At 64.7% G+C, this 218,420-nt stretch carries 224 protein-coding genes, 4 pseudogenes and 5 riboswitches; of the genes and pseudogenes, 136 read left to right on the top strand and 92 right to left on the bottom strand.

Annotated elements, in window-relative coordinates; translation table 11 throughout:
- The 31 genes from IB256_RS28560 to bfr form a co-directional block, all read left to right on the top strand.
- On the top strand, positions 1 to 572 hold a 572-nt coding region (locus IB256_RS28560; RefSeq protein ID WP_263864895.1), incomplete at its 5' end, for an EF-Tu/IF-2/RF-3 family GTPase.
- Positions 573 to 727: 155 nt separating this feature from the next.
- A complete protein-coding gene (gene rpsJ / locus IB256_RS28555) occupies positions 728 to 1,039 on the top strand; it encodes a 30S ribosomal protein S10 (RefSeq protein ID WP_003243886.1) in 312 nt (103 codons plus the stop codon).
- An 82-nt stretch (positions 1,040 to 1,121) separates the two neighbouring features.
- Entirely contained in the window at positions 1,122 to 1,757 is a 636-nt protein-coding gene (rplC, locus tag IB256_RS28550) for a 50S ribosomal protein L3 (RefSeq protein WP_024767389.1), read from the top strand.
- 14 nt (positions 1,758 to 1,771) lie between these two features.
- The gene (gene rplD, locus IB256_RS28545) at positions 1,772 to 2,374 is read left to right on the top strand and encodes a 50S ribosomal protein L4 (RefSeq protein WP_017521904.1); all 603 of its coding nucleotides are present in this window, start codon (positions 1,772 to 1,774) and stop codon (positions 2,372 to 2,374) included.
- On the top strand, positions 2,371 to 2,670 hold the full coding sequence (gene rplW / locus IB256_RS28540; protein WP_015475322.1) for a 50S ribosomal protein L23: 300 nt from the start codon (positions 2,371 to 2,373) through the stop codon (positions 2,668 to 2,670). Before rplD ends, rplW begins: the two co-directional genes overlap by 4 nt.
- Before the next feature lie 11 nt (positions 2,671 to 2,681).
- The gene (gene rplB / locus IB256_RS28535; RefSeq protein WP_024767388.1) at positions 2,682 to 3,503 is read left to right on the top strand and encodes a 50S ribosomal protein L2; all 822 of its coding nucleotides are present in this window, start codon (positions 2,682 to 2,684) and stop codon (positions 3,501 to 3,503) included.
- Positions 3,504 to 3,519: 16 nt separating this feature from the next.
- A complete protein-coding gene (gene rpsS, locus IB256_RS28530) occupies positions 3,520 to 3,795 on the top strand; it encodes a 30S ribosomal protein S19 (protein ID WP_017521902.1) in 276 nt (91 codons plus the stop codon).
- Positions 3,796 to 3,807: 12 nt separating this feature from the next.
- Entirely contained in the window at positions 3,808 to 4,140 is a 333-nt protein-coding gene (gene rplV, locus IB256_RS28525) for a 50S ribosomal protein L22 (protein WP_015475325.1), read from the top strand.
- Positions 4,141 to 4,153: 13 nt separating this feature from the next.
- Positions 4,154 to 4,840 carry a 30S ribosomal protein S3 gene (gene rpsC, locus IB256_RS28520; RefSeq protein ID WP_015475326.1) on the top strand — a complete coding sequence of 229 codons (687 nt, stop codon included), beginning with the start codon at positions 4,154 to 4,156 and terminating at the stop codon, positions 4,838 to 4,840.
- An 11-nt stretch (positions 4,841 to 4,851) separates the two neighbouring features.
- Positions 4,852 to 5,265: a 50S ribosomal protein L16 gene (gene rplP / locus IB256_RS28515; RefSeq protein ID WP_009617163.1), complete on the top strand. Its 414-nt coding sequence runs from the start codon at positions 4,852 to 4,854 to the stop codon at positions 5,263 to 5,265.
- The gene (gene rpmC, locus IB256_RS28510; RefSeq protein ID WP_003093720.1) at positions 5,265 to 5,456 is read left to right on the top strand and encodes a 50S ribosomal protein L29; all 192 of its coding nucleotides are present in this window, start codon (positions 5,265 to 5,267) and stop codon (positions 5,454 to 5,456) included. Before rplP ends, rpmC begins: the two co-directional genes overlap by 1 nt.
- A 2-nt stretch (positions 5,457 to 5,458) precedes the next feature.
- Positions 5,459 to 5,725: a 30S ribosomal protein S17 gene (gene rpsQ, locus IB256_RS28505; protein ID WP_009617165.1), complete on the top strand. Its 267-nt coding sequence runs from the start codon at positions 5,459 to 5,461 to the stop codon at positions 5,723 to 5,725.
- 16 nt (positions 5,726 to 5,741) lie between these two features.
- Positions 5,742 to 6,110, top strand: a complete 369-nt coding sequence (rplN, locus tag IB256_RS28500) for a 50S ribosomal protein L14 (protein ID WP_017521901.1) — start codon at positions 5,742 to 5,744, stop codon at positions 6,108 to 6,110.
- A gap of 12 nt (positions 6,111 to 6,122) precedes the next feature.
- On the top strand, positions 6,123 to 6,437 hold the full coding sequence (rplX, locus tag IB256_RS28495; protein WP_045215317.1) for a 50S ribosomal protein L24: 315 nt from the start codon (positions 6,123 to 6,125) through the stop codon (positions 6,435 to 6,437).
- 19 nt (positions 6,438 to 6,456) lie between these two features.
- Positions 6,457 to 6,996 carry a 50S ribosomal protein L5 gene (rplE, locus tag IB256_RS28490; RefSeq protein ID WP_017521899.1) on the top strand — a complete coding sequence of 180 codons (540 nt, stop codon included), beginning with the start codon at positions 6,457 to 6,459 and terminating at the stop codon, positions 6,994 to 6,996.
- Positions 6,997 to 7,009: 13 nt separating this feature from the next.
- On the top strand, positions 7,010 to 7,315 hold the full coding sequence (gene rpsN / locus IB256_RS28485; RefSeq protein WP_045215313.1) for a 30S ribosomal protein S14: 306 nt from the start codon (positions 7,010 to 7,012) through the stop codon (positions 7,313 to 7,315).
- 189 nt (positions 7,316 to 7,504) lie between these two features.
- Positions 7,505 to 7,897: a 30S ribosomal protein S8 gene (rpsH, locus tag IB256_RS28480; RefSeq protein ID WP_015475331.1), complete on the top strand. Its 393-nt coding sequence runs from the start codon at positions 7,505 to 7,507 to the stop codon at positions 7,895 to 7,897.
- Between the two features lie 11 nt (positions 7,898 to 7,908).
- Positions 7,909 to 8,442 (top strand): 50S ribosomal protein L6, encoded by a 534-nt coding sequence (gene rplF / locus IB256_RS28475; protein WP_015475332.1) that lies wholly within the window; start codon positions 7,909 to 7,911, stop codon positions 8,440 to 8,442.
- Between the two features lie 10 nt (positions 8,443 to 8,452).
- A complete protein-coding gene (gene rplR / locus IB256_RS28470) occupies positions 8,453 to 8,803 on the top strand; it encodes a 50S ribosomal protein L18 (protein WP_017521897.1) in 351 nt (116 codons plus the stop codon).
- Positions 8,804 to 8,806: 3 nt separating this feature from the next.
- Positions 8,807 to 9,307 (top strand): 30S ribosomal protein S5, encoded by a 501-nt coding sequence (rpsE, locus tag IB256_RS28465; protein WP_009617173.1) that lies wholly within the window; start codon positions 8,807 to 8,809, stop codon positions 9,305 to 9,307.
- Between the two features lie 2 nt (positions 9,308 to 9,309).
- Complete coding sequence (gene rpmD, locus IB256_RS28460; RefSeq protein WP_009617174.1) at positions 9,310 to 9,486, top strand: 50S ribosomal protein L30; 177 nt, start codon at positions 9,310 to 9,312, stop codon at positions 9,484 to 9,486.
- A gap of 3 nt (positions 9,487 to 9,489) precedes the next feature.
- Positions 9,490 to 9,924, top strand: a complete 435-nt coding sequence (rplO, locus tag IB256_RS28455; RefSeq protein ID WP_045215310.1) for a 50S ribosomal protein L15 — start codon at positions 9,490 to 9,492, stop codon at positions 9,922 to 9,924.
- Entirely contained in the window at positions 9,925 to 11,256 is a 1,332-nt protein-coding gene (gene secY / locus IB256_RS28450) for a preprotein translocase subunit SecY (protein ID WP_024767080.1), read from the top strand.
- A 24-nt stretch (positions 11,257 to 11,280) separates the two neighbouring features.
- Entirely contained in the window at positions 11,281 to 11,397 is a 117-nt protein-coding gene (rpmJ, locus tag IB256_RS28445) for a 50S ribosomal protein L36 (RefSeq protein WP_045215308.1), read from the top strand.
- 130 nt (positions 11,398 to 11,527) lie between these two features.
- Complete coding sequence (rpsM, locus tag IB256_RS28440; RefSeq protein WP_024767079.1) at positions 11,528 to 11,884, top strand: 30S ribosomal protein S13; 357 nt, start codon at positions 11,528 to 11,530, stop codon at positions 11,882 to 11,884.
- 18 nt (positions 11,885 to 11,902) lie between these two features.
- Entirely contained in the window at positions 11,903 to 12,292 is a 390-nt protein-coding gene (gene rpsK / locus IB256_RS28435; RefSeq protein WP_003093689.1) for a 30S ribosomal protein S11, read from the top strand.
- Between the two features lie 16 nt (positions 12,293 to 12,308).
- Positions 12,309 to 12,929: a 30S ribosomal protein S4 gene (gene rpsD, locus IB256_RS28430; protein WP_054906702.1), complete on the top strand. Its 621-nt coding sequence runs from the start codon at positions 12,309 to 12,311 to the stop codon at positions 12,927 to 12,929.
- 22 nt (positions 12,930 to 12,951) lie between these two features.
- Positions 12,952 to 13,953 carry a DNA-directed RNA polymerase subunit alpha gene (locus IB256_RS28425; protein ID WP_009617182.1) on the top strand — a complete coding sequence of 334 codons (1,002 nt, stop codon included), beginning with the start codon at positions 12,952 to 12,954 and terminating at the stop codon, positions 13,951 to 13,953.
- 43 nt (positions 13,954 to 13,996) lie between these two features.
- Positions 13,997 to 14,386 (top strand): 50S ribosomal protein L17, encoded by a 390-nt coding sequence (gene rplQ / locus IB256_RS28420; RefSeq protein WP_015475338.1) that lies wholly within the window; start codon positions 13,997 to 13,999, stop codon positions 14,384 to 14,386.
- A gap of 272 nt (positions 14,387 to 14,658) precedes the next feature.
- Positions 14,659 to 16,107, top strand: a complete 1,449-nt coding sequence (katA, locus tag IB256_RS28415; protein WP_192404814.1) for a catalase KatA — start codon at positions 14,659 to 14,661, stop codon at positions 16,105 to 16,107.
- Between the two features lie 134 nt (positions 16,108 to 16,241).
- Positions 16,242 to 16,706, top strand: coding sequence for a bacterioferritin (gene bfr, locus IB256_RS28410; RefSeq protein ID WP_015475340.1), 465 nt, complete (start codon positions 16,242 to 16,244; stop codon positions 16,704 to 16,706).
- A gap of 120 nt (positions 16,707 to 16,826) precedes the next feature.
- Here the strand turns inward: bfr and uvrA are convergent, their stop codons facing one another.
- The gene (gene uvrA, locus IB256_RS28405) at positions 16,827 to 19,661 is read right to left on the bottom strand and encodes an excinuclease ABC subunit UvrA (protein WP_192404813.1); all 2,835 of its coding nucleotides are present in this window, start codon (positions 19,659 to 19,661) and stop codon (positions 16,827 to 16,829) included.
- Positions 19,662 to 19,874: 213 nt separating this feature from the next.
- Between uvrA and IB256_RS28400 the strand changes: the two genes are divergently transcribed.
- From IB256_RS28400 to IB256_RS28390, 3 genes are all read left to right on the top strand, one after another.
- Positions 19,875 to 21,263 (top strand): MFS transporter, encoded by a 1,389-nt coding sequence (locus IB256_RS28400; RefSeq protein WP_081517085.1) that lies wholly within the window; start codon positions 19,875 to 19,877, stop codon positions 21,261 to 21,263.
- Between the two features lie 18 nt (positions 21,264 to 21,281).
- Positions 21,282 to 21,779, top strand: a complete 498-nt coding sequence (ssb, locus tag IB256_RS28395) for a single-stranded DNA-binding protein (RefSeq protein ID WP_017521888.1) — start codon at positions 21,282 to 21,284, stop codon at positions 21,777 to 21,779.
- A 174-nt stretch (positions 21,780 to 21,953) separates the two neighbouring features.
- Positions 21,954 to 22,142, top strand: a complete 189-nt coding sequence (locus IB256_RS28390) for a hypothetical protein (protein WP_192290591.1) — start codon at positions 21,954 to 21,956, stop codon at positions 22,140 to 22,142.
- 53 nt (positions 22,143 to 22,195) lie between these two features.
- Here IB256_RS28390 and IB256_RS28385 read toward each other — a convergent pair whose 3' ends face one another.
- The 8 genes from IB256_RS28385 to cobG form a co-directional block, all read right to left on the bottom strand.
- A complete protein-coding gene (locus IB256_RS28385) occupies positions 22,196 to 23,524 on the bottom strand; it encodes an MFS transporter (protein ID WP_192290589.1) in 1,329 nt (442 codons plus the stop codon).
- Between the two features lie 175 nt (positions 23,525 to 23,699).
- Positions 23,700 to 26,144 carry a TonB-dependent siderophore receptor gene (locus IB256_RS28380; protein ID WP_192290587.1) on the bottom strand — a complete coding sequence of 815 codons (2,445 nt, stop codon included), beginning with the start codon at positions 26,142 to 26,144 and terminating at the stop codon, positions 23,700 to 23,702.
- A 176-nt stretch (positions 26,145 to 26,320) separates the two neighbouring features.
- Positions 26,321 to 27,295, bottom strand: a complete 975-nt coding sequence (locus IB256_RS28375; protein ID WP_318652551.1) for a FecR family protein — start codon at positions 27,293 to 27,295, stop codon at positions 26,321 to 26,323.
- Positions 27,292 to 27,789: a sigma-70 family RNA polymerase sigma factor gene (locus IB256_RS28370; protein WP_192404812.1), complete on the bottom strand. Its 498-nt coding sequence runs from the start codon at positions 27,787 to 27,789 to the stop codon at positions 27,292 to 27,294. Before IB256_RS28370 ends, IB256_RS28375 begins: the two co-directional genes overlap by 4 nt.
- Positions 27,790 to 27,934: 145 nt before the next feature.
- On the bottom strand, positions 27,935 to 29,584 hold the full coding sequence (gene cobJ / locus IB256_RS28365; protein ID WP_192404811.1) for a precorrin-3B C(17)-methyltransferase: 1,650 nt from the start codon (positions 29,582 to 29,584) through the stop codon (positions 27,935 to 27,937).
- Entirely contained in the window at positions 29,584 to 30,324 is a 741-nt protein-coding gene (locus IB256_RS28360; RefSeq protein ID WP_192404810.1) for a precorrin-2 C(20)-methyltransferase, read from the bottom strand. Before IB256_RS28360 ends, cobJ begins: the two co-directional genes overlap by 1 nt.
- Entirely contained in the window at positions 30,324 to 30,950 is a 627-nt protein-coding gene (locus IB256_RS28355) for a precorrin-8X methylmutase (protein ID WP_192290583.1), read from the bottom strand. The genes IB256_RS28360 and IB256_RS28355 overlap by 1 nt, the downstream gene beginning before the upstream one ends.
- On the bottom strand, positions 30,943 to 32,298 hold the full coding sequence (gene cobG / locus IB256_RS28350; RefSeq protein ID WP_405308363.1) for a precorrin-3B synthase: 1,356 nt from the start codon (positions 32,296 to 32,298) through the stop codon (positions 30,943 to 30,945). Before cobG ends, IB256_RS28355 begins: the two co-directional genes overlap by 8 nt.
- Before the next feature lie 77 nt (positions 32,299 to 32,375).
- Positions 32,376 to 32,616, bottom strand: a riboswitch (cobalamin riboswitch).
- A gap of 68 nt (positions 32,617 to 32,684) precedes the next feature.
- Between cobG and cbiE the strand changes: the two genes are divergently transcribed.
- The 4 genes from cbiE (at position 32,685) to IB256_RS28330 (ending at position 36,480) form a co-directional block, all read left to right on the top strand.
- Positions 32,685 to 33,896 carry a precorrin-6y C5,15-methyltransferase (decarboxylating) subunit CbiE gene (gene cbiE, locus IB256_RS28345; RefSeq protein WP_192290579.1) on the top strand — a complete coding sequence of 404 codons (1,212 nt, stop codon included), beginning with the start codon at positions 32,685 to 32,687 and terminating at the stop codon, positions 33,894 to 33,896.
- 2 nt (positions 33,897 to 33,898) lie between these two features.
- Entirely contained in the window at positions 33,899 to 34,996 is a 1,098-nt protein-coding gene (locus tag IB256_RS28340; protein ID WP_192404808.1) for a cobalt-precorrin-5B (C(1))-methyltransferase, read from the top strand.
- Positions 34,993 to 35,721: a cobalt-precorrin-6A reductase gene (locus tag IB256_RS28335; protein ID WP_192404807.1), complete on the top strand. Its 729-nt coding sequence runs from the start codon at positions 34,993 to 34,995 to the stop codon at positions 35,719 to 35,721. Before IB256_RS28340 ends, IB256_RS28335 begins: the two co-directional genes overlap by 4 nt.
- Before the next feature lie 135 nt (positions 35,722 to 35,856).
- The gene (locus IB256_RS28330) at positions 35,857 to 36,480 is read left to right on the top strand and encodes a glutathione S-transferase family protein (protein WP_192290574.1); all 624 of its coding nucleotides are present in this window, start codon (positions 35,857 to 35,859) and stop codon (positions 36,478 to 36,480) included.
- Between the two features lie 27 nt (positions 36,481 to 36,507).
- On the opposite strand, the gene IB256_RS28325 is transcribed toward IB256_RS28330, so the two are convergent.
- Together IB256_RS28325 and IB256_RS28320 are read right to left on the bottom strand one after the other, a co-directional pair.
- Positions 36,508 to 37,254 (bottom strand): vWA domain-containing protein, encoded by a 747-nt coding sequence (locus IB256_RS28325; protein ID WP_192404806.1) that lies wholly within the window; start codon positions 37,252 to 37,254, stop codon positions 36,508 to 36,510.
- A complete protein-coding gene (locus tag IB256_RS28320; protein WP_192290570.1) occupies positions 37,179 to 38,186 on the bottom strand; it encodes an ATP-binding protein in 1,008 nt (335 codons plus the stop codon). Before IB256_RS28320 ends, IB256_RS28325 begins: the two co-directional genes overlap by 76 nt.
- Positions 38,187 to 38,329: 143 nt before the next feature.
- Here IB256_RS28320 and IB256_RS30830 point away from each other — a divergent pair, with 143 nt between their 5' ends.
- Together IB256_RS30830 and IB256_RS28315 are read left to right on the top strand one after the other, a co-directional pair.
- On the top strand, positions 38,330 to 38,464 hold the full coding sequence (locus tag IB256_RS30830) for a hypothetical protein (protein ID WP_263864894.1): 135 nt from the start codon (positions 38,330 to 38,332) through the stop codon (positions 38,462 to 38,464).
- A gap of 302 nt (positions 38,465 to 38,766) precedes the next feature.
- Positions 38,767 to 39,864: a 3-deoxy-7-phosphoheptulonate synthase gene (locus IB256_RS28315; protein ID WP_225601999.1), complete on the top strand. Its 1,098-nt coding sequence runs from the start codon at positions 38,767 to 38,769 to the stop codon at positions 39,862 to 39,864.
- Between the two features lie 168 nt (positions 39,865 to 40,032).
- On the opposite strand, the gene cobN is transcribed toward IB256_RS28315, so the two are convergent.
- The gene (cobN, locus tag IB256_RS28310) at positions 40,033 to 43,764 is read right to left on the bottom strand and encodes a cobaltochelatase subunit CobN (RefSeq protein WP_192404805.1); all 3,732 of its coding nucleotides are present in this window, start codon (positions 43,762 to 43,764) and stop codon (positions 40,033 to 40,035) included.
- 93 nt (positions 43,765 to 43,857) lie between these two features.
- Entirely contained in the window at positions 43,858 to 44,910 is a 1,053-nt protein-coding gene (cobW, locus tag IB256_RS28305; RefSeq protein WP_192404804.1) for a cobalamin biosynthesis protein CobW, read from the bottom strand.
- Between the two features lie 234 nt (positions 44,911 to 45,144).
- Positions 45,145 to 45,340, bottom strand: a riboswitch (cobalamin riboswitch).
- A gap of 71 nt (positions 45,341 to 45,411) precedes the next feature.
- Positions 45,412 to 45,631, top strand: a riboswitch (cobalamin riboswitch).
- Positions 45,632 to 45,733: 102 nt separating this feature from the next.
- Between cobW and IB256_RS28300 the strand changes: the two genes are divergently transcribed.
- The 4 genes from IB256_RS28300 to cobM all read left to right on the top strand — a co-directional run bounded on the left by IB256_RS28300 (position 45,734) and on the right by cobM (position 48,037).
- Complete coding sequence (locus IB256_RS28300; protein WP_192290564.1) at positions 45,734 to 45,922, top strand: CbtB domain-containing protein; 189 nt, start codon at positions 45,734 to 45,736, stop codon at positions 45,920 to 45,922.
- 158 nt (positions 45,923 to 46,080) lie between these two features.
- Positions 46,081 to 46,791 (top strand): CbtA family protein, encoded by a 711-nt coding sequence (locus IB256_RS28295; protein ID WP_192404803.1) that lies wholly within the window; start codon positions 46,081 to 46,083, stop codon positions 46,789 to 46,791.
- Between the two features lie 77 nt (positions 46,792 to 46,868).
- Complete coding sequence (locus IB256_RS28290; protein WP_192404802.1) at positions 46,869 to 47,285, top strand: cobalamin biosynthesis protein; 417 nt, start codon at positions 46,869 to 46,871, stop codon at positions 47,283 to 47,285.
- A complete protein-coding gene (cobM, locus tag IB256_RS28285) occupies positions 47,282 to 48,037 on the top strand; it encodes a precorrin-4 C(11)-methyltransferase (protein WP_192404801.1) in 756 nt (251 codons plus the stop codon). The genes IB256_RS28290 and cobM overlap by 4 nt, the downstream gene beginning before the upstream one ends.
- A gap of 339 nt (positions 48,038 to 48,376) precedes the next feature.
- Here the strand turns inward: cobM and mapR are convergent, their stop codons facing one another.
- Positions 48,377 to 49,786, bottom strand: coding sequence for a GntR family transcriptional regulator MpaR (mapR, locus tag IB256_RS28280; RefSeq protein WP_192290677.1), 1,410 nt, complete (start codon positions 49,784 to 49,786; stop codon positions 48,377 to 48,379).
- Positions 49,787 to 49,872: 86 nt separating this feature from the next.
- Positions 49,873 to 51,282, bottom strand: a complete 1,410-nt coding sequence (gene ccoG / locus IB256_RS28275) for a cytochrome c oxidase accessory protein CcoG (RefSeq protein ID WP_192404800.1) — start codon at positions 51,280 to 51,282, stop codon at positions 49,873 to 49,875.
- Between the two features lie 345 nt (positions 51,283 to 51,627).
- Between ccoG and IB256_RS28270 the strand changes: the two genes are divergently transcribed.
- The 4 genes from IB256_RS28270 (at position 51,628) to IB256_RS28255 (ending at position 55,742) form a co-directional block, all read left to right on the top strand.
- A complete protein-coding gene (locus IB256_RS28270; RefSeq protein WP_192404799.1) occupies positions 51,628 to 53,292 on the top strand; it encodes a nitrite/sulfite reductase in 1,665 nt (554 codons plus the stop codon).
- Positions 53,289 to 53,777, top strand: a complete 489-nt coding sequence (locus IB256_RS28265; protein ID WP_192290552.1) for a DUF934 domain-containing protein — start codon at positions 53,289 to 53,291, stop codon at positions 53,775 to 53,777. The genes IB256_RS28270 and IB256_RS28265 overlap by 4 nt, the downstream gene beginning before the upstream one ends.
- A 140-nt stretch (positions 53,778 to 53,917) precedes the next feature.
- Positions 53,918 to 54,802, top strand: coding sequence for a sugar nucleotide-binding protein (locus tag IB256_RS28260; protein ID WP_045215221.1), 885 nt, complete (start codon positions 53,918 to 53,920; stop codon positions 54,800 to 54,802).
- Positions 54,795 to 55,742, top strand: a complete 948-nt coding sequence (locus tag IB256_RS28255; protein ID WP_192404798.1) for an NAD-dependent epimerase/dehydratase family protein — start codon at positions 54,795 to 54,797, stop codon at positions 55,740 to 55,742. Before IB256_RS28260 ends, IB256_RS28255 begins: the two co-directional genes overlap by 8 nt.
- On the opposite strand, the gene IB256_RS28250 is transcribed toward IB256_RS28255, so the two are convergent.
- The 6 genes from IB256_RS28250 to IB256_RS28225 form a co-directional block, all read right to left on the bottom strand.
- Complete coding sequence (locus IB256_RS28250; RefSeq protein WP_192290548.1) at positions 55,723 to 56,079, bottom strand: SirB2 family protein; 357 nt, start codon at positions 56,077 to 56,079, stop codon at positions 55,723 to 55,725. The genes IB256_RS28255 and IB256_RS28250 overlap by 20 nt on opposite strands.
- A gap of 57 nt (positions 56,080 to 56,136) precedes the next feature.
- On the bottom strand, positions 56,137 to 56,856 hold the full coding sequence (locus tag IB256_RS28245; RefSeq protein WP_081517113.1) for an OmpW/AlkL family protein: 720 nt from the start codon (positions 56,854 to 56,856) through the stop codon (positions 56,137 to 56,139).
- A 137-nt stretch (positions 56,857 to 56,993) separates the two neighbouring features.
- On the bottom strand, positions 56,994 to 57,518 hold the full coding sequence (locus IB256_RS28240; RefSeq protein ID WP_192290675.1) for a DUF3299 domain-containing protein: 525 nt from the start codon (positions 57,516 to 57,518) through the stop codon (positions 56,994 to 56,996).
- Positions 57,519 to 57,571: 53 nt separating this feature from the next.
- Positions 57,572 to 58,837, bottom strand: a complete 1,266-nt coding sequence (locus IB256_RS28235; protein WP_192290546.1) for an ABC transporter permease — start codon at positions 58,835 to 58,837, stop codon at positions 57,572 to 57,574.
- A gap of 2 nt (positions 58,838 to 58,839) precedes the next feature.
- Complete coding sequence (locus tag IB256_RS28230; RefSeq protein ID WP_192404797.1) at positions 58,840 to 59,547, bottom strand: ABC transporter ATP-binding protein; 708 nt, start codon at positions 59,545 to 59,547, stop codon at positions 58,840 to 58,842.
- A gap of 10 nt (positions 59,548 to 59,557) precedes the next feature.
- On the bottom strand, positions 59,558 to 60,142 hold the full coding sequence (locus tag IB256_RS28225; protein WP_192404796.1) for a DUF2796 domain-containing protein: 585 nt from the start codon (positions 60,140 to 60,142) through the stop codon (positions 59,558 to 59,560).
- Positions 60,143 to 60,271: 129 nt separating this feature from the next.
- Here IB256_RS28225 and IB256_RS28220 point away from each other — a divergent pair, with 129 nt between their 5' ends.
- Positions 60,272 to 60,628, top strand: coding sequence for a hypothetical protein (locus tag IB256_RS28220; protein WP_192404795.1), 357 nt, complete (start codon positions 60,272 to 60,274; stop codon positions 60,626 to 60,628).
- An 81-nt stretch (positions 60,629 to 60,709) separates the two neighbouring features.
- Here IB256_RS28220 and trxA read toward each other — a convergent pair whose 3' ends face one another.
- The 3 genes from trxA to IB256_RS28205 all read right to left on the bottom strand — a co-directional run bounded on the left by trxA (position 60,710) and on the right by IB256_RS28205 (position 62,912).
- Positions 60,710 to 61,579, bottom strand: coding sequence for a thioredoxin (gene trxA / locus IB256_RS28215; RefSeq protein ID WP_192290539.1), 870 nt, complete (start codon positions 61,577 to 61,579; stop codon positions 60,710 to 60,712).
- A 212-nt stretch (positions 61,580 to 61,791) separates the two neighbouring features.
- Positions 61,792 to 62,448 carry a class I SAM-dependent methyltransferase gene (locus tag IB256_RS28210; RefSeq protein ID WP_192404794.1) on the bottom strand — a complete coding sequence of 219 codons (657 nt, stop codon included), beginning with the start codon at positions 62,446 to 62,448 and terminating at the stop codon, positions 61,792 to 61,794.
- On the bottom strand, positions 62,445 to 62,912 hold the full coding sequence (locus tag IB256_RS28205; RefSeq protein WP_192290535.1) for a YbaY family lipoprotein: 468 nt from the start codon (positions 62,910 to 62,912) through the stop codon (positions 62,445 to 62,447). The genes IB256_RS28210 and IB256_RS28205 overlap by 4 nt, the downstream gene beginning before the upstream one ends.
- Before the next feature lie 128 nt (positions 62,913 to 63,040).
- Between IB256_RS28205 and nrdR the strand changes: the two genes are divergently transcribed.
- The 13 genes from nrdR (at position 63,041) to IB256_RS28140 (ending at position 72,783) form a co-directional block, all read left to right on the top strand.
- The gene (nrdR, locus tag IB256_RS28200) at positions 63,041 to 63,505 is read left to right on the top strand and encodes a transcriptional regulator NrdR (protein ID WP_045215192.1); all 465 of its coding nucleotides are present in this window, start codon (positions 63,041 to 63,043) and stop codon (positions 63,503 to 63,505) included.
- Positions 63,502 to 64,602 (top strand): bifunctional diaminohydroxyphosphoribosylaminopyrimidine deaminase/5-amino-6-(5-phosphoribosylamino)uracil reductase RibD, encoded by a 1,101-nt coding sequence (gene ribD, locus IB256_RS28195; protein WP_192404793.1) that lies wholly within the window; start codon positions 63,502 to 63,504, stop codon positions 64,600 to 64,602. Before nrdR ends, ribD begins: the two co-directional genes overlap by 4 nt.
- Before the next feature lie 122 nt (positions 64,603 to 64,724).
- Positions 64,725 to 64,887, top strand: a riboswitch (FMN riboswitch).
- 154 nt (positions 64,888 to 65,041) lie between these two features.
- On the top strand, positions 65,042 to 65,710 hold the full coding sequence (locus tag IB256_RS28190) for a riboflavin synthase (RefSeq protein ID WP_192290531.1): 669 nt from the start codon (positions 65,042 to 65,044) through the stop codon (positions 65,708 to 65,710).
- A gap of 16 nt (positions 65,711 to 65,726) precedes the next feature.
- Positions 65,727 to 66,824, top strand: coding sequence for a bifunctional 3,4-dihydroxy-2-butanone-4-phosphate synthase/GTP cyclohydrolase II (ribBA, locus tag IB256_RS28185; protein WP_081517124.1), 1,098 nt, complete (start codon positions 65,727 to 65,729; stop codon positions 66,822 to 66,824).
- Positions 66,825 to 66,921: 97 nt separating this feature from the next.
- Positions 66,922 to 67,398 (top strand): 6,7-dimethyl-8-ribityllumazine synthase, encoded by a 477-nt coding sequence (gene ribE, locus IB256_RS28180; protein ID WP_081517125.1) that lies wholly within the window; start codon positions 66,922 to 66,924, stop codon positions 67,396 to 67,398.
- Positions 67,395 to 67,877 (top strand): transcription antitermination factor NusB, encoded by a 483-nt coding sequence (gene nusB, locus IB256_RS28175; protein WP_081517126.1) that lies wholly within the window; start codon positions 67,395 to 67,397, stop codon positions 67,875 to 67,877. The genes ribE and nusB overlap by 4 nt, the downstream gene beginning before the upstream one ends.
- Before the next feature lie 3 nt (positions 67,878 to 67,880).
- Complete coding sequence (gene thiL / locus IB256_RS28170; protein WP_192404792.1) at positions 67,881 to 68,840, top strand: thiamine-phosphate kinase; 960 nt, start codon at positions 67,881 to 67,883, stop codon at positions 68,838 to 68,840.
- A 2-nt stretch (positions 68,841 to 68,842) separates the two neighbouring features.
- Positions 68,843 to 69,358: a phosphatidylglycerophosphatase A gene (locus IB256_RS28165; protein ID WP_081517128.1), complete on the top strand. Its 516-nt coding sequence runs from the start codon at positions 68,843 to 68,845 to the stop codon at positions 69,356 to 69,358.
- Between the two features lie 9 nt (positions 69,359 to 69,367).
- Complete coding sequence (locus IB256_RS28160) at positions 69,368 to 70,153, top strand: substrate-binding periplasmic protein (RefSeq protein WP_192290526.1); 786 nt, start codon at positions 69,368 to 69,370, stop codon at positions 70,151 to 70,153.
- Between the two features lie 5 nt (positions 70,154 to 70,158).
- Complete coding sequence (locus IB256_RS28155) at positions 70,159 to 70,803, top strand: TIGR02281 family clan AA aspartic protease (RefSeq protein WP_192290524.1); 645 nt, start codon at positions 70,159 to 70,161, stop codon at positions 70,801 to 70,803.
- Positions 70,804 to 70,940: 137 nt separating this feature from the next.
- Entirely contained in the window at positions 70,941 to 71,570 is a 630-nt protein-coding gene (ribA, locus tag IB256_RS28150) for a GTP cyclohydrolase II (protein WP_081517131.1), read from the top strand.
- Positions 71,567 to 71,983 carry an MFS transporter gene (locus IB256_RS28145; protein ID WP_192290522.1) on the top strand — a complete coding sequence of 139 codons (417 nt, stop codon included), beginning with the start codon at positions 71,567 to 71,569 and terminating at the stop codon, positions 71,981 to 71,983. Before ribA ends, IB256_RS28145 begins: the two co-directional genes overlap by 4 nt.
- Entirely contained in the window at positions 71,983 to 72,783 is an 801-nt protein-coding gene (locus IB256_RS28140) for a cobalamin-binding protein (protein ID WP_192290520.1), read from the top strand. Before IB256_RS28145 ends, IB256_RS28140 begins: the two co-directional genes overlap by 1 nt.
- Before the next feature lie 61 nt (positions 72,784 to 72,844).
- Here IB256_RS28140 and IB256_RS28135 read toward each other — a convergent pair whose 3' ends face one another.
- Both IB256_RS28135 and IB256_RS28130 read right to left on the bottom strand, forming a co-directional pair.
- Positions 72,845 to 73,858, bottom strand: coding sequence for a zinc-binding alcohol dehydrogenase family protein (locus IB256_RS28135; protein WP_192290518.1), 1,014 nt, complete (start codon positions 73,856 to 73,858; stop codon positions 72,845 to 72,847).
- A gap of 25 nt (positions 73,859 to 73,883) precedes the next feature.
- Positions 73,884 to 74,171, bottom strand: coding sequence for a putative quinol monooxygenase (locus tag IB256_RS28130; RefSeq protein ID WP_017521835.1), 288 nt, complete (start codon positions 74,169 to 74,171; stop codon positions 73,884 to 73,886).
- A 103-nt stretch (positions 74,172 to 74,274) separates the two neighbouring features.
- Between IB256_RS28130 and IB256_RS28125 the strand changes: the two genes are divergently transcribed.
- Complete coding sequence (locus tag IB256_RS28125; RefSeq protein ID WP_192290516.1) at positions 74,275 to 75,189, top strand: LysR family transcriptional regulator; 915 nt, start codon at positions 74,275 to 74,277, stop codon at positions 75,187 to 75,189.
- A 7-nt stretch (positions 75,190 to 75,196) separates the two neighbouring features.
- On the opposite strand, the gene IB256_RS28120 is transcribed toward IB256_RS28125, so the two are convergent.
- Both IB256_RS28120 and IB256_RS28115 read right to left on the bottom strand, forming a co-directional pair.
- A complete protein-coding gene (locus tag IB256_RS28120; RefSeq protein WP_192404791.1) occupies positions 75,197 to 76,513 on the bottom strand; it encodes a bifunctional DedA family/phosphatase PAP2 family protein in 1,317 nt (438 codons plus the stop codon).
- On the bottom strand, positions 76,510 to 77,229 hold the full coding sequence (locus IB256_RS28115) for a DNA-3-methyladenine glycosylase (RefSeq protein ID WP_192404790.1): 720 nt from the start codon (positions 77,227 to 77,229) through the stop codon (positions 76,510 to 76,512). The genes IB256_RS28120 and IB256_RS28115 overlap by 4 nt, the downstream gene beginning before the upstream one ends.
- A gap of 63 nt (positions 77,230 to 77,292) precedes the next feature.
- Here IB256_RS28115 and IB256_RS28110 point away from each other — a divergent pair, with 63 nt between their 5' ends.
- Positions 77,293 to 78,147 carry a class I SAM-dependent methyltransferase gene (locus IB256_RS28110; protein ID WP_192290510.1) on the top strand — a complete coding sequence of 285 codons (855 nt, stop codon included), beginning with the start codon at positions 77,293 to 77,295 and terminating at the stop codon, positions 78,145 to 78,147.
- A gap of 145 nt (positions 78,148 to 78,292) precedes the next feature.
- Here IB256_RS28110 and IB256_RS28105 read toward each other — a convergent pair whose 3' ends face one another.
- Positions 78,293 to 79,519, bottom strand: coding sequence for an alpha/beta fold hydrolase (locus IB256_RS28105; RefSeq protein WP_192290508.1), 1,227 nt, complete (start codon positions 79,517 to 79,519; stop codon positions 78,293 to 78,295).
- Positions 79,520 to 79,818: 299 nt separating this feature from the next.
- Here IB256_RS28105 and IB256_RS28100 point away from each other — a divergent pair, with 299 nt between their 5' ends.
- The 16 genes from IB256_RS28100 (at position 79,819) to IB256_RS28025 (ending at position 95,927) form a co-directional block, all read left to right on the top strand.
- A complete protein-coding gene (locus tag IB256_RS28100) occupies positions 79,819 to 81,084 on the top strand; it encodes a glutamate-5-semialdehyde dehydrogenase (RefSeq protein ID WP_192290506.1) in 1,266 nt (421 codons plus the stop codon).
- Complete coding sequence (gene nadD / locus IB256_RS28095) at positions 81,084 to 81,740, top strand: nicotinate-nucleotide adenylyltransferase (protein WP_192290504.1); 657 nt, start codon at positions 81,084 to 81,086, stop codon at positions 81,738 to 81,740. Before IB256_RS28100 ends, nadD begins: the two co-directional genes overlap by 1 nt.
- 19 nt (positions 81,741 to 81,759) lie before the next feature.
- A complete protein-coding gene (gene rsfS / locus IB256_RS28090) occupies positions 81,760 to 82,113 on the top strand; it encodes a ribosome silencing factor (RefSeq protein WP_192404789.1) in 354 nt (117 codons plus the stop codon).
- Positions 82,114 to 82,120: 7 nt separating this feature from the next.
- A complete protein-coding gene (gene rlmH / locus IB256_RS28085) occupies positions 82,121 to 82,588 on the top strand; it encodes a 23S rRNA (pseudouridine(1915)-N(3))-methyltransferase RlmH (RefSeq protein ID WP_015475414.1) in 468 nt (155 codons plus the stop codon).
- 15 nt (positions 82,589 to 82,603) lie between these two features.
- Positions 82,604 to 84,493, top strand: coding sequence for a penicillin-binding protein 2 (mrdA, locus tag IB256_RS28080; RefSeq protein ID WP_192224564.1), 1,890 nt, complete (start codon positions 82,604 to 82,606; stop codon positions 84,491 to 84,493).
- Positions 84,494 to 84,537: 44 nt separating this feature from the next.
- Positions 84,538 to 85,641, top strand: a complete 1,104-nt coding sequence (rodA, locus tag IB256_RS28075) for a rod shape-determining protein RodA (RefSeq protein ID WP_138216950.1) — start codon at positions 84,538 to 84,540, stop codon at positions 85,639 to 85,641.
- Positions 85,642 to 85,649: 8 nt separating this feature from the next.
- The gene (gene mltB, locus IB256_RS28070) at positions 85,650 to 86,672 is read left to right on the top strand and encodes a lytic murein transglycosylase B (protein WP_138216917.1); all 1,023 of its coding nucleotides are present in this window, start codon (positions 85,650 to 85,652) and stop codon (positions 86,670 to 86,672) included.
- A complete protein-coding gene (locus IB256_RS28065; protein ID WP_192404788.1) occupies positions 86,669 to 87,691 on the top strand; it encodes a septal ring lytic transglycosylase RlpA family protein in 1,023 nt (340 codons plus the stop codon). Before mltB ends, IB256_RS28065 begins: the two co-directional genes overlap by 4 nt.
- Before the next feature lie 98 nt (positions 87,692 to 87,789).
- On the top strand, positions 87,790 to 88,947 hold the full coding sequence (locus IB256_RS28060) for a D-alanyl-D-alanine carboxypeptidase family protein (RefSeq protein WP_138216919.1): 1,158 nt from the start codon (positions 87,790 to 87,792) through the stop codon (positions 88,945 to 88,947).
- Positions 88,948 to 89,135: 188 nt separating this feature from the next.
- Complete coding sequence (locus IB256_RS28055; RefSeq protein ID WP_045215124.1) at positions 89,136 to 89,435, top strand: DUF493 domain-containing protein; 300 nt, start codon at positions 89,136 to 89,138, stop codon at positions 89,433 to 89,435.
- The gene (lipB, locus tag IB256_RS28050) at positions 89,435 to 90,088 is read left to right on the top strand and encodes a lipoyl(octanoyl) transferase LipB (RefSeq protein ID WP_192290500.1); all 654 of its coding nucleotides are present in this window, start codon (positions 89,435 to 89,437) and stop codon (positions 90,086 to 90,088) included. Before IB256_RS28055 ends, lipB begins: the two co-directional genes overlap by 1 nt.
- Positions 90,085 to 91,080: a lipoyl synthase gene (gene lipA, locus IB256_RS28045; protein WP_192290498.1), complete on the top strand. Its 996-nt coding sequence runs from the start codon at positions 90,085 to 90,087 to the stop codon at positions 91,078 to 91,080. The genes lipB and lipA overlap by 4 nt, the downstream gene beginning before the upstream one ends.
- 322 nt (positions 91,081 to 91,402) lie before the next feature.
- Positions 91,403 to 91,906 carry a fimbrial protein gene (locus IB256_RS28040; protein ID WP_192404787.1) on the top strand — a complete coding sequence of 168 codons (504 nt, stop codon included), beginning with the start codon at positions 91,403 to 91,405 and terminating at the stop codon, positions 91,904 to 91,906.
- Positions 91,907 to 91,999: 93 nt separating this feature from the next.
- Positions 92,000 to 92,749 carry a molecular chaperone gene (locus IB256_RS28035; protein ID WP_192404786.1) on the top strand — a complete coding sequence of 250 codons (750 nt, stop codon included), beginning with the start codon at positions 92,000 to 92,002 and terminating at the stop codon, positions 92,747 to 92,749.
- A 273-nt stretch (positions 92,750 to 93,022) separates the two neighbouring features.
- Complete coding sequence (locus IB256_RS28030; RefSeq protein ID WP_225601997.1) at positions 93,023 to 95,614, top strand: fimbria/pilus outer membrane usher protein; 2,592 nt, start codon at positions 93,023 to 93,025, stop codon at positions 95,612 to 95,614.
- On the top strand, positions 95,559 to 95,927 hold the full coding sequence (locus IB256_RS28025; RefSeq protein ID WP_192404819.1) for a hypothetical protein: 369 nt from the start codon (positions 95,559 to 95,561) through the stop codon (positions 95,925 to 95,927). Before IB256_RS28030 ends, IB256_RS28025 begins: the two co-directional genes overlap by 56 nt.
- A 760-nt stretch (positions 95,928 to 96,687) precedes the next feature.
- On the opposite strand, the gene IB256_RS28020 is transcribed toward IB256_RS28025, so the two are convergent.
- The 3 genes from IB256_RS28020 to arfA form a co-directional block, all read right to left on the bottom strand.
- Positions 96,688 to 97,950, bottom strand: coding sequence for a lytic murein transglycosylase (locus IB256_RS28020; protein WP_192290491.1), 1,263 nt, complete (start codon positions 97,948 to 97,950; stop codon positions 96,688 to 96,690).
- Positions 97,951 to 98,169: 219 nt separating this feature from the next.
- Positions 98,170 to 98,469, bottom strand: a complete 300-nt coding sequence (locus IB256_RS28015; RefSeq protein ID WP_192290489.1) for a hypothetical protein — start codon at positions 98,467 to 98,469, stop codon at positions 98,170 to 98,172.
- 73 nt (positions 98,470 to 98,542) lie between these two features.
- The gene (gene arfA / locus IB256_RS28010; RefSeq protein WP_192290487.1) at positions 98,543 to 98,695 is read right to left on the bottom strand and encodes an alternative ribosome rescue factor ArfA; all 153 of its coding nucleotides are present in this window, start codon (positions 98,693 to 98,695) and stop codon (positions 98,543 to 98,545) included.
- 178 nt (positions 98,696 to 98,873) lie between these two features.
- Here arfA and IB256_RS28005 point away from each other — a divergent pair, with 178 nt between their 5' ends.
- Entirely contained in the window at positions 98,874 to 99,224 is a 351-nt protein-coding gene (locus IB256_RS28005) for a YciI family protein (protein ID WP_192404784.1), read from the top strand.
- Positions 99,225 to 99,321: 97 nt separating this feature from the next.
- On the opposite strand, the gene holA is transcribed toward IB256_RS28005, so the two are convergent.
- From holA to leuS, 3 genes are all read right to left on the bottom strand, one after another.
- On the bottom strand, positions 99,322 to 100,359 hold the full coding sequence (holA, locus tag IB256_RS28000) for a DNA polymerase III subunit delta (RefSeq protein WP_192290484.1): 1,038 nt from the start codon (positions 100,357 to 100,359) through the stop codon (positions 99,322 to 99,324).
- A 36-nt stretch (positions 100,360 to 100,395) separates the two neighbouring features.
- The gene (lptE, locus tag IB256_RS27995) at positions 100,396 to 101,010 is read right to left on the bottom strand and encodes an LPS assembly lipoprotein LptE (protein ID WP_192404783.1); all 615 of its coding nucleotides are present in this window, start codon (positions 101,008 to 101,010) and stop codon (positions 100,396 to 100,398) included.
- Between the two features lie 80 nt (positions 101,011 to 101,090).
- Entirely contained in the window at positions 101,091 to 103,712 is a 2,622-nt protein-coding gene (gene leuS, locus IB256_RS27990) for a leucine--tRNA ligase (RefSeq protein WP_192404782.1), read from the bottom strand.
- Between the two features lie 236 nt (positions 103,713 to 103,948).
- On the opposite strand from leuS, the gene IB256_RS27985 reads away from it, so the two are divergent.
- Together IB256_RS27985 and IB256_RS27980 are read left to right on the top strand one after the other, a co-directional pair.
- Positions 103,949 to 104,380: a hypothetical protein gene (locus IB256_RS27985; protein WP_151189310.1), complete on the top strand. Its 432-nt coding sequence runs from the start codon at positions 103,949 to 103,951 to the stop codon at positions 104,378 to 104,380.
- Between the two features lie 46 nt (positions 104,381 to 104,426).
- On the top strand, positions 104,427 to 105,188 hold the full coding sequence (locus IB256_RS27980; RefSeq protein WP_192290476.1) for a YdcF family protein: 762 nt from the start codon (positions 104,427 to 104,429) through the stop codon (positions 105,186 to 105,188).
- A 48-nt stretch (positions 105,189 to 105,236) separates the two neighbouring features.
- On the opposite strand, the gene lnt is transcribed toward IB256_RS27980, so the two are convergent.
- From lnt to miaB, 5 genes are all read right to left on the bottom strand, one after another.
- Positions 105,237 to 106,769, bottom strand: coding sequence for an apolipoprotein N-acyltransferase (gene lnt / locus IB256_RS27975; RefSeq protein WP_192404781.1), 1,533 nt, complete (start codon positions 106,767 to 106,769; stop codon positions 105,237 to 105,239).
- A gap of 224 nt (positions 106,770 to 106,993) precedes the next feature.
- Positions 106,994 to 107,833 carry an HlyC/CorC family transporter gene (locus IB256_RS27970; protein ID WP_015475436.1) on the bottom strand — a complete coding sequence of 280 codons (840 nt, stop codon included), beginning with the start codon at positions 107,831 to 107,833 and terminating at the stop codon, positions 106,994 to 106,996.
- Between the two features lie 21 nt (positions 107,834 to 107,854).
- A complete protein-coding gene (gene ybeY / locus IB256_RS27965) occupies positions 107,855 to 108,316 on the bottom strand; it encodes an rRNA maturation RNase YbeY (RefSeq protein ID WP_192290472.1) in 462 nt (153 codons plus the stop codon).
- Complete coding sequence (locus tag IB256_RS27960) at positions 108,309 to 109,310, bottom strand: PhoH family protein (RefSeq protein ID WP_192290470.1); 1,002 nt, start codon at positions 109,308 to 109,310, stop codon at positions 108,309 to 108,311. Before IB256_RS27960 ends, ybeY begins: the two co-directional genes overlap by 8 nt.
- A gap of 125 nt (positions 109,311 to 109,435) precedes the next feature.
- Positions 109,436 to 110,773, bottom strand: a complete 1,338-nt coding sequence (gene miaB / locus IB256_RS27955; protein ID WP_192404780.1) for a tRNA (N6-isopentenyl adenosine(37)-C2)-methylthiotransferase MiaB — start codon at positions 110,771 to 110,773, stop codon at positions 109,436 to 109,438.
- 136 nt (positions 110,774 to 110,909) lie between these two features.
- On the opposite strand from miaB, the gene IB256_RS27950 reads away from it, so the two are divergent.
- The gene (locus tag IB256_RS27950; RefSeq protein ID WP_138216935.1) at positions 110,910 to 111,242 is read left to right on the top strand and encodes a DUF1820 family protein; all 333 of its coding nucleotides are present in this window, start codon (positions 110,910 to 110,912) and stop codon (positions 111,240 to 111,242) included.
- A 167-nt stretch (positions 111,243 to 111,409) separates the two neighbouring features.
- On the opposite strand, the gene IB256_RS27945 is transcribed toward IB256_RS27950, so the two are convergent.
- The 4 genes from IB256_RS27945 to IB256_RS27930 form a co-directional block, all read right to left on the bottom strand.
- Positions 111,410 to 111,952: a tetratricopeptide repeat protein gene (locus IB256_RS27945; RefSeq protein WP_192404779.1), complete on the bottom strand. Its 543-nt coding sequence runs from the start codon at positions 111,950 to 111,952 to the stop codon at positions 111,410 to 111,412.
- 229 nt (positions 111,953 to 112,181) lie between these two features.
- Complete coding sequence (gene hemL / locus IB256_RS27940; protein ID WP_192404778.1) at positions 112,182 to 113,468, bottom strand: glutamate-1-semialdehyde 2,1-aminomutase; 1,287 nt, start codon at positions 113,466 to 113,468, stop codon at positions 112,182 to 112,184.
- Between the two features lie 41 nt (positions 113,469 to 113,509).
- A complete protein-coding gene (gene thiE / locus IB256_RS27935; protein WP_192404777.1) occupies positions 113,510 to 114,139 on the bottom strand; it encodes a thiamine phosphate synthase in 630 nt (209 codons plus the stop codon).
- A gap of 16 nt (positions 114,140 to 114,155) precedes the next feature.
- Positions 114,156 to 114,953, bottom strand: coding sequence for a hydroxymethylpyrimidine/phosphomethylpyrimidine kinase (locus IB256_RS27930; RefSeq protein ID WP_192290462.1), 798 nt, complete (start codon positions 114,951 to 114,953; stop codon positions 114,156 to 114,158).
- Between the two features lie 208 nt (positions 114,954 to 115,161).
- Here IB256_RS27930 and IB256_RS27925 point away from each other — a divergent pair, with 208 nt between their 5' ends.
- Positions 115,162 to 117,552 carry a hybrid sensor histidine kinase/response regulator gene (locus IB256_RS27925; RefSeq protein ID WP_192404776.1) on the top strand — a complete coding sequence of 797 codons (2,391 nt, stop codon included), beginning with the start codon at positions 115,162 to 115,164 and terminating at the stop codon, positions 117,550 to 117,552.
- A 66-nt stretch (positions 117,553 to 117,618) separates the two neighbouring features.
- Here the strand turns inward: IB256_RS27925 and IB256_RS27920 are convergent, their stop codons facing one another.
- Together IB256_RS27920 and IB256_RS27915 are read right to left on the bottom strand one after the other, a co-directional pair.
- Positions 117,619 to 118,638 (bottom strand): branched-chain amino acid aminotransferase, encoded by a 1,020-nt coding sequence (locus tag IB256_RS27920; RefSeq protein ID WP_192404775.1) that lies wholly within the window; start codon positions 118,636 to 118,638, stop codon positions 117,619 to 117,621.
- A gap of 369 nt (positions 118,639 to 119,007) precedes the next feature.
- Positions 119,008 to 119,820 carry an IclR family transcriptional regulator gene (locus IB256_RS27915; RefSeq protein ID WP_192404774.1) on the bottom strand — a complete coding sequence of 271 codons (813 nt, stop codon included), beginning with the start codon at positions 119,818 to 119,820 and terminating at the stop codon, positions 119,008 to 119,010.
- A 141-nt stretch (positions 119,821 to 119,961) separates the two neighbouring features.
- On the opposite strand from IB256_RS27915, the gene IB256_RS27910 reads away from it, so the two are divergent.
- The 19 genes and pseudogenes from IB256_RS27910 (at position 119,962) to IB256_RS27820 (ending at position 139,447) form a co-directional block, all read left to right on the top strand.
- Entirely contained in the window at positions 119,962 to 120,348 is a 387-nt protein-coding gene (locus IB256_RS27910; RefSeq protein ID WP_192211188.1) for a Zn-ribbon domain-containing OB-fold protein, read from the top strand.
- On the top strand, positions 120,345 to 121,496 hold the full coding sequence (locus IB256_RS27905) for a thiolase (RefSeq protein WP_081517175.1): 1,152 nt from the start codon (positions 120,345 to 120,347) through the stop codon (positions 121,494 to 121,496). Before IB256_RS27910 ends, IB256_RS27905 begins: the two co-directional genes overlap by 4 nt.
- Positions 121,497 to 121,638: 142 nt before the next feature.
- Positions 121,639 to 123,774 carry an acetate--CoA ligase family protein gene (locus tag IB256_RS27900; RefSeq protein ID WP_192404773.1) on the top strand — a complete coding sequence of 712 codons (2,136 nt, stop codon included), beginning with the start codon at positions 121,639 to 121,641 and terminating at the stop codon, positions 123,772 to 123,774.
- The gene (locus tag IB256_RS27895; RefSeq protein ID WP_192290453.1) at positions 123,758 to 124,639 is read left to right on the top strand and encodes a MaoC/PaaZ C-terminal domain-containing protein; all 882 of its coding nucleotides are present in this window, start codon (positions 123,758 to 123,760) and stop codon (positions 124,637 to 124,639) included. Before IB256_RS27900 ends, IB256_RS27895 begins: the two co-directional genes overlap by 17 nt.
- A 39-nt stretch (positions 124,640 to 124,678) precedes the next feature.
- Positions 124,679 to 126,046, top strand: a complete 1,368-nt coding sequence (locus IB256_RS27890; protein ID WP_192290451.1) for an MFS transporter — start codon at positions 124,679 to 124,681, stop codon at positions 126,044 to 126,046.
- Between the two features lie 50 nt (positions 126,047 to 126,096).
- Complete coding sequence (locus tag IB256_RS27885; RefSeq protein WP_192404818.1) at positions 126,097 to 126,501, top strand: PaaI family thioesterase; 405 nt, start codon at positions 126,097 to 126,099, stop codon at positions 126,499 to 126,501.
- Between the two features lie 4 nt (positions 126,502 to 126,505).
- Positions 126,506 to 127,564, top strand: a complete 1,059-nt coding sequence (locus tag IB256_RS27880) for an acyl-CoA dehydrogenase family protein (RefSeq protein WP_192290449.1) — start codon at positions 126,506 to 126,508, stop codon at positions 127,562 to 127,564.
- Positions 127,565 to 127,572: 8 nt separating this feature from the next.
- A complete protein-coding gene (locus tag IB256_RS27875; protein WP_192290671.1) occupies positions 127,573 to 128,328 on the top strand; it encodes an enoyl-CoA hydratase/isomerase family protein in 756 nt (251 codons plus the stop codon).
- 16 nt (positions 128,329 to 128,344) lie between these two features.
- A complete protein-coding gene (locus IB256_RS27870; protein WP_192290447.1) occupies positions 128,345 to 129,490 on the top strand; it encodes an acyl-CoA dehydrogenase family protein in 1,146 nt (381 codons plus the stop codon).
- 54 nt (positions 129,491 to 129,544) lie between these two features.
- The gene (locus tag IB256_RS27865; RefSeq protein ID WP_192404772.1) at positions 129,545 to 130,462 is read left to right on the top strand and encodes an SDR family NAD(P)-dependent oxidoreductase; all 918 of its coding nucleotides are present in this window, start codon (positions 129,545 to 129,547) and stop codon (positions 130,460 to 130,462) included.
- Between the two features lie 19 nt (positions 130,463 to 130,481).
- Positions 130,482 to 131,459 (top strand): NADH:ubiquinone reductase, encoded by a 978-nt coding sequence (locus IB256_RS27860; RefSeq protein ID WP_192290446.1) that lies wholly within the window; start codon positions 130,482 to 130,484, stop codon positions 131,457 to 131,459.
- Positions 131,460 to 131,704: 245 nt separating this feature from the next.
- Positions 131,705 to 132,955 carry an OprD family porin gene (locus tag IB256_RS27855; RefSeq protein ID WP_192404771.1) on the top strand — a complete coding sequence of 417 codons (1,251 nt, stop codon included), beginning with the start codon at positions 131,705 to 131,707 and terminating at the stop codon, positions 132,953 to 132,955.
- A 121-nt stretch (positions 132,956 to 133,076) separates the two neighbouring features.
- The gene (locus IB256_RS27850; RefSeq protein ID WP_192404770.1) at positions 133,077 to 133,760 is read left to right on the top strand and encodes a TetR/AcrR family transcriptional regulator; all 684 of its coding nucleotides are present in this window, start codon (positions 133,077 to 133,079) and stop codon (positions 133,758 to 133,760) included.
- Positions 133,757 to 135,406 (top strand): acyl-CoA dehydrogenase family protein, encoded by a 1,650-nt coding sequence (locus IB256_RS27845; RefSeq protein ID WP_192404769.1) that lies wholly within the window; start codon positions 133,757 to 133,759, stop codon positions 135,404 to 135,406. The genes IB256_RS27850 and IB256_RS27845 overlap by 4 nt, the downstream gene beginning before the upstream one ends.
- A gap of 183 nt (positions 135,407 to 135,589) precedes the next feature.
- A pseudogene (locus tag IB256_RS27840) lies at positions 135,590 to 135,826 on the top strand (type II toxin-antitoxin system HicA family toxin); the annotation flags it as partial.
- A gap of 10 nt (positions 135,827 to 135,836) precedes the next feature.
- Complete coding sequence (locus IB256_RS27835) at positions 135,837 to 136,178, top strand: type II toxin-antitoxin system HicB family antitoxin (protein WP_192404768.1); 342 nt, start codon at positions 135,837 to 135,839, stop codon at positions 136,176 to 136,178.
- A gap of 254 nt (positions 136,179 to 136,432) precedes the next feature.
- A complete protein-coding gene (gene amn, locus IB256_RS27830) occupies positions 136,433 to 137,908 on the top strand; it encodes an AMP nucleosidase (protein ID WP_138212040.1) in 1,476 nt (491 codons plus the stop codon).
- Positions 137,909 to 137,990: 82 nt separating this feature from the next.
- Positions 137,991 to 138,767: a deoxyribose-phosphate aldolase gene (gene deoC / locus IB256_RS27825; protein WP_192290434.1), complete on the top strand. Its 777-nt coding sequence runs from the start codon at positions 137,991 to 137,993 to the stop codon at positions 138,765 to 138,767.
- Between the two features lie 116 nt (positions 138,768 to 138,883).
- The gene (locus IB256_RS27820) at positions 138,884 to 139,447 is read left to right on the top strand and encodes a hypothetical protein (RefSeq protein ID WP_192290432.1); all 564 of its coding nucleotides are present in this window, start codon (positions 138,884 to 138,886) and stop codon (positions 139,445 to 139,447) included.
- A gap of 224 nt (positions 139,448 to 139,671) precedes the next feature.
- Here IB256_RS27820 and IB256_RS27815 read toward each other — a convergent pair whose 3' ends face one another.
- On the bottom strand, positions 139,672 to 140,724 hold the full coding sequence (locus IB256_RS27815; RefSeq protein ID WP_192404817.1) for an MBL fold metallo-hydrolase: 1,053 nt from the start codon (positions 140,722 to 140,724) through the stop codon (positions 139,672 to 139,674).
- 141 nt (positions 140,725 to 140,865) lie between these two features.
- Here IB256_RS27815 and IB256_RS27810 point away from each other — a divergent pair, with 141 nt between their 5' ends.
- Positions 140,866 to 141,432: a pseudouridine synthase gene (locus IB256_RS27810; RefSeq protein ID WP_192404816.1), complete on the top strand. Its 567-nt coding sequence runs from the start codon at positions 140,866 to 140,868 to the stop codon at positions 141,430 to 141,432.
- A gap of 21 nt (positions 141,433 to 141,453) precedes the next feature.
- Here IB256_RS27810 and IB256_RS27805 read toward each other — a convergent pair whose 3' ends face one another.
- Together IB256_RS27805 and IB256_RS27800 are read right to left on the bottom strand one after the other, a co-directional pair.
- Entirely contained in the window at positions 141,454 to 141,657 is a 204-nt protein-coding gene (locus tag IB256_RS27805) for a DUF2788 domain-containing protein (protein WP_015475469.1), read from the bottom strand.
- Positions 141,658 to 141,968: 311 nt separating this feature from the next.
- Positions 141,969 to 142,448 carry an Lrp/AsnC family transcriptional regulator gene (locus IB256_RS27800; protein WP_017521771.1) on the bottom strand — a complete coding sequence of 160 codons (480 nt, stop codon included), beginning with the start codon at positions 142,446 to 142,448 and terminating at the stop codon, positions 141,969 to 141,971.
- A gap of 440 nt (positions 142,449 to 142,888) precedes the next feature.
- On the opposite strand from IB256_RS27800, the gene IB256_RS30825 reads away from it, so the two are divergent.
- A complete protein-coding gene (locus IB256_RS30825; protein WP_263864893.1) occupies positions 142,889 to 144,019 on the top strand; it encodes a DUF6515 family protein in 1,131 nt (376 codons plus the stop codon).
- Between the two features lie 6 nt (positions 144,020 to 144,025).
- Here IB256_RS30825 and IB256_RS27790 read toward each other — a convergent pair whose 3' ends face one another.
- From IB256_RS27790 to IB256_RS27780, 3 genes are read right to left on the bottom strand one after another with little or no spacing between them, the layout of a single operon-like run.
- Complete coding sequence (locus IB256_RS27790; RefSeq protein ID WP_192211179.1) at positions 144,026 to 144,922, bottom strand: cation diffusion facilitator family transporter; 897 nt, start codon at positions 144,920 to 144,922, stop codon at positions 144,026 to 144,028.
- Entirely contained in the window at positions 144,922 to 145,434 is a 513-nt protein-coding gene (locus IB256_RS27785) for a DinB family protein (protein ID WP_081517196.1), read from the bottom strand. Before IB256_RS27785 ends, IB256_RS27790 begins: the two co-directional genes overlap by 1 nt.
- Before the next feature lies 1 nt (position 145,435).
- The gene (locus IB256_RS27780) at positions 145,436 to 145,852 is read right to left on the bottom strand and encodes a polyribonucleotide nucleotidyltransferase (protein ID WP_192290430.1); all 417 of its coding nucleotides are present in this window, start codon (positions 145,850 to 145,852) and stop codon (positions 145,436 to 145,438) included.
- A gap of 193 nt (positions 145,853 to 146,045) precedes the next feature.
- Here IB256_RS27780 and IB256_RS27775 point away from each other — a divergent pair.
- Positions 146,046 to 146,426: pseudogene (locus IB256_RS27775) on the top strand (DEAD/DEAH box helicase); the annotation flags it as partial.
- 366 nt (positions 146,427 to 146,792) lie between these two features.
- On the opposite strand, the gene IB256_RS27770 reads toward IB256_RS27775, so the two are convergent.
- From IB256_RS27770 to IB256_RS27755, 4 genes are all read right to left on the bottom strand, one after another.
- Positions 146,793 to 147,323 (bottom strand): hypothetical protein, encoded by a 531-nt coding sequence (locus IB256_RS27770; RefSeq protein WP_192404766.1) that lies wholly within the window; start codon positions 147,321 to 147,323, stop codon positions 146,793 to 146,795.
- Positions 147,324 to 147,377: 54 nt separating this feature from the next.
- Positions 147,378 to 147,731, bottom strand: a complete 354-nt coding sequence (locus IB256_RS27765; protein ID WP_192404765.1) for a hypothetical protein — start codon at positions 147,729 to 147,731, stop codon at positions 147,378 to 147,380.
- A 319-nt stretch (positions 147,732 to 148,050) separates the two neighbouring features.
- Positions 148,051 to 150,141, bottom strand: coding sequence for a sensor histidine kinase (locus IB256_RS30895; RefSeq protein ID WP_192404764.1), 2,091 nt, complete (start codon positions 150,139 to 150,141; stop codon positions 148,051 to 148,053).
- Positions 150,129 to 150,806, bottom strand: coding sequence for a response regulator transcription factor (locus IB256_RS27755; RefSeq protein ID WP_192404763.1), 678 nt, complete (start codon positions 150,804 to 150,806; stop codon positions 150,129 to 150,131). Before IB256_RS27755 ends, IB256_RS30895 begins: the two co-directional genes overlap by 13 nt.
- A 253-nt stretch (positions 150,807 to 151,059) precedes the next feature.
- On the opposite strand from IB256_RS27755, the gene IB256_RS27750 reads away from it, so the two are divergent.
- The 3 genes and pseudogenes from IB256_RS27750 to IB256_RS27740 all read left to right on the top strand — a co-directional run.
- Positions 151,060 to 151,329, top strand: coding sequence for a hypothetical protein (locus IB256_RS27750; protein ID WP_192404762.1), 270 nt, complete (start codon positions 151,060 to 151,062; stop codon positions 151,327 to 151,329).
- 78 nt (positions 151,330 to 151,407) lie between these two features.
- Complete coding sequence (locus IB256_RS27745) at positions 151,408 to 151,692, top strand: hypothetical protein (protein ID WP_192404761.1); 285 nt, start codon at positions 151,408 to 151,410, stop codon at positions 151,690 to 151,692.
- Positions 151,693 to 152,443: 751 nt separating this feature from the next.
- Positions 152,444 to 153,490, top strand: a pseudogene (locus IB256_RS27740) (ATP-dependent helicase C-terminal domain-containing protein); the annotation flags it as partial.
- 2 nt (positions 153,491 to 153,492) lie between these two features.
- On the opposite strand, the gene IB256_RS27735 reads toward IB256_RS27740, so the two are convergent.
- The 4 genes from IB256_RS27735 to IB256_RS27720 are packed head-to-tail and all read right to left on the bottom strand — an operon-like array spanning position 153,493 to position 159,678.
- Complete coding sequence (locus IB256_RS27735) at positions 153,493 to 154,905, bottom strand: tyrosine-type recombinase/integrase (RefSeq protein ID WP_192404760.1); 1,413 nt, start codon at positions 154,903 to 154,905, stop codon at positions 153,493 to 153,495.
- A gap of 1 nt (position 154,906) precedes the next feature.
- Entirely contained in the window at positions 154,907 to 155,503 is a 597-nt protein-coding gene (locus tag IB256_RS27730; protein WP_192404759.1) for a hypothetical protein, read from the bottom strand.
- Between the two features lies 1 nt (position 155,504).
- Positions 155,505 to 157,580 (bottom strand): integrase, encoded by a 2,076-nt coding sequence (locus tag IB256_RS27725; RefSeq protein ID WP_192404758.1) that lies wholly within the window; start codon positions 157,578 to 157,580, stop codon positions 155,505 to 155,507.
- Positions 157,567 to 159,678, bottom strand: coding sequence for a hypothetical protein (locus IB256_RS27720; RefSeq protein WP_192404757.1), 2,112 nt, complete (start codon positions 159,676 to 159,678; stop codon positions 157,567 to 157,569). Before IB256_RS27720 ends, IB256_RS27725 begins: the two co-directional genes overlap by 14 nt.
- 233 nt (positions 159,679 to 159,911) lie before the next feature.
- Between IB256_RS27720 and hrpB the strand changes: the two are divergent.
- A pseudogene (gene hrpB, locus IB256_RS27715) lies at positions 159,912 to 162,062 on the top strand (ATP-dependent helicase HrpB); the annotation flags it as partial.
- Positions 162,063 to 162,187: 125 nt separating this feature from the next.
- Here the strand turns inward: hrpB and IB256_RS27710 are convergent.
- Entirely contained in the window at positions 162,188 to 162,958 is a 771-nt protein-coding gene (locus tag IB256_RS27710; protein WP_192404756.1) for a substrate-binding periplasmic protein, read from the bottom strand.
- Positions 162,959 to 163,062: 104 nt separating this feature from the next.
- Complete coding sequence (locus tag IB256_RS27705) at positions 163,063 to 164,145, bottom strand: endonuclease/exonuclease/phosphatase family protein (protein ID WP_192404755.1); 1,083 nt, start codon at positions 164,143 to 164,145, stop codon at positions 163,063 to 163,065.
- Positions 164,146 to 164,287: 142 nt separating this feature from the next.
- Between IB256_RS27705 and IB256_RS27700 the strand changes: the two genes are divergently transcribed.
- Positions 164,288 to 165,124, top strand: a complete 837-nt coding sequence (locus IB256_RS27700; RefSeq protein WP_192290422.1) for an SDR family oxidoreductase — start codon at positions 164,288 to 164,290, stop codon at positions 165,122 to 165,124.
- Between the two features lie 86 nt (positions 165,125 to 165,210).
- On the opposite strand, the gene IB256_RS27695 is transcribed toward IB256_RS27700, so the two are convergent.
- On the bottom strand, positions 165,211 to 165,642 hold the full coding sequence (locus tag IB256_RS27695) for a VOC family protein (RefSeq protein WP_192290420.1): 432 nt from the start codon (positions 165,640 to 165,642) through the stop codon (positions 165,211 to 165,213).
- 102 nt (positions 165,643 to 165,744) lie between these two features.
- Positions 165,745 to 166,395 carry a YciC family protein gene (locus IB256_RS27690; protein WP_192290418.1) on the bottom strand — a complete coding sequence of 217 codons (651 nt, stop codon included), beginning with the start codon at positions 166,393 to 166,395 and terminating at the stop codon, positions 165,745 to 165,747.
- Positions 166,396 to 166,552: 157 nt separating this feature from the next.
- On the opposite strand from IB256_RS27690, the gene IB256_RS27685 reads away from it, so the two are divergent.
- From IB256_RS27685 to IB256_RS27645, 9 genes are all read left to right on the top strand, one after another.
- Entirely contained in the window at positions 166,553 to 167,302 is a 750-nt protein-coding gene (locus IB256_RS27685) for a DUF2076 domain-containing protein (protein WP_192290416.1), read from the top strand.
- 93 nt (positions 167,303 to 167,395) lie between these two features.
- The gene (locus IB256_RS27680) at positions 167,396 to 167,872 is read left to right on the top strand and encodes an NYN domain-containing protein (protein WP_192290414.1); all 477 of its coding nucleotides are present in this window, start codon (positions 167,396 to 167,398) and stop codon (positions 167,870 to 167,872) included.
- Positions 167,873 to 167,922: 50 nt separating this feature from the next.
- The gene (locus tag IB256_RS27675) at positions 167,923 to 169,305 is read left to right on the top strand and encodes a DEAD/DEAH box helicase (RefSeq protein ID WP_192290412.1); all 1,383 of its coding nucleotides are present in this window, start codon (positions 167,923 to 167,925) and stop codon (positions 169,303 to 169,305) included.
- A gap of 169 nt (positions 169,306 to 169,474) precedes the next feature.
- Positions 169,475 to 170,293 carry a helix-turn-helix transcriptional regulator gene (locus IB256_RS27670; protein ID WP_151189338.1) on the top strand — a complete coding sequence of 273 codons (819 nt, stop codon included), beginning with the start codon at positions 169,475 to 169,477 and terminating at the stop codon, positions 170,291 to 170,293.
- 300 nt (positions 170,294 to 170,593) lie between these two features.
- Positions 170,594 to 171,709 (top strand): ABC transporter ATP-binding protein, encoded by a 1,116-nt coding sequence (locus IB256_RS27665; RefSeq protein WP_192290410.1) that lies wholly within the window; start codon positions 170,594 to 170,596, stop codon positions 171,707 to 171,709.
- 50 nt (positions 171,710 to 171,759) lie between these two features.
- Positions 171,760 to 172,902 (top strand): ABC transporter substrate-binding protein, encoded by a 1,143-nt coding sequence (locus IB256_RS27660; protein ID WP_081517208.1) that lies wholly within the window; start codon positions 171,760 to 171,762, stop codon positions 172,900 to 172,902.
- Between the two features lie 95 nt (positions 172,903 to 172,997).
- A complete protein-coding gene (locus tag IB256_RS27655; protein WP_081517209.1) occupies positions 172,998 to 173,909 on the top strand; it encodes an ABC transporter permease in 912 nt (303 codons plus the stop codon).
- 1 nt (position 173,910) lies between these two features.
- Positions 173,911 to 174,729 carry an ABC transporter permease gene (locus tag IB256_RS27650; RefSeq protein ID WP_081517210.1) on the top strand — a complete coding sequence of 273 codons (819 nt, stop codon included), beginning with the start codon at positions 173,911 to 173,913 and terminating at the stop codon, positions 174,727 to 174,729.
- A 25-nt stretch (positions 174,730 to 174,754) separates the two neighbouring features.
- Positions 174,755 to 176,233: an aldehyde dehydrogenase family protein gene (locus tag IB256_RS27645; protein WP_192290408.1), complete on the top strand. Its 1,479-nt coding sequence runs from the start codon at positions 174,755 to 174,757 to the stop codon at positions 176,231 to 176,233.
- Positions 176,234 to 176,399: 166 nt separating this feature from the next.
- On the opposite strand, the gene IB256_RS27640 is transcribed toward IB256_RS27645, so the two are convergent.
- From IB256_RS27640 to IB256_RS27630, 3 genes are all read right to left on the bottom strand, one after another.
- A complete protein-coding gene (locus IB256_RS27640) occupies positions 176,400 to 176,768 on the bottom strand; it encodes a VOC family protein (protein WP_192290406.1) in 369 nt (122 codons plus the stop codon).
- Positions 176,769 to 176,857: 89 nt separating this feature from the next.
- Positions 176,858 to 177,463 carry a GNAT family N-acetyltransferase gene (locus IB256_RS27635; protein WP_192290404.1) on the bottom strand — a complete coding sequence of 202 codons (606 nt, stop codon included), beginning with the start codon at positions 177,461 to 177,463 and terminating at the stop codon, positions 176,858 to 176,860.
- A gap of 60 nt (positions 177,464 to 177,523) precedes the next feature.
- A complete protein-coding gene (locus IB256_RS27630) occupies positions 177,524 to 178,765 on the bottom strand; it encodes a TIGR03862 family flavoprotein (RefSeq protein ID WP_192404754.1) in 1,242 nt (413 codons plus the stop codon).
- A gap of 310 nt (positions 178,766 to 179,075) precedes the next feature.
- Here IB256_RS27630 and IB256_RS27625 point away from each other — a divergent pair, with 310 nt between their 5' ends.
- Entirely contained in the window at positions 179,076 to 179,576 is a 501-nt protein-coding gene (locus tag IB256_RS27625; RefSeq protein WP_192290400.1) for a hypothetical protein, read from the top strand.
- On the opposite strand, the gene IB256_RS27620 is transcribed toward IB256_RS27625, so the two are convergent.
- Together IB256_RS27620 and IB256_RS27615 are read right to left on the bottom strand one after the other, a co-directional pair.
- On the bottom strand, positions 179,561 to 180,484 hold the full coding sequence (locus IB256_RS27620) for a histone deacetylase (RefSeq protein ID WP_192404753.1): 924 nt from the start codon (positions 180,482 to 180,484) through the stop codon (positions 179,561 to 179,563). The two genes, IB256_RS27625 and IB256_RS27620, sit on opposite strands and share 16 nt — an antisense overlap.
- A 102-nt stretch (positions 180,485 to 180,586) precedes the next feature.
- Complete coding sequence (locus tag IB256_RS27615; protein WP_192224594.1) at positions 180,587 to 181,792, bottom strand: MFS transporter; 1,206 nt, start codon at positions 181,790 to 181,792, stop codon at positions 180,587 to 180,589.
- 211 nt (positions 181,793 to 182,003) lie between these two features.
- On the opposite strand from IB256_RS27615, the gene IB256_RS27610 reads away from it, so the two are divergent.
- From IB256_RS27610 to IB256_RS27595, 4 genes are read left to right on the top strand one after another with little or no spacing between them, the layout of a single operon-like run.
- Positions 182,004 to 182,546 (top strand): GNAT family N-acetyltransferase, encoded by a 543-nt coding sequence (locus IB256_RS27610; protein ID WP_192290359.1) that lies wholly within the window; start codon positions 182,004 to 182,006, stop codon positions 182,544 to 182,546.
- Positions 182,543 to 184,159, top strand: a complete 1,617-nt coding sequence (locus tag IB256_RS27605; protein ID WP_192404752.1) for a nitroreductase family protein — start codon at positions 182,543 to 182,545, stop codon at positions 184,157 to 184,159. The genes IB256_RS27610 and IB256_RS27605 overlap by 4 nt, the downstream gene beginning before the upstream one ends.
- Before the next feature lie 13 nt (positions 184,160 to 184,172).
- Entirely contained in the window at positions 184,173 to 185,042 is an 870-nt protein-coding gene (gene tesB, locus IB256_RS27600; protein ID WP_192290355.1) for an acyl-CoA thioesterase II, read from the top strand.
- Positions 185,039 to 185,638 (top strand): HAD family hydrolase, encoded by a 600-nt coding sequence (locus IB256_RS27595; RefSeq protein WP_192404751.1) that lies wholly within the window; start codon positions 185,039 to 185,041, stop codon positions 185,636 to 185,638. Before tesB ends, IB256_RS27595 begins: the two co-directional genes overlap by 4 nt.
- 293 nt (positions 185,639 to 185,931) lie before the next feature.
- Here the strand turns inward: IB256_RS27595 and IB256_RS27590 are convergent, their stop codons facing one another.
- The 3 genes from IB256_RS27590 to IB256_RS27580 form a co-directional block, all read right to left on the bottom strand.
- Positions 185,932 to 187,788, bottom strand: coding sequence for a TonB-dependent receptor domain-containing protein (locus IB256_RS27590; RefSeq protein WP_192404750.1), 1,857 nt, complete (start codon positions 187,786 to 187,788; stop codon positions 185,932 to 185,934).
- 88 nt (positions 187,789 to 187,876) lie between these two features.
- A riboswitch (cobalamin riboswitch) is annotated at positions 187,877 to 188,073 on the bottom strand.
- Between the two features lie 37 nt (positions 188,074 to 188,110).
- A complete protein-coding gene (dxs, locus tag IB256_RS27585; protein WP_192290349.1) occupies positions 188,111 to 190,021 on the bottom strand; it encodes a 1-deoxy-D-xylulose-5-phosphate synthase in 1,911 nt (636 codons plus the stop codon).
- A gap of 234 nt (positions 190,022 to 190,255) precedes the next feature.
- Positions 190,256 to 191,755 carry an Ig-like domain-containing protein gene (locus IB256_RS27580; protein ID WP_192290347.1) on the bottom strand — a complete coding sequence of 500 codons (1,500 nt, stop codon included), beginning with the start codon at positions 191,753 to 191,755 and terminating at the stop codon, positions 190,256 to 190,258.
- Positions 191,756 to 192,156: 401 nt separating this feature from the next.
- Here IB256_RS27580 and IB256_RS27575 point away from each other — a divergent pair, with 401 nt between their 5' ends.
- Positions 192,157 to 193,161 carry an Ldh family oxidoreductase gene (locus IB256_RS27575; protein ID WP_192404749.1) on the top strand — a complete coding sequence of 335 codons (1,005 nt, stop codon included), beginning with the start codon at positions 192,157 to 192,159 and terminating at the stop codon, positions 193,159 to 193,161.
- 182 nt (positions 193,162 to 193,343) lie between these two features.
- Here the strand turns inward: IB256_RS27575 and IB256_RS27570 are convergent, their stop codons facing one another.
- The 17 genes from IB256_RS27570 to IB256_RS27490 all read right to left on the bottom strand — a co-directional run bounded on the left by IB256_RS27570 (position 193,344) and on the right by IB256_RS27490 (position 209,611).
- Positions 193,344 to 194,921, bottom strand: a complete 1,578-nt coding sequence (locus IB256_RS27570) for an aldehyde dehydrogenase (NADP(+)) (protein WP_192404748.1) — start codon at positions 194,919 to 194,921, stop codon at positions 193,344 to 193,346.
- 261 nt (positions 194,922 to 195,182) lie between these two features.
- On the bottom strand, positions 195,183 to 196,100 hold the full coding sequence (locus IB256_RS27565; RefSeq protein WP_192404747.1) for a dihydrodipicolinate synthase family protein: 918 nt from the start codon (positions 196,098 to 196,100) through the stop codon (positions 195,183 to 195,185).
- A gap of 105 nt (positions 196,101 to 196,205) precedes the next feature.
- Positions 196,206 to 197,237 (bottom strand): trans-3-hydroxy-L-proline dehydratase, encoded by a 1,032-nt coding sequence (locus IB256_RS27560; protein WP_138212078.1) that lies wholly within the window; start codon positions 197,235 to 197,237, stop codon positions 196,206 to 196,208.
- A gap of 37 nt (positions 197,238 to 197,274) precedes the next feature.
- Entirely contained in the window at positions 197,275 to 197,997 is a 723-nt protein-coding gene (locus tag IB256_RS27555; protein WP_045216990.1) for an amino acid ABC transporter ATP-binding protein, read from the bottom strand.
- A complete protein-coding gene (locus IB256_RS27550; RefSeq protein ID WP_081517229.1) occupies positions 197,990 to 198,640 on the bottom strand; it encodes an amino acid ABC transporter permease in 651 nt (216 codons plus the stop codon). Before IB256_RS27550 ends, IB256_RS27555 begins: the two co-directional genes overlap by 8 nt.
- A gap of 11 nt (positions 198,641 to 198,651) precedes the next feature.
- Entirely contained in the window at positions 198,652 to 199,317 is a 666-nt protein-coding gene (locus tag IB256_RS27545; protein WP_045216994.1) for an amino acid ABC transporter permease, read from the bottom strand.
- Positions 199,317 to 201,035 (bottom strand): aconitase X, encoded by a 1,719-nt coding sequence (locus tag IB256_RS27540; protein ID WP_192404746.1) that lies wholly within the window; start codon positions 201,033 to 201,035, stop codon positions 199,317 to 199,319. The genes IB256_RS27545 and IB256_RS27540 overlap by 1 nt, the downstream gene beginning before the upstream one ends.
- A gap of 70 nt (positions 201,036 to 201,105) precedes the next feature.
- Complete coding sequence (locus IB256_RS27535) at positions 201,106 to 201,912, bottom strand: transporter substrate-binding domain-containing protein (RefSeq protein WP_192290339.1); 807 nt, start codon at positions 201,910 to 201,912, stop codon at positions 201,106 to 201,108.
- 428 nt (positions 201,913 to 202,340) lie between these two features.
- Positions 202,341 to 203,120 carry an AraC family transcriptional regulator gene (locus IB256_RS27530; RefSeq protein ID WP_192290337.1) on the bottom strand — a complete coding sequence of 260 codons (780 nt, stop codon included), beginning with the start codon at positions 203,118 to 203,120 and terminating at the stop codon, positions 202,341 to 202,343.
- 156 nt (positions 203,121 to 203,276) lie between these two features.
- Positions 203,277 to 204,524: an FAD/NAD(P)-binding oxidoreductase gene (locus tag IB256_RS27525; protein ID WP_192404745.1), complete on the bottom strand. Its 1,248-nt coding sequence runs from the start codon at positions 204,522 to 204,524 to the stop codon at positions 203,277 to 203,279.
- Positions 204,521 to 204,757 (bottom strand): 2Fe-2S iron-sulfur cluster-binding protein, encoded by a 237-nt coding sequence (locus IB256_RS27520; RefSeq protein WP_081517234.1) that lies wholly within the window; start codon positions 204,755 to 204,757, stop codon positions 204,521 to 204,523. The genes IB256_RS27525 and IB256_RS27520 overlap by 4 nt, the downstream gene beginning before the upstream one ends.
- Positions 204,750 to 205,862, bottom strand: a complete 1,113-nt coding sequence (locus IB256_RS27515; RefSeq protein ID WP_192290334.1) for an NAD(P)/FAD-dependent oxidoreductase — start codon at positions 205,860 to 205,862, stop codon at positions 204,750 to 204,752. The genes IB256_RS27520 and IB256_RS27515 overlap by 8 nt, the downstream gene beginning before the upstream one ends.
- A complete protein-coding gene (locus IB256_RS27510; RefSeq protein ID WP_192290332.1) occupies positions 205,859 to 206,803 on the bottom strand; it encodes a 4-hydroxyproline epimerase in 945 nt (314 codons plus the stop codon). The genes IB256_RS27515 and IB256_RS27510 overlap by 4 nt, the downstream gene beginning before the upstream one ends.
- A 114-nt stretch (positions 206,804 to 206,917) precedes the next feature.
- The gene (locus IB256_RS27505) at positions 206,918 to 207,592 is read right to left on the bottom strand and encodes a GntR family transcriptional regulator (protein ID WP_081517237.1); all 675 of its coding nucleotides are present in this window, start codon (positions 207,590 to 207,592) and stop codon (positions 206,918 to 206,920) included.
- A 132-nt stretch (positions 207,593 to 207,724) separates the two neighbouring features.
- A complete protein-coding gene (gene ispA, locus IB256_RS27500; protein ID WP_192290330.1) occupies positions 207,725 to 208,612 on the bottom strand; it encodes a (2E,6E)-farnesyl diphosphate synthase in 888 nt (295 codons plus the stop codon).
- Positions 208,609 to 208,854 (bottom strand): exodeoxyribonuclease VII small subunit, encoded by a 246-nt coding sequence (locus tag IB256_RS27495; RefSeq protein ID WP_081517239.1) that lies wholly within the window; start codon positions 208,852 to 208,854, stop codon positions 208,609 to 208,611. Before IB256_RS27495 ends, ispA begins: the two co-directional genes overlap by 4 nt.
- A gap of 127 nt (positions 208,855 to 208,981) precedes the next feature.
- On the bottom strand, positions 208,982 to 209,611 hold the full coding sequence (locus tag IB256_RS27490; protein ID WP_192290328.1) for an START domain-containing protein: 630 nt from the start codon (positions 209,609 to 209,611) through the stop codon (positions 208,982 to 208,984).
- A gap of 289 nt (positions 209,612 to 209,900) precedes the next feature.
- Here IB256_RS27490 and IB256_RS31065 point away from each other — a divergent pair, with 289 nt between their 5' ends.
- Positions 209,901 to 210,146, top strand: coding sequence for an Arm DNA-binding domain-containing protein (locus IB256_RS31065; RefSeq protein WP_412547976.1), 246 nt, complete (start codon positions 209,901 to 209,903; stop codon positions 210,144 to 210,146).
- Positions 210,147 to 210,280: 134 nt separating this feature from the next.
- Here the strand turns inward: IB256_RS31065 and IB256_RS27485 are convergent, their stop codons facing one another.
- A complete protein-coding gene (locus IB256_RS27485; RefSeq protein WP_192404744.1) occupies positions 210,281 to 211,297 on the bottom strand; it encodes an SLAC1 anion channel family protein in 1,017 nt (338 codons plus the stop codon).
- 867 nt (positions 211,298 to 212,164) lie between these two features.
- On the opposite strand from IB256_RS27485, the gene IB256_RS27480 reads away from it, so the two are divergent.
- The 8 genes from IB256_RS27480 (at position 212,165) to IB256_RS27445 (ending at position 217,291) form a co-directional block, all read left to right on the top strand.
- A complete protein-coding gene (locus IB256_RS27480; RefSeq protein ID WP_192404743.1) occupies positions 212,165 to 213,025 on the top strand; it encodes a transcriptional regulator in 861 nt (286 codons plus the stop codon).
- Positions 213,022 to 213,510 carry a hypothetical protein gene (locus IB256_RS27475; RefSeq protein WP_192404742.1) on the top strand — a complete coding sequence of 163 codons (489 nt, stop codon included), beginning with the start codon at positions 213,022 to 213,024 and terminating at the stop codon, positions 213,508 to 213,510. Before IB256_RS27480 ends, IB256_RS27475 begins: the two co-directional genes overlap by 4 nt.
- A gap of 390 nt (positions 213,511 to 213,900) precedes the next feature.
- On the top strand, positions 213,901 to 214,119 hold the full coding sequence (locus IB256_RS27470) for a DUF2790 domain-containing protein (RefSeq protein ID WP_192404741.1): 219 nt from the start codon (positions 213,901 to 213,903) through the stop codon (positions 214,117 to 214,119).
- 130 nt (positions 214,120 to 214,249) lie between these two features.
- Positions 214,250 to 214,813 carry a DUF302 domain-containing protein gene (locus IB256_RS27465; protein WP_225601994.1) on the top strand — a complete coding sequence of 188 codons (564 nt, stop codon included), beginning with the start codon at positions 214,250 to 214,252 and terminating at the stop codon, positions 214,811 to 214,813.
- Positions 214,806 to 216,077 (top strand): sulfite dehydrogenase, encoded by a 1,272-nt coding sequence (gene soxC, locus IB256_RS27460; RefSeq protein ID WP_192404740.1) that lies wholly within the window; start codon positions 214,806 to 214,808, stop codon positions 216,075 to 216,077. The genes IB256_RS27465 and soxC overlap by 8 nt, the downstream gene beginning before the upstream one ends.
- Positions 216,064 to 216,612, top strand: a complete 549-nt coding sequence (locus IB256_RS27455) for a c-type cytochrome (RefSeq protein ID WP_192404739.1) — start codon at positions 216,064 to 216,066, stop codon at positions 216,610 to 216,612. Before soxC ends, IB256_RS27455 begins: the two co-directional genes overlap by 14 nt.
- 117 nt (positions 216,613 to 216,729) lie before the next feature.
- Positions 216,730 to 216,993: a hypothetical protein gene (locus tag IB256_RS27450; RefSeq protein ID WP_192404738.1), complete on the top strand. Its 264-nt coding sequence runs from the start codon at positions 216,730 to 216,732 to the stop codon at positions 216,991 to 216,993.
- Positions 216,994 to 217,048: 55 nt separating this feature from the next.
- Positions 217,049 to 217,291, top strand: a complete 243-nt coding sequence (locus IB256_RS27445) for a hypothetical protein (protein WP_192404737.1) — start codon at positions 217,049 to 217,051, stop codon at positions 217,289 to 217,291.
- Between the two features lie 12 nt (positions 217,292 to 217,303).
- Here the strand turns inward: IB256_RS27445 and IB256_RS27440 are convergent, their stop codons facing one another.
- Both IB256_RS27440 and IB256_RS27435 read right to left on the bottom strand, forming a co-directional pair.
- Positions 217,304 to 217,774 (bottom strand): hypothetical protein, encoded by a 471-nt coding sequence (locus IB256_RS27440; RefSeq protein WP_192404736.1) that lies wholly within the window; start codon positions 217,772 to 217,774, stop codon positions 217,304 to 217,306.
- A gap of 338 nt (positions 217,775 to 218,112) precedes the next feature.
- Positions 218,113 to 218,420 (bottom strand): OprD family outer membrane porin (locus tag IB256_RS27435; protein WP_192404735.1); only part of this gene is annotated, 308 nt, incomplete at its 5' end.

Here is a 218,420-nt window from a genome sequence, read left to right as displayed (position 1 = left end):
GCGCCATCGACAAGCCGTTCCTGATGCCGATCGAAGACGTATTCTCGATCTCCGGTCGTGGCACCGTGGTAACTGGCCGTGTTGAGCGTGGCATCGTCAAGATCCAGGAAGAAGTGGAAATCGTCGGCATCAAGGCGACTACCAAAACTACCTGCACCGGCGTTGAAATGTTCCGCAAGCTGCTCGACGAAGGTCGTGCTGGTGAGAACGTTGGCGTTCTGCTGCGTGGCACCAAGCGTGAAGACGTAGAGCGTGGCCAGGTTCTGGCCAAGCCGGGCACCATCAAGCCGCACACCAAGTTCGAATGCGAAGTGTACGTGCTGTCCAAAGAAGAAGGTGGTCGTCACACCCCGTTCTTCAAAGGCTACCGCCCGCAGTTCTACTTCCGTACCACCGACGTAACCGGCAACTGCGAACTGCCGGAAGGCGTTGAGATGGTAATGCCGGGCGACAACGTGAAAATGGTTGTCACCCTGATCGCTCCGATCGCCATGGAAGATGGTCTGCGCTTCGCGATTCGCGAAGGCGGCCGTACCGTTGGCGCCGGCGTGGTTGCCAAGATCATCGAGTAATCGCTGATCCGCTCCAGGAAAAGGGACCCTTCGGGGTCCCTTTTTCGTTGAGTTGGTTAAATATTGACACCCCCCAGACGCATCCGTACAATTGCGCCTCCTTTTAACGGGCGGAGTCCGTCCGTTGGGAATGGCAACTTGGAGTCTGAGGTCAAATGCAAAATCAACAAATCCGTATTCGGTTGAAGGCTTTTGATCACCGCCTGATCGACCAATCTACCCAGGAAATCGTGGAAACCGCGAAACGTACTGGGGCTCAGGTGCGTGGTCCGATTCCTCTGCCGACCCGCAAGGAACGTTACACCGTGCTGATTTCCCCGCACGTCAACAAGGACGCTCGTGACCAGTACGAAATTCGTACCCACAAGCGTGTTCTCGACATCGTTCAGCCGACCGACAAAACTGTCGACGCGCTGATGAAGCTCGACCTTGCTGCTGGCGTCGAAGTACAGATCAGCCTCGGCTAATGCCTTCGGCATTGGTCGTGTAACGCTCTGAAATGGGCGGCCATAGCGGGTGAAAGCCCCGTACACTAAAGAGGTTCTAAAGATGACAATTGGTGTTGTCGGTCGTAAGTGCGGCATGACCCGCATCTTCACCGAAGATGGTGTCTCCATTCCGGTCACGGTCATTGAGGTCGAGCCGAATCGCGTCACCCAGTTCAAAAACGAAGAAAGCGATGGCTATCGCGCTGTGCAGGTAACTGCTGGCGAGCGCCGTGCTTCTCGCGTGACCAAGGCGCAAGCCGGTCACTTTGCCAAGGCGAATGTCGCCGCCGGTCGCGGCGTGTGGGAATTCCGTCTGGGCGAAGAGGAGTTCAAGGCAGGCGATTCCATCTCTGTCGACCTGTTCCAGGCCGGTCAGCTGGTAGACGTTACTGGCGAGTCCAAAGGTAAAGGCTTTGCCGGTACCATCAAGCGCTGGAACTTCCGTGGTCAAGATAACACCCACGGTAACTCCGTTTCCCACCGCGTCCCGGGTTCCATCGGCCAGTGCCAGACTCCTGGTCGAGTGTTCAAGGGCAAAAAAATGTCGGGCCACATGGGTGCTGAGCGTGTAACCGTTCAATCCCTTGAGGTCGTGCGTGTCGATGCAGAGCGCAATCTGCTGCTGGTCAAAGGTGCCGTTCCCGGCGCTACCGGTGGTGATGTGCTGGTGCGTCCGGCAGCCAAGGCTCGCGGTTAAGAGAGGAAGCTGAGATGCAACTGAATGTAAATGGCGCTCAGGCGATCGAGGTTTCCGAGCGTACCTTTGGTAGCGAATTCAACGAGACCCTGGTTCACCAGGCAGTCGTCGCCTACATGGCTGGCGGTCGTCAGGGCACCAAGGCTCAGAAAACTCGTTCCGAAGTCTCCGGTGGTGGCAAGAAGCCGTGGCGTCAGAAGGGCACTGGTCGTGCTCGTGCTGGCACCATCCGTAGCCCCATCTGGCGTGGCGGCGGCGCGACCTTCGCGGCCAAGCCCCAGGATCACTCCCAGAAGCTCAACAAGAAGATGTACCGCGCTGCACTGCGCTCCATCCTCTCTGAGCTGGTTCGTCTGGACCGTCTGGTTGTCGTTGCCGACTTCGCTGTCGACGCACCGAAGACCAAAGGTCTGGTCAGCAAGCTGGAAGGCCTGGGCCTGAAAGATGTACTGATCGTCACCGAAGGCGTCGATGAGAACCTGTACCTGGCAGCTCGCAACCTGGCCCACGTCGATGTGCGTGACGTCCAGGCTTCCGATCCGGTCAGCCTCATCGCCTACGACAAGGTGCTGGTCACCGTGTCCGCCGTGAAGAAGTTCGAGGAGCTGCTGGCATGAACCAGGAACGCGTATTCAAAGTGCTGCTGGGCCCGCATATCTCCGAGAAGGCCACTGGCCTGGCGGACGGCAACAGCCAATTCGTTTTCAAGGTTGCCACTGATGCAACCAAGCTGGAAATCAAGAAGGCCGTAGAAAGCCTGTTCGGCGTGAAAGTACGTCGCGTCACCACCCTGAACGTTCAGGGCAAGACCAAGCGTACCGTTCGCGGCCTGGGCAAGCGTAACGACTGGAAAAAAGCGTACATCGCTCTCCAGCCGGGCCAGGATCTCGATTTCGCAGCTGGCGCTGAGTAAAGGGGTGCATCATGGCAATCGTTAAATGCAAACCGACTTCCGCTGGTCGTCGTTTCGTCGTCAAGGTAGTGAACCAGGACCTGCACAAAGGTGCTCCGTTCGCTCCCCTGCTCGAGAAGAAGTCCAAGTCGGGCGGCCGTAACAACAACGGTCGCATCACCACCCGTCATATCGGTGGTGGTCACAAGCAGCACTATCGTCTGGTCGACTTCCGTCGCAACAAGGATGGCATTCCTGCCATCGTTGAACGCGTCGAATACGATCCGAACCGTACTGCTCACATCGCTCTGCTGAAATACGCGGACGGCGAGCGTCGTTACATCATCGCCCCCAAAGGCGTGGTGGCTGGCGATCAACTGATCTCCGGTATCGGCGCTCCGATCAAGGCCGGCAACAACATGCCGCTGCGCAACATCCCGGTGGGTAGCACCATCCACGGTATCGAACTGAAGCCTGGCAAAGGCGCTCAGATCGCTCGCTCCGCTGGCGCTTCGGCTCAGCTGGTAGCCCGTGAAGGTGCATACGTAACCGTACGTCTGCGTTCCGGTGAGATGCGTAAAGTCCTGGCTGACTGCCGTGCGACCCTGGGTGAAGTCTCGAACTCCGAGCACAGCCTGCGTTCGCTGGGTAAAGCCGGTGCCAAACGCTGGCGTGGCGTTCGCCCGACCGTTCGTGGTGTTGCCATGAACCCGGTCGACCACCCGCATGGTGGTGGTGAAGGTCGTACCTCTGCTGGTCGTCATCCGGTATCGCCGTGGGGTCTTCAGACCAAGGGTAAGAAGACTCGCGCGAACAAGCGTACCGACAACATGATCGTCCGTCGCCGCAAGTAAATAGAGGGATACGACAGTGCCACGTTCTCTGAAAAAAGGTCCTTTTATCGATCTTCACCTGCTGAAGAAGATCGAAGTGGCGGTAGAAAAGAACGACCGCAAGCCGATCAAGACCTGGTCGCGCCGTTCTATGATCATGCCGCACATGGTTGGTCTGACCATCGCTGTCCACAACGGCCGTCAACACGTGCCGGTTCTGGTCAACGAAGACATGGTCGGTCACAAACTCGGCGAGTTCGCTGCTACCCGCACTTATCGTGGGCACGCTGCGGACAAGAAAGCCAAGCGTTAAGGGGTAAGGAAGATGGAAGTAGCCGCTAAGCTCTCGGGCGCTCGTATCTCCGCCCAGAAAGCCCGCTTGGTCGCCGACCAGATCCGCGGGAAGAAGGTGGGCGACGCGCTCAACCTCCTGGCTTTCAGCAACAAGAAAGCCGCCGAGATCATGAAGAAAGTGCTGGAGTCGGCCGTTGCCAACGCCGAGCACAACGAAGGCGCCGATGTAGACGATCTCAAAGTCTCCACCGTCTTCGTCAACGAAGGTCGTTCGCTCAAGCGCATCATGCCGCGTGCCAAAGGCCGTGCTGATCGCATCGTCAAGCGGTCTTGCCATATCACTGTCAAGGTTGCGGACAAGTAACGGAGTCGATCAGATGGGTCAGAAAGTACATCCCAATGGCATCCGCCTGGGTATCGTCAAGGAGCACACCTCCGTTTGGTACGCAGATAAGCGCACTTACGCCGATTATCTGTTCGCCGACCTGAAGGTACGTGAGTATCTCCAAGACAAACTAAAAAGCGCGTCCGTAAGCCGTATCGACATCCATCGTCCGGCTCAGACTGCACGCATCACCATCCACACCGCTCGTCCCGGCATCGTGATCGGCAAGAAAGGTGAAGATGTTGAGAAGCTGCGTCAGGACCTGACCAAGCAAATGGGTGTGCCGGTGCACATCAACATCGAAGAGATCCGCAAGCCGGAACTCGACGGTATGCTGGTTGCGCAGAGCGTAGCTCAGCAGCTGGAGCGTCGCGTTATGTTCCGTCGCGCCATGAAGCGCGCTGTACAGAACGCCATGCGCATTGGTGCCAAAGGCATCAAGATCCAGGTAAGCGGTCGTCTGGGCGGTGCTGAAATCGCTCGTACCGAGTGGTATCGCGAAGGTCGTGTGCCCCTGCACACCCTGCGTGCCGACATCGACTATGCAACCTACGAAGCGCACACCACCTACGGTGTGATCGGTGTGAAGGTTTGGATCTTCAAAGGCGAGGTCATTGGTGGCCGCCAGGAAGAGCTGAAGCCTGTAGCGCCCGCTCCTCGTAAAAAAGCTGCTAAGTAAGGAGTACGCAAATGCTGCAACCTAAGCGTACGAAGTTCCGCAAGCAAATGACCGGTCACAACCGTGGCCTGGCTCATCGCGGTTCCAAAGTCAGCTTCGGCGAGTTCGCCCTCAAGGCAACCAGCCGCGGCCGTCTCACCGCGCGTCAGATCGAGTCCGCACGTCGTGCGCTGACCCGTCACGTTAAACGTGGCGGCAAGATCTGGATTCGCGTATTCCCCGACAAGCCTGTTACCAAGAAACCCCTGGAAGTACGTATGGGTAAAGGTAAAGGCGGCGTCGAGTACTGGGTAGCCCAGATTCAACCGGGCAAGGTCCTGTACGAGATCGAGGGTGTATCCGAAGAGCTGGCGCGTGAGGCATTCGCCCTGGCTGCTGCAAAGCTGCCGCTCGCCACCTCCTTTGTTAAGCGGACGGTGATGTGATGAAAGCGAATGAACTTCGTGAAAAATCCGTTGAGCAGCTGAACGAGCAACTGCTCGGCCTGCTGCGCGACCAGTTCAATCTGCGCATGCAGAAAGCAACTGGCCAGTTGGGGCAGTCTCACCTGCTCTCGCAGGTTAAGCGCGACATCGCTCGCGTGAAAACTGTGCTCAACCAGCAAGCAGGTAAGTAATCATGGCTGAAGCTCAGAAAACCGTCCGTACGCTGACTGGCCGCGTCGTCAGCGACAAGATGGACAAGACCGTCACCGTTCTGATCGAGCGCCGCGTAAAGCACCCGATCTACGGCAAATACGTGAAGCGTTCGACCAAGCTGCACGCCCACGACGAAACCAATCAGTGCCGCATTGGTGACCTGGTCACCATTCGCGAGACCCGTCCTCTGGCCAAAACCAAGGCCTGGACTCTGGTTGACATCGTCGAGCGCGCGGTTGAAGTCTAAGGATCGGAGATAGAAGATGATTCAGACTCAATCCATGCTCGAAGTCGCTGATAACAGCGGCGCGCGTCGCGTAATGTGCATCAAGGTGCTCGGCGGTTCCCACCGCCGCTACGCCGGCATTGGCGACATCATCAAGGTCACCGTCAAGGAAGCAATTCCGCGTGGCAAGGTGAAGAAGGGCCAGGTAATGACTGCCGTGGTCGTTCGCACCAAGCACGGCGTACGTCGTACCGACGGTTCCATCATTCGCTTCGACGGCAACGCCGCCGTCCTGCTGAACAACAAGCAGGAGCCGATCGGCACCCGTATCTTCGGGCCCGTGACTCGTGAACTTCGTACCGAGAAGTTCATGAAGATCGTCTCCCTTGCCCCAGAAGTGCTGTAAGGAGTAGCCGTCATGCAAAAAATTCGTCGTGACGACGAAGTCATCGTCATTGCCGGCAAGGACAAGGGCAAGCGTGGCAAAGTGATCAAGGTTCTGGCTGACGACCGTCTGGTCGTTGGCGGTGTGAACCTGGTCAAGCGCCACACCAAGCCCAACCCCATGCTCAACCAGCAAGGCGGGATCGTCGAGAAGGAGGCGCCTCTGCACGTCTCCAACGTCGCCATCTTCAACGCTGAAACCAACAAGGCTGACCGCGTTGGTTTCAAAGTCGAAGACGGTAAGAAGATTCGTGTCTTCAAGTCGACCCAGAAACCGGTTCAGGCTTGAGGGAGCTAGGTAGATCACCATGGCACGATTGAAAGAAATTTATCGGAAGGAAATCGCTCCCAAGCTGAAGCAAGAGCTTCAGCTGGCGAACGTGATGGAAGTTCCGCGCGTTACCAAAATCACCCTGAACATGGGTCTTGGCGAAGCTGTCGGCGACAAGAAAGTCATCGAGAGCGCCGTAGCTGATCTGGAAAAGATCGCGGGTCAGAAGCCGGTTGTGACTTACGCTCGTAAGTCCATCGCTGGTTTCAAGATTCGTGAAGGCTGGCCGATCGGCGTGAAAGTCACCCTGCGTGGCGATCGCATGTACGAGTTCCTGGACCGTCTGCTGTCGATCTCTCTGCCGCGCGTTCGTGACTTCCGCGGTCTGAACGCCAAGTCCTTCGACGGCCGTGGCAACTACAGCATGGGCGTCAAAGAGCAGATCATCTTCCCGGAAATCGATTACGACAAGATCGATGCCCTCCGCGGTATGGATATCACTCTGACCACCACCGCGCGTTCGGATGATGAGGGTCGTGCACTGCTGCGCGCCTTCAAATTCCCGTTCCGCAACTGATTGGAGTAGGACCATGGCTAAAGAGAGCATGAAGAACCGTGAGCTGAAGCGTCAGCAAACGGTAGCCAAGTACGCCAAAAAGCGTGCCGAGCTGAAAGCGATCATCGCTAATCCGAGCACTTCGGCTGAAGATCGTTGGAATGCCCAGGTCGCCCTGCAGAAGCAACCGCGTGACGCGAGCGCCAGCCGCCTGCGTAACCGTTGCCGCCTGACCGGTCGTCCGCACGGTTACTACCGCAAGTTCGGCCTGAGCCGTAACAAGCTGCGTGAAGCAGCAATGCGCGGTGACGTACCGGGCCTGGTGAAAGCCAGCTGGTAAGTGCTAGACGGGGTTGGCAACAGCCCCGTTGATCGCTTTGCGAAGCAAGCCCCCTTGTGGGGCTTGATTCGTTTTTAAGCGATCTCTAGAATACCCGGCTCCCCCGAGTCCGGGTTTTAGTTCGTCCGGCGTTTTGAGGGCGAGTTGTGAAGTTGAAGGCTTATCTTTTGTATCAGGAGCATTAAGCCCATGAGTATGCAGGACCCGTTAGCAGACATGCTAACTCGCATCCGTAATGCCCAGATGGCTGAGAAGACCGTCGTGAGCATGCCGTCTTCCAAGCTGAAAGCGGCAGTCGCCAAAGTCCTCAAGGACGAAGGCTACATTGCGGATTTCCAAGTCACCGCCGAGGCCAAGCCTCTGCTGTCGATCGAGCTGAAGTACTTCGAAGGCAAGCCTGTCATCGAGGAAGTGAAGCGAATCAGCCGTCCTGGCCTGCGCCAGTACAAATCCGTAGACCAGCTGCCGAAAGTTCGTGGCGGCCTGGGCGTTTCGATCGTCTCCACCAACAAAGGTGTGATGACTGACCGTGCTGCCCGTGCCGCTGGCGTCGGTGGCGAAGTGCTCTGCACTGTGTTCTAAGGGGAATCAGCATGTCTCGCGTTGCTAAGAACCCCGTCATTCTGCCCGCTGGCGTTGAAATCAAGCTGGCTGGTCAGGAACTTTCGATCAAGGGTGCCAAAGGCGCTCTCGAGCTGAAAGTACATCCGTCCGTCGAAGTCATTCAGGACAACGGTGAGCTGCGTTTCGCTGCGCGTAACGGCGACCAGCAGACCCGTGCCATGGCCGGTACTACCCGTGCTCTGGTCAACAACATGGTAATCGGCGTCAGCCAGGGCTTCGAGCGCAAGCTCCAGCTGGTTGGTGTTGGTTACAAGGCGCAGGCCAAAGGCCAAGTGCTGTCCCTGGCTCTCGGCTTCTCCCACCCGGTTGATTACGAACTGCCTGCCGGCATCGTCGCGGAAACCCCCAGCCAGACCGACATCCTGATCAAGGGTATCGACAAGCAGCTGGTTGGCCAGGTTGCCGCGGAAATCCGCGACTTCCGTCCGCCGGAGCCGTACAAAGGCAAGGGCGTGCGTTACGCCGACGAAGTCGTCCTTCGTAAAGAAGCCAAGAAGAAGTAGGGCATAGCAAATGAGCGTCAAGAAAGAAACCCGTCTGCGCCGCGCTCGCAAGGCTCGCCTGAAGATGCGCGAACTGGAAGCCGTACGCCTCTGCGTGTACCGCTCCTCCCAGCACATCTACGCCCAGGTCATTGCAGCCGACGGCGGCAAGGTCCTGGCCAGCGCCTCGACCCTGGACAAAGAACTGCGCGAAGCTGCCACCGGCAACGTCGACGCAGCCAAGAAAGTTGGTCAACTGGTCGCGGAACGCGCCAAGGCTGCCGGCGTCACTCAGGTGGCGTTCGACCGTTCTGGCTTCAAGTACCACGGTCGTATCAAGGCCCTGGCTGATGCCGCTCGTGAAGGCGGTCTGGAGTTCTAAGTTATGGCAAACAACGATCAAAAGCGCGACGAAGGCTACATCGAGAAGCTGGTTCAAGTGAACCGCGTCGCCAAAACCGTAAAAGGTGGCCGTATCTTCGCCTTCACCGCGCTGACCGTGGTTGGCGATGGCAAGGGCCGTGTTGGCTTCGGTCGTGGCAAGGCGCGTGAAGTGCCTGCCGCTATCCAGAAGGCAATGGAAGCTGCTCGCCGCAACATGATCCAGGTTGATCTGAACGGCACCACCCTGCAGTACCCGACCAAGTCCGCCCATGGCGCCTCCAAGGTGTACATGCAGCCGGCTTCCGAAGGTACCGGCATCATCGCCGGCGGCGCCATGCGCGCTGTCCTGGAAGTTGCTGGTGTGCAGAACGTTCTGGCGAAGTGCTACGGCTCCACCAACCCGGTGAACGTGGTCTACGCAACCTTCAAGGGCCTGAAGAACATGCAGTCCCCTGAGTCGGTAGCGGCCAAGCGTGGCAAGAGCGTCGAGGAGATTCTCTAACCATGGCAACTGTCAAAGTTACCCTGATCAAGAGCCTGAACGGCCGTCTGGCCAATCACAAGGCTTGCGTCAAAGGCCTCGGCCTGCGTCGCATTAATCACACCGTTGAAGTTCAGGACACTCCTGAAAACCGCGGCATGATTAACAAGGCTTACTACCTGCTGCGTGTGGAGGGTTAATCCATGCAACTGAACGATCTGCGTTCCGCGCCGGGTGCCCGTCGCGAAAAGCACCGTCCGGGCCGTGGCATCGGTAGCGGTCTGGGCAAGACCGGTGGCCGTGGTCACAAAGGTCAAACCTCCCGCTCCGGTGGCTCCATCGCTCCGGGCTTCGAGGGTGGTCAGCAACCGCTGCACCGTCGTCTGCCGAAGTTCGGCTTCAACTCGCTGAAAGCCATGGATCGCGCAGAAGTGCGCACTTCCGAACTGGCCAAGGTCGAGGGTGATGTCGTAACCGTGCAGTCCCTGAAGGATGCCAACGTGATTAACCAGAACGTACAGCGTGTGAAAGTCATGCTGTCGGGCGACGTTACTCGCGCAGTCACCCTGAAAGGCATCGGCGCCACCAAGGGCGCTCGTGCGGCTATCGAAGCAGCTGGCGGCAAAATCGAGGACTAAATGGCTAAGCAAGGTGCTCTCTCTGCGCTGAGCAACGGTGGTGGTTTGTCCGAGCTCTGGGCACGTCTGCGTTTCCTGTTCCTGGCGATCATCGTCTATCGGATCGGCGCGCATATCCCAGTCCCGGGCATCAACCCCGATCGCTTGGCGGCACTGTTCCGGCAGAATGAGGGGACCATTCTTAGCCTCTTCAACATGTTTTCCGGCGGCGCGCTGGAGCGCATGAGTATCTTTGCACTGGGGATCATGCCGTACATCTCGGCATCGATCATCATGCAGCTCATGACCGCTATCAGCCCGCAGCTGGAGCAGTTGAAGAAAGAGGGTGAGTCTGGGCGTCGCAAGATCAGCCAGTACACCCGCTACGCAACTCTCGTCCTGGCACTCGTCCAGGCCATTGGCATGTCCATTGGTCTGGGTAGCCAGGGCGTGGCCTTCTCCAACGACTTCGGCTTCTACTTCGTGTCGGTCACCACCTTCGTGGCGGGTGCACTGTTCATGATGTGGCTGGGTGAGCAGATCACCGAGCGGGGTGTCGGCAACGGCATCTCCATGTTGATCTTCTCCGGTATCGTCGCAGGTCTGCCCCGAGCAATCGGTCAGTCCTTCGAGTCCGCGCGCCAAGGTGACATCAACATCTTCGCCCTGATCGCCATCGGCCTGCTGGCCGTAGCCATCATCGCGTTCGTGGTGTTCATCGAGCGTGGTCAGCGTCGTATCGCCGTGCATTACGCCAAGCGCCAGCAAGGTCGCAAGGTGTTTGCCGCCCAAACGAGCCATCTGCCGCTGAAAGTGAACATGGCGGGTGTAATCCCTGCGATCTTCGCCAGCAGCATCCTGCTGTTCCCGGCATCCCTGGGTGCCTGGTTCGGTCAGTCGGAAGGCCTGGGTTGGCTGCAGGACGTCGCGCAAGCGATCGCTCCTGGTCAGCCGCTGAACATTCTGCTGTTTAGTGCAGGGATCGTTTTCTTCTGCTTCTTCTACACAGCGCTGATGTTCAACCCGAAGGACGTGGCGGAAAACCTCAAGAAGTCCGGTGCATTTATTCCGGGTATTCGTCCGGGCGAACAGTCGGCTCGCTACATTGATGGCGTTCTGACCCGTTTGACCATGTTCGGTGCCCTGTACATGACGGCTGTGTGTCTGCTGCCCCAGTTCCTGGTCGTAGCTGCCCACGTACCGTTCTACCTTGGCGGGACCTCGTTGCTGATCGTGGTCGTGGTTGTGATGGACTTTATGGCTCAAGTACAATCGCACCTCGTTTCGCACCAGTACGAATCCCTCATGAAGAAAGCCAACCTGAAGGGCTATGGCAGCGGTCTGCTGCGCTGACCCGTAAGGTTCGAGGAGTCACTGATGAAAGTTCGTGCATCGGTTAAGAAGCTGTGCCGTAACTGCAAGATCGTCCGTCGCGAAGGCGTCGTTCGTGTGATCTGCAGCTCGGAGCCGCGTCACAAGCAGCGCCAAGGCTGAGTGTGAACCACGCGTTATAACCCGGCAGCTAGTGTGCTGCCGGGTTGATTATTTGTTTTTACAGCGCTAATATCCGCGCCCTTTCTTGGCTCCCTGGGCGCCGGGTAGCTGTCAATTGGAGTTTTTCTGAATGGCCCGTATTGCAGGCGTAAACATTCCGGATAACAAGCACACTGTTATCTCGCTGACCTACATCTATGGTGTTGGTCGCACTACCGCACAGAGCATCTGTGCAGCCACCGGCATCAGCCCGGCTGTAAAGATCAAAGAGCTGAGCGAAGAGCAGATTGATTCGCTGCGTACCGAGGTGGCCAAGCTGACCACCGAAGGTGACCTGCGTCGCGAAATCAACATGAACATCAAGCGTCTCATGGACCTCGGTTGCTACCGCGGTCTGCGTCATCGTCGTGGTCTGCCGGTTCGCGGTCAGCGCACCAAGACCAACGCGCGCACCCGTAAGGGCCCGCGTAAGCCGATCCGCAAGTAATCGCTTAGGAATCTAGTCATGGCAAAACCTGCTGCTCGTCCTCGCAAGAAAGTCAAAAAGACGGTGGTCGACGGGATCGCGCATATCCACGCGTCCTTCAACAACACCATCGTTACCATCACTGATCGTCAGGGCAACGCCCTGTCCTGGGCTACCTCCGGTGGTTCGGGCTTCCGCGGCTCGCGTAAGAGCACCCCGTTCGCTGCCCAGGTAGCGGCCGAGCGTGCCGGCCAGGCTGCTCTGGAATACGGTCTGAAGAACCTTGACGTAAACGTCAAAGGCCCGGGCCCGGGTCGCGAGTCGGCTGTTCGTGCGCTGAATGCCTGCGGTTACAAGATCGCCAGCATCACCGACGTAACCCCGATCCCGCATAACGGCTGCCGTCCGCCGAAAAAGCGTCGCGTGTAATAGGAGACAGTGAGAAATGGCTCGTTACATTGGTCCCAAGTGCAAACTGTCCCGCCGCGAAGGCACTGACCTCTTCCTGAAGAGCGGCGTTCGTGCCCTCGACTCGAAGTGCAAGGCAGAACAAGTTCCCGGTCAGCATGGCCAGCGTCGTGGTCGCCTGTCCGACTACGGTCTGCAGCTGCGCGAGAAGCAAAAAGTTCGCCGCATCTACGGCGTTCTGGAACGTCAATTCCGTGGCTACTATCAGGAAGCGTCCCGCCGCAAGGGCTCCACGGGTGAAAACCTGCTGCAGCTGCTTGAGTGCCGTCTGGACAACGTCGTCTACCGTATGGGCTTCGGTTCCACTCGTTCCGAATCCCGTCAGCTGGTGTCCCACAAGACCATCAGCGTCAACGGTCAGACCGTAAACGTACCGTCCTACCAGGTCAAAGCTGGTGACGTGGTTGCTGTTCGCGAGAAATCGAAGAACCAGCTGCGTATCGCCCAAGCTCTGGACCTGTGCGCCCAGCGCGGTCGCGTTGAGTGGGTCGACGTGGACACCGACAAGAAAGCTGGCACCTTCAAAAGTGTCCCGGCTCGTGCCGATCTGTCCGCCGACATCAACGAAAACCTGATTGTCGAGCTCTACTCCAAGTAAGGGCTAGAAAATAGGTGCATCCATGCAGAGTTCGGTAAATGAGTTCCTGACCCCCCGCCACATCGATGTGCAGGTGGTCAGCCAAACCCGCGCCAAGATCACTCTCGAGCCTCTCGAGCGTGGTTTCGGCCATACCCTGGGCAACGCGCTGCGTCGCATCCTGTTGTCCTCCATGCCTGGCTGTGCAGTAGTCGAGGCCGAGATCGACGGCGTACTCCACGAGTACTCCGCCATCGAAGGTGTGCAGGAAGATGTCATCGAGATCCTGCTCAACCTGAAAGGCCTGGCCATCAAGCTGCACGGCCGTGACGAAGTGACGCTGACCCTGGCGAAAAAGGGCTCGGGTGTGGTGACCGCTGCCGATATTCAGCTGGATCATGATGTCGAGATCGTCAACGGTGACCATGTTATCGCCCACCTGGCCGATAACGGCGCGCTGAACATGAAGCTGAAAGTCGCTCGTGGCCGTGGCTACGAGCCGGCTGATGCCCGTTCGAGCGATGAAGATGAAAGCCGTAGCATTGGCCGTCTTCAGCTCGACGCCTCGTTCAGCCCCGTACGTCGTGTTGCCTACGTGGTCGAAAACGCCCGTGTCGAACAGCGTACCAACCTGGACAAGCTGGTCCTCGATCTGGAAACCAACGGCACCCTGGACCCTGAAGAGGCTATCCGTCGCGCCGCTACCATCCTGCAACAGCAGCTGGCAGCGTTCGTGGACCTCAAAGGCGACAGCGAGCCTGTTGTTGAAGAGCAGGAAGACGAGATCGATCCGATCCTGCTGCGTCCGGTCGATGACCTTGAGCTGACCGTCCGTTCGGCCAACTGCCTGAAGGCAGAGAACATCTACTACATCGGTGACCTGATCCAGCGCACCGAAGTAGAGCTGCTCAAAACGCCGAACCTGGGCAAGAAGTCCCTGACCGAAATCAAGGACGTTCTGGCCTCTCGCGGTCTGTCCCTCGGTATGCGCCTCGACAACTGGCCGCCGGCAAGTCTCAAGAAAGACGACAAGGCTACTGCCTGATCGTCGTAGCTACCGAACGTAAAGTTTGGAAAGGAATTGAACCATGCGCCATCGTAAAAGTGGTCGTCACCTGAGCCGCACCAGCGCGCACCGCAAGGCTATGTTCCAGAACATGGCTGTGTCGCTCTTCGAACACGAACTGATCAAAACCACCCTGCCCAAGGCCAAGGAACTGCGTCGCGTTGCCGAGCCGCTGATCACCCTGGCTAAAGTGGATAGCGTTGCCAACCGTCGTCTCGCTTTCGACCGTACCCGTTCGAAAGAAGCCGTAGGCAAGCTGTTCAACGAACTGGGCAAGCGCTATGCCAACCGTCCGGGCGGCTACCTGCGCATCCTGAAGTGCGGCTTCCGCGCTGGCGACAATGCCCCCATGGCATACGTCGAACTGATTGACCGCGCTGTTGGCGGCCAAGCAGTAGAAGCTGCAGAGTAAGGTTTACGCCTTATAAGAAACCGGGCCCTGTGCCCGGTTTTTTATCGCCCATAGAAAAGTTTTTATCTATCGATCGGCTCGAATCAATAAATTGGCTGATCCATGCCCTTGTCACCGATCCTTAACGACGCCGACTTCTACTGCTTGCTGAGCTGGATCAACAGCCGCAACGCCGGTGGAGGCGCTTAATTGTCCGACTGGGATGTCGGGCCGCGCTCACAGCCTTCGTGATCCGCCGGTCTTCGAACACCCCGCCGTTGAGGAGAGTAACGATGAGTGACAACACCCGCCTGACGACTGCTGCCGGAGCGCCGGTCGCCGATAACCAGAATGTCCAGACCGCCGGCCCGCGGGGCCCGATGCTGCTGCAGGACGTCTGGTTCCTGGAGAAACTGGCGCACTTCGACCGCGAAGTGATCCCTGAGCGCCGCATGCATGCCAAGGGCTCCGCGGCCTACGGCACCTTCACCGTCACCCACGACATTACCCAGTACAGCCGCGCCAAGCTGTTCTCCGAGGTCGGCAAGCAGACTCCGTTGTTCCTGCGCTTCTCCACGGTGGCCGGCGAGCGTGGCGCTGCTGACGCCGAGCGCGATATCCGCGGCTTCGCCATGAAGTTTTACACCGAGGAAGGCAACTGGGACCTGGTGGGCAACAACACCCCGGTCTTCTACTTCCGCGACCCGCTGAAATTCCCCGACCTGAACCACGTGGTGAAACGCGATCCGCGCACCAACCTGCGCAACGCGACCCTGAAGTGGGACTTCTTCTCGCACCTGCCCGAAGCCCTGCACCAGCTGACCATCGACTTCAGCGATCGCGGGCTGCCGCGCAGCTACCGTCACGTCCACGGCTTCGGCAGCCACACCTTCAGCTTCATCAACGCCAGCAACGAGCGCTTCTGGGTCAAGTTCCACTTCAAGACCCAACAGGGCATCGAGAACCTGAGCAACGAGGAAGCCGCCAAGCTGGTGGGCGCCGACCGCGAAAGCTCGCAGCGTGACCTCTATGACGCCATCGAGCGCGGTGATTTCCCGCGCTGGAAGATGTACGTGCAGGTCATGCCGGAGAAGGACGCCGCGACCTACCGCTACAACCCGTTCGACCTGACCAAGGTCTGGCCGCATGGCGATTACCCGCTGATCGAGGTGGGCTACTTCGAGCTCAACCGCAACCCGGCGAACTACTTCGCCGAGGTCGAACAGTCCGCCTTCAGCCCGGCGAACATCGTCCCCGGCATCGGCTTCTCGCCGGACAGGATGCTCCAGGGCCGCCTGTTCTCCTACGGCGATGCTCACCGCTATCGCCTGGGCGTGAACCACCACCAGATCCCGGTGAACGCTGCGCGCAACAACCCGCGAATCTACCACCGCGACGGCGCCATGCGGGTGGACGGCAACAACGGCGACATGACCGTCACCTACGAGCCGAACAGCTTCAACCAGTGGCAGGAGCAGCCGGACTACTCCGAGCCGCCGTTGACGCTGGAAGGCACTGCGGATCACTGGAACCACCGCGTTGACGATGACTACTACAGCCAGCCGGCTGCGCTGTTCCGCCTGTTCGACGAAGCCCAGCGGCAGCGTCTCTACGAGAATATCGCCGGTGACATGGCGGGTGTGCCAGAGGCCATCCAGCGTCGTCAGCTGGCACTGTTCTTCAACATCGACCCGGCCTACGGTGAAGGCGTTGCCATGGCCCTGGGCCTTAAGCTGGACTAAGCTGAAGCCGTTCCACCTGCCGCCCTCTTCGGAGGGCGGTTGCGTTTGTGGGGCATTGCGGACTTGACCCCGGTCATGGCCAGTCGCGACCATAGCGCCGTTTAATTCGCTGTCACGTCCCAGGGAGAAGGCTGATGCAAGGCCACGCCGAGGTTATCGATTATCTCAACACGCTGCTGACCGGTGAGCTGGCCGCTCGCGACCAGTACTTCATCCACTCGCGCATGTACGAGGACTGGGGCTTTACCAAGCTCTACGAGCGCCTCAACCACGAAATGGAAGAGGAAACCCAGCACGCCGACGCCCTGCTGCGTCGCATCCTGCTGCTCGAAGGCACTCCGCGCATGCGCCCGGACGACATCCACCCGGGCAAGACCGTGCCGGAGATGCTGGAAGCCGACCTTAAGCTGGAGCGTCACGTACGCGCCGCCCTGGCCAAGGGCATCGCCCTGTGCGAGAAGCACAAGGACTTCGTCACCCGCGACATCCTGCGCGTGCAGCTGACCGATACCGAGGAAGACCACGCGTATTGGCTTGAGCAGCAGCTGGGCCTGATCCAGAAGATGGGCCTGGAGAACTACCTGCAGTCGCAGATCTGATCTGTATCTTGCAGGAGCGCGCGAGGCGCGCTGATCGCGGGCATAGTCCGCTCCTACAAGATCCAAAAGAAAAGCCCCTGCGCCATTCGGCGGCAGGGGCTTTTTTCATGCCGGTGCGGATCAGGCCCGATCGCGCTCCAGCAGCGGCTTGAGGAAGTGCCCGGTGTGCGACACCGCCAGTTCCGCGACCTGCTCCGGTGTGCCGGTGGCGATGATCTGGCCGCCCTTGGAGCCGCCCTCGGGGCCGAGGTCGACCAGCCAGTCGGCGGTCTTGATCACATCCAGGTTATGCTCGATCACCACCACCGTGTTGCCGTGGTCGCGCAGGCGGTGCAGCACGTCGAGCAGTTGCTGGATATCCGCGAAGTGCAGGCCGGTGGTCGGCTCGTCGAGGATGTACAGGGTCTTGCCGGTATCACGCTTGGACAGCTCGCGGGACAGCTTCACCCGTTGCGCCTCACCACCGGACAGCGTGGTCGCGCTCTGGCCCAGCTTGATGTACGACAGGCCGACGTCCATCAGTGTCTGCAGCTTGCGGGCGATGGCCGGCACGGCGTCGAAGAACACCCGGGCGTCCTCGATGGTCATGTCCAGCACCTCGGTGATGCTCTTGCCCTTGTAGCGGACTTCCAGGGTCTCGCGGTTGTAGCGCTTGCCCTTGCAGACGTCGCAGGGGACGTAGATGTCCGGCAGGAAGTGCATCTCTACCTTGATCACGCCGTCGCCCTGGCAGGCTTCGCAGCGGCCGCCCTTGACGTTGAACGAGAAACGCCCCGGACCGTAGCCGCGCGAGCGGGCTTCCGGCACGCCGGCGAACAGCTCGCGGATCGGCGTGAACAGCCCGGTGTAGGTCGCCGGGTTGGAGCGCGGGGTGCGGCCGATCGGGCTCTGGTCGATGTCCACCACCTTGTCCAGGTGCTGCAGGCCGTCGAACGAGTCGTAGGGCGCGACCTCCAGCGTGGTGGCGCCGTTGAGCGCGGTGGCGGTGATCGGGAACAGGGTGTTGTTGATCAGCGTCGACTTGCCCGAGCCGGAGACGCCGGTGATGCAGGTGAACAGGCCGACCGGGATTTCCAGGTTGACGTTCTGCAGGTTGTTGCCGCGCGCGCCCTTGAGCTTGAGCAGCTGCTTCTTGTTGCGCGGGGTGCGCTCGGCGGGCACGACGATCTTGGTGCGGCCGGACAGGTAGGCGCCGGTGACCGAGTCCGGATGGTCCATGACCTGTTGCGGTGTGCCCTCGGCGACGATCTGCCCGCCGTGCACGCCGGCGCCGGGGCCGATGTCGACGACATAGTCGGCGAGGCGGATGGCGTCCTCGTCGTGCTCGACCACGATCACCGTGTTGCCCAGGTTGCGCAGATGGGTGAGGGTGCCCAGCAGGCGCTCGTTGTCTCGCTGGTGCAGGCCGATGGAGGGCTCGTCGAGGATGTACATGACGCCCACCAGGCCGGCGCCGATCTGGCTGGCCAGTCGGATGCGCTGGGCCTCGCCGCCGGACAGGGTGTCGGCGCTGCGGTCCAGGGTCAGGTAGTCGAGGCCGACGTTGACCAGGAACTGCAGGCGCTCGCGAATCTCCTTGAGGATCTTCGAGGCGATCTCGCCGCGGCGGCCGGTCAGGGTCAGGCTTTCGGCGTACTCACAGGCGGTGCCCACCGGCATCGAGGTGATCGCCGGCAGGGTCTTGTCGCCCACCCAGACGTGACGCGCCTCGCGGCGCAGGCGGGTGCCGTGGCAGTCCGGGCAGGGCTGGGTGCTGAGGAACTTGGCCAGCTCCTCGCGCACGGTGGCCGACTCGGTCTCGCGGTAGCGGCGCTCCAGGTTCGGCAGGATGCCCTCGAACGGGTGCGCGCGCTTGACGATGTCGCCACGGTCGTTGAGGTAGCGGAACTCGACATTCTCGCGGCCGGAGCCGTTGAGGATGAATTTCTGGTGGTCCGGGTCGAGGTCCTGGAACGGTTCTTCCAGGCTGAAGCCGAAGTGCCCGGCCAGCGAGCCGAGCATCTGGAAGTAGTAGACATTGCGCCGGTCCCAGCCGCGGATCGCGCCCTCGGCGAGGGTCAGCTCGCCGTTGACCACCCGGCGCGCGTCGAAGAACTGCTTCACGCCCAGGCCATCGCAGGTCGGGCAGGCGCCGGCCGGGTTGTTGAAGGAGAACAGCTTGGGTTCCAGCTCGCTGATGGAATGGCCGCAGATCGGGCAGGCGAAGCGGGCGGAGAAGATCATCTCTTCGCCTTCTTCGTCATCCATCGGTGCCACCAGCGCGATGCCGTCTGCCAGGTTGATCGCCGTCTCGAAGGATTCCGCGAGGCGCTGCTGCAGGTCGCCACGCACCTTGAAGCGGTCGACCACGATGTCGATGGAGTGCTTGAGCTTCTTGTCCAGCTTGGGCACTTCATCCAGTTCGTAGAGCTTGCCGTCGACGCGGGCACGGACGAAGCCCTGGGCGCGCATCTCCTCGAACACCGCCAGGTGCTCGCCCTTGCGCTCGCGGATCACCGGAGCCAGCAGCATCAGCTTGCGGCCTTCGGGCAGCGCGAGCACCTGGTCGACCATCTGGCTGACTGTCTGGGCTTCCAGCGGGATATCGTGGTCCGGGCAGCGCGGAATACCCACGCGTGCATAGAGCAGGCGAAGGTAGTCGTAGATCTCGGTGATGGTGCCCACGGTGGAACGCGGGTTGTGGGAGGTGGATTTCTGCTCGATGGAAATTGCCGGCGACAGGCCTTCGATGGTGTCGACATCAGGCTTTTCCATCATCGAGAGGAATTGCCGGGCGTAGGCCGACAGGGATTCCACGTAGCGGCGCTGGCCTTCGGCGTAGAGCGTGTCGAAGGCCAGGGAAGACTTGCCGGAACCGGACAGGCCGGTGATCACGATCAGCTTGTCGCGCGGCAGGGTCAGGTCGATGTTCTTCAGGTTGTGGGTACGTGCCCCACGGATGAGGATCTTGTCCACTGCGGCCTCGCATGGCGGGCGAAAACTATCGATTATACGGGGCGTTTCCGGCACGCGGCAAAGTAGCGCGTGTGTGCCCTTGGACCGTTGGGCTGGTAGAATGCGCGGCTATTTTTCGGCGTTGGCGACAACCGGCCCTGCAAGGCCCGGATGGCGCGCCGCCACGGGGGCAATCCAGCGCATTCCCGTTTTTTGTCTTTTCATGAGGGGCTTATGCACGATTCCCACACTGAGCGCATGAGTGGCACCGAAACCCGCGCGGCCGCCGGCCTGTCCCTGGTCTTCGCGTTCCGCATGCTCGGCATGTTCATGGTCCTGCCGGTGCTCGCCACCTACGGCCAGGACCTGGCCGGCGCCACCCCGGCACTGATCGGCCTGGCCATCGGCGCCTACGGCCTGACCCAGGCGATCCTGCAGATTCCGCTGGGCACCCTGTCCGACCGCATCGGCCGTCGGCCGATCATCGTCGTTGGCCTGCTGGTGTTCGCCGCTGGTGCCGCGCTGGCGGCCAACGCCGACTCCATCTGGGGCATTATCGCCGGCCGCGTCCTGCAGGGCGCCGGGGCGATCTCCGCGGCGGTGATGGCGATGCTCTCCGACCTCACCCGCGAGCAGCACCGCACCAAGGCCATGGCCATGATCGGCATGAGCATCGGCGTATCCTTCGCCGTGGCGATGGTCGCAGGCCCGGTACTGACCCACTGGTTCGGCCTGCACGGCCTGTTCTGGTTCACCGCCGGCATGGCGCTGGTGGGCATGCTGATCATCCTGTTCTTCGTGCCGACCCCCGACCACCGCATGCAGCACCGCGAGTCCAGCGTGGCCAAGCAGTCGCTGCTGCCGACCCTGAAGAACGGCGAACTGCTGCGCCTGGACGCCGGCATTCTGGTCCTGCACGCTATCCTCATGGCCAGCTTCGTCGCGCTGCCACTGGCGCTGGTGGAGCGTGCCGGGCTGCCCAAGGAAGAACACTGGTGGGTCTACCTGACCGCGCTGCTGGTGGGCTTCTTCGGCATGGTCCCGTTCATCATCTACGCCGAGAAGAAGCGTCAGATGAAACGCGTGCTGACCGGTGCCGTGGCGACCCTGATGCTCTGCGAACTGTTCTTCTGGGAGTTCGGCAACAGCCTCAAGGAACTGGTGTTCGGCATCATCGTCTACTTCACCGCGTTCAACCTGCTGGAGGCTTCGCTGCCTTCGCTGGTGAGCAAGGTTTCTCCGGCCGGCGGCAAGGGCACGGCAATGGGCGTGTACTCCACCAGCCAGTTCCTCGGTGCCGCCGTGGGCGGCATCCTGGGTGGCTGGATGTTCCAGCACGGCGGGCTCGACGGGGTGTTCATCGGCTGCGCGGTGCTGGCTGCCATCTGGCTGGCGATTGCTGTTACCATGCGCGAACCGCCTTATGTAACGAGTATTCGCCTGCCTCTTTCCGATGAGGCGCTGCGCGATGCTTCGTTGGCTGAGCGTTTCAAGGCATTGCCCGGTGTGAGCGATGTGATGGTGGTCGCTGAAGAAGCGGCCGCTTATGTCAAAGTGGATTCCCAACAAGTTGATCGCACGTCCCTCGAGCGCCTTGCCGGTGCCGAGCAGGCGACGTGCTGAAGCCTTTAGGAGAGCGTCATGGCCCGTGGGGTTAACAAAGTCATTCTGGTCGGTAACGTTGGTGGCGATCCGGAAACCCGCTACATGCCCAACGGCAACGCAGTGACCAACGTCACCCTGGCCACCAGCGAGAGCTGGAAGGACAAGCAGACCGGTCAGCAGCAGGAGCGTACCGAGTGGCACCGCGTGGTGTTCTTCGGTCGCCTGGCGGAAATCGTCGCCGAGTACGTGCGCAAGGGTTCGCAGATCTACGTCGAAGGCAGCCTGCGTACCCGCAAGTGGCAGGGTCAGGACGGCCAGGACAAGTACACCACCGAAATCGTGGTCGACATCAACGGCAACATGCAGCTGCTGGGCGGCCGTCCGGGCGCCGGTGGTGACGATGCTCCGCGCGCTCCCCGCGAGCCGCAGCAGCGTCCGCAGCAGGCCCAGCGCCCTGCGCCGCAACAGCAGTCCCAGCCCGCGCCGCAACCGGCTCCGGACTACGACAGCTTCGATGACGACATTCCGTTCTAAGCCGAACGGATCGTCACCAAGAGCGCAGCCTTCGAGCTGCGCTTTTGCGTTTCTGGGACGCTCGTTTTGGCGAATCCTTGCAAGGGTCTTTCTCGAAAGCGAGTATTTAATTAGCTAGCTAATTAAATGATTCTGGCATTGCCTTGATGTACGGCAAACCGGAGAAGAAAAGACATGAGCATTACAGTGACCGAGCGTGACGACGACCATAAATCCCGTGAGTTCCGCGCCCACGGCGGGCGTTGCTGGGATGTGCACCAGGAAGGCCAGCTGGTCGGGATCTTCCACACCGAAGGCGAGGCGCAGGCCTACCGCGTCTCCCTGGAGCTGGAGGCGCGCTACCGCCACGCGGCGGAGTTCTAACCCCGGTTGAAGCAAAAGGCCCCGTCGAAGCGGGGCCTTTTGCTGTCTGCCGCTCAGTGCGGCCGTTTGCGCAAGTGATGCGCCGGAATGCCGATCAGCAGGATCAGCGCGCCGATGGCCAGGGTCGCTGCAATCACATCGAAGGCCAGGTACAGATTGCCGGTGGCGGTCTTGATCGCGCCGACCATGATCTGGCTGATCACTCCCGCCAGGCCGCCGATGGCGCTGATCACTGCAATGCCGCCGGCTGCCCGGGCAGGGCTGAGCAGGGCCGGTGGAATGGTCCAGAACAGCGAGAGGGCGGACATCGCCGTTGCTGCGCCGAGGGTCATCAGGGCCACCGAGAGCAGCAGGTGACCCTGGGCGAAACCGAGCAGAAAGAAACTGATGGCGCTGACCAGCATGGTCGCGCCGACGTGCCAGCGGCGTTCCTGGCGCTTGTCCGAGCTGCGACCGAGCAGGTACATGCCGACGATACCCACCGCGTACGGCAGGCTGGCGAGCAGTCCGATGGACTTGAGGTCCTCAATGCCGAAGCCGCGGATCAGTGTCGGCATCCAGTACGATACGGTGTTCGAACCGCTGTAGACGCAGAAGAACACCAGGCCGGCGATATACACCCGCGGGTCGCGCAGCACATCGAGGAAGCGGCCGTGTTCGCCGGATTTCGCCGGCTCGCTGGCCAGTGCCGCCTCCAGGCGATCCTTCTCCTCGTTGCTCAGCCAGTTCGCCTCGCGTGGGCGGTCGGCCAGCCAGTACCAGCCGAACACCCCCAGCAGTATCGCGGGGATGCCTTCGAGGACGAACAGCACCTGCCAGTCACGCAGGCCCATCCAGCCGTGGAAGTAGGTCATGATCCAGCCGGCCAGCGGGCCGCTGGTGATGCCGGCGACCATTGCCGACATGATGAATACGGCGGTGATCCGGCCCCGCAGTTCGCTGGGGAACCAGTACGTGAGGTAGAGAATGACGCCAGGGAAGAACCCGGCTTCAGCGACGCCCAGGAAGAACCGCGCGACGATCAGTTGATTGGCGGTGGTGACGAAGGCGGTGGCCACCGTGACGATGCCCCACAACACCATGATCCGTGTCAGCGTGGCGCGGGCGCCGGCGCGCTGCATGTACAGATTGCTGGGTACCTCGAAGAGGATGTAGCCCAGGTAGAAGATACCGGCGCCGATCCCGTACGCTGCCTCGCTCAGGGCGATGTCTTCGGCCATGCGCAGCTTGGCGAAGGAAATGTTGAGGCGGTCGATGGCGTTGATCGCGTAAGCAAGCACCAGGAATGGCAGCAGACGCCAGATGACCTTGCGATAGAGCGCGCGGCTGGATGACATCTGCTCGGCCAGAGGGGACGAAATCGTCTCGAGACTTTGACTCATGAGTGCTCCTGCTGGCTTGGCCAGGTTGTTCTTGTTGTGCGAGAGCGCGGACAGGAGGGCGAGCATAGAGCGGTGCTGTTCCAGCAGTGCCCACCCGAAGGGGGGATATGGCTGGCTGCATATGTAAGAGGAAGTTGCAGAGGGCATGCGCCCTCTGCAACTGGGTGGCTTGCAATCAGAACTGGTAGTTCACCGTCGCGGTGACGTTGCGCTTCTCGCCGAAGTAGCAGAAGTCCAGGCTGTAGCAGGACGCCACGTAGTCCTTGTCCAGCAGGTTGTTGGCGTTGAGGCTGACGTCCAGGCCCTTCAGGCCGACGCGGGACAGGTCGTAGCCGATGCGTGCATCCACCAGGGTGTAGTCCGGTACGCGCAAGGTGTTTTCCTTGTCTGCCCAGGTCTCGCCGACGTAGCGGGCGCCGCCGCCGAGGGTCAGGCCGTCCAGCGGGCCGGCGTTGAAGCCGTAGTCGGCCCACAGCGAGGCCATGTGCTTGGGCGCCTGGTTCGGGGTATGGCCCTGGTTGCCGTCCAGCGATTTCGTGTAGGTGATGTCGGTGTAGGTGTAGCTGCCGAGTACCTTGAGGTTGTCGGTGACCTGGGTGTGGGCCTCCAGCTCCAGGCCCTGGGAGCGCACTTCACCCACGGAGGTGTAGAAGTTGTCCTGCGGCTCCTTCGACGCGACGTTTTCCTGGGTGATGTGGAAGATCGACGCGGTGTACAGGCTGCGGCTGCCCTCGGGCTGGAATTTCAGGCCGGCTTCCCACTGCTTGCCTTCGGTCGGTTCCAGCGGCGTGCCGGACTGGTCGGAGTAAGCGTTGGGGTTGAACGACTCGGAGTAGCTGATGTACGGCGCGATGCCGTTGTCGAACAGGTACAGCGCGCCGAGGCGTCCGGTGAATTTCTTCCAGTCGTCGTCGGCCTTGCTGCCGCTGCTGCGGTTCTTGTCCTCGACCGTCACCCAGTCCTCGCGCATGCCGAGGGAAAAGCGCCAGTTGTCGACGTCGATCAGGTCCTGCAGGTAGACGCCGGTCTGCTCCAGGCGGCGGGTGTGGTTGTCGTCCGGGTAGTAGCTGATGGCGTCGTTGCCATAGTGCGGGTCGAACGCGTCCAGCGGCTGCGCCGAGCCGGAGCGCCAGTCCACGGTGGTGCGGCGGCGCTGGTAGTCCAGGCCCATCAGCAGGGTGTGCTTGGCCGCGCCAGTGCTGAACTCGGCCTGCGCCATGTTATCCACGATGTACGCCTGCAGGTGCTCGCGGGCGCCGGAGAAGTAGCGGTTCAGGGTGTTCTGGTCAGGCGCTGTCCAGCCGTAGGCGTAGACCTGCGAGAGATCGACGTCGGAATCCAGGTAGCGGAAGTTCTGCCGTGCGGTCCACACGTCGTCGAAACGGTGTTCCAGCTGGTAGCCGAACATGCGCTGCGTACGGTCGAAGTCATCCTTGCTCGGCTCGCCGTCGAAGAACTCGCGGGATATCTTCTGGCCGTTGTGGTGGAACAGTGCGCCGTCCGCCGGCACGCCGCCGTGGTAGCCGCCGTTCGGGTCGTGCTGCAGGTAACCCTGCAGGGTCAGGGTGGTGTCGTCGGTAAAGTCGATGGCCAGGGTCGGGGCGATGGCGTAGCGCTCCTCCTTGACGTGGTCGAACTGGGTGTCCGAACCCTTGCCCAGGCCGACCAGGCGGTAGGCGATGCGCTTCTCCTCATCCAGCGGGCCGCTGAAGTCGAAGCCCATTTCCTTCTGACCCATGTTGCCCACGGTGCCGGTGATCTGGTGGTAGTCCTCGTACAGCGGCTTTTTGCTGGTCAGCGCCACCAGGCCGCCGGGCAGGCTGCGGCCGTAAAGCACCGAGGAGGGGCCCTTGAGCACGTCGATGCGTTCGAGGAAGTACGGGTCGATCTGCATCGAGCTGAAGGTGCCGCTGTCGCCCATGGCCTTCAGGCCGTCGAGGTAGATGTTGTCCACGCTGTTGTCGGCAAAGCCGCGCATGACGATGTAGTCATAGCGGTTCGAGGCGCCGACCTGGCCGGTGAAGATGCCGGGGGTGTAGCGGATCGCCTGCTGTACGGTCTTGGAGGCGGTATCGTCGATCTGCTCGCGGGTGATCACCGAGACGCTCTGGCTGGTTTCCAGCAGGGACTTGGAGGTCTTGGTGGCGATCTGGCTGTGGGTCGCCAGGTAGCCGTCTTCCTCGCCCAGCGCGTTGCCGAGGGCGAACACTTCGCTGGACGGCATGGCCAGCACGTCCCTCGGCGCGGCGGCGCGCAGCACGTAGTTGCCGTCGCCCTGGTCGGCGGCTTCCAACGGAGTGTCGGCCAGCAGGCGCGACAAGCCCTGATCCACCGAGTAGGTCCCGTTCAGCCCGGCCGAGTTCAGGCCGCGGGTCTGCTCCGGCGTGGCCGACAGAGTGATGCCGGCTTCGCGGGCGAAGCTGTTCAGCACCTCGTCCAGCGGTCCGGCCGGAATCGCGTAGGCGCGACTGCTGGTGATGGCGGAAGCGTCTGCGGCGAAGGCGCTCAGCGGCAGGCTAGCTCCCAGGCTGGCGCACAGCAGCGCGCCGCGCACGGCATGGGCCAGCCGGCTGGCGCGGGGCAGGGCGTAGGAGGGCATCGGGAGGTGGACGGCTGGCATGCTGGGGCTTCCGTGGACAAGGGGAATGATCGGGTTATTCCTCCTTGCCGATCCGGTCGGCGAAACCCGACAAAAATAATTCTCGTTTGAGAAATAAAACTGTTTGGCGCTGACATGTAGGAGCGCGCCACGTCCGCGATTGCGCCATGGGGCGCTCCTGCCGATGGAATTGACCGTCAGCCGCGTGCGCTTACCGTCACCCACCAGTCCGTACGCTTTTCCACCCGCACCGGCAGTGTCTGAGGCAACAGGGCCAGCAGCTTGTCGGTGTCGTCCAGGCGGAATACGCCGGACAGTCGCAGGTCGGCCACGCTGGCATCGCAATGCAGATGCCCGTGACGGTAGCGGCCGATCTCGGCGAGGAAGTCCGCCAGGCGCATGTCGCGGGTGACGATCAGGCCGTCGGCCCAGGCGGCGCTGTCCATGTTGCTGCGTTCGGCCAGCAGCGCGCTGTCGCCATTGATCTCGTAGGACTGCCCGGCTTCGGCGATGGTGGTGGTCTGGCCGCGTACGCGCGGGGCGATGGCCACCGAACCTTCCTCGACACTCAGGCGCGTGGAGCGCTCGTCCTGGCGCAGCACGAAGCGGGTGCCCAGGGCCTCGAACAGGCCGTCGCGATTGCGCACCCGCAATGGGCGCGCGGCGTCCTTCGCGGTGCTGACGAGAATCTCGCCGCGCTCCAGCACCAGCAGGCGCTGGCTCGGATCGAAGCGTACGTTCACCGCGCTGTCGGTGTTCAGTTGCAGCAGGCTGCCATCGGCCAGGGTGAAGCGCCGGCGCTCGCCGGTGGTGGTGCTGTAGTCGGCCATCCAGCTTTGCCAGGGAGCGACTTCGCGCGCCAGCCACAGCGCGGAGGCGCCGATGGCGAAGGTCGATAGCAGCTTGAGCGCCTGGCGCCGCTGCAGGCGCTGGCTGGTGTTTTCCAGCGTCTCCAGAGCCACGCGGGCGCCGGGCACGGCCTGGTAGCCGGCGGCCAGTTCGCTGTTCAGCGCCTGCACCCGCAGCCAGGCGGTTTCGTGTTCGGGGTTGGCCTGGCGCCAATGCTCGCAGGCGCTGAGCAACTCAGCATCGGCATTGCCGCTCAGGCGCAGGGTCCACTGGATGGCCTGCTTCACCACCCGCGGATCGGGCGTGGCGCTGGCGCCGCTCACTCGGCGTACCGCAACTGGTAGCAGTGGAACAGCGCTTCGGCGATGTAGCGCTCCACCGAGCGGACCGAGACGCCCAGCACCTCGGCGATCCGCGCATGGGGCATGCCTTCGCACTGGGCCAGCAGGAAAGCGCTGCGCACCTTCGGCTTGAGGCCGTCGAGCAGGCGGGCGATGTTCTCCAGCAGTTGGAGGATGGTGTGCCGGTCTTCCGCCGACGGCACCTGCGCTTCCGGCAGATGGGCGATGGAGTCGAGGTAGGCGCGCTCCAGCTCCTGGCGACGCCAGTGGTCGATCACCAGACCGCGGGCGACGGTGCGCAGGAAGGCGCGCGGGGTATGCAGTTCGACGCGCTCGGGCCTGAGCAATACGCGCAGGAAAGTGTCCTGGGCCAGGTCGGCGGCATCGGCGGCGTTGCCCAGCCGGCCGCGAAGCCAGTTGTGCAGCCAGCCGTGATGGTCGCTGTAGAGCGACTGGACGTCGAAGGTCGAGGACATGGGCGCGCAAAGGTTGCAAATGATAATTTATCGCATTTTCAACAAGGCGATAGCCATTTGCAAGATGTGTCTGAAGCTCCGGTGTTTCCTGTAGGAGCGGGCCATGCCCGCGACCACGCCCGTGGGGCGTTCCTACAGTTTTGCTTCAGCGATACCAGCGCGGCGTATACACCCAGTCGCCACCGCCGGCACGGGGGAAGCGCCGAGTCAGGGAGGAGCCGATGATTACCAGCGTGCGCATATCCACCATCTCCGGCACCAGCTCGCCGAGGGTGACGACGCGCAGGGCTTCCGCCGGGCGGCCGACGTCGCGGCCGAGCACCACCACGGTTTCCGGCGTGCGGTGGCGGCGGACGATTTCCAGCGCGCGCCCCAATTGCCAGGGCCTGGCCCTGGATATCGGGTTGTAGAAGGCCATGGCCAGGTCGGCAGCGCCGGCATGATCGAGACGTTTCTCGATGGCGTCCCAGGGCTTGAGGTTGTCCGACAGGGAAATCAGACAGAAATCATGCCCCAGCGGCGCACCGGCCTTGGCGGCAGCCGCCAGCGCGGCGGACACGCCCGGCAGCACCTCCAGCTCCACACCATGCCAATGCGGGTCGCCGCTCTCGTGCAGGGCTTCCATCACGGCGGCGGCCATGGCGAACACGCCGGGGTCGCCGGAGGAAATCACCACCACGCGCCGGCCGCTGGCGGCCAGTTCGAAGGCATGACGGGCGCGCTGCATTTCCTCGCGGTTGTCGGTGCAGTGGCGCACCTGGTCGTCGCGCAACGGCTCGGCCATCTTCACGTAGGTCTCGTAGCCGAGCAGGTCCTGGGCTTCGTCCAGCGCGCGACGTACGGCAGGAATCATGAAGTCGCTGGCGCCTGGGCCCAGACCGATCACGCTGAGTCGCCCGCGCGGCTGACCAATACCTTGGGCTTCAGCTGGCGTGGCGGCGCGGTGCAGGTGGAAGGAGTCGCCCTGCAGCACCGCTGGCGGCAGTTCGTCGTCGCTGTGGATGAACCGCAGTGGCACGCCCAGCTCACGGGCAGCCTCCGCCAGCGCCGGATCGGCCATGCGGCAGCGCGGCGCCACCAGCGCGGCCAGCGACGCCTCGGCCAGCCCGGCCTGCGCCAGGCCCTGGTGAATGCGCTCGGGCAGTTGCGAGTCCACCAGCGTGACGTGGGCGAGGACGATACGAGGATGGATGCGCAGTTCGTTCTGCGCGATGCCCTCGGCGCGCGCATCGATACGCAGGGTGTGCGCGGCGTCGTCGGCCAGCGGCAGGCCCAGTTCCTCCAGCCAGGGCGCGTCGCCCTCGATGCGCAGGGTGTCGCCGCCCAGCAGGTCGGAGACGAAGCGCTTGCCCTGTTCGATATCCGCCAGTGCATAGCCCGGTGGCGGGTCGAGCAGGCAGGCACCGAAACGCAGCTCGCCGCTGGTGGTGATGGCGGCCGCCACCTCCAGTGCGGCGGCCATCTCGCGGGCCATGCGGTTCACCCCGCCGAGCCCGCCGAGCAGCGGTACCACGGCGCTGCCGTCTTCGGCGACGGCCAGCACTGGCGGCTCAGCGCCTTTCTCGACCAGCAGCGCAGCGAGGGTGCGGATGACGATACCGGCCGCGCACAGGGCGATGATCGGGGTGTCGTCGCGGTAAAGCTGGCGCAGGGTCTCGCCGAAGTTTGTGTAGGACTCATCGGCGCCTTCGACGCGGTCCTTCAGGCCCAGCACACGCGCCTGTGGATAAATACCCTGCAGGCGTCGCGCCGTGGCCAGCGCACCCTGGCCGAGAATGACAATGGCAGCGCGCATCAGCCGTTCCACCGCTGGCCGGGGATGACGATTATCGAGAAGTACGGCGAGGCCATCGGGTCGACGTCGTCCAGCGCCACGATGCGCTGTTCGCGCATGGTCGCGCGCTCGACGTAGTGGGCGCCGCCGTCACGGCCCAGCTCGCGCAGCACGCGACGGACCTTGTCGAAGTTGCGGCCGAGCTTCATCACCACCGCCGCATCGGCGTCGGCCAGGCGACGCTTGAGTTCGTCCTCCGGCAGCACGCCGGACAGCACCGACAGGCTCTGGTTGCGATAAACCAGCGGCACGCCGAGCACCGCCGCGCTGCCGAGCATCGAGCAGACGCCGGGTACGACTTCGGTGTCATACCGTTCCGAAAGACGGTCATGCAGGTACATGTAGGAACCGTAGAAGAACGGGTCGCCCTCGCAGATCACCGCCACGTCGCGGCCGGCATCCAGGTGCATCGCCACCTGCTCGGCGGCGGTGTCATAGAAGTCGCTGATCACGCCTTCGTAGGTCAGCGGTGGCTCCAGCTTCTCGGTGGTCACCGGGTAGACCAGCGGTAGGCGTTGCTGCTCATCGAGCAGGTGCTGCTCGATGATGGCGAAGGCGTTGCCGCCCTGGCCGGCGTGGTGCTTGGCCTTGGCCACGAAGTAGCCGATCACCGGGGACGCGCGCAGCAGGCGCAGGGCCTTGAGGGTCAGCAGTTCCGGGTCGCCCGGGCCGACGCCCAGGCCGATGAGGCGGCCGGTCATCACTCCACCTCCGTGGCCAGGGCGTTCACTGCGGCGGCGGCCATCGCGCTGCCGCCACGGCGGCCTCGGACAATCACGTAGGGCACGCCACGGTTGTCGGCGGCGAGGGCGTCCTTGGATTCCATGGCGCCGACGAAACCCACCGGGAAGCCAAGGATCAGCGCCGGCTTCGGCGCGCCGGCATCGAGCATTTCCAGCAGGTAGAAGAGCGCGGTCGGCGCGTTGCCGATCACCACCACGCTGCCTTCCAGGTGCTCGCGCCAGTGCTCCAGCGCCACCGCGGAGCGGGTATTGCCCCGCTCGCGGGCGAGGTCGGGCACGTCCGCATTGTTGAGGGTGCAGATCACCTCGTTGTGTGCCGGCAGGCGCGCGCGGGTGATGCCCTCGGCGACCATCCGCGCATCGCAGAGGATCGGCGCGCCAGCGGCCAGCGCCGCACGGCCGATGGCCCCGGCGCCGGCGGAGAAGTGCAGGTCCTGCACGACGTCGACCATGCCGCAGGCGTGGATCACCCGCACGGCGAGTTTCTCGAGGTCCGCGGGGATGCCGGACAGATCGGCTTCGGCGCGAATAGTGGCGAAGGACTGGCGGTAGATCGCCTGGCCGTCGCGAATGTAATCAAGCATCGGTGAGGGCTCCGGGTGCGGCCAGCAGGTCGCCGGCGGCATCGAGGGAAAGGTTGCGCGCCAATGGCTGGCCGAAGCCGGCCACGTCGTCGGCGCGACGGAACAGGTCATAGCGGCCGTCGGCGACGGCCAGCAGGGTGTAGGGGGCGACGTGGGCGGCGGCGCAGGAGCGCGGGCAGCCACACAGGTGCACGCCGGCCGGCGGTGCGTGGCGTAGGCGTTCGGCCAGGCGCAGGGCATCGGCCTTGGTGTCGGCCAGCCCGCGGGCGCAACCGCTGGAGCCGCTGCACGCGACCAGGCGCGACAGCGGCTGCGCGGCGTCGATCACCAGGCCGAGATTGGCCAGCGCGCCGAGTACAACGGCGGCATCGGTTTGTGCCACGTCTGGGAGGATCAGGCTTTGCCAGGGAGTCAGACGCAGCTGTCCGACGCTGAAGCGCTCGGCAAGGTCCGCGAGGCCGAACAGGGTGGTGCTGTCGAGTCGTCCGAGGACGAATCCCGCGCCGACCATGGTGCGTTCCGGCTGGCGCTGGGGCTGAATCCCGAGGTGCCCGAAGGTCTGCGGTGCAGGACGCCGCCAGTTATCCACAGCCGGCCCGAGTTGCAGCGCGAACGGCAGGCGTTGCTGCAGGCGCTCCAGCAGCACCTCATCGCAGAGCATCTCGCGCAGGTGGCGCATGCGCGTCTGGCCGTCGCCGGCGAGGTCGAGGAACAGGTGCAGCAGGGCTTCCACCAACTGCGGTACCTGCCCGGCGGACACGGCGGCGAGGGCGGAGCGATCGCTCTCGCGCTGCGGCGGGCAACCGGCCAGGCCGAAGGCGAACAGCGGCGCCGCATCGTCGGACAGGGCCGACAGCCAGAGATCGTTGGGGTGCTCCAGCATCGCCAGCGCTTCGCCGGCGTCCAGTTGGATACCGAACTTGGGTGACAGGTCGTGGAAACGCGGCGTGCGTTCCAGCAGGTCGAGCAGTTGGCGGGCCAGTGGGCTCGCATCGAATGCGCTGCCAGTGCCCAGGCCCATTGCCGGGCTGACCAGCAGGTTGCGCACGTCGTCCGACGCCAGTTCGCGCGGGCCGAGGCCGGCGGCCAGCAACTCACGACTCAGCGCGTTTTCGGCACCCGCATGCACGCCGCGAATCTGCAGGTTGGCGCGGTTGGTCGCTTCCAGCACGCCGTTGGCATGGCGTTCGGCAGCCAGGGCGATGGCGCGCGCGGCGCTGGCGTCGAGTTGCCCGCAGGGCAGCTTGATGCGGCAGATGCCGCCATCGCGGGAGGCCACGATACGCAGCAGGCCGGGGCAGGCATGCGGACGGACGGGCAGAGCTGAGGAGTCTTGCACTGAGGTCACCAGGGCTGGGTCGCGGTGACCTGCGAATCCCCCAAAGGGGACTTCACGACATCGATACACCCCGCTCGATGTCTGCACGCGCGACTGGTTTCGTCGGCAGGTCTCCTGGCTGGCAGGTCCTCATCCAGCGCGGCCTTCCCGGTTGCCCAGTGGCCTGGCCGGCGGCACGGAACCTCGTTCTCGTGTCGCCGCATTGCGCGGACTCGCTGCTTACAGTTGCGGGGGCAGCCACGGCTTAACCGTGTTCCCTCTTCGGCTCTGAGAAACCTCACCGTAAAAGGCGAAGCGTCCTACGAGCACCGACGAAGCGGGTATTATGCCTGCTTTGCCCGAGGTCAGGAAAAGCCTGCCCGTCGGATCGATCGTCGCACCTTCGAGGACATTTCATGACGCCCTGGCTGACCATCGTCGGCATCGGCGAGGACGGCTATGCCGGCCTCGGCAAGGCCGCGCGCCGCGCGCTGCTCGCTGCCAGCGAAGTGATTGGCGCGCCACGCCAGCTGGAGTTGCTGCCGCATTGCCTGGGCGCCCGTCGTCAGGCCTGGCCCAGCCCGTTCAGCCTGGAACCGGTGCTGTGCCGTCGCGGCGAGCCGACCTGCGTACTGGCCAGCGGTGACCCCATGCTGTTCGGCGTCGGCGCGAGCCTTGCCCGTCAGATTCCGTCCGAGGAAATGCTCGTGCTTTCCGCGCCGTCTTCCGCCTCGCTCGCCGCCGCACGGATGGGCTGGGCCTTGCAGGACTGCACGCTGCTGTCGCTGGTGGCGCGCCCATTGACCGCACTCAACGCGCAGATCCACCACGGCTCGAAGCTGTTGATCCTCAGCAACGATGGTGACAGCCCGGCGGCTATTGCTGCGCTGCTGCGCGAACGGGGTTTCGGCGCGAGTCGCCTCAGCGTGCTGGAGCACCTGGGCGGCGAGGTGGAGCGACGCATCGACGGGCTCGCCAGCGACTGGTCGCCGAGCGAGACCGCTGCGCTCAATCTGGTGGCTGTGCAGTGCGTAGCCGGTTTCGACGCGGTGCGTCTGCCGCTGACCATAGGCCTGCCGGACGATGCCTACCGCCATGACGGCCAACTGACCAAACGTGACGTGCGTGCCGTGACCCTGGCACGGCTGGCGCCGAAGCCTGGCGAGCTGCTCTGGGATGTCGGTGCCGGCTGTGGCTCCATCGGAATCGAGTGGATGCGCGCGCATCCGAGCTGCCGCACGCTGGCCATCGAAGCCAACGACGGGCGCCAGGAGCATATCCGTTTCAACCGCGACGCCCTCGGCGTGCCGGCGTTGCAGCTGGTCTGCGGTGCCGCGCCGGAAGCCTTGCTGGGGCTGGAGCGCCCCGACGCGATCTTCATCGGCGGCGGCGTGACCCTGCCCGGCGTGTTCGAGCAGTGCTGGGAACAACTCAGGCCCGGCGGCCGGCTGGTCGCCAACGCCGTCACCCTGCAGAGCGAGTCCATGCTGCTGAGCTGGCGCGCCCGCATCGGCGGCGAGCTGACCCGCCTGTCGGTGTCCCAGGCCCAGCCGCTCGGCGGTTTCGATACCTGGCGCGCGGCGTTGCCGATCACCCTGCTGGAAGTGCGCAAGCCCCTGGCCGACTGACGATGCGCGAAGAGACTTGCGAAGAACTCCGTCCGCTGCGCAGTGGCTACACCACCGGCAGCTGCGCCACCGCCACCAGCCTGGCGGCGGCGCGCCTGCTGCTGACCGGTGAGGCGCTGGACGCGGCGCAGATCGCCCTGCCCAAAGAGCGCAGCGCGACCCTGCGCCTGGAGTTCTGCCGGCTCACCGCCGAGGGCGCCGAAGCCGGCACGCTGAAGGATGCCGGCGACGACCCGGACGTGACCCACGGTGCGCTGGTTTTCGCCCGTGTCGTTCTGACTGCCGAACCGGGCGTGCGCTTCCACGCAGGAGAAGGCGTCGGCACCGTCACCAAGCCGGGGCTGGTGCTGGCGGTGGGCGAGCCGGCGATCAACCCGGTGCCGCGGCAGATGATGCAGGGCAACCTCGCTGCGTTGGCGGCCGAGTGCGCCTACGCCGGCGGCTTCGACGTCACGATCAACATCGAGGGCGGCGCCGAGCTGGCGCTCAAGACCATGAACCCGCGCCTGGGCATCCTCGGTGGCCTGTCGATCCTCGGCACCACCGGCATCGTCCGGCCGTTCTCCTGCTCGGCGTATATCGCCTCGATCCAGCAGGGCATTGACGTCGCCCGCGCCAACGGCTTCCGCCATCTCGCCGCCTGCACCGGCAACGCCAGCGAGGACGCCATGCGCCGTCGCTACGGCTTCGACGACACCGCGCTGATCGAGATGGGCGACTTCGCCGGCGCCGCGCTCAAGCACCTGCGCAAGGTGCCGGTGGAGCGCTTCAGCGTCTGCGGCGGCTTCGGCAAGATCAGCAAGCTCGCCGCCGGCCACATGGACCTGCACAGCCGCCACTCCAGCATCGACCTGCCGCAGCTGGCCGGGTGGGCGGCGGAGATTGGCGCGTCGGCAGGCCTGCAACAACGCATGCGCGAAGCCAATACCAGTCAGCAGGCGCTGGCGCTGTGCCGCGCCGAGGGCATCGCCCTCGGGGATGCCGTCTGCGCCCGCGCGCTGGCCTTTGCCCGGCGCATCGTGCCCCTTGAAGTGACGCTGGAAGTCTTTGCCATCGACCGTCAGGGCAACCTGGTGGGCGAGGCGCTGGAGGTGCGATGAAACGGGTCCTCCTGCTGGGCGGTATTGGCGAGGCGCTGGCCATTGCGCGCCGTCTTGGGCCTCGGCACCTGTACAGCCTCGCCGGCCTCGGCAAGGTGCCGGACGACCTCGACTGTGAAGTGAGGGTGGGTGGTTACGGCGGCGCCGAAGGCCTTGCGGACTTCATCCGCGAACGCGGTTTCGACCTGCTGCTCGATGCTACCCACCCCTACGCCGCGCAGATCAGTGCCAATGCCGCCCGCGCCGCACAACTGGCTGGCGTGCCCTGCTGGGCGCTGCGTCGCCCCGGTTGGCAGGCAGGCGCCGCTGACGACTGGCGCGAGGTGGCCGGCTGGCCGGCGCTGATCTCGGCGCTGGATGATTTTCGCCGCCCGCTTTTCACGATGGGCCGCGAGCCGCTGGAGCATCTGGGCGAGATCCCCGCCCATCAACACTGGACCGTGCGTTGCCTGCAAAGCCTGCCCGGCAACACGCGGGCCGAAGTGCTCGGCGCCCGGGGGCCATTCACCCTCGAGGGCGAGCGTGAGTTGTTCACCCGTCTGGGCACCGATGTGCTGGTCAGCAAGAACAGCGGCAGCCAGGCCACCGAACCGAAGCTGCAGGTCGCCCGCGAGCGCGGTGTGCCGGTGCTGATCCTGGCGCGGCCGGAGCTGCCGGAAGTGGACCGGCAGTTCGGCAGTGTCGAGACGCTCTGGCTGGCGCTGGAGCCTCTCGCAGCCGATTGACGGAACGTCCTGCGCCGCGGGCGTTCACAGCTTCGTAGCGATTCGCGGGCAAGCTCGCGGTTGCGTCAAGACCGCGCTTCTCCGCCGCCCCGCCAGCCTCTATGCTGGGCCCCGGTTTTCACAGGGAGTGACACCATGCTGCGAATCCTCGGCCGCGCCTCATCGATCAACGTGCGCAAGGTGCTCTGGACCTGCGCCGAACTGAACCTGCCCTATGAACGCGAAGACTGGGGCACGGGCTTGCGCTCCACCGCCTCGGCGGAGTTCATCGCGCTCAACCCCAACGCCTTGGTGCCGGTCCTGGTCGACGGTGACTTCGTGCTCTGGGAATCCAACGCCATCTGCAGCTACCTCGCTACCCAGTACCCGCTCGACGAGTTGCTGCCGACCCGGCCGCGCGAGCGAGCCCTGGTGGAACAGTGGATGGGCTGGCAGGCCACCGAGCTGAACAACGCCTGGCGCTATGCGTTCATGGCCAGAGTGCGCAGCAGCCCGGGCCATACCGACGAATCGGCCATCGCCCTGAGCGAGGCGCAGTGGAACCACGGCATGGCCCTGCTGGACCGCCAGCTGGCGCACACCGGCGCGTTCGTCACCGGCGCCTGCTTCAGCCTCGCTGATGTCGTGCTCGGTCTGTCGGTGAACCGCTGGTACCTGACGCCCATGCAGCGCCCCGATCTACCGGCAGTGGCGGCCTACTACGAGCGATTGAGCGAGCGGCCGGGGTTCCTGTTGCATGGGCGCAATGGCGAGCCTTGATCCGGGCCATGCCGTGCAGTGTTGAAATCAGCGAACTGTGCTTGCCAGGTCGCCGATCGGCCGGTAGTCGGCGTCGAGTTCTTCCGCCAGCTTCCTGGCTCGTCCCAGCCTGATCGCTCCACCCTCGATATCAACCAGCACCGTCGGGCAGCTTAGCGGCTGCAGCGCCGGCCAGTCGCGGAGGCGGCCGTCGGTCAGCACCAGCAGGCGCTGACTCTCGCCCGGCTTCTGTCGCTGGCGCTGGTCCAGCCATTCGCGCGCTTGCTGCAGCGCCTCGATCAGCGGGGTGCCGCCGCCGGCGCCGAGTTGCTCCAGCCATTCCTGCAATTGAACAGAGGCTTTCTGGCCCTGCCACAACCAGCGCGCCCGGGTGCCAGTGGCATGCAGCACGGCGAGGCGTGCGCGTTGCCGGTAGGCCTGTTCGAAGGTGTCGGCGAGCAGGCCCTTGGCCTGGGCGAGGGCGCCGTGGCGGCGGGTGCTGGCGGAGGCGTCGACTATCACCAGCCAGAGTTCGCCGGGCTGGCGGCTGCGGGCGCGCAGCACCAGGTCGGCGCGGCGTTGCGGGCGGCCGTTGCGCAGGGTGGCGGGCCAGTCGATACGGCCGTGCGCGCCAACCTGGCGGGCGCCGCTGCGGCCGCCGGCGAGCTGGCCGGGTCGGGGGTTGGCATCCGCGCCTGGGGCCGGGCGCGGGCGGATGCTCAGGGCTTTTTTGGCCAGCCCGCCAGTTGCCGGCGTTCGCCCATGGCGACGCTCTGCGCGGGCAGTTCGCCCCATTGGCCTTCGCCGTGGGAGGCGTTGGATGGAGTCTGTGGTTGGCTGGATGAGGCCTGTGGTGGCGTGCTTGACTGCGCTGGCGGATGGCGGCGGCGATGGGCGAGGGCGAAGTGATCGACCGCATCGATGTCCTGCGCCTCGATGGCGTTGGCGCCACGCCAGGCGGCATGAGCGCGAGCCGCGCGCAGCCACACGAGGTCAGCACGCAAGCCGTCGACGCCAGCGGCGTGGCAGCGCTCGGCGATGGTCTCCAGCGCGGCATCGTCCAGGGGGATCGCGGCCAACTGCTGGCGCGCTTGGCCGCAGCGTTGTTGCAGAGCCTGCTGCGCGGCTTGCCATTGCGCCAGGAACACCTGCGGGTCGGCGTCGAAGGCCAGCCGGCGGCGGACGATCTCGGCACGCTCGCTCGGTGCGGGCGTACCTTCCAGCTGCACCTTGAGGCCGAAGCGGTCCAGCAGTTGTGGGCGCAGCTCGCCTTCTTCGGGGTTCATCGTGCCGATCAGCACGAAGCGCGCCGGGTGGCTGTGGGACAGGCCGTCGCGCTCGATCAGGTTGACCCCGCTGGCAGCCACGTCGAGCAGCAAATCGACGAGATGGTCGGGCAGCAGGTTCACTTCATCCACATAAAGCACGCCGCCGTGAGCCTGGGCCAGCACACCGGGGGAGAACTGCGCGCGGCCTTGGCCCAGCGCCGCGTCCAGGTCGAGGGTGCCGACGATGCGTTCCTCGCTGGCGCCCAGCGGCAGGGTGACGAAGCGCCCGCCGTCCAGCAGGTCGGCGACGCCGCGCGCCAGGGTGGACTTGGCCATGCCGCGCGGCCCTTCGATCAGCACGCCGCCGATGGCTGGGTCGATGGCTGCCAGGCACAGGGCCAGCTTCAGCTCATCGGCGCCGACGACGGCTGCCAGTGGGAAATGGGGAAGGGCGCTCATGGGGATTTCCTGCGGATTTCGTCCGTGCATGGTAGCGAACCGGGTGTAGGAGGTGCGACCAATGTCCATCGGAACGATAGATTCAAGTCATTGATCGGCGCTGCGCGATGCAGTACCTTGGTTTCACTTCCACGGAGAACATCATGCCGTCCAGCCTGTCCATCCAGTCCCTCGCCCGCCTCGGTGCCATCGGCTCCGTGGCTGCTCGCGCGCAGGTCCTGGCTGCTGCTGCTGGCTATTTCTTCTATGGGTATTGGTTTAGCCAAAGGCGCGCCTGATACCCCACAGGCGGCCTAGCAAGCAGGGTCGCCAACCAGACAGATTCACGAAACCCCGGTCGGCAACCCGACCGGGGTTTTTGTTTTTCTAAGCCCACAAGGCCCAACGCATTGAAACGAGCGCAAACGCTCAGACAGAGGATCGAGACATGACCGCCTACACCACCGATTACCGCTATTACCGCAACTCCGACTGGCGATTTAGCAGCGCGCTGCGTGCCACCCAACGAGCCTTGCCACGAACACTTAGATAGAGCGCCGAGCGCGGAAAGACCTCCGCGCCGGCCAAGGATGCCAGTCAGATGAATGCTTCCACCTCCACCCTGATCCGCCCCGAACACGCAGCATGCGCCGAAGTCCTCGACCTGCCGCTGCCCTCCGCCCGCCGCCGCGAACACCCGCTGCCGAGCCCCGCCGAACTGCGCCAGCGCCTGCCGCTGTCCGCCGCCATGGCCCACCGTGTCCGCGAAGGTCGCGAGGCGATCCGTGCCGTCCTCGATGGCCGCGACCCGCGCCTGCTGGTCGTCATCGGCCCCTGCTCGCTGCATGACCCCATCTCCGCCCTCGAATACGCCGACCGCCTCGCCGAACTGGCGCCGCAGGTCAGCGACCAGTTGCTGCTGGTGATGCGCGCCTACGTCGAGAAACCGCGTACCACCATTGGCTGGAAAGGCCTGGTCTACGACCCGCAGCTGGACGGTACTGGCGACATGGCTGGCGGCCTGGAGCTGTCGCGACGGCTGATGCTGGGCATGCTCGAACGCGGCCTGCCGATCGCCACCGAACTGCTGCAACCGCTGGTGGCCGGCTACTTCGACGACCTGCTCGGTTGGGCCGCGATCGGCGCGCGCACCAGCGAATCCCAGGTGCACCGCGAGATGGTCAGCGGCCTCGACCTGCCGGTGGGCTTCAAGAACGGCACCGACGGCAGCATCGGCATCGCCACCGACGCCATGCGTTCGGCGGCGCACCCGCACCAGCACTTCGGCATCGATGCGCTGGGTCGCCCGTCGCTGGTGCAGACCCAGGGAAACCCGGACACCCATCTGGTGCTGCGCGGCGGCCACGCCGGGCCGAACTTCGACGCGGCCAGCGTGCAGCAGATTCGCCAGGGGCTGGAAAAGCTCGGCCTCGACCCGAGCATCATGGTGGACTGCAGCCACGCCAACAGCGGCAAGGACCCGTTGCGCCAGCCGGCAGTACTGGACAGCGTCCTCGACCAGCGCGTGGCCGGCGACGCTTCGCTGCGCGGCGTGATGCTGGAGAGTCATCTGTTCGACGGCTGCCAGCCGCTGTCCGGCGAGCTGCGCTACGGTGTCTCGATCACCGATGGCTGTCTGGGCTGGAGCGGCACCGAGGCGCTGCTGCTGAATGCGGCGGAGCGGCTGCGCCGGGGCTGATGTCGAGCGTCTGCGGCTTTAGGTAGGAGCGAGCTTGCTCGCGAACACTGCTCCATGGCGGAGGCGGGTTCGCGAGCAAGCTCGTTCCTACAGTTTGTGCTGTGCTCGGAGCCTGGGATTGATGGGTATCGCTGTGCTCCGCGCCATCCTGCGACAGGGCGGAATCCCTCACTGCTCTTCGCTGTCCACCAGCAGATTCTCCAGCGCCTCCCGGTACTCCCCTGGCTCTTCCCACAACCCGCGCTGCTGTGCTTCCACCAGGCGTTCGGCGATGTCGCGCAGGGCCTCGGGGTTGTGCTGGCGGATGAACTCGCGGGTGTCGTCGTCCAGCAGGTAGGCGTCCGCCAGCAGGCGGTACTGGTGGTCGTCCACCAGTTCGCTGGTGGCGTCGAAGGCGAACAGGTAGTCCACCGTCGCGGCCAGTTCGAAGGCGCCCTTGTAGCCGTGGCGCTTCATGCCGGCGATCCATTTCGGGTTCACCGCGCGGGCGCGTACCACGCGGCCGAGTTCTTCCTTCAGGGTGCGGATGCGCGGGTTGTCCGGCTGGCTGTGGTCGCCGTGGTAGCTGGAGAGCGACTGCCCCTGGATGACCTCGGCGGCGGCCAGCATGCCGCCCTGGAACTGGTAGTAGTCGTTGGAATCGAGGATGTCGTGCTCGCGGTTGTCCTGGTTGTGCAGCACTGCCTGCAGGCCGGAGAGGCGCTGGGCGAAGCGTTCGCGCGCCGGCGTGCCGTCGTCGCTGGCGCCGTAGGCGTAGCCGCCCCAGTTCAGGTACGCCTCGGCGAGGTCGGCGCGGCTGTCCCACTGGCGCGATTCGATCACACCCTGCACGCCGGCCCCGTAGGCGCCGGGCTGGGCGCCGAAGATGCGCCAGCCGGCCTGGCGGCGGGCTTCATCCCGCGCCAATCCCTCGGACTGCAAACGTGATTGGTCGGCCCGTACGCGGGCGGCGAGCGGGTTCAGATCGTCCGGTTCGTCCAGCGCGGCGACGGCCTGTACGGCGGCGTCGAACAGACGGATCAGGTTGGCGAAGGCATCGCGGAAGAAGCCCGAGACTCGCAGCGTCACGTCGACCCGCGGACGGTCGAGCAGGGTGATCGGCAGGATCTCGAAGTCTTCCACGCGCTGGCTGCCGGCCTGCCACACCGGGCGCACGCCGAGCAGCGCGAGGGCCTGGGCGATGTCGTCGCCGCCGGTGCGCATGGTCGCCGTGCCCCACACCGACAGGCCGAGCTGGCGCAGGTGGTCGCCATGGTCCTGCAGGTGGCGTTCGAGCAGGCGGCTGGCCGACTGGAAGCCGAGGCGGAAGGCGGTGGGCGTGGGCAGGTTGCGCACGTCCACGGTAAAGAAGTTGCGCCCGGTGGGCAGCACGTCGACCCGCCCGCGACTGGGCGCACCGCTGGGGCCGGGCGGGACGAAGCGGCCGTCGAGGCCGGCGAGCAGGTGGCCGATTTCGCTGGCGCCACAGGCGTCCAGGGTCGGTGCGATCTGCTGCTGAAGTTGCGCGAGGACCGCCGCGCTGGCGCTGCCCGGCGCGCTGGCTGAGCCGTCGATCAGGCGCAGGGCGAACAGCTCCAGGCGCTCGCGGGTGTCGCCGTTGCTGCGCCAGGGCTCGTCGCTCACCGCGAGCAGCGCTTCCGGGCGCGGGCCTTCCCACATCCCGGCGAAGGTCTCGTCCAGCGGATCGCGACCCAGCTGCAGGTCTTCACTCAGCGCACGCAGCAGACTGGCGTTGCCGCCGCGTCCATCACCGCGTGGGATGCGCACCAGCGACAGCAGTGTGTCGCGGCGCAACGCGCCTGAAGGCGATTCGCCGAACACATGCAGGCCATCGCGAATCTGCGACTCCTTGAGGTCGCACAGGTAAGCATCCAGCTGCGGCAGCCAGCTTTCCGCATCGTCGCTCAGTTGCAAGCCCAGCTCGCGGTCCAGCGAGGTCTCGCGCACCAGCGTGAGGATGTCGCCACGCAATTCGGTGGCGCGGCGCGGGTCGAGCAGGGAGGCGTCGTAGTACTCGTCGGCCAGGCGTTCGAGGTCACGCAGCGGGCCGTAGTTTTCCGCGCGGGTCAGCGGCGGCATCAGGTGGTCGATGATCACTGCCTGGGCGCGGCGTTTGGCCTGGGCGCCTTCGCCGGGGTCGTTGACGATGAACGGGTAGAGGTTCGGCAGCGCGCCGAGGATCGCGTCCGGCCAGCATTCCTCGGAGAGCCCGACACCCTTGCCCGGCAGCCATTCGAGGTTGCCGTGCTTGCCGACGTGGACCACCGCGTCGGCGCCGAACACCTCGCGCAGCCAGAAGTAGAAGGCGAGGTAGCCATGGGGCGGCACCAGCGACGGATCGTGGTAGATCGCCGCGGCGTCGAGCTGGTAGCCGCGTGCCGGCTGGATGCCGACGAAGCCGAGGCCCAGGCGCAGGCCGGCGACCATCAGGCGGCCGCTGCGGAACATCGGGTCCTGCTGCGGCTCGCCCCAGCGTTCGCGCACGGCTTGCTGGTTGGCTTGGGGCAGGCGCGCGAAGCAGGCCTGGTAGTCGTCCAGCGTCAGGCTCTGCGCGCAGGGGCGCAGGTCGAGGCTGTCGAGGTCGTTGCTGACGCCGCCGAGCAGTTGCTGGATCAGCGCGGTGCCGGAATCGGGCAGGCCGGCGACCGGATAACCCTGAGCCTCCAGCGCGCGCAGGATATTCAGCGCGGCGGCCGGCGTGTCGAGGCCGACACCGTTGCCGATGCGCCCGTCGCGGGTCGGATAATTGGCCAGGATCAGCGCCACGCGCTTGTCGGCGTTGGACTTGCGCGCCAGCAGCATCCAGCGCCGCGCCAGCTCGGCGATGAAGTCCATGCCGGGAAGATGCGGCAGGTAGCAGACCACGTCACTCTGGCTGCGCTCGCTGCGCCAGGCCAGGCCCTTGAAGCTGATCGGCCGGGTGATGATGCGCCCGTCCAGTTCCGGCAGGGCGATGTGCATGGCCAGGTCGCGCGGGCCGAGGCCTAGCGGGCTGGCGCGCCAGAGGTCGAGGTTGTCCAGCGAGCAGATGGCTTGCAGCACCGGCACGTCGCGTCGGAACGGCCGGTCCTGCGGCGCTTCCGGGTTTGACTGAGCGAAGCCGGTGGTGTTGATGATCAGCTCGGCGTCGGCGCTGTCCAGCAGGCTTTCCACCGCGTCCAGGCAGGCGGCCTCCTTGAGGCTGGCGACGGCGATGGGCAACGGGTTGATGCCCTGGGCCTGCAGGCGTTCGCAGAAAGTGTCGATGAAGCCGGTGTTCGCCGCCTGCAGGTGGGTGCGATAGAACAGCAGCGCGGTGACCGGGCACGCGGGGCTCCAGTCGACCTGCCAGCGGGCGAGGTCGCAGCTGCCAATCCGCGGGTGATAGACCGCCACGCGCGGCAAGGTCTGTGGTTCGCTCCAGGCGTAGTCGCGTTGCAGGTGACGGCTGGCCAGGCAGGCGAAGAACTGCCGGGCGTTGTCCATGCCGCCCTGGCGCAGGTACTGCCAGAGGCGTTCGGCATCCTCAGGTGGAACGTTGCACAGGGCGCCGAGTTCGGGGTCGGGCTTGTCGTCGCCGGGGACGGCGATCAACGTGGCGCCGCGCTCGGCCAGCGTCGCCAACTGCTCCATGCCGTAGCGCCAGTAGCCGACGCCGCCATGCACCGAGATCAGGATGACCCTGGCGTGCTGCAGCACCTCGTCGACGTAGAGGTCCACCGAGGCGTGGTTCTGCAGCTGCATGGGGTTGGCCAGGCGCAGGCTCGGGTAGTCTTCCGGCAGTTCGCGCGCGGCCTCGGCGAGCAGCGCCAGGTGCGAGTCGCCGCTGCAGAGGATCACCAGTTCGGCGGGCGTCTGGGCCAGGTGGGCGATGCCATCATCGGGGACGAAGCCGCCGGGTTGGGTGCGCAGCAGGTGCATGGATCGGGCCTTGTCGCTCGGTGGTAACACCCTCTCCCCAGCCCTCTCCCTGAAGGGAGAGGGGGCAGTTCGGCGTTTGCGGGTAGCGTTGTGTTACGCCAGGGCGGTACGCAGCTCGTTGGCGATGGTGGCCTGGTCCAGTTCCTGGCCGATCACCACGAGTCGGGTGCCACGGGGTTCGTCACTGCGCCAGGCGCGGTCGAAGTGCTTGTCGAAGCGCTTGCCGACGCCCTGCACCAGCAGGCGCATGGGCTTGCCGGGGATGGCGACGAAGCCCTTGATGCGCAGCACGGCGTGACGTTCGACCAGCGCACTCAGCGCATCGAGCAGGGCGCGCTCCTCCACTTCCGGCAGGTCGACGTGGAAGGAGTCGAACTCGTCGTGGTCATGATCTTCATGGCCTTCGTGGTCGTGATGAGTCGGGCGGCTGTCGATGTGCAGTTCGGCCTCGGCGTTCAGCCCCAGCAGCACCGAGAGCGGCAGTTGGCCGGAGTTGGCCTCGACGATCTTAACCGCCGGCGGCAGCTCCTCGGCAACTTCGGCACGCACGCGGGCCAGCGCCTCGGCGTCGAGCAGGTCGGCCTTGTTCAGCACCACCAGGTCGGCACTGGCCAGCTGGTCTTCGAAGAGTTCGTGCAGCGGCGATTCGTGGTCCAGGTTCGGGTCCTGCTTGCGCTGCTCGTCCACCTGCTCGGGGTGGGCGGCGAAGGTGCCCGCGGCCACGGCCGGGCTGTCCACCACGGTGATCACCGCGTCGACGGTGCAGGCGTTGCGGATTTCCGGCCACTGGAAGGCCTGCACCAGCGGCTTGGGCAGGGCGAGGCCGGAGGTTTCGATGAGGATCTGGTCGAGGTCGCCACGGCGCGCCACCAGCTCGCGCATCACCGGGAAGAACTCTTCCTGCACGGTGCAGCACAGGCAGCCGTTGGCCAGCTCGAAGACGCGGCCGACCGCTTCTTCTTCGCTGCAGCCGATGGAGCACTGCTTGAGGATTTCGCCGTCGATGCCCAGCTCGCCGAATTCGTTGACGATCACCGCGATGCGGCGGCCGGAGGCAGTATCGAGCATGTGGCGGAGCAGGGTGGTCTTGCCGGCACCGAGGAAGCCGGTGACGATGGTGACGGGGATTTTGGCCAGGGTTTTCATGCGCGCCTCGCAAGCGAAATTGGGAGGGCGGATGAAGGGCGCGCGCGCGGGTTCGCCGCGCAACGAAGGTCGCCACCGGATCACCCCGCCCGGTTGTCTGTTGATAACGAACCAGTTCTGGATCTCGCGAGCTAGAGCCAGGCAAGGCGGAGGGTCGCTGGGGACGCGGAGTTGACTGTAGTCAATGAGCAGTCCACGGCGATCCTCCAACGCAGCATGGCCGACGCGCAGCAGATCGAAAACCCGTCACGAGGCAGGTCTCCTGGCTCACAGCCCTTTGTTATCCCTTCGCCTTCCCGCCCGAATCGGCAGTGGCGCGTGAAGAGACAGGCTGTTCACAGGTGCCGGGGCAGCCGTGGCGCATCCGAAGATTTCCACGTTCCCTCTTAGCTCCGGCCAGTGCCGGAGAACCTCGAAGGGAGGAAGGCTACGCAGCGTGGCCGGGCCGGTCAATCGCCGAGGATCGGTTGCTGCGCAGTTGACGCTGCGGGACTGCCGTGGTCAGCTAGCGCGGTTTCAGGTGTCTCGCGCCGACGCGCGCGAGGTGAAACGGGAAGCCGGTGCGTCCGCAAGGACCAGTCCGGCGCTGCCCCCGCAACGGTAAGCGCATCGAGGGTCGTCAGTAGCCACTGTGCCAAGGCATGGGAAGGCTGACCCATCCGGCGAGAGTCTCTCGCTGGCGTCGCAAGCCCGGAGACCGGCCTGGAATCCTCACATTTTGGCAACCCGCGGTGGGCGGGCGCAGGCCGTGGCGCGACCGATCCGGCGCGTTCGAATGCGTTCAACCTCTGCGTTCTCACTCTAGATTTCAGAGGGAACGTTCATGTCCAGCAGCATCCTGACGCAACAGGTGTCGAGCACTTCCATCCCCCTTTCCAAACGCATCAGCCTGGCCGTCGGCGCCAGCCTGCTCGGTGCGCTGCTGGTGTATTTCGCCGGTTTCTCGCATCTGGAAGCGGTACACAACGCCGCGCACGATACCCGCCATAGTGCGGGATTCCCCTGCCATTGATGCGGTTCTGATTTCAATCGGCTGCGCGTCGGCCAGGCTGCGTTGGAGTATCGCCGTGGACTGCTCATTGACTGCAGTCAACTCCGCGTCCCCGGCGATCCTCCGCCTTGCCTGGCTCTAGCTCGCTCGATTCGAGAGTCCGAAAAGGAAAGGAAAAAATGATCAAACGTATCGTCCAGACCGCCGGTTTCGCCGGTCTGATCGCCGCGCTGGTGCTGACCTTAGTCCAGCTGCTGTGGGTATCCCCGCTGATCCTCAAGGCGGAAACCTATGAGAAATCCGAGCCGGCCGCCGCGCTGGTCGAGGAGCACGCCCACGAGCATGCCGACGGTGCTGCTGCGGGCCACCACCACGACGCGGAAGCCTGGGAGCCGGAAGACGGCTGGCAGCGCATTCTCTCCACCACCGGCGGCAACCTGGTGGTCGCGGTGGGCTTCGCCCTGATGCTGGCCGGCCTGTTCACCCTGCGCGCGCCGGGCAAAACCTCCGAAGGCCTGTTCTGGGGCCTGGCCGGCTTTGCCGTGTTCACCCTCGCACCGTCCCTCGGCCTGCCGCCGGAAGTCCCCGGCACCGCCGCCGCCGACCTGAGCCTGCGGCAGACCTGGTGGATCGGCACGGCCGCCGCCACCGCCGCTGGCCTCGCGCTGCTGGTGTTCGGCCGCCACTGGGCGCTGCGTATCGTCGGCCTGGCCTTGCTGGTGGTGCCACACGTGATCGGCGCGCCGCAACCGGAAGTGCATTCCAGCCTCGCGCCGGAAAGCCTGGCCCATGAGTTCATACTCGCCTCGCTGGTCACCAACGCAGTGTTCTGGCTGGCGCTCGGCCTGGTCGCCGCCTGGCTGTTCCGCCGCTTCGCGCCGTCGGCCTGATCCGCGCGCTATGCTCGACCCCGCAGCCGGCCAGGCCGTCTGCGGGTTTTTTATTGTCACCTTCCAGGAGAGCGACCATGACGCTGGTTGCCGGCCTCGGTTGCCGCCAGGGCTGCCCGCTCGACGAGCTGCGTGCGCTGCTGCGAGAAACGTTGGCCGAAGCAGGGCTCGACGAGTCGAACCTCACCGCGCTGGCCAGCGCCACGCTGAAGGCCGACGAGGAAGGGCTGACCGCCCTGGCTGCCGAGCTCGACCTGCCGCTGGCGCTGTTCACGCCTCAACAGCTCGCGGCCTGCGAGAAACGCCTGAGCGACCCTTCCGAAACTGTGCGCGCGGCCACCGGCAGCGCGAGCGTGGCCGAAGCGGCGGCATTGCTGCGGGCCGAGGCGCAAGGTGGTGCGCCGGCACGCCTGCTGGTGGGTAAGCGCCGCAGCGAGCAGGCCACCTGCGCACTCGCTTTCATCCCCGTCGAATCCGCACAGGAGCCTTCATGACGGTCCACTTCATCGGCGCCGGCCCCGGCGATCCCGAACTCATCACGGTCAAGGGCCAGCGGCTGATCCGCACCTGCCCGGTGATCCTTTACGCCGGTTCTCTGGTGCCGCCGGCCGTGCTGGAAGGGCACAGCGCAGAGCGCGTGGTGAATACCGCCGAACTGAACCTGGAGGAGATCGTCGAGCTGCTGGCGCAGGCCCACGCGGAGGGCAAGGACGTCGCGCGGGTGCACTCCGGCGATCCCTCGCTGTACGGCGCCATCGGCGAGCAGATCCGCCACCTGCGCGAACGGGGCATCGCCTACGAGATCGTTCCCGGCGTCACCGCGACTTCCGCCTGCGCGGCGATTCTCGGCTGCGAGCTGACCCTGCCGGACATTTCCCAGACGCTGATCCTCACCCGCTACGCGAGCAGGACGCGCATGCCCGAGGGCGAGTCGCTGGCGGAACTGGCGCAGCACCGCGCGACCCTGGCCATTCACCTGGGCGTTGGTCAACTGGCGAATATCGTCGCCGAGCTGCTACCGCACTACGGTGCGGACTGCCCCATTGCAGTGATCCATCGCGCCAGCTGGCCGGATCAGGACCTGGTCACCGGCACCCTCGGCGACATCCTGCCCAAGGCGGCGGCCAAGGGTTTCCGGCGCACGGCGCTGATCCTGGTGGGCAAGGTGCTGGGGGCGGAGGGGTTTGCCGATTCCTCGCTGTACAGTGCGGGGCATGCGCATCTGTATCGCGGGGGCTCCTTGTAGGCGCGAGCTTTGCGCGCGAGCAGGGATTCCCGGAGGCGCCAGGGCTGGTCGGTTCGCGAGCAATAACGATGGCGTCCCCCTCGCTCCTGCGGAAGAGCAGATAGGCACGAGGTTCAGGCCAGCCACTGATCCCCGCGCGGCAGCATCCCGCGCCGCAGGTACCAGCGCACCCACAGGTGCACGCCGAGCGCGGCGCTCACTGTGAGCAGGATCATCAGGCCTTCCGCTTCCATGGCAGCTTCCCTCGTCCGGGTTTCCTGCCTGACAGGGTAGGCCTGCGACAAAGCGCCGCACAGATACAGATCGTTTCCGAATGTGCGGATCAGTCCGGCTGCCGCTCTACAGCGAGTGAATGATCCGCCCGAGGGTTTCCATGGCCTGTTCGCTGGCCGTGGTCCACGGGTGGCCATAGTTCAGGCGCAGGCAGTGGCCGAAGCGCCGCGTCGCCGAGAAGATCGGCCCCGGCGCGAGGCTGATGCCCTGGGCATGGGCGAGCTGGAACAGCTTGAGCGCGTCGATGTGCTCGGGCAGCTCCAGCCACAGGAAGTAGCCGCCACTGGGCCGGGTGACGCGGGTGGCGGCGGGGAAGTGCCGGGCCACGGCGGCGAGCATCGCGTGCTGCTGGCTTTCCAGCGCGTGGCGCAGCTTGCGCAGGTGGCGGTCGTAGCCGCCGTGCTGCAGGTAGTCGGCGATGGCCGCCTGGGCCGGCACCGAGGCCGACAGGCTGGTCATCAGCTTGAGCCGCTCGATCGGCTCGGCGTAGCGCCCGCCGGCGACCCAGCCGACCCGGTAGCCCGGCGCGAGGCTCTTGGAGAAGGAGCTGCAGTGCATCACCAGCCCTTCGCTGTCGAAGGCCTTTACTGGCTTGGGCGCCTGGGCGGCGAAGTACAGCTCGGCGTAGACGTCGTCCTCGATCAGCGGCACCTGGTGCTGGGCCAGCAGCGCGGCAAGGGCGCGCTTCTTGTCCTCGGCCATGCTCGCGCCCAGCGGGTTCTGGAAGTTGCTCATGAACCAGCAGGCCTTGATCGGCAGGCGCGCCAGGCTGTCGGCGAGCACGTCCAGATCGATGCCTTCGCGCGGGTGCACGGGGATTTCCACGGCCTTGAGTTTCAGGCGCTCGAGCACCTGCAGGCTGGCATAGAAGGCCGGCGCCTCGATGGCGACCAGGTCGCCCGGCTGGGTGACCACCTGCAGGCACAGGTTCAGCGCTTCCAGCGCGCCGTTGGTGACCACCAGCTCCTCCACCGGCAGCGGCATGCCGCCGACCATGTAGCGCAGGGCTATCTGTCGGCGCAGCGCGTGGCTGCCGGGGGCGAGGTCGGCGACCACCGAGCGAGGGTCCATGTCGCGCACGGCGTGGGCCATGGAGCGCGCCAGGCGCGGCAGGGGGAACAGTTCCGGCGCCGGGAAGGCCGAGCCGAAGGGCACGGTATCCGGGTCCTTGATCGAGCTGAGTACTGAGAACACCAGTTCGCTGACGTCCACCTCGGTGGTCTGCGCGTCGTGGCGGGAGATTTCCGGTTCGGCCAGGGCGCGTTGCACGTGTTCGCGGACGAAGTAGCCCGAGCGTGCGCGGGCGACGATCAGTCCGCGATCCTCCAGCAGGTAATAGGCCTGGAATACCGTGGAGGCGCTGACCCCGTAGGTGCGGCTGGCATGCCGCACCGAGGGGACTTTCTGGCCGGGGGCGAGCACGCCGCTGCGGATCAGGCCGGCGATCTCGTCGGCGAATTTCTCGTAGCGCTTCATCTTGTCCTGCACGGCGGCCTGAGGGGCGGAAGAATCTGCCCACTCTAGGCGTTGCGCCGAGGTCACGCCAAGCTCCCGAGCCATGCTCAGCGCCTCGGCGAGACGAAGGTGCTGGCGGCGTCGATGGACTCGTTGCCATCGCTGACCTTGAAGTGCAGCGGCACCGAGCCACCGGCGCTGCTCTGCGCCAGGCTTGCCACCGAGACGGCGAAGTCGCGGATCTCGCCCGGCTGCAGCATCAGTTCCGGCACGCCCTGCAGGCGGTAGCCGGCGCCATCGGCGAGGCTCAGCTGGTAATGCTGCGGCTGCTGGGTCTTGTTGATCAGCTTGAGGTTGTAGATGTTCTCGATCTCGCCGACGGCGTTCTCGCGGAACAGGCCACGGTCGCGGGCCACGTCGAGGTTGATCAGTGGCCGTGCCTCCAGCGCCCAGACGAACGCGCCGATCATCACCAGCAGCACCGCCGCGTAGCCGATCAGGCGTGGGCGCAGCAGGTGGGTCTTGCCGCCCTCCAGCGCGCTTTCCGAGGTGTAGCGCACCAGGCCGCGGTCGTAGCCCATCTTGTCCATCACCGAGTCGCAGGCGTCGATGCAGGCGGCGCAGCCGATGCAGGCGATCTGCAGGCCGTCGCGGATGTCGATGCCAGTGGGGCAGACCTGCACGCACTGGTGGCAGTCGATGCAGTCGCCCAGGCCGAGGGCCTTGGGATCGGCGTCCTTCTTGCGCGCACCACGGGACTCACCCCGCGCCGCGTCGTAGGAAATGATCAGGGTGTCCTTGTCGAACATCACGCTCTGGAAGCGCGAGTACGGGCACATGTGGATGCACACCTGCTCGCGCAGCCAGCCAGCGTTGGCGTAGGTGGCGGCGGCGAAGAAGGCGACCCAGAAGGTGCTTTCCAGGTCGAGTCTGAGGGTGAACAGGTCTGCCACCAGCGGCCGCACCGGGGTGAAGTAGCCGATGAAGGTGATCGCCGTGACCAGGCTGATCAGCAGCCAGAGGCCGTGCTTGGCGCCCTTGCGCAGGATTTTCTCGGCGCTGGCCGGGCCCTTGTCGAGTTTCATGCGCTGGTTGCGGTCGCCTTCGGTGATCTGTTCGGCCCACATGAAGACCCAGGTCCATACGCTCTGCGGGCAGGTGTACCCGCACCAGACGCGGCCGGCGAACACCGTGATGAAGAACAGGCCGAAGGCGGCGATGATCAGGATCGCCGAGAGCAGGATGAAGTCCTGCGGCCAGAAGGTCGCGCCGAAGATGTAGAACTTGCGCTCGGGCAGGTCCCAGAGCACCGCCTGGCGGCCGTTCCACTGCAGCCACAGGGTGCCGAAGAACAGCAGGAACAGCAGGCCGCCGCCGAGACGTCGCAGGTCGCGGAAACGCCCGGCGAAGCGCTTGGTGTAGACCGTCGGGGTCACCGCCGACAGCGGTTTGGGTGGCGGGGTGAAACGTTGCGGGGCGTCGATCTCGATGACCTTCGCTTGGATTCTTTCGCTCATTGTCGTGGCCCATCAGGCAGAAGAGGCGCCGCGACTGTACGAATCGGTCTGCACCCGAAACAGATTCAGGTTCGTCGGAAAAAACCATATCAGATGGCGGAAATCGCTCCACCCTGCAGCGCTACGGGCCTGGCGTGCTGCGCGATGGGACGGCTGATCGGGCCTGTTGCGGCAACCGGTCGCAGGCCCGCGGGGGCAGGCGCCGGGCGCATCTGATCCGGTTTTTCCCGCGCGATCTGCCGCTGTTTTGCACAGCAGGCGCCGGCCACTATTCGGTCAACCGCAAAGTAGCGCGCTCGACGACAGAAGCAGGCCGCTACGCAACGTCCTGAAGGTGGCCTGGCGATGTACCGATACGATGATTACGACCGCGCCCTGGTGCGCGAACGGGTGGCGCAGTTCCGCGACCAGGTGCAGCGGCGCCTGAGCGATGAGCTGAGCGAGGAGGAATTCCTGCCGCTGCGCCTGCAGAACGGCCTGTACCTGCAGAAGCACGCCTACATGCTGCGGGTGGCGATTCCCTACGGCACCCTGTCCAGCGAGCAGATGCGCACCCTGGCCTGGATCGCCCGCGAGCACGACCGCGGCTACGGCCACTTCACCACGCGGCAGAACATCCAGTTCAACTGGGTCGAGCTGGCGCGGGTGCCGGACATCCTCGAGCGCCTGGCGGATGTCGAGATGCACGCCATCCAGACCTCCGGCAACTGCGTGCGCAATATCACCACCGAGGCCTTCGCCGGTGTCGCCGCCGACGAATTCCTCGACCCGCGCCCGCTGGCGGAAATCCTCCGCCAGTGGTCGACGGTGAACCCCGAATTCCTGTTCCTGCCGCGCAAGTTCAAGATCGCCCTCTGTGCCGCCGAGGAAGACCGCGCGGCGGTGATGATGCACGACATCGGCCTCTACCTGCGCCGCGCCGAAGACGGCGAGCTACGCCTGAAAGTCCTGGTGGGCGGCGGGCTGGGGCGCACGCCGATGCTCGGCCAGGTGATCCGCGACGACCTGCCCTGGTGGCACCTGTTGTCCTATGTCGAGGCCATCCTGCGCGTGTACAACCGTCACGGTCGGCGCGACAACAAGTACAAGGCACGGATCAAGATCCTGGTGAAGGCGGTGGGCATCGAGGCGTTCTCCCGCGAGGTGGAGGAGGAGTGGCAGCATTTGCGCGATGGCGAGGCGCAACTGACGCTCGACGAGTACCAGCGGGTTGCCGCGGCGTTCGATCCGCCTGTTTATGTAGCGGCCGACGAGCTGGCCTATGGCAGCGCACTGGCCGCCGATGCTGCGTTCGCCCGCTGGGTCTCGCGCAACGTGCGCCCGCACCGCGTGCCCGGCTATGCCAGCGTGGTGCTGTCCACCAAGCCGGGCGCCGAGGCGCCGCCGGGGGACGCGACCGCCGAGCAGATGGAGCAGGTGGCCGACTGGGCCGAACGCTTCGGCTTCGGCGAGATCCGTGTCGCCCACGAACAGAACCTGGTGCTGCCGGACGTGCGCAAGTCCGATCTTCATGCGCTCTGGCTGGAAGCCTGCGCGGCGGGCCTGGGCACGCCGAACCAGGGCCTGCTGACCGACATCATCGCCTGTCCCGGCGGCGATTTCTGTGCGCTGGCCAACGCCAAGTCGATTCCCATCGCCCAGGGTATCCAGCAGCGCTTTGAGGACCTCGACTACCTGCACGATCTGGGCGATCTCAGCCTGAACATCTCCGGCTGCATGAACGCCTGCGGTCACCACCATATCGGCAATATCGGCATCCTCGGCGTCGATAAGAACGGCAGCGAGTGGTACCAGATCACCCTCGGCGGCGCGCAGGGTGTGAAGAGCGCGCTGGGCAAGGTGATCGGCCCGTCGTTCAGCGCGGTCGAGGTGCCGGACGTGATCGAGGCGCTGGTGCACACCTATGTCGAGCAGCGAGGTGCCGGGGAGCGCTTCGTCGAAACGGTCGAGCGTATCGGCCTGGAACCTTTCAAGGCACGGGTCTACCGCCAGGCGGAGGTGCCGGCATGAAGAACCTGATTCATCTGCGTGACGGGGTGGCGGAAGTGGCGCCGGGCGACCCCTGGGAATTGCTGCGCGAAGTGCCGGAGGTATTGCCCGGTGGGCGACTGATCCTGCCGTTGAAGCACTGGCTGGCGCTGGAGTCCGGGACGGGCTTCGGCGTCTGGCTGGCGCCGGAGGACGATCCCGAGGGCCTCATCTGGCGCCTGAAGGAACCCGCACTCATTGCCATCGACTTCCCCAGTTTCCGCGATGGTCGCGGTTACAGCCTGGCCTACCTGTTGCGCAGCCGTCTGGGCTGGCGCGGGGAGTTGCGCGCGGTGGGTGATGTGCTGCGCGACCAGCTGGCGCACCTGCGCCAGTGCGGTTTCGATGCCTTCGCCGTGCGCGAGGACAAGTCCGTGGAGGACGCCCTGAAGGGCCTGGCGGGCCTGAGCGTGCTCTATGGCCGCTCGGTGATCGAGCCGCGTCCGCTGTTCCGTCGCCGCTCCTAGACAGGAGTCGCCGCGTGCGGCGAAGGCTGCAGCGGGTCGGCCAAGCTTGACGCTGTGCCGGGGCACAGGAAAAATGCGGGCATCATCCCCGGCGCCTTGCGCGCTGGCGGTAACCCACGGATTCGAGTGACCCCCAGAATATGCGCATGCGCCTGATGCTGTTGGGTGGCGGTAATGCCCTTGGACAGGCGCTGATCCGCCTTGGCGCCGAGGAGGACATCGGCTTCCTCGCCCCCCGGCCGCCCGAGCAGGGCTGGGATGCTTCCAGCCTCACCGTCCTGCTGGACGAGACCCGCCCCGACGCGGTGATCAACCTCGCCTACTACTACGACTGGTTCCAGGCCGAGGCCGTCGACGCCGCTCGCCTGGCCAGCCAGGAGCGCGCGGTGGAGCGTCTGTCCGAACTCTGCCAGCACCACGAGATCCTGCTGATCCAGCCGTCCAGCTACCGCGTGTTCGATGGCGCCCGCGCCACGGCCTACAGCGAGAAGGACGAGCCGCTGCCCCTGGGCCCGCGTGGCCAGGCGCTGTGGCGCATGGAACAGTGGGTGCGGGCGACCTGCCCGCGGCATGTGCTGCTGCGTTTCGGCTGGCTGCTGGACGACAGCGCCGACGGCGTGCTCGGCCGCTTCCTCGGGCGTGCCGAGAAGGAGCAGGTGCTGTTCCTCGCCGACGACCGGCGCGGCAACCCGACCCCGGTGGATGACGCCGCGCGGGTGATCCTCTCGGTGCTCAAGCAACTCGACTGCCAGGCACCGCTGTGGGGCACCTACCACTACGGCGGCCTGGAGGCCACGACCACCCTGTCCCTGGGCCAGGTGGTACTCGGCGAGGCCCGCGCCTTCCATACCCTGGCTGTCCAGGAGCCGAGCCCGCAGGCCCACGCCGCGCGCCCGGATGCCGGCGACGAACCGCAGCACGCGGTGCTCGCCTGCAAGAAAATCCTCCATACCTTCGGTATCAAGCCGCGCGCCTGGCGCGCCGGCCTGCCCGCCTTGCTGGATCGCTATTACCGCCATGTCTGATCGTCTTTCTCCCTCCGCGCAGCCCATCCTCATCACCGGCGGCGCGGGGTTCATCGGTTCCCATCTGGCCGACGCGCTGCTCGCGCAGGGCTTTGCCGTGCGCGTGCTGGACGACCTGTCCACCGGCCGGCGCGAGAACCTCGACAGCCGCGTCGACCTGATAGTCGGCAACGTCGCCGATGAAGCCGCCCTGCGTGGTGCGCTGAGCGGCTGCCAGGGCGTCGTGCACCTGGCGGCCATCGCCTCGGTGCAGGCTTCGGTGGAAGACCCGGTGGGCACCCACCGCGCCAACTTCATCGGCACCCTGAACCTCTGCGAGGCGATGCGCCAGGAAGGCATCCACCGGGTGTTGTTCGCGTCCAGCGCGGCGGTCTATGGGCAGAACGGTGAAGGCTCCGCCATCGACGAAGACGTGGTGAAGGCACCGCTGACGCCCTATGCCGCAGACAAGCTGGCCAGCGAGTATTACCTGGACTTCTACCGTCGCGAACACGGACTGGAGCCGGCGATCTTCCGCTTCTTCAACGTCTATGGCCCGCGCCAGGATCCGTCCTCGCCCTATTCCGGGGTGATCAGCATCTTCGCCCGGCGCGCCGAGCAGGGCCTGCCGATCACCGTGTTCGGCGACGGCGAGCAGACCCGTGACTTCATCTACGTCGGTGACCTGGTGAAGCTGCTGGTGACCGCGCTGCTGGCCGATGACGTGGCCGAGTCGGCGATCAACGTCGGCCTCGACCAGTCCACCAGCCTCAACCAGTTGCTGGCCGAGATCGGCAAGCTCACCGGCGGCCTGCCGGAGATTACCTACCTGCCGGCGCGCCACGGCGATATCCGCCATTCCCGCGCGGACAACCGCCGCCTGCTGCAGCGCTACAGCCTGGACGCGCCCACGCCGCTGGCCGATGGCCTGGCCCAGTTGATCACCACCAGGGTTTGTTGACGGCCAGGTAGAAGATGCCGGCCAGCGAGCCCAGCGCCAGAACGCTGAGCAGCGCCTTGAGCGGCTTCGACGCGCTGCGCAGGGCGAAGGCCGCCAGCACGATGTAGAGCACCAGCAGGCCGAGCTTCACCTGCAGCCAGACCGGCAGCGGCCAGGGCATCGCCAGGTGCACCAGGCCCAGGGCGCTGAGCAGCAGCAGGGTGTCGATCAGATGGGGCAATCCGCGCTGCCAGCCGGTTGGACGCTTGCCCCACCAGCTCAGGCCCAGGCGCAGGAGGAAAAGCAGGGTGCTGATGATCGCAAGGCTGACGTGCAGTGCTTTGAGTTCTAGGTACATACCGGTTCCCTGAAGGTGAAAAAGGCGCCCTTGGGCGCCTTTTTCATGTTTGCTCCGTCAGAAACGGTAGCCGAAACCGACCATGTAAACCCAGGGGTCGACGTCAACATCGACCTTGGTTTTCTGTACGCCCAGCGCGGACGGGCCGTCTACGCTCGCCTTGGTGTCGATGTCCATGTACCAGACCGCGGCGTTGACGAAGGCGTGCTCGTTGAGCATGTAATCCATGCCCAGTTCGGCGGCCAGGCCCCAGGAATCCTGCAGCTTAAGGTTGCTGAAGCCCTGGTCCTTGCGGTTGCTGGCCAGGTCTTCGTCGAAGAAGGTGGTGTAGTTGATGCCCAAGCCGCCGTACGGCTGGAAGGCAGAGTTGGTACCCCCCATGGGGTAGTACTGCAGCAGCACGGTCGGCGGCAGCTGCTTGATGTCGGCCAGCTTGCCGTCCAGGCCGGTCAGGCCGGTGGCCTTGTTCAGGCCCTTGACGTCGACCTGGTGGTTGAACGGGGTGGCGGCGACCAGCTCGATGCCGATCTTGTCGGTGAGCAGGTAGGCGAAGGTCAGGCCCAGCTGGGTGTCGCTGTCGACGGTGGCCTTGGTGCCGCTGACCTTGGTGCCGTCGAGCTTGACGTTGGAGCTGCTGTCATCGGGCGCCACGGTGGCGAAACCACCACGTACCAGGAAGTCGCCGGCCTGGTGGCCGCGAATGTCGGCGGCCTGGGCTGCGACCGGCGCTGCGACGGCAAGTGAGAGAAGCGAAGTGGTGAGCCAGGACTTACGCATGATGAGCTCCAATATCTCTTTGGTATAAGTGTTGGTGCCCAGAATAGTAGACAGCGCTAAAAGCACACTTTTGACCTGGCTCAATAAAGCCCACAAGCTTTGTAGGAATCGAGGGTGCGGCAAAGCGCCGCGCCCTGTCACTGGCCGGTGTATTCGTAGGGTTCGATGCTGCTGGCCTGCATCTGGTAGCCGGCCTCGGCGAGGTCGCTTTCCATCGCCTTCACGCTCATCCTGCCGATGATCCAGAAAGGCTGATAAAGCTCGTCGACTTTTACGCCCTTGCCGCCTCGAACATAGACGATCTGGTTGGACGGCGGCGCCGGTACGTGGATGCAGGCGCCGTAGTAGGGCACCAGCAGGAAGTCGCGAACGGTCTGGCCGTCTTCCTCCACTTCAAGCGGCACGATGTAGCCGGGCATCTTCACTTCCTGGCCGTCCAGCTGCTGTACCACGGGAGCGTTGGGTATCTGCTGCTTCACCGCCGGTCCACTCTCCGAATTGAGTACATCGGAGAGTTTGGACATATCGTGCAGCGGCACGGGCGGCGGGGGCGGCGGTGCGCCCTCGGGGATCAGTTCCGGCCAGCTCAGCTCACGCGGCGCCGCCCAGACGGTGGCGCTGGTGGCGAGCAGCAGCAGGAGGAGGAACAGCAGGCGGCGCATGGGACTTGCTTTCACGGGGCTGGCTCGCAGGGGCTGGCTCGCTGGTGGCTGAATCAGAGACGGATCGACAGGCCATCGGCCAGCGATTGCCGGTAGGCACGCCACGCCGGTACACAACCGATCAGCAGCGCCGCCAGGAGTATGCCGCCCAGCAGTGACCATTCATAGGCGCTGGGCAGTGCCAATGGCAGGAAGATGCCGTAGTTCGCCTGGACGTACGCCTGGCTGCCGGCGATGCCGGCGTATAGCAGCCCGATGCCCAGTGCCACGCCCGCCAGCGCCAGAGCGAAGGCTTCCGCCACCAGCAGGCTGAAGATGTGCCAGGGCCGCGCGCCCACCGAGCGCAGGATGGCCATCTCGCGGCGGCGTTCGTTGAGGCTGGTGAGGATGGCGGTGAGCATGCCGATCAGGCCGGTCAGCACCACGAACAGCGAGACCACGAACAGCGCCTTCTCCGCCGTGCCCATCAGCCCCCACAGCTCCTGCAGCGCCACGCCGGGGAGGATCGCCATCAGCGGTTCGCCGTCGTATTCGTTGATCTGCCGCTGCAGGGTGAAGGTCGCCACCTTGCTCTTCAGGCCCAGCAGGAAGGCGGTGATCGCCTTGGGCTGCAGGTCCATGCCGCGCGCCTGGTCTTCGCTGACGCGGTCGGCGCCGCGTGCCGGGACGCCGTTCTTCCAGTCGACGTGCAGCGCCTCCATGCCTTGCAGGGAGATGTGCAGGGTGCGGTCCACCGGCGTACCAGTGCGCTTGAGGATGCCGACCACGGTGAACGGCTTGTCGTCGTGCTGCACCAGGCTGATGGTGCTGACGCCGTGGGCCAGGACGACCTTGTCGCCGAGCTTGTAATGCAGGGCCTGCGCGACTTCCGCGCCGAGCACTACGTCGAACAGGTCCTGGCCGAACGGTTTGCCCTCTGCCAACTCCAGCGTCTGCCCGCGGCCGAAGCGGTAGTGCTCGAAGTAACCGGTGTCGGTGCCCATGACGCGATAGCCGCGGTGCGAATCGCCCAGGGAGATCGGGATGGCCCACTTCACCAGCGGGCTATGGGTCACCGTCTCGTAGCTTTCCCAGCGGATGTTGTTGGTGGCGTTGCCGATGCGGAACACCGAGTAGAGCAGCAGGTTCACCGAGCCGGAACGGGCGCCGACGATCAGGTCGGTGCCGGAGATGGTGCTGGCGAAGCTGGCCTTGGCCTCGGTGCGCACGCGCTCCACCGCCAGCAGCAGGCAGGCGGAGAGGGCGATGGCGAAGATGGTCAGCAGGGCGGTGAAGCGGCGGTTGGACAGGCTGGCGAGCGCCAGGCGCAACAGGTACATGCTCAGATTCCCGGAGCGCGGGCGGCGCGGTTGAGGTCGCTCAGCGACAGGCTGCGATCGAACAGGGGCGCCAGGCTCTGGTCGTGGCTGACGAACAGCAGGCTGGCGCCGGCCTCGCGGCATTCGGCGAACAGCAATTGGAGGAAGGCTTCGCGGGCGTCGGCGTCCAGCGCCGAGGTCGGCTCGTCGGCGATCACCAGTTCCGGCTGGCCGATCAGCGCGCGGGCGGCGGCGACGCGCTGCTGCTGGCCGATCGACAGGCTGTCGGCGCGGCGTTCGATCAGCGCCGCATCGCCCAGGCCCAGATGTTTGAGCAGCGCTTCGGCGGCCTTGGCCACGCTGCCGTGGCGCAGGGTCGCGCGTTCGGCACGGCTGTGGGAGAAATGACAGGGCAGCTCGACGTTCTCCCGCACCGAGAGGAACGGCAGCAGGTTGAACTGCTGGAAGATGTAGCCGGTGTGATCGACGCGAAAATGATCGCGGCGCGAAGGCTTCATCTGCGCGATGTCTTCGCCGAGCAGCTTCACGCTGCCGCGCTGGGGGCGCTGCACGCCGCCGAGCAAACCGAGCAGGGTGGTCTTGCCGCTGCCGGACGGGCCCTTGAGGAACAGGGTCTCGCCACGGCCCAGCGCGAAGGCGGGGATGTCCAGCAGCTCCGCCTGGCCGGGCCAGGCGAAGCCAAGATTGTCGAGTTCGAGCAGTGCTGTCATTTCAAGGCTTTCAGAAGTTCAGGATTGGATTGGCGGCGGTCAATTCTGCACCTTGCTGGCCGCTCGGACCGATCAGTTGTACCTGAATCTTCTGGGTCGCCGGGAAGCGTTTGAACAGCGGCGCGAAATCGAGGCTGGCCAGGTCCTGCGGCTGAGTGCAGGTCAGCTGGTAGTGGGCGTCGATGTCGGCGTGATGGTGACCTTCGTGTTCGTCGTGGTCGCCGTCGGCATGCTCGTGATCGTGGTCATGATCGTCGTCGGCCTTGGGCGCATCGCCGAACAGCGGGCTGGAAAGCTCCACCGACTGCACGCTGCATTTTGCCGAGGCGGGCAGGGCGAGCAGTTGCAGCGGCTGCTTGAGCTGGGTCTGCACGGCGGCGACCGTGGCCTTGTCGGCGTCGCTGGTGGCGGCATGCTCGAAGCCGACGAAGTTCATCGCCGGGCTGTCCATCTCCAGTTCCAGGGTCTTGCCGTCGAGGGCTACATTGAGCTGGGCGACGCCATGCTCGTGCTTGCCGAGGCTGCCGTGTTCATGTTCGTCGTGGGCTTGGGCGGCGATAGGCAGCAGGGCGACAGCGAGGAGCAGGGGGCGCATGGGAAACTCCGGTGTGATGAATGATTTTGTTACGTTATAACAGGTGAATTATTAACGCCAGCTTAGCGTGCGTTTGGCGCGACGGCTGCGCCGTGGGAGCATGCGCGAAAGGCCGCGAGGAGAAGGGCGATGCTGAGAATCAAGGGCACCATCGGCGACTGGCCGGTGGACCTCACCGTGGAGATGGATGACAGCGACTGGGCGCGGCTGGCGCAGAACCTGCCGGCTGCCGCCGTGGCGTCGGTGGCCGCTGCCGTGCCTGCGCCCGCAGCGGGCGCGCCAGTGGATCAGCTGTGGCTGGCTGCGCAGGACCTGCTGCGCCGCAGTGGCAGCAGCGAGGGGCCGCAACTGCTGGATGAGCTGGCGGCGCTGGCGGGGAGTTCAGGGGCAGCGAAGGGGCTGCTGGTGCGCCTGCGGCACAGTCCGAAGGTGAAGATCGAGGTGCACGAGGGTGTGCAGGTCTTCAACTGGGTCGACGGGGAATAACGAATCTGCCTGTAGGAGCGGGCCATGCCCGCGATCGCGCCCATGGGGCGGTCCTACAGGTGAAAAAGTACCGCGAAGCGATCAGTAGAGAACGTTCGCCAGCTTGCGCCGGTAGGCGATCACCAGCGGATGGTCGTTGCCCAGCAGGTCGAACACCTGGACCAGCGTCTTGCGCGGCAGGTCCTCGCCGTAGCTGCGGTTGCGCACGAACAGCTTGAGCAGGGCGTCCAGCGCCGCCTCGTACTGCTGGCGGGCCAGTTGCTGGACGGCCAGTTGGTACGTGGCTTCGTCGTCGTTGGCGTCGGCGGCCAGGCGGGTCTTCAGTGTGGCGGCGTCGGGCAGGTCGGCAGCCTGGCGGAGGAAGGTCAGCTGGGCCTTGGCGGCAGCCAGCGCCTGCTTGTGCTCGTCGCTCTTCACTGCGTCGAGCACGGTCTCGGCTTCACCCAGCTCGCCGCGTTCGGCGAGGCAACGGGCGTAGAGGATCAGGGCGGCGGCGTTGGTGTTGTCTTCGCCCAACAGCACCTTGAGCTGTGCCTCGGATTCGGCAAAGCGGCCTTCGTTGAAGGCAATCTGCGCCAGTTCCAGTGGATTGTCGGCGGCCGGAGCGGGTGGCTGTACGTGCTGCTCGAGCATCTGGCGGATCGCCGATTCGGGCTGCGCGCCGGCGAAGCCATCCACCGGCTGGCCGTCCTTGAACAGCACCACGGTGGGCAGGCTGCGGATGCCGAAGCGCATCACGATGTCCTGTTCGACGTCGCAGTTGACCTTGGCCAGCAGCAGCTCGCCCTGGTAGGACTCGGTGATCTGCGCCAGCAGCGGCATCAGGGCCTTGCACGGGGCGCACCAGTCGGCCCAGAAGTCCACCAGGACCGGTTTGTGGAAGGAGTTCTCGATGACGACCTGATCGAAGTTGGCGATGCTGGCGTCGAAGATGTAGGGCGTATCGCTCATGGGGAATCTCGAATCGAGTGGGGCGATGAAGGTGGTTGCCACTATAAGTGGGGGCGCTGCCTGACGGAAACAACCCACACGCTGGCGCCGGCATTCCCTGTAGGAGCGCCCCATGGGCGCGATCGCGGGCATGGCCCGCTCCTACAATGGCGCACCAGGCGTGCATTGAGCGTAGGACTGTATCCGAGATGGTTTGCCCCGCCGCGCCCGCGCTATCCGCGGCGCGCGTGATAGAGGCTCACATGGCGGAATTCGGCCGGCTCGGCCAGGTCCGGCCAGGTGCAGCCGTCGAGAGTGCCCAGGCGCTGGTACAGCGGATGGCTGAAGTCGCGGACCCGCGAGTCGGCGACCAGGGCCTCGCGGCCACGGCTGAGGAATTCGTCCAGCAGCGGCAGGTTGGCGCGGTCGTAGAGCACGTCGGCGACGATGATCAGGTCGTAGCGGTCCTCCTCCTGGAAGAAGTCCGCCGAGTACGTCAGCTCCACGCCGTTCAGCTCGGCGTTGGCGCGGCAGGCATCCAGCGCCAGCGGGTCGAGGTCGCAGGCCACCACTTCGGCGGCGCCGGCCTTGGCTGCGGCGATAGCGGCGATGCCCGAGCCCGCGCCGAAATCCAGCACGCGCTTGCCGCGCACCCATTCGGGTTTCTCGGCCAGCCAGTGGGCCAGCACCAGGCCGCTGGCCCAGCAGAAGCACCAGTAGGGCGGTTCTTCGAGGATGCGCCGGGTTTCGTCGGGGCTGAACTCGCGGTCCATGTTCTGTGCGTCGATCAGCCAGAGACGGATGTCGGTGCCGGGCAAGGTCTCGGCCGACAGGCGCGCGTCGCCGAGCAGTTCACCGAGGGCCGTCTGCAGGGAAAGCGGTGGCGTCACGGCGCGCGCTCCAGGCGCAGCTCGCCGAGGGCGCGGGTTTCCGGCTGGGTGATGCGCACCGGCGGCAGGCGCCAGGCCAGTTGGCCGGACTGCGAGACGCGGCCGTGCAGTTCGACGCGGGCGCCGGCCGGGAAGGACTGCGGGTTGAACACCACGCGGAACGGCAGGGCCTGGCCGGTGGCAATCATCTTCTCGCTGGAGAGCAACTGCTGCGGGCGGTCGCGCTGGTCGATCACCAGCAGCGCCAGTTCCACTTCGCTGCCGGCTGGCAGGAAGCCCTGGGAGCTGCTGAGCTGACCGCTGAGGGCGCGCATGTTGGCTGGCACGGGCTCGTCCAGCGGGGAAGTCGATGGCTTCGTGACGGCGACCGGCTGGGTAACCGGCACGGGCTTCTCGCTGGCGCAGGCGGCCAGCAGGACGGTAAGGGACAGGCAGAGCAGGCGGGCGAACATGGCGGGCTCCATCGCAACAGATTCCAGGCGGGCGCCTGTATAGCCTAATGCCTGCGGCGTGTCTCGTGGGAGCGGGGTTTCTTCGGCCAGTCGATGCGCTACCATGAGCCTCTTACCTTTCTGACTGCCCAAGACTCGCCATGCACTGTCCTTTCTGCGGCGCCCACGACACCAAAGTCATCGATTCGCGCCTGGTCGCCGAGGGCGACCAGGTCCGCCGGCGCCGTGAGTGCCTGAACTGCGGCGAGCGTTTCACCACCTTCGAGACCGCCGAACTGGTCATGCCGCGCCTGATCAAGCAGGACGGCAGCCGCCAGCCTTTCGACGAGGACAAGCTGCGCGCCGGCATGCAGCGTGCGCTGGAGAAGCGTCCGGTGAGCATCGAGCGGCTGGAGGAGGCGATGGCGCACATCAAGCACAAGCTGCGCGCCACCGGCGAGCGCGAGATCAAGTCGCGGGTGCTGGGCGAGCTGGTGATGGCCGAGCTGCAGAAGCTCGATGAGGTCGCCTATATCCGCTTCGCCTCGGTGTACCGCCGCTTCCAGGACCTCAACGAATTCCGCGAGGAAATCGAGCGCCTGGCCCGCGAGCCGTCGAAGGAATGAGTGGCATGGACGAGCGTTGGATGGCCCGCGCCATCGAGCTGGCGCGCAAGGGCTGGTACACGACCCATCCCAATCCGCGCGTCGGCTGCGTCATCGTTCGCGATGGCGAGGTGGTCGGTGAAGGCTGGCACGTGCGCGCTGGCGAGCCCCATGCGGAAGTTCACGCCCTGCGCCAGGCCGGCGACAAGGCCCGTGGCGCCACCGCCTACGTCACCCTGGAACCCTGCAGCCACTTCGGCCGCACGCCGCCGTGCGCCGATGCGCTGATCGGCGCCGGCCTCGCCCGCGTCGTCGCGGCCATGCAGGACCCGAACCCGCAGGTCGCCGGCAGCGGCATGCGGCGCATCGCCGAAGCCGGCATCGAAGTGGGCTCCGGCGTGCTGGAAAGCGAAGCCCGCGCGCTGAACCAGGGTTTCCTCAAACGTATGGAAACCGGCTTGCCGTTCGTGCGCGTGAAGCTGGCGATGAGCCTGGACGGCCGCACCGCCATGGCCAGCGGCGAGAGCCAGTGGATCACCGGGCCGGCCGCGCGCCGCGCCGTGCAGCGCCTGCGCGCGCAAGCCAGCGTGGTGCTGTCCGGCGCCGATACGGTGCTGACCGATGACGCCCGCCTCACCGTGCGCCCGGACGACCTGGGCCTGGACGCCGAACAGACCGAGCTGGCCTCCCGGCGCCAGCCGCTGCGCGTGCTGATCGACGGCCGCCTGCGCGTGCCGCTGACCGCCACCTTCTTTCAGGCCGGCCCGGCGCTGGTGGTGAGCACCCGGGACGATCCGAACTACGCCGTGGTCGGCCACGAACTGCTGAACCTCGCCGGCCTCGACGGTCAGGTCGACCTGATGGCGCTGCTGGCCGAACTCGGCCGCCGAGGTGTCAACGAGGTGCTGGTGGAGGCCGGTCCGCGCCTTGCTGGGGCCTTCGCCCGCCTCGGGCTGGTGGACGAATACAGCATCTTCATGGCGCCCAAGCTGCTCGGCTCCGTCGCGCGCCCGCTGCTGGAACTGCCGCTTGAGCGCATGAGCGAATCCCGCGAACTGAAGATCGTCGACATCCGCGCAGTGGGAGACGACTGGCTGGTCACGGCCAGACCGCTGTGATGGCGCGCTGGCGCCACTGACTTCGGCTTGCCGGCGGGCGCGGAGCGATCAATAGGAAGCTTCCGACTTGCGCCGGCCTGTGGTAAAACGCCACACGCGGTCGACGCTGTAACGACCGCGATTGACGTTCTCAGGGCGGGGTGCAAGTCCCCACCGGCGGTAATGGCGCGCAATGCGTCTAGCCCGCGAGCGCCTGTCCAGACCGGTTCGCCGGATGGCCAGGGTCAGCAGACCCGGTGTGATTCCGGGGCCGACGGTCATAGTCCGGATGAAGAGAGAACGGGATGAGCCATCGGGGCGTGCCTGCGCGCGTCCGTGAAGTCCCTTCGATCGATACGCCCTGTTTTTTAACCAAAACAGGAGTTCGCCACATGCATCATCTTTCCCAGTTGGCTACGCGGCCCACCCGGCCAGCGGCCTTCGCCGTGCGGGAGGCCCCATGTTCACCGGCATAATCGAATCCATCGGCACCATTGCTGCCATCACCCCGAAAGGCGGTGACGTACGCCTGTACGTGAAGACCGGCAAGCTCGACCTCGCCGACGTCAAGCTCGGCGACAGCATCGCGGTCAACGGCATCTGCCTGACGGCCGTGGAGCTGCCGGGCGACGGCTTCTGGGCCGACGTCAGCCGCGAGACCCTCGCGCGCACCGCCTTCGCGCAGCTCAAGATCGGCAGCCGGGTGAACCTGGAAAAGGCCCTGACACCGACCACCCGCCTGGGCGGTCACCTGGTCAGCGGCCACGTCGACGGTGTCGGCGAGATCGTCAAGCGCGAGGAAAACGCCCGCGCCATCCAGTTCACCGTGCGCGCACCGCGTGAACTGGCCAAGTACATCGCGCTCAAGGGCTCGATCACCGTGGACGGTACCAGCCTGACGGTGAACGCGGTCAACGGCGCCGAGTTCGAGCTGACTATCGTCCCGCACACCGTGCAGGAGACGATCATGGCCGACTACCGCGGTGGTCGCCTGGTCAACCTCGAAGTCGACCTGCTGGCGCGCTACCTGGAGCGCCTGCTGCTCGGCGACAAGGCGGCGGACCCCGCCGCCGGCGCTGGCGGCATCACCGAAGCATTCCTGGCCGAAAACGGCTTCATGAAACACTGATAAGGCTCTTCCCCGTATGGCACTCAACAGCATTGAAGAACTGCTCGACGACATGCGTCAGGGCAAGATGGTCATCCTCATGGATGACGAGGACCGCGAGAACGAAGGCGACCTGATCATCGCCTCCGAGTGTGTCCGCACCGAAGATATCAACTTCATGGCCCGCTTCGCCCGTGGCCTGATCTGCATGCCGATGACCCGCGAGCGCTGCGAGCGCCTCGGTATCCCGCTGATGGTGCAGCGCAACGGTTCCGGCTTCGGCACCAAGTTCACCGTCTCCATCGAGGCCGCTGAAGGCGTCACCACCGGCATCTCCGCCGCTGACCGCGCCCGCACCGTGCAGGCCGCCGCCGCGAAGAACGCGGTTGCCGCCGACATCGTCAGCCCCGGCCACATCTTCCCGCTGATGTCCCAGCCTGGCGGTGTGCTGGCTCGCGCCGGTCACACCGAAGCGGCCTGCGACCTGGCGCGCATGGCCGGTTTCGAGCCGTCCGGCGTGATCTGCGAGATCATGAACGACGACGGCACCATGGCCCGTCGCCCGGAGCTGGAAGAGTTCGCCCAGCAGCACGGTATCAAGATCGGCACCATTGCCGACCTGATCCACTACCGCCTGATCCACGAGCGCACCGTCGAGCGCCTCGCTGAGCAGCCGCTGGATACCGAACTGGGCCAGTTCAAGCTGATCACCTACCGCGATTCCGTGGAAGGCGACGTGCACCTGGCGCTGACTCTGGGCAACGTCTGTCCGGAAGAGCCGACCCTGGTGCGCGTGCACAACCCCGATCCACTGCGCGACCTGCTGATGGTCAACCAGGCGGGCCGCTGGAGCCTGCGCGCGGCCATGGCCAAGGTGGCCGAGGCCGGCACCGGCGTGGTCCTGCTGCTGGGCCACCAGGTCGGCGGCGACGATCTGCTGGCGCATGTCCGCGAGATCACCAATACCCCGGCGCCCGTGCAGAAACCGACCACCACCTACAGCACCGTGGGTGCCGGTTCGCAGATCCTGCGCGACCTGGGCGTTCGCAAGATGCGCCTGATGTCGGCACCGATGCGCTTCAACGCGATATCCGGTTTCGACCTGGAAGTTGTAGAATACCTGCCCGCTGAATGAACCTCGCCGCCGTGCCCTGGCACGGCGGTGCCGTTCTTCTACCCTATTTGCGGAGCGCCACAGTGACGCTCCGGCTCTTTAACAGTGAGACTTGCCCATGACCCTGAAGACCATCGAAGGTACCTTCATCGCCCCCAAAGGCCGCTTCGCCCTGGTGGTTGGCCGCTTCAACAGCTTCGTGGTGGAAAGCCTGGTGGAAGGCGCGATCGACGCGCTGGTGCGCCACGGCGTCGCCCAGAGCGAAATCACCGTGATCCGTGCTCCGGGCGCCTTCGAAATCCCGCTGGTGGCGCAGAAAGTCGCCCAGCGCGGCGAGTTCGACGCCATCATCGCCCTCGGCGCGGTGATCCGTGGCGGCACCCCGCACTTCGAATACGTTGCTGGTGAGTGCACCAAGGGTCTGGCGCAGGTTTCCCTGCAGTTCGGCGTGCCGGTTGCCTTCGGCGTGCTGACGGTCGACTCCATCGAACAAGCCATTGAGCGCTCCGGCACCAAGGCCGGCAACAAAGGCGCCGAAGCTGCCCTGTCCGCCCTGGAAATGGTGAGCCTGCTGTCGCAGCTGGAGGCCAAGTGAGCACCCAGGACGGCAACAACGCCCCGGCAAAGCCCGCCAAGCCGAACAAGATCGCCATGCGCCGCAAGGCCCGCAGCCTCGCGGTGCAGGCCCTGTACTCCTGGCAGATGGCTGGCCAGCCGCTCAACGAGATCGAGGCGACCTTCCGTACCGACAACGATTTCAGTGATGTCGACGGCGCCTACTTCCACGAGATCCTGCACGGCGTACCGCGCCTGAAGACCGATCTGGACGAGGCGTTCACTCCCTGCCTGGACCGTGCGCTGGAAGAGATCGACCCGGTGGAGCTGGCCATCCTGCGCCTGGCCACCTACGAGCTGCGCAATCGCCTGGACGTGCCGTACAAGGTCGTCATCAACGAAGGTATCGAGCTGGCCAAGACCTTCGGCGCTACCGACGGACACAAGTTCGTCAACGGCGTGCTGGACAAGCTCGCTCCGCGTCTGCGCGCCGCCGAACTGCGTGGCGCCAAGCGCTGAGGCATGGGTGAGTTCGAGCTGATCCGTCGCTACTTCGCCTCGGCCGCGTGTGCGGCCGGCGGCGAGACAGTGGCATTGGGGATCGGCGACGACTGCGCGCTCCTCGCGCCCAGGGCCGGCGAACAGCTGGCGATCTCCACCGACACCCTGGTCGTCGGCGTGCATTTTCCCGCCGTCTGCGATCCCTTCCTGCTTGGCCAGCGTGCCCTGGCGGTGTCCGCCAGCGACCTGGCGGCCATGGGCGCCGCGCCCATCGGCTTCACCCTTGCCCTGACCCTGCCCGAGGCCGACCCGGCCTGGCTGGAAGGTTTCGCCCGTGGCCTGAACCAGAAGGCGCAGGAATGCGCGCTGGTGCTGATCGGCGGCGACACCACCCGTGGCCCGCTGGCGATGACCGTCACCGTATTCGGCGGCGTGCCCGCCGGGCAGGCGCTGACCCGCGCCGGTGCGCGGCCGGGCGACCTGCTGTGTGTCGGTGGGCCGTTGGGCGAGGCGGGTGGGGCGTTGCCGCTGGTATTGGGCGAGATGACCGCCGAGCCGTCCGTCGCTGAACCGCTGCTGGCGCGTTACTGGTCGCCACAGCCGCAGCTGGATTTCGGCCAGGCGCTGCGTGGCAAGGCCACGGCGGCGCTGGATATTTCCGACGGGCTGCTCGCCGACTGCGGCCACATCGCCCGCGCTTCCGGCGTGGCGCTTATCGTTGAAGCCGACAGACTGCCCCAGAGCCCCGCGCTTGAAGCCCTGCTGGGCGCCGAGCGTGCGCAGCAGCTCAAGCTGGGCGCCGGTGACGACTACGTGCTCGCCTTCACCCTGCCTGCCGAGCATCTGCCTGCACTTTCGGCGAACTGGCCGGCCCTGCGCGTGGTCGGTAGGGTGGAAGCCGGTTCGGGCGTGCGCGTGCTCGATGGCGCTGGTGCCGATATCACGCCGCATCAGGGCGGCTACCTGCATTTCATGGAGTGACCGTGACAGAACACCCCAACCAGGCCCCGGCCCAACCCGTACCCCATTCGGTATGGAGCAATCCCTGGCACTTCCTGGCCTTCGGCTTCGGCTCGGGCACCCTGCCCAAGGCGCCGGGCACCTGGGGTTCGCTGGTTGCGCTACCCTTCATACCACTCTGGCAGATGCTGCCGGACTGGGGTTACTGGCTGATGCTGGGCGTCACCATGCTGTTCGGCTTCTGGCTGTGCGGCAAGGTTGCCGACGACCTGCGCGTGCACGATCACGAAGGCATCGTCTGGGACGAGATGGTCGGCATGTGGATCACCCTCTGGCTGGTGCCGGAAGGCTGGTGGTGGCTGCTGGTCGGTTTCGTGGTGTTCCGCATCGTCGACATTTCCAAGCCCTGGCCGATCAGCTGGATCGACCGTAACGTCCATGGCGGCGTCGGCATCATGCTCGATGACGTGCTGGCCGGCGTTTTCGCCTGGCTGGTGATGCAAGGCCTGACATGGGGTTGGGCCCACTGGCTGATCTGAGGAAGATCGATGCGCCGACTGCTGTGCCTGCTCCTCTGCCTGTGCTGGCTGCCGGCGATTTCCCTGGCGTCGGCCCTGGCCGCTGACAATACAACCAAAGCGCCTGCCGGGCTGCCCGCGGAAGTCCGGGTGGTCAGTGAAGTCTGGGTCAACTACAGCCAGGCCGACGGCCGTGGCCTGGCCTGGGATCTGCTGCGGGCCATCTACGAGCCCGAAGGCGTGCGCCTGAGCCTGCGCAGCGAGCCCTACGTGCGCTCGGTCGGGCTGGTGCAGCGCGGCGAGGCAGACGCCTGGGTCGGCTCCTACCGAAACGAAATCGATCACATCATCTATCCACACTGGCCCTATGACGTCGATCCCATCGGCGCGCTGGGCCTGAAGACTTCTCCCCAGCCGACCCTGGCCACGCTCGACCGCTACCGCCTGGCGTGGATGCGCGGCTATGCGTTCGACCGCTACCTGGACCACCTCAAACAGCGCAACGAGCTGCAACGGCGCAGCTCTGCCCTGCCGATGCTCGATGGCCACCGCATCGACTACTTCATCGACGCGCGGCCCGAGCTGGAAGAGATGATCGAGGCCAGGGGCGTTGATGCCAGCGTCTACCACATCACCGATGTCGGTTCGATTCCGCTGTATCTTGGCTTCGCCAACAATGACCGTGGGCGGGCATTGGCGAAACTCTATGATTCACGCATGCAGGTGCTCTACCGCAGCGGCGAGCTGGAACGCATCTTCGCCCGCTGGCACTGGCCCTACGCCCCGCTGAAACCGCTGCTGCCGCCCAAGGAGTGACTGCCATGCGCCTGTCCGTCCTGATCTGCCTGTCCCTCTGTTCCTTCGCTGCTCTGGCAGCGCCACAAGTGCAGGTGGTGGGGCTGTTCCCCGGCGCGGCGGTGCTCAGCATCGACGGCCAGCGCAAGCTGGTGAAGGTCGGCCAGACCGGCCCGGAAGGCGTGCAGGTGGTCAGTGCCGACAGCCACAAGGCGGTTCTGCGCGTGGGCGGCGTCGAGCAGACTTATGAGTTGAGCCGCGAGTACAACACGGCCGGCTATGCCGCGCCGGCCGCGCACGCCGAGACCAGCATCGCCCGCGGTACCGGCGGTCATTACTGGGTCGCCGGCACGATCAACAACCAGAATGCGCAGTTCCTGGTGGATACCGGCGCGACTTCGATCGCCATGAACGAAGGTCAGGCCCGGCGCCTGGGACTGGATTACCGTGCCGGCGGTACGCCGATGATGGCCTCCACCGCCAGCGGCACGGCCAAGGGCTGGCGGGTGACCCTCAACAGCGTGAAGCTCGGCGGCGTCGAGGTGCTGGGGGTCGAGGCGGTGGTGCTCGAGGGCGATTTTCCCACCGACATCCTGCTGGGCATGAGCTATCTCAACCGCGTCGGCTGGCGGGAAGACCAGGGCATGATGTACATCCAGGCCAAGCACTGAGCCGCTAGTCTGCAGTCCCCGTGACTTCTATCAAAAGCATCGATGCTTATCTTGCAGAATTCGCAATGACGGTGCAGCCGGCGCAGCTGTTACAATCCCGGTCCTCCTTCCTTAGATAAATCTTTCAGGAGTTTCCGGTGTCTGTCGTTTTCGTCGCCGCCTCCAAGCTGCCCACTCCCTTCGGCGAATTCACCATGCATGGCTTCCTCGACGAGGAAACCGGCAAGGAACACGTCGCCCTGACCATGGGCAAGCTCGACGACGGCCAGCCGGCGCTGGGGCGTCTGCATTCCGAATGCCTCACCGGCGATGCGCTGTTCAGTCTGCGCTGCGACTGCGGTTTCCAGCTCGAGGGCGCGTTGTCGGCCATCGCCAAGGAAGGCCGCGGCGTCCTGCTGTACCTGCGTCAGGAAGGCCGTGGCATTGGCCTGCTCAACAAGATCCGCGCCTACGCCTTGCAGGACGAAGGTGCCGATACCGTTGAAGCCAACCTGGCCCTGGGCTTCGGCGCCGACCAGCGTGACTACGCCATGTGCCTGCCGATGCTCAAGCACCTGGGCGTCTGCTCGCTGCGGCTGATGACCAACAACCCGCGCAAGGTGAAGGCGCTGGAAGGTTACGGCCTGACCGTTGCCGAGCGCGTGCCGCTGCAGAAGGGCCTGAACCCGCACAACAAGCGTTACCTGCAGACCAAGGCAGGCAAGCTGGGCCACATGCTGGGCAACATGCATCAGGGCGAAGCCGAGGCCGAGGCATCCGCTTCGTGAATCGCGCCGCTGCCCGGCGCCGGCTGAATCTGCTCTGGTGGTTGCTGCTGGCGCTCGCGCTGGCGCCGCAGCACCTGATGCTGGCGCTGGTGGGTGATGCGCCCGGGCCGGAATCGCTGGCCACGCCGGTGTTCGTCGTCGGCCTGCTGTCGATGTTCCTTACCCTGCCGCTGTTCCGCCGCTACAAGCATGCGCTGATTGCCACTGGCAAGGCCCGCGATGGCGCGGATGAACCCGCCGCCTGGCAGGCGCTGGGCGCCGCGCAGCGCCGTGGCGCGCTGGTCGGCAGCCTGCCGGGCTGGATCGGCGCCCTGGCGGTGCTGGTCGACCTGCATGGCGTGCCCGTCCTGCTGCTGGGCTTCGCCAGCCTGGTCATCCTCTGGCTGTACCGTCTGCCGCGCCAACTGGCCTGATGCGCCGTTTACTCTGCCTGCTCCTGCTGCTTGCCGGCCTGCCGGTTGCGGCGGCGGAGCGGGTGGTGAGCCTCGCGCCTTCCCTCACCGACATGGTCCTCGAACTGGGCGCCGGCGACCGGCTGGCCGGCCTGCTCGATGGCGGGCCGCGCCCGGAATCCCTGAAAGACCTGCCTTCCGTCGGCCGCTATGGTCAGGTCAACCTCGAACAGATTCTTGCCCTGCAGCCTGACCTGCTGCTGGTCTGGCCTGGCGCCGTGCCCGAAGCGCAGCTGCAACGCCTGACGTCCGTGGGCATCCCGGTCTATGTGGCCGATCCGCACCGTCTGGAGGATATCGCCCGGCAGTTCCGCGAGCTGGGCGAGCGACTGGGGCGAGCGGAGAAGGGGCGAGAACTGGCGCAAGCCTTCGAGGCGCGCATGGCGCAGCTGCGGACGCAGTACCACCGCGCGCCGCCGCTCAAGGTGTTCTATCAGGTGTGGGACCGTCCGCTTTATACCGTCGGTGGTCGGCAGATCATCAGCGAGGCGCTGGAAGTCTGCGGGGGCCGTAACCTGTTCGCCGATCTAGACCTGCCCGCGCCGCAGGTTGGCCGGGAAGCCGTGCTGGCGCGCGATCCGCAGGTGATCGTGGCGGCCAGCGAGGACCAGCTGCGTAGCTGGACTGGCATGCAGCAACTCAGCGCCACGCGGCTCAGGCAGCTCTGGGTGGTGCCGGATCGCAACCTGGAGAAGCCGAGCTTTGCGATGCTCGACGCCACCGAGAAGCTCTGTCGGTTGCTGTCCAAGGCGAAAGAGTAACCCTGTAGGAGCGGGCCATGCCCGCGATCGCCCATGGGGCGCTCCTACAGGGAGCCGCAGGTCAGAACCCTTCCAGCACGATCTTGCCCTTGGCCGTGTTGCTTTCCAGCAGCGCGTGGGCGCGGCGCAGGTTGGCGGCGTCGATCCTGCCGAAGTGCTCGCCCAGGGTGGTCTTCAGCACGCCGCTGTCGATCAGCCCGGCCACTCGCTGCAGCAGCTTGTGCTGCTCGATCATGTCGTCGGTCTGGAACATCGAGCGGGTGTACATGAACTCCCAGTGCAGCGACAGGCTCTTCTGCTTGAGCAGGCGCACGTCGAGGTTCAGCGGGTCGTCGATCAGCGCCAGGCGGCCCTGCGGGCGCAGGCTGGCGACGATCTCGGCGAGGTGCTCCTCGGTCTGGTTGAGGCTGGCCACGTGGGTGACTTCGCCGACGCCGATGCGCTTGAGTTCTTCGCTCAGCGGCTTGCGGTGATCGATCACGTGGTGCGCGCCGAGGTTGCGCACCCATTCCTGGGTTTCCGGACGCGAAGCGGTGCCGATCACGGTCATGCCGGTGAGCTGGCGCGCCAGCTGGGTGAGGATCGAGCCGACACCGCCGGCGGCGCCGACGATCAACAGGCTCTGTCCGGCGCTGGCCTTGCCTTCGGCCACCTGCAGGCGGTCGAAGAGCAGTTCCCAGGCGGTGATGGTGGTCAGCGGCAGTGCGGCGGCGTGGGCGAAGTCCAGGCTCTGCGGCATCGGGCCGACGATGCGCTCGTCCACCAGCTGCAGCTCGGCGTTGCTGCCGGGGCGGGTCAGGTCGCCGGCGTACCAGACCTTGTCGCCCGGCTTGAACAGGCTGACCTCACTGCCCACCGCGCGAACCACGCCAGCGGCGTCCCAGCCCAGCACCTTGTACTGGCCTTCGGCGGGCTGGGCGCGCTGGCGCACCTTGGTGTCCACCGGGTTGACGGAGATGGCGCGCACTTCCACCAGCAGGTCGCGCGGGCCGGGCGTGGGCTCGGGCAGCTGGATGTCGAGCAGGGAATTGGCGTCGGTGCTGGGCAGGCTCTGGGTGTAGCCGATGGCTTTCATGGGAATTCCTATGCGTTCGAGGCGATCAGTCGATGCGGTTCATCAGGCGGATATCGAGTTCCGCCAGGTCGGGTTCGGCGGCCTTCACGAAGGCCTGGAAGTGCGGGCTGGCCTCGTGCTCGGCCAGGGCCTCCTCATCGCGCCACTGCTCGATCATGTAGATCAGCTCGGCGTCCTTGATGTCGCGGTGCAGGTCGTATTGCAGGCAACCGGCCTCGGCGCGGGAAGGCGCGAGCATGCCGTGCAGGCGTTCCTGCAGGCTGTCGGCGCGGCCGGGTTTGGCGCGAATGATGGCGATCAGGGTCAGGCTCATCCGGGTATCTCCAGTGGGGCGGGGAAGGTGAGGGCATGCTGCTCTCTTTCGTTGGGAAGAAAAACCGCGTAAGTAGAGAGTCTCTTTCAAAGGATTTTTGAAAATGCTGCGTTTCGACGACCTGCAGATCTTCGTCCGCACCGCCGAGCGGGGCAGCCTCTCGGCCGCCGCCCGTGAGCTGGAGCTGTCACCGGCGGTGGCCAGCGCGGCGCTCAAACGCCTGGAAAGCGAGCTGGATGTGCGCCTGTTCGCCCGTTCTACCCGCAGCCTGCGTCTGACTGCCGAGGGCGAGCTGTACCTGGCCCACGCTCGTGCCGCGCTGCAAAGCCTGGACGACGGCCGCCAGCTGCTGGCCGGCGGCAAGAGCGAGATTGCCGGCAACTTCCAGGTCTCGGCGCCGTCGGACTTCGGCCGCAACGTGTTGCTCCCCTGGCTCGACGAATTCCAGGCGCTGCACCCGCGAATGAACCTGCGTCTGCTGATCAGCGACCGCCAGGCCGATCTCTACCGGCAACCGGTGGACGTGGCCTTCCGTCTCGGCCAGCCGGGTGATTCCAACCTGGTGGCGCTGCCGCTGGCCCCGGACAATCGCCGCGTGCTCTGTGCCGCTCCCGAGTATTTCGCACGCCACGGCAAGCCGACGCACCCGGACGAGCTGCACCGGCACAATTGCCTGCTCTACATGCTGGGAGGACGCGCCCATGAGCGCTGGAGCTTCAGCGACAGCCGCAAGCAGCATGTGGTGGCGGTGCGCGGCGACCGCCTTTGCGACGATGCCGATGTGGTACGGCGCTGGGCTGTGGCGGGGCAGGGGGTGGTCTACAAGTCCTGGCTGGACGTCGCGGCTGACGTGCAGGCCGGCAGGCTGGAGGTGGCGCTGGCAGATTACCTGGGCGAGGCCACGCCGATGAACCTGTTCTGTACCCACCGCGCCCAGCTCAGCCGGGCGGTGACCCAGCTGCGCGAGTTCGTCCAGTGGCGCTGCACCGAGTTGATGCGCGAGCGCCCCTGGGCCTGACGCGGGATCAGAGCGGCGTGTAGCGGTGGATCGCCGCAGACAGGCCCCAGGCGCTGGCCACCGCCAGCAGCACCATGGCGGTCGGCAGCAGGCTCCACCAGATGCGTGGCGCCAGGGCCGGCAGCTCGCTGCGGAGCTGGCTTATCCACAGGCTGGCGGCGCATACCGAGGCACCGAGCAGGGCGCCGGCAATGATGTCGCTGGGCCAGTGGGCGCCCAGGTACACGCGCGACAGCGCGATGCTGGCGGCAGGGATCACTGCCAGCAGCATCCAGGTCAGGCGTACGCGTGGGGACTTCTCGCGGCTGGCCAGCACGCCAAGCACCAGGAAGAAGGCGAAGGAGGCCGAGCTGTGCCCGCTGGGCATGCTGAAGGCGGACAGCGGGTCGGCGATCACTTCGGGGCGCGCGCGGCTGAACAGGTGCTTGAGGGTGGTGTTGAGCAGGGCGGTGCCGACCATGGTGCCGGCGGCGAAGAACGCGTGGCGCCATAGTCGCAGCGCGGCCAGCAGCACCGCCAGCAAAGCGCCGGCGATGAACTGGGTGCGGAAGTCGCCGACGCGGGTGACGGCCACCATCACATCGTCCAGCCAGGCGTGGCGGTGTTCCTGTACCAGCGCCATCAGGCCCTTGTCCAAAGCATCGAGGTGCGGCCAGCCGATCAGCATGGCGATCAGCAGCGCGAAACAGCCGGCTGCGCCGATCAGCGCAGCCTTGCGCTCCTTGCGCAGCTCGGCGTGGGTGATCAGGGCCAGCACCGCGGCGACGCAGGCGGCGACCACCCCGGCCTGCGGCCAGAAGCCCTCGGGCAGCGGCAGGCGCATGGCCGCGCCGGTGGCCCAGCCGGGCACCAGGTAGGCGATCGACCAGCCGGCGGCGGCCACGATGGAGACTGCCAGGAAGCGCCCGAACGGCATGTCGAGCATACCGGCGATCATCGGCAGGAACGGCCGTAGCGCGCCGATGAAGCGGCCCACCAGCAGGCTGGCGACGCCGTAGCGGTGGAAGAAACCTTCGGCGGCGGCCATCCATTCCGGATGGTGGCGCAGCACCGGCAGGCGGCGAATGTCCTGGTGGAAGTGGCGGCCGATCCAGTAGGACGACACATCACCCAGCAAGCCGCCGAAGAACGCCAGCGCCAGGGTTTCCCCCAGGCCGAGGGCGCCGCTGCCGGCCAGCACGGCAATGGCGAAGAGCATCACCACGCCGGGCAGGATGATGCCGATGACGGCGGCGCATTCGAGGAAGGCGACCAGGAACAGGACCAGGGCGAGCCATTGCGGATGGGTGGCCATCCAGGTGTTGAAGGCGGCGAGATCGATCATCGGAAGGTGGCGTCCTGGGTTCCGAGCAGGTGGTAGTCGTGGCCTTCGACCTGTCCGCGGCGCAAAGGGTTGCGTGTACAGAAGCTGGCGAAGGCGGCATCGACGAAGCGGTACTGCAGGTGTTCGTCGCGGCCGTGGGGAATGCCCAGGCGCGCGGCCTGGATGACCAGCGAGGGCTGCTCGCCGAGATCGTCGACGAACAGGCGCTGCGGGTCGAAACGCTGGGCGTCCCAGTCCGGCACCTTCAGGCCCATGGAGCGGCAGAGCAGGGTCTGGCCGGAGCACAGCTTGCCCAGCGCGCGCTCGCTGCCGTCAGCGGCGGGGTTGAGCCGGCGCATGCAGGCCAGGGCGGCGTCGCCGGAAATGCGATCGAGCCAGGGGTGGCCGGACTTGATCAGCACCGCATTGCCCGCACCGCCGGCGCTGAAGTTCAGCGAGTCGCCGCCGCGGGCGTAATACATGTAGATGTGCCCGCCATCAAGGAACAGCGCCTTGCGCTTCTCGGTGTAGCCCAGCGAGGCGTGGCTGCCTTTCTCGGCCAGGTAATAGGCTTCGGTCTCGATGATCCGCGCGGATAGCCACAGCTCGCCGACCCGGTGGCGGATCACCTTGCCCAGCAGCTCGCGGGCGACGGTGAGGGCGTCGCGGTTGAAGAAGGCGTCCGGCAGCGGATTCGCATCGGGCCAGGGCAAACTTAGGTTGGGTTCGGCGGGCATCGGATTGTCGCGGTTCTCGGGCCGGTCTTAGGCTGGGGGATCATAACAACAAGATTCTTAAGCATGGCTGAACGGATCCGGGCCGACAGCGCCCACATCACCCCCAGCGCGCACTACACCGGTTACGTCTGGTATCGCCACCAACTGGCCGATCCGGCCTTCGCCACGGCGTTCGGCCGCTGGGTGCACGGCTGTGTGGCGCCGATCAACTGGGGGGCGCGGATCGGCTTCGGGCTGAATATCGAAGACTTCCTGTTACAACGTCACCTGCTGATCGATGCCCGGCTGACCCAGGCCATCGAATTGCGCGGCGTTACCCAGGTGGTGGAGATCGCCTGCGGGCTTTCGCCCCGTGGCCGGCGCTTCCGCGAACGCTATCCCCAGCTGACTTACATTGAAGCCGACCTGCCGCCGATGGCGGCACGCAAGTCTGCGCTGCTGCAGGAACAGGGCTGGCTGGACGGCAAGCACCGCGTGCGGGCCGTGGATATCCTCGCCGAACAGGGCGAGCAAAGCCTGGCGGCTCTGTTCTCCGAGCTGGACCGCGACCGCCCGGTGACGGTGATTACCGAGGGTCTGGTGAACTACTTTCAGCGCCCGGTGATCGAGGGCTTCTGGCGCCGTCTGGCGGCCGCCCTGCGGGTGTTCCCGGACGCGACCTACCTGACCGAACTGTATCCCGACCTGCGCGAACATCCGCGCTACCGGCAGATCCGCTGGGGCGTCGGGCTGATTGGCCGGCTGACGCGTGGCGGCTATCCGCTGCATTACCGCAGCGCCGGCGAGATCGAGCAGGCGTTCAACGGCTGCGGGTTCGGCCGGGTGGCTGTCCTCGATCCGCAGGTGGATGGCGCGGGGCTGGGGTTGCCCAAGGGGCGGATGCCGAGTCTGGTGCGGGTGATCGAGGCGCGGGTTTAGTTCCTAGGCTCGCGAACAGTGCCAATGCAGGTCGACGGTGTCAGCGCGTTTCCCTCACCCCAGCCCTCTCCCCTTGGGAGAGGGTTAGGGTGAGGGGAATGCCTGAGCGCCGGGGCGCCCAGGGTTTCAACCAGCCAGCGGTCCTTCAAGCCGCACACGCTCCCTGCTGCATCGGCACCACCATTGCCGCCAGCGCCGCGCTGGCCTGCGGGTCGCCGTGGGCGAAGATGAAGGCCAGGCCGTCGCCGCGGTAACGCAGCGGCAGGATATCCAGCTCCGGCAGGCCGGCGGCGGCCAGTTTCCAGCCGCGCGAAGGACGATCGGCCGGCAGCGCGACGCGGATCAGTCCGCCGAAATACCCCAGCTCCGCCAGCTCGCAGCGCCATTCGCCACCTTCCCCGTTGCGCAGCACGGCGCGTGTGTCGGTCGGCGCCAGGCGCGGTTCGAAGCGGCGTTCCAGGTGCAGCAGCTGCTGGCGCTGGAAGCGTGTGCTGCCGGCGGCGCTGCGCGGCAGTGCTTCACCGCGCAAGAACGGGTTGTACAGCCGCGCGCAGGCGTCGCGGCGCTCGAACTGGGCCAGGTGGTCGGCGTTGTGGATCAGCGCGAACTCGGCGTCCGCGCAGGCGTGGGCAAATTCGGCATGCTCCCAGGGCTGGGTGAAGTGGTCGTACTCGCCGGCCAACACCAGGGTCGGGCACTGCGGGTGGCGGTCGAAGCCGCCGAAGGCCAGCAGGCGCTGGCTGTTCTGCCGGTAGCGCTCGATCTCCGCCGGGGTCAGACGCTGCAGTTGGCGCAGCAGGGCCTTGCGGAATACCGGGGAAACGCCCGTATCGGCCAGGCGCAGCGGGTTGATCAGGCCGGTCAGCACGCCGTGGGCGAAAGGCGTCTGCTCGCCCAGTTCCAGGCGCGCCAGGGCCTCCACCAGCAGCGCGCGGGCGCCGGGGCGGCCGAAGGCGGTGATGCCGGCCAGCAGCAGGCGGCCGCAGCGCGCCGGGTGGCGGGCGGCGAACAGCGCGGCTAGCGCCGAGCCGTAGGACAGCCCGATGGGCATCAGCGGCGGCAACTGCAGGGTTTGTGCAAAGGCGGCGATCAGGTCGGCCAGGTCCTCCAGGCTCAGCTCTGGCGCCAGTTGCAGGTTGCCGCCCTGGCTGGGCAGGTCGAGCAGGATCACCGGGTGCCCGGCGAGCAGCTCCGAGACCTCGCTGGCGAAGGAGCGGAAGCTCTGGAACGCGCCGCCCAGCAGAAGGACCGGCGGGCGGGTGTCATCCTCCCGTGAAGAGAAGGCCTGGTAGTGCAGTTGCCAACCGTCCAGTTCCAGCACCGCCGGGGCGGTGGTCAGGGACTGGGCGCTGTAATCGGTGCGATAGCGCATGGCAGTTCTCCGGCGGTGGACCGCCTCTTGTTGTTCTTCCCTGGCGTGCCTCCCTGGCAATGCGAACGCTGCGGGGGCAATGAGCCATGCTTGCAAAGTAACCAGCCGATACGAATTTGTTTACCCAACCTTCGGGCGGCAGGGAGGGGCGGGGAGTGTCGGATGTAACCGGCGGGCGGGGGATGACGGGCGCTGGCGTTACGCGAAGCGCGTCGCTGACCGGCCGGCTGCTGTGGCTGGCCGCTGAGGGGGCGCTCCCGCTATACTTGCGCATTTCCCTCACGCAGACGCGTTAGATCATGACCGAGTCCGTTCTCGACTATATGAGCCGCCTGGGCCGCGCCGCCCGTGAAGCGTCGCGCGTTGTCGCGCGCGCCACGACCGCGCAGAAGAACCAAGCCCTGCTGGCCGCAGCCGATGCCCTGGACGCCGCCCGCGCCCAGCTGACCGAAGCCAACGAACAGGATCTGGCCAATGGCCGTGCCAACGGTCTGGAGCCCGCCATGCTCGACCGCCTGGCCCTGACGCCGGCGCGCATCGACGACATGATCGAAGGCCTGCGCCAGGTCGCCACGCTGCCGGACCCTATCGGCGAGATCCGCGACATGCGCTACGTGCCGTCCGGCATCCAGCTGGGCAAGATGCGCGTGCCCCTGGGCGTGGTGGGGATCATCTACGAATCCCGTCCGAACGTGACCATCGACGCCGCCAGCCTGTGCCTGAAGTCCGGCAACGCGACCATCCTGCGTGGTGGTTCCGAAGCGATCCACTCCAACCAGGCGATCGCTGCGTGCATCCAGACCGGCTTGGCCGCCGCCGGCCTGCCGGCCAGCGCCGTGCAGGTGGTGGAAACCACCGACCGCGCCGCTGTCGGCGCGCTGATCACCATGCCCGAGTACGTCGACGTCATCGTTCCGCGTGGCGGCAAGGGCCTGATCGAGCGCATCAGCCGTGACGCCAAGGTCCCGGTGATCAAGCACCTGGACGGCATCTGCCACGTCTATATCGACATCGCCGCCGACCTCGACAAGGCAATCCGCGTCGCCGACAACTCGAAGACCCAGCGCTACGCGCCGTGCAACACCATGGAGACGCTGCTGGTTCACGCCGGCATCGCCGACCGCGTGCTGCCGCCGCTGGCCGCCATCTACCGTGACAAGGGCGTGGAACTGCGCGGCGATGCCGCCACCCGCGCGCTGCTGGGCGCCGACGTACTGGAAGCCACCGAGGAAGACTGGCGCACCGAGTACAACGCGCCGATCCTGTCGATCCGCATCGTCGACGGCCTCGATGCGGCCATCGAGCACATCAACACCTACGGCTCGCAGCACACCGACGCGATCATTACCGAGAACTTCACCGATGCCCGCCGCTTCCTCACCGAAGTGGACTCGGCCTCGGTCATGGTCAACGCCTCGACCCGCTTCGCCGATGGCTTCGAATACGGCCTGGGCGCGGAGATCGGCATTTCCACCGACAAGCTGCACGCCCGCGGCCCGGTCGGCCTGGAAGGCCTGACCAGCGAGAAATACGTGGTGTTCGGCGACGGACACGTGCGGACCTGATGAACAAGGCGCGTTCCCGTCGGGTCGGTCTGTTCGGTGGCACCTTCGACCCGGTGCACATCGGTCACCTGCGCAGTGCGCTGGAGATGGCCGAGCAGTTCGACTTCGACGAGTTGCGCCTGATCCCCAACTTCCGCCCGCCGCACCGCGACACCCCCCAGGTGAAACCGGAGCAGCGGCTGGCGATGGTCGAGCTGGCGGTAGCCGGCGTGACCCCGCTGGTGGTCGATGACCGCGAGCTGAAGCGTGACAAACCCTCCTACACCATCGACACCCTGGAGTCGCTGCGTGGGGAGCTGGATGAGCGGGACCAGTTGTTCCTGCTGGTCGGCTGGGACGCATTTTGCGGCCTGCCGACCTGGCATCGCTGGGAAGAGTTGCTGGAGCACTGTCATATCGTCGTGCTGCAGCGCCCGGATGCCGACAGCGAGCCGCCGGAAGACCTGCGCGACCTGCTGGCGGCGCGCAGTGTTGCCGACCCGAAGGCGATGACCGGCCCGGCCGGGCAGATCACCTTCGTCTGGCAGACGCCGCTGGCAGTATCCGCCACCCAGATCCGCCAACTCCTGTCGCAGGGGCGCTCGGTGCGCTACCTGGTGCCGGATGCGGTATTGAACTATATCGAGGCGCACGGCCTGTACCAGGCGTCTCACTGATCAAGCTAGAGAGTCATACATGCAAACCGAACAACTGGTCGAACTGACCATCGCCGCCCTGGAAGATCTCAAGGCGCAGGACATCACCGTCATCGACGTGCGCGAGAAGACCAGCATCACCGACGTCATGGTCATCGCCACCGGCGCCTCCAGCCGTCAGGTCAAGTCGCTGGCCGACAACATCCTGGAAAAGGTCAAGGAACAGGGCGTGCGCCCGATCGGCAGCGAAGGCCAGGAAGGCGGCGAGTGGGTCCTGATCGACCTCGCCAACGTCGTGGTCCATGTCATGCAGCCGGCCACCCGCCAGTTCTACGACCTGGAACGCCTGTGGCAGGGCGCCGAGCAGAGCCGCGCTCACCACAGCGCCGAGTAAGCCTGCCGTGCGTCTGCGTCTGATCGCGGTCGGCTCGCGCATGCCGCGCTGGGTGGAAGAGGGCTGGGCGGAGTACGTCAAGCGCCTGCCCTCGGAGCTGTCCCTGGAACTGGTGGAAATTCCGCTCAACACGCGTGGCAAGAATGCCGACGTGGCGCGGCTGATCCGCCAGGAAGGCGAGGCCATGCTGAGCAAGGTCCAGCCGGGGGAACGCATCGTCACCCTGGAAGTCGAAGGCAAGCCCTGGAGCACCCCCCAGCTGGCGCAGGAGCTTGACCGCTGGCGCCTGGACGCGCGCACTGTCAACCTCATGGTCGGTGGGCCGGAAGGCCTGGCGCCGGAGGTCTGCGCGCGCAGCGAGCAGCGCTGGTCGCTGTCGCCGCTGACCCTGCCGCACCCACTGGTGCGGATTCTGGTCGGCGAGCAGATCTACCGCGCCTGGACGGTTTTGTCCGGGCACCCCTACCACAAGTAGTCGTAGCCGTTTTCGATGCCGCAGCCGATACAGCTCAAGGACCACGAGAAGGACGCCCGTCTGGTCCGCGCCCGCGTCATCGTCGGCGGGGTGGCGATCTTCCTGCTCGCCCTGGTGTTGGTGGCGCGCATGTATCACCTGCAGGTGACGCAGTACGACTACCACTCGACGCTGTCGGAGAACAACCGCGTCCACGTGCAGCCGATTCCGCCCAATCGCGGGCTGATCTTCGACCGCAACGGGGTGATCATCGCCGACAACCGCCCCAGCTTCAGCCTGACCATCACCCGCGAGCGCACCGAGAACCTGCAGGAGACGCTCAAGACCCTGGTGGAGATCCTCGGCCTCACCGAGGAAGACAAGGCTATCTTCGAGAAGCGCATGAAACAGGGGCGCCGGCCGTTCGAGCCGGTGCCGATCATGTTCGAGCTGTCCGAGGAGCAGATCGCCCGCATCGCGGTTAACCAGTACCGCCTCAACGGCGTCGACGTGGCTGCGCAGTTCGTCCGCCATTACCCGCTGGGCGAGCACTTCGCCCACTCGGTCGGCTATGTCGGGCGGATCAACGAGGCGGAACTGAAGAAGCTCGACCCGGTGGCCTATTCGGGCACCCACCACATCGGCAAGACCGGCGTGGAAAAATTCTATGAGGACGCGCTGCACGGCACAGTTGGCTACGAGGAAGTCGAGACCAACGCCCGTGGCCGCGTCCTGCGCGTGCTCAAGCGCACCGAGCCGGTCTCCGGCCGTGACATCGTGCTGAGCATCGACAGCAAGCTGCAGGCTGCCGCGGAAACCGCACTGGCCGGCCGGCGCGGCGCCATCGTGGCGATCCAGCCGTCCACCGGCGAAGTGCTGGCCATGGTCAGCCAGCCCGCCTACGACCCCAACCTGTTCGTCACCGGCATCAGCTTCAAGGACTATGCGGCCCTGCGCGATTCCGAGGACCGCCCGTTGTACAACCGCGTGCTGCGCGGCCTGTACCCGCCGGGCTCGACGGTAAAACCGGCGGTGGCCATCGCCGGCCTCGATGCAGGCGTCGTGACGCCCTCCAGCCGAGTGTTCGACCCCGGCTATTACCAACTGCCGAACTACGACCACAAGTACCGCAACTGGAACCGCATGGGCGACGGCTGGGTGACCCTGGAGACCGCGATCATGCGCTCCAACGACACCTACTTCTACGACCTCGCGCATAAGCTGGGGATCGATCGCCTGCACGACTACATGAGCGAGTTCGGCTTCGGCCAGCGGGTCGCCCTGGACATGTACGGCGAAGCGGAAGGCCTGATGCCGTCGCGCCAGTGGAAGCGCGCGCTGCGCCGACAGGCCTGGTTCCCCGGCGAAACCCTGATTCTCGGCATCGGCCAGGGCTACATGCAGGCCACGCCGCTGCAGCTGGCGCAGATGACCGCGCTGCTGGCCAACAAGGGCAAATGGATTCGTCCGCACCTGGCCAAGACCATCGACGGCAAGCCGCCGGTCGACGAGGACCCGATGCCGGATATCAAACTCAAGGACCCGAACAACTGGAACCTTGTGGACTACGGCATGCAGCAGGTAGTCCATGGGGCTCGCGGCACTGCGCACAAGGTCGGCGCGACGTCCGTCTACCGCATTGCCGGCAAGTCCGGTACCGCGCAGGTCGTCGCGATCAAGCAGGGCGAGAAATACAACCGCTCCAAGCTGCTCGAGCGCCACCGCGACCATGCCTTGTTCGTCGGTTTCGCTCCGGCGGACAACCCGCAGATAGCCGTGGCCGTGATGGTGGAGAACGGTGAGTCCGGCTCCGGCGTTGCCGCCCCCGTACTGAAGGCCGTGACCGACGCCTGGTTGCTCGACGAGACCGGCAAGCTCAAGGCCGAATACGCACCGCAGACCACGGCGGAGGCGCCCAAACCATGACCATGAACGGAAATTTCGACCGCACACTGTCCAGCGAAGACGTGATGAAGCGGCGCTCCAGCCTGCTGCAGCGCCTGCACATTGACGGCCTGCTGCTCCTGCTGCTGGTGACCCTGGGCTCGGTCGGCCTGTTCGTCCTGTATTCCGCCAGCGGCAAGAGCTGGGACCTGCTGATCAAGCAGGCCTCGTCGTTCGGCCTGGGCCTGGGCGCGATGTTCGTGCTGGCGCAGATCGAGCCGCGCTTCCTCGCCCGCTGGGTGCCGCTGGGCTACCTGATCGGCGTGGCGCTGCTGGTGGTGGTGGACGTGATGGGTCACAACGCCATGGGCGCGACCCGCTGGATCAACATTCCCGGGGTGATCCGCTTCCAGCCGGCGGAATTCATGAAGCTGCTGATGCCCATGACGATCGCCTGGTACCTGTCCAAGCGCTCGTTGCCGCCGGGTTTCAAGCACAGCGTGGTGGGCCTGGCGCTGATCGTCGTGCCCTTCGTGCTGATCCTCAAGCAGCCGGACCTGGGCACCGCCATGCTGGTGCTGGCGTCCGGCTCCTTCGTGCTGTTCGTCGGCGGGCTGCGCTGGCGCTGGATCATCATGGCTGTATCGGCTGCGGTGCCGGTCGCCGTGGGCATGTGGTACTTCGTCATGCACGACTACCAGAAGCAGCGCGTACTGACCTTCCTCGACCCGGAAAGCGATCCGCTGGGCACCGGCTGGAACATCATCCAGTCCAAAGCGGCCATCGGTTCCGGCGGCGTCTTCGGCAAGGGCTGGCTGCTGGGCACTCAGTCCCATCTGGATTTTTTGCCCGAAAGCCACACGGACTTTATCATTGCCGTGCTCGGCGAAGAGTTCGGTCTGGTCGGGGTGTGCCTCCTGCTGGTGCTGTACCTGCTGGTGATCTACCGGGGGCTGGTGATCACGGCACAGGCGCAGACGCTGTTCGGCAAGCTGCTTGCCGGCAGTATCACCATGACCTTCTTCGTGTATGTGTTCGTCAACATTGGTATGGTCAGCGGACTGTTGCCAGTGGTGGGGGTACCGCTGCCCTTTATCAGTTATGGCGGAACTTCGCTGGTGACTCTGATGTCAGGGTTCGGCGTTTTGATGTCGATTCACACCCACCGGAAGTGGATCGCCCAGGTTTGATGACAAGAGTGAAGAAAGGAATGCAAGTACTGCGCGCCTGGGCTGCCAGGGGGGTGCATTGGGTCGGAATCGCGGGGGCGATCGGCATGTCCGGCGCCGCTGGCGCGGGCGACTACGATGGTTCGCCTCAGGTCGCCGAGTTCGTCAGCGAAATGACCCGTGACTACGGCTTCGCCGGCGAGCAGCTCATGGGCCTCTTCCACGACGTGGAGCGCAAGCAGTCCATCCTCGACGCCATCTCCCGCCCCGCCGAGCGGGTGAAGACCTGGAAGGAATACCGCCCGATCTTCGTCACCGACGCGCGCATCAACCGCGGCGTGGACTTCTGGAACCAGAATGCCGAGGCCCTGGCCCGCGCCGAGCAGGAATACGGCGTGCCGGCCCAGTACATCGTCTCCATCATCGGCGTGGAGACCTTCTTCGGCCGCAATACCGGCAACTTCAAGGTGATGGACGCGCTGTCCACCCTGGGCTTCGACTACCCGCCGCGCGCCGACTTCTTCCGCAAGGAGCTCAAGCAGTTCCTGCTGCTGGCCCGCGAACAGCAGGTCGACCCGCTCAGCCTGACCGGCTCCTACGCCGGCGCCATGGGCCTGCCGCAGTTCATGCCGAGCAGCTTCCGCGCCTACGCCGTGGACTTCGACGGCGACGGCCACATCAATATCTGGAGCGACCCCACCGATGCCATCGGCAGCGTCGCCAACTACTTCAAGCAGCACGGCTGGCATACCGGCGAGCCGGTGGTGTCGCAGGCGGAAATCGGCACCTCCACCGCCGAAGACGCGCTCACCCAAGGCCTGGAACCGCAGATGAACCTTGGTCAGCTACGCTCTCAGGGCTGGCGAACCCATGACGTGATCCGCGACGACCTGATGGTGACCGCCATGCGCCTGGAAGGCGCACAGGGCACCGAATACTGGGTCGGGCTGCCGAACTTCTACGTGATAACCCGTTACAACCGCAGCGCCATGTACGCCATGGCGGTCCATCAGCTGGCCGGCGAGATCGCCAAGGCGCGAGGTGTCCATTGAGCAAGCGAATCGCAAGTCCCGGCCTCTGGTCGCTGGCCGCCTGCGTTGGCCTGAGCACCGTGTTCCTCGCCAGTTGCACCGGCAACCGTGCGCCCCAGCAGCAGCCGGTGGCCAGCAGCGGCATTTCCGGGCCTTATGATTACAACCGCCCGCACCGCGACGGCGCGCCCTGGTGGGACGTCGACGTCTCGCGCATCCCCGATGCCGTGCCGATGCCGCACAACGGGCCGTTCAAGAACAACCCCTATACCGTGCTGGGCAAGACCTACTACCCGCTGAACAACGCGAACACCTACAACGTGGTCGGCACCGCCTCCTGGTACGGCACCAAGTTCCATGGCCAGGCCACCGCCAACGGCGAGCAGTACGATCTTTACGGCATGACCGCTGCGCACAAGACCCTGCCGCTGCCGAGCTACGTCCGCGTGACCAACCTGGACAACGGCAAGAGCGTCATCGTCCGCGTCAACGACCGCGGCCCGTTCTATTCCGACCGGGTGATCGACCTGTCCTTCGCCGCCGCCAAGAAACTCGGCTATGCCGAGACCGGCACCGCCCACGTGAAGGTAGAGGGCATCGACCCCGACCGCTGGTGGGCCTCCCAGGGCAAGCAGCCGCCGATGATCATGGCCCTGCCGAAGATGGCCTCGCAGCCTGCCGCGCAGCCGCAGGCGGTCGCCATGGCCCAGCCCATCGAAACCTACACCCCGCCGCCGGCGCAACACGCCGCGCCTGTGGCGCCGGTCCAGATCGACTCAAAAAAAAACGCTTCATTACCAGCCGATGGCCTGTATCTCCAGGTGGGTGCCTTCGCCAACCCGGACGCTGCGGAGCTTCTCAAGGAGAAGGTCGGCGGCCTGACGGGGGCGAAATCCTTTATCAGCTCGGTCGTGGTCAACCAGCAGACCTTGTACCGAGTGCGCCTGGGACCGATCGGAACGCAGGATGAAGCAAGTCGGATGCAGGACAGCATCCGCGTGGCCAATCTAGGCCAACCCAAGCTCGTGCGCCTGGACTGAGATTCCACCGCACGTGCCGCAGCGGCCCGTCAGAGGTCGCAGCACCCGAGTTCCCCCCAAGGGGATTGTTTGACCATTAGTGAACCCCAGAGAGACGGATGAACATCTTCAACTTCGCCAAACGCCTGTCCTTGCTCGTGTTGTTCAGCGCCCCCGTGGCCAGCTGGGCAGCTGAAGTCGTTCCCGCCGCCCCGCAGCTCGCGGCCAAGGCCTGGGTGCTGATGGACGGCGCCAGCGGCAACATCCTGGTCGAGAACGCCGGTGACGAGCGCCTGCCGCCCGCCAGCCTGACCAAGCTGATGACCGCCTACATCGCCACCAAGGAAATCGAAGGCGGCCGCATCGCCGAATCCGACCTGGTCACCGTCAGCGAACACGCCTGGCGCACCGGCGGCTCGCGCATGTTCATCAAGGTCGGCTCCCAGGTTTCGGTGAGCGACCTGCTGCACGGCATCATCATCCAGTCGGGCAACGACGCCTCCGTCGCCCTGGCCGAGCACATCGCCGGCAGCGAAGACGCCTTCGCCGACATGATGAACACCACCGCGCAGAAGCTGGGCATGACCAATTCCCACTTCATGGACGCCACCGGCCTGCCCAACCCGGACCACTACTCGTCCGCCAAGGACATGGCCACCCTGGCCCGCGCCATCATCTACGGCGAGCCGACTCACTACGCCATCTACGCGCAGAAAGAGTTCTTCTGGAACAACATCAAGCAGCCCAACCGCAACCTGCTGCTGTGGCGCGACAAGACCGTCGACGGCCTGAAGACCGGCCACACCGACGAAGCCGGCTACTGCCTGGTGGCTTCCGCCGTGCGTGACGGCCAGCGCATGATCGCCGTGGTGTTCGGCACCAACAGCGAACAGGCTCGCGCCGCCGAAACCCAGAAGCTGCTGACCTACGGCTTCCGCTTCTTCGAAACCCAGACCTTCTACAAGAAGGGCGCCGAGCTGACCAAGGCCATGGTCTGGAAAGGCTCCGAGCACGAAGTCAAAGCCGGCCTGTCCGAAGACCTGACCATGACCGTGCCGCGCGGCCAGCTCAAGCAGCTGCAGGCCAACATGGTCGTCGAGCCGAACCTGATGGCGCCGATCCAGCAGGGCCAGGTCATCGGCAAGGTCGAAGTCAAGCTGAACGACAAGGTCGTCCGCACCGCCGACCTCGTCGCCCTCAACGCCGTGGAAGAAGGCGGCTTCTTCCGCCGTATCTGGGACAGCATCCGCCTGTTCTTCTTCGGCCTGTTCAACTGACCGCCCGTCCCGGTCTTGTACTTTTGTATACAAGACCGGGATTGACCCGCCCGCGCGGTCGCAAACTCGGGTAAAATGCCCGCCTGCGACTGCCTGGTCCCCGTGGCCCGGCGGCCGAAGTCCGATCCACCCGGAGCGTCCCCATCCCGGACGCTCATGCGGAGGCGGGCCACCCGCCCGCGAGAGCCATGACTGATACCCCTGATTCCGTCGATACCAGCGAACAGCCCGCACCGAAGATCGAGTTCCCCTGCGAACGCTACCCGATCAAGGTCATCGGCGACGCCGGCGAAGGCTTCCCCGACCTGGTCGTCGAAGTCATCCAGCGCCACGCTCCGGACCTCGACATCACCACCCTGGTCACCCGTGACAGCCGCAACGGCCGATTCCTGTCCGTGCAGGTGCTGATCACCGCCACCGGCGTCGACCAATTGCAGAACATCCATAAAGACCTGCGCGCCACCGGCCGCGTCCACATGGTGCTCTGATGGGCGAAACGCTGGGCTTTCGTGAGCTGGGTATCCTTCCTTACGAGCCGACCTGGCACGCCATGCAGCGCTTCACCGCCGAGCGCGAGCCCGTCACGCCCGACGAAGTCTGGCTGCTCGAACACGAACGCGTGTTCACCCAGGGCCAGGCCGGCAAGGCCGAGCACGTGCTGTTCCCCGGCGACATCCCGGTCGTCCAGGTCGACCGCGGCGGCCAGGTGACCTACCACGGCCCCGGCCAGCTGGTCGCCTACCTGATGCTCGACGTGCGCCGCTCCGGCATTGGCGTGCGCGACCTGGTTTCGCGCATCGAGCAGAGCCTCATCGGCCTTCTCGACAGTTACGGCGTCACCGCTGTGTCCAAACCCGACGCTCCGGGCGTCTATGTGGACGGCGCGAAGATCGCATCTCTCGGCCTGCGCATCCGCAACGGCCGCTCCTTCCATGGCCTGGCCCTCAACGTGGACATGGACCTGGAACCCTTTCGACGCATCAATCCCTGCGGTTACGCAGGCATGGCCATGACCCAGCTGAGTCAGCTGGCCGGCCCCATCGCATTGGCCGAGGTGCGCGAGCGCCTGCGTGGCGAACTCGTCGAACGCCTTGGCTACGCGGCACAGAAGACCCTAACGGGCGGGATCGAACCTAGATGAGCACTGTTGTGGAGAATTCCGGCCAGGCCGCCCCGGCCGCCAAGCCGGGCAAGGTGGAAGTCGGCGTCAAGCTGCGCGGCGCAGAGAAGGTCGCGCGCATTCCGGTGAAGATCATCCCCACCGACGAACTGCCGAAGAAGCCCGACTGGATTCGCGTGCGCATCCCCGTTTCCCCCGAGGTCGACCGCATCAAGCAACTGCTGCGCAAGCACAAGCTGCACAGCGTCTGCGAAGAGGCCTCCTGCCCGAACCTGGGCGAGTGCTTCTCCGGCGGCACCGCGACCTTCATGATCATGGGCGACATCTGCACCCGTCGCTGCCCGTTCTGCGACGTCGGCCACGGCCGTCCGAAGCCGCTGGATGTCGATGAGCCGACCAACCTCGCCATCGCCATCGCCGACCTGCGTCTGAAGTACGTGGTGATCACCTCAGTGGACCGCGACGACCTGCGTGACGGCGGCGCCCAGCACTTCGCCGACTGCCTGCGCGAAATCCGCAAGCTGTCCCCCGGCGTACAACTGGAGACCCTGGTCCCGGACTACCGCGGCCGCATGGACATTGCCCTGGAAATCACCGCCAACGAGCCACCGGACGTGTTCAACCACAACCTGGAAACCGTGCCGCGCCTGTACAAGTCGTCTCGTCCGGGCTCCGACTTCGAGTGGTCGCTCGACCTGCTGCAGAAGTTCAAGCAGCTGGTCCCGCATGTACCGACCAAGTCTGGCCTGATGCTCGGCCTGGGCGAGACCGACGAGGAAGTCATCGAAGTCATGCACCGCATGCGCGAGCACGACATCGACATGCTGACCCTCGGCCAGTACCTGCAGCCCTCGCGCAACCACCTGCCGGTGCAGCGCTTCGTCCACCCGGACACCTTTGCCTGGTTTGCCGAAGAAGGCGAGAAAATGGGCTTCAAGAACGTCGCCTCCGGCCCGCTGGTGCGCTCCTCGTATCACGCCGACCAGCAGGCCCACGGCACCAAGATCGGTTGATCGCTCGCCGGATATCTCCGGCCGTCGCTGCTTGAAGAAAAGGCCGCCTCTCGCAAGAGAGGCGGCCTTTTTCGTTGCCGACCACTTCGCTCACCCCGTCATCCTGGTTCCTGATGTGTAGGAATTCCCCTTTTTCATTCGGACTATTCCCGGCGGTATTAGCGTCTCGACTGACAGCCGAAACGTTGTGTCATCAGCAGAATTCACAGGGTCGCTCGCCATTGTTCCTGGCGGCGCGCAATGCCATGGGGAGCACCAATGTGGCCCGAATCGATTGGGAACGAGGCCCCCGGCATCCCGATCACACTGCTGAGTGAACAACATGAAAAAGCTGCTCGTAGTTGCAATTCTCTCCTCCGCTTCCGTTGGCGCCTTCGCCTATGACGCACAGGTCAACTTCAACGGCGAGGTGCTGGACCAGACTTGTGAAGTAAACGGCAAGCAAGGCTCCGCCGTCGTCGACGTGACCCTGCCGACCGTCAACAAGAGCGCCCTCGCCGGCGCCAATAGCTGGGCAGGCAATACCCCGTTCACCTTCAGCCTGACCAACTGCCCGGTCAGCGCCACCACTGCCAAGTGGGAAATCACCGGCCGGGTCGACAGCGCTGGCACCCTGTTGAATACCGTCACCGGTACCAACGCCACCGTTCGTCTGCTCGACCCGACTGGCACCGCCATCAACATCAACACCGACGCCGGTTACATGTTCACTCCGGCCGCCGATGGCAGCGCCACCCTGAAGTACATGGCGCAGTACTACTCCCAGGCTGGCTCCGCCACCGCTGGCAAGCTGCAGACCGTCGGTTACTGGACCCTGACCTACTAATCGGTCTGCGTCGATCTCGACGCTCGCGGTTGGCAATACCCGGGGGAGGCGTTCCATCTCGGGCCTCCTCCGGTCTTCTAAGGTGATCGTGCAATGGCAAGTCTGACTTCAAAATCCTTCTGGTTCGCCGGTTGCCTGAGCGTGGCGACCTTCTGGTGCGGCCTGGCTCAGGCAGGCATCGTGATCCAGGGCTCCCGTGTCGTCTATCCCGCCAAAGATCGGGAGGTCTCCATCAAGATGACCAATATTGGCGAACAGCCTTCCCTGGTGCAGGCCTGGGTCGACAGGGGCAACGAGAAACTTACCGCCGATAAGGCCGATGGCCCGTTCCTGATCACGCCCCCCATCACTCGTGTCGAGGCCAAGAAGGGGCAGACTCTGCGTCTGGTCTACACCGGCGATGATGCTGCTTCCAAAAAGCAGGAGACCGTATTCTGGCTGAACGTGCTGGACGTTCCCCCCATGCCAAAGGATCAGGAGTCCAACTTCCTGCAGGTTGCCGTGCGTTCGCGGATGAAGATCTTCTATCGCCCTGACGGTCTGGAGGGCAACCCGAACCAGGCTGCGGAAAGCCTGACCTGGTCGGTCGTCCAGGCCGGTAGTGGTTACGTGATCCGCGCTCGCAATAGCACGGCATTCCACGTCTCCCTTGCCAGCGTTCAGCTTGTCGCCGACGGCAGGAGTTACGACGTGCGCAAGGACGACGTGAAGATGCTCGCACCGGGCAGCAGCATGGACTTCCCTTTGCCGAGCCTCACGGGTCACCCGGGTGCCGGCGCCAAGGTTGATTACCAGTGGGTGACGGACTACGGCGCATTGAGCCAGCACGAGAGCGCCCTCTGATAGCTGCTACCTGAGCATGGCCGGATTGAGTCCGGCCAGTTGCATTCAACCTCACTAGGTTCCGCCGCCTGGCACTCCGCGCGGCGAGGATTCGTTCGTCCTGAGAATGGCGGACGACTGGAGAAAACCATGGATCTGAAGCAAGGCACATACTTCCAGCAGTTCAGGCGATCATCGCTGGCTGCCGCCGTCGCAGAGCATGCAGCCTCACCGGTGGCCGTTGGCTGCAGCCTGGTAGTGAGCGCCTTGCTGATGCTAGGGAGTGGCGCTGTTATGGCTGCAGAGCCTGCCAATAAGGGAGCATCCTCAGGCACTCGCCATGATTCCCCTTCCTTCGCCGCGTTCAACCCCAACTTCTTCGACAATGGCGGTAGCACCCCCAGCGTGGATGTCTCGCGATTCGAGAATGGCACGCCGGTGGAGCCGGGCACCTACCGGCTGGACGTCTACGTCAATGATTCCTGGATCGGTCGTATGCCGATAACTGCCGTAGCCAATGGCAGCGGCAAGGATGCGACCTCTCGATATTGCGTCAAGGCGGCGCAACTCCCTGAGCTGGGCGTCGCTGTCAGCAAGTTGCCCGTGGAGAACCAGAAGCTCGTCACCGGTGACTGCGTCGACTTCGCCGCTGCCGTCCCGGACGGCAAGATCGACGTCGACCTCTCCGAACTGACGGCCCGTGTGTCCATTCCGCAGCTCTACGTTGGCCGTCAGGTCCGCGGCTACGTTGACCCGTCGCAATGGGACGGCGGAGTCGCCGCCGGTTTCCTCAACTACGACACCAACCTGTATCGCACCGACAGTCAGGGCTCCGACTCCACCCAAGCCTATGCCGGCATCAACGCTGGCATGAACCTGGCGGATTGGCGCCTGCGTTACAACGGTACCTATAACCATGGCAAGACCGATGGCAGCCCGACGCAGAGCAGCTACCAGTCCATTAGTAGCTATGCCCAGCGCGATGTCACCAGCCTGAAGTCCCAGTTCACCGCGGGCCAGTACTACACTCCCAGTGACCTGTTCGACTCCGTGCCTTTCACCGGCGTCCAACTGGGCAGCGACGACCGGATGCTGCCGGACTCCCAACGCGGATTCGCGCCGGATATTCGCGGTGTAGCGGAAACCAATGCGCGGGTACGGATCAAGCAAGGTGAGAGCGTCATCTACGAAACCACCGTGGCGCCAGGCCCATTTGAGATCAACGACCTGTTCAACACCGGCTACGCCGGAGACCTGACAGTAGAGGTCACCGAAGCTGACGGCCGTGTGAAGTCATTCCTGGTGCCCTATGCCTCCGTCGGACAACTGGTCCGTCCGGGCGTGTCCCGCTACAGCGCGACAGCGGGCCAGTACCACGACAAGACCCTCGATCGCGAACCCAACTTTGGCCAGGGCACCTACCAGTACGGCCTCAACAATTTCATGACGGCTTACACCGGCGGCATCGTTGCCAACTCCTACCAGGCCGCCCAGGGAGGCCTCGCCTTCAGTACCGCGCTGGGGGCATTGGCGGCGGACGTCACCCAGTCGCGTGCCACCGACCTGCCGACCGATCGCTATGGCATCAAGTCCGACATGAGTGGCCAGAGTTACCGGCTGACCTACAGCAAGTTGCTGGAGGCCACCTCCACCAACATGACCATTGCCGCCTACCGCTTCAACAGTGAAAACTACCTGAGCCTGCAGGATTACGCCCAGGTGTGGGGCCGCCTCAGCGAGAAGTACGAGTTCGACCGCCAGCGCAACCGCTACCAATTGACGCTCAACCAACCGGTCGGCGAGCGCAGCTCCTTGTACGTCAGCGGATCCAAGCAGAACTATTGGAACCGCAGCGACACCGACACCAGTTTCCAGGCTGGCTACAGCACCGGTTTCAACTGGGGAACCGTCAACCTGAGTGCGTCGCGAACCAGCATTGGCAGCTCGGTCAACAACGGCAGAAGCGACTGGAATGACAACCTGAGCCGCAGCGACTACCAGAACACCTACATGCTCAGCGTCAACATCCCGATCGGCACGGACAGTGACAACCCTCTGTCGCTGACGACCAACCTCAACGTCACCGACAGCAAGAACAACAATGTGCAGACCACTCTCAGTGGTACCACGGGCGAACAGCGCCAGCTCAGCTATTCCGTGTATGGCTCTGGCAACAAGGTCGATAGCGATCGCAAGTACAACGGCGGTGGCAGCGTCACCTACAACTCGCCCTACGCCGTCTACAACGCCAACGCCAGTGGTGGCGACGGCTACAAGCAGGCAGGTGTGGGCGCGCGCGGCGCGATCGTCGTGCACCCTGGCGGTGTCAACTTCAGCCAGAACCAGGGGGAGACCCTGGCCGTTCTCGAAGCCAAGGGCGCCGAAGGTGCGGCCATCAACTCCAACGTCGGCGCCAAGGTGGCTGGCAACGGCTATGCCGTCGTGGGGGGGCTGACCCCCTACCGTCAGAACGACATCGAGATCGACCCCAAGGGCACCTCCGAGGATGTCGAACTGCAGGTCACTTCCCAAAGTGTGGCGCCGCGCTTCGGCTCCATCGTCATGCTCAAGTACCCGACAGTGACCGGTGCGCCTGTGCTGATGACAGTGAAGCGCGACGACGGCGAAGTCATCCCTCTTGGTGCCGAAGTACTGGATGCCAAAGGTAACAGCCTGTCCATGGTGGGGCAGGGCGGCCGTGTTTTCTTGCGGGGCCTGGCCTCCACGGGAGAACTGATGGTCAAGTGGGGCGAGGGCTCCGGCCAGCGCTGTCAGATCAACTATCAACTGCCGGCTGGTGCTAAGAAGGACGCCCCTTTTATGAAGACGGATGCGACCTGCCGGACTGTGTTGGGTAAATCTGCATTGGCTCAGAACCAACTTTAATGAAGCAGGCACCCGAAAAGACAGTATTCAAATCAGTGGTTTTCTCTTTGTGAAAGCCGCTCCAGAATATGTTCGAGTCCTCTTGGACTTGGCTGTAGCCTGCCGGCTCTCTCTCGGTAAAATCTTAGGTCGCATGCTGCCGCTGCCGCTGCCGCTGCCGCTGCCGCTGCCGCTGCCGCTGCCGCTGCTGGTTACTAGTGGGGAGTCTTTTGCTTATTGTTCCGGAAATATAGTGGCAAGCCCAATTTCCCCGGCAGTCGTGTTCATCAGCAAAACCACTCCTGTCGGCCAGGTTTCGCGATCGCCACGCTGACAGTTAATTGCGCCGGCGCTGGAGTAGTCAATGATTTCCGGGCAATGAACTACACCCCTCAATCGCCTCTGCAGGATGGGTAGAAGATTTCGAATAGCTACGGGATAAGTCTGCAAGGTTTGGGGTGCCGCATGTACTTGCCTGACGGACTGATAATCAGGCCCACCAGCTATGGGAGGAGTGCTGGGGATAACTACGGTCAGAATGCTCAACACACCAAGGCAGCAGCCAGTTCGACCGCAGTCTATACCTACAAGCTTGATCTGGTGCGCACTAACATCTCACTGGCCCCTGGAGTCTTCCAGGAGAGTCTCGTGCGCTTCGGATATCAGGACGGAAACTTGGGGGTGTATACCGGGCGGCACATTTGGGCAGTGCACCTGGAAATTTGGCAGTCAGATAACTAGTCCCGTTCATTTTCAGTTTATAGCGCCGACTTGCACAGTTTCCTTAGGAGCTGCGAAATAGACTGTCCTTCTGGATAGATCCGCCCTGGTGGATTTCCCCAGTGTAGGTTCAACAGCCAAGGAAACCGGGTTTCATATTCAGTTGCAGGAGTGCGTGATCCAGACGGTTGTTTTCGTGCGGATGAACGGTACGTCGACTGTTGGTTCTGTGTTGGCAAGTCCTGGTAGTGCGAAAGGAGTAAGTATTCAATTGCTAAAAGATGGAGCGCTTCTAAGTGTTGTTAGTCTCTTGAGTCTTGGGCGTCGGGCACGGCAAGGACCAAGGCGCCTTCGGGCGCCTTTTCCTGCCTTAGTCAATTCGTGTTGCGCAATTGCCGTAGCAGTGCCGGGGTAGGGTAGCCGTCGGCAGGTTGCTCGATGGACTGCTGGAAGGCACGGATCGCCTTGCGCGTATTAGCGCCGATGATGCCGTCCGCTGTACCGGGTGCCAGGCCGCGGTCGGCCAGGGTCTGTTGCAGCTCGATGCGCTCACTGCGGCTCAGTGGGGCGTCTTCCACCGGCCAGCGCCCTGCCAACTGGCCGCCACCTTTGAAACTGTCGGCCAACAGGCCTACTGCGAGGGCGTAGGAGGTGGAGTTGTTGTACTTGAGGATGGCGCGGAAGTTGTCTGTCACCAGGAATCCAGGGCCGCGATAGCCTGCCGGCAGCACCAGTGAGACGCTGGCCTGCGGGTCCGAAGGCAGGGTGCCACTGGCAGGCCGCACGCCCAGACGTAGCCATTCGGCCATGGGCTTTTGAATGCTCATCTCCGCCAGGGCGTAGTCGAAGCCCTGTGGCAGGCGTACTTCGAAGCCCCAGGTCTGCCCTCGCTGCCAGCCGGAAGTCTTCAGGTAGTTGGCGGTGGAGGCCAGGGCGTCGGAGGATGAGCCCCAGATGTCGCGCCGCCCGTCGCCGTCGAAGTCTACGGCGTACTGGTTGTAGGTGGTCGGGATGAACTGGGTCTGGCCCATGGCGCCGGCCCAGGAGCCGATCATGTTGCCGGGCGGCACGTCGCCGTGCTGGAGGATCTGCAGCGCGGCGATCAACTGGTCGCGGCCGAAGTCCGGGCGCCGGCCTTCATAGGCCAGGGTGGCCAGGGAGCGGATGACGTTCTTGCTGCCCATCTGCTGGCCGAAATTACTCTCCATGCCCCAGATGGCCACGACGGTTTCGCGGTCCACGTCGTAGGTGCTGTCAATGCGTTGCAGCACCTCGTTGTTCTGCTGCAGACGGTCTTGGCCGTTGCGCACTCGCGCGGGGGAGACAGCGCTTTCCAGATACTGCCAGACGGGGCGGCTGAACTCGGGCTGGCTGCGGTCGGCGGTGACGACGGAGTCGTCCGGCTCAATACCTTCGAACGCGGTGTCGAAGGTCTGCGCACGGATGCCGGCGGCCAGCGCCTGGGTGCGGAAGCCATCGCGCCACTGGGCGAAGCTCTGCGTGGGTTGTATGTGTGCAGCGGCGGCGCCCTTGGGCGGCGGCTCGGTACAGGAGGTCAGCAGACCGAAGCTGGCCAGGGACAGGGCGGCAACGAGCAGGCAGCGTTGGCCGACAACAGGTGAAACAGGCTTGCGCATTGCTCTCCTCGGGAACTGGCAGGGGAGGGGCCACCTTAACATGGCCGCTGTGACGCGTCTGCGTTGTGCAGATGCGGCGGGTGTGCAAATTCGATGACGCGGCTGCGGGAAAATTCCCCCGGGACGGAAACATCTGCTGGGCGGTGAAACAGAATATCCATGCAGGAGCGCCCCATGGGCGCGATCGCGGGCGTAGCTCGCTCCTGCAGGACTGGCGCGCTACTGCTTGGGCGTGTTGCCGGTTTCCTGATCAACCTTCGGCGCGCTCTGGTTCAGTTCCTTCAGCATGTCGTCATAGGCGGCGCAGTCGTCCGGGCGCTGTTCGCTGGAGCGAGACTTCTTCATTTCCGCGAGTTTTTCATTGAGCTTCTGTGCGCGCTGGGGATCGCTGCGGGTGACTTCGGTGACCTTGGCGGCGACTTGCTTGCCCTTGGCTTCGGCTTCCTGGTCGGAGCAGAACGCATGGGCGGACAGGCTGAAGGGAAGGGCGAGGATGGCGAGGATCAGCGGGGCTTTCATTGTGAGGACCTCCAGGGCTTGGCTGTCCGGTTGAAAGCTAAAGGGCGGGGGTGGTTCAGGTTTTCTGAAGATTTCAGGCCGCCAGAAGCGAAGAAGCCTCCCAATTTCGGGAGGCTTCGCGGCGGTAGCTGCCTTTGCCTTTGAGCGGCTGTTCCTGGCGGCTGCGGAACAGGGGCTGTGCGACCACAGACTTGGCCTTGTTTGGCCGTTTGGATTTCTTCGCCATCTGACTTTCCTCGTTGAGGCCGGCGCCGTTGCCGGCGCGCGCATCTTCCGCCTATCTGGCACGCTTGTCCATGCCGCTGGTCTACCGGCAGGCGGGCCACGGCAAGCGCGCGGCGTTCGGGGCTACGCTGGGACGACGGACCTTTCTGATAAAACGGACAAGAACGAGGACAAGGGCGATGAAGTTTCTCTGCATGATCTACTTCGACGAGCGCAAGGCGGCCGAGCTGCCGGAGGCTGAGCTGCGTGGCATCGTTGACGACTGCATGACCTACAGCGAACAGCTGCGGCGCAGCGGGAATTACCTTGCGGCCAACGCGCTGCTGCCGACGCCAACGGGGCGCACATTGCGTGGGCAGGGGGAAAAGCTAGTCGTTACCGACGGGCCGTTTGCCGAGACGCGGGAGCAGTTGGGCGGCTTCTACCTGATCGAGGCGCAGAGCATGGCGGAGGCTGAGCGCATCGCCGCGAAGATTCCACCGGGGCGGCTGGGCTGTGTGGAGGTACGCCAGGTACGGGAGTGGGAGTGAGACAGCGCTCATCGCTCCTGCAGGTGATCTGTATGGATTGTTGTAGGAGCGTCCGATGGGCGCTAGCGCGGGCGTGGCCGGCACGTAACGGCTGAGGTCAGGCCGAAGGCAGGCCGATGCGCTGCCCTGCGACCAGCAGGGCGAGGCGGGCGAGGCTGTTCCAGACGTTGCCGGGTGCCTGCCCCTTGATCTGCGCATCGATCAGCTGGGCGTCCTGCAGCATCTGGTTCCAGCGCTGCGCGGTATGCCGCTGCAGAGCCTTGCTCATCAGCGGGCGGCGCTTGTCCCAGATGGGCGGGCGACACTGGCTGAAGGCCTTGTCCAGCGGTATACCCTGGCTGAACTGCTGAGCGAGGCTGGCGAGCACGCGGACTTCCCGGGCCAGGGCCCAGAGGATCACCGGTGGCTCGACGCCTTCGCCGCGCAGGCCCTCAAGCATTCGCAGGCAGTGGGCGGCTTCGCCGTTGAGGGCTGCATCGATCAGACCGAAGACGTCAAAACGCGCGCTGTCGGCCACGGCGGCCTGCACGGTATCGGCGTCGATCTGCTGGCCGTCGGCAAGCAGCTTGAGCTTTTCGATTTCCTGGGCGGCAGCCAGCAGGTTGCCTTCGACGCGCGCGGCAATCAGGTCAACGGCTTCCTGGCTGGCGGCGAGGCCGGCCTGGGACAGGCGCTGGCGAATCCACTGCGGCAGCTGGTGTACGTCGATAGGCCAGATCTGGATGAACTGGGCGGCATTGCCGTCGATCAGGGCCTTGGCCCATTTGGTCTTCTGCGTGCTGCCGTCGAGCTTGGGCAGGCTGACCAGCAGGACGGTGTCTTCCGGCGGGCGCTGCAGGTACTCCTGGAGGATCGCCGCGCCCTTGTCGCCGGGCTTGCCGGAGGGCAGGCGCAGTTCGATCAGGCGCTTTTCGGCGAACAGCGAGAGGCTGGCGCCGGCTTCGAGCAACTGGCCCCAGTCGAAGTTGGCTTCGGCGTTGAATACCTGGCGTTCGCCAAAATCGCGCTGGCGGCAGGCGGTGCGGATGGCGTCGCAGGCTTCCTGACAGAGCAACGGTTCGTCGCCGCTGACGACGTAGACGGGCGCGAGATTGCCTTGCAGGTGTTTGGCGAGTTGTCCGGGATTGAGCTTCATAATGAGAAAGGGGCCGGTTGGCCGGCCCCTTGTCGCTTACTGCGCTTTCGGGAATTCGATCGGCGATTGCTGCGGCTGAGACTTGGCAGCCTCGTCCGCGGCCTTCATCGCGTCCGCTTCGGCCTTGGCCTTGGCTTCTGCCTTGGCCTGCAGGTCGTCGAGCTGGGCCGGGGTGATCATCTGCAGGCGGGTAACCATCTGCTGGACCAGGTCGCGGCGCATTTCGGCACGAATCTGCTGGGCTTCCTGGTCGGAACCGATCAGGTTGTTCTCGTCCTGCACGTAGACCTTGCGGACCTGAACCTGGTTGGCGAGCAGCAGCAGGTTGTCGGTGCCACGAATCTCGTAGCTCAGGGTGTTGGTCAGTTCGTTTTCTGCGCTGCGCGCCGAACTGGTGTAGCTGACGCTACGCTGGGTCACGTCTTCGCGGGCGAGGATCAGGTGGTACGGCGCACGCGAGAGGACTTTCACGCCGCTGCCTTCAAGCACCTGCTTGAGCTGCGTGACGGTGTCGCCATAGGCGTTGCGCGCGCTCACGTCGATTTCCTTGAGCGCAAAGTTCGTATCGCCCAGGCCACGCAGTTGGAAACCGCAGGCGCTCAGCACGCTGGCCAGGCCGATCAGCGCGAGGCTGGTCAGGATACGTTTCATCAAGCTTCCCTCACTCCTGTTGATCCGGTATGCCCGTGGCGAAGGTGCCATGGGCGAATGGGTCTTTTCCAGCGTTGCTTTTAGTTGGCGACGATATTGACCAGCTTGCCGGGCACCACGATGACCTTGCGGATGGTCAGGCCGTCGGTGAAGCGCAGCACGTTCTCGTTGGCGCGGGCGGCCGCTTCGACGTCCTCGCGGCTGGCGCTGGCGGGCATTTCGATGTGGCCGCGCAGCTTGCCGTTTACCTGTACCACCAGTTGCAGGCTGTCCTGCACCAGAGCGGCTTCGTCGACCTGCGGCCAGCTGGCGTCAATCACGGCGCCGTCCTTGCCCAGCTCCTGCCAGACCACGTGGCAGATGTGCGGGGTGATCGGGGCGAGCAACAGGGTGACAGTTTCCAGGCCTTCCTGCAGCAGGGCGCGGTCGGCGGCGGAGTCGGTCGGGGCCTTCTCCAGCACGTTCATCAAGGTCATCACGGCGGCGATGGCGGTGTTGAATTTGTGGTGCTGGCCCACGTCCTGGCTGGCCTGGCGGATGGCCAGGTGGATGGCGCGGTGAATGGCCTTCTGTGCGTCGTCCAGCGCGGATTTGTCCACGGCGCCGGCAGGGCCTGCGTTGACGTGGGCCTGGGCCAGACGCCAGACGCGGCGCAGGAAGCGGTTGGCGCCTTCGATGCCGGAGTCGGACCATTCGCAGCTCATGTCCGGCGGCGAGGCGAACATCATGAACAGGCGGCAGGTGTCGGCGCCGTAGGCATCGATCATGGCCTGCGGATCCACGCCGTTGTTCTTGGACTTGGACATCTTCTCGGTGCCGCCGATTTCCACCGGCAGTCCGTCGGTTTTCAGGCGAGCGCCGATGACCTTGGCCTTGGCATCACGTTCGACTTCCACGTCCGCCGGGTTGAACCATTCCTTGCCACCGTTGGCGGCGACGCGGTAGTAGGTCTCGGCGACCACCATGCCCTGGGTCAGCAGGTTCTTGAACGGTTCGTCGGAGTCGATCAGGCCTTCGTCGCGCATCAGCTTGTGGAAGAAGCGCGCGTAGAGCAGGTGGAGGATGGCGTGCTCGATGCCGCCGATGTACTGGTCGACCGGCAGCCAGTAGTTGGCGGCCTTCTTGTCCAGCATGCCTTCTTCGAACTGCGGACAGGCGTAGCGGGCGAAGTACCAGGAGGACTCGACGAAGGTGTCCATGGTGTCGGTTTCGCGCTTGGCCGGCTGGCCGCATTTCGGGCAGCTGCACTCGTAGAACGACGGCAGTTTGGCCAGCGGCGAACCGGCGCCGTCCGGCACCACGTCTTCGGGCAGGACCACCGGCAGCTGGTCGGCCGGGACCGGCACGTCGCCACAGGTGTCGCAATGGATGATGGGGATCGGGCAACCCCAGTAGCGCTGGCGGCTGATGCCCCAGTCACGCAGGCGGAACTGGGTGCGCTGCTGGCCGAGGCTCTTGGCGGCGAGATCGGCGCCAATGGCGTCGAACGCGGCCTGGTAGCCGAGGCCATCGTACTTACCGGAGTTGACGGTGATGACGCTCTCATCCTTCAGGCCGTACCACTCTTTCCAGAGGGTCGATTCGAAGTCGTTGTCGGCATCGACCTGGGCGATCACTTGCTGGATCGGCAGGGTGTATTTGTTGGCGAACTCGAAATCACGCTCGTCGTGACCCGGCACGGCCATCACGGCGCCTTCGCCGTAGGTCATCAGGACGTAGTTGGCGATCCACACCGGCAGCTTGTCGCCAGTCAGCGGGTGCTCGACGAACAGGGAAGTGGCGACGCCTTTCTTCTCCTGGGTGGCGATGTCGGCTTCGGCGACGCCGCCGCGCTTGCACTCGTCGATGAACGCCTGCAGCGACGGATCGCGCTCGGCGGCCAGAGTGGCCAGCGGGTGCTCGGCGGCTACGGCGACGTAGGTGGCGCCCATCAGAGTGTCCGGACGGGTGGTGAAGACCTTCAGCTGGCCCGCTTCGCCGATGGAAGCCTGGTCATAGGGGAAGGCGATCTCCATGCCGCGGGACTTGCCGATCCAGTTGCGCTGCATGGTCTTGACCTGTTCTGGCCAGCCCGGCAGGTCGTCGAGGCTGGACAGCAGCTCTTCGGCGTACGCGGTGATCTTGAAGTAGTACATCGGGATTTCGCGCTTCTCGATCAGCGCGCCCGAACGCCAGCCACGGCCGTCGATGACCTGCTCGTTGGCCAGTACGGTCTGGTCCGCCGGGTCCCAGTTCACGGTACCGTTCTTGCGGTAGATCACGCCCTTCTCGAACAGGCGGGTGAACAGCCACTGTTCCCAGCGGTAGTAGTCCGGCTTGCAGGTGGTGACTTCGCGGGACCAGTCGATCGCCAGGCCCAGGCTGTTGAGCTGGGACTTCATATAGGCGATGTTGTCGTAGGTCCAGGCCGCCGGGGCGACGTTATTCTTCATCGCGGCGTTTTCCGCCGGCATGCCGAATGCGTCCCAGCCCATCGGCTGCAGGACGTTCTTGCCCTGCATGCGGTGGTAGCGGCTGATCACGTCACCGATGGTGTAGTTGCGCACGTGCCCCATGTGTAGCTTGCCGCTCGGATACGGGAACATCGACAGGCAGTAGAACTTCTCCTTGCCGGCGACTTCGTCGACGCGGAAAGAGTTGTGTTCGTTCCAGAAGTTCTGGGCCTGGGATTCGATCTCGAGAGGCTGATATTGCTCGTGCATGGCGCGATTTGAACCTGTACGGAAAAGAATTGTGCAGCCAGGAAGGTCGAGTGGCCCTTTCGCTGAACCGACCCCTGAGAAGACCCGGGCCGGGCGGCTACAGAAAGCCTCGTAGCATACATGACCCCCACTCGAGCCGGTAGCCCGCGCCGTTTGTCGCACGCTCGGTGTTGCACGGGGTGTGCCGCTAAGCTTTGCCTGAGGGCGGGAGGTTTCCGCCTGTCTTGAGGTGACTGATGGCTGAGCTGCATCGCGCAAGTGCTTCGGGTTCCGGTCTGTATGAACGGTTGTTGCAACGGCTCGCGCTGGCCCTGGATGAGGCCGACACCGCTGAGCGACTACGTGACGAATGCCCCGTGGAACTGGAGTTGCGCGGTTTGAGCAGTGCCGAGATGGAGTTGATCAGGGCTTATCTGGACCAGGATGTGAACTGGCTGCGTGGCTGGCATGCCGCGGCGGAGGAGCTCGCCATGCTGGAGCGTGCCCCGGCTCGGGTGCCGCGCCATGTGCGCCAACCCACACCGCCCAGCCGTCCCCGCCTGGTGACGCGCCCGCAGCAGCTGCAATGCGCGCTGTGCGGTTCGCCGGTGGCCTGGAGCCGCAATCAGGGCGTGCTGCCCTGCACTTCCTGTGGCTCGCAGTTGTTCCGCAACGCGAAGGCACGCTGACATTTCCCCGATCCGTTAGGCTTGGCGCCTCGACAAGGAGTCGCCAATGCCTATCCGCTTCATCCTCAAACAGATTTTCATGCCGCCGGGATTGCTGCTGCTGTTGCTCTTCCTGGGCTTCGTGCTGCGCCGGCGCTATCCGCGCTTGTCGGTGTTCTGCTTCTTTTCCGGTTTCCTCGGTCTGCTGGTGATGAGCCTGCCGGTGACGGTGGAGTGGGGCGCACGCCAGCTGGAGCAGCAGGATGCGCTGAAACAGACCGAGTGGGCGGGGCTGGCGCAGCGCGCCGACGCCATCGTGGTGCTCGGGGCTGGTCGGGTGCGCGGGGATAGCGCATGGGATGACGACCAGCCTGGCCTGATGGCCCGCGAGCGTATTCGCTATGCCGCACGCCTGGCCAAGGCCAGCGGCCTGCCAGTGCTGACTTCCGGCGGCCTGCACTACGGCACGCCGCCTTCCGAAGCGCAAATCATGGCGCGGAGCCTGCTGGACGATTACGGCGTGCCGGTGCGCTGGGAAGAGGGACGCAGCCGTACGACCTGGGAGAACGCCCGGTTCAGCGCTGACATGTTGCGCGAGGCCGGCGTCAAACGGGTGGTGCTGGTCACCAGTGCCATCCACATGCCGCGCTCGATCTGGAGCTTCGAGAAAGCAGGGCTGGAAGTGCTGCCGGCACCCTCGGGCTATATCGGCACGGACGACGTGGTGCCCATGGGCGGCTGGCTGCCGGAAGGGCGGGCGATCTGGCAGAGCGGGCAGTTGCTCAACGAGGCGATCGGGCTGGTTGGCTATCGGTTGTTCTACCGCTAGCCTCCGCCAAAAAAAAGGGCCTCGCAGTGGGGCCCTTTTTCGTTGGAATCAGCCGAACAGTCGGCGTTCTTCCGGGTGCGTACGGCGGCGTACCAGCGCCCACACCAGCAGCACGGCGCTGAGGATCGCCAGCGGCCAGACGCGCCACTGCAGATACGGCGTCAGGCCCTGCATCGGGACCACTTCGCCACGCAGCACGCCTTGCTGGAACTGCGGAATCTGCACCGCCAGCTTGCCGAACGGGTCGATCAGCGCGGTGACGCCGTTGTTGGTGCCGCGCACCATCCAGCGCCCGGCTTCCAGGGCGCGCATCTGCGCCATCTGCAGGTGCTGCAGCGGGCCGATGGAGGTGCCGAACCAGGCATCGTTGCTGATGGTCAACAGCAACTGGCTCTGCGCTGCGAGTTCGGCGGCGAATTCCGGGTAGACCACTTCGTAGCAGATGTACGGCGCCACGGAGTAGCCCTTGGCCTTGAGCAGCGGCTGATCGGCCGGGCCGCGGGCGAAGTCGGACATGGGCAGGTCGAAGAAGCTGATCAGGCCGCGCAGCAGGTCCTGCAGCGGGACGTATTCACCGAAGGGCACCAGCTTCTGCTTGAGGTAGTTGCCGCTGCCTTCGCCGACCACGGTGATGCCGTTGTAGTAGCGAATGCCTTCGGTGGTCTTCTCGCGTACCGGTACGCCGGTGATGAGCGCGGTTTTCTTGGCGGTGGCGACGCCGTTGATCATCTCCAGATAGCCGGTGGCCTGGTCCTTGAGCACCGGCACGGCGGTTTCCGGCCAGACGATCAGGTCGACGTCGTTCTGCTCGGCGGTCAGGTCGCGGTACAGCTCCAACTGGTGGGTGATGGCCTTCGGGTCCCACTTCATTTCCTGGGCGATGTTGCCCTGCAACGCGGCGACCTTCAGCGGTGCGCCGGCCGGGGTGGTCCAGGCGTGACCCTTGTAGCCCAGGCCCACGGCCCAGGGAGCGATCAGCAGGACCAGGCCGGTGACCAGGCGCGCCGGGCGTCGGGTCAGGGCCGGAATGTTGATGATCAGTGCGCCGGTCAGGGCTATGCCGAAGGACACCAGCCAGACGCCGCCCAGCGGGGCGAGGCCGGCCAGCGGGCCTTCCAGCTGGCTGTAGCCGGCGTAGAGCCAGGGGAAGCCGGTGAGGAACCAGCTGCGGAACAGCTCCAGCACCACCCACAGCGCAGCGAAGGCCAGTGCGTCGCTGACCGGCGCATTGTTGCGACGGAAGAACTTCGCCCAGACCCACGCAGGCAGGGCAAAGAAGAATGCCACGCCGGCACTGAAGCCGCCGACCAGGAAGCCGGCCAGTGGCCCGGACGCACCACCGAAGTTGTGGATGCTGAAGTAGATCCAGCTGGTGCCGGCGATGAAGGCGCCGAAGCCGTACCACCAGCCGCGCCAGAGCGCCGAACCCGCGGTGGTACCGCGCAGGCCGAGATAGAACAGGGCCAGCGAGAGCACTGCCAGCGGCCAGTAGCCGAACGGGGCCAGGGTCAGCGGCGTGAGCGCGCCGGCGGCCAGGGCGAGCAGGTGGCCTGGCAGGCCGGGGCGGGTGATCCAGCGCATCGGAAATCCTTGTTGCGGTTAAGCGATGCGCAAGAGTAATGGAGAGACGAACGGTAGGCTATGGGGATGAAAGCCAAAAGCCATGAGCTGACTGCGGCGGGATGTTGCAGGACGCGGAGGGTTTTTCTGTAGGAATTCAGCGAGGGGTGTTTCGCGCGCTCCTGTAGGAGCGGACTTTGTCCGCGATCGCGGGCATGGCCCGCTCCTACAGGGTGCGTGGTGGCTCAGTCCTGCAGCGGGGTGAGGCGCAGCAGGTGCAGCCGACGGCTGTCCGCGTTCAGCACGCGGAAGCGGAAGCCGCCCAGTTCGGTGGTTTCGTTGCGCTTGGGCAGGTGCCCGAAGGCGCTCATCACCACGCCGCCGACGGTGTCGAATTCCTCGTCGGAGAATTCCGCGCCGAAGAAATCGTTGAAGGCTTCCACCGGGGTCAGCGCCTTGACGATGAAGTCGCCACTGGGCAGCGGCTTGATGTAGCTGTCTTCCTCGACGTCGTGCTCGTCCTCGATGTCGCCGACGATCTGCTCCAGCACGTCCTCGATGGTCACCAGCCCCGCCACGCCGCCGTATTCGTCGATGACGATGGCCATGTGGTTGCGGTTGGCGCGGAACTCGCGCAGCAGCACGTTCAGGCGCTTGGACTCGGGCACGAAGGTGGCCGGGCGCAGCAGGTCCTTGATGTTGAAGGCGTGGTTCTGGTCGTGAAGGATCAGCGGCAGCAGGTCCTTGGCCAGCAGGACGCCCATGATGTCGTCCAGGCTCTCGCCGATCACCGGGTAACGCGAGTGCGCCGCTTCGATGATGGCCGGGAGGAAGTCGGCAGGTTTCTGCGTCGACTTGATGGAGATCATCTGCGAGCGCGGGATCATGATGTCGCGGACCTGGAGGTCCGCCACCTGGATCGCGCCTTCGACGATCGACAACGCTTCGCTGTCCAGCAGCTTGTTGTCGTGGGCTTCGCGCAGCAGCTCAAGCAGCTCCTGGCGGTTTCTCGGCTCATGGGCAAAAGCCTGGGTGATCTTGTCCAACCACGACTTGTGCCCATTGCTCGATCGGTCTTCGCTCATCTTTTCCTTGCTCGGTGGCTTTTATTCTTCATCGGCCGCGTATGGGTCCGGGTGACCCAGTTCAGCCAGCAATTCGCGTTCCAGGCCTTCCATTTCCTCGGCTTCTTCATCTTCGATGTGATCGTAGCCGAGCAGGTGGAGGCAGCCATGGATGACGAGGTGGGCCCAGTGGGCCTCGGCGGACTTGCCCTGTTCGGCGGCCTCGCGAGTGACCACGGGGGCGCAGATCACCAGGTCGCCGAGCAGCGGGATGTCCAGCAGCTCGTCGGGAACGTCGGCGGGGAAGGACAGTACGTTTGTGGCGTAGTCCTTGTGTCGCCAGGTCTTGTTCAGTTCGCGCCCTTCGGTTTCGTCCACCAGGCGGATGGTGAGTTCCGAATCATTCTGGCGTTGGCGCAGGGCCAGTTCGCACCAGTGGCGGAACTGCGCTTCGCTCGGCAGGCCGGTCGCTTCGGAGGCGACCTGCAGGTCCAGTTCAAGCATGCTTGTTGCCCTGGCCTTCTACGCCGGTCAGGCGATTCTCGTAGGCGTCGTAGGCATCGACGATGCGCTGCACCAACGGGTGACGCACGACGTCCTTGGACTTGAAGTGGGTGAAGCTGATGCCGGGGACGTCGCGCAGCACTTCCATCACGTGCTTCAGGCCCGAGCGCGTGCCTTTGGGCAGGTCGACCTGGGTAACGTCGCCAGTGATCACCGCGGTGGAGCCGAAGCCGATCCGGGTGAGGAACATCTTCATCTGTTCCATCGTGGTGTTCTGGCTTTCGTCGAGGATGATGAAGCTGTTGCTCAGCGTGCGGCCGCGCATATAGGCCAGCGGCGCGACTTCGATCACCTGGCGTTCGATCAGCTTGGCCACGGTCTCGAAGCCGAGCATCTCGTACAGTGCGTCATACAGCGGGCGCAGGTACGGGTCGATCTTCTGCGACAGGTCGCCGGGCAGGAAGCCGAGCTTCTCGCCGGCTTCGACCGCCGGGCGCACCAGCAGGATGCGGCGAATCTGCTCGCGCTCCAGGGCGTCCACGGCGCAGGCCACGGCGAGGTAAGTCTTGCCGGTGCCGGCCGGGCCGATGCCGAAGTTGATGTCGTGGTCGAGGATGGCCTTCACGTAGCGCTGCTGGTTCGCACCGCGCGGGCGGATGTGCGCCTGACGGGTCTTGAGCGTGACCAGCGGGGCGACGGGCTCGACGGAGAGCTCTTCCAGGCCGGACTCCTGCAGGAACAGGTGGACCATGTCAGGCGTCAGCTCGGTACCGTTCTGCACTTCGCGGTAGAGGCGCTGCAGGAGGTTTTCGGCCGCTTGGGTGCGCTCGGGGTCACCGACCAGTTCGAACTGGTTGCCGCGGTTGCGGATCTCGATGCCGAGGCGCTTCTCGATCTGGTGCAGGTGTTCGTCGAACTGACCGCACAGGTTGGCGAAGCTGCGGGCCTCGAAGGGCTCGAGCAGGAAACGATGGATATCCAGGGGGGCGTTCAAGGTGTTGTCTAAGTCGCCGTGCTTCAAAGGGAGATGGTCGAAGAATAACCCCGCGCGACCGAGTACGAAAGTTCAGTCGCCAAGGGGGTAGTCAACGGTCGGTTGCCAGTGACGTGCTTCTACTGTCAGTGGCGTGCTTCCACCAGGGTCGCGCGCAAGGAGTTTGGCAGCGCCTCGTAGATTTCCACGTCGACGAACTGGCCGATCAGGCGCGGATTGTCGCAGCGGAAGTTGACCACGCGGTTGTTCTCGGTGCGGCCCTGCAATTGGCCGGGGTCGCGCTTGGCGTAATCGGTGACGAGGATGCGCTGGATGGTGCCGACCATCCGTCGGCTGATCTCGAAACCCTGGTGGTTGAGGCGGCTGTTGAGCGTCAGCAGGCGCTGCTTCTTCACCTCGTCCGGAGTGTCGTCGGCCAGGTCGGCGGCCGGGGTGCCTGGGCGCGAGCTGTAGATGAAGGAGAAGGAGTAGTCGAAACCGACGTCCTCCACCAGCTTCAGGGTCTGCTCGAAGTCTTTCTCGGTCTCGCCGGGGAATCCGATGATGAAGTCCGAGCTGATGCAGATGTCCGGCACCGCCGCCTTCAGCTTGCGGATGCGCGACTTGAATTCCAGCGCGGTGTGGTTGCGCTTCATCGCCGCGAGGATGCGGTCGGAGCCGGCCTGTACCGGCAGGTGGACGAACTTCACCAGTTGCGGCACTTCGGCGTGGGCGGCGATCAGCGAGTCGGAGAATTCCAGCGGGTGCGAGGTGGTGTAGCGGATGCGCTCGATGCCATCGATCTCGGCGACCACGCGGATCAGTTCGGCAAAGTCGGCGATGCGCCCGTCGTGGGTCGGGCCCCGGTAGCCGTTGACGTTCTGGCCCAGCAGGGTGACTTCCTTCACGCCGTTCTCGGCCAGGTGGATCACCTCGGCCAGCACGTCGTCGAACGGGCGGCTGACTTCCTCGCCGCGGGTGTAGGGCACCACGCAGAAGGTGCAGTACTTGCTGCAGCCTTCCATCACCGAGACGAAGGCGGTAGGGCCGTCGACGCGTGGCTCGGGCAGGCGGTCGAACTTCTCGATTTCCGGGAAGGACACGTCCACCTGCGGTTTGCGGGTGGTGCGGGCGGCGTCGATCATTTCAGGCAGGCGGTGCAAAGTCTGCGGACCGAACACCACGTCGACGTACGGCGCGCGCTCGCGGATGGCCGCGCCTTCCTGGCTGGCCACACAGCCGCCGACGCCGATCACCAGGTCGGGGTTCTGCTGCTTGAGGGTGCGCCAGGCGCCCAGCTCGGAGAACACCTTCTCCTGGGCCTTCTCGCGGATCGAGCAGGTATTGAGCAGGATGACGTCGGCTTCTTCGGCCTTTTCGGTGATTTCCAGGGCCTGGTGTTCACCCAGCAGGTCGGCCATGCGCGAGCTGTCGTACTCGTTCATCTGGCAACCGTGGGTCTGGATGAAAAGCTTCTTGGCCATGGAACCTGTCTTGTTCTGGTTAAAAAATGACCGCGCATTATAAGCCCCGGTGCGGGCATCTGCCAGCGGCGGGCTTGAGGGGTGGTTGTCTGTGCTATGCTGCGTGCCCTTTTTGCAAAGCTGTCATCCTTCGTTCATGAGCAAGCGCGAGAACCCGATCTACAAGGTGGTCTTCCTCAACCAGGGCCAGGTGTACGAGATGTACGCCAAGCAGATCTACCAGAGCGATCTGTGGGGTTTCCTGGAGATTGAGGAGTTCGTCTTCGGCGAGCGCACCCAGGTGGTGGTGGACCCCAGCGAGGAGAAGCTCAAGGCGCAGTTCGACGGCGTCATCCGCAGCTTCGTGCCGTTGCACTCGATCATCCGCATCGACGAAGTGGAGCGCCTGGGCACCGCGAAGATCAGTGAGGCCAAGCCCAGCGGCAACGTGATGCCGTTCCCCATGCCGATGCCGGGCAAGGACAACTGACCTTCTGCGCTATTTTCTGAGCTGGACGCTGCTTCTGGCGGGTGGAAAACGCTGGGTGCCATGAGCTCTGAGTTCGGACCACGGAATCCAGTCTCAAACTGTAGGAGCGCGCCATGCGCGCGATCGCGGGCATGGCCCGCTCCTACACGTATCTACCGGGGCGTGAATCAGGGCAGTGGCGAGAACGGCGAATTGCCGGCGGTCTGCAGTTCGATCAGGTAGTTGCGGAAGATCTGTCCAAGCACCTTGGTGGCGATGTCCAATTCGTCCTTGTTCATCTGCTCGGCGACCAGGTCGGCGCTGTCCATGGCGTCTTCGGCGCCGTTGACCGCGGCCATCTTCAGCACGATGTAGGCCTGCACGTTGTTGGCCTTCACGCCTTCGCCACGGAAGAACATGGTGCCCAGGCGCAGCTGTGCGTCGGCGTGGCCTTGCAGCGAGGCTTTCTCGTACCAGTGCAGGGCGGCCTGGAAGTCGCGCGGCGCGCGCTCGCCGGTGTAGAAAAACTCCCCCAGTTCGAACTGCGCCTGTGCGTCGCCGGCGTTGGCGGCTTGCTGGCAGCTGGCCAGTGCCTGTTGCAGCTGTTCGGGCACGGTGTTCAGGGTGCAGCGTCCGGTGGCTGGAATCAGCAGCGAGTTGCCGCCCGCCTGAGTTAACAGGGGCAGTGCGAGCAACAGGCAGCCCAGCAGGGTGCGACCGGAACGGTACATGGGGAGAAACGGCCTCCAGGATCGGGGCGGGTAAAACCCGGCCAGCGAAATGCGCCAGCCTTCACATTATGAAATAAGCAGGCGCTTCCTTACAAAGTCTTTACCTTCTTTTCTGTTTTTTTGCTGGAAACGACTGTGATGGCGGGGTGAGTGTAACGCCGGGATAAAGCGCTGAAAGCATCGGGACAGAGCGGAAGGCGCCCGGACGGGCGCCTTCGCGTGGGGCGGCTTACTTGAGTGCGGCGAAAGCGCGCTCGGCGGCGTCCAGGGTCAGTTTCAGCTCGGTTTCGCCGTGGGCGATGGAGGTGAAGCCGGCCTCGAAGGCGCTCGGAGCCAGGTAGATGCCCGAATCCAGCATCAGGTGGAAGAAGCGCTTGAAGCGTTCCGCATCGCTGGTCATCACGTCGTCGAAGGTGACGATGTCATCGGCGCCGGTGAAGTACAGGCCGAACATCGCGGCACCCGCCTGGGTGGTCACGAAGGGAATGCCGGCGGCGTCGGCGCGCTCCTGCAGGCCTTGCAGCATGCGGGTGGTGTAGGTGGTCAGCTCGTCGTGGAAGCCGGGGCGGCTGATCAGGCGCAGGGTGGTCAGGCCGGCGGCCATGGCCAGCGGGTTACCCGACAGGGTGCCGGCCTGGTAGACCGGGCCGAGCGGGGAAATCTGCTCCATGATCTGACGCTTGCCGCCGAAGGCGCCCACCGGCATGCCGCCGCCGATGATCTTGCCGAAGGTCGACAGGTCCGGGGTAATGCCGTAGTGCGCCTGGGCACCACCCAGGGCCACGCGGAAGCCGGTCATCACTTCGTCGAAGATCAGTACCACGCCATGCTGGTCGCACAGGCTGCGCAGGCCTTCGAGGAAGCCCGGGGCCGGCGGCACACAGTTCATGTTGCCGGCGACCGGCTCGACGATGATGCAGGCCACGTCCTTGCCAACTTCGGCCAGGGTCTTCTCGACGGCGGCGATGTCGTTGTAGGGCAGGGTCAGGGTGTGCTTGGCGAAGGCCGCCGGCACGCCGGGGGAGTTCGGCACGCCGAAGGTCAGGGCGCCGGAACCGGCCTTCACCAGCAGGCTGTCGGAGTGGCCGTGGTAGCAGCCCTCGAACTTGATGATGCTGTCGCGGCCGGTGTAGCCGCGGGCCAGGCGAATGGCGCTCATGGTGGCTTCGGTGCCGGAGCTGACCATGCGCACCAGGTCCATGGACGGCACCAGGGAGCAGACCAGGTCGGCCATTTCCACTTCCAGCGCGGTCGGCGCGCCGTAGGACAGGCCGTGGTCGAGCTGCTTGCGCACGGCGTCGAGGACGTCCGGATGGCTGTGGCCGAGGATCATCGGGCCCCAGGAGCCGACGTAGTCGACGTAGCGCTTGTCATCCTCGTCCACCACGTAGGCGCCTTCCGCGTGCTTGAAGAACAGCGGGGTGCCGCCGACGCTCTTGAACGCGCGCACCGGCGAGTTCACGCCACCGGGGATGTGTTTCTGGGCATTGGCGAAAAGCGTTTCGGAACGGGACATGGTGTACCTCGCGAAGCTGTGAAGGGCTGGGCGCGTGGCGCTCAGCGGGTTTCGAAGAGTTGGCTGAAGGCGCGGGCGCGCTGTTCGACTTCGGCCGGGGTGTCGGCGGCGAACAGGGCGTGGATCACGGCGATCATGTCGGCGCCGCGGGCGATCAGCTCGGGCGCGTTGTCCAGGGTTACGCCGCCAATGGCCACCAGCGGCACGTTGAAGCGGGCCTTGGCCTGCTCCAGCAGTTCGACGCTGGCGGCGGACGCGCCGGGTTTGGTCTGGGAGGCGAAGAAGCGGCCGAAGGCGACGTAGCTGGCGCCCTCGGCAATGGCCTTCTCGGCCATCTCGAGGCTGGCGTGGCAGGTGCCGCCGATGACCGCGTCGCGGCCGAGCAGGGCGCGGGCGGCGGCCAGCGAGCCGTCGGTCTGCCCCAGGTGCACGCTGACGCCCAGGCGCGCGGCCAGTTCGGCGTCATCGTTGATCAGCAGCGTGGCACCGTAGCGCGCGCAGAGGTCGCGCAGGGCCTCGGCTTCGCGCAGGCGGCGCGAGGCGTCGTCGGACTTGTCGCGGTACTGCAGCAGTCTGGCGCCGCCCTTCAGGGCGGCTTCGACATAGGGCAGCAGGCGGCCGCCGTCGAGCAGCTGGCTGTCGGTGATGGCGTAGAGTCCGCGCAGTTTCATCAAGGCCTCGATCAGATCAGTTGCAGAAGTCCAGTGGCAGGCGGCGCGGCACGTATTGGCCGTGGCCAGGCGCTTCCGCGTCGCGCAGAGTGCGCCAGGTGTAGTCCAGGGCGCTGCGCACCGCGCTCACCAGTTCCTCGCCCAGGGCCAGGCGGCCGGCGAGGGTGCTCGCCAGGGTGCAGCCCGAGCCGTGGTAGCTGCCGGGCAGGCGCTGGCAGGTGAAGGTGTGGCGCTGGCCGTCGCGGGTGTACAGGCGATTGTGCACCTCGGACTCGTCGCCATGGCCGCCGGTGATCAGCAGGGTCTGGATATAAGGCAGCAGCTTGTCGGCGCACTCGTCCGCGGTGCCCTCGGGCAGTTCGGCGAGGATGCGCGCTTCGGGCAGGTTCGGGGTAGCCACTGCGGCAATCGGCAGCAGGCGTTCACGCATGGCGTAGCCCACGTCGTCCTTGCCCAGCGAGCCGCCGCCACCGGCGCGCAGCACCGGGTCGCAGACCAGCGGGATGCCCGGCAGGGACTGCATGACCTCCACGACCGTGTCGACCATCTGCACCGAGCCGAGCATGCCCAGCTTGACCGCAGCCACCGGCAGATCGGCGATCACGGCGTTGGCCTGGGCCAGCACCCACTCGCGGTCGAGCACGCGGAAGTCGGAAACGTTGACGGTATCCTGAACGGTCAGCGCGGTGACGGTCGGCGCCGCGTGGCAGCCTTGGGCGATCAGGGCTTCGATATCAGCCTGCAGGCCGGCACCGCCACTGGGGTCGTGGCCGGACAGGCAGAGCACTACGGGACGGGAGGCAGGTGTTTTCATGGCGCGGGAGCTTATCACCAAATCGCCACGCTGAGCTGACCGAACGGTCCAATGCGCATCGCCCGGCCGCGCCCTGCCCGAATGGTCGAATGCCACGGGCCACAAGGCCTGTGCTAGAGTTCGCCGATTCCAACACAACGCCTCCACGGCGCGCCAATGCAGGGGATGGGGATCTCCGGCGCAGCTGTCGGCGGCACTGCGGGGCACCATGCGGCACTGGCTGATCTTCCTGATCCTTCTCATCCTCTCGCCAGTGGCGGGCGCCATCAGCTTCGACGAGCACGTCGGGCAACTGCCCCTGGGGCGGGCGATGGATGTCTTCGAGGACGTGCGCGGCACGGCTGATATCGCCGAGATCAGTTCGCCGGCGCTGGCCGCCAGTTTTCGCCACCATGAGCGCGACGTGCTCAATGCCGGCTACTCGCGCTCGGTGTTCTGGTTGCGTCTGGACCTGGACTACCAGCCCGAGGCCTCGCGCGACCCGGCCAACTGGCTGCTGGAGCTGGCCTACCCGCCGCTGGACAAGCTCGACCTTTACCTGCCCGACGGCCAGGGCGGCTTCAAGCTGGCCCAGCGCACCGGCGACACCCTGCCGTTCGACAGCCGGCCGATCCGCCAGAACAACTACCTGTTCGACCTCAAGCTGGAACCGGGCAAGCCGTTGCGCGTCTACCTGCGCCTGGAAAGCCAGGGCTCGATCCAGGCGCCGCTGACGCTCTGGTCATCCAAGGCCTACCTGGAAGAGCAGCCGGGGCGCATCTATGTGCTGGGCATCATCTATGGCGTGTTGCTGGTGATGCTGATCTACAACCTGTTCATCTTCCTCAGCGTCCGCGACACCAGCTATCTCTATTACATCCTTTATATAGCCTCGTTCGGCTTCTACCAGATCTCGGTCAACGGCGCCGGCATCGAGTACTTCTGGCCGAACAACCCCTGGTGGGCCAACGCCGCCACGCCTTTCCTGATCGGTTCGGCCGGCCTGTTCGGCTGCCAGTTCGCCCGCAGCTTCCTGCATACCCGCGAGCACAGTCTGTGGATCGACCGCATCCTGCGCGTGCTGATGGGGGTTGGCGCGCTGGTGATGGTGCTGGCGCTGACCGTCAGCTACGCCATCGCCCTGCGGCTGGCCACCTACCTGGCGCTGGCCTTCACCGTGGTGATCTTCACTGCCGGCATCGTCGCCTGGCTGCGCGGCATGCGCGTGGCGCGCTACTTCATTTTTGCCTGGAGCGCCTTTCTGCTCGGCGGAGTCATCAACACGCTGATGGTGCTGGGCTTGCTGCCCAACGTCTTCCTGACCATGTACGCCAGCCAGATCGGTTCGGCGCTGGAGGTCGGCCTGCTGTCCCTGGCGCTGGCGGACCGCATCAATGCCATGAAGGAGGAGCGCACGCGCATCCTCCAGGAAACCAGCCGCAAGCTGGAGCAGCTGAACCTGGAGCTGGCCAGCAGCAACCGCCTGAAGGACGAATTCCTCGCTACCGTCACCCATGAACTGCGCACGCCCATGAGCGGGGTGATCGGTTCGCTGGAGCTGATGCAGACGGTGCCCATGGACATCGAGTTGGCGCAGTATCACAAGACTGCCACCGGCTCGGCGCGCGACATGATGCGCATGGTCAACGACATCCTCGCGCTGATCGAGCTGCAGGCCGGCAAGCTCTATCCGCGCCGCGAGCCGTTCAGTCTGCGCGGCCTGTGCGACGGCCTGCGCGCGCAGTACGCGCCGCGTGCCGAAGAGCGCGGACTGCGCTTCGTCCTGCAGCTGGACGAGAGCCTGCCCGACACCCTTGAGGGCGATGCCGGCAAGCTGACCCAGGCGCTGGGCTACCTGATCGACAACGCCATCAAGTTCACCCACCAGGGTGGTGTCCACCTGCGGGTGGCCGGTGTGCCGAACAACGAAGGGCTGGCGCTGCGCATCGAAGTGCAGGACAGCGGCATCGGCTTTTCCACTCCGCCGGATGGCGCGCTGTACCAGCGCTTCTTCCAGCTCGACGGATCGCTGACCCGCGAGTACGGCGGCCTTGGTATTGGCCTGGCACTGACCCGCAAGCTGGTTGCGTTGCTGGGCGGTACGCTGAGCCACGAATCCAAGCCGGGGCAGGGCAGTCGCTTTGCCCTGGAGCTGCATGTCGGCCAGCCGGTGCAGGGCATCGCTCCGCCGCCGCGTCGCGCGGGCGGTCAAGTACTGCGCAGTCCCGACCAGTGCACCGTGCTGGTGGTGGAGGACAACGCCATCAACCAGCTGGTGATTCGCGGCATGCTGCTCAAGCTCGGCTACCGCGTGCGCACGGCCGACAACGGCGCCGAAGCCATCGAGCTGCTGCGCCGGGAAGCCATCGACACCGTGCTGCTGGATTGCCAGATGCCGGTGATGGACGGCTTCGCCACCTGCCGGGCGATTCGCACGCTGCCGCGTTGCGCCGACCTGCCGGTGCTGGCGATCACCGCCCACAGCCACAGCGGCGACCGCGAGCGCTGCCTGGCTGCGGGGATGAGCGACTACATGGCCAAGCCGGTGAAGTTCGAGGAGCTGCAGGCGCTGCTCCATGACTGGCTGCTGTGTCAGCCGGCGCTGCCCAGTCCGGCCTGAGTGGTGCGCCTGAAATGAAAACGCCCGGCATCTGCCGGGCGTTTTCGTTGGGGTTGCGGGTCAGGTTCAGACCTTGACGACCCAGCCTTCCGGACCTTCCACGTCACCCTTCTGGATACCGGTCAGCTCTTCGTAGAGGCGACGGGTCACCGGGCCGACGTCTTCGCGGCTGAAGAATACGTGCAGGTTGTCCTTGTACTGGATGCCGCCGATCGGGGTGATCACCGCTGCGGTACCGCAGGCGCCGGCTTCCTTGAAGCGGGCCAGGTCGTCGATCTGCACGTCGCCTTCGACCACTTTCAGGCCCAGGCGCTGTTCGGCCAGCTGCATCAGCGACAGGCGGGTGATGCCCGGCAGCACCGAGCTGGAGCGCGGGGTGACGAACTCGTTGTCATGGGTGATGGCGAAGAAGTTGGCCGAGCCCACTTCCTCGATGCGGCTGTGGGTGGCCGGGTCGAGGTAGATGCAGTCGGCGAAGCCTTCTTTCTTGGCCTGGGCGCCCGGCATCAGGCTGGCGGCGTAGTTGCCGCCGACCTTGGCGGCGCCGGTGCCGTTGGGGGCGGCGCGGTCGTAGGTGGAGATCACGAAGTCATGGGGCTTCATGCCGCCCTTGAAGTAGGCGCCGACCGGGATGCAGAACACCGAGAAGATGAATTCCGGAGCCGGGCGCACGCCGATGTTGTCGCCCACGCCGATCACGAACGGGCGCAGGTACAGCGCGCCGCCCGATCCGTATGGGGGGATGAAGCGCTCATTGGCGCGCACGACCTGCTTGCAGGCCTCGATGAACTGCTCTTCGGACACTTGCGGCATCAGTACGCGGGCGCAGCTGCGGGCCATGCGCGCGGCGTTCTGGTCCGGGCGGAACAGGTTGATCGAGCCGTCCTTGCAGCGGTAGGCCTTCAGGCCTTCGAAGCACTGCTGGCCGTAGTGCAGGGCGGAGGAGCCTTCGCTGATGTGCAGGGTGTTGTCTTCGGTCAGCTTGCCGTCGTCCCACAGACCATCGCGCCAGTGGGAGATGTAGCGGAAGTCGGTCTTGATGTAATCGAATCCGAGCGTGCCCCAATCGATGTCTTTCTGTTCCATGGTTGCCTCATTCAATGGGATTACCTGCGGCTGCCGCGAGCCATGCAAGGCCGGCGAACATCCGGGCAGAAGGTTTGGCGGGCTCTGGCGGCGGGTCGCCTGAATCGCAAGGGATTCAGGCGTGCGGCGGGAACGGTGTTCTCCGCGGGATGGTCACCGCCAGGACTCCATCAAGACTTGCCATGATACCGGCGATAGTCGCGGCTGTGGGCCCCTGGCGGCGAATATCGCTGCCATCAGTCGCATCGGGAATGCTGCGACGCGGGCGCCGGCGCGCGGGGTTTTGCTGTGCGGTTTCGCGCCGGGGCCGTTGTTCTTGTCGAAGTCATCCATTCACATGAATGTCATTTCATATGTTGAATGACGGAGCTATTCCGCTGGGCTGATGGCGCTTTGCGGGAACAGTGAGCGGCTGATGAAACAGGCTGTCTCGTGCAGGCTGGCGCCGATCTGCTCGAGCTTCTCGCGGTCGTGCTGGGCGCTGATGCCGATGCCGGAAATGATAAAGCGTGGCTGGCGGTCGTGGTCGATGATCGCGCTGGCGACCATGCTGACGCCGCGATACAGGTGGTCCTGGTCGATGGCCCAGCCGCGCTCCAGCGTGGCAGCGGCGTCGCGGCGGTACTCCTCGAAGTTCGGTGGACTCTCCCAGCGCACGCGGGTCAGGCGGCGTCGCAGTTCATCCTCGGGGAGGTTGCGCAGCCCGGCGATGCAGCGCCCGGCGGCGCCTACCAGTTCCGGCAAGCGCGAGCCCACGGCGACGTTGACGTGCGCCACGGTCGGCGCGGACACGGCGATCACGCGGATGTGCGCATCGTCGGTGACCTGCCACAAGGTGATCAGGATGTGGTGGCTGGTGCTCAGGCGTTCCAGTTCCGGCTGGATCAGGTCGGCGTAGCTGCGGCCAATGAAACTCACTGCCAGCTCAGACAGGCCCAGGCCCAGGCGATAGGTCTTGGTCTCGTTGTCGAACGAGGTCAGCTGCTCGTTGCTCAGCGTGCGCAGGATATTGAAGGTAGTGCTTGGGCTGATGCCGGTGGCGCGGGCGATGGCGGTTGCGCCCTCGGGGCCTTCGGCATTGGCCAGGTGGCGCAGGATCTGGATGGCATTCACCACGGCGCCGACATCCTTGGCGCTGCCGGTGCGTTTGCTGGCTTCTTCGACGGTCTTTTCAGTGGTCATATTCTGTATTCTGATTGACATTCAGTATTGTGAATGTATTCTGGCCCTGCGACGCCTGCAACGGCTTCCGTGAAGCTGGCTTGGCATGGGCGGTAACGCACTTTGCAACAAAGGCAGAACAAGAACAAAGGAGAAACCTCAATGGTGGATTTCCCCGACCGCAACATGCCAGGGCCAGAGGCGCAGTACCTCGCCTTCCTCGCCCAGGGTCGCTTCATGTTGCAGCGCAGCGCCTCCACCGGCCGGCACGTGTTCTACCCGCGCACCCAGGTGCCCGGCAGCGGCGAAACGGACCTGGAATGGGTTCCCGCCAGTGGCCTGGGCACCCTTTATGCCCTGACCGTCAACCGCGCCCGCAGCGGTGACTACAACGTCGCCCTGGTCGACCTCGACGAAGGCGTGCGCATGATGTCCCGTATCGAAGGTCACCTCAGTCTGCCCATCGGCACCCGCCTCAAGGCGCGCATCGCTCAGCAGGACAGCGGCCCCGCCGTCGTCTTCGAGCCCCTGACGGAGGCACAGTCATGAGCCAGGTCCTGCGCGGCAAGACCGCCATCGTCGGCATCGGCAGCGCCGGTATCGGCGAAGCCCACGGCTACAGCGCCATGGAACTGCTCGGCCAGGCCTCGATGAAGGCCATCGCCGATGCGGGTCTTGCGCTCTCGGACATCGACGCGGTGTTCTCGGCCACCAGCTCCCACGCCTTCCCGACGCTCTCGGTCTGCGAGTACCTCGGCATCAAGCCGAAATTCGTCGACGGCACCAACGTCGGCGGCTCCAGCTTCGAGCTGCATCTGCTGCAGGCGACCCTGGCCCTGGAAGCCGGCCTGTGTGATGCGGCGCTGATCTGCTACGGCTCCAACCAGCGCACTGCCGGCGGCAAGCTGGTGTCGATGAGCGAGCCGCAGTGGCACGAGACGCCCTACCAGCCGCGCCACCCGATCACCGCTTACGCGCTGGCCGCCAGCCGCCACATGCATCAATACGGCACCACCCGCGAGCACCTGGCCGAAGTGGCCGTGGCGGCGCGCGGTTGGGCCAACCTCAACCCCGAGGCCTTTGCCCGTGGCCCGCTGAGCATCGATGAGGTGCTCGCCGCACGGATGGTCAGCGACCCGCTGAGCAAGGCCGACTGCTGCCTGGTCACCGATGGTGGCGGCGCCTGCGTGATGGTGCGTGCCGACCGCGCGCGCGACCTGCCCAAAGCGCCGATCTATTTCCTCGGCGCCGCTGGCGCGCAGTGGCACCGCTCCATCGTCGCCATGCCTGACCTCACTGTCACCGCCGCTTCCGAGAGCGGCCCGCGGGCCATGCAGATGGCCGGGGTGAAGCACTCGGACATCGACCTGGTGATGGTCTACGACGCCTTCACCATCAATACGATCCTGTTCCTCGAAGACCTCGGCTTCTGCCCGAAGGGCGAGGGTGGTCGCTTCGTCCAGGGCGGACGCATCGCTCCTGGCGGCGAACTGGCGGTGAACACCAACGGTGGCGGGCTGTCCTGTGTGCATCCGGGCATGTACGGCATGTTCCTGATCATCGAGGCGGTCACCCAGCTGCGCCGCCAGGCCGGTGAACGCCAGCTGAAGAAGGCCGACGTGGCGCTGCTGCACGGCAACGGCGGCACCTTGTCCAGCCAGGTGACGGCACTGCTCGGCACCCAAGCGGTGCTCTGAAAGCCCGTGCTCTGAAATTCAGGGCTCTGAAACCCAGGGCCGACGCTCCCGGTGGCTGCTGCCCGCAGCCTGCCGTGGATGCGCTCGCCCTCGCGCCGGCACGCAAACGCCCGGCACCCGCTACTTGTTCAGGTGGAACGTCATGTCAGTGAGTCACTTGCAACACACCGGTTTCTCCAGTCTCACCCCTCTGGTGCAGCCGCGCTCGGTCGCCGTGGTCGGCGCTTCCAGCGACCCGCACCGCATCGGCGGCCGCCCCATTGCCTACATGCTGCGCAACGGCTTTTCCGGGCGCATCCTGCCGGTGAACCCCAACCGCACGGAGATCCAGGGCCTGCCGGCCTACGCCAGCGTCGATGCGCTGCCCGAGGCGCCGGACGTGGCGATCATCGCGGTGCCGGCGCCGCAGGTGCTGGAGACCGTCCAGGCGCTGGGCCGCAAGGGCGCGCGCAGCGCCATCGTGTTCTCCTCCGGCTTCAGCGAGGTCGGCGAGGAAGGCGTGGCCATGCAGGACGCCATCGTCGAAGCCGCCCGCGCGGCGAACATGCGTCTGCTGGGGCCGAACGCGCTGGGCGTGTTCAACGCCAACCTGGGCTACTACGCCTTCTTCTCCACCAGCCTGGAACGCGGCATTCCGCTGGCCGGGCGGGTCGGCATCGCCACCCAGTCCGGCGCCTACGGTGCGCACCTGCTCGGCCTGTCGCGGCAGCGCGGGCTGGGCACGCCAATCTGCGTCGCCACCGGCAACGAAGCCGACGTCACCCTGGGCGACGCCATCGGCTGGCTGGTGGAGTCGCCGGAGATCGACGTGGTAATGGCCTACGCCGAATCGATCCGCAACGTCGACAGCTTCCTCGCCGCCCTCGAAGCGGCCCATCGCGCCGGCAAGCCGGTGATCCTGCACAAGGTCGGGCGCAGCGAGCTGGGCGGCCGCGCGGCCATGTCGCACACCGCTTCCCTGGCCGGCGACGACAAGGTGCTCGACGCGGTGCTGGCCGATTACGCGGTGGTGCGCGCGCGCACCACCGAGGAGCTGGTGGACATCGCCTACCTCGCCACCCAGCGCATCTACCCGGTGAACAACAGCCTGGGAATGATCACCGTCAGCGGTGGCGCCGGCATCATCGTCAGCGACGCCGCCGAGGACTTCGGCCTGCCTATGCCGCCGATGCCCGAAGCGGCCCAGGCACGCCTGAAGCAGCGCCTGCACTACGCCTCGCCGCTCAACCCGGTGGACTGCACCGCCCAGGCGTTGAACGACCTGAGCCTGGTCCACGATTTCACTGAATCCATGGTGGTGGACGGCGGTTACCGCTCGTTGATCGCCTTCTTCACCCAGGCCGGCACGGCTGCCTCCATCGGCCCGCGCCTGGCCGAGCAGTTCGCGCGGATCAAGGTCGATCATCCGGACCGCCTGTTCGTGGTCTCGGTGATGGGCGAGGGCGAGGAGCTGGCGCCGTACCAGAAGGCCGGCTTTGCCCTGTTCGAGGATCCGACCCGCGCGGTGCGCGCCATCCAGGCCATGGGCCAGCTGGGGGAGGCCTTCGCCCGCCCGCTGCGCAGGATTCCCGCGCCCGGCGGTGTCGAGCTACCCGCCAGCACGCCCGGTGAGGCCGAAGCCAAACAATTGCTCGCGCGCGCCGGCATCGAATCGGCGCCCGAGCGCGTGCTGAAAAACGCAGCCGAAGCCGCCGCCTTCGCCGAACAGATCGGCTTCCCGGTGGTGCTGAAAATCGCCTCGGCAGACATCCTGCACAAGTCGGAAATCGGCGGCGTGCTACTCAACGTCAGCAGCTCCCAGGCCGTGCGCGAAGGCTACGACCTGTTGCTCCAGCGAGCAGCCGAACACGCGCCGAACGCCCGCCTCGACGGCGTGCTGGTGGCCCGCCAGCTGCAGGGCGGCGTGGAGTGCTTCATGGGTATCCAGCGCGACCCGCAGTTCGGGCCGGTGGCCGTGTTCGGCCTCGGCGGCATCTTCGTCGAAGTGCTCAAGGACGTGGTGTTCCGCCGCTGCCCGTTCGGCGTCGACGAGGCTGAGCAGATGATCCGCAGTATCAAGGGCGCACCGCTGCTGCTGGGGGCGCGTGGTCGTCCGGTGACCGACATCAGGGCGCTGTCGCGGGTGCTCGCGCAGCTCTCGCAGTTCGCTGCCGAGGCCGGTCCGCGCCTGCGTTCGGTCGACCTCAACCCGGTCTTCGCCATGCCCGAGGGGCAGGGCGCGTGGGCTGCCGATGCGGTGCTGGAAGTGGAGGAGGTGGCCCATGGCGCTGAATCCTGAGCACCTGCTGAACTACCCGATCCCCGAAGTTCGGCAGCGTTTCAGCCGCCACGACAGCGCCTTTTACGCGCTGTCGGTGGGCCTCGGCGCCGACCCGATGGACGAGCACCAACTGACCTTCGTCGACGCCAACCGCGACCTCCAGGCGCTGCCCTGCATGGCCGTGGTTCTCGGTCACCCCGGCTTCTGGCTGGGCAATCCGGATACCGGCGTCGATGCCCTGCGCCTGGTCCATGGCGAGCAGAGTATCGAGTGGCTGAAACCGCTGCCGGTGGAAGGCGAAGTGATCGGCCGCACCCGCGTCACCGGCCTGGTGGACAAAGGTGCTGGCAAGGGCGCGCTGCTCTATAGCGAGAAAGTCGTCAGTGACGCGCAGAGCGGCGAGGTGCTGGCGATTGCCCGTGGCACCACCTTCCTGCGCGGTGACGGCGGCTTCGGCGGCGACAGTCAGTCGCTCAGTCAGCCGCACCGTCTGCCCGAGCAGGCGCCAGACCTGGTCATCGACTTGCCGACCCGCCCGGAACAGGCGCTGCACTATCGCCTCAACGGCGACGACAACCCGATCCACGCCAGCCCCGCGGCGGCCGCTCGCGGTGGTTTCCCGCGACCGATTCTGCACGGCCTGTGCACCCTCGGCGTGGCCTTCCATGCGCTGCTGCGCGGCTTCGCCGATTACCGCGCGGAGCGCTTCGCCCACCTGCAGGTGCGCTTCTCGGCACCGGTATTCCCGGGCGAAACCCTGCGTACGGAAATCTGGAATGACGGCTCCTTCCGCACCCGCGTCGTCGAGCGCGACGTGGTGGTGCTGGACAACGGCCGCGTGAGCCTGACCCCGGAGCGTGGAGAACCAGCCGGGCGGGCCTAGCGCGACGACGACCTCAACCAACCTGCGAGAACAACAACAATGAACGCACCCGACAGCTTGGCCCAGAGCGCCGCGATACCGCGGCGGACCCTGGTGATCGCCTTCTTCTTCTGCTTCCTGGGTCTGCTCGCCGATGGCGCTGACCTGATGTTCCTCGCCTACAGCCTGAACAGCCTCAAGGCCGAGTTCGGCCTGTCCAACTTCGAGGCCGGCTCGCTGGGCAGCATCACCCTGGCCGGCATGGCCATCGGCGGCATCTACGGCGGCTGGGCGTGCGACCGCTTCGGCCGGGTGCGCGTGGTGACCTGGACCATCCTGGTGTTCTCCGTCGGTACCGCGCTGCTGGGCCTGGCGCACAACTACTGGGCCTTCGCACTGATCCGCTTCGTTTCCTCGCTGGGCCTGGGCTCGCTGTTCGTGGCCTGCAACATCCTGATGTCCGAGTTCGTCACCGCCAAGTACCGCACCACCATCCTAGCGACCATGCAGGCCGGCTGGACCGTGGGCTACCTGGTGGCGACCATCCTCGCCGGGCAGATCATCCCGGACTACGGCTGGCGCGCGCTGTTCTTCACTGCCATCGGCGCGGCGCTGATCTGCCTGGCGTTGCGACCCTGGGTGCCGGAGTCGCCGTCCTGGCTGGCGGCTCGTGCGCAACGCGCGCAGCAGGCCAGCAGTCGCCAGCAGAGCGCGCCCAGCGGCGGCATGCGTCAATTGCTGGTCGATCCGTCCACCCGCCGCATGTTCGTGCTCTGGAGCATCACCTCGTGCTTCCTGCTGTTCGGCTACTACGGCACCAACAACTGGATGCCCTCGTACCTGGAAAGCGAGCTGGGCATGAACTTCAAGTCCATGACCGGCTACATGGTCGGCACCTACACCGCGATGATCCTCGGCAAGGTGCTCGCCGGGATCGCCTCGGACCGCTTCGGCCGCCGCGCCACCTTTGCCGCCGGCGCCATCGGCACCGCCATCTTCATGCCGGTGATCGTGTTCTGGCACACGCCGGACAACATCGTCTGGATCCTCGCGCTGTTCGGCTTCATCTACGGCGTACCGGTGGGCGTGCTGGCCACCTACATGACCGAGAGCTTCTCCACCCAGGTACGCGGCGCAGCCGTGGGCACTTCCTACAACCTCGGCCGCATCGGCGCGGCGGTGGCCCCGGCGGCCATCGGCCTGCTGGCCTCCCACGTGTCCATCGGCGCGGGCTTCCTGGTCATGGGCATCACCTACGTCATCACCGGGCTGATCCCCGCGCTGATGATCCCCAACCGCCTGTATGACCCGAACCGCGAAGCGCGCAGCCCACAGCCCGGTGCCGCACCTGCAGCGCCCGCACGCCCGGCGGCACAGGGCGTGGCCCGCCCGGTGGGGCAGCCTGCCACGGAGGAAAGCGTTCGATGACCGATCTCACCTCGACCTGCGCCGCTGCACCTGCTGAGAGTGGACTGGAGATGTTCCCCAGCGGCCGCTTCACCTTCCAGGAGTTCCTTGGCCTGGAGCGCTGGATTGATGGCGACGTGGTGCGGGTGCGCCTGCGCCACCGCCCGGAGCTGATGAACTACATCGGCAGCTTTCACGGCGGCGTGCTGATGAGCGTGCTCGATGCCGCCATGGCCGGGGCCATTCGCGCGCAGATGCCGGGTTGCTCGATGGTCACCATCGACATGGCCACCCACTTCATGGGCAGCACCAGCGGCGAGATCAACGCCGTCGGCCAGGTGCTGCGGCGGACCCGCACGCTGTGCTTCTGCGCGGCGGAAATCTTCGACGGGGCCGGCGAGCTGGTCGCCAGCGCCACCGGCAGTTTCAAGTACCGGCCCGCTGCGGCTGGCACTGTTCAACCGACACGGGAATGACGAAATGACCGACAACACCGCAATGGCCGAGGAGCGCGAAGAGCGCCTGCGGATGATCCGTGACAGCGCCGCTTCCCTGGTGCCGCGCGGCGGCGACCTGGGCCGGGTGCGCCGTTTGCGCTTTCAGGCGCAGGGCCTCGACCGCGACGCCTGGGCGGAAGTCTGCGCCATGGGCTGGCCGGGCCTGCGCCTAGCCGAAGAGCTGGGCGGCAGTGGACTGGGCATGGGCGAGTACACCGCGTTGCTGGAAGAACTCGGACGCGGCCTGCTGCCCGAACCGCTGATCGAGGCGAGCCTGGTCGCTCCCTTGCTGCCCGCCGCCGAGCGCGACGCGCTGCTGGCCGGCGAGCGGCTGATCCTGCCCGCGGGCATCCGCTATGAAGCCGGCGCTGCATTGCCGGTGCTGCGCGATGGGCAACTGCGCGGTGAGATCGCCCATGTGGCTCTGGGCGCTGCCGCTGATGCGTGGCTGGTGGCCTGCAACACCGGTCTCGTGCTGGTGCAGCGCAATGCCGAAGGGCTGAGCGTTCACCAGGAACCGACCCAGGACGGCGGCCACCTGGCGCGCCTGCGCTTCGATGGCACGCCCGCGCAACTCGTCGACGCCGCGCCTGCTGCCCTCGACGAGTCGGCACTGGCCTGCGCCGCCTACCTGGTCGGCCTGATGGATGCGGCCTTCGAACAGACCCGCGACTACCTCGGCGTGCGCCGCCAGTTCGGCCGCGAGATCGGCAGCTTCCAGTCGCTGCAGCACCGCATGGTCGACCTGAAACTGCAGATCGAACTAGCCCGCGCCATCGTCGGCGAAGCGGCCACCGCGCTGGACGACGGCGCGCCGGTCGCGCAGGTGCAGCGCCTGGTGTCCACCGCCAAGGTGCGCGCCGCCGAGGCGGCCATGCTGGTGACCCGCCAGGCGATCCAGCTGCACGGCGGCATCGGCTACACCGACGAGGCCGACATCGGCCTGTTCCTGCGCCGCGCCATGGTGTTGCTCAACAGCCAGGGTTCGCTGGCCTTCCACCGGGCGCGCTACATCGCCCTGCTGCAGGCGGAGGTGGCGTGATGAGCGAGATGCTGCTGCAGGAAACACTCGGTACGGTGCGCCTTCTGCGCTTCAACAACCCAACGCGGCGCAATGCGCTGTCCCCCGCACTGCGCGCCGAGCTGCTCGAAGCGCTGCGCGAAGCGGACGCCGATCCCGCCGTGCGCAGCGTGGTCCTCACCGGTTCGGCGGAAGTCTTCAGCGCTGGCGGCGACCTCAGCGACATGCATGTCACCGACCTCAACGCCGGCCGGGTGCGCATGCAGAAGAACGCTGACCTGATCCGCCAGATGCTGCGCATGGGCAAGCCGATCATCGCTGCCATCGAAGGCTGGGCGGTGGGCGCCGGGCTGTCGGTGGCGCTGGCCTGCGACAGCCTGGTGTGCGGCGGTACGGCGCGCTTCGCCGCCGGCTTCGGCAAGGTCGGGCTGATCGCCGATCTCGGCCAGCTGCACACCTTGCCGGCGCGCATTGGGGTCGGCCGCGCGCGGCAGGTGCTGATGTTCGGCCAGGTCATCGAAGCCGAGGAAGCGCAGCGCATCGGACTGGTGGACCAGCTCTGCGCACCGGGTGCCGCGCTGGACGCCGCCCTTGCGCTGGCCGCCAAGGTCGAGCAGCAGGCGCCTTTGCCACTGGCCCTGACCAAGGCCCTGCTGGCCGACGGCCTGGAGCTGCTGCTCGAGCGCGAAGGCGATTTCCAGAGCCAGCTGTTCCTCAGCGCCGACCATGCCGAAGGCAAGGCGGCCTTCCTCGATAAACGTTCCCCGAATTTCCGGGGCCAGTAATCAAGAGAGCTGTGACATGACCGATTACAACGCCCTCGAAGATGGCGAGTTCCGCCGGCTGGTGCGCGACTGGGTCGCCGCCAACTACCCGCAGCGCATCCGCAACCCGGCCCACCGCCTGGGCCGCGATGACACCTGGGAGTGGTACCAGGCACTGTCGAAACAGGGTTGGCTGTGCCCCGGCTGGCCGGTGCAGTTCGGTGGCATGGGCCTCGCCGCCGGCAAGCAGCTGATCATGATCGAGGAGATGGAAAACTACGGCTGCGCACGCCTGCCCGACAGCGGCATCACCATGCTCGGCCCGCTGCTGATCCGCTACGGCACCGATGCCCAGCGCGAGCGTTTCCTGCCGCGCATCCTCAGTGGCGAGGACATCTGGTGCCAGGGCTACAGCGAGCCCAACGCCGGCTCCGATCTCGCCAGCCTGCGCACCGAGGCGGTACTGCGTGACGGCGAGTGGGTCATCAATGGCCAGAAAACCTGGACCACCATGGGCACCGAGGCCAACTGGATCTTCGTGCTGGCGCGCACCGAGCGTAGCGTCAAGGCGCAGCAGGGCATCAGCTTCCTGCTGGTGCCGATGGACAGCCCCGGCGTCGAGGTGCGGCCGATCCTCAACCTGGAACTGCAGGGCGAGTTCTGCGAGGTGTTCTTCAATGACGTGCGCGTGCCGGAAGAGAACCTCGTCGGCGCGGTCAACCACGGCTGGGGCATGGCCAAGGCTTTGCTCGGCTTCGAGCGCATCTTCCTCGGCTCGCCCAAGCAGGCCACCTTCGCCCTCGAGCGCCTGGTGCGCCTGGCTCGTCACCAGGGCCTGTGGGATGACCCGGTGTTCGCCCAGCGTTTCGCCGCCCTGAGCATGGACCTGGACTGTCACAAGGCGCTCTACGAGCGCTTCGCCGAACGCCTGCGGCGCGGCGAGGAGCTGGGCCCGGACGTTTCCCTGCTGAAGATCCACCAGTCCGAGCTGTACCAGCGCATCAGCGAGCTGGGACTGGAGATCGCCGGCGCGGATTCGGCGCTGCTCAACCCCTTCACCGACGATGCCGAGCTGCACCCGGCGGGCATCTTCATCCAGTCGCGGCCGACCACCATCTACGGCGGCACCAACGAGATCCAGCGCAACATCCTGGCCAAGGCCGTGCTCGGCCTGCCGAGCTGATCCCGCGCGCAACGAATTCTCCGATTGAACGAACCGAACAGTAAGGAATTAGCGATGACCCAACGACTCAACGAAGGCAAGGTAGCGATCGTCACCGGCGCCGGTGGCGGCATCGGCCGCGAGATCGCCCTGGCCCTGGCCGACAGCGGTGCGCGGGTGCTGATCAACGACATCGGCGTGTCCCTGCAGGGCGAGGGCGGCTCGGCTTCCCCGGCCGAGGAAACCCTCGGGCTGATCCGCCAGCGCGGCGGTGACGGCGCCATCAACACCGACAGCGTGTCGGACTGGGACAGCGCCCGGCGCATCGTCTCCAGCGCCATCGACGCCTTCGGCCGCGTCGACATCGTGGTGAACAACGCCGGCATCCTGCGCGACACCATCTTCCACAAGATGAGCGCCGAGGACTGGCTGTCGGTCATCAACGTGCACCTCAACGGCAGCTTCTTCGTCAGCCGCGCCGCCGCCGAGCACTTCCGCGCGCAGAGCAGCGGCGCCTTCGTGCACATGACCAGCACCTCGGGGCTGATCGGCAACTTCGGCCAGGCCAACTACTCGGCGGCCAAGCTGGGCATTGTTGCGCTGAGCAAGTCCATCGCCCTCGACATGCAGCGCTACAACGTGCGCTCCAACTGCATCGCGCCCTTCGCCTGGAGCCGCATGACCGACTCGATCCCGGCCGAGACGCCGGAGCAGAAGGCGCGGGTGGAAAACCTGCAGCGCATGACCCCGGACAAGAACGCACCGCTGGCCGTCTACCTCGCTTCCGACGCTGCCAGTGCGGTCAACGGGCAGGTGTTCGCCGCGCGCAACCACGAGATCTTCCTGATGAGCCAGAGCCGCCCGTTGCGCAGTGTGCACAGCGACAACGGCTGGACCCCGCAGAGCATCGCCGAGCACGGTATGCCCGCACTGCGCGGCAGCTTCATGGACCTGGCGCGCAGCCCGGACGTGTTCTCCTGGGACCCGATCTGAACCGCCGGAGGACAGGCGCATGTTCAAGACCCGATTCACCGAAACCTTCGGCGTCGAACACCCGATCATGCAGGGCGGCATGCAGTGGGTGGGGCGCGCCGAGATGGCGGCGGCGGTGGCCAATGCCGGCGGGCTGGCAACGCTCTCGGCGCTGACCCAGCCGACCCCGCAGGCGCTGGCCGACGAGATCGCGCGTTGCCGCGAACTCACCGACAAGCCCTTCGGCGTCAACCTCACGCTGCTGCCGACGCAGAAGCCGATCCCCTACGCGGAGTACCGCGCGGCGATCATCGAGGGCGGCATCGGCGTGGTCGAAACCGCCGGCAACAATCCCGGCGAGCACATTGCCGAGTTCCGCCAGCACGGGATCAAGGTGATCCACAAATGCACCGCCGTGCGCCATGCGCTCAAGGCCGAGCAACTGGGCGTGGACGCGGTGTCCATCGACGGCTTCGAGTGCGCTGGCCACCCAGGCGAGGACGACATTCCCGGCCTGGTCCTGCTGCCTGCGGCGGCCAACCGGCTGCGCGTGCCGATCATCGCTTCCGGTGGCTTCGCCGACGGCCGCGGGCTGGTGGCGGCGCTGGCGCTGGGGGCCGATGCGATCAACATGGGCACACGCTTCCTCAGCACCCGCGAGTGCCCGATCCACCCGCAGGTCAAGGCGGCCATCCGCGCGGCGGACGAGCGCTCCACGGACGTGATCATGCGTTCGTTGCGCAACAGTGCGCGGGTCGCCCGCAACGCCATCAGCCAGGAAGTGCTGGCCATCGAGGCGCGCGGCAACGCCACCTACGCCGACATCGCCACGCTGGTCAGCGGCCTGCGCGGGCGCACCGTCTACGAGCAGGGCGACACCGACCTGGGAATCTGGTCGGCGGGCATGGTCCAGGGCCTGATCGATGACGAACCCAGCTGCGAGGAACTGCTGCGCGACATCGTCGAGCAGGCGCGCCAGTTGATCCGCCAGCGACTGGAGGGGTTGCTCACCCAGTGATTCTTAATGCGGCGGCGTGGGAGCAACCGCGAACGTCTGGGGGACTGTAGCGGGGTTCTCCCTCTCCCTAACCCTCTCCCTGAAGGGAGAGGGGACCGTCCGGTGCAGGGTGACGCCACTGCATCAGCCGGCACGGTCAGCTCCCTCTCCCTTCAGGGAGAGGGCGGGGGAGAGGGCAGGCCCGGGCACAGACTCTCAGGCAGAGCGGCGCCGCCTTCACCTCACCTGACGAAGAGACAACAACAATGAAAAATCTTCCCGTACGGGCGCTCGTTTCGAGCTTCGCCTGCCTGCCCCTGTTCGCCCACGCGGACTTCATCGCGGACAGCAAGGCGAATCTGGAACTGCGCAATTTCTACTTCAATCGCGACTATCGCCAGAGCAATGCGGCGCAGTCGAAATCCGAGGAGTGGGCGCAGGGTTTCCTGCTGCGCTTCGAGTCGGGTTACACCGAGGGCACGGTGGGCGTGGGCGTCGATGCCCTTGGCCTGCTGGGGATCAAGCTGGACTCCAGCCCTGATCGCACCGGCTCCGGCCTGCTGCCGTATTCGGCCAGCGACAAGCGCGCCGCCGATGACTACAGCTCCCTCGGCGTGACGGCCAAGCTGCGCGCCTCGAAGAGCACCCTGAAGGTCGGCACCCTGCTGCCCAAGCTGCCGGTGGTGCAGTACAACGACACCCGTCTGGCGCCGCAGACCTTCCAGGGCGGCCTTGCCGAGGTCAACGAGATCGACGGCCTCACCGCGCAACTCGGCCAGCTGCGCCAGGTAAAGCAACGCGACTCGACCAACGACGAAGACCTGTCGATGACCCGCGGCAACAAGCGCAACATCGTGCTCGGCAGCCACACCAGCAGCGACCGCTTCAATCTCGCCGGTGGCACCTACCGCTGGACCGAAAACCTCAGCACCAGCTACCACTACGGCGGCCTGGAAAACTTCTACCGCCAGCACTACCTGGGCGTGGTGCACACCCTGCCGATCACCGAGGGCCAGTCGCTCAAGTCGGATATCCGCTGGGCCCGTTCCACCGACGATGGCGGCAGCAACGTCGACAACCGCGCGCTCAACGCGCTGTTCACCTACCGCATCGGCGGCAGCGGCTTCGGCGTCGGCTACCAGCGCATGTCCGGCGACACCGGTTTCGCCTACCTCAGCGGCACCGACCCGTACCTGACCAACTTCGTGCAGATCGGCGACTTCGCCAACAAGGACGAACGCTCCTGGCAGGCGCGCTACGACTACGACTTCGCCGGCCTCGGACTGCCCGGCCTGACCTTCATGACCCGCTACCTGCAAGGCGACCACATCGACCTGCTGAACGGCCAGGGGCGCGGCAAGGAGTGGGAGCGCGACACCGATATCGGCTACGTGGTGCAGAACGGCCCGCTGAAGAACCTCGGCTTCAAGGTGCGCAACGGCGCCTTCCGCAGCGACTTCGGCAACGATATCGACGAAACGCGGGTGATCGTCAGCTACCAGATGCCGCTCTGGTAACCGTCCTAACGGGCGGGGGCGGTTTGGCCAGAATCGCTCCGCCCGTGGCGGGAATGTCCCTTTCAGCAAAGGTCTGAACCGTGATTCACTGAATTTCATGCAGTGAATCCGGATTCAGATCATGGCCTACCGACACTCCCCAGCACGGCTGCAAAAGGACGGCGAACTGCGCGAGCGCATTCTCGAGCTGGCGCTGGCGCGGGTGGCCGACGGTGGTTTCGCCGCCCTGACCATGCAGAGCCTGGCGGACGCCGCCGGCATCGCCACCGGCAGTCTCTACCGGCACTTCAGCGGCAAGGGCGAGCTGGCCGCCGAGGTCTTCGCCCGTGCCAGCCAGCACGAGGTCGATACCCTCGGTGCGCTGCTGAAAGCTCCCGGCAGCGCTTGCGAACGCCTGAACCTTGGCCTGCAGCAGTTCGCCGCGCGCGCCTGGGGCAGCCGCCAGCTGGCCTTCGCGCTGATCGCCGAGCCGGTCGACCCGGAAGTGGACGAGCAGCGCCTGATCTACCGCGAAGCCTACGCCGCACTGTTCGTCACCCTGCTGGAGCAGGGCATCGCCGCCGGTGAGTTCCAGCCCCAGCCGGTGCAGCTGACCGCCGCCTGCCTGGTCGGCGCCATCGCCGAAGCCCTGATCGGCCCGCTTTCGCCGCCCGCCCGCGCCGCGCGGGATGCCGGCCAGTCCAACGTTTCCCTGGAGGACGTCAGCGACGCCCTCGCCAGCTTCTGCCTGCGCGCCGTCGGCGCGTCCACATCTGCCTTGCCCAAGCCAGCCAAGCCCACGCCCGTTATGGAGGACCAGCCATGATCCCGCACCCGTACGCCGAAACCCACGAAGTGACCAACCAGGTGCCGCCGCTGGACGGCGCCAACCTCTATCGCGTCGACGTGCCGCTGCAGGAGTGGGTGCGCCGCTACGGCGGCGGCTGGGCCGAGCAGAAACTCGATGCCTATGGCGCGCTGGCCGGCGGGCCGCTGATGGCGGCGGGCTTCCTCGCCAACGAGAACAAACCGGTGTTCAAGTCCCACGACCGCTTCGGCCACCGCGTCGACCTGGTGGAGTTCCACCCGGCCTACCACGAGCTGATGCGCGCGGCCATCGAGGCCGGCCTGCCCTCCATGCCCTGGACCGACCCTCGCGCTGGCGCCCACGTCGCCCGTGCGGGCCTGAGCTATCTGCACAGCCAGGCCGAGGCCGGCACGGGCTGCCCTTTGACCATGACCTTCGCCAGCGTGCCTGCCCTGCGTTTGCAGCCGGACCTCGCCGAGAAGTGGTTGCCGAAGATCCTCTCCACCGAATACGACCCGCGCAACCTGCCCATCGAGCAGAAGACCGGCGCCACCATCGGCATGGCCATGACCGAGAAGCAGGGCGGCACCGACGTGCGTGCCAACACCACCCGCGCCTACCCGGTGGGCATCCCCGGTCCGGGCCAGTCCTACGAACTGGTCGGCCACAAGTGGTTCTGCTCGGCGCCGATGTGCGACGCCTTCCTCACCCTGGCTTATACCGACAAGGGCCTGACCTGCTTCCTGCTGCCGCGCCACCGCCCGGACGGCAGCCGCAACGAGTTCTACATCCAGCGCCTGAAGAATAAGCTGGGCAACTGGTCCAACGCCTCCAGCGAAGTGGAATACCGCGGCGCGCTGGCCTGGATGGTCGGCGAGGAAGGCCGTGGCGTACCCACCATCATCGAGATGGTCGCCATGACCCGCTTCGACTGCATGGTCGGCTCCAGCTCGCTGATGCGACAGGCGCTGACCCAGGCCGCGCACCACTGCGCCTACCGCCAGGTCGGCGGTCGCGTGCTGGCCGAGCAGCCACTGATGCAGAACGTGCTGGCCGACCTCGCCCTGGAAAGCGAAGCCGCATTGGCGCTGACCATGCGCATGGGCCGCGCGCTGGACAATCTGCACGACGAACAGGAAGACAAGTTCGCCCGGCTGGTGACCGCCGTGGGCAAGTACTGGATCTGCAAGCGCGCCCCCGCGATGATCAACGAGGCCGCCGAATGCCTGGGCGGCGCCGGCTACGTCGAGGACACCATCCTCCCGCGCCTGTACCGCGAAGCGCCGGTCAACTCCACCTGGGAAGGCTCGGGCAACGTGCAGTGCCTGGACGTGCTGCGTGCGCTGTCGAAGGAGCCCGGCGTGCTCGACGCTTTGTTCACCGAACTCGGCGATGGGCATGGGGACGCGCGCCTGGCCTCGTTCATCGGCAACCTCAAGGCTTCCTTCGCCGACACCCAGGACATCCAGTATCGCGCCCGCCAGCTCACCGAAAACGTCGCCATCGCCCTGCAGGCCAAGCTGCTGCTGGAAGCGGGCAACTCGGTGGTCTCCGACGCCTTCATCACCAGCCGCCTGGACGACGGCGGCCGCGTCTACGGCACCCTGCCGCGCGGGGTGGACGTGGAAGCGCTGGTGGCGCGGGCGACGCCGCATCTGGTGTGAGGAAATTTCAGTAGAGGTTTTCGGTTTGAACCACCGCTGGTCGAACAATAGGTTGCAGGAGGAGTGTTCTTCGCCGGTGCCGGGATGAGCCTCGCAGGTCTTCATTTCGGTGCAGGCAGCTCAGTGTTGAGATTGCCTTGGTCTATAGCTGCAACTAAAATTAGTTGCAGTTGGGAGAGGGGAATGTCTCAGCATGAGAAGCTGCTGGCCAAACTGCTGAACAGGCAGGCTGTGTTCACCTGGCAGGAGTTGGTTGTACTGCTGTGCGGGCTGGGTTATCGCAAGCTCGAAGGCGATGGAAGCCGGGTCAAGTTCGACAACGGCGACCCTCGCGCGATGATCAACCTGCACAAACCTCATCCCGGCAATGAATTGAAGGCCTATGCCAGGCGCCAGGTGGTCGAGCACCTGAAAAGCGGAGGAGTGTACGATGAACAACCTGCTGCAGCACCGCGGCTATTACGGGTCCATCGAGGCCAGCCCGGAAGACAACTGCCTGTTCGGCAAGCTGCTGTTCATCCGCGCCCTGATCAATTACGAAGGCGACACCGTCGCCGAGCTGGCCGGCTCGTTCAGGGCCGCGGTCGATGATTACCTGTCTGATTGTGCTGCCAGGGACGTCGAGCCGGAAATCCCCTGCAAGGGCTCCTTCAACGTACGCGTAGGCCACGAACTGCACATGGCGGCGAGCATCGCCGCCATCCAGCAGAACATCACGTTGAACGACCTGACGCGCCGGGCGTTGAGTGAGTACATCGAGCAGCACGCCTGAGCGCGCTATCCGGGTTGCCATCCTGCTCAGGCGGGTGAACAAGGCACTTCCAGCAGCTTGGGACGACCTGACAAGCGATATACGAAAATGGAATGCAGTCGATTCCTTTCGGCTGTCATCCGCACTCGCGGTCGCGGATTCTGTCATAGGCTTTCTTCAACCCTTCCGCTCGTCCTGCCGGCGCGGAATCTGTCATCCCTTTCTGTGACGGAAGCAGGCAAGATGGAGCTGATCGTTCAGACAGGATGCCCACCATGAGTCTTACGACTGGCGACGAGTTCTTCGTCGCGCAGACGGCCGAAGAGGCCGTCGATCGACTGGCCGTGCTCCATGAGCGCGCCACCGGCGCCCTGAACCAGGCGCTCAAGCGGTACCTGAAGGACCGCGAAGTCCCCGACGCGCAGCAGCGCGAACAATTCCGCTACCCGCTGCTGCGGGTGACCTACCTGTGCCAGGGCGAAGTGCCCTCGACCACCCGCGCCTACGCCAAGGTCCAGGTGCCCGGCACCTACGCCGTGACCATCACCCAGCCCAAGGCTTTCCGCAAATACCTGCTGGAGCAGCTCCGCCCGCTGATGGAAGACTTCACCGTGCGCGTGGAAGTCGGCGTCAGCGCGCAGAACATTCCGTATCCCTACGTGGTGGAAGGCGGTGATGAACTGGGTGGCTCGGGCGTGACCGCCGCCGAGCTGGCGCGGGTGTTCCCCAGCACCGATCTGTCGGCCACTTCTGACGGTGTGGCGGACGGCCTGTACGAATGGGAGAACGCCGATCCGATGCCGCTGGCGCTGTTCGACGCCGCACGCACCGACTTTTCCCTGCGCCGCATGGTGCATTACACCGGCAGCGACTGGCGCCACGTGCAGCCGTGGATCCTGCTGACCAACTACCACCGTTACGTCGACCAGTTCATCCACCTGGGCCTGGAGCGCCTGCGCGACGACCCGCGCTTCGTGCGTATGGTCCTGCCGGGCAACGTGATCATCGAGCGCGGCACGGATGAGGGCGAGGCCAATGCCATTGTCGCCAGCGTCGAGTGGCACCGCTTCCAGATGCCGGCCTACCACCTGATCGCCGAGGATGGCGACGGCGTGACGCTGGTGAACATCGGCGTCGGCCCGTCCAACGCGAAGAACATCACCGACCACCTCGCCGTGCTGCGTCCGCACTGCTGGCTGATGGTCGGCCACTGCGGCGGCCTGCGGCAGTCGCAGACCATCGGCGACTACGTGCTCGCTCACGCCTACATGCGCCGCGACGGCATTCTCGACCGCGTGCTGCCGCCGCACATCCCGATCCCGGCGCTGGCCGAGGTGCAGTTGGCGCTGCAGGAAGCTGCCGCGCTGGTGACTGGCGAGCGCGGCGACCAGCTCAAGCGCCGCCTGCGCACCGGCACCGTGCTCACCTACGACGACCGCAACTGGGAGCTGCACTGGGCCCAGGAGCGCCCGCTGATCAACCTGGCGCGGGCCATCGCGGTGGATATGGAAAGCGGCACTATCGCCGCTCAGGGTTACCGCCTGCGGGTGCCTTACGGCACGCTGCTGTGCGTGTCGGACAAGCCGCTGCACAGCGAGATCAAGCTGCCAGGCGCCGCCACGGCTTTCTACCAGCGCGCGGTGAGCCAGCACCTGTCCATCGGTGTTGCCGCCGTGGACCTGCTGCGCACCCAGCTCAACTCGCTGCACTCGCGCAAGCTGCGCAGCTTCGACGAGCCGCCGTTCCGCTGATCTGCGACAGGGCGCGGAGCGCCTGCCGGGGCGATGGTGGTTGCCCCGGCTGCCTGAAGAAAGCCGATGGAGAGTGTTGCCGATGACCGATCCTCGCAAGACCCCGGCGGGCCGTGTGCTCGCCCTGCTGGACCTGACTTCGCTGAATGCCGGCGATGACCTGCAAAGCACCGTGGACCTCTGCCGCCGCGCGCTGACGCCCTACGGCGAAGTGGCGGCGGTGTGCGTGTGGCCGAAGCTGGCGCACGTTGCCCGACGCACGCTCAATACGCTGGGTGGGCGCGATGTACGGGTCGCCAGCGTATGCAATTTTCCCGGCGGTGACGCGCCCCTGGCCGATGTGGTGGAGGAGGTGCGCAAGACTCTTGCGGAGGGCGCCGACGAGATCGACCTGGTCTACCCCTGGCGCAAGCTCAAGGCCGGCCAGGACACTGGCGCGGTCGAACTGATCCGCACCTGCAAGACGCTGTGCGGGCCGTACCACCGGCTCAAGGTGATCCTGGAAACCGGCGAGCTGGCCGACCCGGAGCTGATCCGCAAGGCCTGCCGCGAAGCCATTGCCGGCGGCGCCGACTTCCTCAAGACCAGCACCGGCAAGGCGACGGTGAACGCCACGCCCGAAGCCGTGCGGGTGATGCTCGAAACCATCGAGGAGGAGGGCGGCAAGGTCGGGCTGAAGGTCTCCGGTGGGCTGCGCACGCTGGCTGATGCGCAGGTTTACCAGAAGCTGGCGGAGGAGCGCTTCGGCGCGGGCTGGATCAAGCCGGAACATCTGCGTTTCGGTGCGTCTGCACTGCTCGATGACCTGCTGCGCGAGCTGAGCGGCGAGGCGAAGCCGATCTCCACGCGGGACTATTGATCGCGCCGCGTTGACGCCGCCAGAGGCGCGCCTAGAATGCTCGCCTTTCGCGCCACGGGGAACCGTGGCGCGTCCCTCCGGTCGGACCTTCGCCGACCATTTCCGCTGGTGATCCCATGCCGTTCCGCGCCCCCTCGCACCTCACCAACCCGCTGCGCCGTTTCGCCCGCCGACTGGTGGACAACGGCGTGCCCGAAGTCGCCGCGCCACTGCCGCTGCCCGACAGCATCACCGGCGAACCCTGGTTCTCCGTGGGCAAGGCAGTGGAAGGTCTGGGCGGGGCACGGGTGGATGGCTGGTGCCTGGAAGAGTGGCCGGGCCTTGCCTTGCGCGCCCGTTTCAGCGCCTGCTGGCGCGACGCCCAGGGCCGCTTGTGGAACGTGCTGCCGGGCGGCGATGCCATCGCCTTCCTGCCTGATCCGAAACGTCGCTACGAAGGTGTTCCGGTCGCCGAACAGCTTCACGCGCTGGAGCGTGACGAACTGCTGGAGGATTACCTCTGGCTCAGCCGTGAACTGAGCAAACCGCAGATGGACGACGAGCGCCGGGAAGTCCGCGACTCCATGCGCCAGCGCCTGGAAAGCTGGCTGGAGCTGGGCGGCCGCGGCGACAAGCCATGTCCGTGCAACAGCGGCAAGCGCTATCGCAACTGCTGCAGCAAGCGGGTACGGGAGAACTGATACCAACTCCTGTAGGAGCAACTGTCTTCTTCTGAGAGTCCGTGCCTGGGTTTTCCCTCTCCCCCGCCCTCTCCCTGAAGGGAGAGGGAGTAGATTGTGCCGGCTGACGCCATGGTTTCATCCTGCACCAAACGGTCCCCTCTCCCTTCAGAGAGAGGGCGGTGCCCCGTGCATGAGTTCATGTACAAGCGGGCCCTGCCCGCGATCGCGCGCAGGGCGCGCACCTACAGAGATGCATCCGGCATGGGTGGCACCAGCCACTGTTCCCCCGGCTTCGGAGCGCGGAAACGCTCCGCCGCAACACCACGTTGCTGCAGGGCGGCCGCCAGGTCGCTGACCGGGGTGAACTGGCCTTCGTCGCTCAGGCGGAAGGTGCCGAAATGGATCGCCATGCTGCACTGCGAGTCGAGGTGCTGGTGCGCCTGCACTGCGTCATCCGGGTTCATGTGGTGGTGGCGCATGAACCAGCGCGGCTCATAGGCGCCGATAGGCAGGGCGGCGAAACGCATGGGGCCGAAGCGCTCGTGCATCAGGCCGAATTCTTCGCCCAGCCCGGTATCGCCGGGGAACAGCAGCGGGCCGTCCGGCGACTCCAGCACGAAGCCCATCCACAGCGTACGGTTGGTGTCGCGCCGCGAGCGCGCCGACCAGTGTTGCGCCGGCACTCCGGTGAGCAGCATGCCTTCGGGCATCGGCAGGCTCTGCCACCAGTCCAGCTCGGCGATGTCGGTGAAGCCGCAGGCGCGGATCAGCTCGCCATTGCCCAGCCCGGTCACCACCTTCGCCGACGGGAAGCGCCGCGCCAGTTCGCGCAGGCTGTGGATATCCAGGTGGTCGTAGTGGTTGTGGCTGACCAGGATCAGGTTGATCGGCGGCAGCTCGTCCAGCGCCAGGCCCGGCGGATGCACGCGCTTGGGACCGACGAAGCGGATCGGGCTGGTTCGCTCGCACCAGAGCGGGTCGGTAAGGATGTTCAGGCCGCGGTGCTGGATCAGCAGGGTGGCGTGGTTGATGTAGGTGACGCGCAGTTCGTCGCCTTCGACGCGGGCCGGCGTTTCCGGGCGGGTGTCGGGGCCGGGCTGGGCGATCCACTCCTGCTGGCGGCCACGTTCGCGCTGCCATTTCAGGAAGGCGCGCAGGCCGTTGTGCGGTTGGCGGTCGAGGTTATGGAAGCGGGCGCCGTCGAAATGCGCCGTCTGCGGGCCGCGATAGCGGGCGCCGAGGCGACCGCTGAGGTTCTGCAAAGTGATCAGCCAGGTGGGGTGGCTCATGGGCATGCTCTTGCGGTGGGGGCTTTGCACAACCTAGCATGCCGGGCATTCCTCGCCCCCCCATCCTCGGTTACCAGTCTTTTCGCCATGCCCCGTCCTCCGCGTCCCGCCAATCGTCGTTCCGCCACCCGCCCCGCGCCTCGCCGCGTGGCCAAGGCGCCGCCGGCGCAACCCAGGCTGATCCTGCTGAACAAGCCGTTCGACGTGCTGACGCAGTTCAACGACAGCGAGGGCCGCGCGACGCTGAAGGATTTCGTCGATGTGCCGGGGATCTACCCGGCCGGCCGCCTGGACCGCGACAGCGAAGGGCTGTTGCTGCTGACCAACGACGGCCGCCTGCAGGCGCGCATCGCCGATCCGAAGCACAAGCTGCCGAAGACGTACTGGGTACAGGTGGAGGGCGAGCCGAGCGACGAGCAGCTCGACCAACTGCGCAAGGGCGTGCAGCTCAATGACGGCCCGACCTTGCCGGCCGAGGCCCGGCGGCTGGAGGAGCCGCAGCTGTGGGAGCGCGACCCGCCGGTGCGTTTCCGCAAGTCGGTGCCCACCGCCTGGCTGGAACTGGTGATCCGCGAGGGGCGCAACCGCCAGGTGCGACGGATGACAGCGGCGGTCGGCCTGCCCACGCTGCGCCTGGTGCGCGTGCGCATCGGACCATGGCAGCTGGAGGGGCTGCAGCCGGGACAGTGGCGTGAAGTCAGCCCCGAGCTCTGAGACTCGGGGCAGGGCGCGGGGTCAGAAGCCGCCTTCGAGCCCGGCGACGACCACGGACTTGATCAGGAAGCCGAGTACGCCCAGGCCCAGTGCGAAGAACAGCACCATGGTGCCCATGCGGCCGGCCTTGGACTTCTTGGCGAGGTCCCAGACGATGAAGGCCATGAACAGGATCAGGCCGGTCACCAGGCCATACATCATCCAGTCTTCGAAACTTTCGTTCATTACAGCTCCTGCCCGGTGCGGAGGGTCTCCGAGGGACGCCGGGGCGCGGTGGTGGTGAAGAAGGCGCGCATTATACGCATGCGGCGCTTTGTCGTTCAGAGCCGTTCATAAACTGATCAGTTCCTGCTGCGGGACGGGCGGAACGCCCTGGAAATTCCCGCCGCACGCCGGTTGGCGCGGGAAATCTGCGGTATCGATTTCGTTTGGCGGGAACTGGGGTGCGATGCTGTGTCGCAGGGTGGCGTCGACCTTGCGGACAGACCTCGGGCATGGCCCGTCCCCGCTGGAGCACGCCATGCCCGTGGCAGCGATCAGACCCGCAGATGATCCAGCGGCAGCTCGGTGCTCGCCATCACGTTGCGCAGCACGAAGCTCGAGCGCACGCTGGTCACGCCTTCGATGCGGGTCAGGGTGCCGAGCAGGAAGTGCTGGTAGTGTTCCATGTCCGGCACCATCACCTTGAGCTGGTAGTCCGCGTCCATCCCGGTCACCAGGCTGCACTCCAGCACCTCGGGGCACTTGCCGATGATTTGCTGGAAGTGTTCGAAACGCTCCGGTGTGTGGCGGTCCATGCCGATCAGCACGAAGGCGGTGAGGCTCAGGCCGAGCTTCTTGCTGTCCAGCAGGGCGACCTGGCGGACGATGTAGCCGTCGTCCTCGAGCTGCTTGACCCGCCGCGAGCAGGGGGAAGGCGACAGGCCGATGCGTTCGGCCAGCTCCTGATTGGAGATGCGTGCGTCGCGTTGCAGTTCGGCAAGAATTCGCAGGTCGTAGCGGTCCAGCTTGTCCATGAAGGCCTCGTATTTCGATTGAATTGCGCTTGTGGCGTAATTTTTAGGTATTTGTTGCTCAGGTGGTGCCTGTATGAGCAATATTAGCAATCATTTCCCCGCTCTGTCGCTTTACTATTTCTTCCAGATTCACAGCCCGGACATCACGTCCCCAGCGATCCGCCCAATCAGGCGCTTCGCGGCCCGCCGACCCAACAGGATCGCGCCGGCCACCGGGCTACGCACTGCCCAGAAGGCGGAGCGAGGTGAGCCGGCGCCAACAGCGACGAGCAGGACGAGATTCCGGAAGGGAGGCTGACGAGCCTCCCTTTTTTCTTGCCTGCGATTTGCCCCGCCATCTTTACCCTGACTTTACCCAGCGCCCCGCAATGGCAGCTTTGCGCCGTGGTCTATGGCTATGTCGCATCACGGTTTTCGGCCGTTGCCGAAGTGAGGAATCCATGAAGTCGGGCATCGGGCGGTTCGCCTCGTTCGCTGTGCTTTCTCTGGCTGTCGCGGTTCAGGCGCTGGCGGCCGAAGGTCCCGATATGCAGGGCCATCCGTCCGCGAACGGCACTGGCGGGCAGTCCCAGGGGCGTCCGCAGGGCAACAATGGCGGCCAGGAGCACGGGCGTCCGCAGGGCGGCAACGGCGGGCAGTGGCAAGGCCGCCCACAGGGCAGCAATGGTGACCGTGAGCACGGGCGTCCGCAGGGCAACAATGGCGGGCAGTGGCAGGGCCATCAGCAAGGCAACAATGGCGGTCAGTGGCAGGGCCGTCCGCAGGACAACAACGGCGGTCAGTGGCAGGGCCATCCGCAGGGTAACAATGGCGATCAGTGGCAGGGCCGTCCGCAGGGCAATAATGGCGGTCAGTGGCAGGGGCGTCCGCAGGGCAACAATGGCGGGCAGTGGCAGGGACGTCCGCCGGGCGGCAACGGCGGCCAGTGGCAAGGTCGTCCGCAAGGCAACGACCGAGGCCACGATCACGGCAGCCCCGGCTGGCAGGGCGGCAACCGTCCGCCATCGGCAGGCTGGCAGGGCCGCCCGCCGCCTTCCCACGGCAACTGGGGCCCGCATCCGTCCTACTGGCGGCCAGGCTATGTAGTCAACGCCATGCCGAGCGGGCACTACCGCGTGCCCTATCGCGGCAGCGACTACTACTTCAACGATGGCTACTGGTATCGCCCTTACGGCTCACGCTATGTGGTGGTGACGCCACCCTACGGTGTACGCGTGCGCTACCTGCCGTCCTACGCCGAGCAGGTGTGGATCGGCAGCATCGGCTACTTCCTCGCGGCTGGCACCTACTACCTGTGGCAGGCCGGCTCGCAGGATTACGAAGTGGTGGAGCCCCCGCAGCAGCAGGTGGCCAGCGTGGCGCAATCGGCTTATGACGTGATGGCTTACCCGATGTACAACCAGGGCCCGGACCAGCAGGCACGCGATCGCTATGAATGCCACCGTTGGGCCGCCGACCAGAGCGGCTTCGACCCGGCCCTGGCGAGCTATGCGCCGCCGACCTACGTCGCCGACAACTACCGCCGCGCCCTGGGCGCCTGTCTGAGCGGGCGCGGCTACAGCGTCAACTGATGTTCTCTAGCTGATGGTCTCTTTGCCCACCACTTCCTGCGGGTCGGCGTGCACCAGCACCTCGGCCCGCGGGAATTCCCTGTGGATCGCCAGCACCGCCTCGTCGCAAAGATGATGCGCCTTCGACAGTGACAGCTCGCCGGGCAGCTCCAGGTGCAGCTGGACGAACCAGTGCGTGCCGGAAATCCGCGTGCGCAGGTCGTGGGCGCCGAGCACGCCGGGTACTTCGCGCACCAGTTCGAGCATGCGCGTGCTGACGTCCGGCGGCAGCTCCTCGTCCATCAGCACCGCGACGGATTCGCGGGCGATCTGGAAGGAGCTCCAGAGGATGTAGAAGGCGATGCCCAGGCCGAAGATGGCGTCCATCTGCTGCCAGCCGAACTGTGCCAGGAGCAGCGCCACCAGGATGCTGCTGTTGAGCAGCAGGTCCGAGCGATAGTGCAGCGAATCCGCGCGGATGGCGTTGGAGCCGGTGATCTTCACCACGTAGCCCTGCACCAGCAACAGGCCGGCGGTGAGCGCCAGCGACAGGATCATCACGGCGACGCCCCAGCCCACGGCTTCCACCGGTTCCGGGTGTTGCAGGCGGTCGATGGCCTGAGTGCCGACCAACACGGCGCTGACCGCGATGAACAGCGCCTGGGCCAGCCCCGACAGCGATTCCGCCTTGCCGTGGCCGTAGCGGTGGTCGTCGTCCGCGGGGCGGATGGCGTAGTGCACCGCCAGCAGGTTGAGGAAGGATGCGGCGCCGTCGAGCAGCGAGTCGGTGAGGCCGGCCAGCAGGCTGACCGAGCCGCTGAGCCACCAGGCGATGGCCTTGGCGACTATCAGGGTGGTGGCGACGCCGAGCGACGCAAAGGTCGCCAGCCGCATCAGGTGGGCGTGGCTGGCGTGCTTGAGCATCAGGTGTCCAGGCGGTTGGGCAGGAAGTAGATGTAGTCCAGCAGCGGCGCCTTGTGGCCCAGCGCGGTGAGCGCGGCGCTCATCTGCCCGCGGTGGTGGGTGCCATGGTTGACCAGGTGCTGGACGATGTTCGCCAGGCTCTGGCGGTGTTCCTGCCCGGCCATGTTGCGGTAGTCCAGCTGGGTGCCGAGGGTGGCATCGCTCTGCTTGCTCAGCCACAGGCGCCAGGCGCCGACACCGTCACCCAGGAAGTCGGCGAGGCCGGCGCGGTCGGGCGCGGCCTCGGCGTCGAGGCGTTCGAACTGCCAGGGCTCTCGCTGCACACGGGCGAACCAGATGCGATCGACCACCGCGAGGTGGTTGAGGGTGCCGTGCAGGCTGCCGAAGAACAGCCCGCGCGGTGCGCGATAGGCCTCTTCATCCAGCGGCGCGACGGCCTCCAGGATGCGTTCGTAGGCCCACTGGTGGTACGCCAGGAGTTGCTGAAGGTGTGAAGCGAGAGCGCCGTGCATATCAGGCCTCCGGGCGCAGGCCCAGGCTGGCGAGTTGTTGGAGGTAGCCGCTGCGCTGGATCAGACGCGGATCGTCCAGGGGCAGGCTGCGGCCGGTTTCACGCTCGAGGATCGCCTTGAGTTTAGCCTTGTCCACGGTGCCGTCTTCGCTCACGGCATCCTTGAGCTTCTCCGGCGCGACCGAGTACTTCTCGTCGGGCAGGTAGATCGCGCCGGTGGCGAAGTCTACGCCGAAGGCGATCAGGCCCGGGATGATGTAGAACAACAGTCCGACGGCGTCCAGGGCAGCGACTGCCGGGTCGATCCGGCCGTCGATCTGGCCGCGGCGATCGGGATAGAACAGGGTGCCGCAGGCCGTCAGCTGGCTGAACAGGGCGGCGCTCAGAACTGCACAGGAGACTCGGGTGGCAAGACGCATGAAAAAACCTCCGGGAGGATGATGCGGACAACTATATCAACGAGCTTGCTGTCGCTGCTGGCAGATTCGCACTAGCCAGCGTTCTCGTTGCTTCTATGACTGCTGGGTTGGCACCGTGGTTCGCCCGCTATAATCGCCGCCCCCCGCGCAGTCCGGGTTACCGCCTTATGAAATTCGAGTTCCAGGAGCCGGCATGAACGCCCTTCCCATCGACAGCGTCCTTCCCGCCCTGCGCCAGGCCCTGGCCGGGCGCCACGAGGTGGTGCTGGAGGCGCCGCCCGGCGCCGGCAAGACCACCCGCGTGCCGCTGGCGTTGCTGGATGAGGCGTGGCTGGACGGCCAGTCGATCCTGATGCTGGAACCGCGCCGGCTGGCCGCCCGCGCCGCCGCTGAAAGATTGGCCGCGGAGCTGGGCGAGAAGGTCGGCGAGACCGTCGGCTACCGCATTCGCCTGGACAGCAAGGTCGGCCCCAGGACGCGTATCGAAGTGGTCACCGAGGGCATCCTCGCCCGCCGCCTGCAGGATGACCCGGCGCTGGAGGGCGTGGGGCTGGTGATCTTCGACGAATTCCACGTTTTGCCATTTGCATCAAAACCTAGGAAATGTTGTCAAGTTTAGGCTGAGGACTATGAACCAATCTGAGCTTGCTATTGGCCACCCCTACGTCGCCAAGAGCTCGCCCTTGTGGTTCGGTGTTTATGCCAAACCGTTGAAGCCGAGGCCCCCGATTGGTCGTTGAGGCCGCTTATGGCCAGCAAGATGATTGATGGCAGGGTGTCGAAGAGCTCGCTGGATGGTCACCTGAAGCGAGCAGACCTGGAGTTTTCGCTGAGGACGTCTAGACATTCGGATCTACCGGTCATGACGAAGATTTACTATGTATTGGTGTCCATCCAGGCGCCTGACGGTCATTGGGCTCTAATGCTGTGAGTTGATGGATCAGTACTTCTTCCACAACCTTGCGAAGTTTCCGTTGCTGTCGCGGAATCCCAGGTAGATATGGCTGAAGGTCTGGCTTACGTCCGGTGATCCCTGCTCACGCCATTCGCGGTCAATCTCCTCAACGATCTCCTCATCTAGCCAAGGCGACTCTAGGCCTACCACCAGCACTCCAGGCCCATAGCAGTTAATGAAAGCTTGGTAGGACGTCTTAGCGGCTTTTTGACGGACAATGTCGCAGAAGGCCCTGGCAAGCTGGGCGTCCATATCCATGTACAGGCCAGCCTCCATCGGACGGTGAACCTGGTCGGCCGCGAAGCCAACAATGTCCTTGGCCCATTCGGGAGAGAAGAACGCGTCGGTGAGCTCCATCCAGGTGGTGGTTACACCATCTGACAAGATCGCGTCCGGCGGATCAGGGCGCTGTGTAACCTTTAGAGCTCCACCAGTTATGCGGTTGTGCTCCGCGACCGCGGCTGCAAGAACTGCATGTTCATGGGCTTGCTGGACGGCCTTACGGTTGGAGGACATGTGGTCTATCTCAAGGTGTTTTCACGAGGATAGGCTTGCCCTGGCCGGGAAGGTTTATGACGGTTCATTCCAGAACGTCTGGGCAAAACCAGCATCATCGGCGAGGAGCAAATTCATCTTGCTGGTGTAGTTTCGCCCTTCAAGGCTCCTATACGTAATCACAACGGGGACTACTGAACCGCTCTGCCACGCTCCAGATTTGCTCCCAAGATATCCGAAAGCATTGGAAGCGACCCTGCCATTGGCGAGCACTGGAATAATCCTCTCCTCAAGCAAGCAGCGCTTTGCATCTCCAGGAACTTCTCCAGCATTTGAGTCCACCAAGGCATTGAGGATGTAGGGCTCGTCCGCGCTAAGCGAAATGTCCTTAGCGGGTCTGTTGCCAGTGTTCTCAAGGAGCAGGTTCAAGGCAATTCCATCTTTACCACCTGAACTCGTCGTGACGCGAGCGCTAAGAATAGGCCGGTTTGTCCTCTGCCAGAGCTGCACAGTGATGCACATAGACGTGAACGCAATGACGGCCGATAGCAGTGCGATGTTGGTTGAGCTGTCCGACATTGTGATACCTCAAAGTGGATATTCCTTCCTGTCGCTAGTAGGGGTTCCTTTCCTCATGCTTCTTTAGCCCGGCGTTGCCGGAAAAGTACGAGCTGTTCGAGGCACGTCTGGGAAGAGGCACGGAGGAGGGCGGCTCCGCCACATCTTTTCCCATCGGCAGAGCTGATGCCTATTTGGCTCTGATCAGCTTGATGTCAAAGCGAACGCCGTTGTCCATATTCTTCACTGTTAGGTCGCCACCCATATTTACAATGTGTTGTCTTGCAGCGAACAACCCCATTCCTTGGTGTTCGTTTTCCCCAGAGCGGCTGCTGACTCCAAACTCAAAAATCTCTTCGATAGGTTGGTTCTTGATATATGGGCCGGTGTTGAAAATATGAATCAGTACCCAGTCAGCGTCGTTATATGCTGTGATGGTGATTTCGGTGCCTGGCTCTCGAAAATCCTGCGCATTATTCAAAATTGCCGTCAGGGCTGCTTCTAGCAGCTCTGCATCTGCACTAACCGTCAGTAATTGATCACGGCTGTTATTCTTAATGTCTGGGTACGATTCCTCCGCATTGCTGAGGTACTCCGACACGTTCTCGCGACTCAGCTTTCCTCTAAAAGAGCTGATTGCCTCTTTAGGGCTGATAGCGGATGGGCTAATTTCGGTTGTACCCATAGGAGAGCTCGAAAGTATCTTCAGCGCATGTGTAATGCGCTTGACGCTTTTGGAACTAGGGTCTTGTGGGCTGCTGTGCCGAATAGTCAAATCCTGTAGCGGGGATTTGATTTCATGACCTAGGGCCCTAAGAAAGTCAGCATGTCTGCTCGCATTCTCTAGTGCTTCTCGTCCATACGATGTAATTGATCTGTGCAGGTCGAGAATACTGGCCCATAGCACGCCAATCTCGTCACTCTTGTTGGTTATAGCGTAGGGTAGTTTAAAGCTTTCAGCGTCTGAGAATTTGTCACGTAGGTATAGGGTGTTTCGTCTTAGGTTATTAAGCGGAGATAGCAGATATAGATGGAGAATTACTCCAGCTAGAATAAGGAAGGTGCAGAGCAGCAGCGCAAAGGTGATGCTGGCGTGCGCCGCAGATCTCCAGCCGCTGAGTACTAACGATGCGTTTCCATTGAGCTCGATAGAGCTCCCGTCCACGAAGCTGTAGGTTTTTTGAGTCGAAATACTAGGTGTTACAGTTCGTATGAAGGTGTCGGAGATGCTTTCGATAACTCGCCTGACTCCACTTCGTTCCGCACGCGAGGCTGCGGCTTGCGAGCTTCTCACCTCGATGGCCTCGCCACGAGCAACCGTGGGTGGGCTGAACGTGAGTGTTTCGCCTAGCGCGAGATACTCAGATGTTCCCGAGAAAGAAAAACGCGGGATTGTCTGTAGCTCTGCAGTGTCAGTGATGGTCTGCTCTGGAACGTTGTCGGCAGGGGTGACGACTCGCAGGGTGACCTTTGACTTGCTTATATCCTCGGGAGGCCAAGCGCGCTCATCTGTAAGTGCATCCTCCATATAAGCCTGAATTGGAACTTGGAGTATGAACTGGTAATGACTGTTAGCTGCGTCAGCTATCAGGATCCGACCTTTGATGTTAGGTTCTCGAGTGTAGGATTGCATCCCATCGCCCAAGTACCTAAATCCGGTCATGCTCCAAGCATCGGGAACCGCCGATTTTCCTGCGTAATCTGGGCGCCGAACCAGGTCGAACGTAACGACGAACTCTCGCTTTTGCCCACGAGCTTCAATAGACACTAAGAAGTGGTGCCCTGATGTCGGTGACTTTGAGTAAACCGGTGGTTTGATTTCTCCTACAAGGTCAAATGATCCTTGGATGTAAGCCATAGCGCCATTTTTGCGGCTTTCTAAAATTCCTGCACATATCTCTGAGTTTGGCTGGCTAATATAGGGGTAGCTACAAGCGTCTAGCTGCTTGATCTCCTCAATATGTCCTGGGAGATAGTTTAAATAGTCCAGAGGTAGTCGGGTTAATGGTAGGCCTCCTTCCCCGGGAGCAGGTCTATCTATGTTCATAAAAGCAATTCGCCCATCAAGACTTTCGAAGTCTGAGGCGACTCGCTGTAGTGTCCTCTGGATTCCGATTTGGTACTGTTTTACAACAGGGGAGTAGCTCAGGCGTAGTACAAGTACAGTCCCCAGCAAGACGATAATTATCATCACTAGAAGCGTGCCGAAAACTAAAACTCTTGCTTTTGCGCGGCCTATATTCTGCAGTAGGCGAGAAATGGATTTGGCTAGTCCTGCCACTGGACACCTTTCATCCTGATTACAGCAATATGTTCTTTTTCGATTCCCGCCTCGATAAGAGCGTCTCGAATGGTTTTAACGTGCTGCCGGATAGCCTCTGGGTTTTTTCCCGTTTTAACAAGGTCGTAATATTCTGGATAAGACACGCATTTCCCTCTGCGCTCATATGTGCGCATCAGGATCAGCTTTGCTGTTTGTGGCAAGTTTAGGGGGCTGCCATCGTATGTGACCTTTCCTGTGGAGCTGTCATGTATTACTAGGTCTGGTGTTTGAGTGACGGGGATGTCAATTTTTGCTCGAAGCATTCTAAGTGCTGAGCTTATAAACTCTTGGCCGTCTGCTGCAATTGGTTTCTCTAAGTAGTCCCAGACGTTTAGCTGGCTCATGACGTTTTTGTAAACAGTCTGCTCAAGTCCGGATACAACCAAGACTGGGCTCTTGTGATGCGTCACGTTTGTATAGACTATCCCAATTCCAGCGTTTTTCTCGGGTGGTAATTCAATATCTAGAACAATTAGGTTGTAGTTGGTTTCTTTGATCGCGGACTCCGCTGATTCACGATCGTAAAATTGATCTACGTTGATGTCGTTCCCAAGCTTCTTGCAAAACTCGGTTAGCGCGGCGTTGACATCCCGAGAGTCTTCAATCACGGCTATTTTCTTCATGGTCTATTCCTCTTCGGTAAGCACGCGAGAGTAGCATAGAATTTTGTTTTAAAGTTGTGCTGAACGTGAGCGTTTCCTCACGTTTGCCTCCGGAATATTCTGTTTGTTAGCAATCATGAGTGCTCGTGATTTTCCTCGGGTATTGATGAGCGAATTCGCTTTTAAGAGGCTATCTCTTTCACGAGATGCTCATTAGTGTTTAGCCCGTACCAATGCTTCCTGCTGGACTCCTTTGGCACTTCGAGGAATATTCATGAAGATAAATATGGCTCATTTGCGTGAGCGCGCTGTAGGCGGAGGGTGGATCAATTTCGCGGTCTTTGATGCGAAGTCCCTGTCGGGTGACAACAACGGACTCCTCTATGCGCTCACAGCCAAGGCTCGCGCTAGTGGTCTGGCGATCGACCAGTCTGCTCTAGCGTTCTATTCCAGCGGGCGGCTCCGCTTCTTCGGTGACCAGAAACTGGTGAGCTACTTAGCCAAGGGCTGGATGCCGGTGTGGACTCACACGATTAATCATTGATTCACTCTGTGGATAGCCGCCATAGATCTTGAGAGTGGCGGGTCTGTTAGTTTTCTTAAATGAAAGGATATTTCCTATATGGCAGTCTATCTCGTTACTTGGAATCTCAATAAAGAACGTAGTAACTATGACGCAGCGCGTCGTGCTTTCATTCAGCACCTTGATCGCTACGAAAGTGTAAAAGATAGCGGTCTCGAATCTGTTCGCTGGGTCAGTACTAACTGGACGGCGAATCAGGTGTCGGATGACCTGCGTACGAAGATGGACGGAAATGATCGCATTTTCGTTACGCAAGTTGTTGCTGGTACTCACCAAGGCTGGCTGAACAATCAAGTATGGGAGTGGATTAACGCTCGTATCTGAGTTGACTCAATATTTGACCATTAGCTCTGGGGCGCGGTGTTTGGGGACACCGCGTAGACTCACACCGATCACCCGCTGCAGAGTGTGGTGGATGCCTTCCAGCCTGGCATTGCCACAAGCGTCGCACATGAGCATCGAGATAGGTTCTGAATTTTCAAACATTGGTATCTCGCGATAGGGCTCGCCAGGGTCGGCTGCTGAGAGCGAACCTAATCGACTTGGCTGCATTAGCAGCCGAGAAACGGAATTACTGAAACTCGACGTCTCTAGGGTGAGCTAAGGCTTCTGCTTCTTAATTTGCTCGTACTCTCGGATTGCGCTCAGCGATTCCTCGGAGAGTGTCCCTGTCACTCCTGGGCAGAGCTCCTCTGCTTTTAGGTAACTTTCGTAGCAAGCGTCGGCTCCGCTCTGGCGGGACGAGTTAACGACGCCATCAATCACGCTCAGTCCAGGCCCGAAGGCCTCTGCTTTCTTGAGATCCGAGACTGCCGCCAGCATGTCTCGATTGTCCTGTAGGGCACAGCTTTTCGTTCCCGCATATACCGCAGCAGCGACCTCCCTGCGGTTGCCAATGCATACAGCTTGGTGAACACCAGCCTCTACGAAATTTGCGAGTAGTTCCGAGTGTGCAGAGCTGTTACCAGGCCGAAATGCCCTGTTCTCTACAAGGACGGCGGTCACGGAAATCACGGAGAACAATGCCGAGCCTATTACCAGTATCGGGTGCCCAGAGAACACGGGTTCAGCCCAAGCACAATTCAGATACCTACGAGGCCCAGCATCAGAGCCGGTTACTGATCCTGATGATCAGCGTTGGTTGGGAGCACTACTGGCATTTGCTTATCCAGATCGAGTAGCTCGTCAGCGGCGAGAGGGCGGCGGTGACTACAGACTGGCGAATGGTCGTGCGGCACAGTTTGGTGAGCCAGACGCGTTGATGAGGGAGCCCTGGCTCGTTATTGCTGATCTCGGTAGCCGACAGGGGCAGCGTGAGGAGCGCATTTATTTGGCTACAGCCCTCGATCCCTCCCTTTTCGACACTGTATTAGCAGAGCAGGTAGCACAGTGCGACGAGCTCGAATGGGATGAGCGAGAAGGTGTCTTGAAGGCAGAAAGGCAGCAGCGAGTGGGTGCGTTGGTGCTCAGCCAAATGGCTCTTCCAAGCCTGGATGAAGAGGCTCGCTCCAAAGCCCTGACCGGGCTTATTCGCCGTAAAGGAATTGAGTTGTTGCCTTGGAAACCAGAGATTCGTCAGTGGCAGGCGCGTGTAGCGCTGCTGCGCAGGTTGGATCTGGAGCAGAAGGGCGAGAGTGAGTGGCCAGATCTGTCGGATGCGGCACTACTGAGTTCGCTTGAGGAATGGCTTCCGCCCTATCTGAGCAAGGTTAGCCGGCTCAGTCATTTCGCGAATCTGGATCTGCAGAGCATCCTACTAGGGCTCTTGCCCTGGCCATTGCCACAGCGCTTGGATGAGCTCGCACCGAGGAGTTTGCAGGTGCCTTCTGGCTCTCGTATCGCGCTGGACTACTCTGAGTATCCCCCTGTACTCGCGGTGCGCCTTCAGGAGCTATTTGGGCTGGCGGAGTCACCGCGAATTGCTGGTGGCCGGCTACGGGTCTTGCTACATCTGCTGTCTCCTGCACGACGGCCCGTTCAGGTAACCCAGGATCTCGAAAGCTTTTGGGCGAATACATACATTGAGGTTAAGAAGGATCTGAAGGGGCGATACCCCAAACACTGGTGGCCGGACGACCCAATGGAGGCAGAACCCACCTCGCGGGCGAAACCTAGAAAATGAGACTAGGTATTTCGCTCGTCAGCGATCAATAGGTCTTCATCTCGTAGCCGTACCAGTTCAGCGTACTGCCTTATGTATTCAGCAACGGGCATGCCGTGCTTTAGCTGTTGTAAAAGCTCATCGTGCTTCTGATCGAAAGTATCAATAACCTTTGATCTGTTAATAGACGCCATGACCTTAGAGAATCCTGAAATTTGCTTGAATGCAAGATGGATGTAAGGGACTAACGACCATGGGTCTTTATGCCCCGTTAACTCCCGTATCTCAGCAAAGAAAATAGCGTTCAGGAATAGCTTGTGCTTGAAAGTGCTAGTGTTTTCAATTTCATATCTAGTGATGAGCTCTATGAAAAGATTGGTAATAAAAGCATGTCTGAACATGTGGGCACACGCCTGCTCTTCGATTTTTGCATGATGGCGCAATGTTCCGAATTCATTTGAAAGGTACCGTGAGGATAATGGCTTTCCTGTGGTGTCAGAAACAAATAGAAGGCCATGATCCGATTTTAAGAATCGCCGAATAGTCGCTGACCTGTAAAGCTCTATGTATTTAATGGCTTCACTTAAGAGCATCTTGGTGACGGGCACCAGCCTCTCTACAATGCCCCCTTGTTTGAAAGTGACCATTCTTAGCTTTGGATGCTTCATGCGAATGGCATTGTATATATCTGCAGTAGTCGTTTCAGTAAGTTCGCCTATGCGGCATCCTGTATGCTCTAGTAAAGAAATGGACAAAGAGCGGCGATACTTTATATGAGAGCTATTAGTAAGATCGGCGGCCGCGACACGAAGCATATTGGTTCTTTCAGGAGTGATCGGGTTTCGAGTGCGAGTGCGTGCGTTTGGCCCAAAAGAGTGATGATCTAAGCTGTAGCCTCCGTGATTTTGGTGTTTGTTACGTGCAGTCACGCGCCGCTTTGTAATGTTGATCGTTCCATTCTCGGCTACAAAATTATCATCACCATGGAATCTTCCAACGAACTCCAGGAAGCCGAGACATGTTTTTCCGACAGATATAACTCTGTTTGTGGTGCTCTGATCTCGCTCAGGAAATCTGGTGGACTTCTGAGTTCTGAGCTTGTAAATGAATTCACTGAAGGTGCTGTCTGTTAGGTCTGTGAGAGAAATTCCTTGGTAGAAACAATAGTTAAGAAGCTGGCCAAATTGAAGGGCATACTCTCCCAGTGTTCCGCATTTGTTGCCTTTTCTTGAGAGTCCTTGTCCCCCTCTGCCTCTTCGTTTTAATAACTCAAGGATATACAGATTTGCTATAAAACAGGGCGATCCATCTGGCCAGCTAATGAATGGAATGTTGTCGCCGCTTTTTGTGAATAGCTTATCTGTGGAAAAGAAATCAAATATTTGAAAGTCTTTTAGCGGAGTAAATAGCTGCTTGTGTCTAAGTTTGGCGTCCATGTCAGCGTCCTGTAATCGGCGTGACATTGGTGGCGTCCGAGATGACGTCATATGGTGCAGAGTTAAGGCTGACAATGGCGCGCACTGTCTTAATGTATTCGTCGGCTCTTTTGTCTTGTATCTGTTTTGTAGACGCACTTCTTATGCTGTTAATTGCCGAGATGGATTGTGACAGAGCCTGGAGAAGTATGAAGTTGGCTTTTCTGGTTTTATCTATGGTTTCCTCAAGCTCAATAACTCGCAAGTTAATCCCTTTGAAGGTTCGCTTGTTGGAAGTATTTGAGCGAGTTTTTGCTACTGTAAGAGCCTCTAGTGCGTCCTTTCTCAATGAGTCGAATTTCTTGAATCCTCCATCGATGTGAAGGTCGCAATAATGCTTCAGCGTGTTTAAACTCATTGGTGTGGTTGAGACTTCAACTCCATCCGCAATCCAGAAGTGATCAAGTTCTGCCAGTGCGCTCTGGCGTTTTAGTGCTTCCCGGATTTTGTTGTCTTCAATATGTCTCCTTGGGTTTATGGCTATATCCCTTAGCAACTCATAAAGCCGGCGCACAGTGTTGCCCAGATCAGCGGTTTCGGATGAGGATGTCTTTGTCATACTATCTCTCCTTGATTATTACAATGACTTTGAGTTTTTGGCCTTTGGGATCATTGTAAAAAACAGGTGTGACTTCTATTCGTTCATCATCAATTAGATTCAAAATTGCATTTTCCAAATCCGTTGTATCTACAAGAGAGTGACTATCTACACCATATTCAGACTTGATAAGCGCGGAAAGATCCTCGTAAGCGTTATGGTGCTCCGGGTCAACCATTGCCTCTGCAATGTATTGGGCCTTGGATTCGTTTATTGTTGCGCCATCAATGTTCTCCGTGATGTAGTTCCAAATATGTTGAAGGTCTGTATGCCCTAACATCCAACGGAGAGTGTCTAAGCCTCCAATATTGCTGCACTTAAAAAATAGAAGAGCAAAAAATCTGCGAAACTGATGTTGACGTACGTAGTATCTCCGCCCTGAGGAGTCTAGCGGCGTTTGAAAGTAGTCGCAGAATAAGTCTAAGTTGTTATTAAATGTAGCCGCACTCGCCTCAACGAAATGGAAGCTACTCTTATGTGGTGAGGAAAATAAAGTCTGCAGACTTTCTCCGCTAATTTTCCCTACAAAGTCATGGAGTTCGGACAGCGTCTCAATCATTTCTACAGCTACAGACGGTATTGGTCGTGCTACTGCTCCGCGTATCCCGTAAACTGATCTTGTGCTTTTCCGAAGAAAAAATATAAGCCAGGATTTTGTCTCGTCGAGACAGCCTTTTAGCAGTAGGTCAATGAGCTCTCCAGCTCTTCGGGCGCATAATGTACCCACAACAACTTGGACGCATGCTATATATATCCGCAGCATTTCGATGAGCCCAGCATTTTTTCTGAGTTCTTCGAAGTGCTCATTCTTTGCTGATTTTACCACCTTGTGGTACTGCCCCGATGTTCTCGCGGAGAGACCAATTTTAGTTAGTCCAAGGTCGACGGCAGAAGGCTGAGCTGCATTGAGCTTTGCATAAGTCTCTTCGTTTAATGTCGATACAGTTGTTTTACGGGTTGAGCAGTAGAGATAAATTCTCTTTAGCGAGGTTTTCAAGGTTTCAGCATGCGCATAATGAAATTCGATTGCATTTCTTAAGCAGTTAAATACGACTTCGGATGGGAGTGTCCGAAAGCGTCCGACTGCAGAATGCTCAAACTCCACATGGCAAATTTCTGATAGATACTCCATGGAAGGCACAGGGAGATCGTAGTCATGCAATAGTGCTAGGCTGAACATTGCTCTCCGATAGTTGGCGAACGAGCTTAGGCTCATTTGTATGCCAGTGCCTGTTGTTACGGGTACCGCCGTATATTCGCGCTCAAAAGGTTCTGCTTCTGCGAAAAAGCTTAATGATTCTTCAGCGCTTTTCAGAGTGGTTCTGGCGTACAGAGTGTTCTTGTAAATTATCTCCGATATTTTTATCGTGTGAATTCTGTATTCGCTATGGTCAGGGCGTCGATATAGCTCGGCTGCAAATAGACATGCCCTCACCTTCGTCAAAAGTTCAATTGGAAAGTTAAGACTGAATTGTTCGATCTGATCGGGGGATACGACACTCATTTCCGGGTGCTTTGAAAGCACTTCTTCAATTTTGCTGGTAGGGGTCGTGCTGATGAGTTCGATGCAGAAGTTACTGAGACACGCCTTCCATGAGTAAATTGATTCGGTGGTGTCTTTTTGAGAGGAGATCTGCTTGAGAATGGATTTCAGGTCGCCAGTAGAGAGGCCCTCAAGACCATATTTGCAAATCTCGAACTTTGAATCATTAATGAGCAAGTAGTCGATAATCTTAATTGCACATCTGAACTGAATTTTCTGTGTTGTATGTGCGTTGCTGGTTAGGCCTCGTCCGCCATAATTCATAGTGGCTGCAATGAGATATGATTTAATTGTTCTTAATGTTCGCGCGTGTTGCGGATCCGTCAGTAATGAATCGTCGCTCAATTGAATGGCCCAATTTATGTCCTGGGCTTTCTTATTGAATCTGTACTGCCATGTAGGTGCGTCAAAGTCACTGACTAGCCACCAACACTTCGTGATATCAGGAAGTGTATAAATATCATTCAAGAAGCTTAAGCTGTCAGGAAGGATCATAAATTATCTCGCTCATCTGATCTGGTTCCAGATTTTTAAGCGCTTCTGAGAGGTGGCTCTTCAGAGTGAAGTCGGTGCCTGCCTCGATTTCTCGCTTTAGAGTATTTGCAAATCTGGCCCAGTACTGAGCTTTGGCTGAGATGCTTTTCTTTGATGACTCTTGTGCTGTCTCGACTGCTATTTTCAGAGACATGAGTACAGATAAAATTGACGGGCTAACGCTAATGTATGCGTGCCCTTGATTTTTATTGCCTTCTGCAAGCTTTTCTCTGCTAGATACATCTTCTGGGATATCCTTAAGTGCATAGGCGCTAAGGAATTCATGGAGTTCGCCCATGCTTCTAGACTTTGTTGCTTTCAATATGTCTGGGCTGTCTTTTAAAGCAATGCAGATAATTGCGTTCTGGAACACTCGAATATATCGTGACTGAATGAAGTTCAGGAGTTCATGGGGGAGATATCGCGCCACTATGTTCGGAACGTAATTTTTATGCCCAAGCTCTAGGGATGCCAGTAATGTGCTGTTATGCTCTATATAGCTTGACACCACTCTGGAGCCACGGATCGTTGATAGAGAAACCCGCTTAAGGAATTCGAAAAGCTGAGCGCCTGTCAGTGATGTGTGTGGAGCGAACTGGGCAGCTAAAATTTGTCCGGTGCTGCTGCTGGGAAGCCTTAGGTTATTCCAGCTAAATATTTCTGGACACGTTGGCTCGGCGTAAATTCTGCCCGAAGACAAAAATAGATTCCGCCACCGATCGTCGCCTTTCAGCTTGAGGTATTCCCTCATCGGGTTTGTGATTTTGATCAACTCTTTAACCAGATTTTCTGTCTCTGATGTTAAGTCGATTTTTTGCTCTGAATTCTTGTTCTTTTTCCGGTCTTTGAAGCCAATAAGTTGATGCCCGCTTGTTGTTTCAATAAATCCAGACATTTCGCCTCGAATGTCGTAAAGCTTTAAGCCATCAAAAAAGCTATGTGTGATCTCGGGGTGTCGAGCTACGAGCAAGCACTGGAACGGAAAAAGATCCGCGGAACTCGGAAGAGCAAATAGCTTTGCTAAATCCACTCTGTAAACATCAGTTCCGAACTTTGAGTCAAGATAGGTTCTGTCGAACTTGTATCCGTCCCGTGCAAAAGTTGCACACACATTTTCGAGGCCTATGCTTTCCAGCGGCTTGCTGCCTACTGTTTTATTTATTGGCGTGCCTTTCTCAGCTAAACGATCTCGATTTCTCCGGGAACTGATCAGTTTTGCTGTTTCAGATAGGGCCCAGTTAACTACGACTTCGAGATCTTCGTTAATTTCTTTGAAGAGCAATTGAATTGCTTGCTCGTCAGTAATGTGTAGTGGAATGTCGGTTATTAGTTTTGTTCTAACTTGTTTGCCGTCTGGATTTATTTTAATGCGGGATTTTGTTGGGTCTAGGTCGCTGGCTGTTACATGTGGGAGAGGCTTGTAAGGAGTTGCCCATATTTTGGAAGCGATGAAGCAGTCGTGAATATTTGCAGTGAATGTATTCCAGAGCTTCTTCTGTGCTTCTAGATTTAGTTTTTTTGATTCTGCTCGTTTGAAGAAGAAGTACATGAACTTTGCAAAAAAGTCCCATACCTTTCCAGGGTTTTGGAATGTGGAGGCTGGCCAAGAGCTCTTATTGGCAGATAAGAACTCCATCATAATTGAGAAGACAGCTTGCACTGGCCTAGCTTGAGATGCAAAGAATTGCTTTATGCCTCTATGAAGTAATAGTGCGAATTCACTTCCATGCGACAAGTAGATTATCGGAAAAGGCATGTATATATTTTTCTTTTTTCGAGTAACGACAACCCAGTCTTGCCAGTAAGTTAGCTTGTCTGGAGCTATCGAGTAGCTTTTCCAATATGAGGAGTGCAGCTCTGGAAGGTTCGGATTCCAATCTATTGGATTCCCTTCATTAGCTTCGAAGATGACTTGGTTGTAGAGCCAAACAATTAATCTTGCGTACTTGTTTCTGGTGTCCTTATTTGAGCTCACGAGTGACTGATCGCTCAAGGAACCAACGAACCTAAGCACCGTTTTCCGCTGACTCTCCGGAGTGCTGAGGTCGGCATTGGTCAAGTCGCAAAAGCATTCGAAGAGCTTAAGGGCGGTCTGCTTCGCCTCGCTCTTAGCGCCAATTTGCAGAAAGCGCTGCAGCGGCGAGCTGGGAAGTACGCAGAAGGGAAAGTACCTTAAGCAAGCTGTCGAATTGATGATTGTCATTGCGAGAATGATCTCTGCTTACCTGCTAACCTAACGCTAGACAAGGATCTTCTGTTCGTTGACAAAAAACGACGAATGGCAAAATGATCGAGCGCTCACTGGATGCCGATCTGGCGCTGGCGCTGACCCTCAATGGTCGCGCACTGCTACGCGACGAGCCACCGCTCAAGGTGCTGGTGATGTCGGCCACGCTGGAAGGCGAGCGCCTCTCCGCGCTGCTGGACGACGCGCCGGTGGTGCGCAGCGAGGGGCGCATGTTCCCTGTGGCTATTCGCTGGGGCCGGCCATGGCAGGCCGGCGAGTTCATCGAGCCGCGCGTGGTGCAGACGGTTCTGCAGGCGCTGGCCGACGAGCCCGGCAGCCTGCTGGTGTTCCTGCCCGGCCAGGCGGAGATTCGCCGCGTCGCCGAGCAGTTGGGCGAGGCCCTGGTCGGCCGCTCCGATGTCCTGCTCTGCCCGCTGCATGGCGAACTCGACCTCGACGCCCAGCGTGCTGCTATCGAGCCGGCGCCGGCGGGCAAGCGCAAGGTGGTGCTGGCGACCAACATCGCCGAGACCAGCCTGACCATCGACGGCGTGCGTGTCGTCGTGGACGCAGGGTTGGCGCGGGTGCCGCGATTTGATCCGGGCAGTGGCATGACCCGCCTGGAAACCCAGCGCGTCTCCCGCGCCTCCGCCACCCAGCGCGCTGGCCGTGCCGGGCGGCTGGAGCCGGGCGCCTGCTACCGCTTGTGGTCCGAGGCGCAGCACGATCAACTGCCGGCCTATGGCGCGGCGGAAATCCTCCAGGCCGATCTGGCCGGCCTCGCCCTGCAGCTGGCGCGCTGGGGTGTCGCCCCGCAGGAGCTGGCCTGGCTCGACCTGCCGCCCGCCGCCGCTTATGCGCAGGCCCAGGACCTGCTGGAGCGCCTCGGCGCGCTGGCTTCCCGCGCCGGTGGCGGCAGCCTCACGCCCCACGGTCAGGCCATGGCCGAAGTGCCGGCGCACCCGCGTATCGCCCACCTGCTGCTGCGTGGCCATGCGCTCGGGCTGGGGCAACTGGCTTGCGACCTGGCCGCTTTGCTCGGTGAGCGCGACATCCTGCGCGGCAACGACGCCGACCTGCATCACCGCATCGCCTTGCTGGCCGGCGAGCAGAACGGCCCGCGCGCCAGCCGGGGCGCGGTGCAGCGGGTGCGCCAGCTGGCGCGACAGTTCAGGGGCTACCTGCGCGGCCCGGCGCGCGAGCCGGTGGCCGACCCCGATCATCCGCGCTGGCTGGGCGGCCTGCTGGCCTTTGCCTACCCGGACCGCATCGCCCGCCAGCGACGTGTCGGTGGCGGCGAATATCGCCTGGCCAACGGCCGCGCGGCGCTGTTCGGCGAGCCGGATGCGCTGATGAAGGAAGCCTGGCTGGTGGTCGCCGATCTCGGCAGCCGCCAGGGCCAGCGCGAAGAGCGCATCTACCTGGCGGCGGCGCTGGAGCCGGGGCTGTTCGAGTCGATCCTTGCCGAACAGGTCAGTGTCCACGACGAGCTGGAGTGGGACGAGCGTGAAGGCGCGCTGCGCGCCGAGCGCCAGCGCAAGGTCGGTGAGCTGGTGCTGTCCACCGAGGCGCTGCCCAAACTCGACGCCGAGGCGCGCAGCCGCGCGCTGCTCGGGCTGGTGCGGCGCAAGGGGCTGGAGCTGCTGCCGTGGACGCCGGAGCTGCGCCAGTGGCAGGCGCGCATCTCCTTGCTGCGTCGGCTCGATCTGGAAGGCAAGGGCGAGAGCGAGTGGCCGGACGTCAGCGACGCCGCGCTGCTGGCTTCGCTGGAAGACTGGCTGCTGCCGTACCTGGGCAAGGTCTCGCGGCTGTCGCACTTCGCCAATCTGGAGCTGAGCGGGATGCTCCATGGGCTGCTGCCCTGGCCGCTGCCGCAACGGCTGGACGAGCTGGCGCCACGCGCGCTGCAGGTGCCGTCCGGCTCGAATATCCGCCTGGATTACAGCGAGTTTCCGCCGGTGCTCGCCGTTCGCCTGCAGGAGCTGTTCGGCCTGGCCGATACGCCGCGCATTGCCGGAGGACGGGTGGCGGTGAAGCTGCACCTGCTGTCGCCAGCACAGCGGCCGGTGCAGGTGACCCAGGACCTGGCCAACTTCTGGCGCAGCACCTATGCGGAAGTGAAGAAGGACCTGAAGGGGCGCTATCCGAAGCACTACTGGCCGGATGACCCGCTGATCGCCGAGCCGACGGCGCGGGCCAAGCCGCGCAAGGGGTAGGTCTGGCACAGACGTGATGTGCTCCCTGTAGGAGCGGGCCATGCCCGCGATCGCGCGCATGGCCCGCTCCTACAGGTCGTCTCCGTCGCTTGAGTACGCTCCTGCGCCATTCCCGCCTTACGGAGTCAGGGCAACTTCATCTCGTAACCCGCCGACTGCAGTTCGTCGTAGGCGTGGTCCAGCTGCGCGCGCAGGCCTTCGGCGTCGGGGGCGTGGCGGGAGACGATGAGCTTGGTCGGCACGCTGTACAGATTGTCGAAGGCCAGCGGCGCCATGTTCAGCTCGCGGCGCGCCTGTTCCACCGGGGTCTGGTAGTCGATGAGGTAATCACCGCGACCGCGTTCGAGCATCTGCAGGGCGGCGGTGTGGGTGCTGGTGCGGTGCACTTCCAGCTGCAGTTTCGGGTCGGCCAGCATCTCGGTGATCGGCCGCCAGTAGCTGTAGCCGCTGATCAGGATCACCCGACTGCCGCTCAAGCCCTCGGGCAGCTTCGGCGAGGAGCGCGAGGCCAGGCGATAGAGGTTCAGCTCGACATGCCCCAGCACGCGTTCGCACTCCAGCGTGCTGCCCAGCAGTTCCGGCTTGCCCGGCGCGCCGGCCCAGAGCTGCACGCTGCCGTCCTGAAGGCCCAGGTACAGGCGGGCGCTGGGCAAGGGGCGGAAATCGGCGCGATAACCGGCCTTGAGCAGGATGCGCCGGACCATCTCGGCGCCACTGCCGCGAGTGCTGCCGTCCGGGGCGGTATAGGTGTAGGGCGGGAATTCGTAGTAGCCGACGGTCAGGGCCGGCAGCGGATGCGGTAGCCGGTCGGCCAGCGTGGGCCGGTCGACGGCGAAGGCGAAGGCGTTGAGGCAGAGCAGGGCGACGATCAGCCCGACGAGACGGCGAAAGTGCATGGATACCCGAAGTGCGTGTTGTCGTTGTTATGCAGTGCCGGCCGAGCATGGGGCCGCCGCGCCTCGCTTGTCCAGTCTGGCCCGGTGGCGATGTGCCGCGGCTCTCAGTGGGGCAGCAGGAAGCGCGCGGAGAGCGGCAAATGGTTGGAGATGCGCAGGGTATCGTGGCTGCGCACGCCGGCATCGAGGCGGTTCAGGCCGGGGCTGTGGAACAGGTAGTCGAGGGTGCGATCGGGCTTGTGCACGCGCGGGTCGTTGGGGAAGTGGGTGTACCACTTCTCCTGGTCGGCGCCGCTGGATTCCTCCACCGCCGGGACCACCGGGAAGCGCGCCGCCAGCAGGTTCAGCTCGCTGTTGGCGCGGTAGGGCGCGCGCAGCACTTCCGGCAGGTAGGGGTACTGGCCCAGCGGCAGGAGGCCGAGGTCGCCGCCCAGCAGCCAGGGGCGGCCGGCGGCCTGCAGGGTGTTCAGGTGGGCTTCGACGGCGTCGACCTGGCGCTGCGGGGTGTCGTCGCCGCTGGGGCGCTCCAGGCGCGTGTTGATCACGCTGAGCTGGCCGCCGCCGCGGATCGGCAGGTCGCTCTGCAGCAGCGCCGGTTGCGGGGCGAACAGGTGCAGCAGCGGGATCGACGAGCGCTGCGGCAGCGCAATGCGCTCGCCGCTGGTGATCTGGAAGCGGCTGAACGTCACCAGCTTGCGTCCGGCGCTGCCGAACACGTGGGGATTGGGGTCGAAGCGCGCCTTCCAGTCGAAGGCGGCGGTGGAGCAGGGGTAGAGATCGGTCAGGCGGTCGCCGATCAGTGCCTGCTGGTCCTGCTTGCCGGTGACGGCTGCGCCATCGTCCACTTCCTGCAGCAGGACGATGTCCGGGGCTTCGTCGCGGATCACCCGCACCACCTCGTCGAGGCTGTAGGCGATGTCCTCGGGGCTGGGGCTGTCGTCGGGGCCGGTGGTATCGGGCAGGTCGTCCCAGAAGATGTAGCGCTTGCCGGCCAGGTACTGGACGTTCCAGGTCATCACCTTCAGCGCCTGCCCTGGCTGCAGTTGCGGCGCGGGCGCGCGGCACTGCGCGGCGACGGCCTCGCGCTCGGCGGGATGCCAGGCCAGCAGCCAGGCGGCAGCGGTGGCGGCGAGCAGCAGGGCGATGAACAGCACGAAGAGGAAGCGGCGGCGAAGCGAGAGGCTCATGGGTGACCAGGGACTATGCTTGTTGGGTCCAGAGGATAGTGTCTGTGTCCGCGCATTTCACCTGCGCATTTGCCGCGCGAAGCATCCTGCAACCTTGAGGCAGGCCGTACACCGCGCCCTGCGCCTGCTCCGGGAGGTCGCCATGCCACGCTCGTTGTTCTCGCACTCGGTGTACCGGCGCAAGGTGGTGCTGGTCAGCGGCGGCTGTTCCGGCATCGGTCGTGCGCTGGTGCTGCGCTTCGCCCGGGCCGGCGCGCATCCGGTGATCCTCGACCTCGACCAGGCGGCGCTGGACAGCCTGGTGCAGCACCTGCGCGAGCACCTGAACGTCGAAGCCCTCGGCCTGCGCTGCGACATCGCCGATGCCGAGGCGGTGGAGCGCGCGATGGCGCTCGCCGTCGAGCGCTTCGGCGGCATCGACGTGCTGGTGAACAACGCCGGTATCACTCACCGCAGCCTGTTCATCGAGACCGAGCTGGCGGTGTTCCGGCGGGTGATGGCGGTGAACTTCTATGGCGCGCTGCACTGTACTCAGTCGGCGCTGCCCAGCCTGCTGGCGCGGCATGGGCAGATCGTCGTGCTCAGTTCGCTGACCGGCTTCGCCCCGCTGCTCTACCGCAGCGCCTACAACGCCAGCAAGCATGCGCTGCACGGACTGTTCGACACCCTGCGCATGGAACTGGACGGCACCGGCGTGGCGATTACCCTGGCCTGCCCGGGCTTCACCGCCACCGACCTGCGCAAGAACGCCCTGGTGGGGGACGGCTCGGTAATCCGCCAGCCGGCCGTGGTGCTGGGCACGGAAGTGGCCTCGCCGCGCGACGTGGCCGAGGCGATCTACCAGGGTGCGCTACGCCGCCGGCGGTTGTTGGTGCTGTCCAACGTCAACTGGCGGGCGCGGCTGCTGGCGCGCTTCTTCCCGCGGCTGTTCGAGAAGCTGCTGGTGCCGAAGATGTCGGGGCTCAAGCCGGGGCATTGAGTGATTGCTTCAGATGCAAGCTCGAACAGTTAACGTAGGGCGGATAACGCCTACGGTGTTATCCGCCGCCCTCCGTGTGAGGCTCATCAGTGGGAGTGGGTCTCGAAACCGCCGCCCGCCAGCGCCATGTCCCAGAACGATGCCTCGATCTTGTGCCCGTCCAGGTCGCGGATGAAGCAGCCGTAGTAAGGGTCGCCATACAGCGGGCGCGGGCCGGGGGCGCCTTCGTCGGTGGCGCCGGCAGCTATCGCGGCGCGGTAGAAGGCGTCCACCTCGTCGCGGGAATTGGCCATGAAGCCGAAGTGCGTACCGTTGCCGACGCTGGCCGGGCGGCCGTCGATGGGGCTCTGCAGCCAGAACTCGGGAAACACCCGGCCGTAGGCCACGGCGCCGGGGTGCTCCATGATCGGCTGGCAGCCCAGGGTCGGCAGCACGGCGTCGTAGAATGCCTTGGCGCGCGGGTAGTCATTGGTGCCGATGGAAATGTGCGAAAGGCAGCTGGGCGGGAAGTCGCTCACGGCGAGTCTCCTTACTCCGGATTTTCGGGGGGTGGGAAGGAGACTCCAGCGTAGAACCCCGGCGCGCGATGCGCCGGAGGATTTGTTGCGAGTTGCTGCCGCTCAGGCCGCCTCGCGGCCGAGCAGGATGAAGATGCGGTAGGCGGCCACCGTCAGCAGCAGCTGGAAGAACCCGCTCAGCGAGTGCAGCACGACGCTGAGCACCGGCGCGTTCTGGCCCGCTTCGGTGATCCAGCCTTCGGCGATCCAGACCGGCGCGAGGATGGCCAGGGAGGTCATCAGTAGCAGGAAGAAGTGCCCGGTGGTCAGCGCGAAGCTCTCGCGCATCGCGTCGATGGGCGAGCGGCCGCGCTGCACCAGGAGGAATTCGGCGAAGGCCAGCTTGATCATCACGAAGATGCCCGGCAGCACCATCAGGTACAGGCCGATCACGATCAGCAGCGAAGTGATCGCCGAGAGCAGGGCGAAGGCCGGCCACAGCCGCAGCGCCGCGCTCCACAGTTCGCGCACGCTGCGCTGCACGCCTTCGCCGGTGTCGATCATGAACAGGATCAGGCTGGCGGTGTAGATCGGGTAGAACACCAGGCCCGCGGCCATGCCCCAGGGCGCGAAGTTCTGCGGGCCGGCGGCGACGTTGATCTGCTGCTGGACCAGTGTCTCGATGACGATCCAGGGCAGGCACAGCGGCACCAGGATGCCGAGGTGACGGGAGAAGAAGAACCAGGTGTCGCGGAGGATGGAAAGGGGATTCATCAGTAACCCGATACTGTCCGAGGGCTTCGACTCTAACTTAAGCAAACCCTCAGCTGAAGACGCCAGAATTCTGCGACCGGAACTTGTTTTTTTGCGAGCCGATCCAATGTTGCAAAGGCAATGTTCTGCCGAACCACCCGCTCACTCGAGGCCTGCCATGAATTCCGAAGAGCAATCCCTGATCGATGGTCTGTTCACCCGCCTGCGTGACGCGCAGGCACAGACCGCGCCACGCGACGCCGATGCCGAGGCGCAGATCAACCGGCACCTGGTGCAGCAGCCGGCCGCGCCCTACTACATGGCCCAGGCGATGCTGATCCAGGAAGCGGCGATCAAGCGCCTGGACCAGCGCGTCAAGGAACTGGAAGCGCAGCAGGCCAGGGCGCAGGAGCAGCGGCCGAGCAGCGGCGGCTTCCTTGCCGGATTGTTCGGCGGCGGCCAGAGCCCGCAACCTCGGCAGGATCAGGCGCAGCAGCGCCCAGACGGCTGGGGCCAGACACGCTTCTCGCAACCGGTCGGTGGTAACGCGGCTTACGCCAACAACCCCGGCGCCAGCAACCCGAACGACTTCAGGCCGGCCCAGCCTGCGCAAGCGGCGCCCCAGGGCGGCGGCTTCATGCGCGGCGCGCTGCAGACCGCTGCGGGCGTGGCCGGTGGCGTGATGGTGGCGGACCTGCTGACCAGCATGTTCCACCACAACCAGCCGCAGGAAATCGTCGAGGTGATCCAGGAGCAGCCAGTGCAACCGGAGCCGTCCAGCTTCGACGACGGGCGCGGCGATGACTCATCCCTGGGCGGTGACCGCTACGCCGACAACGGCTTCAACGATGCGAGTTACGACGACAGCGGCAGCTTCGGCGACGATTCGAGCTTCTTCGGTGACGACGACGGCGACCTGTTCAGCTGACCCGAATGCGGGGTCATCCCGCCCGCCGGGACTGGCGGGGGCGCGCCGCTGTGCCGATAATGCGCCCCCGCTGTTCGAGTCCCGGAGTCACCGTTGAAGACCATCGCCCTGTTCGCCGACGTGCAGAACCTCTACTACACCGTGCGTCAGGCCTACGGCTGCCACTTCAACTACGCCGCGCTGTGGGCCGAGCTGAGTGCCCAGGGCACCATCGTCCAGGCCTACGCCTACGCCATCGACCGTGGCGACGCCAGGCAGCAGCAGTTCCAGCAGATCCTGCGCAAGCTCGGCTTCACCGTGAAGCTCAAGCCCTACATCCAGCGCGCCGACGGCTCGGCCAAGGGTGACTGGGACGTCGGCATCACCATCGATATCCTCGACGCCGCGCCGAAGGTGGACGAGGTCGTGCTGGCCTCCGGCGACGGCGATTTCGACCTGCTGCTCGACCGCGTCCGTGCCGGTGGCACCGACGCCACCGCCTACGGCGTGCCGGGCCTCACCGCCCAGGCGCTGATCCGCGCGGCCACCCGCTACGTGCCCATCGAAGGCGCGCTGCTGCTGCGCTCCTGACCCTTGCGGCTACAATGCCGCCCATTCCGAATCGTTTCTGCGAGCGCTCCATGACCTTCGCCAATCTCGGCCTGATCGATCCCCTCCTGCACGCCCTCGACGGGCTCGGCTACCAGAACCCGACGGCGGTGCAGGCCCAGGCCATCCCGGCCGTGCTCAAGGGGCGCGACCTGCTGGCCGCCGCCCAGACCGGCACCGGCAAGACCGCCGGCTTCGCTTTGCCGCTGCTGCAGAAACTGCTGCAGGAAGGTCCGCAGGTGGCGGCCAACTCGATCCGCGCGCTGGTGCTGGTGCCGACCCGCGAGCTGGCCGAGCAGGTGCACGAGAGCTTCCGCGCCTATGGCCAGCACGTGCCGTTGCGCACTGCCGTGGCTTACGGCGGGGTCAGCATCAACCCGCAGATGATGAAGCTACGCAAGGGCGTCGACGTACTGGTGGCCACGCCCGGCCGCCTGCTCGACCTGTACCGGCAGAACGCCCTGAAATTCACCCAGCTGCAGGTGCTGGTGCTGGACGAAGCCGACCGCATGCTCGACCTCGGTTTCGCCCGCGAACTGGACGAGGTCTTCGCCGCGCTGCCCCGGCGCCGGCAGACCCTGTTGTTCTCCGCGACCTTCTCCGACGCCATCCGCCAGATGGCCCGCACCCTGCTGCGCGACCCGCTGACCATCGACGTGGCACCGCGCAACACGGCGGCGAAGACGGTGAAGCAGCACCTGCTCACCGTCGACAAGAAGCGCAAGGCCGAGCTGTTCCTGCACCTGCTACGCGAACAGGGCTGGCGCCAGGCGCTGGTGTTCGCCAAGACCCGCAAGGGTGTGGACGAACTGGTCGACCTGCTGCAGCGCGAAGGCATCCGCGCCGACTCGATCCACGGCGACAAGCCGCAGCCCTCGCGCCTGCGCGCCCTGGCGCGGTTCAAGGCCGGCGAGGTGGACTTCCTCATCGCCACCGACGTCGCCGCGCGAGGCCTGGATATCGAGGAGATGCCGCTGGTGGTCAACTTCGACCTGCCCATCGTCCCCGAGGATTACGTGCACCGCATCGGCCGGACCGGCCGTGCCGGCGCCAGCGGGCAGGCGATCTCGCTGGTCTGCGCCGATGAAGTGCAGCAGCTGGCCGCCATCGAGACGCTGATCGGCCAGACCCTGCAGCGCCAGGAGGAAGACGGCTTCGAGGCGGAGCACCGGGTGCCCGTCACCGCTCCGGGTGGCCAGATCACGAAGAAGCCGAAGAAGCCCAAGCAACCCAAGGTGCCCGAAGGCAAGCCGGGCAAGGTGCACCTTGGCTCGTTGCTGGACGACAAGCCGCAGGTCAAGGCGGTGCGCAGGACGCCGGGCTTCGGCCTCGGCGGTAAACCGGCCGCTGGCAAACCTTCTTCCGGCAAATCGTCCGCTGGCAAGCCGAACGGCAAGGGCGCTCGCCGGCCCTGAGCCGATTCGGCGCGCCCCTGCTTCATCGCGGTGCGCGCCAGAGCCTGAATCAGCCGCTGTCTTCAGGCGCGGCGGGGTCTTGCGGGCTGTGGCGCAAAAGCTGCATTTCCGTGTGGAATCCCGAACGCCTATAGTGTGCCCATCGCGCACACAACAAGAACGACAGCCCATGCGCCACAAGGAACTCAAAGCCTGGACCGGCGGAGTCGCCCATCTGCTCCCGCTGGCCGCCGGTCGTCCGCGCCTGCTCGGCCTCAGCCAGTGGCTGCAGCAGGTCTGTGCGGTGGATAACTTCGTGCTCTTCGTCTACGAAGGCAACCACCGGCCGCTGGACCTGTTCGACACCTTCCCGGCCGACGTCCGCCACGTCTACGTCGAGGACTACCAGGTCGGACCCTACCTGCTCGATCCCTTCTACCTCGCCTGCACCCGCCACCAGGCGCCGGGGCTGTGGCGCCTGCGGCAGTTCGCGCCGGACCACTTCTACCTGGGCGAGTACTACCAGACGTATTACCAGCAGACCGGCCTGACCGAGGAGATCGCCTTCTTCATCGACCTCGCCGATGGCGCCACCGCCGTGCTCTCGCTGATGCGCAAGACCTCCAGCCCCGCCTACAGCCGCGACGAGATGCAGCTGCTGGAGTGCGCGCGGCCGGTGGTCGAGCAGGTGGTGCGCGAGGCCTGGGAGCTGCGCCGCGCGCAACCGCGCCCGGCGCAGGACCTGGACTACCAGATCCGCGAGGCCTTCGACCAGTTCGGCGCCCAGTTGCTCACGCCCCGCGAGCAGGAGATCGTCCAGCTGCTGCTGCGCGGCCATTCCAGCGCCTCGGTGGCCGAACAGCTGGACATCAGCCCCGGCACGGTGAAGATCCACCGCAAGAACATCTACGCCAAGCTCGGCATCGGCAGCCAGTCGGAGCTGCTCGGGCTGTTCATTCGCGAACTGGCGGGGCGCGATGCGGCGGGTGGGATGCGTGAGGTTGGCTGAGCCACGCGGCTCGCTCCTACGGTCATCTAGGGCGAATAACGCGCCAGCGTTATCCGCCGTGCCGTCGCTGGCGGATAACCTGTTCCAGGTTATGCGCCCTACAGTCATCGGAAGCTCCGGGCGCCCATTGCAGGAGCGCGCCATGCCCGCGATCGCGCGCATGGCGCGCTCCTGCGGGGGAGAGTCAGCGCGCGCACCGGGCGATCCAATCCCGACATCTATCCCCCGAGGGATATATACACCCTGAAAGCCCCGTTGCTAGCGTGAGCCCCAACAAGAACAAAGCGGGAGCGCGCGGTGATGGAGAGCGGTCAGGACTTCGATATCGAATTCCGCAACGTGGTCAAGCGCTACGGCAGCGTGCCGGCGGTCAACGGGCTGAGCTTCAGGGTGAAGCGCGGCGCCTTCCATTCCTTCCTCGGCAGCTCCGGCTGCGGCAAGACCACCACCCTGCGGATGATCGCCGGCTTCGAGCAGCCCAGCGAAGGCGAGGTACTGCTGGCCGGCAAGGCAGTGGCCGGGGTGCCGGCGCACCAGCGTGCGGTGAACATGGTGTTCCAGCACTACGCGCTGTTCCCGCACCTGACGGTGGCCGAGAACATCGCCTACGGCCTGCGCTACCGCACGCCGCGCCCGGACCGCGCGCAGCAGCGCCGCATGGCCGACGAGGCGCTGGAGATGGTGCGCCTGTCCGGCTTCGGCACGCGCAAGCCCCACGAGCTTTCCGGCGGCCAGCAGCAGCGTGTGGCGCTGGCCCGCGCGCTGGTGAACAAGCCCACCGTGCTGTTGCTCGACGAGCCGCTCGCCGCTCTCGACCGCAAGTTGCGCAAGGAGATGCAGTCGGAGCTGCTGCGCCTGCAGCGCGAGGTCGGCATCACCTTCGTGCTGGTCACCCATGACCAGGAAGAAGCGCTGTCGATGAGCGACAGCATCAGCATCATGAAGGACGGCCTGATCATCCAGACCGCCACCCCCGAGGCGCTCTACGAAACCCCGGCGAGCCGCTACGTGGCCGACTTCATCGGCGAGTCCAACCTGTTTTCCGGCACCGTGCGCCGCCTCGACTCCGGTCGCGTGGTGCTGGGCACCCCGGCCGGGCTGGAACTGAGCAGCCCGCCGACGCCCACCGGCCCCGCGCTGGCGCCCCAGGCCGAGGGCTGCATCGCCGTGCGCCCGGAGCTGGTCGGCATCGCCGCCGCCGATTCGGAGCTGCAGCGAGAAGTGCGCCTGAAGGGTCGCGTCGAAGACCGCATCTACCTGGGCAACCTCACTGAATACCGCGTACGCACCGACGCCTTCGGCATCGTCTGCGTGCGCGTGCCGCGCAAGGCCGGCGGCGAGGCGGAAGCCTTCGAGCACGGCGCGCCGGTACAGGTCGGCTGGAACCAGGCCAGCGGCCTGGCCATGGCCCTTTGAGTTCGACGATCCAACCATAACGACAATCAGCAGACAGGCGGGGAGTGACGATGGACAAGAAGAGCTTCATCAAGACGATGCGCAGCTGGGAAAACGGCTCCATCACGCGGCGCGATTTCCTCGGCAAGACCGGCCTCGGGCTGGCGATGGCGGTGGTCGCCGCCAACACTCCCGGCCTGTTGAGCGGCAAGGCCTACGCGGCCGAAGGCAGCAACATCGGTGACCGCCTGGCCCTGGCCACCTGGCCGAACTACCACAGCCAGGAGAACTTCGATGCCTTCGCCAAGGCTACCGGCGCGCGGGTGCAGATGAACGTGTTCGGTTCCAACGAGGAGATGCTCGCCAAATTGCAGGCCGGCGGTAGCGGCTGGGACGTCTTCGTGCCGACCAACTACACCATCAGTACCTACGTGCAGCTCGGGCTGATCGAACCGCTGGACCTGTCGCGCATCCCCAACTTCGACCCCAAGGCCTTCGAGGAACGCTTCATGGCCCAGGGCACGGTGGACGGCAAGGTCTACGCGGTGCCGAAGAACTGGGGCACCACCGGCATCGTCTATGACGCCAGTCGTGTGAAGGGCAGCCCGGATTCCTGGAAGCAGTTCTGGGACCTGACATTGACCAGCGCTTCGGGCCGCACCATCGTCCATGACTACCAGCTCACAGCCATCGGCAACGCGCTCAAGTACTACGGCTACAGCTTCAACTCGCTGGACCCCAAGGAGCTGGCCGAGGCCGAGAAGCTGCTGATCCAGGCCAAGCCGCACCTGTTCGCGATCAACTCCGACATCCAGCCCTCGCTGCGCAACGGCGACGCCTGGATGGCCATGGCCTGGACCGGCGACGCCTCCCAGCTGCACCGCGATAACCCGGACATGACCTTCGTGCTGGGCAAGGAAGGCGGCGAGATCTGGAGCGACTTCTTCGCCATTCCCAAGAGCGCCGAGCACCGCGATGCCGCCTACGCGTTCATCAACTACCTGCTCGACCCGCAGCACAACAAGCTGGAGGTGCTCTCCCACGGCTACCCGAGCGGGGACAAGCGCGTCGATGCGCTGCTCTCCAAGGAGATGCTCGACGACCCGATCATGTACCCGGCGGCCGAGCGCCTGTCGCCGCTGGAGTTCGGCGCCGCGGCGACCCTTACCAGCCCGGCGCGCGCCGAACTGATGGCGCGGTTCAAGGCTGCCTGATCGGCAATTCTGGCGCTTGTGCGGAATGCGGCGGATAACGCTGGCGCGTTATTCGCCCTACCGCGAAGGTCCGTTCCATGCGTAGGGAATCGAACATGAACATCGCTGTCAGCGCCCCGTTGCCGCAGACCCAGGCGACGCCCAGCGCCTCGCGCGCAAAAAGCCTCGGCCGGCGCGTCACGCTCCTGCTGCTGTTGCCGTCCACCCTGTGGTTCCTGCTGCTGCTCCTGATGCCGCTGGTGATCATCCTGGTCTTCAGTTTCGGCGAGCGCAGCGCCGTGGGGGGCTACGGCGGCGGGCTGACGCTGGAGAATTACCTCAACCTCGGCTCCCGCGCCCAGGCCTTCTGGAACACCCTGACCCTGGCGCCGCTGGGCACCCTGGCGTGCCTGCTGGCGGCCTACCCGCTGGCCTACTTCCTGGCGGTGAAGGTGCGGCGCAACAAGTCGCTGCTGCTCACGCTGGTGATCGTGCCGTTCTGGACCAGCTTCCTGATCCGCACCTACGCCTGGATCTTCCTGCTCAGCGGCCGCGGCATCCCGGCGCTGCTGGAAACCTTCGGCATCGCCGACGTGCGCCTGATCAACACGCCTTACGCGGTGCTGATCGGCATCGTCTACGGCTACCTGCCGCTGATGGTATTCCCCATCTACGTGACCCTGGAGAAGCTCGACAAGCGTCTGCTGGAAGCCTCCGGCGACCTCGGCGCGAGCGCCTTCGAGACCTTCCGCCGGATCACCCTGCCGCTGTCCGCGCCGGGGGTGATCACCGGGGTGATGCTGGTGTTCATCCTGCTCATGGGCGAGTTCCTGATCCCGGCCATTCTCGGTGGCGGCAAGGTGTTCTTCGTCGGCAACGCGCTGGTCGACCTGTTCCTGCAATCGCGCAACTGGGCGTTCGGCAGCGCGGTGGCGATGACCCTGGTGGCGATGATGCTGGTGATCATCGGCGTCTACCTGAAACTCGTGGCCCGCTACGGCGGCTCGCGCAACGACGGGGTGCTCTGACATGTGGTTGCGCAGTTACTCCACCTCGGTCTACCTGTTCCTCTACGCGCCCATCGCGCTGATCATGCTCTTCGCCTTCAACGCCGGGCGCAGCGGGCTGAGCTTCCAGTGCTGCTCGGTGCAGTGGTTCGGCCGCGCCTTCGACAACCCGTTCATCCTGGAAGCCCTGGGCAACAGCGCGCTGATTGCCCTGTGCTCGGCGCTGATTGCCACCCTGTTCGGCACCCTCGCGGTGTTCGGCCTGCAGCGGGTCGGCAAGCGTGTTCGCCTGCTGTTCGACGCGCTGACCTACTGCGCGATCATCGTGCCGGGGATCGTCATCGGCATCGCCACGCTGATTGCCTTCATCACCCTGTTCGACGTGCTCAACCCGCTGCTGGCATTGCTGGACATCGGCCTGCCGAAACTCAACATGGGCTTCGGCACCGTGGTGGCGGCGCACTCGCTGTTCACCATGGCGCTGGTGATGGTGATCGTCCGCACCCGCGTCGAGGCGATGGACAAGTCGCTGCTGGAAGCCTCCGCCGACCTCTACGCGCCGCCGCTGGATACCTTCTGGCGGGTGACCCTGCCGCAGATCGCCCCGGCCATCCTCGCCGGCTTCCTGCTGGCGTTCACCTTCAGCTTCGACGATTTTATCATCGCCTTCTTCGTCGCCGGCTCCGAGACCACGCTTCCGATCTACATCTTCTCGTCGATCCGCCGGGGCATCACGCCGGAGATCAACGCCATCTCCACGGTGATCATCTGCGCCTCGTTGGCGCTGCTGTTCACCTCCCGCTACCTGCAGAACCGCCGCACCGGCGTTCAGGCCGCCTGAGGGCCGCCTTCAAGGAGACTCGAGGATGCGCGACCAGCTCTACATCAACGGGCAGTGGGTCAAGCCGGACCTGGGCGGCCGCTTCACCAGTTTCGACCCTGCCAGCGGCCAGCCGCTGCAGGAAGTGCCGGCGGCCACCGAGGAAGATGTCGACCACGCCGTGCGCGCGGCGCGTACCGCGTTCAATCGTGGCTGGGGGCAGAGCCGTGGCAGCGAGCGCGCCGAATGGCTGGAGGCGCTGGCCGGGGAGCTGGAGCGCAACCAGGATGCCCTGGCCGAACTGGAGGTGCGCGACAACGGCAAGCCGCTGCCGGAGGCGCAGTGGGACGTGGCCGACGCCATCGGCTGCTTCCGCTACTACGCCGAGCTGGCGCGGGAACTGGACCAGCGCCAGGACCAGTTGCTGGCGCTGCCCGACGAGCGCTTTCGCTGCCGCATCCGCCAGGAGCCGGTGGGCGTGGCGGGGCAGATCATCCCGTGGAACTACCCGCTGCTGATGGCGGCGTGGAAGGTCGCACCGGCCCTGGCGGCGGGCGCCACCTGCGTACTCAAACCCTCGGAACTGACGCCGCTGAGCGCGCTGGAACTGGCCGCCGCGGCGGACGCCGTGGGCCTGCCGGCGGGCGTGCTCAACGTGTTGCCGGGCCTCGGCGCGGAGGCCGGCGGGCCGCTGAGCCAGCATCCGGGGGTGGACAAACTGGCCTTCACCGGTAGCGTGCCGACCGGCTCGCGGATCATGTCGGCGGCGGCCCAGGACATCAAGAACGTCAGCCTGGAGCTGGGCGGCAAGTCGGCCTTCATCGTCTTCGACGACAGCGATGTCGAGGCGGCGGTGGAGTGGATTCTGTTCGGCATCTTCTGGAACCAGGGTCAGGTGTGCAGCGCCACCTCGCGCCTTCTGGTTCAGGAGGGCATTGCCCCGCGGCTGATCGAGCGGCTGGTGGAAGCGACCCGCGCCATCACCATCGGCAACGGCCTCAAGCCGGGCGTGCTGCTCGGCCCGCTGGTCAGCCAGGGGCAGCACGAGAAGGTGCTCGGCTTCGTCGACAAGGGCCGTGCCGGCGGCGCCCGGCTGCTCACCGGCGGCAAGCGCCCAGCGGGGTTGGACGAGGGTTGGTTCATCGAGCCGGCAATCTTCGACGAGCCGGCCCAGGATGCGCTGATCTGGCGCGAGGAAATCTTCGGTCCGGTGCTCTGCGTGAAGCGCTTCAGGACCGAAGCCGAGGCCTTGCGCCTGGCCAACGACAGCCGCTTCGGCCTGGCCGGCGCGGTGATGTCGGCCGATCCGCAGCGCGCCGCGCGGGTAGCCGACGGGCTGCGCGCGGGGATCGTCTGGGTCAACTGTTCGCAGCCGACCTTCACCCAGGCGCCCTGGGGCGGCATGAAGCAGAGCGGCATCGGCCGCGAGCTGGGCGTGTGGGGGCTGGAGAACTACCTGGAGGTGAAGCAGGTGACCGAGTACATCTCGGATCAGCCTTGGGGGTGGTACCTGCCCTCTCCCTAACCCTGGCTGCGCGCCCCGCTCCGAAGGGAGAGGGGACTGGCTCGGTGCAGGTTGAAACGGTTGCGTCAGCCGGCACGGATAGCTCCCTCTCCCTTCAGGGAGAGGGCGGGGGGAGAGGGTAGGCTCTGGCGCGGCATGTCCTGTGGCGCGCGCTAGGGCGTTAAATTCAGTCGAGGTTATGCCCGATCCGCCAGAGCACGCCGCTCGGGTCGTGCAGGGTGAAGTCGCGCATCTTCCACGGCTGGTCTTCCAGCACGCCCAGGCGCACGCCGTAGCGCTCGGCAAGGCCGGCGTCGCGGACCCTGGCGTACCAGGCGTCGGCGTCTTCCACCAGCAGGTGCAGCATCAGGTTCTCGGCGAACTCCCTGACGTAGTAGTTCTGCAGCAGGAAGGCGCAGTGATCGCCATGGTGGAAGTAGGCGAGCTCCTCGGAGTTCCACGGCGAGAGGAATCCCAGGTCCTTGTAGAACTGCTGGGAGAGCGCGAAATCGCGGGCGGGGACGAAGACTTTCAGTTCAACGCTGGCAGTGCTCATGGGGCAACCTTCCTGGTATTTCGTGAGCAGGCATTCATGACGGCAAAGGAGCAGGCGGCCTCTGGCGGGCGGCTGGTCGCGAGTCTAACTCAGAGCTGGCGCTGCATGTAGCGACTGCCGGCCACGCCCGGCAGGGTCGAGGTGCGCTCCACCTGCACGCTGAAACCCAGCCGCTCGTAGAGCGCCTGGGCCTTGGGATTGGCCGTCGAGACATCCAGCGCCGCCATGGGCAGGCCGATGCTGCGGCCGATCTGCAGGAAGTGGTCGATCAGCTGGCTGCCCAGGCCTTCGCCGCGCAGGGTCGGCATGACGCCCAGGTGCGCGAGGTACAGGGTCTTGCGTGGCGGCGGGCAGATGATCTTCTCCAGTTGCAGACCGCGACGGATCACTCCCGCCGAGCCCACGCCGAAGTAGCCGAGAATCTGCCGCGTGGCCGCGAGCATGTAGCCCAGGTTCACTTCGCCGCCGAATACCGTGCCGGCCGCCACCACCTGACCGTCCTGTTCGCCGACCCAGTGCTGGCGCCAGCCGAACTGCCCGCTGCCCTGGGCGAAGGCGTAGCGCAGGAAGTCCTCGGCGCTGTTGCGGCCGGGGCGGGCGAAGGCATAGTCGAAGGCGTCGGGGCCGGAGCTGTAGATCAGCGGGACGGCGGCGTCGACATCATCGGGACGGGCGCGGCGGAAGGTCAGCGGCATGCAGGCGACTCCTGAGGGGGAATCGAGAATCTAGCACCATGGTTCCAGTTTTGGCAGGGTTCAGCCCTGCGCCTCAAGCCACTTCAGTGCGCCAAGCCCGGCGGCGCGACCGCTGGCGAAGCAGGCGGTGAGCAGGTAGCCGCCGGTGGGGGCTTCCCAGTCGAGCATTTCGCCGGCGCAGAACACACCCGGCAATGCCTTGAGCATCAACTGCTCGTCCAGCGCCTCGAAGGTCACGCCGCCGGCGCTGCTGATGGCTTCATCCAGCGGGCGGGTGCGCACCACGGTCAGCGGTAACGCCTTGATCAGCTGGGCGAGAAGTTGTGGATCGGCGTAGTCGGCGGCTGTGGACAACTCGCGCAACAGCCCGGCGCGCACGCCGTCCAGTCCCAGGCGACCGCGCAGGTGGTTGGCCATGGACTTGGAGCCGCGCGGCTGGGCGACGGCCTTGGCGACCTGTTCCAGGCTGCGGTTGGGCAGCAGGTCCAGGTGCACAGTGGCGCTGCCGGTCTGCTCGATGCGCTCGCGGATACCGGCGGAAAGCGCATAGACCAGGCTGCCTTCGATGCCGCCGGTGGTGACCACGAACTCGCCCTGGCGCGGCGTGCCACCGGCCAGCGAGAGCGCCACCGGCTTGACCGGCGCGCCGGCGAACTTGTCGCGGAAGAACTCGCTCCAGCCGGCCACCTCGAAACCGCAGTTGGCCGGACGCAGCGGCGAGATATCTACCGCGCGCTCGGTGAGCAGCGGCACCCAGGCGCCGTCCGAGCCCAGGCGCTGCCAGCTGCCGCCGCCGAGGGCCAGCACTGTCGCATCGGCGCTCAGGCTGCGCTGGCCGTCCGGCCCGTCGATCAGCAGTGCGCCGTTGGCGTTCCAGCCCAGCCAGCGGTGGCGAGTGTGGATGACTACACCGGCTTCGCGCAGGCGCTTGAGCCAGGCGCGCAGCAGCGGTGCGGCCTTCATGTCGGTGGGGAAGACGCGACCGGAGGTGCCGACGAAGGTCTCGATGCCCAGGCCATGAATCCACGCGCACAGCGTCTGGTTGTCGAAAGCGTCGATCAGCGGCGCGAGGGGCCGCGAGCGCTGGCCGTAGCGCGACAGGAAGGCTTCGCGCTCCTCGGAGTGGGTGATGTTCATGCCGCCTACGCCGGCCAGCAGGAACTTGCGCCCGACCGAGGGCATGGCGTCGAACAGCTCCACCTGCACGCCGGCGCCGGCCAGGACTTCGGCCGCCATCAGGCCGGCGGGGCCGCCGCCGATGACGAAGGCGGTAGGGGAGGCGAGCGGGCGGGAATCGGTCATGCGGGGGCCAGGCGAAGGAGGGCGGGAAAGGGCGCAATTCTAGCGCAGGGGCACTGCACACCGGTTGCTCATTTTTCGTCCAGCTGGCCCGGAGCCGGCGGGGGCGGACGCGTCAGCCGCTTTCCCGCAGCTTATCCACAGGCCGCTCCACAGTTGTCGTGGAAAACCCAGGGAGGTGAGGAAGCGCCGTTTCGATCCCTGATGGGTAGGGGTTGCGAGAATTCCTACAGGGGATCGGGATTGCGCCGATGTTGGCGCTTTTGTGAATCCATCAGCATGCGGGCCTCTTGCAACCTTGGTCCGACTGTCGATGAAAGTCCGTGATTACCTTCGCTCCCACGAGGCCCACCTATGGGTGGAAGGCAGCGACACCCGCGTGCGGGTGAATGGCCTCGATATTGTCATCCGCAGCCTCCCCAATGAGGAAATCCGCGCCTTGCTCAACGAGGCGGTGGCCCACATGGTGGTGCGCCTGAACAAGAACCTGCAGGGGTCGAAACAGAAGTTCGAGCAACGCGTGCTGGAGCTGCTGTCGATCCAGATCGCACTGCACAACCTCTACGTGTTCACCAACTGGAGCCGCCTGCTGCCGCGCTACCTGCAGTATGCGGGGCCATTGCGCGCACAGGAGCTGCTGCTGCACCACGTGCCCGAGCAGGTGATGCGCTTCTGCGAGAAGCACTACGCTGCGGATTGCCGGCCACGCGCCGCCGCGCTGCTGGGGTTCTCCGACCACGAGATGATGCGCTGGGAGCAGCAGCGTCTGCCTACGCGCATGGACACCAACAACTCGCGCTACCGGTCCAACTGAAACTCGCGCGCCACCCGCGCGGCGCTGTGGTGCAGGATGCCGTGGCGCCGGGCCAGTGCGTGGCGGTCCTTGTCGTAGCCACCGCCGATCACGCCCACCACCGGGATGTCACTGGACAGGCAGCAACGGATGACGTGCTCATCGCGCGCCGCCAGTCCCGCATCGGTGAGCTGCAGATAGCCCAGGGCATCGTCCTTGTGCACGTCCACGCCGGCGTCGTAGAGCACGATGTCCGGCTGGTACAGCGGCAGCAGGTAATCCAGCGCCTCCTGCACCACTTTCAGGTATTCCCCGTCGCCCAGGTGCAGCGGCAGGGGAATGTCCCAGTCGCTCTGCGCCTTGCGCGCGGGGAAGTTCTTCTCGCAGTGCAACGATACCGTCACCGCGTCCGGTACGTTTTCCAGGATGCGCGCGGTGCCGTCGCCCTGATGCACGTCGCAGTCGAAGATCAGCACGCGGCTGGCCTTGCCGCTTTCCAGCAGGTACAGGCTGATCACTGCCAGGTCGTTGAAGATGCAGAAGCCCGAGGCATGGTCGTGGTGCGCATGGTGGGTGCCACCGGCGAGATGACAGGCCAGCCCGTGTTTCAGTGCCAGCTCCGCGCTGAGCAGTGAGCCGCCCACCGCACGCACCGTGCGGCGCGCCAGGGCTTCAGTCCAGGGCAGGCCGAGGCGGCGCAGCTCCTCGCGGCTCATCTCTCCGCTGCAGTAGCGCTCGATGTAGTCGCGGTCGTGGGCCAGGGCGAGGACGTCCGTCGGGCACAGTTCCGGGCGCAGCAATTGCGCGTCTTCCACCAGGGCGCTGTCCACCAGGTGGTCGCGCAGCAGGCGGAACTTCTCCATGGGGAAGCGGTGGTTGTCCGGAAAGGGCGGACTGTAGTCGTCGTGGTAGACCAGGGGCAGCGGCATGGCGTCGGCGGATCGGGAATGTGCTGCACAGGGTACGTCGGCGCAGCGCGCAGACGAAAGGGCCGGCATTGCGCCGGCCACTTTTCATTCGAGCCCGCGTTTTCAGCCTTCGTTGGAGAGGGCGGCGTCGCGTCGCGCGCTGCGGCTGGTGGCCACCGAGACCGACCACAGCACGAAGCCGCCGATGGCCAGCAGGCTGCCGACCCAGCCCGGCGAGGTCCAGCCGTAGCCGGCCGCCAGGGCCAGGCCGCCGAGGTACGGGCCCAGCGCGTTGGCGAAGTTGAAGGCCGAGTGGTTCAGCGCTGCGGCCAGGCCCTGGGCGTCTTCGGCGACGTCCATCAGGCGGGTCTGCAGCACGGTGCCCAGCGCACCGCCGAAGCCGACGAAGAACACGCAGATCGAGATGGCCCAGATGTTCCCCGCGGTGAACGGGAAGATCGCCAGCACCACCGCGCTCCACACCAGCAGGCCGCCGGCGGTGGGCATCACGGCGCGGTCGGCGAGCACCGGGATGAACAGGTTGCCCAGGGTCATGCCGATGCCGAACACCGCCAGGATCAGCGGCACGATGCTCGGCGAAACGTGGGTCACCGCGCCGAGGATGTCGGCCAGGTAGGTGTACACCGCGAACAGTCCGCCGAAGCCGATGGCGCCGATACCCAGGGTCAGCCAGACCTGGCCGCGCTTGAGCGCACCCAGCTCGCGCAGCGGGCTGGAGTCCGGCTCGGCGGGCGAGTAGGGCGCAAGGACGCGTACGCAGATCATGGTCAGCACGCCGAGTGCGGCGACCAGCGCGAAGCTCCAGCGCCAGCCCACGGCCTGGCTCAGCCAGTTGGCCAGCGGCACGCCGATGATGGTGGCGACGGTGAGGCCGAGGAACATCCGCCCGACCGCCACGGTGCGCCGGTGCGGCGGCACGATGGAGGCGGCGACCAGCGCGGCGATGCCGAAGTAGGCGCCGTGGGGCAGGCCGCTGATGAAGCGGAACAGCAGCATCCAGTGGTAGGTCGGCGCCAGGGCGCTGAGGCCGTTGCCGATGGCGAACAGCGCCATCAGCAGCACCAGCAGGGTACGCCGTGGCAGCCGCGCGCCGAGCACCGCCAGCAGCGGCGCACCGACGACCACGCCCAGGGCGTAGGCGCTGATCACGTGGCCGGCGGTGGGGGCATCGATGCCCAGTGCCGGGGCGAAGTAGGGCAGCAGGCTCATGGTGGCGAATTCGGTGGTGCCGATGGCGAAGCCGCCGACAGCCAATGCGAAAAGCACCAGAGCCGTACTGCGTTGCAGTCCGGTGGTGGAGGTCGTCATGGGAGTTCCTTGGTCTTTTTTTGCGGTGCGCCATGGCGGCGCGGCTGTCTGCGTGAGCACGGTCAAGGCAGTGACCGACAGCGAAGGTAGGAGAAAAATACCAGATGAAGCCGCCTCTGTGCTGAATCGATTGCGCCTCGTCTGACGGATTGCGTCCTACAGGCCCGTCGCCGGGTATCATGGTGACCTTTGCTGATCCGCGATGATTCCCATGGATTTTCCCAGCCTGACCACCGAGCGCCTGCTGCTGCGGCCGTGGCGCCATGACGACCTGGCACCCTTCGCGGCGCTGAACGCCGACGCCGAGGTGATGCGCCATTTCCCCGCCTGCATGAGCCGCGAGGACAGCGACCTGCTGGCCGCCCGCATCCTCAAGCACTTCGACGAGCACGGCTTTGGCCAGTGGATAGTCGAGCGTCACGAGGATGGAGCATTCATTGGCGTGCTCGGTTTGCAGCGGGTGTCCTTCGACGCGCCGTTCATTCCGGCGGTGGAAATCGGCTGGCGCTTCAACACGGCCTACTGGCGGCAGGGTTATGCGCTGGAGGCGGCACGCGCGGCGCTGGCCTTCGCCTTCGAGCAGTTGCGGCTGGAGGAAGTAGTGGCGTTCACCGTGCCGGCCAACCTGCCGTCCCAGGGGCTGATGCAGCGCCTGGGGATGCAGCGTGACGAAGCCGGTGACTTCGAGCATCCGCGCCTGCCGCAGGGCCATCCGCTGCGCCTGCATGTGCTCTATCGGATTTCTCGGCCATGACGCCGAGCGAAGGCGTGCGCGCCTATCACGAGCTGAGCAGCCATCGCCCGGAGCGTTTCGCCCCCGGCCCCGGCCAGCTCGATTGGGCGACCCAGCCGGCCGCCTTCCGCCGCTATGCCGGGGCGCGCTGCATCGAGCTGCTGCACCGGCCACAGGAAGAGTCGCCGGGATATGACGAGGTGTTCGCCGGCCCGCTCGGCGCGCCCGCGCCGCTGAACCTCGCCAGCGTCTCGCAGTTGCTCTACGACAGCCTGGCGCTGTCGGCCTGGAAGGACGCCGGTGGCAGCCGCTGGGCGCTGCGGGTCAACCCGTCGAGCGGCAACCTGCACCCAACCGAGGCCTACTTGCTGCTGCCCTTCGGGGCTGTGGATAACGCCGCGCTGCTGGCGCACTACAGCGCTGACGAGCATGTGCTGGAGGTGCGCGCCGAACTGCCCGCACCGCTGGCCAGCCAACTGAACGATGCATTGCCCACCGATGGATTCCTGCTGGCGCTGGCGAGCATTCCCTGGCGCGAGGCCTGGAAGTACGGCGAGCGCGCCTACCGCTACTGCAATCACGACCTTGGCCACGCGCTGGCCTGTCTCGCCATTGCCGCGGCGATCCAGGGCTGGGAAGTGCGCCTGCTGCGCGGTGTGCCCGAAGCGCAGTTGGATAGTCTGATCGGCCTCGACCGTGAAGGCTTCAGCGAGCACGAATTCGCCGATGCACTGCTGTGGATCGGCCCGGCGCAATCTGCCGAAATCACGCTGCCGAACACGCTGCTCAAGGGCCTCGCCGAGCTGCCGCTGACGGGGATGCCCAATCGCCTGTCGCGTGACTATCGCCACTGGCCGGAGCTGGAGCGGGTGCATCAGCTGTGCCGTGCTCCTGCGCTGCCAACGCGCGACTGGTCGACATCGGAAGCCGAGGCGGCTGTGGATAACCCCGGCCTGCCGCTGCGCCCGATCCTGCATCGCCGACGCAGCGCGCAGTCCATGGACGGCCGCAGCGGCATTCACGCCGAGCTGTTGTATGCCTGGCTGCGCCGCCTGATGCCCGAGCGCTCGCCCGTGCCCTTCGCCTGTACTGGCGAGCCGGCGCGCCTCGACCTGCTGCTGTTCGTCCACCGCGTCCAGGGCCTGGATCCGGGCCTTTACTGGTTGGGCCGCAGCGGCCGCGAGGCGGGTGGGCTGCGCGAGGATTACCTGTGGCAGAGCGTGGAGGAGAGCGGCGTGCCGCTGTACCGCCTGCTGTCCGGCGACGCACGCGGGCTATCGGCGTTCCTCTCCTGCGGGCAGGACATCGCCAGCGACGGCTGCGTCGCTTTCGCCATGCTGGCTGATCTTGATGCCGCGCTGACCGAGGGCGCGTGGACCTACCCGCGCCTGTACTGGGAAGCCGGACAGGTCGGCCAGTTGCTCTACCTGGAATCCGAAGCGGCGGGCCTGTCGGGCACCGGCATCGGCTGCTATTTCGACCCGGCGCTGGACGAATTGCTCAGCGGCGGTCCGGACTGCCCGGTCAGCCTCTATCATTTCACCATCGGCCGCGCGGTCTGGGACGAACGCCTCAGCAGTCTTCCCGCCTATCCGTCGCCACGCCGACTCCCACTTCAGCAAGACCGCAATTGAGGAAACAACGCGCATGACCCAGATCCTGGACAACCTGGTGGCTCTGCTGAGCCTGGAGCAGATCGAAGAGAACCTGTTCCGCGGCATGAGCCAGGACCTCGGGTTCCGCCAGCTGTACGGCGGGCAGGTACTCGGCCAGGCGCTGTCGGCGGCCAGCCAGACTGTCGAGCCGGAGCGCCACGTGCATTCGATGCATGGCTATTTCCTGCGCCCGGGCGACGCCAGCAAGCCGGTCGTCTATCAGGTTGACCGGGTGCGTGACGGCGGCACCTTCAGCACCCGTCGCGTCACCGCGATCCAGAAAGGCCAGCCGATCTTCGCCCTGAGCACCTCGTTCCAGACCGATGAGGAAGGCTTCGAACACCAGATCGCCATGCCTGACGTGGTCGGCCCGGAGAATCTGCCGACCGATCAGGAACTGAAGAAGCGCAGCGCTGCGCAGTTCCCCGAGCGTATCCGCGACAAGCTGCTCTACCCCAAGCCCATCGAAATCCGTCCGGTGACCGAGAACGACCCGTACGATCCCGAGGTCGGCGAGCCGGTCAAGTACCTCTGGCTGCGCGCCGACGGCAAGCTGCCGGACGTCCCGGCGCTGCACAAGTACATCCTCGCCTACGCTTCGGACTTCGGCTTCCTCACCACCTCGCTGCTGCCCCACGGTCGCTCGGTGTGGCAGAAGGACATGCAGGTCGCCACCATCGACCATTCCGTGTGGTTCCACCGCGATCTGCGCGCGGACGAGTGGCTGCTCTACGCCATCGACAGCCCCTGGGCCGGCAATGGCCGCGGCTTCGTACGCGGCAGCATCTTCAACCGTGACGGCCAGCTGGTCGCCTCTTCGACCCAGGAAGGCCTGATCCGCCGCCGCGAGGACTGGGCATGACGCTGGAAAGCATCCGCCACTGGGTGTTCGACATGGACGGCACCCTGACCCTGGCGGTGCATGACTTCCCGGCGATCAAGCGCGCCCTGGGGATTCCCCAGGAGCACGACATCCTCACTCACCTGGCCGCGCTGCCGGAGGACGAGGCGGCGGCCAAGCATGCCTGGCTGCTGGAGCACGAGCGCGAGCTGGCGGTGGCTTCCACTGCGGCTCCCGGCGCAGTCGAGTTGGTGCGTGCGCTGCATGGCGCCGGTTATCGCCTGGGCATCCTCACCCGCAATGCCCATGAGCTGGCGCTGATCACGCTGGCTGCGATTGGCATCGGTGATTGCTTCCTGACCGAGGATGTTCTCGGCCGTGGCGAGGCAGACCCCAAGCCCAGCCCGGACGGCCTGCTGCGCCTCGCCGCGCGCTGGGACGTGGCGCCGCAGCAAATGCTGATGGTCGGCGACTACCGCTTCGACCTCGACTGCGCCCGCGCCGCCGGTGCGCACAGCGCATTGGTGAACCTGCCAGAGAACCCTTGGCCCGAGCTGACCGACTGGCACGCGCAGGACTGTGCGGAGCTGGGGCGGATGGCGGGGGTGCTGGGCTGACCTCATCCCCACACCGATGGCTGGGTGGGTGTAGGGCGCACAACGCGCCAGCGTTATCCGCCGGAGTAACGTGCGGCGGATAACCTGTTCCAGGTTATGCGCCCTACGAAACTGTCTTCTTTCCGGCAAGTCTGTGCCGACGTTTCCCCCTCACCCCAGCCCTGGCTGCGCGCCCCGCTCCTGGGGGAGAGGGAGCAGATTGTGCCGGCTGACGCTGTAGTTTCATCGTGCGCTGAACGGTCCCCTCTCCCTCCGGGAGAGGGTTAGGGTGAGGGGCCGTCAGGCCGCTTCTCTTAAAGCTCCGGCGTCCAGGTCACCGCCAGCAGCGCGGTGCGGCCAGGTTCCTGGTAGGGGCGGGCTTCGCCCATGAAGTCCATCGGGCTGGTCGGGCGCAGGTAGTCGCCCAGGGTGTAGTCGCGGTCCAGGGCGTTATCCAGCTTCAGGTCGAAGCGAATCTCGTCGCTGGCCAGCCAGCTGGTGCGCAGGTCGAGCACGCCGTAGCCGGACAGCTCGCGGGTGTTGGCCGCATCGTCGTAGCGCTGGCTGACCGCACGCCAGGTGCCGCCGACGCCGAAGGCGCCGAACTGGCGATCCAGGTCCAGGCTCAGGGTGCGCCGCGCGCGGTACGGCAGGGTGTGGCCGGTGTCGCGGTCGCGCGGGTCGATCAGGCTCAGGCCGAGCGCGGCCTGCCAGCCGAGCACGTCGCGGGCGACGCTGGCCTCGAAGCCATTGATGCGCGCCTTGTTGATGTTCTCGGGCTGGTTGCTGGTGCTGTCCCAGGCGATCAGGTCGTCGATCTCGGTGCGGTACAGCGAGGCTTCCAGATGCGTGCCGGAGAAGTCCCCACGCCATTGCAGCTCGTAGGTCTTCGAGGTCTCGGCCTTGAGGTCCGGGTTGCTCGCGCCGGGGTAGTAGAGGTCGCTGAAGGTCGGCGCGCGGAAGCCTTCGCCGTAGCTGGCGATCCAGGTCTGGCTGTCGCCCACTGGCAGGCTGAAGGCGGCGTTCCAGCTGTTCTGGCTGCCGTAGGCCTGGTTGTTGTCGTGGCGGATACCCAGCTCGGTGCCGAAGTTGTCGCCCTTGAAGCTGTGCTGGGCGAAGAAGGCGCGGTTGCTGCGCTGGTCGTCGGCGAAGGCGGTGGTGCCGTCGACCTTGTCTTCGTACCAGTCGGTGCCCAGCGCCAGCTGGTTGGCGTCGTCCAGTTGCAGGCGGTTGATCCAGCTCGCCGAGTGGCGGGTGGTTTCCAGCGTGCCGTTGTTCCAGCTGTCGGCGGCACCCACGGCCTTGTTGCGGTCGAAGCTGCGGCCCAGTTCCAGGTGGCTGTTCCACATCTTCGTGATCTGGCCGTCGAGGTAGGCGCTGTAGCTGCTGACGCGGAATTCGTCGCGGGGCAAGCCCGGCTCGAAGTTGTAGGCGTCGTCGTATTCGTTCTTGCCGCGCTGGTCGTTGAGGTTCAGGCCGGCCTTCCAGTCCTCGCTGAAACGGTGGTCCAGGTTCAGGTGCACGGCCTTGTTGCGCTGGGCGTCGTGATCGTTGTCGGCGCCGACGTTGTCGCTGGTGCGATCCCAGCCCCGGCTCTCGTCGAGGCTGCCACCGAGGTTGTAGCGGGTCTGCTCGTCGCCGCCGGACAGGCTCAGGCTGCGTTCGAAGGTGCCGTGGCTGCCGGCAGCCAGGCGCACTTCGGGGTGCAGGCCGGCTTCGCCGCGACGGGTGAAGATCTGGATGACCCCACCGATGGCGTCGGCGCCGTACAGGGCGGAGCGCGGGCCACGGGTCACTTCGACGCGCTCGATGCTGTCGATGCTCAGGTAGTCCAGGCGGGCGATGCCGCTGCTTGCAGAAGCGACGCGCTGGCCGTCGACCAGGACCAGGGTCTGCGCGGTGCTGGTGCCGCGCACGGAGTACGAGACCACGCCGCCGGAGCTGCCCATCTGCACGCCGGGCACGCGGGCGAGCAGGGCGGGCACGCTGCGCACTTGTAGCCGCTCGATGTCGGCACGGGTGAATACGCTGTTGGCCGAAGTGGCTTCGGCACGCGGCTGGGCCTGGCGTGCGGAGGTGATCACCTGGTCGGAGAGCCGGTAGATGTCGTCGGCGGCGAAGGCCAGGCCGGGCAGCAGGCTGGTGGCCAGGGCGAGTCGGGTCAGTTTCATGGAACGTCCTCAAAAGCGGTCGGATGACTTTCGAGGAGGGCGTGGCAAGGGCGGCAGGCCGCACTTGACGGTGCGGCCCTCCGCAACACCTGTCGGGGCGTGTCGAGGGCGGTCTCCGGGCTGCCGACGTCACATCGCCGCCTTCCCGCATTCAGCAGTGGCGGATGGCGATGCTGCGCTCCGTGAGGGGCGCGTCGGTTACCGTTGCGGGGGCAGCGCAGGTCTTTCACCTGCTTCCCGTTACCTCGAACGAAAACGGGCGCACCTTAGTCGGTGCGCCCGTCACTGGCAATACTCCCGGGGAGGGATGCGCCGATCGGTCTCAGCGCTTGCCGAGGGCCTCCAGGCGCGCCTTCACCGAGGCTTCGATGCCGGCGGCGTCTAGCCCGCACTCCGCGAGCATCTGCGCGGGCTTGGCGTGCTCGACGTAGTAGTCCGGCAGGCCCAGGTGCAGGATTGGCTGCTGCAGGTTCTCGCGGGCGAGGAATTCGCTGACGGCGGCGCCGGCGCCACCCATCACCGAGTTCTCCTCGAGGGTCACCAGCAGTTTGTGGCTGGCGGCCAGCTGGCGCACCAGCTCTTCGTCCAGCGGCTTGACGAAGCGCATGTCGGCGACCGTGGCATCGAACTGCTCGGCCACTTTCAGCGCTTCGGCCAGCTGCACGCCGAACACCAGGAAGGCGACCTTGCCGGCCTTGCCTTCGCGGCGCACCACGCCCTTGCCGATCTCGACCGGTTCCAGCGCCGCCTCGATGGGGGCGTTGGGGCCGGTGCCGCGCGGGTAGCGTACCGCCGCCGGGCCTTCGAAATGATGGCCGGTGGTGAGCAGCTTGCGCAGTTCGTTCTCGTCGCTGGGAGTCATCACCAGCATGCCGGGGATGCAACGCAGGTAAGAGAGGTCGAAGCTGCCGGCGTGGGTCGGGCCGTCTTCACCCACCAGGCCTGCGCGGTCGATGGCGAACAGTACGTCGAGGTTCTGCACCGCGACGTCGTGGATCAGCTGGTCGTAGCCGCGCTGCAGGAAGGTGGAGTAGATCGCCACCACCGGCTTGGCGCCATCGCAGGCCATGCCGGCCGCCAGGGTCACGGCGTGCTGCTCGGCGATGGCGACGTCGAAGTAGCGGTCCGGGAATCGGTCGGCGAAGGCGACCAGGTCGGAGCCTTCCTTCATTGCCGGGGTGATGCCGACCAGGCGCGGGTCCTGGGCAGCCATGTCGCACAGCCACTGGCCGAATACGCTGGAGTACTTCGGCCCGCCAGCTTTCTTCGGCACGGCGTGGGCGGGGGCGCCCTCGGGCTCCAGCTTGGTGATGGCGTGGTAGCCGATCGGGTCGATCTCGGCCGGGCCGAAGCCCTTGCCCTTCTTGGTCACCACGTGGAGGAACTGCGGGCCCTTGAGGTCACGCATGTTGCGCAGGGTGGCGATCAAGGTTGGCAGGTCGTGGCCGTCGATGGGGCCGATGTAGTTCCAGCCCAGCTCCTCGAAGAGCGTGCCGGGGACCAGCATGCCCTTGGCGTATTCCTCGGTGCGGCGGGCGATCTCCCAGGCGCCGGGCAGGCGCGAGAGCACCTTCTTGCTGCCTTCGCGCATGCTGCTGTAGGTGCGGCTGGAGAGGATTTTGGCCAGGTAGTTGGACAGGCCGCCGACATTGTTCGAAATCGACATGTCGTTGTCGTTGAGGATCACCAGCATGTCGGCCTTGACCTCCGACGCGTGGTTGAGCGCTTCGAAGGCCATGCCGGCGGTGAGAGCACCGTCGCCGATCACCGCCACCGACTTGCGGCCGGAGCCCTGCATGCGGGCGGCGATGGCCATGCCCAGGGCGGCGCTGATGGAGGTGCTGGAGTGACCGACGCCAAAGGTGTCGTACTCGCTCTCCGAGCGGCGCGGGAAGGCGGCCAGGCCGTCTTTCTGGCGCAGGCTGCCCATGCGCTCGCGGCGCCCGGTGAGGATCTTGTGCGGATAGGCCTGGTGGCCCACGTCCCACACCAGACGGTCGTCCGGGGTGTCGAAGACGTAGTGCAGGGCGACCGTCAGTTCGATGACGCCCAGGCCCGCGCCGAAGTGCCCGCCAGTCTGGCCGACGCTGTACAGCAGGTACTGGCGCAGTTCGTCAGCGAGGGTCAGCAGCTCCGCTTCGCCCAGGCGACGCAGCTCGACCGGCGTGCTGGCGCGGTCGAGCAGGGGCGTGGCAGGGCGCGCGCGGGGAATCTCGTGAAACGTCGTGGGCATCAGGCTGATCGTTATGAGAAGGCAAAGATGCGGAAGTTTACCCGAAGCGCCGGATTGGCCCAAGCAACGTGGGGCCAATCCTTTGGACGACCGGATGGTCGGGGCCGGGCAGAAGCGCTGGTGGCCGGGATTGCCGGTCTTCGTCCCAGGCGGAAGCGGGCGGGGCGTCCCGGTCGGGGAGTGGCAAAGCGTCGCAGCGGGCTGCCCGGAGGCCACCCGCTGCGCTGCCGCGGCTTAGATCACGGGGTGGTGGACGGACAACTCGTCGATCAGCATCGGGCGCACGTCCATCGCGCCGTAGTGCGGGGTCGAGCCGGCCTGGTTGGGGCTGCCTGCGTCACCGGCGAAGGTCAGGTTCGCGTGTCCGGTCTCCAGAACGCTGCCCATCGAGGGCAAGGCCGCCTTGGCCTGATCCGCTCCGGCTTGGGGAGCCAGTGCGCTCAGGTTCAGCTCGAGGCTCTGCTGGCCCATCAGTTGGAGGCTGTGCTGGGCATCGAATCCGGCGTTCGCCTGCAGCGGCGAATGGCTGTCGACGGTCAGTCGGAAAGCCTCGCCTTCGATGCCGCCACGACCGACGTGGACGTCATAGGTGCCTTCCTGAAGGGCATAGGGAGCATTGAAGTGCCAGGTGCCGTCCGGCTGCACCAGGGCAATGCCCAGGCCGAGGATGGCGCCGGAGGCCTTGCCGTCTGCGCCGATCACGATGGCGCTGACGTTGAGCAGCTCACCGGGGGCGCCGGTACCGTGGAAGGTCGGGCGCGTGTCGTCGGTGGTGGCGCCGCTGGCCAGTTCGCCGGTGACCGGGCCGACGTGGTCAACGGCGCCGGTGATGCTGGCGTTGTCATGGGGCGGCTCCGGCAGCGGCTGCGGGTCAGGCTGCGGAACGGGTTCGGGTTGCGGCTGAGGCATGGCCGCGGAGCGGTCGATGACCAGGCGGAACGCATCGCCTTCGAGCAGGCCCTGTCCGGCGCGGAAGTCGTAGGTGCCTTCCTGGATGGCGTAAGGCGCGGTGAAGTGCCAGGTGCCGTCCTGTTGGACCAGTGCGGTGCCCAGGCCGAGGATCGGGCCGGAAGCCTTGCCATCCGCGCCGATGGCGGTGGCGCTGAGGTGGATCAGATCCCCTGGCGTGCCAGTGCCGTGGAAGGTCGGGCGGGTATCATCGGTGGTGGCGCCGCTGGCGAGCTCGCCAGTCACCGGGCCGATGTGGTCGGTGGCTGAAGTGATGGTCGTGTCACCGTGGGACGGCTCCGGGTGGGGCTGCGGCTCGGGTTGTGGCTGCGGTTCCGGTTGTGGCTGGGGCGCAGGGAAGCCGGCGGAGCGGTCGATGACCAGGTGGAAGGCATTGCCATCCGTGGGGCCATACCCGGCATGGAAGTCGTAGGCACCCTGAGGGAGCTGCTGGTTGGCGCTGAGCTGCCAGGTGCCGTTCTGCTGCACGAGGGCGGTGCCGAGGTGGATCGAGATGTCCGACGCCTTGCCGTCGGCGCCGATGGCAACGGCCATGACGTTGATCAGTTCACCGGGGGTGCCGGTGCCGTGGAAGGTCAGACGGGAGATGCTGGTGGTGGCGCCGTTGGTCAGGTCGGCGGCGGCTGGGCCGTACAGGTCGAAGGCGCCGGTGATGGTGGTGGCAACCGCTTGGGTCGCTGCGGAGCTGGTGTACAGGCTGTTCGCCTGATAACTGCCCCAGAGTGAATAGCTTTGATTGCGGGTACTTCCAGAGTTGTTTTCCATGGCTGTGCTCTTGAGGTGTGAGTATTCGGGGGGCTGAAAGTGGTCTTTCCGCCATCTTGTTTGCGCGAAAGGGTAAGCGGCAGCACTGGTCTGGAAGTGGCCCCAGCCCCTGGATGGCCTGGGGGCAGATGGAAATTTGAAGGGCGTTCTGTTTTCGTCGGTTCGGCTGTTGGAAACTTCTGGCCAGCGCTACTGGGAAGTGGGGCTGGTTGCTGGTAAATGTTCTGAGCGAGATGAGGCTGAATTCCGAGCGGCAACGATGGGCGGATCGTTTCGGTGTAGTGACAGGACTGTGCCGATTTCGTCGCTCGGCTGGCCGATAGGGACCAAGATTCGCCGGTGCCGAAGCATCACAGTAGAAGGTGCCCTTGGCTTCCCAACCTGTCCGCAAGGAGTGACCTGTGACCCGACTGACCCTGGATGAACTGCGTGAGCTGTCGCTGGCGATCCTGCGCCACAACGGCTTCAGCGAACCTCACGTACAGGCGGTGACCGCCACCGTGCTGGCGGGCGAGCGCGATGGCTGCACGTCGCACGGTGTCTGGCGGCTGCTGGGCTGCATCCACACCGTGCGCGCTGGCAAGGTGGTGGCCGATGCCGTGCCGGCACTGTCCGAGCCCGCGCCGGCACTGGTGCGCGTGGATGCCAAGGGCGGCTTCTCGCAATGCGCCTTCGATCTTGGCCTGCCGAAGCTGGTGGAGAAGGCCCGCAGCCAGGGCCTGGCTGCGCTGGCGATCAACCATTGCGTGCACTTCTCGGCGCTGTGGGTGGAGATCGAGCGGATCACCGCCCAGGGGTTGGTCGCGCTGGCGGTCACCCCGGCCCAGGCCTATGTGGCGCCAGCGGGCGGGACGCGGCCGCTGTTCGGCACCAACCCCATCGCCTTCGGCTGGCCACGTGGGGATAAGGCCCCGTATGTCTTCGACTTCGCCACCACGGTAGTGGCGCGCGGGGAAATCCAGCTGCACGAGCGCGAGGGCAAGGCCATTCCGCTGGGCTGGGGCATCGATGCGCAGGGCAACCCCAGTACTGACCCAAGCGCGGTGCTCGATGGCGCCATGCTGACCTTCGGCGGGCACAAGGGCTCGGCGCTGGCGACCATGGTCGAGCTGATCGCCGGCCCGCTGATCGGCGACCTGACCAGTGCGGAATCCACGGTGTTCGATGAGGGCACCAGGTCCTCGCCACACCACGGTGAGCTGCTGATCGCGCTGGACCCGGCGCGCTTCCTCGGCGCGGATGCCCCGCAACATCTGGCGCGGGCGGAGACGCTGTTCGAGTCCATCGTCGACATGGGCGCGCGGCTGCCGTCGCAGCGGCGTTTCGCGGCGCGTCAGCGCAGCCTCGCCGAGGGGGTGGAGATCAGCGATTCGCTGTATGCCGATTTGCGCAGGTTGCTGGAGTAGTACGGTCTCCCTGTAGGAGCGGATTTATCCGCGATGGTTTCCGGCGCGATGCGGACCTATCGCGGACGGAGTCCGCTCCTACGCAAAACCCATCACCTGTGCATAAAAAAGCCCCGGCGCAAGGCCGGGGCTGAGCATCGGCGCGGGACTGGCCGACAGTTCACTCCCGCGCCGACGAACCCTCAGCGAGTCACCGCACTGTGCGTCGTCTCGCCATCCACCAGCCGCGCGATACCCAGCGGGTTGGCGTCCTTCAGCGCTTCGGGCAACAGTGCGTCCGGGTAGTTCTGGTAGCACACCGGGCGCAGGAAGCGGTCGATGGCCAGGCTGCCGACCGAGGTGCCGCGTGCGTCGGAGGTGGCCGGGTAGGGGCCGCCGTGGACCATCGCGTCGCAGACTTCCACGCCGGTCGGGTAGCCGTTGATCAGCAGGCGCCCGGCCTTGCGCTCGAGCACCGGCACCAGCGCGGCGAAACGCGACAGGTCCTCGGCTTCGGCGATCAGCGTGGCGGTGAGCTGGCCGTGCAGGCCGTCCAGCGCGCGGCGCAGCTCGGCTTCGTCGGCCACTTCGACGACGATGGTGGTCGGGCCGAAGACTTCTTCCTGCAGCAGCTCCTCGCCTGCCAGCAGCAGTTCGGCCCTGGCCTGGAACAGCTGCGGCAACGCCTGCTTGCCCTCCTGCGGCTGGCCGGCGAGGTGGCGGATGGCGGGGTGGGGGAGCAGGCGGGCGATGCCTTTTTCGTAGCTCTTCAGGGTGCCGGCGTTGAGCATGGTCTGCGCCGGGCGCTGGCCGATCTCGGCGATCAGGTTGGCGACGAACAGGCTGAATGCCGGCGAGGCGATACCGATGACCAGGCCGGGGTTGGTGCAGAACTGACCGCAGCCCATGACTACTGAGTCCGCCAGCTCGCGGGCGATCTTCTCGCCGCGATTTTCCAGGGCGGCGGGCAGCACCAGCACCGGGTTGATGCTGCTCATCTCGGCAAACACCGGGATCGGTTGCGGGCGTGCGGCGGCGAGATCGCACAGCGCGCGTCCGCCCTTGAGCGAACCGGTGAAGCCGACCGCCTGGATCGCCGGGTGCTTGACCAGTGGCTCGCCGACGCCGGCGCCGTAGATCATGTTGAACACCCCGGCCGGCATACCGGTGGCTTCGGCCGCGCGGGTGATCGCCTCGCCGACGAATTCAGCGGTGGCCATGTGGCCGCTGTGGGCCTTGACCACCACCGGGCAACCGGCAGCCAGTGCGGCGGCGGTATCGCCACCGGCGGTGGAGAAGGCCAGCGGGAAGTTGCTGGCGCCGAACACGGCCACTGGGCCGACGCCGGTGCGGTATTGGCGCAGGTCCGGGCGAGGCAGCGGCTGGCGCTCGGGCAGCGCGCGGTCGATCCGCGCGCCGAGGAAATCGCCACGGCGCAGGACCTTGGCGAACAGGCGCATTTGATTGGCGGTGCGGCCACGTTCGCCCTGGATGCGTGCAGCGGGCAACGCGGTCTCGCGGCAGACGGTGGCGATGAAGTCGTCGCCAAGGGCTTCGAGTTCGCTGGCGATGGCGTCGAGGAACTGTGCGCGACGTTCCGGTGACAGTGTGTTGTAGGCGGGAAAGGCGGCTTCGGCGGCGCGGGCGGCGGCGTCGACTTCGGCCTCGGTGGCTTGGAGGAATTCGCGGGGCAGGGCCTCGCCAGTGCTGGCGTCGAGGCTCTGCAGGCGGACAGTGCCGGCGCCGATGCGCTGGCCGGCGATGAAGTTGTGGGCGGTCATGGGCAGGCTCTCTGGGGCTGGATTTCGGTATGGCGTAGAGCCCCTCTCCCCAGCCCTCTCCCTGAAGGGAGAGGGAGTGTCCGAGTGGCTTTGGCGGCCGTGCTTTGCTGATGCCTTGGTTGCAGGCGGAGCACGCGGGTTCCCTTTACGCCGAACCAGTCCCCTCTCCCTTCAGGGAGAGGGTTAGGGAGAGGGCACGGCTGACCGGGGGCTCAGGTGTCCCGGCTGGCACGAAACGCTCTCAACTCTGCTGTGTTTTCCTTAGAGCCCCACATCCGGCAGCTTCGGCCGATTGGCCAGCGCCTTGGCCATGATCTTCTCCACGTGCTCGCGGTCGGCGCCCTGCAGCGCCAGGCGCGGCGGGCGGGTGAGGGCGGTGCCGCGGCCGGCGATCTCTTCGCAGAGCTTGATGCACTGCACCAGGTCCGGGCGGGCGTCGAGGTGGAGGATCGGCATCAGCCATTCGTAGATCGGCATCGCTTCCTCGTAACGGCCGGCCTTGCACAGGCGGAAGATGGTCTCGCCTTCCTGCGGGAAGACGTTGGACATGCCGGAAATCCAGCCTTCGGCGCCCACCGCGATGCTCTCCAGGACCACGTCGTCGAGGCCGGCGAAGAGGATGAAACGGTTGCCCACTTCATTGCGCACGTCGATGAAGCGGCGGGTGTCGCCGGAGCTGTCCTTGAAGCAGACGATGTTCTCGCAGTCGGCCAGGGAGATGAGGATGTCCGGGGTGACGTCGTTCTTGTAGATCGGCGGGTTGTTGTAGACCATCACCGGCAGGTCGGTGCTGGTGGCCACGCTGCGGAAGTGCGCGGCGGTCTCATAGGGCTTGGAGGAGTAGACCAGGGCGGGCATCACCATGATGCCGTCGACACCGACCTTCTGCACCGCCTTGGCTACCTGGGAGGCGCCGTGGCTGGTGAACTCGGCGATGCCGCAGATCACCGGCACGCGGCCGCCGGAGGCGTCCTTGGCGACTTCGGTGACGGCCATCTTTTCCTCGATGGACAGCGAAGTGTTCTCGCCGACGCTGCCGCACACCACCAGGCCCGACACGCCATCGCGCACCAGGTTGGAGATCACTTTGTGGGTGGCTTCCAGGTTGACCGAGAAATCGTCGTTGAACTGAGTGGTCACTGCGGGGAACACGCCACTCCAATTGACCTTCTTGCTCATGTTTTTCTCCAATTGTCGTATTTCGTATACGAAAGTTCTGGAAGGTTTTCCTGAAATTTCGTCGTCGGGTGCCGCTACGCGGCGAATCAGGGGTGAAAGGGGGAATCAGTAGCCGTTCGGCCAGGTGTCCGAGAGCCGGTAACCCTCAGGCCACGGGTCGGACGGGTCGAGCAGGTGCTGGTGGGTGCCGGTGATCCAGGCACGACCGGAAATGCAGGGGTGGATCGCCGGTTTGCCGCCGACGCTGGTGAGGCCGTCGATGCGGCAGTGGAACTTGGAATCGATGATCGAGTGGCCGACGAAGCGCTCGCCGTCCTTCAGCTGACCCTTGGCATGCAAGACCGCCATGCGCGCCGAGCAGCCGGTGCCGCAGGGCGAGCGGTCGATCTTGCCGGGGCGGATGACCACCGCGTTGCGGCCGTGCAGTACGCCGTCGACGCGCTCCACCGGAGCGGTCAGCTGGCAGAAGGAGATGTGCGCCCAGTCGTGGTTTTCCGGGTGCTTGAAGCCCAGTTGCTGGTTCGCCGCCTGGGTGATCTTCAGGCCGGTGGCGACCAGGTCGGCGGCCTCCGAGGCGTGCAGGGTGAAGCCCAGGGCGTGGGCATCGGCGAGCACGAAACTGTCGCCGCCATAGGCGGTATCCACCTGCAGCGAGCCGAGACCTTCTACCTCGATCCAGGCATCGAGCTTGTCGGCGAAGGAGGGCAGGTTGCGCACTTCCACGCGCTGCACCTTGCCGTCCTTGCAGTCGGCCACGGCTTCGATCAGCCCGCCGGGAGCTTCCAGGGTCAGGCGCGTTTGCGGCTCCTGCATCGGCAGGATGCCGCTGTCGAGCAGCACGGTGCTGACGCACAGCGAGTTGGAGCCGGACATGGGCGGCACGTCGGCCGGCTCCATGATGATCCAGGCCATCTGCGCGCGCGGGTCCTTGGGCGGGACCAGCAGGTTCACGTGGCGGAACACGCCGCCGCGCGGTTCATTGAGGACGAAGTTGCGCAGCACGTTGTCGCTGGCGATGAAGCGCGACTGCGCCCACACGGTGTCGCCCGGCGGCGGGGCGACGCCGCCGACGATGACGTCGCCGACCTCGCCCTCGGCATGGCAACTGACCACATGGATGATCTTGCTCGAACGCATGTCTGTCTCCTGTGCGAATGGGCCAATGAACGCGCGGTCAGTTCACCGAGCGGAGGAACTCCGCCGTCTCCGCCCGCTGCGGGTTGACGATCACCTGGTCCGGTGTGCCGATCTCGTGCACCAGTCCTTCGCGGAAGAACGCCACGCGGTCGGACACGTCGCGGGCGAAGCGGATTTCATGGGTCACCAGGACCATGGTCATGCCCTCTTCGGCGAGCAGGCGCATGGTGTCGAGCACCTCGCCCACCAGCTGCGGGTCGAGTGCCGAAGTGGCTTCGTCGAACAGCATGTAGTCCGGCGACATGGCCAGCGCGCGGGCGATCGCCATGCGCTGTTGTTGCCCGCCGGAAAGCTTCTGCGGGAACACCTTGAGCTTGTCGCCCAGGCCTACGTGCTTGAGTTGCTTCACCGCCATCGCCTCGGCTTCTTCCCTGGAGAGACCGAGCACCTTGCGCGGGGCGAGCATGACGTTCTCCAGCACGGTGAGATGCGGGAAGGCGTTCCACTGCTGGAAGACGATGCCGATCTTCTGCCGCAGCTTGTTCAGGTCGGTGGTCTTGGCGTGGACCTCGATGCCGTCGACGCGGATCTTGCCGCGCTGGATCGGCTCCAGGCCGTTGATGCACATCAGCAGGGTGGACTTGCCCGAACCCGAGCCGCCGATGATCGAGACCACTTCGCCCTTCTTCACAGTCAGGCTCACGCCCTTGACCACTTCCAGATCGCCGTAGGCTTTGTGCACGTTGTCGATTTCAATCATTTTCCTGCCACCTTTTTTCCAGCCGGGCACCGAGGCGCGCCACGACCCAACTCATGAGGTAATAGATGACCCCGGCGACGCACAGCACCAGCAGGGGTTCCTGGATGCGCGTCACGATGGTCTGCGAGGCGCGGAGCAGTTCGACGATGCCGATCCACATGACCAGCGCGGTGTCCTTCATCACCCCCAGCACCAGGTTCAGCCAGCCGGGGAAGGCCACCCGCGCGGCCAGCGGCAGCACGATGTAGCGCAGGTCCTGCCAGTAGGTCAGACCCAGCGAGCGGCTCGCCCGGCGGATGTTCGGACCGACGGCGAGGATGCCGCTGCGGATGATCTCGGTGCAGAACGCCGCCGCGTAGATGCCCAGTACCAGGCAGCCGACGGTGAAGGCGCTCCAGTTCAGGCCGACGATGCTTTTCAGCGAGTTGAACAGCACGAACTGGATCAGCAGCGGCACGCTGCGGAAGATGTCGAGGAACCAGCCGACCGGCATCGTGGCGCGCGGCAGGGCGGCGCGCAGCCAGCCCAGCACGACGCCGGCGAGGGTGCCGATGAGCATGGCGCCGACGGTCAGCTTGACGGTGACCCAGGCCCCTTGCAGCAGGAACATCAGGTCGTTGACGGTGAAGCTCGTGGAAAACATGCGCGCTTCTCCTAGTAGCGGAACAGCCGCCAGCTCAACAGGCGGGCGACCGCCACGATGACCTTGGCGATGATGTAATAGAGCACCGCGGCCAGGGCGAAGTACTCGAAGGTGCGGAAGGTGCGCACGTTGAAGTCCTGGGTCACGCCGGTGAGGTCGTTGTTCAGGCCTACCACTACGCCCAGCGAAGTCATCAGCACCGCCCAGACCATCTGGTTCGTCAGCGGGTAATAGACGATGCGCAGCAGCTGCGGAACGATGATCATCCGGTACGCCTGAAAGGCGCTCATGCCCAGCGAGCGCGCGGCGCGCATCTGGGTGTCCGGCACGGCCTTGAGGCCGCCGCGGAAGTTCTCCGCGAGGTAGCCGGCGTTGTTGAAGGTGATCCCCGCCAGCAGCGCCACCCAGGAGCTGACGTGCAGGCCGAAGGAGCCCAGACCGAAGTACAGGATGTAGATCTGGAATAGCGACGGGGTGTTGCGCGCAATGGACACCCAGGTGTCGGCGAAGCCCTTGAGCAGCGGGTTCTTCATCTGCCGCATGACGGTCAGCAGCAGCGCGATGAGCACGCCGAGGATCATCGACAGCGCGGCCGTCTCCAGGGTCACCCAGGCGCCGCCGAGCATGTCCGGCAGGGCCTTGAACGCGGAACGCCAGTGGAAGCTGTAGTTGAACATCAGCGCACCCCCTCGCTCAGCCAGCTGGGCACGCCGCCATCGGCGCGAGCACTGCAGGCCGCCTCGACGCACGCGGCAAGGCTGCCGAAATGCACCTGGCGCCCGGCCAGGCCCGGACCGTAGTGGGCGTACTTCGCCGAGTTGGTCATCAGCGTGGTGCAGGCCGGCGGGATCACTGGTTCGCCGATCATGCACCAGCAGGTGTCGTTGAGCAGTTGCGCGCCGAAGTCTTCCAGCACCTTCACGTCTCCGGCGGCGCGGGCCTTCTCCTGCACGGCGCGGCCCAGCGCGATGACCAGCGCGACGCCCGGATGCTTGCGGCGCCCGGCGACGAGTTTCGCCAGGTCCGCGCATTCGCTGGCGGAGAAGTGCGGGTTGCCCAGCGAGACCAGTTGCACGGTCGGTTCGCTGGCGTGGTCCAGTTCGCGCCAGGAGGCGACCAGGTCCGCCGGGGTGACGCGCAGGTGCTGCAGCGGCGCCTTGTTGCCCAGGGCGGTGGTGGCGTCCGGCGCTTCCGGGGTGACCCCGGCGATGTGGAACATCGGTGCGGCGGAAGTGGTGGCGAAGGCCGCGCCGAAGGCTTTCAGCGCATCGCTGTCCGGGGCCAGCGGCTGCAGGCCGTCGACCACCGGGATACGCGAGCCGCACAGCTCGCCGATGTGGTAGCCGAGCAGCGGGAAGATCGACTCGTCGTGTGCGGCCGGCAGCTCGACATCGATCCGCAGCGTGGCCAGCCGGCCTTCGTCGCGGTGGCTGCCGACATTCGGCGCGCGGCCGGTGAGGGCGATGCAGATGTCGAGGTAATCCGGGTATTTCAGGGTCCGTGCGCCGAGCACGCTGTTGGCGTACACCACGGCGTTGGATTCGGCCCAGACCACCTGTTCGCCGAGGCCCGGTTTGCTGTCCAGCAGGTAGGGCGCGCAGGTGTAGCTCATCTGTGCACCCATCTCCATGTAGGCATCGCCTAGCGCGGCGGCGGGTTCGCCGAAGGCTTTGTCGACGCCCAGTTCGCGCCAGCGGCGGTGGTCCACGGAGATGGAGTTGAGGGTGGTCGGCACCTTCACCTGGCCACCCCAGTCCGCCAGCTGGCGGGCGAAGCGCAGGCTCGCGGGGCCGGTATAGATGCAGCCGTCGATGTGCGCCTGGGCGACATCGAGCAGGTCTTTCGCGCCTTGCAGCGCGGCCATGCGCAGGACGATCTGCATGGCGGCCTGGGCGGCCTTGCCGTGCTTGCCGTCGAGCAGCTCATGGTCGCCGGCATTCAGTGCCAGGCCTTCCGGCAGCGGGCCGGCGTCGCTGGCCATCACGCCCTGCCAGCCATCGGCAGGGCGCTCGGCGCTGAGTGTTACCTGACCGTCTTCGATACGGGCCCAGCCACCCGCGGACAACTGCTCGAAACCCTCGCGCCCCAGGCTCAGCACTGGGATGGAGCGGCCGAACAACGCCTGCGCCACCAGCACGCCGAGGGTGAGGATTTCGTCCGGCTCGGCCAGCAACAGGGCTGCCGGCGCGTGGCCGTTGAGCAGTATTTCCAGCATCACGCTGCTGCCGGTACAGGAGCCGCGACCGCTGGGAATCGCCAGCACCCGGCCGGGCAGGAAGCTGCCCGACAGCGGATGGTGGCGGTCGATGACCTCGCCCGTGAAAGGCTCGACGCCTCCCCAGAAGCTCAGCCCGGTGTCGGCGGACAGTAGCGCCCCTTCGGCGCTACCCCCCATCAGGACCCGCCCTGTCAGGCGTGAGTCCCGCACCCTTGAAGCCTGCATCGAAGACATGTCGCACCCGCTGTCAGTAGTACACGTGGGGAACGGTGAGATCGACCGGGGCGCCACCCACCCACTTCTCGTACAGCTCGGCGTAGCGGCCGGTGCGGACCTGCTGGTTGACGAAGAGGTTGAGGTAATGGATCAGGCCGTACTCGTTGCGCGCGGCGGCCAGCGAGACGTAGTCGATCACGTAGGGTGCGTTACCCACGACCTTCAGGCCCTTGTACTTGCCGGACTTGAGGGTGGAGGCGGCGACGGTGTTGGTCACCACGGTGGCATCGATGTGGCCCTGGGCGACGGCGAGGATGGTGTCGTTCTGGCTCTGGTAGGCGCGGAAGCTGCCCTTGCCGGCCCACTTCTTCACGTCCTTCTCCAGCGCGATGGCTTCATAGGTGCCGCTGGTGTTGCCCACCGGGCGGTCCTTGAGGTCGTCGTATTTCGTGATGCCGGTGTCCTCGCGGGTCAGCACCACCATCTGGAAGGCGAAGTAGGGGATGGTCATGGCGACCGTCTTGGCACGCTCCAGGGTGTCGGAGGTGGAGGCGACGATCACGTCGGCACGGCCGGAAACCAGCGCGGGGATACGATCGGGGAAGGGCGTCTCGACGACTTCGGCGGTGACGCCGAGCACTTTCGCCAGATCGTTGCAGTAGTCCACGTCGAAGCCGACCGGGTTGTTCTGTGCATCGCGCGAGCCCATGGGCGGGAAGTCCAGGGTCACGGCGCAGCGCAGCTTGCCGGATTCGATGATGTCGTCGAGCTTGTCGGCCTGGGCCTGACCGACGAGGAACACAGCGGTGAGGGCTAGAGCAATTCGGGAGAATTTCATGGGGGCCTCTCTGAGTCAGTGTTGTGCAGCAGTTTTTGTATTATGGATTTCGTATACGATATTTCTTAGAGCAAGGCATGTGCCAGAAACCACTCGGGTGTGACCCATGGGTCGCAGGGCCCGGTGTTTGGGGGATTGGGTACTGGGAGCCTTCCGAATTAACTGTAGGCGGGTTCTGCGCGCTGTTACCAAATGAAGCAGGAGTGCGTTTCGCTGCCCCTTATGGGAGCACTCGGTGGGACACAGTCATGCCCTGTAAAAGCGGGCCACGCTTGCTCGCGAACGGCACTCCGCCGTTGCTCCTGCTGAACGCTTTCGTAGGATGGGTATCGCTGCGCTCCACGCCATCCTACGTTCGTGCTCTGCCGTCATATCGGTGTGGACGGGGGCCCCGGTTGCGGGCATAGCCGGTTCCTACAGGTGTTTCGTCAGTTGGAAACCGATTGGGATTCACGGTACTGCGTCGGCGACAGCCCGGTGAGCGCGCGGAACTGTCGGCTGAACGCGCTGTGGTCGGTGTAACCACAGCGCAGGGCGATCTCGGTGATTGGCAGGTCTTCGCCCAGCAGGCGGGTGGCCGCGCCCAGGCGCGCCTTGTGGATCATCTGCCGCGGGGTGAGCTGGAAGATACGCTTGCAGTGGCGCTCCAGCTGGGCGACGGACAGCCCGGCCAGCTCGGTCAGCTCGCCAAGGTTGATCGGCTTGTCGAAGTGCTCGCGGATGTAGGCGTCCACTGCTGCCAGGCGCTGGTATGCCGGGTGCGTGGATTGCGCCGCCTGCAGGTCACTGGAAATCCCCGCCATGCCGATCACTGCGCCGTCCGCATCGTGCAGCGCCAGCTTGTGGGTCAGGCACCAGCCGGGTTGGCGGCCGGGATAGAGGTGCAGTTCCAGCTGGTCGCTGAGCTGGCCGCCGGTTTCCAGCACGCGGCGGTCCTGCTCGGTGTAGACCGGACCGAAGCGCGAGGGGAAGACTTCCTCGGCGGTGCGCCCGAGCAGTTCGCTGGCGTCCTTCACGCCGCAGCGCCGCGCCAGGGTCTGGTTGACCAGCACATAGCGGGCCGCGGTGTCCTTGATGAAGAACACCACGCCGGGCATGGCATCGAGCAACGGGGCTATCTGCCGGAAAGTCTGCAGCAGGCTGTCCAGGTCGCGGGCGCCCTGGGGGATCAGGTCGTGCATCGGGAAGCGGGTCGGCTGTCGGAACATGGCGAAAGGTACGGTGCAAAGTGGCGAGGTGGTGGGGCGCTGTCAACTCGTAGGGCGCATAAAGCGGAAGCTTTATCCGCCGCCTTGGCTTCGATGTGGCGGCGGGTGGCGGATAACGCCAAAGGCGTTATGCGCCCTACGGGACAGGCGCAGTCTTCAGTCTTCGGCCAGCTGCAACAGGGTTTCCACCCGCGCCGGGCTGAAGGGCGGGCGCGGGGCCGGCGGTTGCCAGCCGAACAGTTGCTTCGCCGCTGCGCCGCACACGCGGCCCTGGCAGGCGCCCATGCCGCAGCGGCTGGCGAGCTTGGCGGCGGTCCAGTCCGGTTTGCCGGCCAGCGCCGAGTAGGGAACGTCCTCGCAGCGGCAGACGAGGGTGTCCGGCTGGGCCAACTGGTTCAGGCGCGGATCGAGGGCGAAGTCGCGCTTCAGGGCGTCGGCAAAGCCCTGCCAGCGCTGGCGCTGCGACCAGAGCCCGCGCGCGCGGTCGTGCTCACCCACTGCGGCGTGGCCGGCGATACGACCTTCCACCAGGGCTTTCTCCGAGCCGCCGAAGCCGGTGCATTCGCCCGCTGCATAGATGCCATCACGGCTGCTCGCCTGCCAGGCATCGACGCGGATCGCGCTGTCTTCCACCGCGCACCCCAGCGCCTGGCCGAGCTGCACGTTGGGAACCAGGCCAAAGCCGCAGGCCAGCCGGTCGCAGGCGATTTCCCTCAGCTTGCCGCCCTGGTTGATGCGTACGCCTTCCAGGTGATCGCTACCCAGGGCGGCGACCACATGGCTGTCGGCGCGGTAGGCCGGGTCATACAGACCGAAGGACTGCAGCAGCTTGTTCGGCCAGCGCGGCAGCTTCATGGCGAACCGCGCGAGCGCAGGCCAGGACGCCTGCTCGGCGATGCGCAGGATTTTTGCGCCGTTGGCGCGGGCAGTGGCGGCGCTGGCGAGCAGCAACGGGCCGCTGCCTGCGATCACCACGCGTTGCCCATCCACCGGCAGCCCGCCTTTGACCAGCGCTTGCAGGCCGCCCGCGCCGGTAACGCCGGGCAGCGTCCAGCCGGGGAAGGGCAGGAGCAATTCGCGCGCCCCGGTGCAGAGGATCAGCTTGCGGTAGTCCAGCCGCCAGCCACGCTCGAAATCCTCCAGCAGCAGGCCGCGCTCGCCGGCCAGCGCGACCACGCGCGTATTGTTGTGAATCCTGATATTGGCGCAGGCAGCCACTTGCTCGCGTAGCTCGGTGGCGGTACCCGGCAGGTGCGCATTGGGCCCGTCGCGCCAGATCTGCCCACCGGGCAGCGGGTTGTCGTCGAGGATGACGATGCTCGCGCCGCTGGGCGCGGCAGCGAGGGCGGCGGACAGCCCGGCCGGGCCGGCGCCGATGATGACGATATCGGCCGCAGCGTTCATGGGCGGGTCTCCACCTGCATGCCGTCTCGGCACAGAGTCTGGCAGGCCAGGCGGCGCTGGCCGTCGATGCTCACCCGGCATTCCTGGCAGACGCCCATGCCGCACAGTGGCGCGCGACGCTGGCCGCTGACCGAAGTGCGCGTGGTGCCGTCACCGCCCAGGGCGAGCGCGGCGGCGACCGTGGTGCCGGCGGCGACCCGCAGCGGGCGGCCGTCGAGGATCAGCTCAGGCATGGGAGTTGGCTCCAGGAAAGCGGCGCGGGGAATAGGGCTCGGCCGGCAGCGGCAGCGGCTCATCGCACAGCTGCGCGGCGAGCAGGTCAGCGGTGCCGGGGGCGGTGGTCACGCCCAGGCCTTCGTGGCCGACCGCCAGCCACAGGCCGGGGCGCTGCGGGTGTTCGCCCACCAGCGGCATGCCGTCGGGGCTGGCGGCGCGGAACCCGGCCCAGCTGCGAATCACATTGAGGTTGGCCAGGCCGGGCATGTAGTCGACGGCGCGGCGCAGCATCTTCGCCAGCATCCAGCCTTCCACCTGCGGGTCGGTGGTGCCGAACTGCCGCGAGGCGCCGATGAACAGCTGGCCAGTGGGGCGCGGCTGGATGTTGCAGGCTACCGAGGGGCCGCTGGCGTTGTGCGCGCTGGTCACGTAGCCCAGCTCGACCAGGGTGCGGCGCACTTTGCCGGGGTAGCGGTCGGTGATCAGCAGGTGGCCCTTCTTCGGCTCGATGGGCAGGCCGGGACACAGCTCGCCGGCCTGGATGCCGTTGGCCAGCACCACGGCCTTGGCGCTCAGCCACTGGCCGTTGTCGAGGCGCACGCGGGGCTCGTCGATTTCCACCACTTTCGCCTGGCGCTGACGGATCGGTTTCAGCGCCGATTCCAGCAGCCAGGCAGCGGCGCGCGGTGCGTAGAGGATGCCGTCGCCAGTGATCTCCAGCCCGCCGTGCAGGTCCTTGCGCAGCTCGGGTTCGTCCTGCTGCAGCTCGGCGTTGTTCAGTAGTCTGGCGGCGACGCCGTGCTCGCGCAGGACGGCGAACTTGCGTTCCGCTTCGGCCATCTCTTCATCATTGGCGGCCAGCCACAGCGTGCCGTTGCTGCGGTAGGCGCATTCGGCGGGCATGTCGTGGCCCCACTCGCGCCAGCGTTGCAGCGAGTAGTTGCTCAGCGCCAGTTCGGCGGCGTTGTCGTCGAGGACCAGCAGGTGGCCCATGCCGACGGCGGTGGCGCCGGGCAGGCGCGCGTCCAGCACCAGCACGTCCAGCCCGCGACGGGCGAGGGCGTGGGCGCAGGCGGCGCCGACTATGCCGGCGCCGATGACGATGATATCGGCATCGTTCACGGGCGGATGCCCCAGGCGAAGGGGTCGTCCTCTTCCAGCAGCAGGGTGGCCTCGGCGCTGAGGTTGGCGCGCCCACGGATGGTCGGGATGATGCGGCCCTCGGAGGGTTCTCCGATCCACTCGAAGCGCCCTTCGAACTGGCTGCCGATCACGCTGGCCTGGCGCCAGGCGTCGCCGGCGGCGAGCTTGCCGTCGGCGGCCAGGCACGCCAGCTTGGCGCTGGTGCCGGTACCGCAGGGCGAGCGGTCGTAGGCCTTGCCGGGGCAGAGCACGTAGTTGCGGCTGTCCGCTTCGGGATCGTCGGCGAACAGTTCGATGTGGTCGATCAGCCCGCCGTCTTCGCCACGGATGCCCTGGTCTTCCAGCGCCTTCTGCACGGCGACGGTGTAGGCGGTCAGCTCATCGAGGTTGTCGCCGGCGACGCGCAGGCCGTGATCGGAGATCAGGAAGAACCAGTTGCCGCCCCAGGCTATGTCGCCGTGCACCAGCCCATGGCCGGGCACTTGCAGCGGCACCTGCTTGCGGTAGCGGTAGGCGGGAACGTTGCGCACGCTCACCGAGCGGTCATCGTGCAGGGTCGCTTCGACGGTGCCCACCGGCGTCTCGATCCTGTGCGTGCCGGGGCCGATGCGCCCCAGGTGCGCCAGCGAGACCACCAGGCCGATGGTGCCGTGGCCGCACATGCCCAGGTAGCCGGTGTTGTTGAAGAAGATCACCCCGGCGCAGGCGCTCGGGTCTACCGGCTCGCAGAGCAGCGCGCCGACCAGCACGTCGCTGCCACGCGGCTCCAGCACGGTCGCGGCGCGCCAGCTGTCGTGCTGCTCGGCCAGCAGCGCGCGGCGCTCGGCCATGCTGCCCTTGCCCAGATCGGGAAAGCCTTCGAGCACCAGGCGCGTGGGTTCGCCGCCGGTGTGGGAATCGAGAACCTGGATGCGTTTCATGCTGCCCCCTGGGGTGTCTTGTTGTTGACCCTAGGGTGGCGCGGGGCGGGAATTACAGCTTGAGGGTTTTCCGCCGGGCCGATGATGAAATCGGCACAGCGTGCCTTTAGGTGATCAGCTCGGGGTCGGCCGGTTCGGCAGGTGCTCGTAGAGCGTGCGGCAGACGCCGTTGATGTGCTCTTCCAGCAGACGTGCGGCGCGGTCGGCGTCGCCAGCGCGGCAGGCGTCGAGGATGTCGTGGTGCTCGTGGTCGGCGCGTTCCTTGCCGTCGGACATGCTCATCTGCAGGCGCAGGTAGCGTTCCACCTTGTCGTGGATCGAGCGGATCAGCCCGACCAGGTAGGGCCGTTGCGCCGGTTCGTAGAGGCAGGCATGCAGCTCCCAGTTCAGTTCGGCCCAGCGGCCGATGTCATCCTCGCCGACGAACTCGGCACAGATGCTCTCGGCGCGGGCGAAGGTCTGCGCGCTCATATTGGGGATCGCCAGGCGCAGCGCCTGGACTTCCAGCACCACGCGCACCTCGAACATCTGTGCCAGTTCCGGCTCGGAAATCTTCGTCACCAGCGCGCCCTTGTTGCGCTGGAACTCCACCAGGCCTTCGGCTTCCAGGCGCTTGAGCGCCTCGCGCACGGGGATCTTGCTGACGTTGAAGATCTGCGCGATGTCGTCCTGGCGGATCGGCTCGTGTTCCGCCATCTGGCCGGAAATGATCGCTTCGCGCAGGTGCTTGGCGATGGTCTCCGAGGCGGAGGGGACGATACCCAGGTTGGGAGCGTTGCGTAGCGGCACGATGCTGTCCGGTCAGGTGGCTGTTGTCGGATATGGTATACGAAATCCCTACGATGCAGTGAAGCACCGGCAAGCGGTCATCGCAATGGGGGACTCGGGGGATTTGCACACGCAATGCGCGTGCCGGAGGGATCAGTTGCGGCGTTCGACGATGTAGCGGGCGAGAGCGCGCAGCGGCTCGGCGTTGTCGCCGAAACCTTCCAGCGCGGCCAGCGCCTGGTCGCGCAGGGCCAGGGCGTAGGCCTTGGCAGCGTCGAGACCGAGCAGAGCGGGGTAGGTCGGCTTGTCGTGGGCCTGGTCCTTGCCCTGGGTCTTGCCGAGGGTCGCGGTGTCGCTTTCCACGTCGAGGATGTCGTCCTGCACCTGGAATGCGAGGCCGATGGCCTCGGCGTAGCGGCGCAGCGCGTCCAGGGAGTCTGCGTTGGCGCGGCCGCTGGCGAGGGCGCCAAGCTGCACGCTGGCTTCGATCAGCGCGCCGGTCTTGTGCCGGTGCATGGTCTCCAGCGCTGCCTGGTCGATCTTGCGGCCGACGGACTCCAGGTCGATGGCCTGGCCGCCCACCATGCCGGCGGAACCGGCGGCGCGGGTCAGGGCCAGCAGCATGTCCAGACGGGTCTGGGCATCCTGTGGATTGAGTTGTGCGTTACCTATCACCTCGAACGCCAGCGCCTGCAGGCCGTCGCCGGCAAGGATCGCGCAGGCTTCGTCGAAGGCGATGTGGGTGGTCGGCTGGCCGCGGCGCAGGTCATCGTCGTCCATGGCCGGCAGGTCGTCATGCACGAGGGAATAGGCGTGGATCAGCTCCACCGCGCAGGCCGCGCCATCGGCGCGTTCGGCCTCGCCACCCAGGGCTTCACAGGCCGCGTAGGCCAGCAGCGGACGCACGCGCTTGCCGCCGTTGACCACGCTGTAGCGCATGGCGGCATAGATACGGGTGAGTTCTTCACGGGGGGCGACGAAGAGTTTTTCCAGCGCAGCATCGACACGCGCCGTGCAGCGCGCCTGGTACGCAGCGATCATGCGTCGTCGCCTTCCGGATCGAAGGGCGCTTCGCTCAGCTCGCCGTCGCGTTCCAGCAGGATCTGCACCTTCTGCTCCGCCTGCGTCAGCGCTGCCTGGCAGTCGCGGGTCAGACGGATGCCCTGCTCGAAGGCACCCAGCGAGTCCTCCAGCGACAGCTCGCCGCTTTCCAGGCGCTCCACCAGCGTTTGCAGCTCGGCGAGGGACTGTTCGAAGTCGAGGGAAGCTTTCTTGCGGGCCATGCGGACATCTCGGCGGGGGTATTCGGAAACCTCGCGACACTAGCAGAGACGGGCCTTGCGGGCAAATCTTCGGCCAGGCGGCCGGCGATGGTGCAAGTGCAGCCAGCGGTACTTTCGGACTGCTTTTCTAGTAGCCGCCGTCGCGGACGCCCTGGTGCTCGGCCACCACTTTCAGCATGCGCAGCGACTCGAAGGGAGCGTCCACCACGAACTGGTTCGCCAGCCAGGACGGCACGCTGCCCCCGGGCTCTCCGCGCATTTCATAGGTGACCTCGGTGAGCTTCGGGCCCTTGGGGACCATTTGCCAGGTGCCGGAGACGCTGGGCACACGGATGCGGTCCTTCACCGGCGGGATATAGTCCGGAGCGGCCTGCAGGTGGCGGATCATGCCGCCGTCCGGGGTTTCCTCGGTGCTCACCCTCAACACCAGGTCGCGTGGGGCGGCGGGCCAGGGGAGCTTGGTGTCGAGGTAGACCCAGATGGCTTCGTCGCTGTACTTGAGCAGGCGCATCTGCGCACAGGAGTACAGCCAGGCGCAGGAGACCCGCAGGTTCTCCTGCAGGTGACCGAGGGTGGCAACGTCGGCCCTCACCAGCGTCACGCCACGGAAGCTCTTGTAGCGCGAGCCGGGTACGTCGCTCAGGTAGACCTGCACACCGTCCTGGTCCTTGGCCAGCTTCCAGTCCGCCGCCTGCGCCTGGGCAAGCGCGGGGGCAGTCAGCAGCAGGGCGAGCAGCAGGGGCGGCGAGCGTTTCATGACAGCGGACCGGCGGGGGAATAGTCCGATCTTATGCCTGGCCCGTGACAGCGGCGCATTGGCCGGCGAGCGGTCTGGCGGGGGATTGCGCAGGCTGCGCGAGTGCAAATCACAGGCATTAGAAAAGCCGGCTTGTGGCCGGCGTTTCGATCTTCCGGATTTATCCGGCAAATTTCCATATTGCCTGGAGTTTGCGAGCTTTGAAGCCGGTCATCGCCCAAGTAATTCCGAGAGCTTTCCCGAAAATACGCCGCCATGGTGTGGGTCAAACGGGGGGTGAGTAGGGAGTATGGGTAGGCGTTTGGAGGGCTATAGGGGCACGCTGACGAGTAAAGTCGTTGAATCGCCGGCGAGGGCTGGTGTACCGGGCAAGACCAACGATGGTGACAGTCTGTATCTGCAGATCAGCAAAGCAGACGTCGCCAGTTGGATAGTTCGCTACAAACTGGACGGCAAGGGCAGGGAGATGGGGGCTGGGGCCGTATCCGCCAGTGAGTCTTGCCGAAGCGCGCCAAGGGGCCGCCGAACAACGTAAGGTGTTGCTACCTCAAGTCCGCACGCCAGCCCGGCGGGCTAGCAACTGGGCTCGCCCGTAGTGTCGACCGGTGAGCCCACCGGCCAGTCGGGGCGGAATGGCTGTGCGGTGGGTAATCCACGACGAAGTGGAGTTCAGGTAGCCAGATTGCGCAACTGGCCTTTTGCAAGGCCGGTCAGGGTGCGTAGACCCATTCCCAGAATCACCACCGTGGCGGCGGCCAACAGGAAAAGTGCTACCCCATTGGTGAATGGCCCGGGTGCGTGGCCGGCATAGCGCAGGGTGCAGCCGGCGGCAGCGGCCAGCGGGAAGCCCACCGACCACCAGGCCAGGCGGAACGGGCAGTTGCGCGCCAGATGTCGCAGGCGTCCGGCGAGCACTGCCAGGATGAACAGCGTGAGCATGTACAACGCGCTGGCAAAGCGGTCGATCTCGCCGACGATGCTGACATAGGCCGAGAAGCCTACGGCAAAAGGTGCCAGCAGGATCAGCAAGGAAGGTTGTAGGCCGACGCTGATGGGCTCTTCGAACAGCAGCCTTGAAAGGATCAGGGTGAACAGCGGCACGGCGAAGAACAACGCTACCGCGAGTGAAAAGAAGGCGATATCGGTGGCGCCCTCCCATTGCAGCAAAGGAACGGCCAGCGGGATATCTGCTAGCCCAACCACTGGGACTATCCAGGCCGGTGTGGCGTGGGCGGCTTGCTGGCGTTGGCTCAACCACCGGGAAATGATCAGCCAGGCGAATGGAAGCATGCCGGCCGTGCCAATCAGCCAGGTTGTGCGCGCCAGGGACAGGCTGTAGTCGACCAGGGGAATAGGCAGCAGCAACAGGCTGATGAACAGTGTGCCGAACAGGTTGCCCGCGATGGGATGAAGGAATTCTGCCTTCACTGCATGAGGGGCGGTGGCGGCCTTTATTGCATAGCCGATGCTGACCGCGATGAAGGCCAGTAATGCCAGTATGCCGATGCTTTGGGATACCCACGCCGGTGCCCCGAAAATCACCGTGGCAAGCTTCCAGGCCGAAGAAAGCCCCGCCAGCCCCATGACTGAGCCAAACAGCGCGACCGGTAGGTAGCCCAGATGTCCCTCGCGTGCGGTCTCCTTCGGTGCGCCAAAGGCCGCAGTAGTGTCGAGGTTTTCTGTCATTCGAGATTCTCCAAAGGGGGGCGATAGGGCGGCCGGCTGCATGTTTACAGAGGGCCAGCACCTTTCCTTGATAGGTTAGTCGGACGATGTCGTTTTCAGAGCTTTTCCCTGAATGCCCCATTCAATCTCTTCAGTGACTCCGGCCCGGGCATGGGACCTGCTGCTGGCAGCTCATGAGTGTTGTCGATACGCCACAAAAGACATCTCGAAATTCCCCACGGCCCGGACCGCTCTTGCTGGGCATGCACATGCCCGATCCCTTCGTTTTGCGGCAAGCCGATCGTTGAATTCCTGCTGACCCTGGCCCGGATGACAGTCCCATGGAGTTCTGAGCGCACGAGGACTTCAAGACACTCGAAAGGCTCACCAGGAGTTGCCTTTCTGAAATGCAGGATCTTTCGGCACCGCTGTCGGTGAGAGCGTCATACAAGCCGCCCCTGCAAGTCATCCCGGCGAAGCCTCTATAGATGCGGCTTTACAACATGGCCATCCAATCCTGTTTGTGGTTGGGGCGATGCGCCGTTGAGCGGCAGGCACAGCCGCTACTTTGAGAACTTCGGAATAAATATCGAGAGGATCGGGAAATCCTTGGAGCGCAGCCGGGCGGACAATTTCCGTCATGCGGATCGGCAGTAAAGCCCATTGGCCTTGAGCGGAATCGAACCGGCAAGGCCGGTGATCGCGCTCTTTGCGGGTAGTTCAGTCGGATGCAGCCGCCAGAGGCGGAGGCATACGGTGATGGCTGGCGCGGCATGTCAGGAAGTCATTTGATTATTAATGACGGGAAATGAGGCCACGACCCTGTTGATCGGCTCGTGCGCAGCGCTTCGCTGAGCACGAATGAGCGGATAGGTGCGCTGGAGATTGATGATGAAGCTGGATGGGAAAACCGAACCGGAAGTGTTCGAGATTCTGCTGAGGATCGAAGCTGGCCAGGTGGCCCGATTCAGTTTCGACCTGGATGACTGGGTACTCAAGGTGCTTGACAGCGCCGGCCAGAGAGTCGCCTGCGCTCTGGGTGCGACCGAGGTCAGGGTTCTGCAGCACCTGTTGTCCAGGCCCGGCGAAGTGTTCAGCAAAGACCAGTTGATTTCATTCGCCTGGCCGGGCCGGGTAGTTGCGGCGGGCAGTTTGACCCAGGCGATATTCAACATACGTTCCTTCCTCGGTGCTGATGGTCACAGCATGATCGTGACGAGCCCGAAAGCGGGCTATCTGTTCAACCCCGACTTCGTCGAGAGCGAGGCCAGTCTGGCTCCGGCGGCATTGCGAGCGCAGTGCTCGGAGGCGACGAAACCTCCCCTCGAATCGGCGTCCGTTGATTCGCAATGCAGTGTCGGGGAGGAGCCGCGCCGACGCGGGATTCGTCGCAGTGAATGGTTGCTCGCAATCGGCGCAAGCTTGGCGTTGCTGATGATGATCGGGTTGATGACGCCGGAGATCGAGTTGCTCGTCAGTGATCCGTTGAGGATCGAGACACATCGGGTCGGCGGATTGGAGCTCAAGTTCGTCACTTCGGGCAGTCGGACCACAGGCAGCGAGTTGCTCGAGCGTTCGCCGACATTCGCCGAAGGTCTGAAGGGTACGGTCTGGGTCCGGGTCTATGAACGACGCTACCGCGTTGTGTGCTATTCGGGAGAGGTCGCCAGGGCCTATGTGGCGCCTGTTCAAGTGCCGTTGGCGGTTGTGGTGGACCAATGCATGAAGCCGGGGAGTGGCGAAGCATGAGTAGGAAAATTGCCGCGATGATCGGTCTTGGTGTGGTGGTCGTGCTGTTGGCGGTGGCCAATCTTTTCCTGCGGGAATGGCCGCTGCCGAAGAACGCCGAATACAGTTTGCGAACCCGTGTCATGGTGGCCGCTCCGGGGCTGGAGGGTGAGTATGCGGACAACCTGGAGACCATCAGCTTTGGCCACGGATCATTCCGCTACAGCTCGACCTGGATGGCCAATGGGCAGATCGAGCGCCTTTCGGTCGAAGGCAATGTGCTGCCGCTATGGAGGAATTATGGCTATATGACCATCAATAAAAGGGAGGCAACTGGTGGCTTGGTCGATTTGTTGAAAAGTTTGAGGATCCCACTGGCGTTGCAGCGACAACTCGAACTGTCGGTTGGCAGTTCGTCCTATGTGAAGCTGCTTGGCGGGGCGGGATCGGGAATGTGTTTTTATCATTATGATAGTAATAACTTGTTCTGTTTCGAGCTGCGCTAGTTAATGGCGAGCAACAGTCTGGTGATTGATCTCGGTAGTCCGGCGCTTCTTTATTTTTAAAGGCGATGTTGTCTGTTTCTTGGTTATATGCGCTGTGGTGAGTTTCTCTGTGATCAGTGAGGCTCGACGGTCGGGTTGCCGGTGGAATATTTTTCTCTGCCTGCCAGGTCGGAGTTAAAGCGCTCCCTTCAGGTCCGTTCATGTTTATATGGCGGACCTTTTTTTATGGGCGGTCATTATTGAGATTATTGGAGCTAATAATGAGCTGCAGCCGATAGAACACCTTGCTGGGCCTGATCAAAATGACTGGGCTCAGTGGTTTCTCTCCCGATGAGGCTATCGTGGGTACGACGTCTGCCGAGGAGCGAACCTACCTGCTCGGAGGTTTTCATGAAAGTTTCCTGGTTTGTCATTGCATTGGTGGTGGCTGTTTCTGGGTGTTCTTCAGCGATGTCAGGAGTCAAGCCGGATATAGCGAAAGTAATTTCCATAAGCGATGCGCGGAATGCCTGCGGAGTAGTTCCTGTTACCCTGGTTTATGAAGATTCACAGGGGGTGAGGAAGTCTCTGGAGTATCAGGTTTGGGGTGGTGGCTGCAGCGGTGGATAGATTGTCAGGACTGCCCGGTTTTTTCTGGTAGAGATCTGATCGATATCCAGATTGTGTGATTTTGGTTCTGGGATTTAGAAATCAAGAGCCAGGTCGTTGTGGATGTCATGCTAATGGAAGGATCAAATCAATGCGCCCTTCAGGTTTGAGTTTTCGAACTGACCGGATGCTTATTGCCTTGCTGCTGCTGATGTTTCTGCTGCTGTTGCTGTTGTTGCTGTTTCCATTCATGGGTGCGGCTTTTGCTGAGGAGAACTCAAGCGTGAAATTGCTGAGCCATTTTTCCTTCAACGAAACATTGAATCGAGTTCGTTCGACCCTGAGCGCTAACGGAATGACGGTGTTCGTCGTTATCGATCACCAGGCCGCCGCCCGCGCGGTCGGCCTGGAGATGACGCCGACCACGGTACTGGTCTATGGCAACCCCGGTGTCGGTACCCCGCTGATGCACGCTGCGCCGGATTTCGCGCTGGAGTTGCCGTTGCGTGTGCTCATTCGCGAAGACGACAACGGCAATACATGGCTGGTGTACGACGAGGCCGCCAGTCTGGACGGTCGTCACGGCTTGCCAGCCGGGATGGCCGGGCGCCTGTCGGCCGCCGAAGGAATACTCGAAATGGCCATTCAGGCCCCCACTCGGCGTGGATCCAGCGTTCCATCCGATTCTCCCTCTCAAGGAGCGTTTCATGAGTAACAACAAGGAAAAGCAGGCGCTGCTCGATGCCAGTGCGCTGCTTGCCCGACGCAAGTTCCTCCGTGCCGCCGGCACCGTGGCGGTGGCTACCGTCGCCGTTCCGGCCTTGGCCGAATCATTGGCCGATGTACCGGCCCGCCGGGTTGGTGACTCGATCAGCGGGCTTAGCCAGCGCTCGAAGTACGTTCATCTGGAGCGCATTACCGAGGCGACACCGGGCAAGTTGAGAGTCGACCCGGCGCTCGCAATCAACTCGAAGACGCCCCTCGACAAGCTGGTCGGTGCGATCACTCCTTCGGACATGCACTACGAGCGCAGTCATTCGGGCTCCCCGGACCTCGATCCGGCGCAGCACCGGTTGTTGATTCACGGTATGGCCAAGAAGGAACTGGTATTCACCATGGAGGAGTTGCGCGCCATGCCTTCGGTGTCGCGAATCCATTTCATGGAGTGCTCTGGAAATGGCTGGGAGAACTGGAAGAAGGCCGACCCGGGCATGACAGTGCAGGACACCCATGGCTTGGTCAGCATGCATGAGTGGACGGGTGTGCATCTGTCCTACCTGATGGAGCAGGTCAACGCTGATCCCGCCTCGACCTGGATGCTGGCTGAAGGCGGTGACGCCGCCGGTGTGGCGCGTAGCATTCCACTGACCGATGAGATCATCGAGGAAGCGCTTGTGGTTTATGCGCAGAACGGCGAGCCGTTGCGCCCGGCCCATGGGTTCCCGATACGTCTGTTGATACCTGGCATGGAAGGCAACCTGAGCATCAAGTGGTTGCGTCGTCTGAAGTTCGGCGATCGGCCCTTCATGACTCGCTGGGAAACCGCCCGCTATACCCAGTTGCTGCCCAACGGCAAGGCGCGCCAGTTCCAGCTCTACCAGGAGGTCAACTCGGTTATTACCTCGCCGTCCGGGACCATGCGCATTGGCGCTGGCTACAACCGCATTACCGGCCTGGCCTGGAGCGGACGCGGCAAGATTGCCAAGGTCGAGATCAGCACTGACGGCGGTGCCAGTTGGCGCGAGGCTCGGCTCAATGCGCCGATCCTGCACAAGGCCCAGGTTCGCTTCGACGCGGACTGGCACTGGGACGGCAGGCCGACGCGCATCCTCAGTCGCTCGACCGACGACAAGGGCCATGTTCAGCCGGATCGCCAGAGTCTCCTGGCGGTCATGGGTGAGAACGCCCTGTTCCATTACAACGCACAGCAGACCTGGGCAATCGACGCTGAAGGGAGGGTCACCAATGCGCTCAGCTAGCCACTTCATCCTGGTTCTGGGTCTGGCCCTCACCTGGAACGCCCAAGCCGCTGAGGTCCAGTTCGGCCGTACGGCGAGCCCGGCGGAGATCCGCTTATGGAACATCGATGTGCTACCCGATGGCACCGGTCTGCCGGAAGGGCGCGGCAGTGTGGCTGAGGGAAAGAAGCTCTTCGATGACAACTGCATGGCTTGCCATGGGCCGGGCGGCGAGGGTGGGTTCAAGGATCGCCTGGTCGGCGGTACCGGCAGCCTGGCCAGTGAGCACCCGATCAAGACCGTCGGCAGCTACTGGCCGTACGCGACCACGTTGTATGACTACATCCATCGCGCCATGCCCTACCAGGCACCGGGCTCGCTGAGCAGTAGCAACTACTACGCGCTGGCGGCCTACCTGCTCAACCGCAATGGCATTCTGCCCGACGATGCCACGCTGGATCGGCACAGCCTGCCCAAGGTGAAGATGCCCAATCGTGATGGCTTTGTTCCAGAGCCGGAGTTCCGCCACATCAGCAACTCTCGGCAGCACCGATAGCTGCCCGCCGCCGCCCAGGTTCGGCGCGACCGGCGTTTCCGCGCACAGGGATGTGCCCCGGAACGACTACTTCTGAGCGCGCCGCCGCCATTTCTTCGGACTACTGCAGGATTTCCGGTGAACACCCGATACCCCATCTATTCAATCAAGTTCTACGCCATGGTCCCAAATCAACGCGACCATGCCTCGAGCCCGAAGCCAGCATTCTTCGGCGTTGGCCACGCGGATAACTGCCGGCCCGTCGATAAGCTGTGGATTTCCTTTGATACCCATTTCTTCAGGGTCCACCAATTGACCTCAGACGGTGAGGCCAAAAGCTACCTCTACAAACTGAACGACATCGTGGGACGTCTGGAGATTGTCGAGGAATCGGCCCCATGAAGCGGCTCGACAGATGCATCGCCCCTGCATCGCTCCCTCGCACGGATAGTCAGCGGTGTCGAAGCTGGCTCGATATCGCTGGCGGCATGCGCGCAGCGTGAGACTTGCGTTCGGATACCTCTTCGGCTGGCTCCTGTTTGGCGTAGTACTGTGGAAGCTGCTCCAGCTGTTTCCGGCGGTGGGCTTTTTCGCTCAGGAGGACTTCTACAGCGCTGTCGCCACGCTGGGACTTCTGGCAGGGATCGCCTGCGAGAGGGTGGTACTGACCCTCCGCCGAAAGACCCGGCGCGACGGGTAAGAGCTTTGCTTCTTACGCCTCGGCAAACGTTCGCACCGCACGGCGCCAGATAGTCAGGCGGTCTTCGAGGTCGTGCGCGTCGCCGCTGATACGCAGCGTGATCTGGTCGAAGCAGCCGGCGTCGGCAAGTCTGTTCATGCCACGCAGTGACCACCACCAGGCTGCGGACATCGCTACCCATTCGAGCTGCTCAAGCCAATCCAGGTGCTGTTCCGTAGTGCCGCCGCCCGGGCCTTTCTGCTGCCCTTGAGGCGCCTGTCGAGTGATCTGCAGCAAACCACGCTGGATATCCTGCTGTCTTTCACCGTAGCGTTTTTCGAGTCGCCCGAGCTCGTAGGCAAACTGGGCGATGAAGGCGGCCTTTCGTTCGGTGGAAATGATGCGATAGCGCTGCATGGCCTTGTCGAGAGCGGGTGCGTAAGCCGCCAGCGCCGGCCCCACCTGCGGATGAATGTGCAGCAGTTGCGCAGTCTTGATGGTCACTGCGTTCTCCTTGTTCGTGGAGGCAGTTCCTCCGCCGATAGTTGGGTTGGCGCGGGGACGTCGATGGTTGGGAGCGGAGTGCCACAAATCGCCCTGTGGACTTAAAAGGAGGCCTCGCTTCCGAATGGCGGGGCGGAAGGAGGCCTCAATACACACTAGGGGAATCAGGACAGGGTCGACTCTTGGGGGGGAATGGCCCTGTCCACAGCTTCGAGTCTTGCCTCGATGACTGTGGGGCCGACGTTACGCTGGCTGCCGCTGCCACTCCAATCAAGCCTGAGCCGGACTTCTCATTATTTTCCAATGAGGCGTGGATGGCGGACCTGGCTCAAGCCGTATCACATCAGCGAAAAGTGGTAGCTGGCGATCAGGCGAACCTCATCCACGTCCCGCGCCCACTTTTCGTAGTTGGTGCGGTAGGTAGAGTTGCGCAAGCGCAGGCTGAGGTCCTTGAAGGTGCCGGTCTGGACGATGTATTTGAGCTCAATGTCGCGCTCCCATTCCTTGCCCTCGCCTCCATTGGCCAGGGCGATGTGGTCGCCGTTGACGTAGCGGGTCATGAAGCTCAGGCCGGGCACACCGACGCTGCGCAGGTCGAAGTCGTAGCGCAGTTGCCAGGAGCGCTCCTGGGCGTTGGCGAAGTCGT

This window comes from Pseudomonas sp. PDM17 (assembly GCF_014851985.1).
Taxonomy (GTDB): domain Bacteria; phylum Pseudomonadota; class Gammaproteobacteria; order Pseudomonadales; family Pseudomonadaceae; genus Pseudomonas.
This window is presented reverse-complemented; position numbering and strand designations above follow the sequence as displayed.

What these genes read in the sequence shown, in the direction of transcription:
- rpsJ (WP_003243886.1), top strand. Translation starts at nt 728, where the DNA reads ATGCAAAATCAACAAATCCGTATTCGGTTGAAGGCTTTTGATCACCGC.
- rplC (WP_024767389.1), top strand. Translation starts at nt 1,122, where the DNA reads ATGACAATTGGTGTTGTCGGTCGTAAGTGCGGCATGACCCGCATCTTC.
- rplD (WP_017521904.1), top strand. Translation starts at nt 1,772, where the DNA reads ATGCAACTGAATGTAAATGGCGCTCAGGCGATCGAGGTTTCCGAGCGT.
- rplW (WP_015475322.1), top strand. Translation starts at nt 2,371, where the DNA reads ATGAACCAGGAACGCGTATTCAAAGTGCTGCTGGGCCCGCATATCTCC.
- rplB (WP_024767388.1), top strand. Translation starts at nt 2,682, where the DNA reads ATGGCAATCGTTAAATGCAAACCGACTTCCGCTGGTCGTCGTTTCGTC.
- rplV (WP_015475325.1), top strand. Translation starts at nt 3,808, where the DNA reads ATGGAAGTAGCCGCTAAGCTCTCGGGCGCTCGTATCTCCGCCCAGAAA.
- rpsC (WP_015475326.1), top strand. Translation starts at nt 4,154, where the DNA reads ATGGGTCAGAAAGTACATCCCAATGGCATCCGCCTGGGTATCGTCAAG.
- rplP (WP_009617163.1), top strand. Translation starts at nt 4,852, where the DNA reads ATGCTGCAACCTAAGCGTACGAAGTTCCGCAAGCAAATGACCGGTCAC.
- rpmC (WP_003093720.1), top strand. Translation starts at nt 5,265, where the DNA reads ATGAAAGCGAATGAACTTCGTGAAAAATCCGTTGAGCAGCTGAACGAG.
- rpsQ (WP_009617165.1), top strand. Translation starts at nt 5,459, where the DNA reads ATGGCTGAAGCTCAGAAAACCGTCCGTACGCTGACTGGCCGCGTCGTC.
- rplN (WP_017521901.1), top strand. Translation starts at nt 5,742, where the DNA reads ATGATTCAGACTCAATCCATGCTCGAAGTCGCTGATAACAGCGGCGCG.
- rplX (WP_045215317.1), top strand. Translation starts at nt 6,123, where the DNA reads ATGCAAAAAATTCGTCGTGACGACGAAGTCATCGTCATTGCCGGCAAG.
- rplE (WP_017521899.1), top strand. Translation starts at nt 6,457, where the DNA reads ATGGCACGATTGAAAGAAATTTATCGGAAGGAAATCGCTCCCAAGCTG.
- rpsN (WP_045215313.1), top strand. Translation starts at nt 7,010, where the DNA reads ATGGCTAAAGAGAGCATGAAGAACCGTGAGCTGAAGCGTCAGCAAACG.
- rpsH (WP_015475331.1), top strand. Translation starts at nt 7,505, where the DNA reads ATGAGTATGCAGGACCCGTTAGCAGACATGCTAACTCGCATCCGTAAT.
- rplF (WP_015475332.1), top strand. Translation starts at nt 7,909, where the DNA reads ATGTCTCGCGTTGCTAAGAACCCCGTCATTCTGCCCGCTGGCGTTGAA.
- rplR (WP_017521897.1), top strand. Translation starts at nt 8,453, where the DNA reads ATGAGCGTCAAGAAAGAAACCCGTCTGCGCCGCGCTCGCAAGGCTCGC.
- rpsE (WP_009617173.1), top strand. Translation starts at nt 8,807, where the DNA reads ATGGCAAACAACGATCAAAAGCGCGACGAAGGCTACATCGAGAAGCTG.
- rpmD (WP_009617174.1), top strand. Translation starts at nt 9,310, where the DNA reads ATGGCAACTGTCAAAGTTACCCTGATCAAGAGCCTGAACGGCCGTCTG.
- rplO (WP_045215310.1), top strand. Translation starts at nt 9,490, where the DNA reads ATGCAACTGAACGATCTGCGTTCCGCGCCGGGTGCCCGTCGCGAAAAG.
- secY (WP_024767080.1), top strand. Translation starts at nt 9,925, where the DNA reads ATGGCTAAGCAAGGTGCTCTCTCTGCGCTGAGCAACGGTGGTGGTTTG.
- rpmJ (WP_045215308.1), top strand. Translation starts at nt 11,281, where the DNA reads ATGAAAGTTCGTGCATCGGTTAAGAAGCTGTGCCGTAACTGCAAGATC.
- rpsM (WP_024767079.1), top strand. Translation starts at nt 11,528, where the DNA reads ATGGCCCGTATTGCAGGCGTAAACATTCCGGATAACAAGCACACTGTT.
- rpsK (WP_003093689.1), top strand. Translation starts at nt 11,903, where the DNA reads ATGGCAAAACCTGCTGCTCGTCCTCGCAAGAAAGTCAAAAAGACGGTG.
- rpsD (WP_054906702.1), top strand. Translation starts at nt 12,309, where the DNA reads ATGGCTCGTTACATTGGTCCCAAGTGCAAACTGTCCCGCCGCGAAGGC.
- IB256_RS28425 (WP_009617182.1), top strand. Translation starts at nt 12,952, where the DNA reads ATGCAGAGTTCGGTAAATGAGTTCCTGACCCCCCGCCACATCGATGTG.
- rplQ (WP_015475338.1), top strand. Translation starts at nt 13,997, where the DNA reads ATGCGCCATCGTAAAAGTGGTCGTCACCTGAGCCGCACCAGCGCGCAC.
- katA (WP_192404814.1), top strand. Translation starts at nt 14,659, where the DNA reads ATGAGTGACAACACCCGCCTGACGACTGCTGCCGGAGCGCCGGTCGCC.
- bfr (WP_015475340.1), top strand. Translation starts at nt 16,242, where the DNA reads ATGCAAGGCCACGCCGAGGTTATCGATTATCTCAACACGCTGCTGACC.
- IB256_RS28400 (WP_081517085.1), top strand. Translation starts at nt 19,875, where the DNA reads ATGCACGATTCCCACACTGAGCGCATGAGTGGCACCGAAACCCGCGCG.
- ssb (WP_017521888.1), top strand. Translation starts at nt 21,282, where the DNA reads ATGGCCCGTGGGGTTAACAAAGTCATTCTGGTCGGTAACGTTGGTGGC.
- IB256_RS28390 (WP_192290591.1), top strand. Translation starts at nt 21,954, where the DNA reads ATGAGCATTACAGTGACCGAGCGTGACGACGACCATAAATCCCGTGAG.
- IB256_RS28385 (WP_192290589.1), bottom strand. Translation starts at nt 23,524, where the DNA reads ATGAGTCAAAGTCTCGAGACGATTTCGTCCCCTCTGGCCGAGCAGATG.
- IB256_RS28380 (WP_192290587.1), bottom strand. Translation starts at nt 26,144, where the DNA reads ATGCCAGCCGTCCACCTCCCGATGCCCTCCTACGCCCTGCCCCGCGCC.
- IB256_RS28370 (WP_192404812.1), bottom strand. Translation starts at nt 27,789, where the DNA reads ATGTCCTCGACCTTCGACGTCCAGTCGCTCTACAGCGACCATCACGGC.
- cobJ (WP_192404811.1), bottom strand. Translation starts at nt 29,584, where the DNA reads ATGCGCGCTGCCATTGTCATTCTCGGCCAGGGTGCGCTGGCCACGGCG.
- IB256_RS28360 (WP_192404810.1), bottom strand. Translation starts at nt 30,324, where the DNA reads ATGACCGGCCGCCTCATCGGCCTGGGCGTCGGCCCGGGCGACCCGGAA.
- IB256_RS28355 (WP_192290583.1), bottom strand. Translation starts at nt 30,950, where the DNA reads ATGCTTGATTACATTCGCGACGGCCAGGCGATCTACCGCCAGTCCTTC.
- cbiE (WP_192290579.1), top strand. Translation starts at nt 32,685, where the DNA reads ATGACGCCCTGGCTGACCATCGTCGGCATCGGCGAGGACGGCTATGCC.
- IB256_RS28340 (WP_192404808.1), top strand. Translation starts at nt 33,899, where the DNA reads ATGCGCGAAGAGACTTGCGAAGAACTCCGTCCGCTGCGCAGTGGCTAC.
- IB256_RS28335 (WP_192404807.1), top strand. Translation starts at nt 34,993, where the DNA reads ATGAAACGGGTCCTCCTGCTGGGCGGTATTGGCGAGGCGCTGGCCATT.
- IB256_RS28330 (WP_192290574.1), top strand. Translation starts at nt 35,857, where the DNA reads ATGCTGCGAATCCTCGGCCGCGCCTCATCGATCAACGTGCGCAAGGTG.
- IB256_RS28325 (WP_192404806.1), bottom strand. Translation starts at nt 37,254, where the DNA reads ATGGGGCGAACTGCCCGCGCAGAGCGTCGCCATGGGCGAACGCCGGCA.
- IB256_RS28320 (WP_192290570.1), bottom strand. Translation starts at nt 38,186, where the DNA reads ATGAGCGCCCTTCCCCATTTCCCACTGGCAGCCGTCGTCGGCGCCGAT.
- IB256_RS30830 (WP_263864894.1), top strand. Translation starts at nt 38,330, where the DNA reads ATGCCGTCCAGCCTGTCCATCCAGTCCCTCGCCCGCCTCGGTGCCATC.
- IB256_RS28315 (WP_225601999.1), top strand. Translation starts at nt 38,767, where the DNA reads ATGAATGCTTCCACCTCCACCCTGATCCGCCCCGAACACGCAGCATGC.
- cobN (WP_192404805.1), bottom strand. Translation starts at nt 43,764, where the DNA reads ATGCACCTGCTGCGCACCCAACCCGGCGGCTTCGTCCCCGATGATGGC.
- cobW (WP_192404804.1), bottom strand. Translation starts at nt 44,910, where the DNA reads ATGAAAACCCTGGCCAAAATCCCCGTCACCATCGTCACCGGCTTCCTC.
- IB256_RS28300 (WP_192290564.1), top strand. Translation starts at nt 45,734, where the DNA reads ATGTCCAGCAGCATCCTGACGCAACAGGTGTCGAGCACTTCCATCCCC.
- IB256_RS28295 (WP_192404803.1), top strand. Translation starts at nt 46,081, where the DNA reads ATGATCAAACGTATCGTCCAGACCGCCGGTTTCGCCGGTCTGATCGCC.
- IB256_RS28290 (WP_192404802.1), top strand. Translation starts at nt 46,869, where the DNA reads ATGACGCTGGTTGCCGGCCTCGGTTGCCGCCAGGGCTGCCCGCTCGAC.
- cobM (WP_192404801.1), top strand. Translation starts at nt 47,282, where the DNA reads ATGACGGTCCACTTCATCGGCGCCGGCCCCGGCGATCCCGAACTCATC.
- mapR (WP_192290677.1), bottom strand. Translation starts at nt 49,786, where the DNA reads ATGAAGCGCTACGAGAAATTCGCCGACGAGATCGCCGGCCTGATCCGC.
- ccoG (WP_192404800.1), bottom strand. Translation starts at nt 51,282, where the DNA reads ATGAGCGAAAGAATCCAAGCGAAGGTCATCGAGATCGACGCCCCGCAA.
- IB256_RS28270 (WP_192404799.1), top strand. Translation starts at nt 51,628, where the DNA reads ATGTACCGATACGATGATTACGACCGCGCCCTGGTGCGCGAACGGGTG.
- IB256_RS28265 (WP_192290552.1), top strand. Translation starts at nt 53,289, where the DNA reads ATGAAGAACCTGATTCATCTGCGTGACGGGGTGGCGGAAGTGGCGCCG.
- IB256_RS28260 (WP_045215221.1), top strand. Translation starts at nt 53,918, where the DNA reads ATGCGCATGCGCCTGATGCTGTTGGGTGGCGGTAATGCCCTTGGACAG.
- IB256_RS28255 (WP_192404798.1), top strand. Translation starts at nt 54,795, where the DNA reads ATGTCTGATCGTCTTTCTCCCTCCGCGCAGCCCATCCTCATCACCGGC.
- IB256_RS28250 (WP_192290548.1), bottom strand. Translation starts at nt 56,079, where the DNA reads ATGTACCTAGAACTCAAAGCACTGCACGTCAGCCTTGCGATCATCAGC.
- IB256_RS28245 (WP_081517113.1), bottom strand. Translation starts at nt 56,856, where the DNA reads ATGCGTAAGTCCTGGCTCACCACTTCGCTTCTCTCACTTGCCGTCGCA.
- IB256_RS28240 (WP_192290675.1), bottom strand. Translation starts at nt 57,518, where the DNA reads ATGCGCCGCCTGCTGTTCCTCCTCCTGCTGCTGCTCGCCACCAGCGCC.
- IB256_RS28235 (WP_192290546.1), bottom strand. Translation starts at nt 58,837, where the DNA reads ATGTACCTGTTGCGCCTGGCGCTCGCCAGCCTGTCCAACCGCCGCTTC.
- IB256_RS28230 (WP_192404797.1), bottom strand. Translation starts at nt 59,547, where the DNA reads ATGACAGCACTGCTCGAACTCGACAATCTTGGCTTCGCCTGGCCCGGC.
- IB256_RS28225 (WP_192404796.1), bottom strand. Translation starts at nt 60,142, where the DNA reads ATGCGCCCCCTGCTCCTCGCTGTCGCCCTGCTGCCTATCGCCGCCCAA.
- IB256_RS28220 (WP_192404795.1), top strand. Translation starts at nt 60,272, where the DNA reads ATGCTGAGAATCAAGGGCACCATCGGCGACTGGCCGGTGGACCTCACC.
- trxA (WP_192290539.1), bottom strand. Translation starts at nt 61,579, where the DNA reads ATGAGCGATACGCCCTACATCTTCGACGCCAGCATCGCCAACTTCGAT.
- IB256_RS28205 (WP_192290535.1), bottom strand. Translation starts at nt 62,912, where the DNA reads ATGGAGCCCGCCATGTTCGCCCGCCTGCTCTGCCTGTCCCTTACCGTC.
- nrdR (WP_045215192.1), top strand. Translation starts at nt 63,041, where the DNA reads ATGCACTGTCCTTTCTGCGGCGCCCACGACACCAAAGTCATCGATTCG.
- ribD (WP_192404793.1), top strand. Translation starts at nt 63,502, where the DNA reads ATGAGTGGCATGGACGAGCGTTGGATGGCCCGCGCCATCGAGCTGGCG.
- IB256_RS28190 (WP_192290531.1), top strand. Translation starts at nt 65,042, where the DNA reads ATGTTCACCGGCATAATCGAATCCATCGGCACCATTGCTGCCATCACC.
- ribBA (WP_081517124.1), top strand. Translation starts at nt 65,727, where the DNA reads ATGGCACTCAACAGCATTGAAGAACTGCTCGACGACATGCGTCAGGGC.
- ribE (WP_081517125.1), top strand. Translation starts at nt 66,922, where the DNA reads ATGACCCTGAAGACCATCGAAGGTACCTTCATCGCCCCCAAAGGCCGC.
- thiL (WP_192404792.1), top strand. Translation starts at nt 67,881, where the DNA reads ATGGGTGAGTTCGAGCTGATCCGTCGCTACTTCGCCTCGGCCGCGTGT.
- IB256_RS28160 (WP_192290526.1), top strand. Translation starts at nt 69,368, where the DNA reads ATGCGCCGACTGCTGTGCCTGCTCCTCTGCCTGTGCTGGCTGCCGGCG.
- IB256_RS28155 (WP_192290524.1), top strand. Translation starts at nt 70,159, where the DNA reads ATGCGCCTGTCCGTCCTGATCTGCCTGTCCCTCTGTTCCTTCGCTGCT.
- IB256_RS28140 (WP_192290520.1), top strand. Translation starts at nt 71,983, where the DNA reads ATGCGCCGTTTACTCTGCCTGCTCCTGCTGCTTGCCGGCCTGCCGGTT.
- IB256_RS28135 (WP_192290518.1), bottom strand. Translation starts at nt 73,858, where the DNA reads ATGAAAGCCATCGGCTACACCCAGAGCCTGCCCAGCACCGACGCCAAT.
- IB256_RS28130 (WP_017521835.1), bottom strand. Translation starts at nt 74,171, where the DNA reads ATGAGCCTGACCCTGATCGCCATCATTCGCGCCAAACCCGGCCGCGCC.
- IB256_RS28125 (WP_192290516.1), top strand. Translation starts at nt 74,275, where the DNA reads ATGCTGCGTTTCGACGACCTGCAGATCTTCGTCCGCACCGCCGAGCGG.
- IB256_RS28120 (WP_192404791.1), bottom strand. Translation starts at nt 76,513, where the DNA reads ATGATCGATCTCGCCGCCTTCAACACCTGGATGGCCACCCATCCGCAA.
- IB256_RS28115 (WP_192404790.1), bottom strand. Translation starts at nt 77,229, where the DNA reads ATGCCCGCCGAACCCAACCTAAGTTTGCCCTGGCCCGATGCGAATCCG.
- IB256_RS28110 (WP_192290510.1), top strand. Translation starts at nt 77,293, where the DNA reads ATGGCTGAACGGATCCGGGCCGACAGCGCCCACATCACCCCCAGCGCG.
- IB256_RS28105 (WP_192290508.1), bottom strand. Translation starts at nt 79,519, where the DNA reads ATGCGCTATCGCACCGATTACAGCGCCCAGTCCCTGACCACCGCCCCG.
- IB256_RS28100 (WP_192290506.1), top strand. Translation starts at nt 79,819, where the DNA reads ATGACCGAGTCCGTTCTCGACTATATGAGCCGCCTGGGCCGCGCCGCC.
- nadD (WP_192290504.1), top strand. Translation starts at nt 81,084, where the DNA reads ATGAACAAGGCGCGTTCCCGTCGGGTCGGTCTGTTCGGTGGCACCTTC.
- rsfS (WP_192404789.1), top strand. Translation starts at nt 81,760, where the DNA reads ATGCAAACCGAACAACTGGTCGAACTGACCATCGCCGCCCTGGAAGAT.
- mrdA (WP_192224564.1), top strand. Translation starts at nt 82,604, where the DNA reads ATGCCGCAGCCGATACAGCTCAAGGACCACGAGAAGGACGCCCGTCTG.
- rodA (WP_138216950.1), top strand. Translation starts at nt 84,538, where the DNA reads ATGAAGCGGCGCTCCAGCCTGCTGCAGCGCCTGCACATTGACGGCCTG.
- IB256_RS28060 (WP_138216919.1), top strand. Translation starts at nt 87,790, where the DNA reads ATGAACATCTTCAACTTCGCCAAACGCCTGTCCTTGCTCGTGTTGTTC.
- IB256_RS28055 (WP_045215124.1), top strand. Translation starts at nt 89,136, where the DNA reads ATGACTGATACCCCTGATTCCGTCGATACCAGCGAACAGCCCGCACCG.
- lipB (WP_192290500.1), top strand. Translation starts at nt 89,435, where the DNA reads ATGGGCGAAACGCTGGGCTTTCGTGAGCTGGGTATCCTTCCTTACGAG.
- lipA (WP_192290498.1), top strand. Translation starts at nt 90,085, where the DNA reads ATGAGCACTGTTGTGGAGAATTCCGGCCAGGCCGCCCCGGCCGCCAAG.
- IB256_RS28040 (WP_192404787.1), top strand. Translation starts at nt 91,403, where the DNA reads ATGAAAAAGCTGCTCGTAGTTGCAATTCTCTCCTCCGCTTCCGTTGGC.
- IB256_RS28035 (WP_192404786.1), top strand. Translation starts at nt 92,000, where the DNA reads ATGGCAAGTCTGACTTCAAAATCCTTCTGGTTCGCCGGTTGCCTGAGC.
- IB256_RS28030 (WP_225601997.1), top strand. Translation starts at nt 93,023, where the DNA reads ATGGCTGCAGAGCCTGCCAATAAGGGAGCATCCTCAGGCACTCGCCAT.
- IB256_RS28025 (WP_192404819.1), top strand. Translation starts at nt 95,559, where the DNA reads ATGCGACCTGCCGGACTGTGTTGGGTAAATCTGCATTGGCTCAGAACC.
- IB256_RS28020 (WP_192290491.1), bottom strand. Translation starts at nt 97,950, where the DNA reads ATGCGCAAGCCTGTTTCACCTGTTGTCGGCCAACGCTGCCTGCTCGTT.
- IB256_RS28015 (WP_192290489.1), bottom strand. Translation starts at nt 98,469, where the DNA reads ATGAAAGCCCCGCTGATCCTCGCCATCCTCGCCCTTCCCTTCAGCCTG.
- arfA (WP_192290487.1), bottom strand. Translation starts at nt 98,695, where the DNA reads ATGGCGAAGAAATCCAAACGGCCAAACAAGGCCAAGTCTGTGGTCGCA.
- IB256_RS28005 (WP_192404784.1), top strand. Translation starts at nt 98,874, where the DNA reads ATGAAGTTTCTCTGCATGATCTACTTCGACGAGCGCAAGGCGGCCGAG.
- holA (WP_192290484.1), bottom strand. Translation starts at nt 100,359, where the DNA reads ATGAAGCTCAATCCCGGACAACTCGCCAAACACCTGCAAGGCAATCTC.
- lptE (WP_192404783.1), bottom strand. Translation starts at nt 101,010, where the DNA reads ATGAAACGTATCCTGACCAGCCTCGCGCTGATCGGCCTGGCCAGCGTG.
- leuS (WP_192404782.1), bottom strand. Translation starts at nt 103,712, where the DNA reads ATGCACGAGCAATATCAGCCTCTCGAGATCGAATCCCAGGCCCAGAAC.
- IB256_RS27985 (WP_151189310.1), top strand. Translation starts at nt 103,949, where the DNA reads ATGGCTGAGCTGCATCGCGCAAGTGCTTCGGGTTCCGGTCTGTATGAA.
- IB256_RS27980 (WP_192290476.1), top strand. Translation starts at nt 104,427, where the DNA reads ATGCCTATCCGCTTCATCCTCAAACAGATTTTCATGCCGCCGGGATTG.
- lnt (WP_192404781.1), bottom strand. Translation starts at nt 106,769, where the DNA reads ATGCGCTGGATCACCCGCCCCGGCCTGCCAGGCCACCTGCTCGCCCTG.
- IB256_RS27970 (WP_015475436.1), bottom strand. Translation starts at nt 107,833, where the DNA reads ATGAGCGAAGACCGATCGAGCAATGGGCACAAGTCGTGGTTGGACAAG.
- ybeY (WP_192290472.1), bottom strand. Translation starts at nt 108,316, where the DNA reads ATGCTTGAACTGGACCTGCAGGTCGCCTCCGAAGCGACCGGCCTGCCG.
- miaB (WP_192404780.1), bottom strand. Translation starts at nt 110,773, where the DNA reads ATGGCCAAGAAGCTTTTCATCCAGACCCACGGTTGCCAGATGAACGAG.
- IB256_RS27950 (WP_138216935.1), top strand. Translation starts at nt 110,910, where the DNA reads ATGAGCAAGCGCGAGAACCCGATCTACAAGGTGGTCTTCCTCAACCAG.
- IB256_RS27945 (WP_192404779.1), bottom strand. Translation starts at nt 111,952, where the DNA reads ATGTACCGTTCCGGTCGCACCCTGCTGGGCTGCCTGTTGCTCGCACTG.
- hemL (WP_192404778.1), bottom strand. Translation starts at nt 113,468, where the DNA reads ATGTCCCGTTCCGAAACGCTTTTCGCCAATGCCCAGAAACACATCCCC.
- thiE (WP_192404777.1), bottom strand. Translation starts at nt 114,139, where the DNA reads ATGAAACTGCGCGGACTCTACGCCATCACCGACAGCCAGCTGCTCGAC.
- IB256_RS27930 (WP_192290462.1), bottom strand. Translation starts at nt 114,953, where the DNA reads ATGAAAACACCTGCCTCCCGTCCCGTAGTGCTCTGCCTGTCCGGCCAC.
- IB256_RS27925 (WP_192404776.1), top strand. Translation starts at nt 115,162, where the DNA reads ATGCGGCACTGGCTGATCTTCCTGATCCTTCTCATCCTCTCGCCAGTG.
- IB256_RS27920 (WP_192404775.1), bottom strand. Translation starts at nt 118,638, where the DNA reads ATGGAACAGAAAGACATCGATTGGGGCACGCTCGGATTCGATTACATC.
- IB256_RS27915 (WP_192404774.1), bottom strand. Translation starts at nt 119,820, where the DNA reads ATGACCACTGAAAAGACCGTCGAAGAAGCCAGCAAACGCACCGGCAGC.
- IB256_RS27910 (WP_192211188.1), top strand. Translation starts at nt 119,962, where the DNA reads ATGGTGGATTTCCCCGACCGCAACATGCCAGGGCCAGAGGCGCAGTAC.
- IB256_RS27905 (WP_081517175.1), top strand. Translation starts at nt 120,345, where the DNA reads ATGAGCCAGGTCCTGCGCGGCAAGACCGCCATCGTCGGCATCGGCAGC.
- IB256_RS27900 (WP_192404773.1), top strand. Translation starts at nt 121,639, where the DNA reads ATGTCAGTGAGTCACTTGCAACACACCGGTTTCTCCAGTCTCACCCCT.
- IB256_RS27895 (WP_192290453.1), top strand. Translation starts at nt 123,758, where the DNA reads ATGGCGCTGAATCCTGAGCACCTGCTGAACTACCCGATCCCCGAAGTT.
- IB256_RS27890 (WP_192290451.1), top strand. Translation starts at nt 124,679, where the DNA reads ATGAACGCACCCGACAGCTTGGCCCAGAGCGCCGCGATACCGCGGCGG.
- IB256_RS27885 (WP_192404818.1), top strand. Translation starts at nt 126,097, where the DNA reads ATGTTCCCCAGCGGCCGCTTCACCTTCCAGGAGTTCCTTGGCCTGGAG.
- IB256_RS27880 (WP_192290449.1), top strand. Translation starts at nt 126,506, where the DNA reads ATGACCGACAACACCGCAATGGCCGAGGAGCGCGAAGAGCGCCTGCGG.
- IB256_RS27875 (WP_192290671.1), top strand. Translation starts at nt 127,573, where the DNA reads ATGCTGCTGCAGGAAACACTCGGTACGGTGCGCCTTCTGCGCTTCAAC.
- IB256_RS27870 (WP_192290447.1), top strand. Translation starts at nt 128,345, where the DNA reads ATGACCGATTACAACGCCCTCGAAGATGGCGAGTTCCGCCGGCTGGTG.
- IB256_RS27865 (WP_192404772.1), top strand. Translation starts at nt 129,545, where the DNA reads ATGACCCAACGACTCAACGAAGGCAAGGTAGCGATCGTCACCGGCGCC.
- IB256_RS27860 (WP_192290446.1), top strand. Translation starts at nt 130,482, where the DNA reads ATGTTCAAGACCCGATTCACCGAAACCTTCGGCGTCGAACACCCGATC.
- IB256_RS27855 (WP_192404771.1), top strand. Translation starts at nt 131,705, where the DNA reads ATGAAAAATCTTCCCGTACGGGCGCTCGTTTCGAGCTTCGCCTGCCTG.
- IB256_RS27850 (WP_192404770.1), top strand. Translation starts at nt 133,077, where the DNA reads ATGGCCTACCGACACTCCCCAGCACGGCTGCAAAAGGACGGCGAACTG.
- IB256_RS27845 (WP_192404769.1), top strand. Translation starts at nt 133,757, where the DNA reads ATGATCCCGCACCCGTACGCCGAAACCCACGAAGTGACCAACCAGGTG.
- IB256_RS27835 (WP_192404768.1), top strand. Translation starts at nt 135,837, where the DNA reads ATGAACAACCTGCTGCAGCACCGCGGCTATTACGGGTCCATCGAGGCC.
- amn (WP_138212040.1), top strand. Translation starts at nt 136,433, where the DNA reads ATGAGTCTTACGACTGGCGACGAGTTCTTCGTCGCGCAGACGGCCGAA.
- deoC (WP_192290434.1), top strand. Translation starts at nt 137,991, where the DNA reads ATGACCGATCCTCGCAAGACCCCGGCGGGCCGTGTGCTCGCCCTGCTG.
- IB256_RS27820 (WP_192290432.1), top strand. Translation starts at nt 138,884, where the DNA reads ATGCCGTTCCGCGCCCCCTCGCACCTCACCAACCCGCTGCGCCGTTTC.
- IB256_RS27815 (WP_192404817.1), bottom strand. Translation starts at nt 140,724, where the DNA reads ATGCCCATGAGCCACCCCACCTGGCTGATCACTTTGCAGAACCTCAGC.
- IB256_RS27805 (WP_015475469.1), bottom strand. Translation starts at nt 141,657, where the DNA reads ATGAACGAAAGTTTCGAAGACTGGATGATGTATGGCCTGGTGACCGGC.
- IB256_RS27800 (WP_017521771.1), bottom strand. Translation starts at nt 142,448, where the DNA reads ATGGACAAGCTGGACCGCTACGACCTGCGAATTCTTGCCGAACTGCAA.
- IB256_RS30825 (WP_263864893.1), top strand. Translation starts at nt 142,889, where the DNA reads ATGAAGTCGGGCATCGGGCGGTTCGCCTCGTTCGCTGTGCTTTCTCTG.
- IB256_RS27790 (WP_192211179.1), bottom strand. Translation starts at nt 144,922, where the DNA reads ATGCTCAAGCACGCCAGCCACGCCCACCTGATGCGGCTGGCGACCTTT.
- IB256_RS27785 (WP_081517196.1), bottom strand. Translation starts at nt 145,434, where the DNA reads ATGCACGGCGCTCTCGCTTCACACCTTCAGCAACTCCTGGCGTACCAC.
- IB256_RS27780 (WP_192290430.1), bottom strand. Translation starts at nt 145,852, where the DNA reads ATGCGTCTTGCCACCCGAGTCTCCTGTGCAGTTCTGAGCGCCGCCCTG.
- IB256_RS27770 (WP_192404766.1), bottom strand. Translation starts at nt 147,323, where the DNA reads ATGTCCTCCAACCGTAAGGCCGTCCAGCAAGCCCATGAACATGCAGTT.
- IB256_RS27755 (WP_192404763.1), bottom strand. Translation starts at nt 150,806, where the DNA reads ATGAAGAAAATAGCCGTGATTGAAGACTCTCGGGATGTCAACGCCGCG.
- IB256_RS27750 (WP_192404762.1), top strand. Translation starts at nt 151,060, where the DNA reads ATGAAGATAAATATGGCTCATTTGCGTGAGCGCGCTGTAGGCGGAGGG.
- IB256_RS27745 (WP_192404761.1), top strand. Translation starts at nt 151,408, where the DNA reads ATGGCAGTCTATCTCGTTACTTGGAATCTCAATAAAGAACGTAGTAAC.
- IB256_RS27735 (WP_192404760.1), bottom strand. Translation starts at nt 154,905, where the DNA reads ATGGACGCCAAACTTAGACACAAGCAGCTATTTACTCCGCTAAAAGAC.
- IB256_RS27730 (WP_192404759.1), bottom strand. Translation starts at nt 155,503, where the DNA reads ATGACAAAGACATCCTCATCCGAAACCGCTGATCTGGGCAACACTGTG.
- IB256_RS27725 (WP_192404758.1), bottom strand. Translation starts at nt 157,580, where the DNA reads ATGATCCTTCCTGACAGCTTAAGCTTCTTGAATGATATTTATACACTT.
- IB256_RS27710 (WP_192404756.1), bottom strand. Translation starts at nt 162,958, where the DNA reads ATGCACTTTCGCCGTCTCGTCGGGCTGATCGTCGCCCTGCTCTGCCTC.
- IB256_RS27705 (WP_192404755.1), bottom strand. Translation starts at nt 164,145, where the DNA reads ATGAGCCTCTCGCTTCGCCGCCGCTTCCTCTTCGTGCTGTTCATCGCC.
- IB256_RS27700 (WP_192290422.1), top strand. Translation starts at nt 164,288, where the DNA reads ATGCCACGCTCGTTGTTCTCGCACTCGGTGTACCGGCGCAAGGTGGTG.
- IB256_RS27690 (WP_192290418.1), bottom strand. Translation starts at nt 166,395, where the DNA reads ATGAATCCCCTTTCCATCCTCCGCGACACCTGGTTCTTCTTCTCCCGT.
- IB256_RS27685 (WP_192290416.1), top strand. Translation starts at nt 166,553, where the DNA reads ATGAATTCCGAAGAGCAATCCCTGATCGATGGTCTGTTCACCCGCCTG.
- IB256_RS27675 (WP_192290412.1), top strand. Translation starts at nt 167,923, where the DNA reads ATGACCTTCGCCAATCTCGGCCTGATCGATCCCCTCCTGCACGCCCTC.
- IB256_RS27670 (WP_151189338.1), top strand. Translation starts at nt 169,475, where the DNA reads ATGCGCCACAAGGAACTCAAAGCCTGGACCGGCGGAGTCGCCCATCTG.
- IB256_RS27665 (WP_192290410.1), top strand. Translation starts at nt 170,594, where the DNA reads ATGGAGAGCGGTCAGGACTTCGATATCGAATTCCGCAACGTGGTCAAG.
- IB256_RS27660 (WP_081517208.1), top strand. Translation starts at nt 171,760, where the DNA reads ATGGACAAGAAGAGCTTCATCAAGACGATGCGCAGCTGGGAAAACGGC.
- IB256_RS27655 (WP_081517209.1), top strand. Translation starts at nt 172,998, where the DNA reads ATGAACATCGCTGTCAGCGCCCCGTTGCCGCAGACCCAGGCGACGCCC.
- IB256_RS27650 (WP_081517210.1), top strand. Translation starts at nt 173,911, where the DNA reads ATGTGGTTGCGCAGTTACTCCACCTCGGTCTACCTGTTCCTCTACGCG.
- IB256_RS27645 (WP_192290408.1), top strand. Translation starts at nt 174,755, where the DNA reads ATGCGCGACCAGCTCTACATCAACGGGCAGTGGGTCAAGCCGGACCTG.
- IB256_RS27640 (WP_192290406.1), bottom strand. Translation starts at nt 176,768, where the DNA reads ATGAGCACTGCCAGCGTTGAACTGAAAGTCTTCGTCCCCGCCCGCGAT.
- IB256_RS27635 (WP_192290404.1), bottom strand. Translation starts at nt 177,463, where the DNA reads ATGCCGCTGACCTTCCGCCGCGCCCGTCCCGATGATGTCGACGCCGCC.
- IB256_RS27630 (WP_192404754.1), bottom strand. Translation starts at nt 178,765, where the DNA reads ATGACCGATTCCCGCCCGCTCGCCTCCCCTACCGCCTTCGTCATCGGC.
- IB256_RS27625 (WP_192290400.1), top strand. Translation starts at nt 179,076, where the DNA reads ATGAAAGTCCGTGATTACCTTCGCTCCCACGAGGCCCACCTATGGGTG.
- IB256_RS27620 (WP_192404753.1), bottom strand. Translation starts at nt 180,484, where the DNA reads ATGCCGCTGCCCCTGGTCTACCACGACGACTACAGTCCGCCCTTTCCG.
- IB256_RS27615 (WP_192224594.1), bottom strand. Translation starts at nt 181,792, where the DNA reads ATGACGACCTCCACCACCGGACTGCAACGCAGTACGGCTCTGGTGCTT.
- IB256_RS27610 (WP_192290359.1), top strand. Translation starts at nt 182,004, where the DNA reads ATGGATTTTCCCAGCCTGACCACCGAGCGCCTGCTGCTGCGGCCGTGG.
- IB256_RS27605 (WP_192404752.1), top strand. Translation starts at nt 182,543, where the DNA reads ATGACGCCGAGCGAAGGCGTGCGCGCCTATCACGAGCTGAGCAGCCAT.
- tesB (WP_192290355.1), top strand. Translation starts at nt 184,173, where the DNA reads ATGACCCAGATCCTGGACAACCTGGTGGCTCTGCTGAGCCTGGAGCAG.
- IB256_RS27595 (WP_192404751.1), top strand. Translation starts at nt 185,039, where the DNA reads ATGACGCTGGAAAGCATCCGCCACTGGGTGTTCGACATGGACGGCACC.
- IB256_RS27590 (WP_192404750.1), bottom strand. Translation starts at nt 187,788, where the DNA reads ATGAAACTGACCCGACTCGCCCTGGCCACCAGCCTGCTGCCCGGCCTG.
- dxs (WP_192290349.1), bottom strand. Translation starts at nt 190,021, where the DNA reads ATGCCCACGACGTTTCACGAGATTCCCCGCGCGCGCCCTGCCACGCCC.
- IB256_RS27580 (WP_192290347.1), bottom strand. Translation starts at nt 191,755, where the DNA reads ATGGAAAACAACTCTGGAAGTACCCGCAATCAAAGCTATTCACTCTGG.
- IB256_RS27570 (WP_192404748.1), bottom strand. Translation starts at nt 194,921, where the DNA reads ATGACCGCCCACAACTTCATCGCCGGCCAGCGCATCGGCGCCGGCACT.
- IB256_RS27565 (WP_192404747.1), bottom strand. Translation starts at nt 196,100, where the DNA reads ATGAGCAAGAAGGTCAATTGGAGTGGCGTGTTCCCCGCAGTGACCACT.
- IB256_RS27560 (WP_138212078.1), bottom strand. Translation starts at nt 197,237, where the DNA reads ATGCGTTCGAGCAAGATCATCCATGTGGTCAGTTGCCATGCCGAGGGC.
- IB256_RS27555 (WP_045216990.1), bottom strand. Translation starts at nt 197,997, where the DNA reads ATGATTGAAATCGACAACGTGCACAAAGCCTACGGCGATCTGGAAGTG.
- IB256_RS27550 (WP_081517229.1), bottom strand. Translation starts at nt 198,640, where the DNA reads ATGTTTTCCACGAGCTTCACCGTCAACGACCTGATGTTCCTGCTGCAA.
- IB256_RS27545 (WP_045216994.1), bottom strand. Translation starts at nt 199,317, where the DNA reads ATGTTCAACTACAGCTTCCACTGGCGTTCCGCGTTCAAGGCCCTGCCG.
- IB256_RS27540 (WP_192404746.1), bottom strand. Translation starts at nt 201,035, where the DNA reads ATGGGGGGTAGCGCCGAAGGGGCGCTACTGTCCGCCGACACCGGGCTG.
- IB256_RS27535 (WP_192290339.1), bottom strand. Translation starts at nt 201,912, where the DNA reads ATGAAATTCTCCCGAATTGCTCTAGCCCTCACCGCTGTGTTCCTCGTC.
- IB256_RS27530 (WP_192290337.1), bottom strand. Translation starts at nt 203,120, where the DNA reads ATGTTCCGACAGCCGACCCGCTTCCCGATGCACGACCTGATCCCCCAG.
- IB256_RS27525 (WP_192404745.1), bottom strand. Translation starts at nt 204,524, where the DNA reads ATGAACGCTGCGGCCGATATCGTCATCATCGGCGCCGGCCCGGCCGGG.
- IB256_RS27520 (WP_081517234.1), bottom strand. Translation starts at nt 204,757, where the DNA reads ATGCCTGAGCTGATCCTCGACGGCCGCCCGCTGCGGGTCGCCGCCGGC.
- IB256_RS27510 (WP_192290332.1), bottom strand. Translation starts at nt 206,803, where the DNA reads ATGAAACGCATCCAGGTTCTCGATTCCCACACCGGCGGCGAACCCACG.
- ispA (WP_192290330.1), bottom strand. Translation starts at nt 208,612, where the DNA reads ATGATCGCTGCGTACCAGGCGCGCTGCACGGCGCGTGTCGATGCTGCG.
- IB256_RS27495 (WP_081517239.1), bottom strand. Translation starts at nt 208,854, where the DNA reads ATGGCCCGCAAGAAAGCTTCCCTCGACTTCGAACAGTCCCTCGCCGAG.
- IB256_RS27490 (WP_192290328.1), bottom strand. Translation starts at nt 209,611, where the DNA reads ATGAAACGCTCGCCGCCCCTGCTGCTCGCCCTGCTGCTGACTGCCCCC.
- IB256_RS31065 (WP_412547976.1), top strand. Translation starts at nt 209,901, where the DNA reads ATGGGTAGGCGTTTGGAGGGCTATAGGGGCACGCTGACGAGTAAAGTC.
- IB256_RS27485 (WP_192404744.1), bottom strand. Translation starts at nt 211,297, where the DNA reads ATGACAGAAAACCTCGACACTACTGCGGCCTTTGGCGCACCGAAGGAG.
- IB256_RS27480 (WP_192404743.1), top strand. Translation starts at nt 212,165, where the DNA reads ATGATGAAGCTGGATGGGAAAACCGAACCGGAAGTGTTCGAGATTCTG.
- IB256_RS27475 (WP_192404742.1), top strand. Translation starts at nt 213,022, where the DNA reads ATGAGTAGGAAAATTGCCGCGATGATCGGTCTTGGTGTGGTGGTCGTG.
- IB256_RS27470 (WP_192404741.1), top strand. Translation starts at nt 213,901, where the DNA reads ATGAAAGTTTCCTGGTTTGTCATTGCATTGGTGGTGGCTGTTTCTGGG.
- IB256_RS27465 (WP_225601994.1), top strand. Translation starts at nt 214,250, where the DNA reads ATGCGCCCTTCAGGTTTGAGTTTTCGAACTGACCGGATGCTTATTGCC.
- soxC (WP_192404740.1), top strand. Translation starts at nt 214,806, where the DNA reads ATGAGTAACAACAAGGAAAAGCAGGCGCTGCTCGATGCCAGTGCGCTG.
- IB256_RS27455 (WP_192404739.1), top strand. Translation starts at nt 216,064, where the DNA reads ATGCGCTCAGCTAGCCACTTCATCCTGGTTCTGGGTCTGGCCCTCACC.